Annotated in this window: 180 protein-coding genes, 1 tRNA gene, 3 rRNA genes, 5 pseudogenes and 1 riboswitch (2 of these 190 running past the window's edge); of the genes and pseudogenes, 59 read left to right on the forward strand and 130 right to left on the reverse strand. The window is 70.5% G+C overall.

The window, feature by feature from the left end; genetic code table 11:
- The 6 genes in view from ACMTAK_RS15300 to ACMTAK_RS15325 are tightly spaced (each overlapping or abutting the next) and all read right to left on the reverse strand, a layout consistent with a single transcriptional unit that may run on beyond the window.
- Window positions 1–75 carry the 5' portion of a cytochrome P450 family protein gene (locus tag ACMTAK_RS15300; RefSeq protein ID WP_413806758.1) on the reverse strand. It extends 1,044 nt beyond the left edge of the window, so 75 of the gene's 1,119 nt are visible here — the first part of the coding sequence; its start codon is at window positions 73–75; its stop codon lies off the left edge, out of view.
- Window positions 57–1,529, reverse strand: a complete 1,473-nt coding sequence (locus ACMTAK_RS15305) for a cytochrome P450 (protein ID WP_413806759.1) — start codon at window positions 1,527–1,529, stop codon at window positions 57–59. The genes ACMTAK_RS15300 and ACMTAK_RS15305 overlap by 19 nt, the downstream gene beginning before the upstream one ends.
- On the reverse strand, window positions 1,526–2,137 hold the full coding sequence (locus ACMTAK_RS15310; RefSeq protein ID WP_413806760.1) for a GTP-binding protein: 612 nt from the start codon (window positions 2,135–2,137) through the stop codon (window positions 1,526–1,528). The genes ACMTAK_RS15305 and ACMTAK_RS15310 overlap by 4 nt, the downstream gene beginning before the upstream one ends.
- Window positions 2,115–2,471 carry a DUF742 domain-containing protein gene (locus tag ACMTAK_RS15315; RefSeq protein ID WP_037962352.1) on the reverse strand — a complete coding sequence of 119 codons (357 nt, stop codon included), beginning with the start codon at window positions 2,469–2,471 and terminating at the stop codon, window positions 2,115–2,117. Before ACMTAK_RS15315 ends, ACMTAK_RS15310 begins: the two co-directional genes overlap by 23 nt.
- Window positions 2,468–2,896, reverse strand: a complete 429-nt coding sequence (locus tag ACMTAK_RS15320; protein ID WP_037962350.1) for a roadblock/LC7 domain-containing protein — start codon at window positions 2,894–2,896, stop codon at window positions 2,468–2,470. The genes ACMTAK_RS15315 and ACMTAK_RS15320 overlap by 4 nt, the downstream gene beginning before the upstream one ends.
- Window positions 2,893–4,425, reverse strand: a complete 1,533-nt coding sequence (locus tag ACMTAK_RS15325) for an ATP-binding protein (RefSeq protein ID WP_413806761.1) — start codon at window positions 4,423–4,425, stop codon at window positions 2,893–2,895. Before ACMTAK_RS15325 ends, ACMTAK_RS15320 begins: the two co-directional genes overlap by 4 nt.
- 612 nt (window positions 4,426–5,037) lie before the next feature.
- On the opposite strand from ACMTAK_RS15325, the gene ACMTAK_RS15330 reads away from it, so the two are divergent.
- Entirely contained in the window at window positions 5,038–5,706 is a 669-nt protein-coding gene (locus ACMTAK_RS15330; RefSeq protein ID WP_413806762.1) for a potassium channel family protein, read from the forward strand.
- A complete protein-coding gene (locus ACMTAK_RS15335; RefSeq protein ID WP_030834322.1) occupies window positions 5,703–6,380 on the forward strand; it encodes a potassium channel family protein in 678 nt (225 codons plus the stop codon). The genes ACMTAK_RS15330 and ACMTAK_RS15335 overlap by 4 nt, the downstream gene beginning before the upstream one ends.
- Window positions 6,381–6,432: 52 nt before the next feature.
- Here ACMTAK_RS15335 and ACMTAK_RS15340 read toward each other — a convergent pair whose 3' ends face one another.
- The 8 genes from ACMTAK_RS15340 to ACMTAK_RS15375 form a co-directional block, all read right to left on the reverse strand.
- Complete coding sequence (locus ACMTAK_RS15340; protein WP_413806763.1) at window positions 6,433–7,254, reverse strand: DUF3159 domain-containing protein; 822 nt, start codon at window positions 7,252–7,254, stop codon at window positions 6,433–6,435.
- Between the two features lie 3 nt (window positions 7,255–7,257).
- Window positions 7,258–7,608 (reverse strand): OB-fold nucleic acid binding domain-containing protein, encoded by a 351-nt coding sequence (locus ACMTAK_RS15345; protein WP_037962343.1) that lies wholly within the window; start codon window positions 7,606–7,608, stop codon window positions 7,258–7,260.
- Window positions 7,609–7,732: 124 nt separating this feature from the next.
- On the reverse strand, window positions 7,733–8,416 hold the full coding sequence (locus ACMTAK_RS15350) for a response regulator (RefSeq protein ID WP_044569286.1): 684 nt from the start codon (window positions 8,414–8,416) through the stop codon (window positions 7,733–7,735).
- Window positions 8,413–11,025 (reverse strand): ATP-binding protein, encoded by a 2,613-nt coding sequence (locus ACMTAK_RS15355; protein WP_413806764.1) that lies wholly within the window; start codon window positions 11,023–11,025, stop codon window positions 8,413–8,415. The genes ACMTAK_RS15350 and ACMTAK_RS15355 overlap by 4 nt, the downstream gene beginning before the upstream one ends.
- A 288-nt stretch (window positions 11,026–11,313) precedes the next feature.
- Window positions 11,314–12,201 (reverse strand): hypothetical protein, encoded by an 888-nt coding sequence (locus tag ACMTAK_RS15360; protein ID WP_413806765.1) that lies wholly within the window; start codon window positions 12,199–12,201, stop codon window positions 11,314–11,316.
- 281 nt (window positions 12,202–12,482) lie between these two features.
- Window positions 12,483–13,268 (reverse strand): DUF3710 domain-containing protein, encoded by a 786-nt coding sequence (locus ACMTAK_RS15365; RefSeq protein WP_413806766.1) that lies wholly within the window; start codon window positions 13,266–13,268, stop codon window positions 12,483–12,485.
- A 1-nt stretch (window position 13,269) separates the two neighbouring features.
- On the reverse strand, window positions 13,270–13,785 hold the full coding sequence (dut, locus tag ACMTAK_RS15370; RefSeq protein WP_037962336.1) for a dUTP diphosphatase: 516 nt from the start codon (window positions 13,783–13,785) through the stop codon (window positions 13,270–13,272).
- Window positions 13,782–14,363: a PaaI family thioesterase gene (locus ACMTAK_RS15375; protein WP_413806767.1), complete on the reverse strand. Its 582-nt coding sequence runs from the start codon at window positions 14,361–14,363 to the stop codon at window positions 13,782–13,784. Before ACMTAK_RS15375 ends, dut begins: the two co-directional genes overlap by 4 nt.
- Before the next feature lie 59 nt (window positions 14,364–14,422).
- On the opposite strand from ACMTAK_RS15375, the gene ACMTAK_RS15380 reads away from it, so the two are divergent.
- Complete coding sequence (locus ACMTAK_RS15380) at window positions 14,423–14,869, forward strand: DUF3093 domain-containing protein (RefSeq protein ID WP_413806768.1); 447 nt, start codon at window positions 14,423–14,425, stop codon at window positions 14,867–14,869.
- 18 nt (window positions 14,870–14,887) lie between these two features.
- Here the strand turns inward: ACMTAK_RS15380 and ACMTAK_RS15385 are convergent, their stop codons facing one another.
- The 4 genes from ACMTAK_RS15385 to ACMTAK_RS15400 form a co-directional block, all read right to left on the reverse strand.
- Window positions 14,888–15,589: a hypothetical protein gene (locus tag ACMTAK_RS15385; protein WP_413806769.1), complete on the reverse strand. Its 702-nt coding sequence runs from the start codon at window positions 15,587–15,589 to the stop codon at window positions 14,888–14,890.
- Between the two features lie 14 nt (window positions 15,590–15,603).
- Window positions 15,604–15,906 (reverse strand): DUF4193 domain-containing protein, encoded by a 303-nt coding sequence (locus tag ACMTAK_RS15390; RefSeq protein ID WP_009714537.1) that lies wholly within the window; start codon window positions 15,904–15,906, stop codon window positions 15,604–15,606.
- Between the two features lie 406 nt (window positions 15,907–16,312).
- Window positions 16,313–17,560, reverse strand: a complete 1,248-nt coding sequence (locus ACMTAK_RS15395; protein WP_201852693.1) for a sensor histidine kinase — start codon at window positions 17,558–17,560, stop codon at window positions 16,313–16,315.
- Window positions 17,561–17,566: 6 nt separating this feature from the next.
- Window positions 17,567–18,220: a response regulator transcription factor gene (locus tag ACMTAK_RS15400; protein WP_020867950.1), complete on the reverse strand. Its 654-nt coding sequence runs from the start codon at window positions 18,218–18,220 to the stop codon at window positions 17,567–17,569.
- A gap of 361 nt (window positions 18,221–18,581) precedes the next feature.
- On the opposite strand from ACMTAK_RS15400, the gene ACMTAK_RS15405 reads away from it, so the two are divergent.
- The gene (locus ACMTAK_RS15405) at window positions 18,582–18,755 is read left to right on the forward strand and encodes a hypothetical protein (RefSeq protein ID WP_020867951.1); all 174 of its coding nucleotides are present in this window, start codon (window positions 18,582–18,584) and stop codon (window positions 18,753–18,755) included.
- Between the two features lie 173 nt (window positions 18,756–18,928).
- On the opposite strand, the gene ACMTAK_RS15410 is transcribed toward ACMTAK_RS15405, so the two are convergent.
- Together ACMTAK_RS15410 and ACMTAK_RS15415 are read right to left on the reverse strand one after the other, a co-directional pair.
- Window positions 18,929–19,729, reverse strand: a complete 801-nt coding sequence (locus tag ACMTAK_RS15410; RefSeq protein ID WP_413806770.1) for an inositol monophosphatase family protein — start codon at window positions 19,727–19,729, stop codon at window positions 18,929–18,931.
- A gap of 131 nt (window positions 19,730–19,860) precedes the next feature.
- Window positions 19,861–21,012: a ferrochelatase gene (locus ACMTAK_RS15415; protein WP_413806771.1), complete on the reverse strand. Its 1,152-nt coding sequence runs from the start codon at window positions 21,010–21,012 to the stop codon at window positions 19,861–19,863.
- A 119-nt stretch (window positions 21,013–21,131) separates the two neighbouring features.
- Here ACMTAK_RS15415 and ACMTAK_RS15420 point away from each other — a divergent pair, with 119 nt between their 5' ends.
- Together ACMTAK_RS15420 and ACMTAK_RS15425 are read left to right on the forward strand one after the other, a co-directional pair.
- Entirely contained in the window at window positions 21,132–22,388 is a 1,257-nt protein-coding gene (locus ACMTAK_RS15420; protein WP_413806772.1) for an MFS transporter, read from the forward strand.
- Window positions 22,342–23,667: a D-arabinono-1,4-lactone oxidase gene (locus ACMTAK_RS15425; RefSeq protein ID WP_413806773.1), complete on the forward strand. Its 1,326-nt coding sequence runs from the start codon at window positions 22,342–22,344 to the stop codon at window positions 23,665–23,667. The genes ACMTAK_RS15420 and ACMTAK_RS15425 overlap by 47 nt, the downstream gene beginning before the upstream one ends.
- Before the next feature lie 30 nt (window positions 23,668–23,697).
- On the opposite strand, the gene ACMTAK_RS15430 is transcribed toward ACMTAK_RS15425, so the two are convergent.
- A complete protein-coding gene (locus ACMTAK_RS15430) occupies window positions 23,698–24,567 on the reverse strand; it encodes a hypothetical protein (protein ID WP_413806774.1) in 870 nt (289 codons plus the stop codon).
- A 356-nt stretch (window positions 24,568–24,923) separates the two neighbouring features.
- Here ACMTAK_RS15430 and sepH point away from each other — a divergent pair, with 356 nt between their 5' ends.
- Window positions 24,924–26,027, forward strand: a complete 1,104-nt coding sequence (gene sepH, locus ACMTAK_RS15435; protein WP_413806775.1) for a septation protein SepH — start codon at window positions 24,924–24,926, stop codon at window positions 26,025–26,027.
- A gap of 62 nt (window positions 26,028–26,089) precedes the next feature.
- On the opposite strand, the gene ACMTAK_RS15440 is transcribed toward sepH, so the two are convergent.
- On the reverse strand, window positions 26,090–26,926 hold the full coding sequence (locus ACMTAK_RS15440) for a sulfurtransferase (RefSeq protein WP_413806776.1): 837 nt from the start codon (window positions 26,924–26,926) through the stop codon (window positions 26,090–26,092).
- A gap of 287 nt (window positions 26,927–27,213) precedes the next feature.
- On the opposite strand from ACMTAK_RS15440, the gene ACMTAK_RS15445 reads away from it, so the two are divergent.
- Window positions 27,214–27,987 carry a VOC family protein gene (locus ACMTAK_RS15445; protein ID WP_413806777.1) on the forward strand — a complete coding sequence of 258 codons (774 nt, stop codon included), beginning with the start codon at window positions 27,214–27,216 and terminating at the stop codon, window positions 27,985–27,987.
- Window positions 27,988–28,087: 100 nt separating this feature from the next.
- Here ACMTAK_RS15445 and ACMTAK_RS15450 read toward each other — a convergent pair whose 3' ends face one another.
- The 4 genes from ACMTAK_RS15450 to ACMTAK_RS15465 form a co-directional block, all read right to left on the reverse strand.
- Entirely contained in the window at window positions 28,088–28,732 is a 645-nt protein-coding gene (locus ACMTAK_RS15450) for a thymidine kinase (RefSeq protein ID WP_413806778.1), read from the reverse strand.
- Between the two features lie 58 nt (window positions 28,733–28,790).
- Entirely contained in the window at window positions 28,791–30,032 is a 1,242-nt protein-coding gene (locus tag ACMTAK_RS15455) for an alkaline phosphatase family protein (RefSeq protein ID WP_413806779.1), read from the reverse strand.
- Complete coding sequence (locus tag ACMTAK_RS15460; protein WP_020867961.1) at window positions 30,032–30,628, reverse strand: DUF5998 family protein; 597 nt, start codon at window positions 30,626–30,628, stop codon at window positions 30,032–30,034. The genes ACMTAK_RS15455 and ACMTAK_RS15460 overlap by 1 nt, the downstream gene beginning before the upstream one ends.
- Before the next feature lie 168 nt (window positions 30,629–30,796).
- Complete coding sequence (locus ACMTAK_RS15465; RefSeq protein WP_413806780.1) at window positions 30,797–33,682, reverse strand: bifunctional acetate--CoA ligase family protein/GNAT family N-acetyltransferase; 2,886 nt, start codon at window positions 33,680–33,682, stop codon at window positions 30,797–30,799.
- A gap of 189 nt (window positions 33,683–33,871) precedes the next feature.
- On the opposite strand from ACMTAK_RS15465, the gene ACMTAK_RS15470 reads away from it, so the two are divergent.
- Entirely contained in the window at window positions 33,872–34,153 is a 282-nt protein-coding gene (locus ACMTAK_RS15470; protein ID WP_413806781.1) for an HPr family phosphocarrier protein, read from the forward strand.
- 165 nt (window positions 34,154–34,318) lie between these two features.
- On the opposite strand, the gene ACMTAK_RS15475 is transcribed toward ACMTAK_RS15470, so the two are convergent.
- The 4 genes from ACMTAK_RS15475 to ACMTAK_RS15490 all read right to left on the reverse strand — a co-directional run bounded on the left by ACMTAK_RS15475 (window position 34,319) and on the right by ACMTAK_RS15490 (window position 39,357).
- Window positions 34,319–35,074, reverse strand: coding sequence for a GntR family transcriptional regulator (locus ACMTAK_RS15475; protein ID WP_413806782.1), 756 nt, complete (start codon window positions 35,072–35,074; stop codon window positions 34,319–34,321).
- A gap of 251 nt (window positions 35,075–35,325) precedes the next feature.
- Window positions 35,326–36,120, reverse strand: coding sequence for a M23 family metallopeptidase (locus ACMTAK_RS15480; protein ID WP_413806783.1), 795 nt, complete (start codon window positions 36,118–36,120; stop codon window positions 35,326–35,328).
- Window positions 36,121–36,134: 14 nt separating this feature from the next.
- Window positions 36,135–36,299, reverse strand: a riboswitch (cyclic di-AMP (ydaO/yuaA leader).
- A gap of 284 nt (window positions 36,300–36,583) precedes the next feature.
- On the reverse strand, window positions 36,584–37,966 hold the full coding sequence (locus ACMTAK_RS15485) for a M16 family metallopeptidase (protein WP_413812900.1): 1,383 nt from the start codon (window positions 37,964–37,966) through the stop codon (window positions 36,584–36,586).
- Window positions 37,967–37,986: 20 nt separating this feature from the next.
- Window positions 37,987–39,357 (reverse strand): M16 family metallopeptidase, encoded by a 1,371-nt coding sequence (locus ACMTAK_RS15490; protein WP_413806784.1) that lies wholly within the window; start codon window positions 39,355–39,357, stop codon window positions 37,987–37,989.
- Between the two features lie 315 nt (window positions 39,358–39,672).
- Between ACMTAK_RS15490 and ACMTAK_RS15495 the strand changes: the two genes are divergently transcribed.
- Window positions 39,673–42,126, forward strand: coding sequence for a DNA gyrase/topoisomerase IV subunit A (locus ACMTAK_RS15495; RefSeq protein WP_413806785.1), 2,454 nt, complete (start codon window positions 39,673–39,675; stop codon window positions 42,124–42,126).
- A gap of 486 nt (window positions 42,127–42,612) precedes the next feature.
- On the opposite strand, the gene ACMTAK_RS15500 is transcribed toward ACMTAK_RS15495, so the two are convergent.
- A complete protein-coding gene (locus ACMTAK_RS15500) occupies window positions 42,613–42,939 on the reverse strand; it encodes a tetratricopeptide repeat protein (protein WP_413806786.1) in 327 nt (108 codons plus the stop codon).
- A gap of 290 nt (window positions 42,940–43,229) precedes the next feature.
- Here ACMTAK_RS15500 and ACMTAK_RS15505 point away from each other — a divergent pair, with 290 nt between their 5' ends.
- From ACMTAK_RS15505 to ACMTAK_RS15515, 3 genes are all read left to right on the forward strand, one after another.
- Window positions 43,230–44,243, forward strand: a complete 1,014-nt coding sequence (locus tag ACMTAK_RS15505; protein WP_413806787.1) for a sucrase ferredoxin — start codon at window positions 43,230–43,232, stop codon at window positions 44,241–44,243.
- A gap of 176 nt (window positions 44,244–44,419) precedes the next feature.
- Window positions 44,420–46,090: an ATP-binding protein gene (locus ACMTAK_RS15510; protein ID WP_413806788.1), complete on the forward strand. Its 1,671-nt coding sequence runs from the start codon at window positions 44,420–44,422 to the stop codon at window positions 46,088–46,090.
- The gene (locus ACMTAK_RS15515) at window positions 46,087–46,797 is read left to right on the forward strand and encodes a response regulator (protein ID WP_413806789.1); all 711 of its coding nucleotides are present in this window, start codon (window positions 46,087–46,089) and stop codon (window positions 46,795–46,797) included. The genes ACMTAK_RS15510 and ACMTAK_RS15515 overlap by 4 nt, the downstream gene beginning before the upstream one ends.
- Window positions 46,798–46,810: 13 nt before the next feature.
- Here ACMTAK_RS15515 and ACMTAK_RS15520 read toward each other — a convergent pair whose 3' ends face one another.
- From ACMTAK_RS15520 to ACMTAK_RS15530, 3 genes are all read right to left on the reverse strand, one after another.
- Window positions 46,811–48,418 (reverse strand): solute symporter family protein, encoded by a 1,608-nt coding sequence (locus ACMTAK_RS15520; RefSeq protein WP_413806790.1) that lies wholly within the window; start codon window positions 48,416–48,418, stop codon window positions 46,811–46,813.
- Window positions 48,415–48,867: a DUF485 domain-containing protein gene (locus ACMTAK_RS15525; RefSeq protein ID WP_413806791.1), complete on the reverse strand. Its 453-nt coding sequence runs from the start codon at window positions 48,865–48,867 to the stop codon at window positions 48,415–48,417. Before ACMTAK_RS15525 ends, ACMTAK_RS15520 begins: the two co-directional genes overlap by 4 nt.
- 220 nt (window positions 48,868–49,087) lie before the next feature.
- Entirely contained in the window at window positions 49,088–51,211 is a 2,124-nt protein-coding gene (locus tag ACMTAK_RS15530; RefSeq protein WP_413806792.1) for a DNA gyrase/topoisomerase IV subunit B, read from the reverse strand.
- Window positions 51,212–51,652: 441 nt separating this feature from the next.
- Between ACMTAK_RS15530 and ACMTAK_RS15535 the strand changes: the two genes are divergently transcribed.
- The gene (locus ACMTAK_RS15535) at window positions 51,653–51,883 is read left to right on the forward strand and encodes a DUF7455 domain-containing protein (RefSeq protein ID WP_037964812.1); all 231 of its coding nucleotides are present in this window, start codon (window positions 51,653–51,655) and stop codon (window positions 51,881–51,883) included.
- Between the two features lie 258 nt (window positions 51,884–52,141).
- Here the strand turns inward: ACMTAK_RS15535 and ACMTAK_RS15540 are convergent, their stop codons facing one another.
- From ACMTAK_RS15540 to ACMTAK_RS15565, 6 genes are all read right to left on the reverse strand, one after another.
- Window positions 52,142–52,972 (reverse strand): S1 family peptidase, encoded by an 831-nt coding sequence (locus ACMTAK_RS15540; protein ID WP_413806793.1) that lies wholly within the window; start codon window positions 52,970–52,972, stop codon window positions 52,142–52,144.
- 214 nt (window positions 52,973–53,186) lie between these two features.
- Window positions 53,187–54,752, reverse strand: coding sequence for an RNA polymerase sigma factor (locus tag ACMTAK_RS15545; RefSeq protein ID WP_413806794.1), 1,566 nt, complete (start codon window positions 54,750–54,752; stop codon window positions 53,187–53,189).
- Between the two features lie 468 nt (window positions 54,753–55,220).
- Window positions 55,221–56,174: a FadR/GntR family transcriptional regulator gene (locus ACMTAK_RS15550; RefSeq protein WP_413806795.1), complete on the reverse strand. Its 954-nt coding sequence runs from the start codon at window positions 56,172–56,174 to the stop codon at window positions 55,221–55,223.
- A 252-nt stretch (window positions 56,175–56,426) separates the two neighbouring features.
- Window positions 56,427–58,670 carry an ATP-binding cassette domain-containing protein gene (locus ACMTAK_RS15555; RefSeq protein ID WP_413806796.1) on the reverse strand — a complete coding sequence of 748 codons (2,244 nt, stop codon included), beginning with the start codon at window positions 58,668–58,670 and terminating at the stop codon, window positions 56,427–56,429.
- A 130-nt stretch (window positions 58,671–58,800) separates the two neighbouring features.
- On the reverse strand, window positions 58,801–59,562 hold the full coding sequence (locus ACMTAK_RS15560) for an NUDIX hydrolase (RefSeq protein WP_413806797.1): 762 nt from the start codon (window positions 59,560–59,562) through the stop codon (window positions 58,801–58,803).
- A 355-nt stretch (window positions 59,563–59,917) separates the two neighbouring features.
- The gene (locus tag ACMTAK_RS15565; RefSeq protein ID WP_413806798.1) at window positions 59,918–61,441 is read right to left on the reverse strand and encodes a DUF4192 domain-containing protein; all 1,524 of its coding nucleotides are present in this window, start codon (window positions 61,439–61,441) and stop codon (window positions 59,918–59,920) included.
- A gap of 110 nt (window positions 61,442–61,551) precedes the next feature.
- Between ACMTAK_RS15565 and ACMTAK_RS15570 the strand changes: the two genes are divergently transcribed.
- Window positions 61,552–63,717 carry a RecQ family ATP-dependent DNA helicase gene (locus tag ACMTAK_RS15570; RefSeq protein WP_413806799.1) on the forward strand — a complete coding sequence of 722 codons (2,166 nt, stop codon included), beginning with the start codon at window positions 61,552–61,554 and terminating at the stop codon, window positions 63,715–63,717.
- A gap of 229 nt (window positions 63,718–63,946) precedes the next feature.
- The gene (locus ACMTAK_RS15575) at window positions 63,947–64,570 is read left to right on the forward strand and encodes a hypothetical protein (RefSeq protein WP_413806800.1); all 624 of its coding nucleotides are present in this window, start codon (window positions 63,947–63,949) and stop codon (window positions 64,568–64,570) included.
- A 99-nt stretch (window positions 64,571–64,669) separates the two neighbouring features.
- Here the strand turns inward: ACMTAK_RS15575 and ACMTAK_RS15580 are convergent, their stop codons facing one another.
- The 5 genes from ACMTAK_RS15580 to abc-f form a co-directional block, all read right to left on the reverse strand.
- Entirely contained in the window at window positions 64,670–65,329 is a 660-nt protein-coding gene (locus tag ACMTAK_RS15580) for a hypothetical protein (protein ID WP_413806801.1), read from the reverse strand.
- Between the two features lie 68 nt (window positions 65,330–65,397).
- A complete protein-coding gene (locus ACMTAK_RS15585) occupies window positions 65,398–66,099 on the reverse strand; it encodes a ribonuclease HII (RefSeq protein WP_262702812.1) in 702 nt (233 codons plus the stop codon).
- A gap of 191 nt (window positions 66,100–66,290) precedes the next feature.
- Window positions 66,291–67,184 carry an ADP-ribosylglycohydrolase family protein gene (locus ACMTAK_RS15590; RefSeq protein ID WP_413806802.1) on the reverse strand — a complete coding sequence of 298 codons (894 nt, stop codon included), beginning with the start codon at window positions 67,182–67,184 and terminating at the stop codon, window positions 66,291–66,293.
- 11 nt (window positions 67,185–67,195) lie between these two features.
- On the reverse strand, window positions 67,196–67,855 hold the full coding sequence (locus ACMTAK_RS15595) for a histidine phosphatase family protein (RefSeq protein WP_413806803.1): 660 nt from the start codon (window positions 67,853–67,855) through the stop codon (window positions 67,196–67,198).
- 9 nt (window positions 67,856–67,864) lie between these two features.
- Entirely contained in the window at window positions 67,865–69,511 is a 1,647-nt protein-coding gene (abc-f, locus tag ACMTAK_RS15600) for a ribosomal protection-like ABC-F family protein (protein ID WP_413806804.1), read from the reverse strand.
- 114 nt (window positions 69,512–69,625) lie between these two features.
- On the opposite strand from abc-f, the gene ACMTAK_RS15605 reads away from it, so the two are divergent.
- Window positions 69,626–70,252, forward strand: a complete 627-nt coding sequence (locus ACMTAK_RS15605) for a TetR/AcrR family transcriptional regulator (RefSeq protein WP_413806805.1) — start codon at window positions 69,626–69,628, stop codon at window positions 70,250–70,252.
- A gap of 35 nt (window positions 70,253–70,287) precedes the next feature.
- On the opposite strand, the gene ACMTAK_RS15610 is transcribed toward ACMTAK_RS15605, so the two are convergent.
- From ACMTAK_RS15610 to nrdR, 3 genes are all read right to left on the reverse strand, one after another.
- Entirely contained in the window at window positions 70,288–70,893 is a 606-nt protein-coding gene (locus ACMTAK_RS15610) for a YdbC family protein (RefSeq protein ID WP_413806806.1), read from the reverse strand.
- A 169-nt stretch (window positions 70,894–71,062) separates the two neighbouring features.
- Window positions 71,063–73,930 carry a vitamin B12-dependent ribonucleotide reductase gene (locus tag ACMTAK_RS15615; RefSeq protein WP_413806807.1) on the reverse strand — a complete coding sequence of 956 codons (2,868 nt, stop codon included), beginning with the start codon at window positions 73,928–73,930 and terminating at the stop codon, window positions 71,063–71,065.
- Between the two features lie 116 nt (window positions 73,931–74,046).
- The gene (gene nrdR, locus ACMTAK_RS15620; protein ID WP_030842751.1) at window positions 74,047–74,568 is read right to left on the reverse strand and encodes a transcriptional regulator NrdR; all 522 of its coding nucleotides are present in this window, start codon (window positions 74,566–74,568) and stop codon (window positions 74,047–74,049) included.
- A gap of 450 nt (window positions 74,569–75,018) precedes the next feature.
- On the opposite strand from nrdR, the gene lexA reads away from it, so the two are divergent.
- Window positions 75,019–75,822, forward strand: coding sequence for a transcriptional repressor LexA (gene lexA, locus ACMTAK_RS15625; RefSeq protein WP_210949684.1), 804 nt, complete (start codon window positions 75,019–75,021; stop codon window positions 75,820–75,822).
- A 140-nt stretch (window positions 75,823–75,962) separates the two neighbouring features.
- Here the strand turns inward: lexA and ACMTAK_RS15630 are convergent, their stop codons facing one another.
- The 3 genes from ACMTAK_RS15630 to ACMTAK_RS15640 all read right to left on the reverse strand — a co-directional run bounded on the left by ACMTAK_RS15630 (window position 75,963) and on the right by ACMTAK_RS15640 (window position 80,990).
- On the reverse strand, window positions 75,963–77,963 hold the full coding sequence (locus ACMTAK_RS15630; protein ID WP_413806808.1) for an ATP-dependent DNA helicase: 2,001 nt from the start codon (window positions 77,961–77,963) through the stop codon (window positions 75,963–75,965).
- A gap of 216 nt (window positions 77,964–78,179) precedes the next feature.
- Window positions 78,180–78,878, reverse strand: a complete 699-nt coding sequence (locus tag ACMTAK_RS15635) for a GNAT family N-acetyltransferase (protein WP_413806809.1) — start codon at window positions 78,876–78,878, stop codon at window positions 78,180–78,182.
- A gap of 78 nt (window positions 78,879–78,956) precedes the next feature.
- Window positions 78,957–80,990, reverse strand: coding sequence for an IucA/IucC family protein (locus tag ACMTAK_RS15640; protein WP_413812901.1), 2,034 nt, complete (start codon window positions 80,988–80,990; stop codon window positions 78,957–78,959).
- 975 nt (window positions 80,991–81,965) lie between these two features.
- Here ACMTAK_RS15640 and ACMTAK_RS15645 point away from each other — a divergent pair.
- Window positions 81,966–82,136: pseudogene (locus ACMTAK_RS15645) on the forward strand (aspartate aminotransferase family protein); the annotation flags it as partial.
- A 3-nt stretch (window positions 82,137–82,139) separates the two neighbouring features.
- Here the strand turns inward: ACMTAK_RS15645 and ACMTAK_RS15650 are convergent.
- Window positions 82,140–82,424, reverse strand: a pseudogene (locus tag ACMTAK_RS15650) (aminotransferase class III-fold pyridoxal phosphate-dependent enzyme); the annotation flags it as partial.
- 260 nt (window positions 82,425–82,684) lie between these two features.
- On the opposite strand from ACMTAK_RS15650, the gene ACMTAK_RS15655 reads away from it, so the two are divergent.
- Entirely contained in the window at window positions 82,685–83,860 is a 1,176-nt protein-coding gene (locus ACMTAK_RS15655; protein WP_413806810.1) for a trypsin-like serine peptidase, read from the forward strand.
- Between the two features lie 134 nt (window positions 83,861–83,994).
- Here the strand turns inward: ACMTAK_RS15655 and hflX are convergent, their stop codons facing one another.
- The 6 genes from hflX to miaA all read right to left on the reverse strand — a co-directional run bounded on the left by hflX (window position 83,995) and on the right by miaA (window position 92,310).
- A complete protein-coding gene (hflX, locus tag ACMTAK_RS15660) occupies window positions 83,995–85,497 on the reverse strand; it encodes a GTPase HflX (protein ID WP_413812902.1) in 1,503 nt (500 codons plus the stop codon).
- Window positions 85,498–85,619: 122 nt separating this feature from the next.
- Window positions 85,620–87,200 carry a M1 family metallopeptidase gene (locus tag ACMTAK_RS15665; RefSeq protein ID WP_413806811.1) on the reverse strand — a complete coding sequence of 527 codons (1,581 nt, stop codon included), beginning with the start codon at window positions 87,198–87,200 and terminating at the stop codon, window positions 85,620–85,622.
- A gap of 159 nt (window positions 87,201–87,359) precedes the next feature.
- Window positions 87,360–89,621, reverse strand: coding sequence for a RelA/SpoT family protein (locus ACMTAK_RS15670; protein ID WP_413806812.1), 2,262 nt, complete (start codon window positions 89,619–89,621; stop codon window positions 87,360–87,362).
- Window positions 89,622–89,757: 136 nt separating this feature from the next.
- On the reverse strand, window positions 89,758–90,690 hold the full coding sequence (gene dapF, locus ACMTAK_RS15675) for a diaminopimelate epimerase (RefSeq protein WP_413806813.1): 933 nt from the start codon (window positions 90,688–90,690) through the stop codon (window positions 89,758–89,760).
- A gap of 75 nt (window positions 90,691–90,765) precedes the next feature.
- The gene (locus ACMTAK_RS15680) at window positions 90,766–91,263 is read right to left on the reverse strand and encodes a hypothetical protein (RefSeq protein ID WP_413812903.1); all 498 of its coding nucleotides are present in this window, start codon (window positions 91,261–91,263) and stop codon (window positions 90,766–90,768) included.
- A gap of 108 nt (window positions 91,264–91,371) precedes the next feature.
- Entirely contained in the window at window positions 91,372–92,310 is a 939-nt protein-coding gene (gene miaA, locus ACMTAK_RS15685; protein WP_413806814.1) for a tRNA (adenosine(37)-N6)-dimethylallyltransferase MiaA, read from the reverse strand.
- A 285-nt stretch (window positions 92,311–92,595) separates the two neighbouring features.
- Here miaA and ACMTAK_RS15690 point away from each other — a divergent pair, with 285 nt between their 5' ends.
- Entirely contained in the window at window positions 92,596–92,778 is a 183-nt protein-coding gene (locus ACMTAK_RS15690; protein ID WP_413806815.1) for a gliding motility protein, read from the forward strand.
- 24 nt (window positions 92,779–92,802) lie between these two features.
- Window positions 92,803–93,045 (forward strand): antitoxin, encoded by a 243-nt coding sequence (locus ACMTAK_RS15695; protein ID WP_020868007.1) that lies wholly within the window; start codon window positions 92,803–92,805, stop codon window positions 93,043–93,045.
- A gap of 112 nt (window positions 93,046–93,157) precedes the next feature.
- On the opposite strand, the gene ACMTAK_RS15700 is transcribed toward ACMTAK_RS15695, so the two are convergent.
- Window positions 93,158–94,009, reverse strand: a complete 852-nt coding sequence (locus ACMTAK_RS15700; protein WP_413806816.1) for a class III extradiol dioxygenase subunit B-like domain-containing protein — start codon at window positions 94,007–94,009, stop codon at window positions 93,158–93,160.
- 22 nt (window positions 94,010–94,031) lie between these two features.
- Window positions 94,032–95,564 (reverse strand): tRNA (N6-isopentenyl adenosine(37)-C2)-methylthiotransferase MiaB, encoded by a 1,533-nt coding sequence (gene miaB / locus ACMTAK_RS15705; RefSeq protein ID WP_413806817.1) that lies wholly within the window; start codon window positions 95,562–95,564, stop codon window positions 94,032–94,034.
- A gap of 136 nt (window positions 95,565–95,700) precedes the next feature.
- Here miaB and ACMTAK_RS15710 point away from each other — a divergent pair, with 136 nt between their 5' ends.
- The 3 genes from ACMTAK_RS15710 to ACMTAK_RS15720 all read left to right on the forward strand — a co-directional run bounded on the left by ACMTAK_RS15710 (window position 95,701) and on the right by ACMTAK_RS15720 (window position 98,193).
- Window positions 95,701–96,423 (forward strand): IclR family transcriptional regulator, encoded by a 723-nt coding sequence (locus tag ACMTAK_RS15710; protein ID WP_413812904.1) that lies wholly within the window; start codon window positions 95,701–95,703, stop codon window positions 96,421–96,423.
- A gap of 115 nt (window positions 96,424–96,538) precedes the next feature.
- Window positions 96,539–97,528, forward strand: coding sequence for a TAXI family TRAP transporter solute-binding subunit (locus tag ACMTAK_RS15715; protein ID WP_413806818.1), 990 nt, complete (start codon window positions 96,539–96,541; stop codon window positions 97,526–97,528).
- 62 nt (window positions 97,529–97,590) lie between these two features.
- Complete coding sequence (locus tag ACMTAK_RS15720) at window positions 97,591–98,193, forward strand: class I SAM-dependent methyltransferase (RefSeq protein WP_413806819.1); 603 nt, start codon at window positions 97,591–97,593, stop codon at window positions 98,191–98,193.
- 96 nt (window positions 98,194–98,289) lie between these two features.
- Here ACMTAK_RS15720 and ACMTAK_RS15725 read toward each other — a convergent pair whose 3' ends face one another.
- A complete protein-coding gene (locus ACMTAK_RS15725; RefSeq protein ID WP_413806820.1) occupies window positions 98,290–99,726 on the reverse strand; it encodes a sensor histidine kinase in 1,437 nt (478 codons plus the stop codon).
- 17 nt (window positions 99,727–99,743) lie between these two features.
- Window positions 99,744–100,454, reverse strand: coding sequence for a response regulator transcription factor (locus ACMTAK_RS15730; protein WP_262702834.1), 711 nt, complete (start codon window positions 100,452–100,454; stop codon window positions 99,744–99,746).
- Between the two features lie 306 nt (window positions 100,455–100,760).
- Between ACMTAK_RS15730 and ACMTAK_RS15735 the strand changes: the two genes are divergently transcribed.
- The 8 genes from ACMTAK_RS15735 to ACMTAK_RS15770 all read left to right on the forward strand — a co-directional run bounded on the left by ACMTAK_RS15735 (window position 100,761) and on the right by ACMTAK_RS15770 (window position 107,558).
- A complete protein-coding gene (locus ACMTAK_RS15735; protein WP_020868015.1) occupies window positions 100,761–101,537 on the forward strand; it encodes an amino acid ABC transporter ATP-binding protein in 777 nt (258 codons plus the stop codon).
- Window positions 101,538–101,636: 99 nt separating this feature from the next.
- Window positions 101,637–102,548, forward strand: a complete 912-nt coding sequence (locus ACMTAK_RS15740) for a glutamate ABC transporter substrate-binding protein (RefSeq protein ID WP_413806821.1) — start codon at window positions 101,637–101,639, stop codon at window positions 102,546–102,548.
- A gap of 97 nt (window positions 102,549–102,645) precedes the next feature.
- Window positions 102,646–103,293 (forward strand): amino acid ABC transporter permease, encoded by a 648-nt coding sequence (locus tag ACMTAK_RS15745; protein ID WP_413806822.1) that lies wholly within the window; start codon window positions 102,646–102,648, stop codon window positions 103,291–103,293.
- The gene (locus ACMTAK_RS15750; protein ID WP_413806823.1) at window positions 103,290–104,234 is read left to right on the forward strand and encodes an amino acid ABC transporter permease; all 945 of its coding nucleotides are present in this window, start codon (window positions 103,290–103,292) and stop codon (window positions 104,232–104,234) included. The genes ACMTAK_RS15745 and ACMTAK_RS15750 overlap by 4 nt, the downstream gene beginning before the upstream one ends.
- Window positions 104,235–104,464: 230 nt before the next feature.
- Window positions 104,465–106,222 carry an FAD-dependent monooxygenase gene (locus ACMTAK_RS15755; protein WP_413806824.1) on the forward strand — a complete coding sequence of 586 codons (1,758 nt, stop codon included), beginning with the start codon at window positions 104,465–104,467 and terminating at the stop codon, window positions 106,220–106,222.
- A 208-nt stretch (window positions 106,223–106,430) separates the two neighbouring features.
- Window positions 106,431–106,520 carry a putative leader peptide gene (locus ACMTAK_RS15760; RefSeq protein ID WP_309471148.1) on the forward strand — a complete coding sequence of 30 codons (90 nt, stop codon included), beginning with the start codon at window positions 106,431–106,433 and terminating at the stop codon, window positions 106,518–106,520.
- A 94-nt stretch (window positions 106,521–106,614) separates the two neighbouring features.
- Window positions 106,615–107,157, forward strand: a complete 543-nt coding sequence (locus ACMTAK_RS15765; RefSeq protein WP_413806825.1) for a cupin domain-containing protein — start codon at window positions 106,615–106,617, stop codon at window positions 107,155–107,157.
- A gap of 5 nt (window positions 107,158–107,162) precedes the next feature.
- Window positions 107,163–107,558 (forward strand): rhodanese-like domain-containing protein, encoded by a 396-nt coding sequence (locus ACMTAK_RS15770; RefSeq protein ID WP_413812905.1) that lies wholly within the window; start codon window positions 107,163–107,165, stop codon window positions 107,556–107,558.
- Between the two features lie 59 nt (window positions 107,559–107,617).
- Here ACMTAK_RS15770 and recX read toward each other — a convergent pair whose 3' ends face one another.
- The 4 genes from recX to ACMTAK_RS15790 form a co-directional block, all read right to left on the reverse strand.
- Window positions 107,618–108,229 (reverse strand): recombination regulator RecX, encoded by a 612-nt coding sequence (gene recX, locus ACMTAK_RS15775; protein ID WP_413806826.1) that lies wholly within the window; start codon window positions 108,227–108,229, stop codon window positions 107,618–107,620.
- A 3-nt stretch (window positions 108,230–108,232) separates the two neighbouring features.
- On the reverse strand, window positions 108,233–109,372 hold the full coding sequence (gene recA, locus ACMTAK_RS15780; RefSeq protein WP_385202997.1) for a recombinase RecA: 1,140 nt from the start codon (window positions 109,370–109,372) through the stop codon (window positions 108,233–108,235).
- Window positions 109,373–109,508: 136 nt separating this feature from the next.
- Window positions 109,509–110,714 carry an AI-2E family transporter gene (locus ACMTAK_RS15785; RefSeq protein WP_413806827.1) on the reverse strand — a complete coding sequence of 402 codons (1,206 nt, stop codon included), beginning with the start codon at window positions 110,712–110,714 and terminating at the stop codon, window positions 109,509–109,511.
- A gap of 79 nt (window positions 110,715–110,793) precedes the next feature.
- Window positions 110,794–110,988 carry a DUF3046 domain-containing protein gene (locus ACMTAK_RS15790; RefSeq protein WP_413806828.1) on the reverse strand — a complete coding sequence of 65 codons (195 nt, stop codon included), beginning with the start codon at window positions 110,986–110,988 and terminating at the stop codon, window positions 110,794–110,796.
- A gap of 79 nt (window positions 110,989–111,067) precedes the next feature.
- Between ACMTAK_RS15790 and ACMTAK_RS15795 the strand changes: the two genes are divergently transcribed.
- Window positions 111,068–112,063 carry a hypothetical protein gene (locus ACMTAK_RS15795; RefSeq protein WP_413806829.1) on the forward strand — a complete coding sequence of 332 codons (996 nt, stop codon included), beginning with the start codon at window positions 111,068–111,070 and terminating at the stop codon, window positions 112,061–112,063.
- Window positions 112,064–112,082: 19 nt separating this feature from the next.
- On the opposite strand, the gene ACMTAK_RS15800 is transcribed toward ACMTAK_RS15795, so the two are convergent.
- From ACMTAK_RS15800 to ACMTAK_RS15810, 3 genes are read right to left on the reverse strand one after another with little or no spacing between them, the layout of a single operon-like run.
- Window positions 112,083–112,385, reverse strand: coding sequence for an AzlD domain-containing protein (locus ACMTAK_RS15800; RefSeq protein ID WP_262702846.1), 303 nt, complete (start codon window positions 112,383–112,385; stop codon window positions 112,083–112,085).
- The gene (locus tag ACMTAK_RS15805; RefSeq protein WP_413806830.1) at window positions 112,382–113,122 is read right to left on the reverse strand and encodes an AzlC family ABC transporter permease; all 741 of its coding nucleotides are present in this window, start codon (window positions 113,120–113,122) and stop codon (window positions 112,382–112,384) included. The genes ACMTAK_RS15800 and ACMTAK_RS15805 overlap by 4 nt, the downstream gene beginning before the upstream one ends.
- A gap of 1 nt (window position 113,123) precedes the next feature.
- Window positions 113,124–113,975, reverse strand: coding sequence for an AraC family transcriptional regulator (locus ACMTAK_RS15810; RefSeq protein WP_413806831.1), 852 nt, complete (start codon window positions 113,973–113,975; stop codon window positions 113,124–113,126).
- Window positions 113,976–114,056: 81 nt separating this feature from the next.
- Here ACMTAK_RS15810 and ACMTAK_RS15815 point away from each other — a divergent pair, with 81 nt between their 5' ends.
- Both ACMTAK_RS15815 and ACMTAK_RS15820 read left to right on the forward strand, forming a co-directional pair.
- Entirely contained in the window at window positions 114,057–118,772 is a 4,716-nt protein-coding gene (locus ACMTAK_RS15815) for an ATP-dependent helicase (RefSeq protein ID WP_413806832.1), read from the forward strand.
- Between the two features lie 125 nt (window positions 118,773–118,897).
- Window positions 118,898–119,704, forward strand: coding sequence for an Fpg/Nei family DNA glycosylase (locus tag ACMTAK_RS15820; protein WP_413806833.1), 807 nt, complete (start codon window positions 118,898–118,900; stop codon window positions 119,702–119,704).
- Here the strand turns inward: ACMTAK_RS15820 and ACMTAK_RS15825 are convergent.
- The 10 genes from ACMTAK_RS15825 to ACMTAK_RS15870 form a co-directional block, all read right to left on the reverse strand.
- Window positions 119,638–119,940, reverse strand: a complete 303-nt coding sequence (locus ACMTAK_RS15825; protein WP_413806834.1) for a hypothetical protein — start codon at window positions 119,938–119,940, stop codon at window positions 119,638–119,640. The two genes, ACMTAK_RS15820 and ACMTAK_RS15825, sit on opposite strands and share 67 nt — an antisense overlap.
- A 322-nt stretch (window positions 119,941–120,262) precedes the next feature.
- Window positions 120,263–120,745, reverse strand: a complete 483-nt coding sequence (locus ACMTAK_RS15830; RefSeq protein WP_413806835.1) for a Dps family protein — start codon at window positions 120,743–120,745, stop codon at window positions 120,263–120,265.
- A 144-nt stretch (window positions 120,746–120,889) separates the two neighbouring features.
- Window positions 120,890–121,276 carry a helix-turn-helix domain-containing protein gene (locus ACMTAK_RS15835; RefSeq protein WP_020868033.1) on the reverse strand — a complete coding sequence of 129 codons (387 nt, stop codon included), beginning with the start codon at window positions 121,274–121,276 and terminating at the stop codon, window positions 120,890–120,892.
- A 109-nt stretch (window positions 121,277–121,385) separates the two neighbouring features.
- On the reverse strand, window positions 121,386–121,904 hold the full coding sequence (locus tag ACMTAK_RS15840; RefSeq protein ID WP_044569418.1) for a CinA family protein: 519 nt from the start codon (window positions 121,902–121,904) through the stop codon (window positions 121,386–121,388).
- The gene (gene pgsA, locus ACMTAK_RS15845; RefSeq protein ID WP_413806836.1) at window positions 121,901–122,536 is read right to left on the reverse strand and encodes a CDP-diacylglycerol--glycerol-3-phosphate 3-phosphatidyltransferase; all 636 of its coding nucleotides are present in this window, start codon (window positions 122,534–122,536) and stop codon (window positions 121,901–121,903) included. The genes ACMTAK_RS15840 and pgsA overlap by 4 nt, the downstream gene beginning before the upstream one ends.
- On the reverse strand, window positions 122,533–124,029 hold the full coding sequence (gene rimO, locus ACMTAK_RS15850; protein ID WP_413806837.1) for a 30S ribosomal protein S12 methylthiotransferase RimO: 1,497 nt from the start codon (window positions 124,027–124,029) through the stop codon (window positions 122,533–122,535). Before rimO ends, pgsA begins: the two co-directional genes overlap by 4 nt.
- Before the next feature lie 63 nt (window positions 124,030–124,092).
- Window positions 124,093–124,923 (reverse strand): helix-turn-helix domain-containing protein, encoded by an 831-nt coding sequence (locus tag ACMTAK_RS15855; protein WP_413806838.1) that lies wholly within the window; start codon window positions 124,921–124,923, stop codon window positions 124,093–124,095.
- 189 nt (window positions 124,924–125,112) lie between these two features.
- Window positions 125,113–127,947: a DNA translocase FtsK gene (locus ACMTAK_RS15860; protein ID WP_413806839.1), complete on the reverse strand. Its 2,835-nt coding sequence runs from the start codon at window positions 127,945–127,947 to the stop codon at window positions 125,113–125,115.
- A 177-nt stretch (window positions 127,948–128,124) separates the two neighbouring features.
- A complete protein-coding gene (locus ACMTAK_RS15865) occupies window positions 128,125–128,802 on the reverse strand; it encodes a response regulator (RefSeq protein ID WP_020868040.1) in 678 nt (225 codons plus the stop codon).
- Between the two features lie 274 nt (window positions 128,803–129,076).
- Window positions 129,077–134,635 (reverse strand): HAMP domain-containing protein, encoded by a 5,559-nt coding sequence (locus ACMTAK_RS15870; protein WP_413806840.1) that lies wholly within the window; start codon window positions 134,633–134,635, stop codon window positions 129,077–129,079.
- A 249-nt stretch (window positions 134,636–134,884) separates the two neighbouring features.
- Here ACMTAK_RS15870 and ACMTAK_RS15875 point away from each other — a divergent pair, with 249 nt between their 5' ends.
- Window positions 134,885–137,521 (forward strand): SpoIIE family protein phosphatase, encoded by a 2,637-nt coding sequence (locus ACMTAK_RS15875; protein ID WP_413812906.1) that lies wholly within the window; start codon window positions 134,885–134,887, stop codon window positions 137,519–137,521.
- Between the two features lie 82 nt (window positions 137,522–137,603).
- Here ACMTAK_RS15875 and ACMTAK_RS15880 read toward each other — a convergent pair.
- The 8 genes from ACMTAK_RS15880 to thyX form a co-directional block, all read right to left on the reverse strand.
- A tRNA-Thr gene (locus tag ACMTAK_RS15880) sits at window positions 137,604–137,676 on the reverse strand.
- A 60-nt stretch (window positions 137,677–137,736) separates the two neighbouring features.
- Complete coding sequence (locus tag ACMTAK_RS15885; RefSeq protein WP_413806841.1) at window positions 137,737–138,435, reverse strand: DegT/DnrJ/EryC1/StrS family aminotransferase; 699 nt, start codon at window positions 138,433–138,435, stop codon at window positions 137,737–137,739.
- Between the two features lie 105 nt (window positions 138,436–138,540).
- Window positions 138,541–138,657 (reverse strand): 5S ribosomal RNA (rrf, locus tag ACMTAK_RS15890).
- Window positions 138,658–138,755: 98 nt separating this feature from the next.
- Window positions 138,756–141,876 (reverse strand): 23S ribosomal RNA (locus ACMTAK_RS15895).
- Between the two features lie 284 nt (window positions 141,877–142,160).
- A 16S ribosomal RNA gene (locus ACMTAK_RS15900) occupies window positions 142,161–143,687 on the reverse strand.
- Together the 16S, 23S and 5S rRNA genes form the textbook arrangement of a ribosomal RNA operon.
- A 510-nt stretch (window positions 143,688–144,197) precedes the next feature.
- Window positions 144,198–145,883 (reverse strand): ribonuclease J, encoded by a 1,686-nt coding sequence (locus ACMTAK_RS15905; protein WP_413806842.1) that lies wholly within the window; start codon window positions 145,881–145,883, stop codon window positions 144,198–144,200.
- 124 nt (window positions 145,884–146,007) lie between these two features.
- Entirely contained in the window at window positions 146,008–146,907 is a 900-nt protein-coding gene (gene dapA, locus ACMTAK_RS15910) for a 4-hydroxy-tetrahydrodipicolinate synthase (protein ID WP_413806843.1), read from the reverse strand.
- A 207-nt stretch (window positions 146,908–147,114) separates the two neighbouring features.
- Window positions 147,115–147,849: an FAD-dependent thymidylate synthase gene (thyX, locus tag ACMTAK_RS15915; protein ID WP_413812907.1), complete on the reverse strand. Its 735-nt coding sequence runs from the start codon at window positions 147,847–147,849 to the stop codon at window positions 147,115–147,117.
- Window positions 147,850–148,036: 187 nt separating this feature from the next.
- Between thyX and ACMTAK_RS15920 the strand changes: the two genes are divergently transcribed.
- Both ACMTAK_RS15920 and ACMTAK_RS15925 read left to right on the forward strand, forming a co-directional pair.
- Complete coding sequence (locus tag ACMTAK_RS15920; RefSeq protein WP_020868047.1) at window positions 148,037–148,279, forward strand: hypothetical protein; 243 nt, start codon at window positions 148,037–148,039, stop codon at window positions 148,277–148,279.
- Between the two features lie 65 nt (window positions 148,280–148,344).
- Complete coding sequence (locus tag ACMTAK_RS15925) at window positions 148,345–148,896, forward strand: hypothetical protein (protein ID WP_413806844.1); 552 nt, start codon at window positions 148,345–148,347, stop codon at window positions 148,894–148,896.
- A gap of 45 nt (window positions 148,897–148,941) precedes the next feature.
- Here the strand turns inward: ACMTAK_RS15925 and ACMTAK_RS15930 are convergent, their stop codons facing one another.
- From ACMTAK_RS15930 to ACMTAK_RS15970, 9 genes are all read right to left on the reverse strand, one after another.
- Complete coding sequence (locus ACMTAK_RS15930) at window positions 148,942–149,403, reverse strand: tetratricopeptide repeat protein (protein WP_413806845.1); 462 nt, start codon at window positions 149,401–149,403, stop codon at window positions 148,942–148,944.
- 10 nt (window positions 149,404–149,413) lie between these two features.
- On the reverse strand, window positions 149,414–150,166 hold the full coding sequence (dapB, locus tag ACMTAK_RS15935) for a 4-hydroxy-tetrahydrodipicolinate reductase (RefSeq protein ID WP_413806846.1): 753 nt from the start codon (window positions 150,164–150,166) through the stop codon (window positions 149,414–149,416).
- 107 nt (window positions 150,167–150,273) lie between these two features.
- Window positions 150,274–151,653 carry a M16 family metallopeptidase gene (locus ACMTAK_RS15940; RefSeq protein ID WP_413806847.1) on the reverse strand — a complete coding sequence of 460 codons (1,380 nt, stop codon included), beginning with the start codon at window positions 151,651–151,653 and terminating at the stop codon, window positions 150,274–150,276.
- The gene (locus ACMTAK_RS15945) at window positions 151,650–153,917 is read right to left on the reverse strand and encodes a polyribonucleotide nucleotidyltransferase (RefSeq protein ID WP_413806848.1); all 2,268 of its coding nucleotides are present in this window, start codon (window positions 153,915–153,917) and stop codon (window positions 151,650–151,652) included. The genes ACMTAK_RS15940 and ACMTAK_RS15945 overlap by 4 nt, the downstream gene beginning before the upstream one ends.
- 403 nt (window positions 153,918–154,320) lie before the next feature.
- Complete coding sequence (gene rpsO, locus ACMTAK_RS15950) at window positions 154,321–154,608, reverse strand: 30S ribosomal protein S15 (protein ID WP_020868053.1); 288 nt, start codon at window positions 154,606–154,608, stop codon at window positions 154,321–154,323.
- A 213-nt stretch (window positions 154,609–154,821) separates the two neighbouring features.
- Window positions 154,822–156,879 carry a protein kinase domain-containing protein gene (locus tag ACMTAK_RS15955; RefSeq protein WP_413806849.1) on the reverse strand — a complete coding sequence of 686 codons (2,058 nt, stop codon included), beginning with the start codon at window positions 156,877–156,879 and terminating at the stop codon, window positions 154,822–154,824.
- A gap of 76 nt (window positions 156,880–156,955) precedes the next feature.
- On the reverse strand, window positions 156,956–159,145 hold the full coding sequence (locus ACMTAK_RS15960; protein ID WP_413806850.1) for a protein kinase domain-containing protein: 2,190 nt from the start codon (window positions 159,143–159,145) through the stop codon (window positions 156,956–156,958).
- Window positions 159,146–159,156: 11 nt separating this feature from the next.
- On the reverse strand, window positions 159,157–161,280 hold the full coding sequence (locus tag ACMTAK_RS15965) for an outer membrane protein assembly factor BamB family protein (protein ID WP_413806851.1): 2,124 nt from the start codon (window positions 161,278–161,280) through the stop codon (window positions 159,157–159,159).
- A 23-nt stretch (window positions 161,281–161,303) separates the two neighbouring features.
- Window positions 161,304–163,745, reverse strand: a complete 2,442-nt coding sequence (locus ACMTAK_RS15970; RefSeq protein WP_413806852.1) for an outer membrane protein assembly factor BamB family protein — start codon at window positions 163,743–163,745, stop codon at window positions 161,304–161,306.
- A 473-nt stretch (window positions 163,746–164,218) separates the two neighbouring features.
- On the opposite strand from ACMTAK_RS15970, the gene ACMTAK_RS15975 reads away from it, so the two are divergent.
- Genes ACMTAK_RS15975 through ACMTAK_RS15985 form a run of 3 tightly spaced genes read left to right on the forward strand, consistent with a single transcriptional unit; the run spans window position 164,219 to window position 167,671 of the window.
- Window positions 164,219–164,659 (forward strand): hypothetical protein, encoded by a 441-nt coding sequence (locus tag ACMTAK_RS15975; RefSeq protein WP_413806853.1) that lies wholly within the window; start codon window positions 164,219–164,221, stop codon window positions 164,657–164,659.
- Between the two features lie 12 nt (window positions 164,660–164,671).
- Window positions 164,672–166,966, forward strand: coding sequence for a hypothetical protein (locus ACMTAK_RS15980; RefSeq protein WP_413806854.1), 2,295 nt, complete (start codon window positions 164,672–164,674; stop codon window positions 166,964–166,966).
- Between the two features lie 6 nt (window positions 166,967–166,972).
- Window positions 166,973–167,671 (forward strand): hypothetical protein, encoded by a 699-nt coding sequence (locus tag ACMTAK_RS15985; RefSeq protein ID WP_413806855.1) that lies wholly within the window; start codon window positions 166,973–166,975, stop codon window positions 167,669–167,671.
- 41 nt (window positions 167,672–167,712) lie between these two features.
- Here the strand turns inward: ACMTAK_RS15985 and eccD are convergent, their stop codons facing one another.
- Complete coding sequence (eccD, locus tag ACMTAK_RS15990; protein ID WP_413806856.1) at window positions 167,713–169,170, reverse strand: type VII secretion integral membrane protein EccD; 1,458 nt, start codon at window positions 169,168–169,170, stop codon at window positions 167,713–167,715.
- A gap of 173 nt (window positions 169,171–169,343) precedes the next feature.
- On the opposite strand from eccD, the gene eccCa reads away from it, so the two are divergent.
- The 6 genes from eccCa (at window position 169,344) to ACMTAK_RS16020 (ending at window position 176,579) form a co-directional block, all read left to right on the forward strand.
- Window positions 169,344–173,294, forward strand: coding sequence for a type VII secretion protein EccCa (gene eccCa / locus ACMTAK_RS15995; RefSeq protein WP_413806857.1), 3,951 nt, complete (start codon window positions 169,344–169,346; stop codon window positions 173,292–173,294).
- 164 nt (window positions 173,295–173,458) lie between these two features.
- Entirely contained in the window at window positions 173,459–173,845 is a 387-nt protein-coding gene (locus ACMTAK_RS16000; RefSeq protein WP_413806858.1) for a type VII secretion target, read from the forward strand.
- A 49-nt stretch (window positions 173,846–173,894) separates the two neighbouring features.
- A complete protein-coding gene (locus ACMTAK_RS16005) occupies window positions 173,895–174,086 on the forward strand; it encodes a hypothetical protein (RefSeq protein WP_413806859.1) in 192 nt (63 codons plus the stop codon).
- Window positions 174,071–174,694 (forward strand): hypothetical protein, encoded by a 624-nt coding sequence (locus ACMTAK_RS16010; protein ID WP_413806860.1) that lies wholly within the window; start codon window positions 174,071–174,073, stop codon window positions 174,692–174,694. The genes ACMTAK_RS16005 and ACMTAK_RS16010 overlap by 16 nt, the downstream gene beginning before the upstream one ends.
- Before the next feature lie 74 nt (window positions 174,695–174,768).
- Complete coding sequence (locus ACMTAK_RS16015) at window positions 174,769–175,890, forward strand: hypothetical protein (protein WP_413806861.1); 1,122 nt, start codon at window positions 174,769–174,771, stop codon at window positions 175,888–175,890.
- A 20-nt stretch (window positions 175,891–175,910) separates the two neighbouring features.
- Entirely contained in the window at window positions 175,911–176,579 is a 669-nt protein-coding gene (locus ACMTAK_RS16020) for a hypothetical protein (protein ID WP_413806862.1), read from the forward strand.
- Window positions 176,580–176,646: 67 nt separating this feature from the next.
- Here ACMTAK_RS16020 and ACMTAK_RS16025 read toward each other — a convergent pair whose 3' ends face one another.
- The 3 genes from ACMTAK_RS16025 to mycP (ACMTAK_RS16035) form a co-directional block, all read right to left on the reverse strand.
- A complete protein-coding gene (locus tag ACMTAK_RS16025; RefSeq protein WP_413806863.1) occupies window positions 176,647–176,943 on the reverse strand; it encodes a WXG100 family type VII secretion target in 297 nt (98 codons plus the stop codon).
- A gap of 97 nt (window positions 176,944–177,040) precedes the next feature.
- Window positions 177,041–177,415: a WXG100 family type VII secretion target gene (locus ACMTAK_RS16030; RefSeq protein WP_256655360.1), complete on the reverse strand. Its 375-nt coding sequence runs from the start codon at window positions 177,413–177,415 to the stop codon at window positions 177,041–177,043.
- 120 nt (window positions 177,416–177,535) lie between these two features.
- Window positions 177,536–178,789 carry a type VII secretion-associated serine protease mycosin gene (gene mycP, locus ACMTAK_RS16035; protein ID WP_413806864.1) on the reverse strand — a complete coding sequence of 418 codons (1,254 nt, stop codon included), beginning with the start codon at window positions 178,787–178,789 and terminating at the stop codon, window positions 177,536–177,538.
- A 1,148-nt stretch (window positions 178,790–179,937) separates the two neighbouring features.
- On the opposite strand from mycP (ACMTAK_RS16035), the gene ACMTAK_RS16040 reads away from it, so the two are divergent.
- Window positions 179,938–180,423, forward strand: a complete 486-nt coding sequence (locus ACMTAK_RS16040) for a hypothetical protein (RefSeq protein WP_413806865.1) — start codon at window positions 179,938–179,940, stop codon at window positions 180,421–180,423.
- Here ACMTAK_RS16040 and ACMTAK_RS16045 read toward each other — a convergent pair.
- The 5 genes and pseudogenes from ACMTAK_RS16045 to eccB form a co-directional block, all read right to left on the reverse strand.
- A complete protein-coding gene (locus tag ACMTAK_RS16045; RefSeq protein WP_413806866.1) occupies window positions 180,387–180,848 on the reverse strand; it encodes a hypothetical protein in 462 nt (153 codons plus the stop codon). The genes ACMTAK_RS16040 and ACMTAK_RS16045 overlap by 37 nt on opposite strands.
- A 281-nt stretch (window positions 180,849–181,129) precedes the next feature.
- Window positions 181,130–181,615 (reverse strand): hypothetical protein, encoded by a 486-nt coding sequence (locus ACMTAK_RS16050; protein ID WP_413806867.1) that lies wholly within the window; start codon window positions 181,613–181,615, stop codon window positions 181,130–181,132.
- 88 nt (window positions 181,616–181,703) lie between these two features.
- Window positions 181,704–183,550 (reverse strand): annotated as a pseudogene (locus ACMTAK_RS16055) (alpha/beta hydrolase).
- A gap of 552 nt (window positions 183,551–184,102) precedes the next feature.
- Window positions 184,103–185,362, reverse strand: a complete 1,260-nt coding sequence (gene mycP / locus ACMTAK_RS16060; RefSeq protein ID WP_413806868.1) for a type VII secretion-associated serine protease mycosin — start codon at window positions 185,360–185,362, stop codon at window positions 184,103–184,105.
- 21 nt (window positions 185,363–185,383) lie between these two features.
- Entirely contained in the window at window positions 185,384–186,946 is a 1,563-nt protein-coding gene (gene eccB / locus ACMTAK_RS16065; protein ID WP_413806869.1) for a type VII secretion protein EccB, read from the reverse strand.
- 181 nt (window positions 186,947–187,127) lie between these two features.
- Here eccB and eccE point away from each other — a divergent pair, with 181 nt between their 5' ends.
- The 3 genes from eccE (at window position 187,128) to ACMTAK_RS16080 (ending at window position 189,603) form a co-directional block, all read left to right on the forward strand.
- Window positions 187,128–188,471: a type VII secretion protein EccE gene (gene eccE / locus ACMTAK_RS16070; RefSeq protein WP_413806870.1), complete on the forward strand. Its 1,344-nt coding sequence runs from the start codon at window positions 187,128–187,130 to the stop codon at window positions 188,469–188,471.
- Window positions 188,471–189,277 carry a hypothetical protein gene (locus ACMTAK_RS16075; protein WP_413806871.1) on the forward strand — a complete coding sequence of 269 codons (807 nt, stop codon included), beginning with the start codon at window positions 188,471–188,473 and terminating at the stop codon, window positions 189,275–189,277. Before eccE ends, ACMTAK_RS16075 begins: the two co-directional genes overlap by 1 nt.
- Before the next feature lie 95 nt (window positions 189,278–189,372).
- Window positions 189,373–189,603 (forward strand): DUF397 domain-containing protein, encoded by a 231-nt coding sequence (locus ACMTAK_RS16080; RefSeq protein WP_037960661.1) that lies wholly within the window; start codon window positions 189,373–189,375, stop codon window positions 189,601–189,603.
- Between the two features lie 83 nt (window positions 189,604–189,686).
- Here ACMTAK_RS16080 and ACMTAK_RS16085 read toward each other — a convergent pair whose 3' ends face one another.
- Window positions 189,687–191,066: an outer membrane protein assembly factor BamB family protein gene (locus ACMTAK_RS16085; protein WP_413806872.1), complete on the reverse strand. Its 1,380-nt coding sequence runs from the start codon at window positions 191,064–191,066 to the stop codon at window positions 189,687–189,689.
- Window positions 191,067–191,904: 838 nt separating this feature from the next.
- On the opposite strand from ACMTAK_RS16085, the pseudogene ACMTAK_RS16090 reads away from it, so the two are divergent.
- Window positions 191,905–191,982, forward strand: a pseudogene (locus tag ACMTAK_RS16090) (SCO5717 family growth-regulating ATPase); the annotation flags it as partial.
- A gap of 20 nt (window positions 191,983–192,002) precedes the next feature.
- Here ACMTAK_RS16090 and ACMTAK_RS16095 read toward each other — a convergent pair.
- Complete coding sequence (locus ACMTAK_RS16095) at window positions 192,003–192,326, reverse strand: hypothetical protein (protein ID WP_413813278.1); 324 nt, start codon at window positions 192,324–192,326, stop codon at window positions 192,003–192,005.
- Window positions 192,327–192,996: 670 nt separating this feature from the next.
- Between ACMTAK_RS16095 and ACMTAK_RS16100 the strand changes: the two genes are divergently transcribed.
- Window positions 192,997–195,303 (forward strand): MinD/ParA family ATP-binding protein, encoded by a 2,307-nt coding sequence (locus ACMTAK_RS16100; protein ID WP_461773840.1) that lies wholly within the window; start codon window positions 192,997–192,999, stop codon window positions 195,301–195,303.
- A gap of 165 nt (window positions 195,304–195,468) precedes the next feature.
- On the opposite strand, the gene ACMTAK_RS16105 is transcribed toward ACMTAK_RS16100, so the two are convergent.
- From ACMTAK_RS16105 to rimP, 8 genes are all read right to left on the reverse strand, one after another.
- Window positions 195,469–196,422 (reverse strand): bifunctional riboflavin kinase/FAD synthetase, encoded by a 954-nt coding sequence (locus ACMTAK_RS16105; RefSeq protein ID WP_413806873.1) that lies wholly within the window; start codon window positions 196,420–196,422, stop codon window positions 195,469–195,471.
- Between the two features lie 247 nt (window positions 196,423–196,669).
- Window positions 196,670–197,593, reverse strand: a complete 924-nt coding sequence (gene truB / locus ACMTAK_RS16110) for a tRNA pseudouridine(55) synthase TruB (RefSeq protein ID WP_413806874.1) — start codon at window positions 197,591–197,593, stop codon at window positions 196,670–196,672.
- Complete coding sequence (gene rbfA / locus ACMTAK_RS16115; RefSeq protein ID WP_413801700.1) at window positions 197,590–198,060, reverse strand: 30S ribosome-binding factor RbfA; 471 nt, start codon at window positions 198,058–198,060, stop codon at window positions 197,590–197,592. Before rbfA ends, truB begins: the two co-directional genes overlap by 4 nt.
- 72 nt (window positions 198,061–198,132) lie before the next feature.
- A complete protein-coding gene (locus ACMTAK_RS16120) occupies window positions 198,133–198,429 on the reverse strand; it encodes a DUF503 domain-containing protein (protein WP_413806875.1) in 297 nt (98 codons plus the stop codon).
- A 122-nt stretch (window positions 198,430–198,551) separates the two neighbouring features.
- Entirely contained in the window at window positions 198,552–201,665 is a 3,114-nt protein-coding gene (gene infB / locus ACMTAK_RS16125; RefSeq protein WP_413806876.1) for a translation initiation factor IF-2, read from the reverse strand.
- Between the two features lie 152 nt (window positions 201,666–201,817).
- Window positions 201,818–202,105 (reverse strand): YlxR family protein, encoded by a 288-nt coding sequence (locus tag ACMTAK_RS16130; protein WP_413806877.1) that lies wholly within the window; start codon window positions 202,103–202,105, stop codon window positions 201,818–201,820.
- A gap of 96 nt (window positions 202,106–202,201) precedes the next feature.
- The gene (nusA, locus tag ACMTAK_RS16135) at window positions 202,202–203,194 is read right to left on the reverse strand and encodes a transcription termination factor NusA (RefSeq protein ID WP_413806878.1); all 993 of its coding nucleotides are present in this window, start codon (window positions 203,192–203,194) and stop codon (window positions 202,202–202,204) included.
- 2 nt (window positions 203,195–203,196) lie between these two features.
- Window positions 203,197–203,721, reverse strand: a complete 525-nt coding sequence (gene rimP / locus ACMTAK_RS16140; RefSeq protein ID WP_413806879.1) for a ribosome maturation factor RimP — start codon at window positions 203,719–203,721, stop codon at window positions 203,197–203,199.
- A gap of 137 nt (window positions 203,722–203,858) precedes the next feature.
- On the opposite strand from rimP, the gene ACMTAK_RS16145 reads away from it, so the two are divergent.
- From ACMTAK_RS16145 to ACMTAK_RS16155, 3 genes are read left to right on the forward strand one after another with little or no spacing between them, the layout of a single operon-like run.
- A complete protein-coding gene (locus ACMTAK_RS16145; RefSeq protein ID WP_413806880.1) occupies window positions 203,859–204,545 on the forward strand; it encodes a hypothetical protein in 687 nt (228 codons plus the stop codon).
- A gap of 33 nt (window positions 204,546–204,578) precedes the next feature.
- On the forward strand, window positions 204,579–205,082 hold the full coding sequence (locus ACMTAK_RS16150) for a ferritin-like domain-containing protein (RefSeq protein WP_413806881.1): 504 nt from the start codon (window positions 204,579–204,581) through the stop codon (window positions 205,080–205,082).
- Window positions 205,083–205,113: 31 nt separating this feature from the next.
- Complete coding sequence (locus tag ACMTAK_RS16155; RefSeq protein ID WP_413806882.1) at window positions 205,114–206,058, forward strand: aminoglycoside phosphotransferase family protein; 945 nt, start codon at window positions 205,114–205,116, stop codon at window positions 206,056–206,058.
- A gap of 119 nt (window positions 206,059–206,177) precedes the next feature.
- Here the strand turns inward: ACMTAK_RS16155 and ACMTAK_RS16160 are convergent, their stop codons facing one another.
- The 7 genes from ACMTAK_RS16160 to ACMTAK_RS16190 form a co-directional block, all read right to left on the reverse strand.
- Window positions 206,178–207,893: a proline--tRNA ligase gene (locus tag ACMTAK_RS16160; protein WP_413806883.1), complete on the reverse strand. Its 1,716-nt coding sequence runs from the start codon at window positions 207,891–207,893 to the stop codon at window positions 206,178–206,180.
- Between the two features lie 96 nt (window positions 207,894–207,989).
- A complete protein-coding gene (locus ACMTAK_RS16165) occupies window positions 207,990–208,556 on the reverse strand; it encodes a GNAT family N-acetyltransferase (RefSeq protein ID WP_413806884.1) in 567 nt (188 codons plus the stop codon).
- Between the two features lie 25 nt (window positions 208,557–208,581).
- Window positions 208,582–209,427, reverse strand: coding sequence for a GNAT family N-acetyltransferase (locus tag ACMTAK_RS16170; RefSeq protein WP_413806885.1), 846 nt, complete (start codon window positions 209,425–209,427; stop codon window positions 208,582–208,584).
- 268 nt (window positions 209,428–209,695) lie between these two features.
- Complete coding sequence (gene ispG / locus ACMTAK_RS16175) at window positions 209,696–210,850, reverse strand: flavodoxin-dependent (E)-4-hydroxy-3-methylbut-2-enyl-diphosphate synthase (protein WP_413806886.1); 1,155 nt, start codon at window positions 210,848–210,850, stop codon at window positions 209,696–209,698.
- A gap of 138 nt (window positions 210,851–210,988) precedes the next feature.
- Window positions 210,989–212,290, reverse strand: a complete 1,302-nt coding sequence (locus ACMTAK_RS16180; protein ID WP_413806887.1) for a M50 family metallopeptidase — start codon at window positions 212,288–212,290, stop codon at window positions 210,989–210,991.
- Complete coding sequence (dxr, locus tag ACMTAK_RS16185; RefSeq protein ID WP_413806888.1) at window positions 212,287–213,549, reverse strand: 1-deoxy-D-xylulose-5-phosphate reductoisomerase; 1,263 nt, start codon at window positions 213,547–213,549, stop codon at window positions 212,287–212,289. The genes ACMTAK_RS16180 and dxr overlap by 4 nt, the downstream gene beginning before the upstream one ends.
- A 111-nt stretch (window positions 213,550–213,660) precedes the next feature.
- Window positions 213,661–215,595, reverse strand: a complete 1,935-nt coding sequence (locus ACMTAK_RS16190) for an acyl-CoA dehydrogenase family protein (protein ID WP_413806889.1) — start codon at window positions 215,593–215,595, stop codon at window positions 213,661–213,663.
- 302 nt (window positions 215,596–215,897) lie between these two features.
- On the opposite strand from ACMTAK_RS16190, the gene ACMTAK_RS16195 reads away from it, so the two are divergent.
- Window positions 215,898–216,914, forward strand: a complete 1,017-nt coding sequence (locus ACMTAK_RS16195) for a LacI family DNA-binding transcriptional regulator (protein WP_413806890.1) — start codon at window positions 215,898–215,900, stop codon at window positions 216,912–216,914.
- 64 nt (window positions 216,915–216,978) lie between these two features.
- On the opposite strand, the gene ACMTAK_RS16200 is transcribed toward ACMTAK_RS16195, so the two are convergent.
- Genes ACMTAK_RS16200 through ACMTAK_RS16220 form a run of 5 tightly spaced genes read right to left on the reverse strand, consistent with a single transcriptional unit; the run spans window position 216,979 to window position 223,410 of the window.
- Entirely contained in the window at window positions 216,979–217,680 is a 702-nt protein-coding gene (locus ACMTAK_RS16200; protein WP_413806891.1) for a glycoside hydrolase family 12 protein, read from the reverse strand.
- Window positions 217,681–217,719: 39 nt separating this feature from the next.
- Window positions 217,720–219,732 carry a beta-galactosidase gene (locus ACMTAK_RS16205; RefSeq protein ID WP_413806892.1) on the reverse strand — a complete coding sequence of 671 codons (2,013 nt, stop codon included), beginning with the start codon at window positions 219,730–219,732 and terminating at the stop codon, window positions 217,720–217,722.
- A 44-nt stretch (window positions 219,733–219,776) separates the two neighbouring features.
- The gene (locus tag ACMTAK_RS16210) at window positions 219,777–220,733 is read right to left on the reverse strand and encodes a carbohydrate ABC transporter permease (protein WP_413806893.1); all 957 of its coding nucleotides are present in this window, start codon (window positions 220,731–220,733) and stop codon (window positions 219,777–219,779) included.
- Window positions 220,730–221,728 carry an ABC transporter permease gene (locus tag ACMTAK_RS16215; protein ID WP_413806894.1) on the reverse strand — a complete coding sequence of 333 codons (999 nt, stop codon included), beginning with the start codon at window positions 221,726–221,728 and terminating at the stop codon, window positions 220,730–220,732. The genes ACMTAK_RS16210 and ACMTAK_RS16215 overlap by 4 nt, the downstream gene beginning before the upstream one ends.
- Window positions 221,728–223,410, reverse strand: coding sequence for an extracellular solute-binding protein (locus ACMTAK_RS16220; RefSeq protein WP_413806895.1), 1,683 nt, complete (start codon window positions 223,408–223,410; stop codon window positions 221,728–221,730). The genes ACMTAK_RS16215 and ACMTAK_RS16220 overlap by 1 nt, the downstream gene beginning before the upstream one ends.
- A gap of 310 nt (window positions 223,411–223,720) precedes the next feature.
- Here ACMTAK_RS16220 and ACMTAK_RS16225 point away from each other — a divergent pair.
- Window positions 223,721–226,616 (forward strand): annotated as a pseudogene (locus ACMTAK_RS16225) (glycoside hydrolase family 3 C-terminal domain-containing protein).
- 137 nt (window positions 226,617–226,753) lie between these two features.
- On the opposite strand, the gene ACMTAK_RS16230 reads toward ACMTAK_RS16225, so the two are convergent.
- From ACMTAK_RS16230 to ACMTAK_RS16240, 3 genes are all read right to left on the reverse strand, one after another.
- Entirely contained in the window at window positions 226,754–228,214 is a 1,461-nt protein-coding gene (locus tag ACMTAK_RS16230) for an aldehyde dehydrogenase family protein (RefSeq protein WP_413806896.1), read from the reverse strand.
- Window positions 228,215–228,450: 236 nt separating this feature from the next.
- Entirely contained in the window at window positions 228,451–230,202 is a 1,752-nt protein-coding gene (locus tag ACMTAK_RS16235) for a PucR family transcriptional regulator (RefSeq protein ID WP_413806897.1), read from the reverse strand.
- A 295-nt stretch (window positions 230,203–230,497) separates the two neighbouring features.
- On the reverse strand, window positions 230,498–230,686 hold the end of the coding sequence (locus tag ACMTAK_RS16240) for a type IV secretory system conjugative DNA transfer family protein (protein ID WP_413806898.1). 1,980 nt of this gene lie beyond the right edge of the window; the window shows 189 of its 2,169 coding nt (coding positions 1,981–2,169); its start codon lies off the right edge, out of view; its stop codon occupies window positions 230,498–230,500.

Below are 230,686 nucleotides of genomic sequence, written 5' to 3' on the forward strand. Positions count from 1 at the left end.
GGGGTCCTTGGAGACCCGGGGGTCGGTCAGCAGCTGTTTGAGCGTACGCTGGCGGGTTATTGCCCACGCCACCACGCCGTCAGGAAGCTCAACAAGCGTCGCCTCGCCGCCTGCTGCGACTCGGGCTGCCTCTCCGACGATGTCGCGGCCGGTGGGGTCGAGGACGATGGGACGGGGTTCCACTGGCTGCCTCCAGGGCTCTCGTCGAATGGGACCGACTTGGACACGGACGCCGCGAACGGCTCGGCCTGAGCCGCCGCCTGGGCGGGGAAGCGCACCGGCAGGGCGGCCAGGGCGCGGTGGAAGGGTCCGGTCCGCCAGGTCAGCCGCTCGGCGGGGACCGCCAGTTCCATGTCCGGGAGGCGGTCCAGAAGCCGCTCGATGGCCACGGAGGCGATCACCCGGGCGGGCCGCTCGGCGGGGCAGCGGTGGGCGCCCGCGCTCCAGGCCAGATGGGCCCGGTTGCCGGAGCGGCGGTCGGAGGCCAGGGCGGCCTCGTGGTTGGCCGCCGCGTAGCTGATGAGCACCGGGTCGCCCTTGCGCAGCCGTACGCCCGCCACCTCGCAGTCGTACCGGGGGAAGCGGGTGCCGTAGTTGGCCATCGGCGGATCGTTCCAGAGCACCTCGTCCAGGGCGTCCTGGACGGGCATGCTGCCGCCGGACAGCTCACCTGCGAAGCGGTCGTCCGACAGCAGCAGGCGCAGCGCGTTGGCGATCAGGTTCTGCTGGGGGTCGGTACCGGCCGCCATCAGCAGGATGATCTGCTGCATCAGCTCGTCGTCGGAGAGCTGCGAGGGGTGCGCGATCAGCCAGGAGGTGACGTCGGCGGCGAGCTGCTCGCGCTTCTCCCCCACCAGGCCGGAGATCCACCGGAGCAGCTCGTCGTTGGCCGCCGCCGCGTCCTCGCCGCTGTCGAAGAGCTTCATCATCGTCTCGACCAGCTTCGGCCCGTCCGCCGGGCGGGCGCCGAAGAGCTGGTTGAAGACCAGCAGCGGGAGCACCGACGCGTACTCGGTGATCAGATCGGCCTGGCCCCGGGAGGCGAAGGCGTCGATCAGCGTCTCCGCGCTGCGCTCGACGTACTCGCTGAGGGCGTGCGGATCCACCCGGTCCAGGCTGTCGGTGATCGCCCCGCGCAGCCGGGCGTGTGCCTCCCCGTCGCTGAACAGCGCGTTCGGCCGGTACATCATCATCGGCGCGACCGGGTTGTCCAGCCCCACGGTGCCGTCCTGCGTCGCCCGCCAGCCGCGCGGGTCCTTGGCGAACCGCTCGGTGTCGCGCAGGATCTCCAGGCCGAGCTGATAGCTGGTGACCAGCGAGGCGTACACCCCCGGCGACAGCTCGACCGGTGCGATGGGCCCGAACGTGGCGCGCATCCGCGCATAGGCGCCGTGCGGGTCGTCGGCGAATTCCTGACCGTACATCGGTACGGCCGCACGGGACCCGGTGGCGCCCCCGGCCTCGGCGGGGGCGGCGTGCGCGGGGCAGCCGGGCGGCGGAACGGGTCCGGCGGCTGGACTGTTGGTCACACAATCTCCTGAGAACTACGGGTCTGGCGGGCCTGTAGGTACTGGACGAGGGCGATCAGCGCGTGGGTGGAGGAGACCCGGTCCCGGGCGTCGCAGGTCACCAGGGGCGTCTCCGGAAGCAGATCGAGGGCCTCCCGGACCTCCGGCTCGGCGAAGCGGGGAGCGCCCTCGAAGTGGTTGACGGCGACGGCGTACGGCAGTCCGTGCTCCTCCAGGACGGCCATCACCGGGAAGGACTGCTCCAGCCGCCGGGTGTCGGCCAGCACCAGCGCGCCCAGCGCCCCGAGCGTCATGTCCCGCCACAGCCGGGTGAAGCGCTGCTGCCCCGGCGTGCCGAACAGATAGAGCACCAGGGACTCGCTGAGGGTGAGCCGGCCGAAGTCCATGGCGACGGTGGTGGTCGTCTTGCCCTCGGTGCCCCGCAGATCGTCGGTGAGCGCACCGGCCTCGGTCATCGTCTCCTCGGTGCGCAGCGGCCGGATCTCGGACAGCGAGCTCACATAGGTCGTCTTGCCGACCGCGAAGTGCCCGACGACCAGGATCTTCGCCGCCACCCGCACCGTGGCCGGGAGATAGGCCGCCTGGTCAGAGGCGAGCGCGGAGTCCATCGAGCACCTCCTGGAGCAGCTGGACCTCGGGGAGCTCGGCGGGCGGGATGGGGGCCCGCGCGCTGATGTGGCCGCTGTCCACGAGGTCGCCGAGCAGGACCTTGGTGACGCTGACGGGCAGCTCCAGATACCCGGCGACCTCGGCCACCGAGAGCGCCCCGCCCAGACACAGCTCCATGACCCGCCGCTTCTCCGGGCTGAGCCCGGTGAGCGGCCGGTCGGGGTGAGCCATGACCAGGGTCACCAGGTCGAAGGTGTTACGAGTCGGGTAGGCACGGCCGTCGGTCACGACATACGGCCGTACCAGTCCTCGTTCGCGCCTCCCAGGGCTCATGCGTGGCTGCCGATCCCCTGCCGCGGGAGGCCCTGCCTCGGCGGGCTGGTGAGCTCCTTGCCGAGCCGGTCGACGAGTTTCTGCATCCGGTAGCTGACCGCCTCCATGTCCACGGCCTCGGTGGCCGAGACCGCCAGATACGCACCGGGCCCGGCGGCGATCAGGAAGACGTACCCGCCGACGAACTCGACGAGCGTCTGCTGCCAGGGCGTCTCGTGCGGATCACAGAACTCGGAGGTGGAGCGGCTGATCGACTGCAGTCCGGAGAGTGCGGCGGCCTGGCGCTCGGCCTCGTCGCGCGCGATGCCCTGGGAGTGTGCCCGGAGCATCCCGTCCGCGGAGAGCAGGATCGCGTGCCGCGCCTCCGGCATCTTGACGACCTCGTCGAGCATCCAGCCGAGCTCGTTGTTGAGATGGTCGTTCATGCCTGGCGATTCCCTTCGTCATGGTCAGGGGCGGAGTCCTGGGTGGCGGAACGGCCGGAGCGGGTGCCGCGGGCGAACGCGCCCATCCGCGAAGCGGTTTCCTTCGCCGACCGCACGCGGAACGCGCCCGTGTCGGGGTCGGCGGCGCCGGTCTGCCCGGCGCCGGTGGTCCAGTCGCCGGGCGGCGGGGTGGCGGCGGCCTCCCGGCGGCGGCGCTTGGGCAGACCGCCCGCCGTGGTGCCGTAGACGCGGGTGCCCTCGCTGTCGGGGGACGGCTGGGGCGCCGGGGCGGGTGCCGGTTCCGGGGCGGGTGCCGCCGGGGCCGGGGCCGGGGGCCGGCCCTGGTGCGGGATCGGTGCCTGGTGCGGGGCCGGGGCCCGGTGCGGGATCGGGGACGGGTCCTGCGCCTGGGCCGGGACGGTCGGCGCGTGCGGCGCTCTCCTGGGGGGACGGGTCCGGCGGGAGGGCAGGGTGTGCAGTGGCTCGGCGCCCTCGGGGTCCTGTCCGGCGGTGCCCGGCCGCTCGTCGGGGTCGATATGGGTGAGCAGCTCGGTCGGCAGGAACAGCACGGCGCGCACACCGCCGTACGGGGACCGGGTGTCCACCGAGACGCTGAAGCCGTACCGCGCGGCCAGCAGGCCCACCACGGCGAAGCCGAACTGCGGCGGGTCGCCGAGCCGGGAGACGTCCACGGCGCGCTGGCCGGAGAGCAGGTTGGCGGCCCGCTGGACCTCCAGGCCGTCCATGCCCACACCGGCGTCGTCGATCACGATGCAGGCCCCGTTGTGCACCGGCTGGAGGCTGACCTCCACCGAGGTGTTGGGCTGCGAGTGGCGGGCGGCGTTGTCCAGCAGTTCGGCGACCGCGAGCACGGCGGGCTCCACGGCCCGGCTCACCACGGCGACGTCGATCAGGGCGTGCACCTGAACCCGCTGGTAGTCGCGGATGCGCGACTTGGCGCCGCGGACCACATCGGTCAGCGAGGAGGCCAGCCGCTGGCGGCCGGGCCAGGAGCCGCAGAGCACCGCGATGGCCTGGGCGCGCCGGCCGAACTGGGCGTTGGCGTGGTCGATCTCCAGCAGGTCCCGCAGCACATCGGGGTTGTCGTGCCGCTCCTGCATCTCGGAGATGGAGACCTGCTGTTCGTTGGCGAGTCCCTGGACGGCTCGCATGGACGCCTTGAGCGCCGCCTTGGCGGAGGCGTCGGCGCGCGACTGCGCCTTGTCCACCGCCCGGGTGAACTGCTCCATGACGGAGTGCAGACTCTGCGCGAAGGCCGTACCGGCCAGCTTCTCGTCGCGCAGGCCCGGCAGCGGGCCGGGCTGGCTCAGCGCGTCGGCGATCGAGGGGAGGCGTACGTCGACGAGGTGGCGCACCTCCTCGTCACGGGCGCGCAGGCTGTCCTCGAGCGTGGCGTTGCGCCTGCGGACTCCGGCGGTGATCTGCCGCTGGCGGATCAGAAGCACCAGGACGACGAGAAGCGCGGCGGCCAGACACCAGCTCACCGCCTCCGATATGTGATCAGTCATCAGGAACCTCGTGCAGGGGAAGCGCGGGCGCGGAAGGAACGTTCAGAGCCCTGATGTCCCGTCCGGAAACGGAATACGACGATCATCCTAGCCATGTCGTGACCCGGCGTCCGACACCCGTGACAAAGTTCGAACCAGCGGGAATCACTGGCCATTTGTCATGTGGTTTCGGTGAAGATCCGTGATTTCAGACGAAGATGAAGGCTCGCGACCACCCGAGGAGCGCCGTAACCCGGGCCCACCGTAGTGGTCACGGCTGATCACCGACAGCCTTTTCACTCTCCATCCGCAACCGGAAATGATCGTTACCTCTTTACTCCCGGCGTGTCCGCGATCACCTTCGGCCACCTCCCCTCATCACCGATCACCGTGGGAACTTTCGCGCTATGTCGTACGTCACCACCTTCATTTCCAGACCGTCGCGCGCGGACGGGGGAGCCGGCCGCCGGTACGGATACGGTGGGGACAGGTGCCGCGGCGGCCGACTTCCGTCGTCCCCGGGCACCGGCATCGGGGTCCCGCCCCGCTGTCGCCCCGTAAGTCCTGGAAGGAAGATGTGAGCAGGGTGTTTGCGCAGGTCGGCACGGTCATCAGGAGTGCGGGGTAGGACGCATGCATATCGTGATCATGGGCTGTGGCCGGGTGGGCGCGGCCCTCGCCCAGACCCTGGAGCAACAGGGGCACACGGTCGCGGTCGTCGACCAGGACCCCACCGCCTTCCGCCGCCTCGGCGCGGGCTTCGGCGGACGCCGGGTGACCGGCGTCGGCTTCGACCAGGACACCCTGCGCGAGGCGGGCATCGAGGAGGCCGGGGCCTTCGCCGCGGTCAGCAGCGGCGACAACTCCAACATCATCGCCGCCCGGGTGGCCCGCGAGATGTTCGGCGTGGAGAACGTGGCGGCCCGGATCTACGACCCCCGCCGCGCCGAGGTCTACCAGCGCCTCGGCATCCCGACCGTGGCCACGGTGCGCTGGACCGCGGACCAGATGCTGAGGCGACTGCTGCCGTCCGGCGCGGAGCCGCTGTGGCGGGACCCCAGTGGCGGGGTCCAGCTGGCCGAGGTGCACATCTCCCCCTCGTGGGTGGGCCACAAGGTCAGCACCCTCCAGGAGGAGACCGGTGTGCGGGTCGCGTTCCTCACCCGGCTCGGCGAGGCGATGCTGCCGACCTCCGGGACGGTGCTCCAGGAGGGCGACCTGGTGCATGTGATGATGCGCACCGACGAGGTCGAGAAGGTCGAGGCGACCTTCGAAAAGGGTCCCGAGGAGGCAGGCCGATGAGGGTTGCCATTGCCGGTGCGGGCGCCGTGGGGCGTTCCATCGCGAGCGAGTTGCTGGAGAACGGGCACGAGGTGCTCCTCATCGACAAGGCGCCGACCGCCATCTCGGTGGAGCGGGTGCCGCAGGCCGAGTGGCTGCTGGCCGACGCGTGCGAGATCACCTCGCTGGACGAGGCCGCGCTGCAGCGCTGCAACGTGGTCATCGCGGCCACCGGTGACGACAAGGTCAACCTCGTCGTCTCGCTGCTCGCCAAGACCGAGTACGGGGTGCCCCGGGTGGTCGCCCGGGTCAACAACCCCAAGAACGAGTGGCTGTTCAACGAGGCGTGGGGCGTCGATGTGGCCGTCTCCACCCCGCGTCTGATGTCGGCGCTGGTCGAGGAGGCGGTGAGCGTCGGCGATCTGGTGCGGCTGCTCCGCTTCAGCCACGGCGACGCCAACCTGGTGGAGCTGACGCTGCCGCCGGAAGCGGCGCTGGTGGGCACCCGGGTCGGCGATGTGGAGTGGCCGGAGGACACCACGCTGGTCACCATCATCCGCGGCACCCGCGTGCTGACCCCGAACAAGGACGATGTGCTGGAGGCCGGGGACGAGCTGCTGTTCGTCGCGGCTCAGGCGCGCGAGGAGCAGCTGGAGCAGCTGCTGTCCGTCCAGCGCCAGGACGCCGCCGGCTAGGCCGTGAACTCCCGTCCCGGGCTCCCGGGGCGGGAGCCCGGGACGGCGGGTCTCAGTGCCGGGGCGGCTGTCGGTCGGCGGATTCGGTCCGGGCCTCGGACACGATCTGGCCGGTCCACTCCGAGAGCAGCGGATCGGTGATCTTGTCGGCCTCGGCCTTCGCCCGCTCCCGGTCCCGCTCGGCCTTCTCCTCCGCCTCCATCTCCGCGATGACGTCGATCGGCGGCGGGGCCTTGGCCAGGAAGATCCAGGTCAGATAGACGCAGAGCAGGAACGGCGGAATGCCGAGCGCGACCTTGACCCAGCCGAGCTGGGTGGCGTCCCCCCACCAGTACAGCGGGAACAGCACCGCCGACTTGGCCAGCAGGATCAGCCCCCACGCCCACGTGGAGCGGGTGTAGGCGCGGAACCGGCCTGGGTTGCGGGTGCGCCAGGAGAGGTTCTCCTTCAGCATCGGCCCGAGCAGCACCCCGATCAACGGGAAGCGGAAGATCGCCGAGAGGATGTAGGCGATCGCCAGGCCCAGGGTGTAGAGCATGCCCGGCAGATAGAAGTTCTTCGCGTCGCCGGACATCATCGCGAAGATCGCGCCGAACGCGACCCCGAAGATCCCGCTGAAGGCGTGCTTCAGCGTCTCCTTGCGCACCAGCCGGGCGACCCCGAGCAGCACGGTGAGGCCGAGCGCGGCGATCGCGGCGAGGTGGATGTCCCGCTTGATCGTGTACAGCAGGACGAAGACCAGACCGGGGACGGTGGTGTCCACCATGCCCCGCACCCCGCCGAACGCCTCCAGGAGCGCGGTGTCCGCCGCCGCCCTGCTGTCGGCGGCGGTGCGTCGGTGCCCGGTCGGGGGCGTCTTGTCGTCTGGCGTCACCGGCTACTCCTGTCCGAGCGGTCGGAGTTCGTACTTCGGATTGAACAGCACCCGGCGCCCATGGCTCATGGAGATCCGGCCCGAGGCGATCAGCTTGCGCCCCGGTTCTATCCCGATGATGGAGCGACGGCCCAGCCACACCACGTCCAGCGCGGCGGTGCCGTCGAAGAGCTCCGCCTCCAGCGCGGGAACTCCGGCCCGCGGTCTGAGCGTCACCGTGCGCAGCGTGCCCGTCACCTTGACGATCTGACGGTCACCGCAGTCGCCGATCTTGGTGCAGCCCGCGGCCTCCGCGTCCTGCTGCAACTCGGCGGAGTGCAGTTCCTCCTGGGAGCTCGACAGCCGGTCCAGCATCCGCCGGAACCGGCCGGCCGGTTTCTCGGATCTGTCTCCCCTGTCGGCCCCGTCGGAGGGGTGGCGTACGGAACTCATACGGCCAGCGTACCGGTGAGCCATCGCCGAAACGCCGTCCCCGGGCTCATCGCTCGAACCGGTAGCCCATGCCCGGCTCGGTGACGAAGTGACGCGGATGGGAGGGGTCGGCCTCCAGCTTGCGGCGCAGCTGCGCCATGTACACCCGCAGGTAGTTGCTCTCGGTGCCGTACGAGGGGCCCCAGACCTCCTGGAGCAGCTGCTTCTGGCTGACCAGGCGGCCGGCGTTGCGCACCAGGACCTCCAGCAGATGCCATTCGGTGGGGGTCAGCCGCACATCGCGGCCGTCGCGGTGGGCCTTCTTGGCGGCCAGGTCGACGGTGAACACGTCGGTCTCCACCACCACCGAGTCCTCCGGCCGCCCGACCGGCTCGGCGCGGCGGACGGCCGCGCGCAGCCGGGCGAGCAGTTCGTCCATGCCGAACGGCTTGGTGACGTAGTCGTCCGCCCCGGCGTCGAGCGCCTCGACCTTCTCGTCCGAGGTCTGACGGGCGGAGAGCACCAGGATCGGCACCCGGGTCCAGCCCCGGAGCCCCCTGATCACCTCCACCCCGTCCATATCGGGCAGGCCGAGGTCGAGCACGATCACATCGGGATGGCGGGCGGCGGCGAGCCGGAGTGCGGTGGCGCCGTCCGAGGCCGCGTCCACCTCGTACTTGCGGGCCTTCAGGTTGATCACGAGGGCGCGCACGATCTGCGGCTCGTCGTCCACCACGAGCACCCGGTTCATCTGGCGGGCCTGCCTTTCCGTGTCGTTGTGCCTGACGTGGAGCCGACCTGGACCGGGAGGCCGGGCACGGCCGGCGGGCGGTCGTGAGCGACACCCAGCGTGAGCACCATGGTCATCCCGCCGCCGGGGGTGTCCTCGGCGGTCAGCCGCCCGCCCATGGCCTCGGCGAAGCCGCGGGCGACGGCGAGCCCGAGGCCGACCCCGGCGCCGCGCGGGGCGTCCCCGTACCGCTGGAAGGGCTCGAAGATACGGTCCTTCTCGCTGTCCGGCACGCCCGGCCCGCCGTCGGCCACGCGCAGCTCCACCCGGTCGCCGAGGGCGCTCGCGGAGACCAGCACGGGGCGGTCCGGCGGGCTGTACTTCACCGCGTTCTCCACGATGTTGGCCACGGCGCGCTCCAGCAGCCCGGGATCGACCGCGACCATCGGCAGCTCCTCGGGGATGTCGAGGGCGACATCGGCCTCGGGGACGCCGACGAGCGCCATCGGCACCACCTCGTCCAGGTCGATCTCCCGGATGAGCGGGGTGACGGTGCCGGTCTGCAGCCGGGACATGTCCAGAAGGTTGCCCACCAGGTGGTCCAGCCGGTCGGCGCCGCTCTCGATGCCCTCCAGCAGCTCGGCCTCGTCCTCCGCCGACCAGGCCACGTCATCGGAGCGCAGGGAGCTCACGGCCGCCTTGATGGCCGCGAGCGGGGTGCGCAGATCGTGGCTGACGGCGGCGAGCAGCGCGGTGCGGATGCGGTTCCCCTCGGCCAGCTCACGGGCCTGCCCGGCCTCCTGGGCCAGCCGCTGCCGGTCGAGGACGACGGCGGCCTGGGCGGCGAAGGCGGCGAGCACCCGGCGGTCCTCGGCGGGCAGGACCCGGCCGGAGAGCGCGAGCGCCATATGGTCGCCGACCGGCATGTCCACCTCCGCGTCCTCGGGCCGCTCGGGCGGCGGGGTGCCGCCGTGGCCGCCGACGCTGCCCGCGCAGGTCCAGGGGGCGACGTCGCTCTCTCGCTCCAGCAGCGCGACGGAGTCCATGGCGAAGGTCTCGCGGACCCGCTCCAGCAGCGCCTCCAGGCTGGTCTCTCCGCGCAGCACGCTGCCCGCGAGGAAGGACAGTATCTCGGACTCGGCGCGCAGCCGGGCGGCCTGATGGGTGCGGCGGGCGGCGAGATCCACCACGGAGGCCACACAGACGGCCACCGCCACGAAGATCGCTATGGCGACGATGTTCTCGGGGTCGGCGATGGTCAGGGTGTGGGTGGGCGGGGTGAAGTAGTAGTTGAGCAGCAGCGATCCGACGGCCGCCGAGGCGAGCGCGGGCACCATGCCGCCCAGCAGGGCGGCCAGCACATTGAGGAACAGGAAGAGCAGCACCTCGTTGGCGAACCCGGGCCCCGCCTCGGAGGCGAGGGTGGCGCCGGTGGCGGTGAGCAGCAGCGTGAGCAGGGCCGGTCCGGCCACCCCGACCACCCAGCCCGCGATCAGCCGGGAGCGGCCCAGCCGGGCACCGCGCGCGACCGGCAGCCCTCGGCCCTTGGCGACCTCGTCATGGGTGACGATGTGGACGTCCAGGTCCGGCCCGGACTCCCGGGCGACGGTGGCGCCCACCCCTGGTCCGAACATGTACTGCCAGGTCTTGCGGCGGCTGGAGCCGAGCACGATCTGGGTCGCGTTGACCCCGCGGGCGAACTCCAGCAGCGCCCCGGGGATGTCCTCCCCTATGACGTGGTGGAAGGTGCCCCCGAGGTCTTCGACGAGGGTGCGCTGGACCGCCAGCTCCTTGGGGGATGCCGAGGTCAGACCGTCGCTGCGGGCGATATAGACGGCGAGGATCTCGCTGCCGGAGCCCTTGGCCGCCATCCGGGCCGCCCGGCGGATCAGCGTCCGCCCCTCCGGGCCGCCGGTCAGCCCGACGGCGATGCGCTCACGGGCCTGCCAGGTGGAGCGGATGGAGTGCTCGTCGCGGTACTGCTGGAGGTATTCGTCCACCCGGTCGGCGGTCCACAGCAGGGCCAGCTCGCGCAGCGCGGTCAGGTTCCCGGGCCGGAAGTAGTTCGAGAGCGCGGCGTCGACCTTGTCGGGCGCGTAGATGTTGCCGTGCGCCATACGGCGGCGCAGCGCCTGGGGCGACATGTCGACCAGCTCGATCTGGTCGGCCCGGCGCACCACCTCGTCCGGGACGGTCTCCCGCTGGCGCACCCCCGTGATCGACTCCACCACGTCCCCCAGCGACTCCAGGTGCTGGATGTTGACGGTGGAGACGACGTCGATGCCGGCCCGCAGCAGCTCCTCGACGTCCTGCCAGCGCTTCTCGTTCCGGCAGCCGGGGACGTTGGTGTGGGCGAGTTCGTCGACGAGCGCGACGGCGGGGCGGCGTGCCAGCACCGCGTCCACGTCCATCTCGCTGAAGGTGGACCCCCGGTACTCCACCTCCCGGCGGGGCACCTCCTCGAGCCCGTGCATCATCACCTGGGTGCGCCGGCGGCCGTGGTGCTCCACGAAGCCGACCACGAGGTCCGTGCCCCGCTCGACCCGGCGGTGCCCCTCGGAGAGCATCGCGTAGGTCTTGCCGACGCCCGGTGCCGCACCGAGGTAGATCCGCAGCTTTCCGCGTCCCATGCCCCTATTTTCCCTGTTGGACGTCGCCTGAGCGCTCGGCGAGCCTCCGGCGGGCGATACCCGTCGAGCAAACCCCGCTCCCGGCCGGAGCGGCCGTCCCTTGACGCCTCCCTTACGGTCGACGGCGCCCTCTTGACGCGTCTCTGACGCGCGGCACCTGAACACCTCGGGGCGACGCCCGGACACCTCGGGACGAACCCCGGGAAAAAGCCGGTGGGCCGTACTCCGCAGAGAAGAGTACGGCCCACCGGTAGGCGCTCACATCGGGCCGGGCCTTACGCCGTCGGCTCAGCCGGACGCGAGCGAGCAGCCCGCCAAGGCGTCAAGACCGGAGGGGGCGGTCGAGCCCTGGCGGGAGATCGAGAGTTCGATGCGGTCGATCGTCGAGGCGCGCTTGTCCTTCAGCGGGCCGAGGATCGCGTTCTGTACGAAGTTGGGGCCGCCCTCGCCCGCGGAGGAGGCCAGCCGCTTGTTGGCCTCGTCGAGCTGGGTCTGGAGCAGCGCGATATTGCGGTCCACCTCGGCCTGGGCGGCGGCCGGTACGTCGCCGATCCCGGAGGCGACATCGGGGCAGCTGATCGTCTGGCCGGAGCCCGCGCCGGCCCCGCCGCCCTGCTCCTGCCCGCCCTGGTCGGCTCCCCCGCCCTGCTCGTCCGCGGGCTGGGACGCGGCGGCGGTCGGGCTCGCGGCGCCGCCCGCCTCGCCGCCCGCGCCGGTGTCGGAGCCCGCTCCCTCCCCGCCGTCCGACAGCGTGCACTCGGCGAGCGCGTCCAGCCCCGCCGGCTTCTCGGCATGCCGTCCTATGGAGATCGCGATGCGGTCCAGGGTGGACTTCCGCTTGTCCGCCAGCGGCCCGAGGATGGCGTTCTGCACGAAGTTGGGGCCGCCCTCGCCCTGGCTGGTGCTGAGCCGCTTGTTGGCCTCCGCCAGCTGGGTGTCGAGCAGCGCGAGGTTGCGGTCCACCTCGGCCTGGGCCTCCGCCGGGATCTCCGGGAGGGAACCGGAGACGGCGGGGCAGCTGATGGCCGAGGCCGCCTTGGTCGACGCACTGGCGTCGCCGCCGCCGTCCTGACCGGCCATGGCGGCTCCCACCACGACGGCCGCACAAGTGATACCGCCGATCGCCCCGGAGAGGAGGATTCTCCGGCGGTGGAGTAACGGAAGGCCACGCGACATCTGATCACTCACCTCGTTGAGGTCGGACAGGGGGTGTCTCTCGCGACGCGTCCTCTCCCCCTCGGAGCGTCACAAGGTCTCGCGCCCATGAGTACGGCCGGTGCGGCGGGTGTGTTCAACGGGTTCCGGGAAAACCCCGAAAGCCCGAAAGGGAGGGCTCCGGAACATGCCGAAGGGGCCCGGGGTCCCTGCCCCGGGCCCCTTCCGGGCCTTGGCGCTCTGTCGTACGGGAACCGCCGTACGCCGGCTTCCGTACGCGAACTGTCGTACGCGAGGGCGGCTCAGCGCACCTCGGAGATCTCCGGGCCGCGCTGGAGCCGGTCGGCGCCGCCCGCGAACCGCGAGCCCTGCGCCTCGTCCTGCTGCACCCCGTCGGGCACCATCTGCGCGTCGTCCGGCAGCTTGAGGACGATCGGGTCGCGCGGGGCCATCGGGCCATCGCCGCGCACCACGACCGTGTCCCGGAAGATCGCTTCCAGGAGGCTGCCGGTCTCGGGCTGCACCGCGCCCTGCCCGGAGATCACACCGCGCAGGAACCAGCGGGGCCCGTCCACGCCGACGAAGCGGACCACCTGCACACCGTTCTTGCCGTCCGGGAGCTGCACCGGCACCTGGGCGCGCAGCTCCCAGCCGAGCGGGCCCTCGACCTCGTCCACGATCCCGCCCTGCTGGGTGATGCCGGTGGCGATCTCGTCGCGCACCTCGCCCCAGATGCCTTCCTTCTTGGGCGCGGCGAACCCCTGGAGCTGCACGGCGCTGTCCCGCAGCACCACGGTCGCGGCGACGATCGCGTCCCCCGCGACCTCCACCCGCAGCTCCATGCCCTCCACGCCGGGCACGAACAGACCACCGAGGTCCACCCGGCCCTCGCCGGGCTCGCGCACCTCGGACACGTCCCAGGGGCCCTCGGGGCGCGGGGCCGGCGGCAGGCTCACCCGCTCGCTCTCCGCGGGTGCGGCGGTGTCCTCAGCGCCGTCCGCATCCTCCGCGTCCTCGGCCAAATCGTCGGAGGTCACGTCGAGCGACTCGACGTCCTCCTTGCTGCGCTTGCGGCGACGTCCGAACACGTCATCGTCCTTCCCGGTCGGAACCGACCGAAGCGTATCCATTCCCACCCGTTGTGCCGTCCACGGCGGCATGACCGCCGGTGGACCCGAAGCCCCCTTCGGCCCGCGCCGACCCGGGAAGCTCCGCCACCTCCTGGAAGCGCACCTTCTCGACCTGCTGGACGACCAGTTGGGCGATCCGGTCGAAGCGCTCGAACCGCACGCTCTCGCGCGGGTCCAGATTGACCACGATCACCTTGATCTCTCCACGGTACCCGGCATCGATGGTCCCCGGGGCATTCACCATGGCGACGCCGCAGCGCGCGGCGAGTCCGGACCGTGGATGTACGAAGGCGGCATACCCCTCCGGGAGCGCGATAGACACTCCGGTGGGCAGAACCGCGCGCTCCCCCGGAGCCAGCTCGGCGGGCTCGGTGGTGACCAGGTCGGCTCCGGCGTCGCCGGGGTGGGCATAGCCGGGGACCGGCACCTCGGGGTCCACCCTGCGGATCAGCACGTCTACGGGCAGCGGGCTCATGGGTTCACCTCGAAAGCGCGCGCGACCTTCACCTGATCCGGATCGGCGAGCGCCGCGTCGATCTCCTCCGCCCGGCCGTTCTCGATGAAGTGGTCGACCCGCACCTCTATGAAGAGGGCCTGCGCCCGCACCGCGACGGGGCCGTCGGGGGCGTCGATCCGGCCCGTGGCCGAGCAGTAGATCTTGCGTCCGTGCACGGCGGCCACCCGTGCCTCCAGGTGGAGTTCGGCGCCGACCGGCACGGGCCGTACGAAGTCCGTCTCCAGCCGCCCGGTCACCGCGATCACCCGCTGAAGCCAGTTGAGCGACCCGAGCGTCTCGTCCAGCGCCGCGGCCAGCACCCCGCCGTGGGCCAGGCCAGGCGCGCCCTGATGGCCGCTGCGCACGGTGAACTCGGCGGTGACGCTCACGCCCTCGCCCGCCCGTGTGGTCAGCCCCAGGCCGCGCGCCTGGTCGCCGCAGCCGAAGCACTGGTCGTAGTGCGCGCCGAGGGTCTCCCCGGGCGCGGGCGCGTCGGGGTGGCGCACGGGGGCCTTGGAGCCCTCCGGCGGCGTCAGCCCTGTCGTTCGTCCACTCACAACGGCTGACCTTACCCGCGCGAACAGTCCGGGTCGGCGGCCATGCCAAGCTGATACGCATGCAGCCTTACGACGAACGCCTCAGCGCGCCCCGTTCCTGGTGGTTCATCGCCCTCCTGATGGGCGTCTCAGTGGGGTTGATCATGCTGCCGTTCGGCACCCTGCCGATGCTCGGCGGGCTGATCGGCGGGGCGGCGCTGGCCTGTGTGGCGGTGAGTTCGTACGGCTCGGCGCGGGTACGCGTGGTGGCGGACTCGCTGGTGGCCGGCGAGGCGAAGATCCCGGTGTCGGCACTGGGGACGCCGCAGGTGCTGGACGCCGCCGAGGCGGCCGCCTGGCGGACCTACAAGGCCGATCCGCGGGCGTTCATGCTGCTGCGCAGCTACATCCCGACCGCGCTGCGGGTGGAGGTCACCGATCCGGAGGACCCAACACCGTATGTGTATGTCTCCACACGGAATCCGGAGGCGCTCGCCGCCGCGCTCACGGCCGTTCGCTCGGCGTGACAAGGGCGCGCGAGGAGCTCATTTCTCCAGGGCCACGGGGAGGTCCCAGGGAATCTGCTTGGCCCGCAGATCCTTGCGGACCTTGCGCGCGAGCTTCTTGGTGTCGCGCCGGTTCATCGCGGCTCCCACGGCCGCGCCGACCATGAAGGGCGCCAGGGACGGCATGTTCCGGAAGCCGCGTCTGAGGACCTGCTGCCGCAGCTCGCGCTTCATCTGGACGCCGAGAGCCGCGTTGACGGTCGCCGGCTGGGCGACGTCGATACCGCGCTCCTCGGCCCAGGCGCCGAGGTAGGCGACGGCGCGCTGACGCGTGGAGCCGGGCGCGCGCACCCCGTAGACCTCGTGCAGCTCGGCGATCAGCTTGAACTCTATGGAGGCCACGCCGACGATCTCGGCGGCCAGCTCGGTGGGCATGGCGGGCGGGGCCGGCAGCATCGCCGCGGCACCGACGCCGGCGCCCACTGTGGCGGTGCCGCCCGCGGCACCGGCCACCAGCTTGTCCGCGAGCTCTTCGGGGCCCAGCCCCGGGAACTGCTTGCGCAGCGTCGCGAGATCGCGGACAGCAATACGTGGAGCGTTCGCGATGATCCGGTCGGCGACCGCGTAGACCCCCGCTCTCGCGCGCTCACCGCCTCGTCGCACACCACGGCCGACAGCGGTCGCGAGCGAGGCCATCCGGCCTCGCCCGGTCTCGTTCATGTCGTCGTGTTCCACCTCCACGCCGACTCCGCGGCTCAGGCCGCGCAGTCGCGGCAGATCGGCTGGCCGTTCTTGGTCTCGGCGGCCAGCTGGCTGCGGTGGTGCACGAGGAAGCAGCTCATGCAGGTGAACTCGTCGGCCTGGCGGGGCAGGACCCGGACGGACAACTCCTCGTTGGAGAGGTCCGCACCGGGTAGCTCCAGGCCCTCGGCCTGCTCGAACTCATCCACGTCGACGGTGGACGCGGACTTGTCGTTCCGCCGGGCCTTCAGTTCCTCGATGCTGTCCTCGTTGACGTCATCGTCGGTCTTGCGTGGGGTGTCGTAATCCGTTGCCATGTCTGTCTCCCCCTCTGGGTGTCTGTGGTGTCTCCAGCGCACGTAACGCGTGAGAGGCCGGACTTGTGCCCGACCCGAGGCGGAGATTTTGCCTCACATCAAGGTCTGTTACTCAATCGACACCCAACCGCACCCCTGAAGAGGTGATCGGGTTGGATGGCCATCGGGACCGTACACGGTCCGAATGTCGCACTCACATGCGCCATGACGTGTACTTCCCGTGATCACGGCCCCTGAAAACCCGGATTTTCCCGGCTTTCCGTCAACCGTGACGATCACACAGAGTATATGGCTGGAAAATCGTCCATGTGATCGATCCCACACCCTACCTCGGGTGGGCGGATCCCGAAAATTCCGCCCAAAGCGAACATATCCCGGCGGAGCCCTGGCCGCGCGCTCTCCGGCGTCACACCGGCAGCACCACCCGCATCACCAGGCCACCTCCCTCACGCGGCTCCGCCGCGATGCGGCCGCCGTGGGCGCGCGCCACCGAGCGCGCGATCGACAGCCCGAGGCCGACGCCCTTGTCGCTGCCGGTGCGCTCCGTACGGAGCCTGCGGAAGGGCTCGAAGATGTTGTCCATCTCGTAGGCGGGGACCACCGGGCCGGTGTTCGCGACCACCAGCACGGCCTGGCCCTGCCGGCTCTCGGTGGTGACCTCCACCCAGCCGTCCCGGGCCACGTTGTACCGCACCGCGTTCTGGACCAGGTTCAGGGCGATCCGCTCCAGCAGCACCCCGTTGCCCTGGACCACCGCGGGGGCGCGCTGCCCGCGCAGCTCCACGCCCTTGTCCTCCGCCTCCGCCCGCACCTGCTCCAGCGCCTGGGAGGCCACCTCGGCGAGGTCCACCGGCTTGCGGTCGACGATCTCGTTGTCGCTGCGGGCCAGCAGCAGCAGACCCTCCACCAGCTGCTCGCTGCGCTCGTTGGTGGCCAGCAGGGTCTTGCCCAGCTGGGTCAGCTCCGGGGACGCCTGCGGGTCCGAGAGCTGCACCTCCAGCAGGGTGCGGTTGATCGCCAGCGGCGTGCGCAGCTCGTGCGAGGCGTTGGCGACGAACCGCTGCTGGGCGGTGAACGCCCGGTCCAGGCGCTCCAGCATCTCGTCGAAGGTGTCGGCGAGCTCCTTGAGCTCGTCGTCCGGGCCGTCCAGCTCGATCCGGCGGGACAGGTCCGAGCCCGCCACCTGGCGCGCGGTCCGGGTGATCCGGCCGAGCGGCGAGAGCACCCGCCCGGCCATCGCGTAGCCGAAGGCGAAGGCGATCACGGACAGGCCCAGGAGGGCTATCAGGGAGCGGCGGAGCAGCCCGTCGAGGGCCAGCTGGCGCTGCTCCTTCATACAGGTGTTCAGGACCGCGTTGAACTGGTCGGGGCTGCTCTGGCCGATGATCTCGGGGCAGGTGTTGTTGGTCGGCTGGACACTGCCGCCGACCAGCTTGAACGGCAGCTCGTTGCCGACGTGCAGGGCCTGGGCGGCCAGCAGGTAGATGATCGTCAGCAGCACCACCCCGGCGATCAGGAACATCCCGCCGTACAGCAGGGTGAGCCGTATCCGGATCGTGGGGCGCAGCCAGGGGTTGGGGCGCGAGCCGGCCTGCGGGTCCCAGCTGGGCTTGGGCGGCGCCGTCGGCGGCAGCGGGGTCGGAGTGGTCGCCATGCCCGATCAGATCCGGTAACCCGAGCCGGGGACGGTGACGATCACCGCGGGCTCGCCCAGCTTGCGGCGCAGGGTCATCACGGTCACCCGCACCACGTTGGTGAACGGGTCGGTGTTCTCGTCCCAGGCCTTCTCCAGCAGCTGCTCAGCGGAGACCACGGCCCCCTCGCTGCGCAGGAGCACCTCCAGCACCGCGAACTCCTTCGGCGCCAGCTGGATCTCCTTGCCGTCCCGGAACACCTCGCGGCGGTTGGGGTCCAGCTTGATCCCGGCGCGCTCCAGGACGGGCGGCAGGGCCACGGTCGTCCGGCGGCCGAGCGCCCGGACGCGCGCGATCAGTTCGCTGAAGGCGAAGGGCTTGGGCAGATAGTCGTCCGCGCCGATCTCCAGGCCCTCCACGCGGTCGCTGACGTCGCCGGACGCGGTGAGCATCAGCACACGGGTGGGGATGCCGAGTTCGACGATCTTGCGGCAGACGTCGTCACCGTGCACGAGGGGCAGGTCCCGGTCGAGGACGACGACGTCATAGTCGTTGACGGCGATCCGCTCCAGGGCGGCGGCTCCGTCATACACGACGTCGACGGCCATGGCCTCCCGGCGCAGTCCGGTGGCCACCGCATCGGCGAGCAGCTGCTCGTCCTCGACGACGAGTACGCGCACGTCGTTGGTCCTTCCTTGATTGCCGCAGTGGGCGGGATGATCTCGCCGAACTCGATGGGTGTTCGGCGCCTCCATCCTGCCTCGAAGTCTCATAAACCGGCGGTAAGAGGGTCGCCGCGGGACCCCGAGCGCGGATCATGGCCGCGACGGAGGGTTCCGCGGCGACCGGAACACCGAATTCAGATTTCTTTCGGGTCCGGAGGTTTCCCCCGAAGACGGGGTGGGGAGGACGACTGCACACCCGCGATCACGCCCTGTCCCCGGCATATCTGGCTGGCATTGCCGTCGGCAGGGGCCATTCACGTGATCAACCCGCCGTCGGCACACCCCCGTGCCACCGACCCACGACGAGGGGGCGCACATGGACGCGTTCACCGCAGGCATTCTGCAGCGCATAGAGAACACCAAGTCCGATCTCATTCGCGCCCGTGAGACGGGCGACGACTTTCTTGTGGACGTGGAGCAGTCGGAGCTGGAAGACCTCCGTCGCCTCGCCGCCGAGCACGGCGTCGAAGTAAGCGCCTCGTTCGCTTGATCCCTTGTGGATTCCGGACCCGATCCAGATCCGGATTCCATGTGACCGTGTGACCGATTCCCAATCACCGCCGGATGGTGATCCAGAAAACATCCGGTAACCACGCCGAAGCGCTCCGGTGTCCTCGTGACTCCGGGGCGCTTCCTGGTGTGTGGACGGGCCTGGGGCGGGATTCAGTCGTGCCAGGCGCCCAGGTCGTCCAGAAGCCCCCGCAGCGGCTCGAAAAGGCCGGGCGCGGCAGCGACGGTCAGCTCGGTGGAGGCCGGGACGCCCGGCCGCCCTCCGGTGAGCGCGCCCGCCTCGCGCGCTATGAGCGCACCGGCCGCGAAGTCCCAGGGGTTGAGCCCGCGCTCGTAGTAGCCGTTGAGCCGGCCGCAGGCCACGTCGCACAGGTCGATGGCGGCCGATCCGCCGCGCCGGATGTCCCGCACCCGCGGCAGCACCCCGCCCAGCACCCTGGCCTGCCCGATGCGGCGCTCGCGCACATACCCGAAGCCGGTGCCGATCAGCGACTCCTCGAGGGGGGCCGCGGGGCGGCAGTGCACCTGCTCCCCGTTCCGCCAGGCGCCCTGGCCCAGGACCGCGTGGAAGGTCTCGCCGCGCACCGGGGCGATCACCACCCCGACGACCGCCTCGCCGTCCTTCTCGGCGGCGATGCTGACCGCCCACGACGGCAGGCCGTAGAGGTAGTTCACGGTGCCGTCGAGCGGGTCGATCACCCAGCGCACCCCGCTGCTGCCCGCGCTGCTGGAGCCCTCCTCCCCCAGCACTCCGTCCCGCGGGCGGCGGCGCGCGAGGAGATCGGTGATCAGCTTCTCGGCGGCGATGTCCATCTCGGTGACGACGTCGATCGGGCTGGTCTTGGTGGCCGCCACCCCGAGATCGGCCGGGCGGCCGTCGCGCAGCAGGTCCGCCGCGCCGCGGGCGGCCTCCAGCGCCGTCTCGAGGAGTTCGGTCATGAGCGGGTCGGTCATCGTGCTCCTTAGCGGATTGCCCGGAGGGGCGAGCGGCGGTGGCGGGCCGGGACGGCGGGCGCGGTCGGCCGGAGCCCTCGGCGTGAGGGCGGGCGCGGTCGGCCGGAGCCGGGCCGTGAGGGCGGGCGCGGTCAGTCGGCGCCCGCCGCGGCGGGGCGCGGCGACCGGGCCGGGCAGCAGCCCACCGGACACACCTCATGGCTCGGGCCGAGGGCGCCCAGGGCGCAGCGCTCCGGGGCGGCCGCAGCCCGGCCCTCGGCGAAGCGCTCGGTGGCCGCGCGCTCCAGCACCAGATCGCGCACGCACGCGGCGAACCGCGGATCGGCGCCGACGGTCGAGGCGCGGGAGACCGGCAGACCCAGCTCGGCGGCCTTGGCCGTGGCCTCGGTGTCGAGGTCGTACTTGACCTCCATATGGTCCGAGACGAAGCCGATCGGGACCATGACGACGGCGGGCGCGCCCTCGCCGTGCAGCTCCTCGAGGTGATCGCAGATGTCCGGCTCCAGCCAGGGGATGTGCGGGGCGCCGCTGCGCGACTGGTAGACCAGCCGCCAGGGGTGCGGGGCGCCGGTCTCCTCGCGCACCGCGTCCGCGATCAGCCGGGCGACATCGAGGTGCTGGGCGACGTACGCACCGCCCTCCCCGTCCTCGGTGTGCGCCTCCACCGGGCCCGAGGTGTCGGCGGCGGCGGTCGGGATGGAGTGGGTGGTGAAGGCGAGGTGGGCCCCGGCCCGCCGGTCCTCGGGCAGCTCCGCGAGGGCGGCCAGCGTGGTGTCCACCATGGGCCGCACGAAGCCGGGGTGGTTGAAGTAGTGCCGCAGCTTGTCCACGCGCGGCAGCGGCAGGCCCTCGCCCTCCAGGGCGGCCAGGGCCTCCGCCAGATTCTCGCGGTACTGCCGGCAGCCCGAGTACGAGGCGTAGGCGCTGGTGGCCAGTACCAGGATCCGGCGGTGGCCGTCGACGGTCATCTCGCGCAGGGTGTCGGTCAGATACGGCGCCCAGTTGCGATTGCCCCAGTAGACCGGCAGGTCCAGGCGGTGCTCGGCGAAGTCCTTGCGCAGCGCGTGCAGCAGCTCGCGGTTCTGCGCGTTGATCGGGCTGACCCCGCCGAAGAGGAAGTAGTGCCGGCCGACCTCCTTCAGCCGCTCGCGGGGGATGCCCCGCCCGCGCGTGACGTTCTCCAGGAACGGCACGACGTCATCGGGGCCCTCCGGACCGCCGAAGGAGAGCAACAGCAGTGCGTCATAGGGGTCGGGGGCAGGCTGTACTGACTGATCCGGCATGCTCCCGATCCTGCCACCCGCCGCTGACGGGCGGGAAACGGCCCTGCGCGAACCGGGGACGGGCCCGTAATCTGTATCAGCGCTCGACGATCCTTACCCTGCTCACGGCGGAGACTGCCTTGCCCAGTGCCAGCCCCTACCGCGCGATCTTCGCCGCCCCCGGCGCCAAGGGGTTCTCCGCGGCCGGCTTCCTCGGGCGGATGCCGCTGTCCATGGCGGGCATCGGCGTGGTCACCATGGTCTCCGAACTCACCGGCCGGTACGGGCTCGCGGGCGCCCTGTCGGCCACGCTGGCGCTCTCCGCCGCCGTCATCGGCCCGCAGATCTCCCGGCTGGTCGACCGGCACGGCCAGCGCCGGGTGCTGCGCCCGGCGACCCTCATGGCGCTCGCCGCCGTCTGCGGGCTGCTGCTGAGCGCACACCGGGGCTGGCCGGACTGGACGCTGTTCGTCTTCGCCGCCGCGTCCGGCTGTGTGCCCAGTGTGGGCTCCATGGTGCGGGCCCGCTGGGCGGCCATCTACCAGGACTCCCCGCGCGAGCTGCACGCCGCGTACGCGTGGGAGTCCATCGTCGACGAGATCTGCTTCATCGTCGGGCCGGTCATCTCGATCGGGCTGTCCACCTCCTGGTTCCCGGAGGCGGGCCCGCTGCTGGCCGCCTGCTTCCTGGCGGCCGGGGTCTTCTCGCTGACCGCGCAGCGGGCCACCGAGCCCGTACCGCATCCGCGCGGGCACCACGCGGGCGGTTCGGCGCTGCGCTCGCGCGGGCTCCAGGTGCTGGTGGCCACCTTCATGGCGACCGGCGCGATATTCGGGGCGATCGACGTGGTGACGGTGGCCTTCGCCGAGGACGAGGGCCACAAGGGCGCGGCCAGTCTGGTCCTGGCGGTGTACGCGGCGGGCTCCTGCCTCGCGGGCGCGGTCTTCGGGGTGCTGCGGCTGAGCGGTCCGGTGTCCCGTCGTTGGTTGTGGGGTATTTGTGCGATCGCCGTGAGTATGATCCCGCTCCAACTGGTCGGGAACCTGCCGTTCCTGGCCGTGGCGCTCTTCGTCGCGGGCCTGGCCATCGCACCCACGATGGTCACCACCATGGCCCTAGTCGAACGGCACGTACCACGCGCGCATCTGACCGAGGGGATGACCTGGGTGAGCACCGGGCTCGCGGTCGGGGTGGCGCTCGGCTCGTCGGCCGCCGGATGGGTGGTGGACGCGGCCGGCGCCCGGGCGGGGTACGCGGTGCCGGCCGTGGCCGGGGCGCTCGCGGCCGCGGTGGCGTTCCTCGGGTACCGCCGGCTCCGGCCGGCGCCACAGCGGGAGGGGTCGGGTGCGGATGGCCGTCAGGACCGTGAAGACCGTACGGAGCAGCGTGTGGCGTAACTGGGCGGGGAACGTGATGGCCCGCCCGACGCGGATCGTCGCCCCGTCGTCCACGCAGGAGTTGGCCGAGGTGGTGCGCCGGGCGACTGCGGAGGGGCTGAAGGTGAAGGCGGTGGGCACCGGGCACTCCTTCACCACCGCGGCCGCCACCGACGGGCTGCTGATACGCCCCGACCGGATGGCGGGGGTACGCGGGCTCGACCGCGAGGCGGGGACCGTGACCGTCGCGGCCGGCACCTCTCTCCGACAGCTCAACGAGACGCTGTCGGCCCATGGGCTGTCGCTGGTCAACATGGGCGACATCATGGAGCAGACGGTGGCCGGGGCGACCTCCACCGGAACCCATGGCACCGGCCGGGACAGCGCCTCGATCGCCGCCCAGATCAAGGGCCTGGAGCTGGTGACGGCGGACGGTTCGGTGCTGCGCTGCTCGGCGGAGGAGAACCCGGAGATCTTCGCGGCGGCCCGGATCGGGCTCGGCGCGCTCGGCGTGGTCAGCGAGATCACCTTCGGGGTGGAACCGGAGTTCCTGCTCTCGGCGCGCGAGGAGCCCATGCCCTTCGACCGCGTGATGGCCGATTTCGAACAGCTCGTGGCCGAGAACGAGCACTTCGAGTTCTACTGGTTCCCGCACACCGGCAACTGCAATACCAAGCGCAACAACCGCAGCACCGGCCCCGCGGCCCCGGTGGGCCGGGTCAGCGGCTGGGTGGACGACGAACTGCTGTCCAACGGCATCTTCCAGGTGGCCTGTTCGGTGGGCCGGGCGGTCCCCGCCACCATCCCCGGAATCGCCAAGATCTCCAGCCGCGCCCTGTCCGCCCGGACCTACACGGACATCCCTTACAAAGTCTTCACCTCTCCGCGCCGAGTGCGGTTCCTGGAGATGGAGTACGCGGTGCCGCGCGAGGCCGCGGTCACCGTGCTGCGCGAGCTCAAGGCGACCGTCGAGCGGTCCGGACTGCGGGTCAGCTTCCCGGTGGAGGTGCGCACCGCGCCCGCCGACGACATCCCGCTGTCCACCGCCTCCGGGCGCGAGACCGCGTACATCGCCGTCCATCTGTACCGGGGCACCCCGCACCGGGCGTACTTCACGGCCGCGGAGCAGATCATGATCGCGCACGGCGGGCGTCCGCACTGGGGCAAGCTGCACAGCCGCGACGCCGCCTATCTGGCCGGGGTCTATCCCCGGTTCGGCGAGTTCGCGGCGGTGCGCGACCGGCTGGATCCGGACCGGCTGTTCACCAACGACTATCTGCGGCGGGTGCTCGGCGACTGACGCCTCACGACCCGTCGGGCGACTGACGCGTCACGGCGCGCCGGTGGCGCCGGGCGTGGGCGTGGCCTCGCCGGAAGCATCCGTTCCGCCCTCCGTGGCACCGCCGGACGGGGTCCGGGAGGGGCCCGGGGTGGCGGGCGCGGAGGTGCCGGGCGCGGTCGCGCCGCCGGTGCCGCCGTCCTGGCCGGAGCCGTCGCCGGAGCCCTTGCCGGAGCCGGACGATCCGGACGCGTCGGGCGTCGGCGCGGCCGAGGCGTCGGCCGCGCCGCCCTCGCGGGAGGTGCCCGGGGACGGCGCCTCGTCGCCGCCCCGGGAGGAGCCGGGGCCGTGCGCCGGGGCGGTGGGGTCGCGGCGCGAGGGGCCGGGGGTGGACTTCGACCCCGAGGAGCCGCTGACGCTGTCGCTGACGGTGGTTCCGGTCCGGTTCTCCCCCCAGACGTTGGACACCGGGCCGCCGGAGAACATCTCGATCCCCGTGATCACGCTCATGGCGACGACGAAGACGGCGGCCGCCCCTACGGCGTGGCGCCGCCGGACGCGCGGACGGGCGCCGTGCGTGGTCGGCTCGCCGTATTCGCCGGGGGCCGGGGCCGACGGAGGTGCGACCGGCTCGGCGGGACCGGCGGGGCCGCCGTACCGCCGGCGCCCGGTCGGCCGCGTCTGGACCCGTACTTCCTTGATCTGCTCACCGGTGCGCCGGAACAGATGCTGGAAGACGGTGCCGCCCGCGGTCGCCACCACGCTCACCACACCGGCGCCCAGGATCGTCCCGTAGACGCCCAGTTTGGACGCGAGCACCGCGGCGGCGACGGCCGCCAGCGCGCTGCCGGCCACATGGGCCATGCTCAGCTCGATCCGCCCGCTCTTGTGTTGTCCGTCGCTGTCGGCCTTGCCGTGCATCTCCCGCCTCGCTTGGACATTCGTTCCACCCTGCGGGGAGAAGTGACCGATAAACGAAGCAGATCGTTCCGATTCTGTCGTTTCTGTGAAACTTGCCACCCAAATTGGGCCTCACTCCGAAGGATTCAGGCTGCCGCCCCCCTCCCGGCCATGAACTCGGCTGGCGTGCCGCTCTACCTGAGCGGCCCGAATGGAGTACTGTGGCGAGCCTTGGCCCCGCTTTCCCGTCCGGCCGCCCGGACCCAACGGGAGGGGTCGGAGGGCGGCAACCAACCGGCCCGGGCAACTCGGCAAAGTTGTGGCAGGCTGCACCCGGGCAGGCCACACTCGTCTAGCGGGAGAGCAGCGACGCAACCGTGACGTCGGCAGGCACCACCCGGGAGGTCCCCATGCCCGAACTGCGTGTCGTGGCCGTCAGCAACGACGGCACACGGCTGGTGCTCAAGGCTGCGGACAGCACGGAGTACACACTTCCCATCGACGAGCGACTGCGCGCCGCGGTGCGCAATGACCGCGCTCGGCTCGGCCAGATCGAGATCGAGGTCGAGAGCCATCTGCGGCCCCGTGACATCCAGGCCCGTATACGTGCCGGCGCCACCGCCGAAGAGGTCGCGCAGATGGCGGGCATCCCCGTCGACCGCGTGCGGCGTTTCGAGGGCCCGGTGCTCGCGGAGCGCGCCTTCATGGCCGAGCGCGCCCGTAAGACTCCCGTGCGCCGCCCCGGCGAGAACACCGGACCACAGCTCGGCGAGGCCGTCGCGGAGCGGCTGTTGCTGCGCGGCGCCGAGAAGGACACCACGCAGTGGGACTCCTGGCGGCGCGACGACGGCACCTGGGAGGTGCTGCTGGTCTACCGGGTCGCCGGTGAGCCGCACTCGGCGAGCTGGACCTACGACCCGCCCCGGCGGCTGGTCCAGGCGGTGGACGACGAGGCGCGGGCGCTGATCGGCGAGGCCGACGACACGCCCGAGCCGAGCTTCCCGTTCGTGCCGCGGATCGCCCGGCTGCCGCGCGACCGTGACCGGGACAGGGACCGCGATCGCGACAGGGACCGGGACCGGACGTCGCCCGAGCGCCTCGACGACGACGCCCCGGCACCCGCGTCCGCCTCGCTGGACGACGGTCTCGGTGAGCGGGACTCGCTCACCAGCCTGCTGGAGGCCGTGCCCAACTTCCGGGGCGACATGGTCGTGCCCGAGGCGCCGGTCGCGTCGGCGGCCCCGCCGCCGGACGAGCCGACCGAGGAGCCGGAGGCCGTCGAGCCGCCCGCCTCCGCGGCGAGCGCGGGTTCGGCGTACGCGGATGTGCTGATGCCGCGCTCGGTGGCGGGCCACCGCGACCGGCTGACCGGTACGACGGACCGCCAGGCGGAGGCGGACGGCGTCCGCCCGGGCCGCCGGGCCGCGGTGCCGAGTTGGGACGAGATCGTCTTCGGCACCCGCCGCAAGAAGCAGGAGTAGCGGCCGCCGCCGCGCCGACGGGCCCTGCCATCGCACGCCGGTGGCAGGGCCCGTCGATGTGGTCAGCCCCGCTCGGGGCCGGTGGCCACCGGACGGGCGCCGTCCGAGGACCATTCGCTCCAGGACCCGACGTACAGGGCCGCCGGAACGCCCGCGACCGCCAGCGCCAGCACCTGGTGCGCGGCCGAGACCCCGGAGCCGCAGTACACCCCGACCTCGGCGTCCCCGGTGGCACCCAGGGCCGCGAACCGCTCGGCCAGCCGCTCGGCGGGCAGGAAGTGGCCGTCGTCCGTGACGTTCTCCGCCGTGGGGGCGGAGACCGCACCGGGGATATGGCCGCCGACGGGGTCGATGGGCTCGACCTCTCCCCGGTAGCGCTCGCCCGCACGCGCGTCCAGCAGCACTCCGCGCCGCGCGAGTGCCGCCGCGTCGTCGGCCTCCAGCAGCGGCAGGGCCCCGGGGCGCGGGGCGAAGTCGCCCTCGGGTGCGTCCGGCACCTCGGTGGTCAGCGAGCCGCCGACCGCCGTCCAGGCGGGCAGACCCCCGTCGAGCACCCGGACGGACGGATGGCCCGCCCAGCGCAGCAGCCACCACGCGCGCGCCGCGGCCCACCCCTGTCCGCCGTCGTACGCCACCACGCGCCGGTCCTGGCTCACCCCGGCCCGGCGCATCGCGGCCGCGAACGCGGAAAGATCGGGCAGGGGGTGGCGGCCGGACTTTCCGGGCGGGCCCGCGAGCTCGGTGTCGAGGTCGACGTAGACGGCACCGGGCAGATGCCCCGCCTCGTATGCGGGGCGGCCGGGAGGCCCGCCGAGCTGCCAACGCACATCGAGCAGGAGCGGAGGATGATCCTCCGCCAGCTCGCTCATGAGATCGGATGCGGTGATGATGGCATGCATAGGGATCATCCTTGCGTAGGTATCTCTGCGTCGATTGGACCACCCGGTCACCCGGTGTACGTCTGGGTGACACCCGAGCGCAATGAAGCCGAAACGGATGTGCGGTAATAATTCGGGCATTCCGCTGCGAGGCACGGCGAATTGCGGTTCCGCCAGGGCGCCATGTGCCACAGGTGGTGCAAACATCTGTCGGGCCCCCCGCATCAGCACCTCCGCACGACCGCCCCGCGCCGCCGACCGGCCCGGGGCCGTACGTCCACCACGATGGTCCGAGGAGAGAATGACGTATGACCGAGGCAGCGACTCGGCGCACACCGGGCACGCCCTGCTGGACGAGTCTGATGGTGCACAGCCTTGCCGCGACACAGGACTTCTACCACTCCCTGTTCGGCTGGGAGTTCACGCCGGGCCCCCAGCAGCTCGGCGCGTATGTCCGCGCGGTCCAGGGCGGCCGGCCGGTCGCCGGGTTGAGCGAGCTGCCTCCGGAACGCCGTCTGCCAGTGGCCTGGATGACCTATCTGGCCTCCGACGACGCCGATGAGACCGCCGAGATGATCCGCGCGTGCGGCGGCACCGTGGCGGTGGGCCCGCTGGACGCCGACGAGGCCGGCCGGATGCTGATCGCCGCCGACCCCGAGGGAGCGGTGTTCGGGGTGTGGCAGGAGTGCACGTACGCGGGGGCGGAGCCCGGGGCGCCCGGCACCCCCGTCTGGCACGAGCTGCTGACCCGAGACGGCACCGGAGTGCTGAAGTTCTACAAGATGGTCTTCGGCTATCAAGCGGAGCCGGCGGCCCCGGAGGAGCCGGGCTGCCGCACGCTGCACCTGGACGGGCGGCCGGTCTGCGCGATCCAGAGCGTGGGCGACGCCCTGCCGCGCGACCGGGGCCCGTACTGGATGACCCACTTCGCGGTGGACGACGTGGACGAGACGGTGCGCCGGGTGACCGCGCTGGGCGGTCAGATGGTGCGGCCGCCGTCACGGGGAGCGAGCGGCCATCGGGCCACGGTGCGGGACCCGGAGGGGGCGGCCTTCACCGTCGTACGGCGCACGGAGGGATGAGCCGGGCGCCGGGCCGGGGCCGGGACCCTGAGCCGGGGCCGTGAGCACGGCGACGGCCGGAGGACCGGGGGCCGGAGGGCCGGGCCACGGGAGGACGCCGTCAGTCGACGGGCAGCACATCCGGTGACAGGGCGGCGGCACGCGCCCGGGCGGCCGTCATCCGGCGCCGGTGGTGGCGTCGGCACAGCACCTCGTAACCGACCTCGCTCCCCGGCCGGTTGACGTCGCCCACGACCACCTGGGCGCCCTCGACGACCATCTGGCCGCCGACGGTACGGGCGTTGTGCGTCGCCCGGGCGCCGCACCAGCACAACGCCTCCACCTGCAACACCTCCACCCGGTCGGCGAGCTCCACCAGGCGCTGGGAGCCGGGGAAGAGCTTGCTGCGGAAGTCGGTGGTGATGCCGAAGGCGAAGACGTCCACCTCCAGGTCGTCCACCACCCGGGCGAGTTGGTCGATCTGCGGCGGGGTCAGGAACTGCGCCTCGTCGGCTATGACGTAGTCGACCCGGCCCCCGGCGGTCAGCGCCTGGACCACATGGGTGTAGAAGTCGAGGTCGTCGGCGACCTCGATCGCCTTGGTGGCCAGCCCGAGCCGCGAGGAGAGCTTGCCCTCGCCCTCCCGGTCGTCCCGGGTGTAGATCATCCCCTGGAGCCCGCGCGCCGAGCGGTTGTGCTGGATCTGCAGAGCGAGGGTGCTCTTTCCGCAGTCCATCGTTCCGGAAAAGAACACCAGCTCGGGCATGAGGAGGCGGGGCCTTTCGTAGGGCGGGGATGACCGGGGCGGGCGTGAACGGGGACGCTCAGGAGCGTACTTCGAGAAGCGGCACCAGCTGCTCCAGGGGGGTCATCGAACCGTGCAGCCCGACCATGGCGGACTCCTTCGGCTCGGTGTGCGAGGCGACGATCGCGACGTCGTCGCGCGCGGCGGCCACGATGTCGCCGATCCGCCCGTACACCCGGTCGTCGACGCCCTTACCGCCGCCATCGGCGCCGCCGGGCCCGCCGAACCAGCCCGCCTCGATGGCCTCGTCACGGCCCGCCACCCACATCCGCTCCCCCAGCACCTCACGCCAGACGGCCAGCACATCGCCCGCGGCGCCGGGGACGGCGTACACATGGCGGGCGCGGCCCTCGCCGCCCAGCAGCGAGACGCCCGCGCGCAGCTCCCAGTCCTCGTCGAAGTCGATGCGCGACTCCGGGTCGAACGGGATGTCGATCATGCCGTGGTCGGCGGTGACATAGAGCGCCGAGCGGGGCGGAAGGCTCTCGGCGAGCCGTTGGGCGAGCCCGTCGACATAGCGGAGCTGCTCGCGCCACTCGGGCGAGTCCACGCCGAAGCGGTGCCCTTTGCCGTCCACCTCGCTGTAGTACGTGTAGACGAGCGAGCGGCCCGCGGCGGCGAGCTGCTCGGCCGCGAGGTCCATCCGCTCCTCACCGGTGAGCCGCCCGTGGAAGGTGCCGCCGCTGAGCGCGACCTTGGTGAGCGGGGTCTCGGCGAAGGTCGGCGCGGAGACCTGGCAGGTGTGCACGCCCGCGACGTCGGCGAGCTGGAAGACGGTCGGATACGGCTGCCAGGCGTGCGGCTCCGTCCAGGGCTGCCAGCGCAGCTGGTTCATCAGCTGGCCGGTGTCCGGGTCCCGCACCGTGTAGCCGGGCAGGCCGTGGGCGCCGGGCGGCAGTCCGGTGCCCACCGAGGCGAGCGAGGTCGCGGTGGTGGACGGGAAACCGGCGGTGAGCGGCTCCCCCGAACCGTTCAGCGAACTGGGCAGCAGCGAGGTCAGAAAGGGCGCCTCGCCGGGGTGGGCGCGCAGCAGCTCCCAGCCGAGGCCGTCCACCAGGAAGACGCAGACGCGGTCGGCGGGGGCGAGCACGAGATCGGAGGAGAGCCCCGGGACCTGCTGGCCCGCGGCCACGGCGGGCAGCAGATCGGCGAGCGAGCCGGTGCCGTACCGCGGCAGGGGCGCGGAGCGGGGGTCGAGCGGGGTGGGCTCGGGCCAGAAGGAGGCGGTGGAGGGCAGCGGGCCGGTGGCGGGGCCGGACATCAGCGGCCGGTGTCCGGGGTGGCCGCGGTGGCCTCGGAGAGCGCCTGGGCGAAGGCGAGAGTCTGACGGACGGTGTCGGGGCCGTCCCCGGCCTCGCTGACGCGCAGGCTGAGGTCGTCGGCGGTGGAGGAGCCGGTGTAACCGTGGTCGGCCTCGCAGTTGGGGTCGCCGCAGGCGGCGGGCTCCAGGTCCAGGCGGCTGACGGCGCCCCAGCCGATGGTCAGCACGACCTCGCGGGGCAGCGTGCCCGGGGTGTACGACTCGGGGTTGGCGACGACGCGGCTGAGCACGACCGAGGAGATCCGCTGGAGCTTCACGGACTCGGTGGAGGTGGTGGCGTACGGCGACGGGGAGGTGCCGTCCGCGGCCTGCTCGTCGGTGTGGCTGACGATGAAGCGGTTGTCCGTGAGGACGAGGACCGTCACATGGCGGCGGACCTCGTTGGCATCGAAGGTGGTCTCCTGGTGGACCAGGTACGACACGATGGGCTCGCCGCCCACGGCGGCCTCCACCGCCTCGGCCACGAGTGCCGGGTAATAGCCACTGCGCTCGATCGCCGCGCGCAGCCCCTGGGTCGTCGTACCGGTCTTCGCCATGTGCACCATCCTACGGGGCGACGCCGACACGGGCGCCCGTGCCTGTCGAGGCTCGGACGACTCCCACCAAGGTTCGGACGACCGCACGCCAAGGTTCGGACGACTCGGCGGACAACAACTCAGCGGACAACTCGGAGGACGACTCCGCAGGGGGCCTCAGCAGGCGGCTCAGTAGGCGGGCATGTGGCGGGGGCCGAGGTCGGTGCGCGGGGGCGGCGGGGCGAGCCGCGCCGAGGCGCCCAGCACGGACAGGCCGTGCTGGGCGACGACGACGGGCTCGAGGTCGACGGCGACCATCTCGGGGTGGTCGTCCACCAGGCGGGACACCCTCAGCAGCAGCTCCTCCAGGGCCGCGGTGTCCACCGGCTTGGAGCCGCGCCAGCCGAACAGCAGCGGCGCGGTCCGGATGGACCGGATCAGCTCGGCGGCGTCCTGGCCGGTGACGGGGACGAGGCCGTGGGCGGTGTCGCCGAGCAGTTCGGACGGGGCACCGGCGAGCCCGAAGGAGAGCACGGCCCCGGCGGCGGGGTCAATGGCGGCCCGTACGACGGTGTCCACGCCGCGCGGTGCCATCCGCTGCACGACCAGCCCCAGCTCCTCGGGGCGGCCCAGGTAGTCGGTCAACTCGGCGTAGGCCCTGCGCAGTTCGGTCTCGCTGCCCAGCTCCAGCCGCACCCCGCCCAGGTCGGCGCGGTGGCGCAGATGAGAGGCGGTGGGCTTGAGCGCGACCGGGAAGCCGAGCCGCTCGGCGGCCCGTACGGCGGCGTCGGGGTCGGGCGCGGGGAGGGCGGGCAGCACGCTGACGCCGTAGCGGGCCAGCAGGCGCTGGGTGTCGGCGGCGGACAGCTCGACGCCGGGGCCCGTGCCGTCGAAGGCCCCGCCGCTCGTGGCTTCGCCGGTTCCGCCACCCACGCCATCGCCGATCCCGCCGCCCACGGCATGGCCGGTACCGGCACCCGGGCCGTCGCCGCCCGTGCCGTCGGCCGGGGCGAGCAGCACCTGGATGTCGGCGGCGGCGCCCGCCTCGTCGATGTCGTCGTATTCCGGCACCCGGCCGGGCTCGGCGGCCTCCTCCCGCCAGCGCGCGTACCGCACGGCCTCGGCGAGCGCCCGCACTGCCCGCTCGGCGGCGGGGTAGGCGGGGATCCGGCGGGTGCCGGGGGCGGGCTCACCGCCGGTGCCGGCCAGGGCCTGCGCGAGCTCCTGGATCTCCAGGTGGACCACCGCCACCGGTTTGGCCGGACCGGGCCCGGGAGCCTGCGCCGCCTCCCTTACGGCCGCGGCGAGGGCCTGAGCGCTGCCTTCGCCGACCCACGGGATGGCCGTGACGACCACGGCGTCGCAGGTGTCGTCGGCGAAGGCCTCGGTCAGGGCGCGCCGGAAGTCGTCCGGGGTGGCGTCCGTGGTCAGGTCGCGGGGCGGCAGCGGGCGGAGTTCCTCGGTGAGGCAGGCGTCGTAGGTGATCAGGCCGAGCGACTCGGAGTTGCCGAGGATGGCGACGCGCGGACCGGCGGGCAGCGGCTGGGAGGCGAGCAGCACCCCGGTGTCGGCGAGTTCGGTCACGGTGTCGACCCGGATGACGCCGGCCTGCCGCAGCAGATCGGAGACGGTGGCGTCCGGGATCCGGGTGGTGGGCACGGCGTGGCCGGTGGGGGCGCTGCCGGTGTGGCGGGCGCCCTTGACGACGACCACGGGCTTGACGGCCGCGGTGCGCCTGGCGAGCCGGGTGAACTTGCGGGGGTTGCCGATCGACTCCAGGTACATCAGGACGACGTCGGTGAGCGGATCGTCGTACCAGTACTGGAGCAGGTCGTTGCCCGAGACGTCGGCGCGGTTCCCGGCGGACACGAAGGTCGATATTCCGGCGATCCCGGCGAGGCTCGCCAGCCCGGCGCCGCGCCGGTTCAGCCCGGACAGCAGCGCGATGCCGATCGCCCCGGACTGGGTGAACAGTCCCAGCCGACCGGGGTTGGGCAGCTGCGGGGACAGGGAGGCGTTCAGCCGGACGCCGTCGGCGGTGTTGATGACGCCGAAGGCGTTGGGGCCGATGACGCGCATGCCGTAGGACCGGGCCTGGCGCACGAGGTCCCGCTGCCGGTCGCGGCCCTCGCCCCCGCTCTCGGCGTATCCGGCGGAGAGCACGACGAGCCCCTGGACGCCGTGGTCGCCGCATTCGGCCACGACGGCGGGCACCCGCTCGGCGGGGACGGCGACGACGGCCAGGTCCACGGGCTCCTCTATGGCACGCAGCGAGCGGTGGGCCGGGACGCCCTCGGGTTCCAGGCGCGTCATGTCGTCGGGGAAGGCGTGGTTGACGGCGTGGACGCGCCCCGTGAAACCGGCGTCCAGGAGGTTGCGCAGCACGGTGCGGCCGACGCCGCCGGGTGTACGGCTGGTGCCGATGACGGCCACGGAGCCGGGCGCGAGCAGCCGCTGGACGGACCGGGCCTCGGCACGCTGCTCACGGGCGCGCATGACGGCCAGGGAGCGGTCGGTGGGTTCGAGGTCGAACTCGAGGCGGACGACCCCGTCCTCGAAGCTGCGCTTCTGGGTGTAACCCGCGTCCGTGAACACCTTGATCATCTTGTTGTTGGCGGGCAGCACCTCGGCGGCGAACCGCCGGATGCCCCGTTCGCGCGCCACGGCGGCGATGTGTTCGAGGAGCGCGGAGGCCACCCCGCGGCCCTGGTGGGCGTCCTGGACGAGGAAGGCGACCTCGGCCTCGTCGGCGGGGGCCGCGGCCGGCATCCCCCGGCTGTCGATGCGGTCATACCGAACGGTGGCGATGAACTCATCCCCCACGATGGCCGCCAGGCCCACCCGGTCGACGTAGTCGTGGTGGGTGAAGCGGTGGACATCGCGGTCGGAGAGACGGGGGTAGGGCGCGAAGAAGCGGTAGTACTTCGACTCGTCCGAGACCCGCTCGTAGAAGCTGACCAGCCGCTGGGCGTCATCGGTGGTGATGGGACGGATCTGTGCCGTACCGCCGTCCCGGAGCACCACATCGGCTTCCCAGTGGGTCGGGTAGGCGTGATGGTCCGACGGGCTCCGCATGGGAGCCAGGGTACGGGCCCGCCCGGTCCGGATGGTGGACACCCTTGCGTCGGGGCCAAGTGTCGGGGGAAGGTCCGTATCGGGCCAGTCCGGGCATGGCCGGGCTCACTCGGACATCGTTCGGGTGAATCCGGACACCGTATGATTTTGGTCTAGACAACAGCACCGTCACACCTGAAGGGCAACACCATGGCTGAGCGCCGCGTCACCATCGGCTGGGCCGAGGGCCTGCACGCCCGCCCTGCGTCGATCTTCGTCCGGGCGGCCACCGCCGCCGGCGTCCCCATCACGATCGCCAAGGGCGACGGCACCCCGGTCAACGCCGCCTCCATGCTGGCCGTGCTCGGCCTGGGCGCCCAGGGCGGCGAGGAGGTCGTCCTCGCTTCCGACGCGGATGACGCCGAGGTCGCGCTCGACCGTCTGGCGAAGCTGGTGGCGGGGGGCCTCGAGGAGCTTCCCGAGACCGTCTGACCCCGGGAGGGCCCTGTCTGGAATTCCGGGGTGATTCCCGGGTGGTTTCAGGGATTCGGCACGGCGGGGCCGCGGTGGCCTTAATAGTCACCGCGGCCCCGCCGTTTTTCTGTTTTCGCGCACAGAATTCCCAAGGACTCCAAGGAGTTGTATACGGGAACTCTGTTAATTCCGGCCGCTCGCCGTGTTGACGGAATGTTTCGAAGTCCTCACCGGAATCGGGCGGCGCAGCCGGTATTCCGACAGCGCGCGCTCGGTGTGCGCCGTGGCGAGCGCCCGCGCGCGGTCGGCGTCGCCGCGCGCCACCGCGTCCACCAGCGCGCCGTGCTCCGCCCAGGACTCCACGGCCCGCCCGGCCGGATCGGGGCGCGCGGCGCCCTCGGGCGGCACGGGCCGCGGCCCGGGAGCGGCCGCGTACACCCACGCGGTCTTACGGCGCAGCTGGACGAGCAGCGCGGCCAGGCTCGGGCTGCCGGACGCCTGGGCGAGCGTCTCGTGGAACCAGTCGCCCAGCGGCCGCAGTTCGCCGAGCTGACCGCCCTGGGCCCGTTCCCGGCCGAGCCGGACCAGTCCGCGCAGCACCTTCAGATGGGCCTCGGTGCGGCGCTGTGCGGCCCGCGCGGCACCCAGCGGCTCCAGCAGCGCGCGGATGTCCAGCAGATCGGCCGCCTCGCGCTCGGAGGGCTGGGCGACGCAGGCCCCCGCGTGCCGCCGGGTCGTCACGAAGCCCTCGGACTCCAGGGTGCGCAGGGCCTCGCGGACCGGCACCCGGGAGACGCCGTAGCGCCGGGCGAGCAGTTCCTCGGTGAGGCGGCTGCCGGGCTGATACGCGCCGGAGACGATGTCGTCGCGAATCGCCGCGCAGACCGCGTGTGCCGAAATCCGGCGACCACCCTGGACCGCGTTCGTATCCCCGCTCACTTACGGTCCCGCATTGTCGAACCTCCGCCTTAACGCCCGCGAAACGCGGCCATGGAATGCGCGTTGAACGACTCTATTCCACGCGGACGCCATTTCCGATGGCGGGAAGCATTTCATGGCTATTTTTTGGTCAGGCGGGCGGTGGCACGCCGAAGGCCCCGTCCGGCGGACGGGGCCTTCTCGGAAGTCTCACGGGGTCTCGGGATCCCGGGATCGTGAGACCACGCGGCGTTCGCGTCGGACGCGACGGGTCAGACGTTGACGCCGTGCGTACGCAGGTACGACAGCGGGTCCATGTCCGAGCCGTAGTCCGGGCTGGTGCGGGCCTCGAAGTGCAGATGCGGTCCGGTGACGTTGCCGGTGGCGCCCGACAGGCCGATCTGCTGGCCCGGGGTGACCTTCTGGCCGACCGAGACGCTGATCGACGACAGGTGGGCGTACTGGGTGTACGTGCCGTCGTTCATCTTGATGACGACGTTGTTGCCGTAGGAGCCGCCCCAGCCCGCCTCGACGATCTCGCCCATGCCCACGGAGTGCACCGTGGTGCCGGTGGAGGCGTGGAAGTCGATGCCGGTGTGGCTGCCGGAGGACCACAGCCCGCTGGACGCCTGGTAGCCGGTGGAGACGTAGGAGCCGCTGATCGGCGACACGAAGGTGTTGAGGCGCTTGCGCTCGGCCTCGCGCGCGGCGCGCTCCTTGGCCTCGCGCTCGGCCTTGGCCTTCTTCGCCGCGGCCTCCGCCTTTCTGGCGGCCTCCTGGCGGGCGATCGCCTCTGCCTTGGCCTTGGCGGCGGCCTGCTCGGCGGCGGTCTCCTGGGACTGCGCCTGGGCCTCGATGTGGTCCGCGATCCCGTCGCCGATCACGATCGCCTGGGTCAGACCGGTCTGCTGGGGATCGGGGCCCCCGTCGGCCGCGAACGCCTGTCCGGTGATCCCGGCGACCACACCCGAGGCGACGGTCGTGATGCCCACGACGTTCGCACTCGTACGGATGTTGACCTTGGTGGTGCGGCGATGCTTCCCGGTGGCAGTGCGGGTGGACGCCATACTGAGGCGCACTCCTTTCCTTCCTTCTCGCCTACCGGGTTAGCTGACGGGTTCGGAGCAGGAAGGTCTCCTACGGACCCCTCCCCCGGCCGGGGAAGGCGCCCGATTCACCCCTGGGGACGTGTTGGGTCCCCGGCTCCCCTGGCTTGCGCCGTACGGGGACTCGGCGATGACTGTCCGGTGCCGCGGGTGCGGCGGGTCGCTGGCGAACAGCCGGACTGACGCTAAACGGGCCCGCTTTCGATCACCAAACGGTTCCGGTTTTTTGTTGCTCTCCCCACAAACCAAACAAGCAGTCAATCCCATAAATCGGGCAAGTCGGAAGGACCCCGGCGCCCTTACGGGGCCGGGGTCCTTCCGCTGTCGGCTCATGGACCGGACGTCTGCCGGACCGCCTGCCGGACCGTCGGCGAGCCGGCCGGACCGGCGGTTCCGCGCATGAATTCGGCCAACTCTCCTCGGCTCAGTTGGAGATGACGCGCACGTCGCCGATGCCCAGCGCGCGGACCGGCTCCTCGATCGCCGAGGCATCCCCGACCAGCACCGTGACCAGCCGGTCCGCCGGGAAGGCGCTCACCACCGCGGCGGTGGCCTCGACCGTGCCGGTCTCCGCCAGACGGGCGTACAACTGCGCCTGGAAGTCGTCCGGAAGATGCTGCTCGACCTGGTCGGCGAGGGTGTTCGCGACGGACGCCGCCGTCTCGTACTTCAGCGGGGCGACGCCCACCAGGTTCTGCACCGCGACATCGCGCTCGTCGTCGGTCAGCCCCTCCTCCTTCAGCGTGCGCAGCACCTTCCAGAGGTCGTCCAGCGCGGGGCCGGTGACCTCGGTGGCCACCGAGCCGCTGATCGCCAGCATCGAGGCGCCCGAGGAGCCGCCCGCGGGCGACGGGGGCCCGGAGCGCAGCACCTGGCCGAAGGCGCGCACCCCGTAGGTGTAGCCCTTCTCCTCGCGCAGCACGCGGTCGAGTCGGGAGGTGAGGGTGCCGCCCAGGCAGTACGTGCCGAGCACCTGCGCGGGCCAGACCCGGTCGTGACGGTCGGCGCCCACGCGCCCGATGAGCAGCTGGGTCTGCACCGCGCCCGGCCGGTCGACGATCACCACACGGCCGGTGTCGTCCGCGACGATCGGGGGAGCCGTGCGCGGCACGCCCGCCCCGCCCGTCCAGGCACCGAGGGTGTCGGCGAGCGCCCGGTCCAGGTCGACGCCGCCGAGGTCGCCCACGATGACGGCGGTGGCGGTGGAGGGGCGGAGATGCGCCTCGTAGAAGGCCCGCACGGCCGCGGCGTCGATGCCCTCGATGGTCTCCTGGGTGCCCTGACGCGGCCGGGACATCCGCGACTCGGCCGGGAAGAGCTCCGCGGAGAGGGCCATGGAGGCGCGGCGGGCCGGGTTGGCCAGCTCATGGGGGATCTCGTCCAGCCGGTTGCGCACCAGCCGCTCGACCTCGCCGTCCGGGAAGGCGGGGGCGCGCAGCGCGTCGGCCAGCAGACCGAGCGCCTTGGGCAGCCGGGAGGCCGGGACCTCCAGGGAGACGCGGACGCCGGCGTGGTCGGCGTGGGCGTCCAGCGTGGCACCGCAGCGCTCGAGCTCGGCGGCGAACTCCTCGGCGTCGTGCTTGTCGGTGCCCTCCGACAGGGCGCGCGCCATGATCGTGGCGACGCCTTCGAGCCCGGCCGGCTCGGCGTCCAGCGGCGCCTCCAGGTTGATCTCGACGGCGACGACCTGCTGACCGGGGCGGTGGCAGCGCAGCACGGTGAGGCCGTTGGGCAGCTCACCGCGCTCGGGGGCCGGGAACGCCCACGGCCTGGGGGCGCCGCCCTTGGGCTGCGGGTGGAAGGTCATGGTCGCGGTGACGGCGTCGCTCACTGGGCCGCCTCCCCTTCTGCGTCGGTCTCGGCGGCTTCGGCGGTGTCGGCTGCGTCCTCGGCGCCCTGGACGGGCTCGTAGACCAGCACGGCGCGGTTGTCGGGGCGCAGCCGCGCCGCGGCCACGGCCCGCACCTCCTCGGGGCTGATGTCGAGCACCCGCTCCACGGCGGTCAGCGCCAGCTGCGGGTCGCCGAAGAGCACCGCGTAACGGCAGAGCTCGTCGGCCCGGCCGCCGACCGTGGCCAGCCGGTCCAGCCACTCGCGCTCGATCTGCGCCTGGGCGCGCTCCATCTCCTGCGGCGTCGGCCCCTCCTCGGCGAAGCGGGCCAGCTCCTCGTCGACGGCGGCCTCGATCGCGGGCACCTCGACCCCGCCGGAGGTCTTCACGTCCAGCCAGCCCAGCGAGGGGGCGCCCGACAGCCGCAGCAGGCCGAACCCGGCGGCCACGGCGGTGCGGTCGCGGCGCACCAGGCGGTTGTGGAGCCGGGAGGACTCGCCGCCGCCGAGGACGGTCAGCGCCAGGTCGGCGGCGTCGGCCTCACGGGTGCCGTCGTGCGGCAGCCGGTAGGCGGCCATCAGTGCGCGGGCCGGGACCTCCTCCTCCACGACCTCGCGCAGCTGACCGCCGATCACCTCCGCGAGCGTGCCGTCGCGCGGCGGCCGCTTGCCATCGTGGGAGGGGATGGAGCCGAAGTACTTCTCGATCCAGGCGAGCGTCTGCTCGGGGTCGATGTCGCCGACGATCGACAGCACGGCGTTGTTGGGGGCGTAGTAGGTGCGGAAGAACTCCCGCGCGTCCTCCAGGGAGGCCGCGTCCAGGTCGGCCATGGAGCCGATCGGGGTGTGGTGGTACGGGTGGCCCTCGGGGTACGCCATGGCGACGAGCTTCTCGAAGGCGGTGCCGTACGGGACGTTGTCGTACCGCTGGCGGCGCTCGTTCTTGACGACGTCGCGCTGGTTCTCCAGGCTCTCCTCGTCCAGCGCGGTCAGGAGGGACCCCATCCGGTCGGCCTCCAGCCACAGGGCGAGCTCGACCTGGTGGGCGGGCATGGTCTCGAAGTAATTGGTGCGCTCGAAGCTGGTCGTGCCGTTGAGTGAGCCGCCGGCCCCCTGCACCAGCTCGAAGTGGCCGTTGCCGGTGACCTGCGCCGAGCCCTGGAACATCAGGTGCTCGAAGAGGTGCGCCAGGCCGGTGCGCCCCTTGACCTCATGGCGCGAGCCGACGTCGTACCACAGACAGACCGCGGCGACCGGGGTCAGATGGTCCTCGGAGAGCACCACGCGCAGGCCATTGGCCAGGCGGTGCTCAGTCGCTTTCAAGCCGCCGGAGCCGGCCTGCTGCGTGGCCGTGTGACCCATGGGCATGTACGTCCCTTCGATCGCGTGATGGAGCGCGTGCCAGCCGCTTGCGCAGCGCTTCTGTCACTGTATGCAAGGGGACGGACATCTGGCGAAGTTCCGGTCCACTCCCGTCCCGCCGAGCTGTCCCGAACCGTTTCGGCGGGCCCTCCGGCGCCGGATCCGGACCCCTTCGAGGGGGCTTCGCCGGGTGCCGCCGGGCGCGGTTCCGGGGCCCGCACCGGCCGCGAGCGCCCCGGGCCGTTCCACACTTGTCGGTGGACCGGGCCACAATGGTCCGCGTCAGATCCCGCATCGGCAGTTGAAGGAGCCCCAAGCGCGATGGCCCGCCGCCGCACGAAGACCCCGCCGCCGGACGACTTCGAGGAGCGCATCCTCGACATCGACGTCGTCGACGAGATGCAGGGCTCCTACCTCGAGTACGCCTACTCGGTCATCTACTCGCGCGCGCTGCCCGACGCACGAGACGGGCTCAAGCCCGTGCACCGCCGCATCCTCTACCAGATGAACGACATGGGCCTGCGCCCCGAGCGCTCCTATGTGAAGTGCGCCCGCGTCGTCGGCGAGGTGATGGGAAAGCTCCACCCGCACGGCGACGCGTCGATCTACGACGCGCTGGTGCGCATGGCGCAGCCGTTCTCCATGCGCCTGCCGATGGTCGACGGCCACGGGAACTTCGGCTCGCTGGGCAACGACGACCCGCCGGCCGCGATGCGGTACACCGAGTGCCGGATGGCGTCGGCGACCTCGCTGATGACCGAGTCGATCGACGAGGACACGGTCGACTTCTCCCCGAACTACGACGGTAGTGAGCAGGAGCCGGTCACCCTCCCCGCCGCCTATCCGAACCTGCTGGTCAACGGCACGTCCGGGATCGCGGTCGGCATGGCCACCAATATGCCGCCGCACAACCTGGGCGAGGTCATCGCCGCCGCCCGCCATCTGATCAGGCACCCGGGCGCGGACCTCGACACGCTGATGCGGCATGTGCCGGGGCCCGACCTGCCCACCGGCGGCCGGATCGTGGGCATGAGCGGCATCAGGGACGCGTACGAGACGGGCCGCGGCACCTTCAAGATCCGCGCCACGGTGGCCGTGGAGGACGTGACGGCCCGCCGTAAGGGCCTCGTCGTCACCGAGCTCCCCTTCGCGGTGGGACCCGAGAAGGTCATCTCCAAGATCAAGGACCTGGTCGGCGCGAAGAAGCTCCAGGGCATCGCGGACGTCAAGGACCTCACCGACCGTGAGCACGGGCTGCGGCTGGTCATCGAGATCAAGAACGGCTTCAACCCCGAGGCCGTCCTGGAGCAGCTCTACAAGCTCACGCCGATGGAGGAGTCCTTCGGCGTCAACAACGTGGCGCTGGTGGACGGCCAGCCGCTCACGCTGGGCCTGAAGGAGCTGCTGGAGGTCTACCTCGACCACCGCTTCGACGTGGTCCGTCGGCGCAGCGAGTTCCGGCGCACCAAGCGGCGGAACCGGCTGCACCTGGTCGAGGGCCTGCTGGTGGCACTGCTCGACATCGACGAGGTCATCCGCCTCATCCGGCAGAGCGAGAACGCGGCGGAGGCCAAGCGGTCCCTCATCGAGCGCTTCGGCCTCTCCGACGTCCAGACGCAGTACATCCTGGACACCCCGCTGCGCCGGCTGACCAAGTTCGACCGGCTGGAGCTGGAGTCGGAGCGCGACCGGCTCAACGCCGAGATCGAGGAGCTGACCCGGATCCTCGACTCCGACGCCGAGCTGCGCAAGCTGGTCTCCTCCGAACTGGCCGCGGTGGCCAAGAAGTTCGGCACCCCGCGCCGCACGATGCTGCTGGAGTCGTCGAACGCGCCGGTGACCGCGGTGCCGCTTGAGGTCGCGGACGACCCCTGCCGGGTGCTGCTGTCCTCCACCGGGCTGCTGGCCCGTACCGCCAACGGCGAGCCGTTCCCGGTCGAGGGGAAGGCCAAGCGCGCCAAGCACGATGTGATCGTCTCCGCGGTCCCGGCCACGGCCCGCGGCTCCGTAGGGGCGGTGACCTCCGCCGGGCGGCTGCTGCGGCTCTCGGTGATCGACCTCCCGATCCTCCCGGAGTCGGCCGCACCCCCGAATCTGTCGGGCGGGGCGCCCATCGCCGAGTTCCTCTCGCTGGAGGACGACGAGGAGCTGATCTGCCTCACCACCCTGGACGAGTCCTCACCGGGGCTCGCGATCGGCACGGAGCAGGGCGTCGTCAAGCGCGTGGTCCCCGACTACCCCGCCAACAAGGACGAGTTGGAGGTCATCGGCCTCAAGGAGGGCGACCGGATCGTGGGCGCGGTGGAGCTGTCCACCGGCGAGGAGGACCTGGTCTTCATCACCGACGACGCCCAGCTGCTGCGCTACGCGGCCGGCCAGGTGCGGCCGCAGGGCCGCGCCGCGGGCGGTATGGCGGGCATCAAGCTCACCTCCGGCGCCAAGGTGATCTCGTTCACGGCCGTCGACCCGGCGAGCGACGCGGTGGTCTTCACGGTCGCGGGCGCGAGCGGCACCCTCGATGACTCGGTGCAGCAGTCGGCCAAGCTCACCCCCTTCGACCAGTACCCGCGCAAGGGCCGGGCCACGGGCGGGGTGCGCTGTCAGCGGTTCCTGAAGGGCGAGGACTGCCTGGTCATGGCCTGGGCGGGGACGGTCCCGGCCCGCGCGGCGGGGGCGAACGGCTCCCCGGCGGCCCTCCCGGAGATCGACCCGCGCCGCGACGGCTCGGGCGAGCCGCTCGCCAAGCCGGTGACGGTGGTGGCCGGGCCGGTGTAGCCCGGGCGGGCGGGTCCGGCGGACGGGCGGGCCGGCCCGGACGGGCAGGACGGGCGCAGGGGCGCGGCACCGCGAGCGTGCCGCGCCCCTCGCCGTTCCCGGGGCCCCTCGCCGCTCACGAGCGCCGCCGTTCCCGGGCACCGCGCCGCTCCCGGCCGCAGGCGCCGCTCACTCCCTCGGGCCCGTCCGCACAACGGCCCGCCCCGCTCCCCGACCCGCGGCACGGCTCGCCGGGGCCCGGCATGACCCGGTGTGACGGCTACCCCGCTCCCTTCGCCCGGCACGATCCCTCGCCGCGGTGCCGCAGGGGCCCGAGTACGCCCGCCCTGCCCAGGGCGAGGGCCATCCTCCGCCGTGCGGGCGACCGCGCCAGGCTCCCCCGGCCGCCGCCGGGAGAAGCCCCCTGTTCGCGGCCGCGCGCCCCGGTCCGCGGCCGGGCGCCACGGTGAGGTCGGCCCCGGACAGCCGACGGCCACGGCAAACGATTCAGTGGCCGCTGCCGTTGCGCCGGGCGCGCATCTGCCGGAGGGCAAGGCGCGCGCCGTCGTGGCCGCGGTCGGCCGCCCGCTGGAAGTGCCGCTCCGCCTCGCCCAGCTCGCCGCGGTCCAGATGCACGGTGCCGAGCACTACCATGGCCGAGAGATCCCCCGTCCCGGCGGCCTTGCCGAGCCAGTGGACCGCCTCGGCGTACGCGCCCCGCTGCCCCAGCCCGATGCCGTAGACGGTCATCCCCCGCGGATCACCGGCCTCGGCCGCCTTACGGGCGAGCGGTTCGGGAATCGGCCGCCCCTCGTCGTAGGCCGCCCTCACCATGGCCCTCAGCCCGGGATCCAGCGGGCGCGCCCCGCGTCTTCCCCGGCGGCCGCGCCACCGCGCCCATAAGCCACCCATATCCGCCCCCTCCGCCCCCTGGGTGCCATTTTCCCGGCTGCTCCCACCCCATGGAACGGTGAGTACGCGGCGGAATACGGACTGCCGCGCTCCGCCGGCCTGGGGCCGATGAGGCGCCGTTCGGCTCGGGTCGTTCGTCCCTCCACCACGGCTCGGGCGCGTACGCACGACCCGGTGAGCGCTCTCGATCAAGAGAGGTTAGGCTTACCTTCGTGAGCACGTGCGCGACCGCCTCCCGCGACCTGTCCGAGCCGCTCGCCGGGACGGCGGCCACCGCCTCCACCTGGCTGCTGGTGGAACAGCCCGGGCCCTGGGGCACCGAGGCCCTCACCGCCAGCCGCCTCGACCCGGCCGTAGGGCGCGCCCTGGAGCGCGCCGCCGAGGGCACCGGCGTACGGGTCGCGCTGATCCGCCGCCCCGGCCGCCACGCCGATCTGCACACCGGCGCCAGGCACCGGGTGTTCGTGGCCCACACCCGGCCCGGCCGCTCCTGGATCCGCACCACCGCGCTGGACGATCCGGCACGGCTGCTCGGCCTTGACTTCGCCGCACTGGGCGCGGGCGACCCCGACGGGCTCACCCTGCGACCCCATGTGCCCCACGAATTCCACGAGCCCCACAGCCCCGCCGCTGATCCCGCCGCCTGGGAGGAGTACACCGGCGACCCGCTGGTGCTGGTGTGCACCAACGGCAAGCGCGACCGCTGCTGCGCCCTCCTCGGCCGCCCCCTGGCCGGTGAGCTGGCCGCCTCCGGGGTCCACAGCACCTGGGAGATCACCCATATCGGCGGCCATCGCTTCTCCCCCACCCTCGTCGTACTGCCGCACGGCTACGCCTACGGCAGGGCCACCGCACGGGGCGTCAAGGACGCCATCGAGGCGCTGCGGAACGGCCGGGTGGTCACCGACGGCTGCCGCGGCCGCTCCACCTGGGAGCGCCCCGGCCAGGCGGCGGAGCTGGCCATCCGCGAGCTGACCCGCGAGGACGGGGCCGACGCGCTGACCGTCGTACGGACCGAGGGCGAGGCCCCGGTCTGGTCCGTGACCGTCGCGCACCGCGACGGGCGGGCCTGGCGGGTGAGCGTCGCGCAGCTCGCCGCGGCGCCACCGCGGCCGGAGAGCTGTGGCTTCCCCCTGGGCTCCCCGGCCCGGATGGAGGTCGTCGGGGTCCGGGCCGCCCGGCGGCCCACGCACGGCGTACGGGCGATGGCCGCCGGGCGCCTCTGACGCCCAGGCCCCGCCCCCGTAAACCCATGGCGCCTCTGACGCCCAGGCCCGGCCCCCGGTAAGCCCGCACCCACTCCCGCAGCACCCCGGGATCGCCGCTCCCGGCCCCCTCCGCGGGCGCCTCCCCGGGTCCTGCCCCGGTCCCTCCCGCCCGCCCTTGGTTACCCTTCGTTGCCATGAGCGCCGCGATACCGCCGGGGCCGGCAGCCACGGCCACCAGGTGGCGCATCGGCTGGCCCCGACGCGTCTTCTCCCAGGTCCTGCTGATGCAGCTGGCCATCGCCACGGGTGTCACCGTGCTCGCGACCGGCCTCTTCCTCGCGCCGCTCAGCGACCACCTCGACGACCAGGCCATGCGCCGTGCCCTCGCCATCGCCCAGACCACGGCCGCCGAGCCCCGGATGGCCGACGCGCTCCAGCACACCCGGCCCACCCCCGGCGGGCCGGTGCAGACCGAGGCGGAACGCATCCGCCGGGCGACCGGCGCCGAATATGTCGTGATCATGGACCGGCGCGGGGTGCGCTGGTCCCACACCTCCCCGGACGAGATCGGGAAGCATGTCTCCACCGACCCCACCGAGGCCCTCGAAGGCCGGGAGGTCATGGAGATCGACGACGGCACCCTCGGCCGGTCGGCCCGCGGCAAGGTGCCCCTGCGCGCCGGGGACGGCCATATCGTGGGCGCCGTCTCCGTGGGCATCTCCTACGAGAGCGTGCGTGCCCGGCTCGTCGCCGCGGTCCCGGAGATGCTCGCCTACGCGGGCGGCGCGCTCGCCGTCGGCGCCCTGGCCGCGTACGTGGTCTCCCGCCGACTCCAGCGACGCACCCATGACCTGGCCTTCTCCGATATCTCGGCACTGCTGGCCGAGCGTGAGGCGATGCTGCACGGCATCCGGGAGGGCGTCGTCGCCCTCGACGCCCACGGCCGCATCCGCCTGATCAACGACGAGGCCCAGCGGCTGCTGGATCTGCGCCCCGAGGACACCGGGCAGCCCCTGGAGGCGGTACTGTCCCCGGGCCGTACGACCGATGTGCTGTCCGGGCGGGTCACCGGCGCCGATCTGCTGGCCGTCAGCGGCGGCCGGGTGCTGGTCGCCAACCGGATGCCGACGGACGACGGCGGAGCGGTGGTCACCCTGCGTGACCGCACCGAGCTGGAGCGGCTGGGCCGCGAGCTGGACGGCACCCGGGGGCTGATCGACGCCCTGCGGGCTCAAGATCATGAGCACGCCAACCGGATGCACACCCTCCTCGGCCTGATCGAACTCGAACTGCACGACGAGGCGATGGAGTTCATCACCGAGGCGATCGGGGTGCACCGGGCCACCGCCGAGCAGGTCACCGAGCGGGTGCACGATCCGCTGCTGGCCTCCCTGCTGGTCGGCAAGGCCACGGTCGCCACCGAACGCGGCGTCTCGCTGTCCGTGGCCGAGGACAGCCTGCTGCCCGACCGGCTGGTGGACCCTCCGGGGGTGGTGACGATCGTCGGCAATCTCATCGACAACGCCCTGGACGCGGCGGTCGGTTCGCCGGAGCCGCGGGTCGAGGTGGAGCTGTGTGCCGACGACCGTACGGTTTTGCTGCGGGTCTCCGACACCGGCCCCGGGATCCCCGCCGACCGGCGCGACGTGGTCTTCACCGAGGGCTGGTCGACCAAGGAACCGCCCGCGCACGGCAAGCGGGGCATAGGGCTCGCGCTGGTCCGCCGGCTCGCCGAACGCCAGGGCGGCAGCGTCCGCGTGTCCGACCGCGAGGGCGGGGGCGCGGAGTTCACCGTCGTCCTCCCCGAGGCGCTGGCCGAACAGCCGGCTGGGGCGCCGCTGACCGCGACAGGAGAGCCACGATGACCCTTGGAACCGGACCGGGCGGGCCCCTGGGGGTGCTGGTCGTGGACGACGACGTCCGGGTGGCCCGGGTCAACGCCGCGTACGTCGGCAAGGTGGCCGGATTCCGTGTCGCCGGGCAGGCGCACACCGCCGCCGAGGCGCTGGCCTTCCTGGAGGACGCCCAGGGCGCCCACGTCGACCTGGTACTGCTCGACCACTATCTGCCGGATGAGACGGGGCTGTCGCTGGTGCGACGGCTGCGGCAGCTCGGCCACCACACCGACATCATCATGGTGACCGCGGCCCGCGACATCGCGACCGTCCAGGCGGCGATGCGCCATGGCGCACTCCAATACCTGGTCAAGCCGTTCACCTTCGCGGGGCTGCGGGCCAAGTTGGAGGGGTACGCGGCGCTGCGCCGCGCCCTGGAGGGCGACGGCGAGGCCGGGCAGGACCAGGTGGACCGGATCTTCGGTGCCCTGGGCGGCGCCTCGGCCGGCCCCGCGGAGCTGCCCAAGGGCCACTCCGCGCTCACCGCCGATCTCGTACGGGAGGTGCTGCGCGGCGCTGAGGGCCCGCTGTCGGCGCAGGAGGTGGCCGAGCGCTCCTCGCTCAGCAGACAGACCGCACAGCGCTATCTGAAGCTGCTGGAGCGCACGGGCCGGGTGCGGCTCAGCCTCAAGTACGGCGAGACCGGCCGCCCCGAGCACCGCTACGACTGGGTCTGAGCCCTTCCCCGCCTCAGGCCGCGCCCGCCCCGGTGAGGGCCCGCACCTCCGTCTCGGCGTGCTTGGCGACATGGGCGGGGACGTCCGCGGGGGCGGGTGAGGTGACCGTCCCGAGCCAGCCCGCCAGGAACCCGAGGGGCACCGAGACCAGCCCCGGGTTCTGGAGCGGGAAGAGGTGGAAGTCCACCCCGGAGAAGATCGCGTCCGGACCGCCGGAGACCACCGGGGACAGCACCACCAGCGCCACCGCGGGAAGCAGCCCCCCGTAGACCGACCAGACCGCGCCGCGCGCGGTGAACCGCCGCCAGAACAGCGAGTACAGCAGCACCGGAAGGTTCGCCGACGCGGCGGCGGCGAACGCGAGCCCCACCAGGAACGCCACATTGAGATCCTCGGCGAGCAGCCCAAGACCGATCGCGGCCGCCCCGATCCCCACCGCCGCGATCCGCGCGACCACCACCTCGCCGCGCGGGGTGCGGCCCGCCCGTCTGCTCAGCGAGGCGTAGAGGTCATGGGCGACGGAGGCCGAGGAGGCGAGGGTGATCCCGGCGACGACGGCCAGGATGGTGGCGAAGGCGATCGCGGCGACGACCGCGAACAGCACCGTGCCCCCGGTCGATCCGGCGCCACCGCCGAGGTCGAGCGCGAGCAGCGGAACGGCCGTGTTCCCGGCCGCGTTGGAGGTCCGTACGGCATCGGTGCCCAGCACGGCGGCCGCGCCGAAGCCGAGCACGATCGTCATCAGGTAGAAGCCGCCGATCAGCCCGATGGACCAGATCACCGAGCGGCGGGCGGCACGGGCGGTGGGCACGGTGTAGAAGCGCGACAGGATGTGCGGCAGCCCGGCGGTGCCCAGCACCAGGGCGACGCCGAGGCTCACGAAGTCCAGCCGGGCGGTCCAGTCGCCGCCGTACTTGAGCCCGGGGGCGAGGAAGTCCACGCCGTGGCCGCTGTTACGCGCGGCGGTGCTGAGCAGGGTGTCGAGATCGCCGCGGAAGCGGACGAGGACCAGGGCGGTCAGCGCGATCGCCCCGCCCATCAGCAGCACGGCCTTCACGATCTGGATCCAGGTCGTGGCGCGCATCCCGCCGAGCGCCACGAAGACCACCATCAGGGTGCCCACGCCGATCACCGTCCAGGCGCGGGCGCGGCCGCCGGTCTCCCCGAGCAGCAGGGCGACCAGACTGCCCGCGCCGACCATCTGGGCCACGAGATACAGCACACAGACCGTGACCGAGGAGATGCCCGCGGCGATCCGGACCCGGCGCTCCCGCATCCGCGCGGCCAGCACATCGGCCAGGGTGAACCGGCCGCAGTTGCGGACCAGTTCCGCCACCAACAACAGGACCACCAGCCAGGCCACGAAGAAGCCCACGCAGTAGAGCACCCCGTCATAGCCGAAGAGCGCGATCAGGCCGGAGATCCCGAGGAAGGAGGCGGCGGACATGTAGTCACCGGCGATGGCGAAGCCGTTCTCCATCGGGGAGAACAGCCGCCCGCCCGCGTAGAACTCCTCCGGCGAGCCGTGCCGCCGGCGCCCCGCCCAGGTGGTGATGGCCAACGTGGCCGCCACGAAGAGGCCGAAGAGCAGCAGCGCCAGGCTCTGCTGATTGCCGGTCACCGCCCGTGCCCCCGCATCATCTCCTGCGTCACCCAGCGGAGTTCGAGCGCGACCCGGTCCCGGCGCAGCCGTGCGTGCCGGGCGTACGCCCAGGTCAGCAGGAAGGTGGTGGCGAACTGCGCGAGTCCCGCGACCATCGCCACATTGAGCGTGCCCACGACCGGGCGGGCCATCAGTCGGGGTGCGGTGGTGGCCGCGACGACATACGCGAGGTACCAGATGAGGAACGCGGCGGTCACCGGGAACACGAACCGGCGATAGCGGCGGCGCACCTCCTGGAAGGCGGCGCTGCCGTGCACCTCCGTGTAGACCGCCTGGGCGGCGGGTGGACGCGCGCCCCTGGGTTCGCCGTCCGTGTCGTCCGCCTCACCCCAACCGGACGCGAGCGCGTCATACCACGGGTCCTCCAGTCGCGCCGCTCCCGTGTCGCGCGCGTTGTGCATGTCCACCCGAACACTCCTTGTTCACTGCGGCATTCACCGCGTGACCAAGGATGTGCAGATCAGAAAGATCCAGAGCCCTTCAATACCGGACCTTCACCCCATCAGGTGACTCAGGTGATGAACGGCCCGGAAACGGCACTACAGAAGCGGGCAGCGCGGGGAAACGCCCGGCGGGGTCTCCCGGGTGGGAGACCCCGCCGGACCGGCCCTGCCGAGGGGCCGGGCGTCAGACGTCGATGCGCGACCGGTCCAGGGTCGCCGCCGAGTTGGTGATGAACTCCTTACGGGGCGCGACCTCATTGCCCATGAGCAGGTCGAAGGCGCGCTCGGCCGCCTCCAGGTCGCTGATGTTGATGCGCCGCAGGGTGCGGTGGCGCGGGTCCATCGTGGTCTCCGCGAGCTGGTCGGCGTCCATCTCGCCGAGACCCTTGTAGCGCTGGATGCCGTCCTTGTAGCGGATCTCCCGGCGCTGGAGGTCCAGCAGGGTCTCCTGGAGCTCCTGGTCGGAGTAGGTGTAGAGGTACTTGCTCTGCCCCCGCTTGGGGTTCACCAGCTCCACCCGGTGCAGCGGCGGCACCGCCGAGAAGACCCGCCCCTGCTCGACCATCGGCCGCATATAGCGCTGGAAGAGGGTCAGCAGCAGACAGCGGATGTGGGCACCGTCGACATCGGCGTCGGCGAGGAAGATCACCTTGCCGTAGCGCGCCTGGTCGATGTCGAAGGTCCGGCCCGATCCGGCCCCTATCACCTGGATGATCGCGCCGCACTCGGCGTTCTTGAGCATGTCGGAGATCGACGACTTCTGCACATTGAGGATCTTGCCGCGGATCGGCAGCAGCGCCTGGAACTCGGAGTTCCGGGCCAGCTTGGCCGTACCCAGCGCCGAATCCCCCTCGACGATGAACAGCTCGCTGCGGCCCACGTCGTCGCTGCGGCAGTCGGCCAGCTTCGCGGGAAGCGAGGAGGACTCCAGCGCGGTCTTACGGCGCTGCGCCTCCTTGTGCTGGCGGGCCGCGATGCGCGTACGGGCCGCGGCCACGACCTTCTCCAGGACGGCGCGGGCCTGCTGCTTGGCGTCCCGCTTGGAGGAGGTCAGGAACGCCTTGAGCTCCTTGGCGACCACATTGGCCACGATGCGGGAGGCCGCCGAGGTGCCCAGCACCTCCTTGGTCTGGCCCTCGAACTGCGGCTCCGCCAGCCTTACGGTCACCACCGCCGTCAGGCCCTCCATGGCGTCGTCCTTGACGACGTCGTCCTCGGCGACCCGCAGCAGCTTGGTGGCGCGCAGTGCCTCGTTCACGGTCCTGGTGATCGAGCGCTCGAAGCCGGAGACATGGGTGCCGCCCTTGGGGGTGGCGATGATGTTGACGAAGGACTTGACCGTCGCGTCGTAGCCGGTGCCCCAGCGCAGCGCGATGTCGACGCCCAGCTCGCGGGTGACCTCGGTCGGGGTCATGTGACCGCGCTCGTCGAGGACCGGCACGGTCTCCTTGAAGGTGCCCTGCCCGGACAGCCGCAGCACATCGCAGACGGCCTTGTCCTGGGCGAGGTACTCACAGAACTCGCTGATCCCCCCGTCGTAGCGGAAGGTCTCCTCGACCGGCCCCTCCCGCCCCTCCAGACCCCGCTCGTCCCGGACCACCAGGGTGAGCCCCGGCACCAGGAACGCGGTCTGCCGGGCGCGCGCGTACAGCGTCTCCACGGAGAGCTTGGCGTCCTTGAGGAAGATCTGGCGGTCCGCCCAGTAGCGGATGCGGCAGCCGGTGCGGGTCTTGGGAACCCTCTTGCCCTTGAGGAGGCCGCTGGACGGGTCGAACGGGGCGTCCGGCCCGGATTCTGTGAAGATCCCGGGGACGCCGCGGCGGAAGCTGATCGAGTGGGTCTTGCCGTCGCGGTCCACCTCCACGTCGAGACGGGCGGACAGCGCGTTCACCACGGAGGCGCCGACGCCGTGCAGACCGCCGGAGGCCGCGTACGAGCCGCCGCCGAACTTTCCGCCGGCGTGCAGCTTGGTCATCACGACCTCGACGCCGGACAGCCCCGTCCTGGGCTCGACGTCCACCGGGATCCCCCGGCCGTTGTCCCGCACCTCCACGGATCCGTCGTCGTGGAGGATCACCTCGATGTGATCGCAGAAGCCACCCAGGGCCTCGTCCACCGAGTTGTCGATGATCTCCCAGAGGCAGTGCATGAGGCCACGGCTGTCGGTGGAGCCGATGTACATACCGGGGCGCTTGCGCACCGCCTCGAGCCCCTCGAGGACGAGAAGGTGCCGCGCGGTGTAGTTACCGCCGCCCCGGTCTGCTCCGGTCAGCAGCGCAGTGGACGGCACGGACGTGTCGGCGGTCACGCGGTTCGCTCCTCGCTGAATTTCTGGTTGGCCCAGCTGTGGGCACGATGGTGGCATGGTCGCCTGTCAGAGCGTACCGAGGCTTGATAGAGCCTTTGTGCCGCCACCCGCTGAAACGTCCATGCTAGTCGCACCGGCCACCGTTTCGCTCGTACGTTCGATACCTCGCGGCGGTGCCGCACACATCACGTTCCCTTTCAGGCATGAACCATTTAGGCTCCGGGCACGTCCTCATTCACAACCGGCAACCCGGCCGGGAGGGCAAACCAGACAATCGACGCGAAGCATCAAAGCTAGGCAATACGGCTCATTCGCCGCCAAACGTCACCATCCGGCCTACTCAGAAGCAACTTTTGGGAAAAAGCCACGAGCGGGAACGATTTCAGGCTGGTTGGATGTTGACCCTGGTACGACAGCTCGTCGAGCTAGAGAAGAGGCGACGTGACTACTGTTCTGACCCCCGCGAGCCCGTTGACGGCCGCTGACCGCTGCGATCGCTGCGGCGCCCAGGCGTACCTGCGCGTCGTTCTGATCAGCGGTGGTGAACTGCTCTTCTGTGCCCACCACGGGCGCAAGTTCGAGCCGGAACTCAAGAAGATCGCCGCGGAAATACAGGACGAGACCGAGCGACTCACGGCCGTTCCGGCGTCCGCGTCCGAAGACGAACGCTGACGCCTCACACCCACGACGACGAGCGACGCCGGCCCAGGGCCGGATTCCGGGCGGTCTGCCCCCTGAGCGGGGCGGCCGCCCACGCTCGTATCGTGGGTCTTTCCGCGCTTTCGGCATGGCCCAGGGACAGTCCTTCGACATGGCCCAGGGGCAGTCTTCCGGCGTGACCCAGGCAGTCTTCCGGCATGGTCCAAGGGCCCTGCGGAGCTCGCTCCGGGACCCCTTCCGGGCCCTTCCACAGGTACCCACGGACCCCGGTCAGCCATGGGCGGCCACCAGCTCGGCCACCGAAGAGATCCGCGTGTAGACGCCGGGCCGCCCGGCCACGGCGCATCCACTCCCCCAGGACACCAGGCCCACCAGCCGCCCCCGGACCACCAGAGGCCCTCCGCTGTCCCCCTGACAGGCGTCCCGGCCCCCGTCCGGCAGCCCCGCGCAGACCATGGAGCGCGGGTCGTAGTCCCCCTCGGCATTGCCCGGATAGGCGCTCTCACAGACGCTGTCGGCCAGCACCCGGACCGTGGCGGTGCGCAGCGACGAGGCATAGGTGCCATCGCCCTCCGTATCGCCCCAGCCGTACACCGCGGCCCGTTCACCCGGCCGGTAGGCCTGGTCACCGGTACCCGCCATGCGGATGGTGTAGGCCGCGGGCACCGCGACCCCCAGGGTGAGCACCGCGATGTCCCCGGCCCGGTTGTCGCCCTCGTACGCCGGATTGACCCACACCCGCGCGAGCGGGTACTCCACCCCGTCCTTCTTCCGCAGGTCGTTGCGACCGATGATCACCTTCAGGTCCCGTACCTCGCGCCAGTCCTTGCCGAGCACCCCACGGCTCAGACAGTGGGCCGCCGTGACGACCGTTGTGGGCCCCACCATCGCCCCGCCGCAGAACTGGCCCGACCTCTTCTCCCCGAAGAGCGCACGGCTGGCCACGGCCACCGCCCAGGGCGCCTCGACCGTACGGGCCGGATGCCCGCCGATCACCACCCGATCGGCCGTCGCCGGGGCGGGCGCGGTGAGCACTATCGCGAGCGCGGCGGCCAGCGGCACCGCCAAGGCGATGAGCAGCGAGCGGGGCGACCTGAACATGCGGCCTCCTGACCATACGGAGTGAGACGCACACTCAGCGTTACCCTCCCCGTCGCGAAGCGCATCCCGAGTGGGCCAAGCGGGGAACATGGCGCCGGAGGACTTGGCACCGCGCCTGGCGGCAACAGCGCGAAGGCCGGGCCCCTCGGAGGGGGCCCGGCCTTCGCGCCGCTGCCGCTTCCGCCATAAGGCGGCTATGAAGCGGCGGTCCGCATCAGTCCAGGTAGTCGCGGAGAACCTGGGAGCGGGACGGGTGGCGCAGCTTCGACATCGTCTTGGACTCGATCTGGCGGATGCGCTCACGCGTCACGCCGTAGACCTTGCCGATCTCGTCGAGGGTCTTCGGCTGGCCGTCGGTGAGGCCGAAGCGCATCGAGACCACGCCCGCCTCGCGCTCGCTGAGCGTGTCGAGCACGGAGTGCAGCTGCTCCTGCAGCAGGGTGAAGCTGACCGCGTCGGCCGGGACGACCGCCTCGGAGTCCTCGATGAGGTCGCCGAACTCGCTGTCGCCGTCCTCGCCCAGCGGGGTGTGCAGCGAGATCGGCTCACGGCCGTACTTCTGGACCTCGATGACCTTCTCAGGGGTCATGTCGAGCTCCTTGGCCAGCTCCTCCGGGGTGGGCTCACGGCCCAGATCCTGGAGCATCTGGCGCTGGACGCGCGCCAGCTTGTTGATGACCTCGACCATGTGCACCGGAATACGGATGGTGCGGGCCTGGTCGGCCATGGCGCGGGTGATCGCCTGACGGATCCACCAGGTGGCATACGTGGAGAACTTGTAGCCTTTGGTGTAGTCGAACTTCTCGACCGCGCGGATCAGACCGAGGTTGCCCTCCTGGATGAGGTCCAGGAAGAGCATGCCACGGCCCGTGTAGCGCTTGGCCAGCGAGACCACCAGACGGAGGTTGGCCTCCAGGAGGTGGTTCTTGGCGCGGCGGCCGTCCTCGGCGATGATCTCCAGCTCGCGCTTGAGCTTGGGGGCCAGCTTGTCGGAGTTGGCTAGCTTGTCCTCGGCGAACAGACCGGCCTCGATGCGCTTGGCGAGCTCGACCTCCTGCTCGGCGTTGAGCAGCGGGACCTTGCCGATCTGCTTGAGGTAGTCCTTGACCGGGTCGGCCGTGGCACCGGCCGCGGCGACCTGCTGCGCCGGGGCGTCGTCCTCGTCCTCGTCGGAGAGCACGAAGCCCGCGTTCTCCGGCTCGGCCTCGGCGCCCTCGGGGCCGGGCTTGCCCGGTGCCTCCTCGATGACCTCCTCGCCCTCGAGGAGCTCGTCGGTGACGTCCTTCTTGGCGGTGGTCTTCTTCGCGACCGTCTTCTTCGCGGCGGCGGCGGTCTTCTTGGCGACCGTCTTCTTGGCCACGGTCTTCTTGGCGACGGCCTTCTTCGCGGGGGCGGCCGCGGCCTCACCGACCGGGGCAGCGCCCGGGTCCGCGGTGGGGGCGACCGGGGCGGCGGGGGTCTTCTTGGCGGCGACCGTCTTAGCCGCGACAGTCTTGGTGGCGGTGCGCTTCGCCGGGCTCTTCGCTGCGACGCTCTTACGGGTGCGCTTGGGCGCCTCTGCGGCACTGACCATCAGCGTCACACCCTCCTCGTCGAGGATCTGGTTGAGGCTGCGCAGTACGTTCTTCCACTGGGTTGGCGGAATCTGGTCAGCCTCGAAGGCCCGGCGCACATCGTCGCCGGCGATCTGCCCCTCAGCCTTTCCCCGCTCGATGAGCGCCATGACAGACTCCGACTCGGCGATCTCCGGCGGGAGCGTACGGGATGTGCTGGCCGACACGAACAACCTCTCGGAACGTTGGAAACGGCTTCCGGCTCAGTCCGCTGGGGACCGGAGCCGACGACCGCCGGCAGGGATGAACCGACGGCGCGGGCGGAGTGCGGAGGGGTACAGCGTTTTGAGCGACATCCGTATTCCCTCCGCGGCTGCCACCTCTTTAATCATCGCGCTGCCCCAAAGAGCGTTACGCCCAATACTCGTGGCCCGAGTCACACCCCATAACGGTCTTAATGCCCATCCAACGGGACAGAAAACTCCCAGTCGCGCACCGATGGGAGTCACACGGCGCCGATCGATCACATCGCGCCGCGCCGCCGAACCCGCGACGCGGGATCCGGCGACGCCCTCTCGTACGCCGTACGGCATTCATCGGGCCGGAATTCGCCGCCTACTGACACCGCCCTGCCGTACGTCGCACGCCGCATGCTCCGGAAGCCCGGCGATCCGGGTGACCGGACGCGCCGCGGCTCAGTGCTCGCGCGGCGCGGGCACCCCGACCTCGGCGTGATCGAGATCCGGGTGGACGGTCAGCAGCTGGCGCATCGCCGCCTCGGCCGCCGCGGCGTCACCCTCGCCGACCGCCTCGACGATCCTGCGGTGGTGGGCGACCCCCGCCTCGGTGAGGCGGTCGCAGCCGGAGACCGGGGCCCCGGAGACATGGAGCGCGGCGGCGACGATGCCCGCCAGGTGCTCCAGCATCCGATTGCCCCCGGCCTGGAGCAGCAGCGCGTGGAACTCGGCGTCGGCGCGGGAGAAGGTGAGGGCGTCACCCTGTGCCAGCGCATGGCCCATGATCTCGACCATGTCGGCGAGCCGCTGCTGCAACTCCTCGCGGCCGTGCCCGGCGGCGAGGCGGGCGGCCAGCGGTTCGATGGTCCAGCGCAGCTCGCACAGCTCACGGCGCTGGTCGTCGCGCTGCGGACCGAAGGCGCGCCACTCGATGATGTCCGGATCGAGCAGGTTCCAGTCGCTGACCGGGCGGACCCGGGTGCCCACATTGGGGCGGGCGCTGACCAGGCCCTTGGCCTCGAGGACGCGCAGCGATTCCCGTACGACGGTACGGGAGACCTCGAAGCGCTGCCCGATCTCCTCGGGGACGAGCGGACGGTCCGCGCCCAGGTCGCCGGAGACGATCATCTGGCCCAGCTGCTGAACGAGTTGGCCGTGCAGCCCGCGGCCCCGGTTGCCGGCCGCGCGTCGGCCCACCCGGCCGATCTCCGCCTCGGTTCCGTCCCAGGCGGAGGGGGCGCTGCCGCGGTCGGCGCCGGGGGCTTCGGCGTAGGTGTAGCGGTCAAGCTCGCCCGAACCGGCCAGGCCGGAGTCGGCGGGGCGAGCCGCGGTCATCGTGGTGTGCGCAAGGGTACTCACGCATCCTTTGTCGGCGACGCCTCGGAAGCCCTTGAGGTCTTTGGTGAAAAGCACACGAAAGGGTGATCGCCCATTACCTCATAATTGACGCTCAATCGGACAGAAAGAAGCATCCCTCGGGGAGTTGCGAGCAGTTCGCGCGATGGCTGTGCGAATCCACTTCGGGCCTGATCCACTGGCCTGGGGACGGGGCCTCGCGGCCTCCGGACCGAGCGGGCTACGGGGTGGGTGCGTCGGAGCGGGCGGGCTGGTGGTCGACGGGGCGGGCGGGCGCGCCCGGCGCGGGACGGGTGCTACCGGCGGGTGCTACTGGCGGGTGCTCTTGCCGCGCAGACCGGTGAGGGCGTAGGCGCACAGCAGGACGGCCACCGACAACATCAGCGCCTGTCCGACCGGTTGGGACGCGAGCCGCAGCGCGACCCCCAGCCCTCGGTCGATCATGGAAGGCGACCGGTCCAGCGTCGCCGCGCGCAGCCGGTGCGGCAGCATGACCAGCGAACGCAGCGACGGGTCCTGCGCCGCGCGCTGGACGACGGGCACCGCGAGGATCGGCACGGCGAGCAGGGTGGCCAGCCCGAGCGCGGTGGAACGGAAGACTCCGGCGGCGAGCAGCCCGGCCCACGACGAGCCGATGGTCAGGCCGAAGACGCCGACCACCAGCGCGGGCCAGTCGCCGGGCAGCGGCACCGCGTTGCCGCCCACGAGCAGCAGGAGCGCCGCGCTGTCGAGCACGATGACGCCGAGCGACAGCAGGACGGCCCCGGCCGCGCAGACCGCGAATTTGGCGGCCAGCAGCCCGAGTCGGCGGGGCACGGCGTCCCGGGTCGCGCCCAGCGCCGGAAAGCGGAACTCGTCGCCGAAGGCGAGGGCGCCCAGGAGACCGGCCGCGATGGCGACGGGAGGCAGCGGGAGGTCGGCGGGCCAGCCGGTGAGCCGGTGCAGCTCCCCGGTGCCGCCGGCACGGGCGAGCAGCACGGAGGCGAGGAGCGAGGCCACGATGGAGGCGACGCCGATCAGCCAGCCGGTCCTTACGCCGGTGGCGCGGCGCACCTCGTAGCGCATCGGCCAGGCGGGGCCGGGGAAGCGGAGCTTGGGGAGCAGCCGCAGCGGGGGCGCCTCCGGGTCGCGGGCGCGGGCGGCCGCGGGAGTCCCCGGGCCCAGATCGGCGGTCTCCTCGACCAGCCGGTGGACCACGATGCCGTGGCGGTATGCGGTCTCCCCGACCGATGCGGGGGACAGGCCGTAGACGGAGATATGGGTGTCGTCGTCCCGCACCACGGAGAACGGGTCGGCGGGCGCGGCGACCGCCTCCTCATCGGACTCGGTCCCGGCTCCACTCCCGACCCCGGCCCCGGCTCGCGCGTGGACCGCTTCGGCGCCGACCGCTTCGGCACCGGCAGCGGGGGCGGGGATGGAGGCTGGGGCGGGGGCAGGGGCGGAGGCAGCCTTGTCCGCCGGGTTTGCCGCGTCTGGTTTGTTCGCCTTGTCGTTGGCCGCCTTGCCGCTGGCCGTTTTGCCGCTGGCCGTTTTGCCGCTGGCCGCCGTGTCGTCGGCCGTCTTGTCGTTGGCCGCGGCTTCCGCGGTGGCCTTCTTCGCCTCGGGCGCGGCGGAGCCCCGAGTGGCGAACTGGGCCATCCTGACCTTGCGCCAGAGCGCCCTCTTCCTGGCCTTGGGCCCGGCGCTCTCAGCCTTGACGACGTCGTCCCCGCCGGCCACGTCGGGCTGGGCCGTGTCGGCCTGGGCAACCTCGGCTTTGGCCGCGAGCTCGGCCGCCGCCCGCGCCTCCTCCGCCGCCTGGGCCTCGGCCAACTGCCGGGCGGCCACGACCTCCTCCTCCAGGACGGCGGCGAGGCGGCCGACGAGCGGCGAGTGGACGACGACACGGGGGCGCAGCCGGGTGCGGGCGAACTCGTCCACCGGCTGATCGGCCACCAGCCGCCCCGATTCCAGGGTGAGCACCTGGTCCGCCAGGCGGATCACGCCCTCGGCATCCTCGGTGGCGACGAGGACGGCGCCGCCGTGGGCGGCGAATTGACGCAGCAACCCGTAGAGCCAGGTGGTCTCCCGCGCCGACAGGCCCCGTGCGGGCTCGTCGAGGACCAGGGTGTGCGGGTCTCCGAGCAGCGCGGTGGCGATCCCGAGACGGCGCTCCGCCCCGGTGGAAAGATCACCGAGACGCTCATCCGCCAGATCGGTGAGGCCGACCACATCGAGCACGACATCGGCGCGTGCGGCAGCCACCCCGGCCGCGGCACCGAGCATCCTCAGATGCCCCCGCACGGTGCGGCCCGGGTGGCCCGGGACGTCCTCGAGGAGAACGCCGATCTCATGAGCCGGGCGCCGGATGCGGTGCAGGGGGCGGCCCCGGAAGAAGGCGGAGCCATGGCCCCGGTCGAGCTGCAGCAGAAGCCGCAGCGCGGTGGTCTTGCCCGCGCCGGGGCCGCCGAGCAGTGCGGTGACCCGGCCCGCCGGGGCCTCGAAGGTGAGGTCGTCGACAACGGGCGGATGGTTGCGGCGGGGGGTGCTGGTCAGTCCGGTGGCCTGGATCATGGCTTCTCCCGCGGGGCATGGAACCGCTCGATGGCACGTGGGGACTGGTCGCGTACCGGAGAACGTTAACCCGCTATGTCCTATTTCGTCAGGACATAGCACTCCCGGGGAGTCGTCGTGTCATGGCCCGTCACACCTCGGGACGAAGCATGGGCGGATTGAGCAGCGTCGCCCCTCCGGCCCTGAACAGCTGGGCGGGACGGCCGCCCTGACGGGTCGTCGTACCACCGGTGGGCACCAGGAAGCCCGGGGTGCCGGTGACCTTGCGGTGGAAGTTGCGCGGGTCCAGCGCCACACCCCACACCGCCTCGTACACCCGGCGCAGCTCGCCGACCGTGAACTCCTGCGGGCAGAAGGCGGTGGCCAGCGAGGAGTACTCAATCTTGGAGCGGGCGCGCTCGACCCCGTCCGCGAGGATGCGGGCATGATCGAAGGCGAGCGGGGCGGCCAGATCACTGTCCCGCCCGAAGACCCCGTCCTGGTCGAGCAGCGATTCGACCGGCGCCCAGCGGACGCTGTGCGCGTCGCCCCCGGCCCGGGGAGCGGGCAGATCGGGCGCCAGCGCGAGATGCGCCACGCTGACCACGCGCATCCGGGGGTCCCGCTTCGGATCGCCGTAGGTGGCGAGCTGCTCGAGGTGGGCCGCGTTCGGCGGAACCGGAAGCGTGGGGTCATGGGCGAGTAGCCCGGTCTCCTCGGCCAACTCCCTGGCAGCGGCGACGGCGAGATCCTCATCGGGCCGCACGAAGCCGCCGGGCAGCGCCCACCGCCCCTTGAAGGGCGGCTCCCCGCGGCGAACGGCCAGCGCACACAGTGAATGCCGCCGCACGGTGAGCACGACCAGATCAACGGTGACGGCGAATGCCGGGAAAGCCGACGGGTCGTAGGGCATGACGCGATCATAGTCGTCTGCCTGACGATAATCAGGCCCTTGAGCATGATCACCGATGTTCGTGAAATCGCTCTCTCAAGCGCTCGCCTGCGCGATTCCCACACCCCCTTCCGAATCCCCCGAGCCACCCCACGCGGGCGAACCGCCACCCCCAACCCACCGGCCGCCCCGGACCGTCGCGCCTCGTCAGACCCCCTCACCGTCCACTGTCCACCCCTTGGCCGCCGGACCTCAGCACACCACCGCCCGCCCACCGCCCGCCCCCGGGGCCGCCGTGTCTCAGGTCGGAGCCGTCCGGCGGATGGGCACCCCCAGGGCAACCTCGCAGCCGCCCCAGGACCCCGGCCCGGCCGGGTCAGCGGCGGCTGCGCGTGCCCCGGCCGCCGGTGCGGCGCCGGGCGCGTGGCCGCCCTTCCGGGCGGCGCCTGCCACCCGGGGCGCTCGACCCTGCCGAGCCGCTCCTGCCGCCCTGCCCCGCCACCCCGCTCGACCGCTCCCGCGCCGACTGCTGCTCCCTTTGGCCTTCCGCCTCCCCCGATTCCTCCGCTTCGTCCAACTCCTCCGCTTCCGCGCGGGCGGCCGATACGGCGGGCTCAGCCGACTCGACCGGTCCGGCCGCTTCCATGCTCGTTTCGGCCGGGGCTCCGGCCACCCCCTGCGGCTCGGCGGCGGCAGCCAAGTCGCCGCGGCGCTCCAGCTCCGCGTGCACCGCGGCGTGCACGGCACGGTCGGCGCGGTCGGCCAGGTCGGAGCGCTCGGAGTCCTCCCGGCGCAGACATTGCCGCAGCAGTTTCGGATGGACCCCCTCATTGCACGCCTGGTGCAACAACCTCGCGAAGAGGTAGTCGGGATCGACTCGCAGGGCTCGCCCGAGCGCCACCCGTGCCATGAGCTCATCACCCGCCGACCAGGCGACCCACCCCGCCAGGGTGAGCGGCGCCGCCGCATGCTCCCCGTAGGAGCCGACACAGCGTCGGGCCAGCGCGCGCCACAGCCGCAGCGCCGCGTCGGCGTCCGCTTCCTCCATCCAGCCGGCCACCCGGTCCCGGGTCCGCCGGTCCTGCAGCCCGATGATCATCGCGGCCGCCTCCTGGTCGTCGAGCAGGCCGTCATCGCGCAGGTCGGCCGCACAGGCGTCGGCGACCGGCGGCGCGGCCTGGAACGAGTCCAGCATCCGGCCCACCAGACCGAGGGTTTGGGCACGCACCGTCACGGAGCCACCGGCATCCAGAATCCTCGGTACAAGATCGGCCCCGGCCGTATCCAGCGCCCGCTCCTGCCCATCGGCCCGAGGCGCCCCGAGCGGGGCGAGCCTGGCCTCCATCTCGCGCAGCGAGCCGCGCACCTGGACTCCCGCGAACGTCGCCGCCGCGGCCATGACCGATGTGCCGGGCAGGGCGAGCGGAACGCCTTCCGGCGGACAGCAGCGCCGGTCGGGGCAGACATACGACCAGAACCGGCCGCCGGAGATGCACAGCGCCTCGAACACCGGCACCTCCAACCCGCCGCACGCGACACGCAGCCGCTGAGAGAGTGGCCGCAGCCGCTCCATCGCCTCCTGCGCGGACTCGCCCTCGGCCGGCTCCTGGCACAGGAACAGAACGACTCCGTCCGGCCGCACGCCCCGCCGCTCGCTGCCGCTGATCAGGCATTCGGCGAGCTGATCGCAGACCTCGGGCCACTCCTCCGGGACCCTGGGAATGCCGAGCCTCAGCCTGCCGCCGAACCGGCCGCGGGCGCCGTGCAGCGCGATCATCACGATGCTGTCGTCCGGCTGAAAGCCCAGGACATAGGGCAGGGCATCGGCGAGCTCGGCCGGGCTGCGGAGGGTGACCTGCTCTTCGCCGGGCAGACCGGCCGCTTCGTTGTGTCGAGTCATGGCCCGACGGTCCCTCAGCCCAGCCGACCCCGCCACCCCTGTGGATAACGTTATCCACAGGCTGCCGGGGGCGTTGGCGCGATGTCGGCGGGATCGGGTTGCATGGGGGCATGAGCGACGAAGACCTGCGCCTCTCGGCCGACCGCGTCCTGGCCCGCCTCGTCGGGGACACCACCGGCTCCGCCCGGCTCCGGGAGGATCAATGGCGAGCGATCGAGGCGCTCGTCGCCGAGCGCCGCCGGGCGCTGGTCGTGCAGCGCACCGGCTGGGGCAAGTCGGCGGTGTATTTCGTCGCCACCGCGCTGCTGCGCGAGCGCGGCAGCGGCCCGACCGTGATCGTCTCCCCGCTGCTCGCGCTGATGCGCAACCAGGTCGAGGCCGCCGCGCGCGCCGGTATCCAGGCCCGAACGATCAATTCCGCGAACACCGAGGAGTGGGACACCATCCAGGCGGAGGTGGCCGCGGGAGAGGTGGATGTGCTGCTGGTGAGCCCTGAGCGGCTCAACAATCCCGACTTCCGCGACCAGGTGCTGCCCCAGCTCGCCGCCGCCACCGGCCTGCTGGTCGTCGACGAGGCACACTGCATCTCCGACTGGGGCCATGACTTCCGGCCCGACTACCGCAGGCTGCGCACCATGCTCACCGATCTTCCCCAGGGTGTGCCCGTGCTCGCCACCACCGCGACCGCGAACGCACGGGTCACCGCCGATGTGGCCGAGCAGCTGGGCACGGGAGAAGGAGCCGGGCGGGCGCTGGTGCTGCGCGGCCCGCTGGACCGGGAGAGCCTGCGGCTGGGCGTGCTGCCGCTGCCGGACGCCGCGCATCGGCTCGCCTGGCTCGCCGACCACCTCGAGGAGCTGCCGGGCTCCGGGATCATCTACACCCTCACCGTGGCCGCGGCCGAGGAGGTGACCGCGTTCCTGCGGCAGCGCGGCCACACCGTCGCCTCCTACACCGGCAAGACGGAGAACGCGGATCGCCAGCAGGCCGAGGAGGACCTGCTGGCCAACCGGGTCAAGGCGCTGGTCGCCACCTCAGCGCTGGGCATGGGCTTCGACAAGCCGGACCTCGGCTTCGTGGTGCATCTCGGTTCGCCGTCCTCCCCCATCGCCTACTACCAGCAGGTCGGGCGCGCCGGGCGCGGTGTGGAGCACGCGGAGGTGCTGCTCCTGCCCGGTCGCGAGGACGAGGCGATCTGGCGGTATTTCGCCTCGCTCGCCTTCCCGCCCGAGGAGCAGGTGCGCCGCACGCTCGACGTGCTCGCGTCGTCGGACCGGCCGGTGTCGCTGCCCGCGCTCGAACCCCAGGTCGAGCTGCGGCGGTCGCGTCTGGAGATCATGCTCAAGGTGCTCGACGTGGACGGCGCGGTGCGGCGGGTCCGCGGCGGCTGGACCGCCACCGGGCAGCCCTGGGCGTATGACGCGGAGCGGTATGCGTGGGTGGCGCGCCAGCGGGAGACCGAGCAGCAGGCCATGCGGGAGTACGCCACGACGGCCGACTGCCGGATGGAGTTCCTGCGGCGGCAGCTGGACGACGAGAAGGCGGCGCCCTGTGGCCGCTGTGACAACTGCGCGGGGGCGCGGTTCACCACCGAGGTGTCCGCCGCCGCGCTGGACGCGGCGCGCGGTGAGCTGGGGCGGCCCGGTGTCGAGGTGGAGCCGCGCCGTATGTGGCCGACCGGGCTGCCCGCGGTGGGCGTCGACCTCAAGGGCCGCATTCCGGCGGGTGAGCAGGCCGCTCCGGGCCGGGCCCTGGGCCGTCTGTCCGACATCGGCTGGGGAAACCGGCTGCGGCCGCTGCTGGCCCCACAGAACCCGGACGCCCCGGTGCCCGACGATGTGGCCGGTGCGGTGGTGACCGTGCTCGCCGACTGGGCCAAGGGTCCCGGTGGCTGGGCTTCGGGCGCGCCGGATGCCCCGGACCGCCCGGTGGGCGTGGTCACGATCGCCTCGCGCACCCGCCCACAGCTGATCGGGTCACTCGGCGAACGGATCGCCACCGTCGGCCGGTTGCCCCTCCTTGGAAGCGTCGCGTACCACGACGGCGAGATCGACACCCGGGTGCCGCGCACCAACAGCGCCCAGCGGCTGCGGGCGCTGCACGGCGCGCTGACCGTACCGCCCCCGCTGGCGGCGGCCCTTGCCGAGGCGGGTGGACCGGTGCTGCTGGTGGACGACCTGGCGGACACCGGCTGGACCTTGGCCGTCGCCTCCCGGCTGCTCCGCCGGGCCGGGGCGGCCGGGGTGTTTCCGCTGGTCCTGGCCGTGCAGGGATAGGGGCGGCCGCGGTTGCGTCGAGGCGCGAACCGGCGAGGAATATAGAACGCACATCCCGCCAAAACGGTCAGTGGTGCCGACTGTGCATTGCCGCACGCGGGCGCTACCGCGAGAATCGTCATCAGCTCCCCCGCCCCCGGTCCGGCCGTGGTACCGACGGGGCTGTGTCGTGGCCCGCGCCCGTGCCCGACCCTTCGCACGGACCGTGGGCGCAGACGAAGGGAGGACCGTGACCTTCGGCTTCGTTCCGCCACCGGCCGCCGATTCCGCTTCCCGAGCCGGCCGGATGCTCCAGCCCGCCGAGTGGGCGGCAGCGGGAATCCCGTTACTGCGCAATCCACGCGAGGTGGTCACCGGACTGCACATCCGCCATCTGCCGACGCCCTCGACCGCCGTCGTCGCGGTCCTCGATCCGGAGGAACGGCTCGCGGCGAGCGCCTCGTTCGTCCGCCGCGGCGCTGCCGCCGTCGACGGATGGGACTTCCGGAACGCCCTGCTGGCACAGTTGCGCCGGGTGATCCCGCACGATCTGCGACGCCGCACACCGATCCGCACCGCCGTGCTGCTCTACTGCCGCGAGGGCGAGAGCCGGTGGACGGAAGAGGACGGCGCCTGGATGTGGGGACTGCGCGACGCCTGCACCCTGCACGGCCTGCGCTGCGGTGCGTACATCACGCTGACCCACGACGGATGGCGGGTCCTCGGTGAGGGGCGGGGCGGCCGTCGGCCGCACTCCGCTTCGCCGCCGACCGAGCTGGGCGTGGCCGTCGAGGGCGACGGCGACGCCAAGGCGCTGCCGCGGCCCCACCTGGGAGGGCGGCGCAAGGCACTGAGCCACCCCGCCGCCGTCTGACGGTCGCGGGCCGCACGGCCACCGGCCGTCCGGACGCCGGACAGCTCCGCCACGGGGGGCAGAGACCGCCGGACACCGGGCGTTCGGGGACGTGCGGCCTCAGGCGCCCGGACCGATGAGGGTGTTGATGCGCTCCGGGTCGCCGCAGACGATCAGCAGCGTCCCGGCACGGCCCATCGCCTCGGGCAGCGCGCGGGCCACGGCGTCGTCCACACCACCGTTGACGGCGACGACCACGACCGGACGGTCCTTGAGACGGTCGGCGTCCGCGCCGGCGTAGAAGACATCGTCTCCGGCGTCGTGCTGCGCCCAGTAGGACGCCTCACCGAAGGACAACTCATGTGCCGCCCACGGATGCTGCTCCCCGGTGGTCAGCACCAGGATCTCACCAGGGGGCCGACCGGAATCCAGCAGCAGGTCGACCGCCTCATCCGCCGCGTCCAGGGCGCCGTCCACCGTGGCGGGGATCAGCTGGATCTGGGGCGTGGCCTTCGTGGCGGTGGGTGCGGCCTTGGCAGCCGAAGCCGCCGGGGCGGTCGGCACGGGCTTCGTCGCATCGCTCGTGGTGCGCTGCGACTGAGCCGACGAGGTTCCGGCGGAGCCACGGTTGGGACCGGGGCTTCCGGGCCGCCGCGGTGCGGGCCGGGGGCCGGGACCAGGGACAGGACGAGGGGTCGGCGCGGTACGGCCTGCGGCCGGTGTCGCGCGGGGACCCGGGACACTCTCGTGAATCTGAGGCTCCTCGGGGATGAGAGGCATGGGCTGATGTCTATCAAACGTCGATGCGAGTCGCATCGGCGGGTGGCGGTTTTGACCGCTTGGTCTGCTCAGAAGTCGAAGCCGAGTTGGCCTTCGTCCTCCAGCCCGACCGGTTCGGATGTGCTGCGGAACCGCTTCAGGTGCCGCCAGCGGGGCAGCCCGTCCATATAGGCCCAGGACAGCCGGTGGTGGGGCGTGGGCCCCAGTTCCCGCAGGGCGGCGCGGTGTGTGGGGGACGGATATCCGGCGTTGTCCCCGAAGCAGAAGTCCGTGTGCTCGACTCCCAGTTCGGCCATCATCGCATCCCGGTGGACCTTGGCGATCACCGAGGCGGCGGCGACGGACACACAGGACTGATCGCCCTTGATGACCGTACGAACCGTCCAGGGACCGCCGAGGTAGTCGTACTTCCCGTCCAGGATCACCGCATCCGGCCGGACCGGCAAAGCGTCCAGCGCACGCGTGGCGGCCAGCCGGAGGGCGGCCGTCATCCCCAGGTCGTCGATCTCCTCGGGAGAGGAGTGACCCAGGGCGTGTGCCGTGACCCAGGAGTCCAACTCCAGGGCCAGGGCCGTGCGCTTCTTGGGACTCAGCAGCTTGGAGTCGGTGAGCCCGGTCGGCGGACGGCGCAGACCGGTGACTGCCGCGCAGACCGTCACCGGACCGGCCCATGCCCCGCGCCCGACTTCGTCGATACCGACGACGATCTTGGCTCCCGTCGTGGCTCGGAGCGAGCGCTCGACACTGTGGGTGGGCGGTTCATAGGCCATGGCGAGGACAACCTTACGCCGCTCTTACCTGCGTTCGGAACCCGGATCCCCAGCAGTGATCACGGGGCGCCGCCGACGGTCGCCGCCCTGGTGGATCCGGTGGCCGCTTCCATCCAACACGGCGCGACGCAAGGCTGGTTCGAAGGATGGGGCAAACCGGACGGCGCACCGCACCACGCCCACGCGAGAGGTCAGCCGGTGCCCGCCGGGACCCACTCCGGCAACGCCTCGGTGCGCTCCAGCCAGTCGGCGGGCGGCGCACCGGCGGCCTCGGACGCGATCACTCCCCCGACGATGGCGCAGGTGGTGTCCACATCTCCGCCGGCCGAGGCCGTCCTCCAGAACGCCTCCTCGTAAGAACCCAGGTGGCGAGCGGCCGCCCACAGGGCGAACGGCACGGTGTCATGGGCGCTGGTGCGGCGGCCACAGCCGAGCACCGCGGCGACGGTCCCGGCGTCCGCGTAGTCGAGCATGTCGCGGGCGCGGCGCAGCCCCGCCCGGACGGCGCTGCGCGGCACCACCTCGACCACCCGGTCCAGCAGTTCCCCGGGCCCGCCGTGGCCCGCCGGATCGGCCACCAGAGCCGCGGCCGCGGCCACCGCCATAGCTCCCGCCACCGCCTCGCGGTGCTGATGCGTGGTGTACGCCGAGATCTCCGCCTGATGCGTGGCCTGCTCCACATCGCCCGCGTACCAGGCACCCAGCGGGGCGATCCGCATGGCGGCGCCGTTGCCCCACGAACCCTGGCCCTGGAACAGCCCGGCGGCCAGGTCACGCCATTCGCCGCCCTCCCTGATCAGGCGGAGCATCCGGTTCACGGCGGGGCCGTACCCCCGGTCGAAGTCATGGTGGTCGGCGAAGGACCGGGCGAGATCGTCCTGGTCGATCCGGCCGTGGGTCACCAGGGCGGCCAGGATCGAACAGGCCATCTCGGTGTCGTCGGTCCACTGCCAGGGGGTGGGCGGCAGCTCGCGGCGCTTGAGGTAGGGATAGTTGGCGGGGACGAAGAACTGGGAGCCGAGGGCGTCGCCCACGGCCAGCCCGCGCAGGCTCCGCAGAGCCCGGTGCAAACGGTCAGCGGTCATCGCTGCGCACTCTAACCGGTGTGACCGTAGGACTTGGGGGCGCACCAGCGCTCGAAGGGCCGGTCGAGGTGGTAACGCCCGTCGGAGCCGAGCAGCAGGGTCCGCATCTCGCCGTTGCCGGGGTTCGACAGCGACTCGAATTCGGCGACGCTCCAGTGCAGCCACCGCATGCAGAACAGCCGCATGGTCATTCCATGGGTCACCAGCAGGACATTCGGCGGATGTGCCGGGTCCTGGAAACTGCGCCACAGGCTGTCCAGGAAGGCGTCCACCCGGTCGTAGACGTCGGCGCCCGACTCACCCTGAGCGAACCGGTAGAAGAAGTGCCCGTAGGCGTCGCGGTACGCCTTCTGCTTCCGCACGTCCTCGCGGTCCTGCCAGTTCCCCCAGTCCTGCTCCCGCAGCCGCGGCTCCTCCCTGATCCGGGTGCGGGAGGGGTCGAGATCGAGCAGTTTCAGGGTCTGGTGGGTCCGGCGGTACGGCGACACATAGATCGACACTCGCTCGTCGCCGAAGGTGGCGCGCAGCCGCTCACCTGCCTCCTCCGCCTGCCGGCGGCCGGTCTCGGTCAACTTCAGAGCATGGTCGGGCACGGTTTCGTACACCGAGTCATCGACATTCCCCTCCGATTCTCCGTGCCGTAGGAGGACGATGCGCCGGGGTCGTGCCATGGCGCCACCCTAGATCGAGGCTGCGGCCGACGCCTCGCTCCCCTCCTCGGCCAGGGGCCGGCCTCCTCGTATCTCGCGGCGCCGCCCGGTGAAGCGGCTGCGCAGCAGCCGGTCGTGCGAGACCACCACCAGCGCCCCGGTCCACTGGGCCAGCGCCTCTTCCAGCTCCTCCACCAGGCCGAGGGCGAGATGGTTGGTCGGCTCGTCGAGCAGCAGCAGATCGGCGGGGCGGGCCAGCAGCCGGGCGAGCGCCAGTCGGCGGCGCTGGCCGGCGGAGAGCGACCCCACCGGGACGTGGAGGGCCTCCGGGCGGAACAGCCCGTACGACAGCAGCAGGTCGGTCTGCTCCTCCGGTGTCCCCGGCAGCCCCCGGCCGAAGGCCGACAGCAGTCGCTCCCGGGGCCGGGCAACCGATATCTCCTGGGCGAGGTAGCCGATCCTGCCCCGGCGGGCCACCCGGCCGGCCTCGGGTTTCTCCATCCCGGCCATGACCCGTAGCAGCGTGGACTTGCCCGCGCCGTTGACACCGTGGACGAGGAGTCTGTCTCCGGCCGCCACCGTGAGCCGGTCGACCGCCAGCCGCTCCCCCACGCGGACGTCGTGAAGGTCGATGAGCAGACCCTCCGTCGTGCCCGCGGCGGGGAGCGCCGCGAACCGCAGCGGCTCCGGTGGGCGCGGCACCGGATCCTCCTGGAGTCTGCGCAGCCTCTCCCGCGCGTTCCGCACCCTGCTGGACACCGAGGACTGCACACGTCCCCGGTCCCGGTCGTAGGCCATCTTGTTGCCGTCCTTCATGCCGCGGCCGGGGGCGACCCGCCGGGCGACAGTGGTGGCGGCCTCGGCGAGCGCGGCCGTCTCCGCGCACCACTCCTCGTACGCCTGCTCCCAGCGGCGGCGCGCGGCGGTCTGCTCAGCGACGAATCCGCCGTACCCCCCGCCGTACCACACCAGGGTGCGCCGGTCGGCATCCACCTCGACGATCGCGGTCGCCACCCGCTCCAGAAAGACCCGGTCGTGGGAGACCGCGAGGACGGTGCCCGGATGCGCCCGGAGTGCCTCCTCCAGCCAGCCGAGCGCCGTGCCGTCGAGGTGGTTCGTCGGCTCGTCCAGCAGCATCACCTCGGGGGCGGCCGCGATCAGACAGGCGAGCCCGAGGCGGGCCTGCTCACCGCCCGACAGGCTGCCGAGCCGCCGCTCGTACCCGATGCCGCCGAGCCCCATGCCGTGCAGGGCCTTCTCCACCCGGGCATCCGCCTCATAGCCCCCGCGGGCCTCGAACGCGGTGAGCAGATCGCCGTACGCGGCGAGCACGTCGGGGGCGCCGCCGCCGAGCTCCGACTCCAGCTCGCGCAGCCCGCGCTCCATGGCGCGCACCTCGGCGAGGGCGGTGTCCACCGCGTCGCGCACCCTGTGGTCCGGCGGCAGCTCGGGCGTCTGGCCGAGGTGGCCGACGCCGCCGTCGGCCACCGTCACCACGGCCCCGTCGTCCGGTGACTCGTACCCGGCCAGCAGCCGCAGCAGGGTGGACTTACCGGCCCCGTTCTCCCCCACGACGCCGATCCGCTCCCCGGGCCGCACCGCGAAGGACACGTCGTCGAGCAACAGCCGGTCACCCCGGGACAGCGTGACGCCTCGCAGCGAGATCTGAGTGGGCAAGGACGCACCTCCGAGCACGCGAGCGGCCGCCCGGACCGCACACTCCAAACACAACTGAAGTTGCGTTACCCTCAGCATGACACAGCGAACCCACTAACACAACTGGAGTTGCACTTGTCCGCAGAGAGCGCCGCCCCGAAACCGGGCACCGTCCGCCCCGGCGGGCGCACCGCGCGCACCCGCTCGGCGGTGCGCGACGCCGTGCTCACCGGCCTCGCCGAGCACGGCTACCCCGGTCTGACCGTGGAGTACGTCGCCGAGCGCTCCGGCATCCACAAGACGACCGTCTACCGGCGCTGGGGCAGCGTCGAGGGGCTCGTGGCGGACGCGCTGGACCTGGCGGGAGAGGACGCCTGGACTCCGCCCGACACCGGGGATCTGGAGGGCGATCTGCGCGCCCTCGCCCGCGAGGTGATCGAGACCTTCGGCAGCGCGTCGGCCGCCGCCGCGCCGACCGCCTTCATCGCGGCCGCGTTCCAGTCCGAGCGCGCGGCGCGGGCGCTGCGCGACTTCTACACCGAGCGCTTCGCGCGCTGCGAATCGGTGGTGCGGCGGGCCGTCGACCGAGGTGAGGCACCCTCCGGCACCGACGCCGCGGCGGTCGTACGCGCCGTCTCCGCACCCTTGTTCTTCCGGGCGCTCATCACCCGCGAGCCCATCGACACCGCGCTCGCCGACCAGACGGCGGCCGCCGTCGCCGCCGCGGTCCGGGCCGGGGCCTACCTCTCCGCCCGCCGCTGATCAGGACCGCTCCTCGACCGGCACAGGGCTCCGCCTCACACCGTCCAGGCGGAGTCGACCCGTACGACATCCCCGGCGATCGCCGCCACATCCGCTTCCGTCTGCGCGCGCAGGCCGAGCCGCTCGACCCGCTCGACGCGGTACTTCCCGTGCTCGGCCGCCGAGTCCCACATCGACAACACCAGGAACTCGTTCCCCGGCGCCTCCCCGAACACCCCGCGCAGCATCCCGGGCGATCCGGCCATGGCCGGATTCCACACCTTCTCCTGCACCAGCGTGAAGTGATCCACCCGGTCGGGGCGCACCCGGCAGTGCGCGACGCGCACCACGTCCGCGTCGGAGAACCGCGGCTCGAAGCCGACCTTCACATCGAATCGGTGCTCGAACAGCCGGACTTGCATATCCCGGTACGTGCCCGACTGCGAGGCCGCCAGCCGGTCGTGCGAGCGGGCCATGAAGGAGTCGTAGAACGCCCGGCTCTCCCAGAACGAGAAGACATGCGCCACATTCGGCCGCCCCCGGCTCCAGCCACCGCCCTGCCCCCGGAATCCCGGTTCGCCGGGCAACCCCGCCCACTTCCGCTGCCCCCGCTCGAAACCCGGGCGGTCCACCACGGTGCAGCGAATCCACTTGACCAGCACCGCGCCATCCTACGGCCGTACGGTGGCCCTCATCACATACCGGAGAGTCCGCCCCCGGTTCGCCATCGCGCCGTACGGCGCCGGGGACAACGGCGGCGGGGCGCGGACCCGAAGGCCCGCGCCCCGCCTCGGACGTCATCCCTCGGATGTCATCCGTAAGGGCTCGCGATCAGCTGCAGCCACTCGTCGAACCGCAGCCCTCGCACAGGTAGCAGCTGCCCGCCCGGCGCATCTTGGTGCCGCAGGAGAAGCAGAGCGGTGCGTCCGCGTTCAACCCCAGCTGGATCTCGACCAGTTCGGTCGAGCTGTGGGCCTCCTTCGCCGGCTCGGACCCGCTCCGCGACTGCGACGACGACCCAGTGCTCTCCGGGGCAGCCACATGGCGCGGCGCCGACTGGGCCAGGCCCTCGACGTCCACCTCGTCGTCGGCGGCCTCGTAGGACCCGGTCTCCAGATGGCGCTGGCGCTCCTCGGCGGAGTGGATGCCGAGCGCCGAGCGGGTCTCGAAGGGCAGGAAGTCCAGCGCCAGCCGACGGAAGATGTAGTCGACGATCGACTGCGCCATCCGCACGTCCGGGTCGTCCGTCATACCGGCCGGCTCGAAGCGCATGTTGGTGAACTTCGAGACGTAGGTCTCCAGGGGCACGCCGTACTGCAGGCCGACCGACACGGCGATCGAGAAGGCGTCCATCATGCCCGCCAGGGTCGAGCCCTGCTTGGACATCTTCAGGAAGACCTCGCCGAGACCGTCGTCCGGGTAGGAGTTGGCGGTCATGTAGCCCTCGGCGCCACCCACCGTGAAGGAGGTGGTGATGCCGGGACGGCCCTTGGGGAGGCGCCTGCGGACCGGGCGGTACTCGACGACCTTCTCGACCTCGGGCTCGGCCTGCTCCTTCTCCTCCTTCTTCTTGGCGGAGAGCGGCTGGCCGACCTTGCAGTTGTCGCGGTAGATCGCCAGCGCCTTGATACCGAGCTTCCAGCCCTCGAAGTAGATCTCCTCGATCTCCTCGACGGTGGCCGACTCCGGCATGTTGACCGTCTTGGAGATCGCGCCGGACAGGAACGGCTGGGCAGCCGCCATCATCCGCACATGGCCCATCGGCGAGATGGAGCGCTCACCCATCGCACAGTCGAAGACCTCGTAGTGCGCGGGCTTCAGCCCCGGCGCGTCGATCACATTGCCGTGCTCGGCGATGTGGGCGACGATCGCCTCGACCTGCTCCTCCTGGTAGCCGAGCCGCTTGAGCGCCTTGGGGACCGTGTTGTTCACGATCTGCATGGAGCCGCCGCCGACCAGCTTCTTGAACTTGACCAGGGCCAGGTCCGGCTCGACGCCCGTGGTGTCGCAGTCCATCATCAGGCCGATGGTGCCGGTCGGCGCGAGCACCGACGCCTGGGCGTTGCGGTAGCCGCTCTTCTCGCCGAGGCGCAGCACGTCCTGCCAGGCCTCGGTGGCCGCGGCCCAGACCGGGGTGTCCAGGTCGTCCATGCGCTTGGCGGCGGCGTTGGCGTCCGAGTGCTGCTTCATGACGCGCTTGTGGGCGTCCGCGTTCCGGGCGTAGCCGTCGTACGTGCCGACCACGGCGGCGAGCTCAGCGGAGCGCTTGTACGAGGTGCCGGTCATCAGGGAGGTGATGGCTCCGGCCAGGGCCCGGCCGCCGTCGCTGTCGTAGGCGTGGCCGGTGGCCATCAGCAGGGCGCCCAGGTTGGCGTAGCCGATGCCCAGCTGGCGGAAGGCGCGGGTGGTCTCGCCGATCTTCTCGGTCGGGAAGTCCGCGAAGCAGATGGAGATGTCCATCGCGGTGATGACCAGCTCGACGACCTTGGCGAAGCGCTCGGCGTCGAAGCGCTGGTTGCCCGCGTCGTCGTCCTGGAGGAACTTCATCAGGTTGAGCGAGGCGAGGTTGCACGAGGAGTTGTCCAGGTGCATGTACTCGCTGCACGGGTTGGAGGCGGTGATCCGGCCCGACTCCGGCGAGGTGTGCCAGTGGTTGATGGTGTCGTCGTACTGGATGCCCGGGTCGGCACAGGCCCAGGCGGCCTCGGCCATCTTACGGAAGAGCGCCTTGGCGTCGATCTCCTCGATGGGCTCACCGGTCAGCCGGCTGCGCAGCCCGAACGAGGAGCCGGACTCCACCGCCTTCATGAACGTGTCGTTCACGCGGACGGAGTTGTTGGCGTTCTGGTACTGGACGGACGTGATGTCGTCGCCGCCCAGGTCCATGTCGAAGCCCGCGTCGCGCAGGGCGCGGATTTTCTCCTCCTCCTTGACCTTGGTCTCGATGAACGCCTCGACGTCCGGGTGATCGACGTCGAGCACGACCATCTTGGCGGCCCGGCGGGTGGCGCCGCCCGACTTGATCGTTCCGGCGGAGGCGTCGGCGCCGCGCATGAAGGAAACGGGGCCGGAGGCGTTGCCGCCCGAGGAGAGGAGCTCCTTGGAGGAGCGGATGCGGGAGAGGTTCAGGCCGGCGCCGGAGCCGCCCTTGAAGATCATCCCCTCTTCCTTGTACCAGTCCAGGATCGACTCCATGGAGTCGTCCACGGAGAGGATGAAGCAGGCGCTGACCTGCTGCGGCTGCTTGGTGCCGACGTTGAACCAGACAGGCGAGTTGAAGCTGAAGACCTGGTGCAGCAGCGCGTAGGTGAGCTCGTGGTCGAAGATCTCGGCGTCCGCGGGCGAGGCGAAGTAGCCATTGTCCTCACCGGCCTTGCGGTAGGTGCGCACCACGCGGTCGATGAGCTGCTTCAGGCTTGCCTCGCGGTCCGGGGAGCCCACCGCGCCACGGAAGTACTTGCTTGTGACGATGTTGACCGCGTTCACCGACCAGAAGTCGGGGAACTCCACGCCGCGCTGCTCGAAGTTGACCGAACCGTCGCGCCAGTTGGTCATGACGACGTCACGGCGCTCCCAGACCACCTCGTCGTACGGATGCACGCCGGGGGTGGTGTGGATGCGCTCGATGCGCAGACCCTTGTTCGCCTTGCTGCCCTTGGAGCGGGAGCCTCGTGCCGGGCCGCTCGTCGTCTCTGTCATTCCGCCTCCCTGTACGGGCGAAAACGCCCTGATGTGCCCATTTCTTCCCCGGGCACGGTGTGTCTGTCTTTCACCCGGACGCGGTAAGCGCCCCGGGCGGGTATGTGGGCCGCCGGTCAGTCGGCGGCGATGGCCGGCGCGGGGGCCTCCGCGGCCCCTTCGGCGCCGGACCCGCGGTCGTGCGCGGGAGGCCGTTGCTGATCACGCAGCTCCGCCACGGCGGCCTCGAAGTCCTCGAGGGAGTCGAAGGCGCGGTAGACGGAGGCGAAGCGGAGGTAGGCGACGAGGTCGAGCTTCTGGAGCGGGCCGAGTATGGCGAGCCCGACGTCATGGGTGGACAGCTCGGCGCTACCGGTGGCCCGGACCGCCTCCTCCACCTGCTGACCGAGCTTGGCGAGGGCGTCCTCGGTGACCGGACGGCCCTGGCACGCCTTGCGAACCCCCGAGATGACCTTGTCGCGGCTGAAGGGCTCGGTGACCCCGCTCCGCTTGATCACCATGAGTGACGCGGTCTCCACGGTCGTGAAGCGGCGCGAGCAGTCGGGGCACTGGCGGCGCCTGCGGATCGAGCAGCCGTCATCCGTGGTACGGCTGTCGACGACGCGGCTGTCGGGGTGCCTGCAGAAGGGGCAGTGCATGACTCCGAGCCCTCCTCACCCTCAAAAACGGCGTATGACTGAACATGCCTGAACATGCCTGATGAGCCCCGTCCGGGCCGTAAGGCCCTCCGGGGCGGCCACAAGCATAGGCCAAAACTCTGTCGGCGAATCCACCAGAGACCACAACCTGTGGGTGGCTTGCATCCATCAAACCACTAGATCTGGTGTCCGGCACTCAACCGAGCCGGATGGCGTGTCACGGGTCGGGAGCAGGCACGAGACTACGCGAACCCCGTGCGTCCCGGATTCACAGGGGTCGGGATGCAAGACTGGGGGCGCCGCACGGCGACCGGACCAAACGGCCTATACACCCAACCCTGTGATCACGTCAGTCCATCTGCGATATTTCACTCGAACGTGTGTTTGGCGCAACCTTTCGAAAGCAACTACCGTTGTCCAACTAGGGAGAACATCTCGAGAGGGGCCGTCGTGACCACCACCGCAGAGAGCGCCACTGTTACCGCCCAGGAGCGCTCCCAGAGCCGACTCGAACAGACGCACACGATGAACCAGACCCACCCGATGAACGACGACGCCACGACTCCGGAGGGGCAGAAGCCCGCGCGCTCGCTACCAGGGCGACCTCCAGGCATCCGGGCGGACAGCTCAGGACTGACCGACCGGCAGCGGCGCGTCATCGAGGTCATTCGCGACTCTGTGCAGCGGCGTGGCTACCCACCGTCCATGCGGGAGATCGGTCAGGCGGTGGGCCTCTCCAGCACCTCGTCCGTCGCCCATCAGCTGATGGCCCTGGAGCGGAAGGGCTTTCTGCGGCGCGACCCCCATCGTCCCCGGGCCTACGAGGTCCGCGGCTCCGACCAGCCCAGCACCCAACCCCCGGACACCACCGGCAAGCCCGCCGCCTCCTATGTGCCGCTGGTCGGCCGGATCGCGGCCGGTGGCCCGATCCTCGCCGAGGAGTCGGTCGAGGATGTCTTCCCGCTCCCCCGGCAGCTGGTCGGCGACGGTGAGCTCTTCGTGCTGAAGGTGGTCGGCGACTCCATGATCGAGGCCGCCATCTGCGACGGCGACTGGGTGACGGTACGCCGCCAGCCCGTCGCGGAGAACGGGGACATCGTCGCCGCGATGCTCGACGGTGAGGCCACGGTGAAGCGTTTCAAGCGTGAGGACGGCCATGTGTGGCTCCTCCCGCACAATGCCGCCTACCAGCCGATCCCCGGCGACGAGGCGACCATTCTGGGCAAGGTGGTCGCGGTGCTGCGGCGCGTCTGAGCGCGCCGGATCGAGGTGCGCCCTTAGCGTGCCCCACGACCGGGCCCCGGGACCACTGCGCCGGTTCCGGGGCCCTGCTGTGTCTCGCGACCGTCGAGGCCCTGTCGTATGAGACGACCGCCGAGACGACCGCACCCCCGCTAGGCCTCCTGTTCCTTGGCCGCCGCGTCGATGGCGGCCAGCGAGCGGCGCACCTGGTTGCGATCGGTGGTGTACCAGAATTCCGGCATGGACTTGCGGAGGAACGAGCCGTAGCGGGCCCGCTCGACCCGCGGGTCCAGGACGGCGACAATCCCCCGGTCGCCGGAAGCCCGCACCAGTCGGCCCGCACCCTGGGCCATCAGCAGCGCGGCATGGGTCGCGGCGACGGCCATGAAGCCATTGCCCCCGGCCTCCTCCACCGCCTTCTGGCGGGCACTCATCAGAGGGTCGTCGGGACGAGGGAAGGGCACCCGGTCCATCACCACCAACTGACAGCTCGGCCCCGGCACATCGACGCCCTGCCAGAGGGACAGCGTGCCGAACAGGCAGGTCCTGGCGTCGGCGGAGAAGGAGCGGATCAGCTCGCCCAGCGTCTCCTCGCCCTGGAGGAGGATGGGCATGTCCAGACGCCCACGCAGTTCCTCCGCGGCCGCCTGGGCGGCGCGCATGGACGAGAACAGCCCGAGCGTGCGACCCCCCGCGGCCTCGACCAGCTCGGCGAGCTCATCGAGCATATCGGCGCGGCTGCCCTCGCGGCCGGGCTGGGCAAGATGCTTGGCGACGTAGAGAATCCCCTGCTTGGAGTAATCGAAGGGCGAGCCGACGTCGAGACCCTGCCAGCGCGGCGCGGCCTCCTCGCCGCCCTCCGGATCCTGCGGACTCTCGGGGGCGAGACCGAGTGAGGCCGCCACCCCGTTGAAGTCCCCGCCCAGCTTGAGCGTGGCGGAGGTGAGGACGACGGACCGGTCCTCGAACAACTTCTCGCGCAGCAGACCCGACACGGAGAGCGGGGCGACGTGCAGCGAGGCACCGAAGCGGTCGTGCCGCTCATACCAGACCACGTCGTACTCGGAGGCTTCGACGATCCGCTCGGCCACCTGGTGGATGTTCTCCACGGCGCCCAGCGCCTGCTTGCGGACCGCGTCCTCGTCCTTGACCGAGGCGTCCCGTGTGGCGCCGAGCGCCGAGATCACCGTGCGGGCCGCGTCGCGCAGCGCCATCAGTACATAGCCGAGATCCTCGGGGATCTTCTCGAGGCGGCCGGGCAGGGCGAGCTCCATCAGCCGCTCGAAGCCCTCGGAGGCGGTCTGCAGAGCGTCCGCCGCCTGTTCGTTGACCAGCTTCGCGGCACGCCGCACGGCGCGGTTGACCTGGCCCGGGGTGAGCTCTCCGCTGGCGACGCCGGTGACCCGGGAGACCAGCTCATGGGCCTCGTCGACGATCAGCACCTCATGGCTGGGCAGCACGGGGGCGCCCTCGATCGCGTCGATGGCGAGCAGCGCGTGATTGGTGACGACGACGTCGGCGAGCTTGGCCCGCTCACGGGCGGCCTCGGCGAAGCACTCCGCGCCATAGGCGCATTTGGACGCGCCGAGGCACTCCCGGGAGGTGACCGACACCTGGGACCAGGCGCGGTCCGAGACTCCGGGGGTCAGATCGTCCCGGTCGCCCGTCTCGGTATCGTCCGACCAGTCGCGCAACCGCAGCAGATCCTTGCCGAGCTTGCTGGTGGGCGCGGCGGCCTCGAACGGGTCGAAGAGCCCGGCCTCATCCGCGTCCTCCTGCGGGACGCCCTCGTGGAGCCGGTGCAGGCACAGATAGTTGGAGCGGCCCTTGAGCATGGCGAACTCGGGGCGGCGGCGCAGCAGCGGATGCAGCGCCTCCACGGTGCGGGGAAGGTCGCGTTCGACGAGCTGCCGCTGCAGGGCGAGGGTCGCCGTGGCGACGACGACGCGCTCGCCGTGGGCGAGCGCGGGCACCAGGTACCCCAGGGACTTCCCGGTGCCGGTGCCGGCCTGGACCAGCAGGTGGGAGCTCTCGTCGATCGCCTCCGCCACCGCTTGGGCCATGGCGGTCTGGCCAGGGCGCTCGGTGCCGCCGACGGCGGTTACGGCGGCGTGCAGCAGATCTTCGAGTGGAGGCGAGGACGATTCAGTCATAGGGCTGCCAGCCTAAAGGGCGGCACCGACATCACTCCTGTCGGTGTGGTCGGTGACGGACGGTTTCGGCCGGGGCGGGGTTCGGGCGGATCTTCACTCCGTGGTACCGGCGGATCCGCGCCGCGTGGGAACCGGGACCGGGCGAGCGGTGTATCAACAGTGGAATCTCGCATCGAGGCAGATGGATCACCGGGGGGCACGGATGGTTGCGGAGGCTCACAGGACGTGTCGCAGGGCACGGTCGCACAGCATCAGCGCGGCGCGTTTGCCGGGGAGTTCGACTTCCGCGGAGAAGCGGAAGCCGGCGCCGAGGAAGGCGGCCACGGAGGGGGTGTTGCGGAGATCCGGTTCGGCCACGACCCGGGTGCAGGACGGACGGTGCTCGAGGACGAGGTCGGCGGCCGCGCGGAGCAGCGTGCTCCCCAGGCCGCGGCCGCGATCGCTGACCCGGCCGATGAGCAGGTGGATACCCGTGTCGTGCGGCCGGGCCGGGTAGTACCGCGCGAGCGGGTCCAGATCGGCGCGGTACACCTCCCAATAGCTCATCGGGACGCCGTCCAGGACGCCCAGACAGGGCACGCTGCGCCCATCGCCGTCGAGCTGGTCCCCGAGGTGGCTCGCGGTCGCCTCCTCTGGGCCGTCGAGCGCCCAGAAGGCGGCCACGGACGGGTCGTTCATCCATTGGGCGATAAGCCGCAGATCGCGCCCGATGCGGACGGGGACGAGTTGGAAGGTGCCCAACGGGGTGTTGGTGGGCCCCCATTCGACGATGTGGTCGAGCAGATCCGGCCGGGCGTCGGCCTCCGGTCGGGCGGGGCCCAGGTCGATGAGTCGTGCGATGTCCTCTTCCTGGCGCAGCCGCATGTCGATGGTGTCGTCGGTGCTGGAGCTCGTACTGGAGTCGGTGTGCGGCACGGCGATGCTCTCCTCTCAGGGGTCTGGGCACGTCGGGAGGGACGTGGGCGGTGAGGCGCGTGATCGCGGGTCGTGGAGTCAAGCCATGGGGGTGACAGCGGTGGAGCCGGAGGGCGAGACGGACAGGGAAAGGGGGTTGGGGATGGTCACATAGACGGACTGGGTGTCCACCGGTCCCACGAGCTCGTCCAGGCCGCGCAGCCGCGTGAGCAGATTGGCCTTGCAGCGCAGGGTGGGTGATTCCAGGAGCCGGGCGGGAAGCGGTGAGCGGGTTCTGCCCGGGCCGGACGCGGCCTCGGCGAGAAAGCGGCGGAACGCGGCCAGCAGCACGCACTCGTCGACGAGTCGCTGGGACCCGAAGGCGCCGATCAGTCCGAGGACGTTGTTGATGCCCAGGTAGTAGGCGAACCGTTCGTCAGTGACGTCATCGGAGACGAAGGTGTCGCTGCGGCCGCCGATACCGGGCAGTCGGCGCTGGAGTTCGGCGTGCCGGGACGCGCGGAAGTAGTAGCCCTGGTTGTCCCGGTAGCGGCCACCGACCGGCCAGCCGTCGGGACCCAGCAGCACCAGAGTGTTCTGCTGGTGCGCCTCGAGCGCGATGCCGGCCTCTCCGTCCAGCCAGAGTAGGGGGCGTACGACCGTGTGCAGATAGCGCAGGAACCACTCCGTGCCGACGGCCGCGGTGGAACGGCCGGTCCGAGCGGCGAGCCGGGCGACGAGGTGGGCGAGCCGGGAGCGCATCACCGGCTGTCCGGGCCAGGGGCGCGGCGCGAGGAGTCCGGCGACGCAGACGGCGTCGTCGCCGGGACCGAACGGGTTGTGCCGGATGACGACGTCAAGGCCGGTCAGGGGCTCGCCATCCGGTCCGTCGACGGCGAGCCAGGCCGGATCCCGGACGATGTCGAAGCCTGGGAAGCCGGGGAAGGCCGCCCGCCACTGCTCGGCCAGTCCGCTGCGGAGCAGCCGGTGCATCTCGACACCACGGCGGAGTTCCTTACGGAGGTTCTCACGACGGGAGTTGGTGATCCGCAGGCCGAGGGAGAGTTTCAGCATGGCCGGAGCGCCGGGCCGGTAGACGGTGCGGACCGATGAGGTGGGGTGCCAGGGCCCGCCGGACGGCCCGAGGTCGTGCAGCAGGCCGGCGTCGAAGAGCGCGGCGACCTCCGGGCGGTGCCGGATCTCGCGAGCCTGCCAGGGATGCAGGGGCAAGGGCACGGTGCCGGTGGGCAGTTGTAGGCCGCTGCCCGCCAGGGAGAGGGCGAGCCGTTCGGCGGGCACGGTCCGGCCGCGCTCCGTCCAGGCCGACTCACAGGCCAGCGTGGACCGGCCGACCGCGATCCAGTGAAGGGGGAAGGAGCCACGCGTTTCCGGTGAGCAGACGGTGGATTCGGAGTCGGAGAGGCCCTCGCGGCTCTTCGGCGTGGGATGCAGCGGGTGACCGAAGAGGAGGGACTGTTCGGCGCTGAGGAACGGGGTGCTCGTGCTCGGATCGGCGGGTGTGGCCCGGCGGAGGGTGAGAAAGAGGGCGGTGCGCCGCACGGAGTCCGCGACACGGCCGACGAGCTCGGTGGCGTCCGCGTCGGGGTCGTCCCGCCGCGCGCTGTACGTCGCCTCGCGGCTCAGCAGGGCCGCCAGCGTGACGGCGCCGACAGCGGGCGCGTCATGGGGGCCGTGCTCCAGCAGTGGCGGGCCGAAGCGGTGCCAGCCGGTGGGCGACCAATAGCGCACCGGGACGAGGAGGACGGTTCCGCTGGCGCCGAGGGGAATGCGCAGGGTGTCCCCGTCGGTGCGCACAAGGCCGCGCTCGCGCACCCAGCAGCGCAGCAGGTTCTCGACGGCTGCGGCGTCGGCCGCGATCTGCGGGTCGGGATCGTCGAGCGGATCCGCGCAGAGCGCGCGGGTACCGGGCTCGCGGGTGCCGTTGTCCGACGACGCTTCATGGCTGTCGTGGTTCTGCCGGGGCACGGCCGTCGCGGCGGGGGGCGGTCCCTGGGAGGGCAGCCGCAGCGCGGGCGGCTCCTCCGCCGAGGGCTCCGGGGCGGGTGGCGGCTCCGTAGCAGGTGGCGGCTCCGGGGCGGGCGGCTGGGGTGCTCCCGCTCCCGCTCCCGCCACGCCGGCGGTCGGCGCCGTGGCGGGCGATGCCGCCGGGGGCAGTGGCACCGGTGCCGGGGACGGTGGCGCCGCCCTTGAGGGCGATGGCGGTGCTGGGGGCGCCGTCTGCTCGCCGGCGGCCGTCGTGGCGGTGGACGGTGCCCTGACCGTCGGGACGGCCGCAGGTGGGACGGGCGGTCTTGCCGCCTCGGCCGGGGGAGGCGCTGTGTGAGGCGGGTCCGGGAGGGGCGGCGGGGGGCCGGGGCGGGCGGAGTCGTCGGGGTCGGTCAGGGCGCCGGGCACGGGCTGCGGTTGGGGAGGCAAAGGGACTCCCCCGGGGGTGTGCGGCATGGTGGGTGCGGCGCGGGCGTCACGGCGATCATGTCCTGGGCCCGGCGCCTGCCTCCTTCGGTGGTGCGATGGCAGTGCGGTCGTCTGGTGCGGGACGCGTCACCGGTGATCTCCGGCGAGCGGCGGGGCGAATGGGGAAGCGGTGGGAGGGAGTTCGTGGGAGCGGACTCCGGCGGTGTGGATCGCCACCTCCAGGGCGTCGGTGAGCCGGTCCAGGACCGCCTCTGTCTGCTCATCGGTGATGGTGAGTGGGGGGAGAAGGCGGATCACCGCGCCCTGGCGTCCGCCGAGTTCGACGATGAGCCCGCGCCGCAGGCACTCCTGCTGAACCGCCGCAGCGAGGGCGGGATCGGCGGGCGGAGCCCCCGTACGCGCGTCACCGGCGTACGGCGCTCCCCCGTTCAACGCCCTGCCCGTACCGTCACCTTGAGCGCCCTCCCGTCGGGCTGCCTCCCGTCGGGCTGCTTCCCGTCGGGCTCCCTCGTGCCGAGTCATCTCGCAGGGGGCCGCCTCGCTCGGGGATGCCTGGTACGGGGATGACTGGTACGGGGACGCGAAGCCCGGGGTTCCCTCGCGGGTGGCGTTCGTTGCGGACCCGGCCCCCTCGGCATGCCCGGCCCCCGCGGCATGCCCACCCGGCGGCGCGTGACGGCCGGAGCACTGGCCGCCTCCGGCGGAGCCCCTGCCGCCGGTGTGACCCGGCTGCCCTTTCCGTACGACTACCGCTGCCCCTTCGGGCTCGGCGGGGAGCACGGCGCCGAACTCCCCGCGCGCTGGACCGAGAGGCTGCTCGACGACCCGGAGGGCGGGGTGCCCGACCAGGATCTGCAGCGGCGCCTCCGCGTCCAGAACGGCCCGGATCGCGTCCAGTACCACCGGGTGGTTGTGCCCCAGGGCCAGCGCCCCGGCCCCGGAGAGACAGTCGAGATAGCGGCGGCCGTCGGCCCCTTCGACCGTCATCCCCCGGGCGCGCACCGGAACGATGGGCAACGCCCGGGCGTGGGTGCGGGCGGCGGACTCACGCAGCGCCTGGCGCCGCAGAATGCCCTGGGCGGCAATGCCCTGGGCGGCGCCGGCGTCGTCGGAGACGGCGGCCAGGGCCATCGGCGGGAGCTGGGTCACGGCCACGCGTCTCGGTCCTCCTGCTGCTGAACACCCTCCGGCTGTCCCCCGTACGTACCAACGACGCGTGGCGCTCTGGATCACGGGCTGGGCGAAGATCCTTGCGGCCGGGAACCAAGGACCCGCTCACAGCCGTCGTAGGCGGCACCGGCATAGTGGGGTACCACCCCATTGCCGGGGCGGTGCATGACAATTCCATACAGGCCGTAGAGCAGCTCAGAACCTCAGGGGGAGTCCCACCCATGCCATCCAAACGCCGACCCGCACTGGCCGTGGCCGCCATAGCCTCGGTTCTGGCGCTCACCGCCACCGCGTGCGACTCCTCGAACGACAACACCGACGCCAAGCCGGCCGCGTCGTCGGAGCAGCAGGGTGTGGACGACATCAAGCTGCCCGACAACCTCAACGACAAGTTGAAGAACCTCGGCATCGATCTGGACCAGTGGAAGAACGGTGCCTGGAACAAGTGGGACAAGGACGACTGGCTGCGCGAGGCCGGTGACTTCATCAACCCGATCATCAAGGGCCTGTGGAAGCCGGACCGGATGCGCGAGGCGCAGGAGCCCGACAAGCCGGTCGACGACGGCGACATCGCGGACGACCAGGGTGTGACCGACCCCGATCCGCAGCCCGTCCCGGCCAAGGAGGTCACCAGCCCGTACAGCTCCAAGGTCCCCTACGCGGGCAAGGTCTTCTTCGACGGCCCCGAGGGCTCGATGGTCTGCTCCGCGACGGTGGTCGAGGACCCGGCGCACCCCGGCAAGTCCAACCTGGTGTGGACGGCGGGCCACTGCGTCCACGCGGGCAAGGGCGGCGGCTGGTACAAGAACCTGATGTTCGTGCCCTCCTACAACGACGCGGGCAAGTCGCAGGCGGAGCTGGAGAACGCCACCAAGGAGGAGCTGGCCCCCAAGGGCGTCTGGTGGGCCGACTGGGCGCAGACCTCCTCGCAGTGGATCGACAACGGCGCGGCCGTGGGCGGTAAGGGCGCTCCGTACGACTTCGCGGTGATGCATGTGAAGCCGGAGGTCAGCGGCGGCAAGTCGCTCGAGGAGACGGTGGGCGGCGCGCTGCCGGTCGACTTCAACGCCCCGGCGGTGAAGTCCATTGACCAGATCACGGCCACCGGCTACCCGGCCGCCCCGCCGTTCGACGGCCAGAAGATGAACCAGTGCGCGGACAAGCCGGGACGGCTCTCCCTGGACGCCAAGCAGCCGACGATGTACCGCATCGGCTGCACCATGACCGCGGGTTCCTCCGGCGGTGGCTGGGTCGCCGACGGTGCGGACGGCAAGCCGGCGCTGGTGTCCAACACCTCGATCGGCCCGTCCAACGCGACCTGGCTGGCGGGCCCGCATCTGGGCCCCGAGGCGAAGGGCGTCTACAGCGCGGTCAGCAAGAAGTTCGCGAACCAGTGACCGGCTGAGCCGGTAGCCGTCAGGCAGTCGGCCATCCCATGGCGAGGGCCCGCCCCCGGAAATCCGGGGACGGGCCCTCGTCGTACAGGCGCAGACGTCGTGGCCGACGCGATGCGAGCGGTGTGACCAGCCGACTAGCGCTGTCCGGCGGCCGTGGCCGGGATGAAGCGCCGCAGCTCCGCCGCGAGCTCCTCGTGCACACGCGCCTTGAGCAGCGTGCCCTCGGGGGTGTGCTCCTCGGAGAGCACCTCGCCCTCGACGTGGGTGCGCGCGACGAGCTTGCCGTGGGTGTACGGCAGCAGCACCTCGATCTCGACCTGGGGACGGGGCAGCTCCTCGTCGATCACCGCGAGCAGCTCGTCGATGCCCAGCCCGCTGCGGGCCGACACCGCCATGGCGCGCCGCTCCATGCGCAGCAGCCGCTGCACAACGAGCGGATCGGCCATGTCCGCCTTGTTGATCACGACGATCTCGGGCACGTCGACCGCGCCCACATCGCGGATCACCTCGCGCACGGCGGCCAGCTGCTCCTCCGGCGTCGGATGCGAGCCGTCCACCACATGGATGATCAGATCGGCGTCGCCGACCTCCTCCATCGTGGAACGGAACGCCTCCACCAGGTGGTGCGGCAGATGCCGGACGAATCCGACGGTGTCCGCCAGCGTGTAGAGCCGCCCGCTGGGGGTCTCGGCCCGGCGCACGGTCGGGTCGAGGGTGGCGAACAGCGCGTTCTCCACCAGGACGCCCGCGCCGGTGAGCCGGTTGAGCAGCGAGGACTTGCCCGCGTTGGTGTATCCGGCGATGGCGACCGAGGGGACCTTGTGGCGCCGGCGCTCCTGCCGCTTGATGTCACGGCCGGTCTTCATCTCGGCGATCTCGCGGCGCATTTTCGCCATCTTCTCGCGGATGCGGCGCCGGTCAGTCTCGATCTTGGTCTCACCGGGACCACGGGTGGCCATACCGCCGCCCGAGGATCCGGAGCCACCGCCACCCATCTGGCGGGACAGCGACTGTCCCCAGCCTCGCAGCCGCGGCAGCATGTACTGCATCTGGGCGAGCGAGACCTGCGCCTTGCCCTCTCGGGACTTGGCGTGCTGAGCGAAGATGTCGAGGATCAGGGCGGTCCGGTCGACCACCTTGACCTTGACGACGTCCTCGAGGTGGATCAGCTGTCCGGGGCTGAGCTCACCGTCACAGACCACGGTGTCGGCACCGGACTCGACCACGATGTCACGCAGTTCCTCGGCCTTGCCGGATCCGATGTAGGTGGCGGGATCCGGCTTGTTGCGCCGCTGGATCACGCCGTCGAGCACCAGGGCGCCTGCGGTCTCGGCGAGCGCGGCGAGCTCCGCCAGGGAGTTCTCCGCGTCCCGCGCCGTGCCAGAGGTCCATACGCCGACCAGCACCACGCGCTCCAGGCGCAGCTGCCGGTACTCGACCTCGGTGACGTCCTCGAGCTCGGTGGACAGCCCCACCACACGCCGCAGCGCGGCACGGTCGGAGCGGTCGTACTGGTCGCCGTCACGCTCCTCGTCGATCTCGTGACTCCAGGCGACGTCCTCTTCCATCAGGGCGTCGGCCCGAAGGCTCTCGGCGGGGCGCTGCCGGTCCTGCGGAAGGGAAGAGGAGTGGGTCAAAGGAATCCTTACGTCGTGGAATACCGTCACTGTCGACAACGCGTGGCGGGCCCGCGGGATTCCCCCGCCGGGGCCGGTCACGAACGCCGACCCCTTGATGGTCGCACGCGGCGGGCGGGCCGTCACCCGGGTTTCACGGCCCATGGCACCGCGTAACGTACCGCGTGCCGCCCCGCTCGCGCGCCGGGCAGCGCGGCGCCCTTCGTGGTCACCTTCTCCGTCTGCTTCCAGTCGGGGTGTCCCGGCATCGGCGGCGTCTTCCTGCCGTACAGCCACGGATGGAGGAATTCGCTCAGATCGCGCCCCGCCACGGTGGAGGCCAGCCGGATGAAGTCGGCGGTCGAGGCCACGCCGTCGCGGTGGCGGAGCACCCATTTCCGCTCCAGCCGTTCGAAGGCGGCCCGGCCGATCCGCTGCCGCAGCGCGTACAGCACGAGCGCACTGCCGTCGTAGACCACCGGGCGGAAGATGCCGATCGGCTGGCCGGGGTCGGCGGCCTCGGGGGCCGCGGGCGGCCCTCCCTCGGCCCGCCAGGCGTCGGACTGTCCGTACGCCTTGCGCATCCGCCGCTCCAGGCTCGCCTTACCGCGCTCATCGGCGTACAGCGCCTCGTACCAGGTGGCGTGGCCCTCGTTGAGCCACAGATCGGACCAGCGGCGCGGGCTGACGCTGTCGCCGAACCACTGGTGCGCCAGCTCATGCACCATGATCGACTCGATGTACCACCGGGGCAGCTGACCGCTGGTGAACAGATCGCGCTCGAAGAGGGAGAGCGTCTGGGTCTCCAGCTCGAAGCCGGTGGTGGCGTGGGCGATCAGAACGCCGTAGGTCTCGAAGGGGTAGCGCCCGGCCTTCTTCTCCATCCAGGCCAGCTGCCCGGGGGTGCGCGCGAGCCACTTCTCCAGCCGTGCGCGATCCGCCACGGGGACGACGTCGCGCACCGGCAGCCCATGGGGCCCGGTGCGGCGCGGCACGACGGAGCGGCCGATGGAGATCTGCGCCAGCTCGGTGGCCATGGGGTGGGCGAGGCGGTACGTCCAGGTGGTGCGCGATCCCTTGCGGAGGCGCTGTCCGGGCAGACCGCCCGCGACGACCGTAAGGCTCTTCGGAGCGGTGATCCGGAAGGTGAAGCGGGCCTTGTCGGCGGGGTGGTCGTTGCACGGGAAGACCCGGTGGGCGGCGTTGGCCTGGTTGGCCATGGCCAGCCCGTCGCTGGTGCGGACCCAGCCGCCGTTGGTGCCGCTCTGCGGATCGCTGGTGTGGCGGACGGTGACCCGGAAGGCGGCGCCCTTACGGAGGGGGGCGGACGGGGTGATCACCAGATCCTCTCCGGCGGTGGCGAACCGGGCCGGCGCTCCGTCGACCCGCACCGAGTCCACGACCCCCTGGGCGAAGTCGAGGTTGACGGTGCGCAGCGGGGCGGTCGCGCGGGCCTCGAGGGTGGTGACGGCGTCGAGCGGCCGGTCCTGACGGTGGTAGGCGAACGCGATGTCGTACGCCGTGACGTCGTACCCGGGGTTCCCGAGCTGGGGGAAGAGGGGGTCTCCGATGCCCAGGGGAGTCGGGTGCGAGGGGGACACCGGCCCCGCGGCGGAGGAGGGGCCGACCGCGAGGAAGACGGCGGCCATGGCGGCGGCCACCGACGCGGTCCTGCGGCGCCCGGTGCGCGGCGGCCAGGGGCGGCGCCCCGAAGAAAGCGTCATGCCCTACGGCTACCAGCGCCCCGGCGCCCGCGCAGTCGCTCCCGGCCTTGATCCACCCGAAGGAGTTCAGACGCCCGAAGGAATTCAGACGCTGGAGGGAATTCAGACGCTCGAAAATGATCAGGAGCGTGCCGCTCGGGAGCGCGCACCGCCCGCCCGTCAGTGCGCCGCGGCCACGCTGCGGCCCTCGCGCGTCACGTCATAGACCCCAGGGACGTTCCGCATGGCACGCATCAGCGTCGGCAGCCTGCCCGCGTCGGGCAGCTGGAGCGTGTAGGTGTGCCGGACCCGCTGCTCACGCGGCGGTTCGACGGCGGCCGCGACCACCTCCGCGCCCTCGGCGGCGATGGCCTCGGTGAGATCCGCGAGCAGATGCGGCCTGCTGAACGCCTCCGCGAAGAGGGTCACGCGATAGTCGCCGCCCCCGTCCCCGTCGTCCTCGTCCGCCCAGCGCACCCCGACGGCCGTGCGCCCGGCCGAGGTCATCCGCGCCACTCCGGGGCACCGCTCGCGGTGCACGGTGACGGCGCCGCCGCGGACCGCGAAGCCGGTGATCGCGTCGGGCGGCACGGGGGTGCAGCAGCGGGCGAGCCGTACGGTCGCGCCGGGCAGGTCGACGGCGATGCCCGCCTCGGGGCGGCCCGCACCGGGCGACGCGGGGGCGACGGTCTGGCCGCCCTGCGAAGTCTGCGTGCCCCGCGTGGCCTGCGGGTCCTGATCCTGACCGCCCTGCGGGTCCTGGCCGTCCTGTCCTTCCTGTCCGTCCTGTCCGTCCTGTCCGGTGGGCTCGGAGGCGGACTCCGGCTCCTCGGCGGCCTCCCGGGGCTCGTGCTGCGACGCCGGATGGGCGGCCAGCCAGCGGTTGATGGCGATGCGGGCGGCCGGGGTGCGGGCGTGGTCGAGCCACTCCGGCGAGGGGCCGTGGGAGGCGGTGTCCCGGGCGTCGCTGGCCATCAGCAGTTGGAGGGTGTCGCCGTCGCGCAGCACCGTGCTCAGGGTCGCGATCCTGCCGTTGACCCGGGCGCCGATACAGGAGTGCGCGTCGTCGCCGTACAGGGCGTACGCGGCGTCCACACAGCTCGCGCCCGCGGGCAGGCCGAGCGTCCCGCCGTCGGAGCGGAAGACGGTGATCTCCCGGTCCTGGGCGAGGTCGTCGCGGAGCGAGGTCCAGAAGATGTCGGGGTCGGGGGTGGCGCTCTGCCAGTCGAGCAGCCGGGACAGCCAGCCGGGGCGGGTGGGGTCGGCCCGCTCGCCCTCGGGGGCGTCGGCGCCCTCCGTCGGGGCGTACGGATTGCCGAGGGCGATCACTCCGGCCTCCGCGACCCGGTGCATCTGGTGGGTGCGGATGAGGACTTCGGTGACCTCGCCGTCGCGCCCGGCCACGGCCGTGTGCAGCGACTGGTAGAGGTTGAACTTGGGGACCGCGATGAAGTCCTTGAACTCCGAGATCACCGGGGTGAAGCAGGTGTGCAGTTCGCCGAGGACCGCGTAACAGTCCGCGTTGTCGGAGACCAGGACGAGAAGGCGGCCGAGGTCGGCGCCGGTCAGCTCGCCGCGCTTGAGCCCGACCCGGTGGACGGAGACGAAGTGCCGCGGCCGGACCAGGACTTCGGCGGTGATGCCCGCCTCGTGCAGCACGCCCCGTACGTCCTCGGCGGCCTGGGCCAGCGGGTCGGGGCGGCCGGCGTGGGCCTGGAGGAGCTCGCGGGTCCGCGCGTACTCCTCGGGGTGGAGGATGGCGAAGACCAGGTCCTCCAGCTCGGTCTTGAGCGCCTGCACCCCGAGCCGCTCGGCGAGCGGGATCAGCACATCGCGGGTGACCTTGGCGATGCGCGCCTGTTTCTCGGGGCGCATCACGCCGAGGGTGCGCATGTTGTGCAGCCGGTCGGCGAGTTTGATCGACATCACCCGGACGTCGTTGCCGGTGGCGACGAGCATCTTGCGGAAGGTCTCGGGCTCGGCCGCCGCGCCGTAGTCGACCTTCTCCAACTTGGTGACGCCGTCGACGAGGAAGCGGACCTCCTCGCCGAACTGCTCCCCCACCTGATCCAGGGTCACATCGGTGTCCTCGACCGTGTCGTGGAGCAGCGAGGCGGTCAACGTCGTGGTCTCGGCGCCCAGTTCGGCGAGGATCAGCGTGACGGCCAGCGGATGGGTGATGTACGGCTCACCGCTCTTGCGCATCTGACCGCGGTGGGAGGACTCGGCCAGGACATACGCCTTGCGGAGCACGTCCAGATCGGCTCCGGGGTGGTACGCGCGGTGGACCTTGGCCACATGCTCGATCGCGTCGGGCAGCCGGCCGCGGGAGGCGGACCCCAGCAGGGCGGCCCGACTGAACCTGCGGAGGTTGCGCAGGTCGATGCGGGGGAGGCCGCGCCTGCGGCCGAACGGGGCCTGGTCGGTGGCCTCTGCGCTCATGGGCACCTCCGGCGGCGTCGAGCGTCAACCGGCGTGGGTGCTCCCCCGGGGCCGGTGCTTGATGCTATCGAGCCCATCACGCACGGCCGACCGGCTCTCGCCCAGAGTGAAACGGATCACCCATTCGAGGGAAGTGTCAGCCGAGGTCCGTGCCCAGCCAAGAGGGATCGATCTCCCCCTCGGCCACGATCACGGCAGGGCCGGTCATCTCCACCGTACCGTCCGGCCGTTCGCTGATGACAAGCCGCCCTCCGGGAACGTCCACGGTGTATGTGACGGGGTGCCCGGTGACGGCCGGATCGGCCCCGTCACGGCGTGCGGCGGCGACCATCACGGCGCAGGCGCCGGTGCCGCAGGAGCGGGTCTCTCCGGAGCCGCGCTCATGCACCCGCATCGCGACATGGCGCGGGCCGCGATCGACGACGAATTCGACGTTGGTGCCGTGCGGGTACGCGGCGGCGGGGCGCACGGCGGGGGCCGTGTACAGATCCCCGGCCTGGGCGAGGTCGTCGACGAAGGCGACGGCGTGCGGATTACCCATGTTCACGTTGCGGGCGGGCCAGCTGTGGTCACCGACCGTGACCGTGATCTCCCCCTCGGGGCCGGGCGCGGGCAGCGCGGCCTCGCCCATCACCACGGTGATCGGGCCGTCGGACCCGGCCGTGGCCTGGCCCGGCCGGGCGGCGTCACCGGCGTCCTTGGCGATGTGGGCCCGGCGCACCCCGGCCCGGGTGGCGATCGCGAGATCGCCCGCCTCGACCAGCCCGGCGCGCTGAAGGTACCGGGCGAAGACGCGGACTCCGTTGCCGCACATCTCGGCGATGCTGCCGTCGCTGTTGCGGTAGTCCATGAACCATTCGGCCCGGTCGGCCATGGCCCGCGCCTCGGGGTGTGCCGAGGACCGCACGACGCGGATCAGGCCGTCACCGCCGATACCGGCGCGGCGGTCGCAGATCCGGGCGACGGTGGCCGCGGACAGCTCCAGATGGCCGTCCAGGTCGGGGACGATGACGAAGTCGTTCTCGGTGCCGTGCCCCTTCAGGAAGGCCAGCCGTGGTGCGGTGCTCATTCCTCGATCCTACGGGGCTCCGCCCGCACCGGCTCCCGGTGCCCGGTGGCCCGGGGGAACCACTGGACGGAGGGCCTAGCGGAGGCGGGCCACCCGCCAGAAGGTGAGGGCGGCCAGCAGCGCCACGATCGCGACATAGAGCACGACGAAGCGCCAGTCCGGGCGGCGTCCGGAGCCTCTGGGGGGCAGGCCCGGCCAGGTGTAGCCCACCCGGCGGGCGGCCATCAGGCCCCAGCCCGCCGCACAGCTGCTCAGCAGCAGGCCGAGCATGGCCACGACCGCCCCTCCGTCGCCGAACTCGAAGGCGAGCGGGAAGGCGAACATCAGCGAGCCGAGGATGGCCAGGGCGACGATCGGCGCGATCTGCCAGATCCGCAGCCGTCGCGGCGGGCGCAGCTCCCGGAAGGACTCCTCGGAGACCGAGCCCGCGCCGACCTCGCCCTCGGAGCCGTCCTCGAGGACCGGCGCGCCGGGTTCGTGGAGCCCTCCGTCCTCATCGGGGCCGTCCGGGGTCAGCGGCCGCGCGTCTCCGTGCGGCGATTGCTGCGATGCGTCGCGAGGGCCGGCCTCCATCGCCACACGCCCTCCCAACTCCAGACACCACGGCACGATCGGAGCTTGATGATGGCATGTCCTTCGGGGCCCGAATGACGAGCTGAGCTTCCCGATGCCATGACGTGATCAGGCTGTGACCGCCCGTTCAACCAACGCGAGCGCGCTCGCCAGGAGTTCCCCTCTGTGGTCGGCTGCTCCGCTGAGCCAGTGGACCCTGGGATCGCGGCGGAACCAGGAGTCCTGACGGCGTGCGAACCGCTTGGTGGCACGCACGGTTTCGGCCCTCGCCTCCTCCTCGGCGCACTCTCCCGCGAGCGCGGCGAGCACTTGCTGATAGCCCAGCGCGCGGGAGGCGGTACGGCCGGAGCGCAGCCCAACGTTCTCCAGCCGGCGCACCTCCGCGACCAGCCCGGCGTCCCACATCCGGTCCACCCGCAGGGCGATCCGCTCATCCAGCTCGGGCCGCTCGACGTCGACGCCGATCTGGAGGGTGTCGTAGACCGCCTCGTGCCCGGGCAGATTGGCGGTGAACGGGCGGCCGGTGATCTCGATGACCTCCAGCGCCCGGACCACCCTGCGGCCGTTGCTGGGCAGGATCGCGCGCGCCGCCTCGGGGTCGGCGTCGGCGAGCCGGGCGTGCATGACCCCGGAGCCCCGCTCCTCCAGCTCGGCCTCGAGCCGGGCCCGGACGGCGGGGTCGGTACCCGGGAACTCGAGGGCGTCGATGGCCCCTCGGATGTACAGGCCGGAACCGCCGACCAGGACGGGGGTACGGCCCTCGGCGAGCAGACGGTCCATCTCGGCGCGGGCCAGCCGCTGGTACTCGGCGACGCTCGCGGTCTGGGTGACGTCCCAGATGTCCAGCAGCCGGTGCGGCACCCCCTGCCGCTCGTCCTCCGTCAGCTTGGCGGTGCCAATGTCCATGCCCCGGTACAGCTGCATGGAGTCGGCGTTGACGACCTCGCCGTCGAGGTGTCTGGCGAGTGCGACGCCCAGATCGGACTTTCCGGCCGCTGTGGGGCCGACGACGGCGATGACTCGCGGCGGATGGCCTGCAGTATTCACCGGGCCAGTCTCGCAAATGCCCCGGGGACTCCTCGAATGAGCGACGTGACGGGGCACGGCCGGGTTCGTTGCCTGTTGGGAGGTTCCGAGGGCCGGTTCGGGGAATCGGCCGCCGCGCGCCGCGCAGTCGCCGCGCACCGCACAAGGGGGCACTCCGGGCGGCACGGGATTTCGCCCACACGGGTTTCGCCCACACGAGTAAGGTATGGAGTAGATATGGGCGTGTTTTCCAGGTTTCGTCGTGCGTCGAGGGAGGCGAGCCATTCCTCCGAGGGGGCGCCGTCCGTGCGGGACTCCCAGTCCACGGCCGACGCCATGACGGCGGAGACCAAGTCCGGGACCGCCGATGAGGCTGAGGCCGCGCGGAGCGGGAAGGAGAACCCGGCGGGTGAAGGCGCCGGGATCCCCAAACAGCAGTCCGCGGCCGAGGCGGCCGACAGCGAGACTGGTGAGAGCGCCCGCGCATAGGCAACCGACGAGGGTAGGTGGCACATGGGCCTGATGGATAATCTCAAGGCCAAGGCCGGTCAGATGAAGGGCAAGGCCGGCAGCTTCGCGCAGCAGCACGAGGCCAGGATCGGACGGGGCCTGGAGAAGGCGGCCAAGTCGGTCGACACCAGGACCAAGGGCAAGTACAGCGCCAAGATCGAGACTGGCACGGGCAAGGCGAAGGACGCTCTCAACCGCCTCTCGCAGATGGACGAGCGCAAGCCCAAGCACAAGGGCGACGCATAAGACCGGCCAAGCGAACAAGGCACAGAAGACGGGGGCGGGCGATGCCGGGCCCGGACCGGCCGGCCCCGCTGGTACGCGGCCGTGGAGCGCGGGCTCCACGGCCGCGAGCGTGCTAGGACGACCAGCTCGCCACGAAATACCCCACGCCGTACGGCGCTTCGTCATACCGCAACTCCCCCTTCAGGCGCGCCCCCTCGCCCGCCCCCGCGAGCACCTGCAGCGGCGCGCGACCTGCCGCCTTGAGCTCATACGCCAACTCCTCGTCGAGCGCGGCCAGCGCCCCGGTGTCGGCGGCCGCCAGCGCCCGAGCCACCTCGGCGTCGAACGCGGCCGCCCGCTCGTCGAGATAGCCCGGCGCCTTCAGCGTGCGGCATGCGGTGCCGTCGCCCATCACCAGCAGCGCGACCCGCTCCGCCCGCCCGGCGAGCTCCCTTCCGACTTCAATACACCGCCCGGCCGCGAGAGGTTCCCCCACACCCAGCCCCTCGACGGGCACCGCCGGGTCCCACCCCGCGTGCTCCAGCAGCCAGGCGCCGACCGCCAGCGACGTCGGCAGCGAACGCGAGGGCCCGCCGTCCGGGGCGTCCTCGCCGTCGGACGCCCCGTCCTCCGTCGCAGGTGCGTCTCGCCGTTCCGTCGCAGGTGCGTCTCGCCGTTCCGTCGCAGGTGCGTCTCGGCGTTCCGTCACCGGAGCGGCTCGGCGTTCCGTCACCGGCGCGGCGAGCCGCACATCCACCTCCACGCCGAAGCCGCGGAACGTCCCGGGCGCGCCCTGCGCATGTGGCCCGCGCCCGGCGCGATCGGCGGGCCCCACCACGATCAGGCGCTCCGGACGCGCCGCCGCGAGGGCGTGGATGACCTCGAAGCACTCCGCGCGCAGCCCGTCCAGCTCGGGGGCGGCTCCGGCGGCGACCTCGGGCACCAGCAGCGGCGGACACGGGCAGACGGCGGCGGCGATCAGCATGATCGTCAGCCTAGCCGTGCGCTCAGTCGCAGCCGCAGCCCGCGGTGGGCGCGGCCGGCTGCGGCGGCGGGGCGCCCACCGTCGGCAGGCCCAGCATCACACCCGCGGGCTTCTTCTCCTCGGGCGCGTTCCGCCGCTCCCAGGCGTCCCCGGCGCGAGTGCGCCGCACGCCCCGGGCCGGGCCCTCGGCCAGCAGATGGTGGGGGGCCGCGTAGGTGATGTCGACGGTGACGACATCACCGGGGCGAACCGGCTCCTCGGGCCGCGCGAAGTGCACCAGACGGTTGTCGGGGGCACGGCCGGACAGCCGCCGCGTGGCGTCGTCCTTACGGCCCTCGCCCTCGGCGACCAGCACCTCCAGCGTGCGCCCGACCTGCTTCTTGTTCTCCTCCCAGGAGATCTCCTCCTGGAGGGCGACCAGCCGCTCGTAGCGCTCCTGGACAACCGCCTTGGGCACCTGGCCGTCCATCTCGGCGGCGGGCGTCCCGGGCCGCTTGGAGTACTGGAAGGTGAACGCCTGGGCGAAGCGCGCCTCGCGCACCACGTGCAGCGTCTGCTCGAAGTCCTCCTCCGTCTCACCGGGGAAGCCGACGATGATGTCGGTCGAGATGGCGGCGTCCGGCATCGCGGCGCGCACCTTCTCGATGATGCCCAGGTAGCGCTCCTGCCGGTACGAGCGGCGCATCGCCTTGAGCACGGTGTCCGATCCGGACTGCAGCGGCATGTGCAACTGCGGCATCACGTTCTCCGTCTCCGCCATGGCGGCGATGACGTCGTCGGTGAAGTCACGCGGATGCGGCGAGGTGAACCGGACCCGCTCCAGGCCCTCGATCTTCCCGCAGGCGCGCAGCAGCTTGCTGAACGCCTCGCGGTCGCCGATGTCGGAGCCGTACGCGTTCACGTTCTGGCCGAGCAGGGTGATCTCGGTGACGCCCTCGGCGACCAGGGTCTCCACCTCGGCGAGGATGTCACCGGGGCGGCGGTCCTTCTCCTTGCCGCGCAGCGCCGGGACGATGCAGAAGGTGCAGGTGTTGTTGCAGCCCACGGAGATGGAGACCCATGCGGCGTACGCGGACTCGCGCCGCGTCGGCAGGGTGGAGGGGAAGGCCTCCAGGGACTCGGCGATCTCGACCTGGGCCTCCTCCTGGACGCGGGCGCGCTCCAGCAGCACCGGCAGGCTGCCGATGTTGTGGGTGCCGAAGACCACGTCGACCCAGGGGGCCTTGTTGACGATGGTGTCGCGGTCCTTCTGGGCCAGACAGCCGCCGACGGCGATCTGCATGCCCGGCCGCCGCGCCTTGATCGGCGCGAGCCGGCCGAGGTTGCCGTACAGCCGGTTGTCGGCGTTCTCCCGCACCGCGCAGGTGTTGAAGACGACGATGTCGGCCTCACCCTCGCCGGTGCCCTCGGGCGCGCGCACGTAGCCCGCCTCTTCCAGGAGGCCCGAGAGCCGCTCGGAGTCATGGACATTCATCTGGCACCCGTAGGTGCGGATCTCGTAGCTCTTGGGTGCTTGAACGTCCACTGCCGGGCTCCGGTCGCTGCTGATGGTCACCCAACAAGGGTAGGCGCTCACGCAAAGCCCCTCTGCCGGGCGGTGGACCGGGCCACCGGCCCGTCCCCCGGGTGTGGGCCGACAACCGGGCACCGGCACACTGTGTTCCATGACACGGAACAGCGCACGGGGCAACATGCTCGACAAGGCAATGGCCGTCCTCGACTGCTTCCGTCCCGATGGCGGCGCGTTCCGTCTCACAGAACTGTCCGCGCGTACCGGGCTGGCCAAGACCACCGTGTTCCGGCTCTGCGCCGATCTGGTCCGTCTCGGCCTGCTCGAACGCGACGCCGAGAGCTACCGGCTCGGGGGCGCCCTCTTCGAACTGGGCTCACTCGTCCCGCGCCGACGCGATCTGCGGGAGGCCGCGCTGCCGTTCCTACAGGACCTCTTCGAGGCCACGCACGAAACCGTGCACCTCGGCGTGCGCGAGGGCCACGAGGTGGTCTACGTCGAGCGCATCCACGGCCACGACGCCCTTCGGCTGCCGTCCCGCATCGGCGGCCGACTGCCGCTGACCTGCACCGGCGTGGGCAAGGCACTTCTGGCGTTCTCGGGCTCCGAACTGGTCGAGGAGATCCTGGCCGCGCCTCTGCCCGCCCTCACCCCCCACTCGATCACCGACCCGGACCGGCTGCGCACGGCCGTCGAGCAGGCCCAGGTCGCGGGTCTGGCCTACGAGGAGGAAGAGACGGCTCCCGGGGTCAGCTGCATCGCGGCTCCCGTCTTCGACGGACCGACCTCGGTGGCGGCGCTGTCGGTGGCCGTACCCCGCGGCCGCTTCCGGCCGGCGCAGCTGGCACCGGCGGTCCGGACCGCGGCCCTGGGCCTGTCGAGAGCCCTGCGCTCCGGCAGATGAGCGGGCGCCGCCCGCATGACGGGATCCGCGGGCGACTCGCCCCTCCCCTCCCTCAGCGGCTCCCGTAGCGGCTCGCCCCTCCCCTCCCGTCAGCGGGCCTGGCAGGATCCTCGCCATGGCCCTCACCCTTCCGCGCCTGGACCGGCGCCGCGCCCTGCAGTCCGCCGCCGCGGGCCTCGTCGCCCTCGGGCTGCTGCTGTGGTGGCTGCTGGCGTCGGGCGGTGGCCCCTCGCCCAGCGGCCGGGTGACGTTCGCGACGGGGGTCTCCACCGGGGTCTACGACACCTACGGCCGAATGCTGGAGCAGGACCTCGCCCGGGACCTCCCCGATGTCGATGTGCGGCTGGAGCAGTCCAGGGGGTCCCCGGACAACGTCGAGCGGCTGGCCCGGGGCAGGGCCACCTTCGCCATCGCCGCCACCGACGCCGTCGCCGCCTACCGGGGCGAGGGAGCGGGGCGGCTGCGGGCCTGTGCCCGGCTGTACGACGACTACATGCAGCTGGTCGTGCCGAGGGGCTCGTCCGTACGGTCGGCCCGCGATCTGAAGCATCTGCGGGTGGGGGTGGGCGACGACGGCTCCGGCGTGCAGCTGATCACCCGGGCGCTGATCAAGGCCGCCGGGCTCGACTTCGACCGGGACATCCGGGCGAAGCGGGTCGGCATCGACGCCATGCCGAGGCTGCTGCGGCAGGGCAAGCTCGATGCCTTCTTCTGGTCGGGCGGGCTGCCGACCACCGCGGTGCGCACCCTGGCCCACGCCTACCCGATCCGGCTCGTCCAGCTCGGCGACCTCACCGGCCCACTGCACCGGCAGGGCGGGGTGACGCGCTACTACCGGGCGGCCACCGTGCCCGCCGACGCGTACGAGGAGATACGCAGGCCGGAGCCGGTCAAGACGATCGCCGTACCGAATCTCCTGGTCACCACGGACCGGGTGGCCCCCGGTCTGGCGGAGGGCGTCACACGCACGGTGATAGAGAACCGGGACCGCATCGGGGCGAAGGTGCACGCCGCCCAGAAGGTGGACCTGCGAACCGCCGTCTTCACCGATCCCCTCGCCCTCCACAAGGGCGCGGCGCGCTATTACCGCTCGGTCAAGCCGTAGCCCGGCACCGCTGCCGCCCCGATACGGCCGACGACCGGGACCTGGTCCGGCAGGATCCTCATATGACAGTGAAGAACGGCAGGCGGTGGAACCACAACATCCACTACCACCCCCGCATCCTCCACGCGGTCCCCGATGGCGCCCAGCGCGCCCTCGACATCGGCTGCGGCGAGGGCATGCTCGCCCGCGCGCTCCGGCGGACCGTGCCGCACGTCACCGGGATCGACCTCGACGCGGCCAGCATCGATCAGGGACGTGCGTACGGGGACGACGTCGACTACGTCCTCGGCGACTTCCTGAGCCATCCCTTCGAGCCCGCCTCGTTCGACGTCATCGCGTCGGTGGCCACCCTGCACCACGTGGACGCCGCCACCGGGCTGACCCGCATGCGCGAGCTGCTGCGGCCCGGCGGGGTCCTGGCCGTCGTCGGTCTCGCCCGGAACACCATGCCCAGGGACCTGCCGCACGTCCTCGCCGCCGTGGCCGTCGGTAAGGTCCACCGCGCGAGGAAAGGGCACTGGCAGCACCCGTCCCCCGTCGTATGGCCGCCGCCGGTGACCTACCCGGAGATGCGGGCGCTGGCCGCCGAGCTCCTGCCCGGCTCGCGGTACCGCCGTCACGTCCTGTGGCGCTACAGCATCGTCTGGCACAAGCCGCGGGGCTGAGCGGCGAGCGGGCCTTACGATCCGCGTCACGTCCTTACAGCCCGCGTCACGGTCCTCACAGGCCGCGTCACGTCCCCACGGCCCTACCCGCCCGCGTCACGTCCTTACGGTCGTCACGGTCTCACCGGGCCCCGTCCGCGGCACCGTGATGGTCACGCGCAGACCACCGGGCTCGTTGGGCGCGTAGTGGATCGTGCCCCCGCCCGCCGTGAGCAGCGCGCGGGTGATGGACAGGCCCAGGCCCGAGCCCGAGACGTTCTGGTGGCGGCTGCTGCGCCAGAAGCGGTCGCCGATGCGGGCGAGTTCGTCCTCGGTGAGGCCCGGGCCGCCGTCGGCGACGACGATCGCCACGGTGTCGGCCTCCGCCCGCGCCGAGACCTCCACATGCGCCCCCTCGGGCGTGAACTTCAGGGCGTTGTCGACGACGGCGTCCAGCGCGCTGGACAAGGCCACCGGGTCGGCCCAGCCGGTGATGGCCGCGGGGCCCATGTAGGCGAGCCCGACCTCCTCCCGCTCGGCCACCGGAAGCCAGGCGTCCACCCGGTCGGCCGCCAGCTCCGCGATATCGGTGAGCCGCAGATCCGCGGCGGAGTGCTCGGCCAGGGCGAGGTCGAGCAGATCGTCCAGGACGCTGGCCAGGCGCTTGCCCTCCGCGCGCACCGAGGCGATCTCCTCATGGCCGTCCGGCAGCTCCAGCGCCAGCAGCTCGATGCGCAGCAACAGCGCGGAAAGCGGATTGCGCAGCTGGTGGGAGGCGTCGGCGACGAACGCCCGCTGCTGCTCCAGGACTTGCTCGACATTGTCGGCCATCTCATTGAACGAGCGGGCCAGCCGCCGCAGCTCCGGGGGGCCGGAGGCGGCCGCGACGCGTGACTGCATCCGCCCGGTCGCGATGTCATGGGTCGCGGTGTCCAGGACGCGCACCGGCCGCAGCACCCATCCGGTGAGCCGGAACGCGGCGCCGACGGCCAGCAGCATCGCGGCGCATTCGCCCGCGCCGATGACCAGCCAGCCGTGCAGGATCCGCGACCGCATCTGGCCGGTGGGCGAGTCGGTGACGACGACGGCCACCACGTCGCCGTCGCGGACGACGGGAGAGGCCACGGTGAGCCTGCCCCGCTGCCAGGGCCACACCTGGGGCGGATCGTGGCTGCGGCGCCCGGCGAGGGCCTCGTCGAACGCCTGGGCGCTCTCGCCCGTGTCCGGCAGCCGCCAGCCACCGGGCGCCTCGGCCATGGGCGGTGCCTCCCGGTCCCGGTAGAAGACCCCGGCCCGGATGCCGTACAGGTCGTGGTAGCGCCTGAGCTCGGAGCGCAGGGTGTCCAGCCGCTCGTTCCCCTCGGCGCCGACCGCCCCCGTGGGCCCGGCGGTGACGAACTGGGCGAGCGCGGCGAAGCGCGCGGTGTCGTCGATCCGGTCGACGACCACACGCTGCTGCTCCCGGGCGGCCAGGCTCCCGGCGAGCGGGAAGCCGAGCGCGAGCAGCACGCCCGCCATGAGGACGATGAGGAGCGGGAGGAGCCGAGTGCGCACCGAGGGGCCCCGGTCGCTCAGCCGGCCGGGGCGACGAGGCGGTAGCCCACCCCGCGCACCGTCTCGATCAGGGCGGGCATCCGCAGCTTGGAGCGCAGGGAGGCGATGTGGACCTCCAGGGTGCGCCCCGTCCCTTCCCAACTGGTGCGCCAGACCTCGCTGATGATCTGCTCCCGGCGGAAGACCACACCGGGGCGCTGGGCGAGCAGGGCGAGCAGATCGAACTCCTTACGGGTGAGCGAAACGGTCGTCCCGTTGACGGAGACCTGGCGGGTGGGCAACTCGATGGTCACGGGGCCGAGCCGCAGCGGCGGATGGGAACCGTCCGGGCTCTCCTCGGTGCCATGGCCCGGGTCGTGGGCGGCGGTGCGGCGGCTGACGGCGTGGATCCGGGCGAGCAGCTCCATGGTGTCGTACGGCTTGACCACGTAGTCGTCGGCGCCGAGGTTGAGCCCGTGTATGCGGGAGCGCACATCGGCGCGCGCCGTCACCATGATCACGGGGGTGGCGGTGCGCTTGCGGATCTTGCCGCACACCTCGAAACCGTCCTGGTCGGGCAGGCCGAGGTCGAGGAGGACGACGCCGAAGGGGGCGCCGGAGTCGGGCAGCAGCGCCTGGAGCGCCTCCTCGCCGCTGCGGGCGTGGGTGACCTCGAAACCGTGCTTGGAGAGGATGGCGGACAGGGCCGCGGCGACATGGTTGTCGTCCTCCACGAGCAGCAGTCTCACCGGCCCCTCCGCCACCTTTCCGTATCAGGGGAGACGCGCCCCGTACGCGTCCCCGTCACCATGTCTTCGAATGCGGCCACGAACATGGCCACAGGGCATCCACGCCGATCGACGGGCAGCCGTCAAGACGCATTGGGTCACACACTGGTTTCCGTTACGCAGCCGGTACGGCGCGCGTCGTCCCGTTCACGTAGAGTGTCGTGTCGCGGCCATATCGTTATCCTCAATTTCAGCTCAGATGTAATGACGCTGGTCGCGGGCGCTCATTAGTGTCCTCCCAACCGAGGAGGACGGAGCGAGACGCCGATGAGCGAAGTATCGGTGACCAAGGACGCCGCACCGGTGGCGAACGCGTTGGTTGCGTTGTCAGGAGTCAACAAGCACTTCGGCGCGCTGCATGTGCTCCAGGACATCGACCTGACCATCAGCCGCGGCGAAGTGGTCGTCGTCATCGGGCCGTCCGGGTCCGGGAAGTCGACGCTGTGCCGCACGGTCAACCGGCTGGAGACGATCGACTCCGGCTCCATCACGATCGACGGCAAGCCGCTGCCCCAGGAGGGCAGGGAGCTCGCCCGGCTGCGTGCCGACGTCGGCATGGTCTTCCAGTCCTTCAACCTCTTCGCGCACAAGACGGTGCTCGAGAACGTGATGCTGGGCCAGATCAAGGTCCGTAAGTCGGACAAGAAGGCCGCCGAGGAGAAGGCGCGCACGCTGCTGGACCGGGTCGGCGTCGGCGCCCAGGCGGACAAGTACCCCGCCCAGCTGTCCGGTGGCCAGCAGCAGCGTGTGGCGATCGCGCGCGCCCTGGCCATGGACCCGAAGGTGATGCTCTTCGACGAGCCGACCTCGGCGCTGGACCCGGAGATGATCAACGAGGTGCTGGAGGTCATGCAGCAGCTCGCCCGGGACGGCATGACGATGGTCGTCGTCACCCATGAGATGGGCTTCGCCCGCTCCGCGGCGAACCGGGTGGTCTTCATGGCCGATGGCCGGATCGTCGAAGAGGCCGAGCCGGAGCAGTTCTTCAACAACCCCCGCAGCGACCGGGCCAAGGACTTCCTGTCGAAGATCCTTCACCACTGACCCCGCTGAGCCCGCCGGGCCCGCACTCGGCCCGGCAGACCGCTCCACGTTCGCCACTGCGTATGTGAACCACGTACTGAACACAGAGGGATGGGCACCATGAGGATTCGTAAGACGGCCGCAGCGGCCACGGTGGTTCTCGCGCTGGCCGCGACGGCGACCGCCTGTGGCGGCGAGAAGGGCACCGCCGGCGACAAGCCGAAGGGCGGCGAGGTCTTCAGCGGCGACTACACGGTCGCGAAGGATGTGAAGATCGACTCGCCGACCCTGAAGGCGGCGCAGAAGCGCGGCAAGATCGTCATCGGCGCCAAGGCCGACCAGCCCTTCCTCGGGTTCCAGGACACCGAGGGCAAGCGCTCCGGCTTCGACATCGAGATCGCCAAGATGGTCGCCGCCGACCTCGGCTTCTCCGCGGACAAGATCACCTTCAAGACGGTGGACTCCAACGTCCGCGAGACCTCGATCTCCAAGGGCCAGGTCGACTACTACGTCGGCACCTACACCATCAACGACGAGCGCAAGAAGCAGGTCGGCTTCGCGGGCCCGTACCTCACAGCCGGCGCCGACCTGCTGGTCCGCATGGAGGACAAGGGCAAGATCACGGGCCCGGACGGCATCAAGGGCAAGAAGGTCTGCTCGATCGTCGGCTCCACCCCGCTCCAGGAGATCAAGAAGCCGAAGTACGGCGCAAAGACCACCGAACTGAGCAAGTACTCGCTCTGCGTCAAGCAGCTGCTCGACGGCCAGGTCGACGCGGTCACCACCGACGACGCCATCCTCAAGGGCTACGCCGCCCAGCGCCCGAGCAAGCTGCACGTGGTCGGCAAGCCTTTCACCGAGGAGCCGTACGGCGTCGGCATGAACAAGAACGACAAGGCGCTCCGCGACGCGATCAGCGACTCGCTCGAGAAGCACATCAAGAACGGCGACTACAAGAAGGCGTACGAGGGCACGCTCGGCAAGTCCGGCTCCTCCTACGAAGCGCCGAAGACGCCCCTGCCGCGCTACTGAGCAGGGCTCTCCGTCCGCTCGTTCACCCGTTCGCCTGTTCACCTCGAAGCCGGTGCGCTCCGCACGCCGCTGACCTGACCGCTACCGCGGAGAATCGATGAACGTACTTCTCGATCATTTGCCCCAGTTCCGGGAGGGGTTCCTGGGAACCCTCTCCATCACGACGGCCAGTGCGGCGCTGGCCCTCGTGCTGGGCGTCGTCATAGCCGGCTTCCGGGTGTCGCCCATACCGCCGCTGCGGGCGTTCGGCACGGCATGGGTCACCCTGCTGCGCAACACCCCGCTGACCCTGCTGTTCCTGATCTCGTTCTTCGTGATCCCGCAGATCTTCTTCCCGGGGACGAGCCCCTTCGTCCTCGCCATGATGGCGCTGGGCTGCTACACGTCGTCCTTCGTCTGCGAGGCCGTGCGGTCCGGTATCAACACCGTGCCGCTCGGCCAGGCGGAGGCCGCCCGCAGCCTGGGGATGACCTTCTTCCAGACCCTGCGGCTGATCGTCCTCCCCCAGGCCACCCGGTCCGTGATTCCCCCCATGAGCAGCATCTTCATCGCGCTCACCAAGAACTCGGCCATCGCCGGGGCATTCAGCAACACCGAACTGTTCAATGTCTCGAAGCTGCTGAGTGACAAGGGCTTCGCGATCGGCTGGATCTTCCTGTGGATCGCGCTGTGCTACCTGGTCATCACGTTCGCCATCAGCGGTCTCTTCCGGCTGCTGGAGAACCGCCTGGAGGTGGCCCGATGAGCTCGAGCGTCCTGTACGACGCCCCCGGCCCCAAGGCCCGCGTCCGGAACCGCATCTTCTCCGTGGTCGGCGGCCTGGCCGTCCTCGGGCTGATCATCTTCGCGGTGGTGCGGCTGAACGCCAAGGGTCAGTTCGCGCCCGAGATGTGGGACATCTTCAACTACGCGGGGGTGCGGACCAGCATCCGCGACGGTGTGGTCACCACCCTGAAGGTGTTCGCGGTCGCGGCGGTCCTCTCCCTCGCCCTCGGTGTGCTGCTGGCCGTGGGCCGGCTCTCGGACCACAAGCCCGTCCGCTGGTTCGCGACCGGCTTCATCGAGCTGTTCCGGGCCGTCCCGCTGCTGATCACCATCTACGTGCTGTGGGTGCTGTTTCTGACCTACCGCTCGGATCTGGGGCTCAGCGGTGACAACACCGGCTTCTGGGCCCTGGTCATCGGCCTGACCGTCTACAACGGCTCGGTCCAGGCCGAGGTCCTGCGGGCGGGCATCAACTCGGTGCCCAGGGGCCAGCGCGAGGCCGCGTACGCCCTGGGCATGCGCAAGACCCAGGTCATGATGACGGTCCTGGTGCCGCAGGCCGTAAGGGCGATGCTGCCGACCATCATCAGCCAGCTGGTGGTGACGCTGAAGGACACCTCCCTCGGCTATGTCATCACCTACCAGGAGCTGCTGTTCCAGCTTCAGCAGCTGGCCGGCAACATCGTGGTCAACGACGAGAACCCCTACGTCCCGGTGATCATCGTCGGCGGTGTCATCTATATCGCGATGTGTCTGGCCCTCTCCGCCCTCGCCACCTGGATCGAGCGGCGCGGCCGGCGCGCCAAGACCGGCATCCGGGTCGCGGACGCCGGACAGCCGCTCGCGGCAGCCGACGCCCTCGACGTCGTCGACCAGTCCGCGACCTCCGCTCCGGACGCGTCCGCGGGCAAGACGAACTGAGGGGACGTCCCCGGCGACCGGGCGGACGCCATCCGGGGGTCGTCCGGACGCCATCCGGGCCGGATGGATGAGCGAGACCTGTACCAGGGCGGTGGCGCACGCGCCACCGCCCTTCGTCGCTTGACGTGGGCAGCGGCAGTGGGTTGCATGCTTTCTGTGATCGCTCACCGGGTTTCAACTGCCAATTTCCGTACGTCACGTACGACCCGCAGGGCCACAGGAACCGCACCGTGGACCCGGTGATCGTCGCCGGGGCGGGCCCGGTCGGCCTGACCCTGGCCCTCACCCTCGCGCGCCTCGAGGTGCCCGTCATCCTGCTGGACGAGGCCACGGAAGCCGAGGAGAGCCGTCTGGCGCGCACCGTCGTGCTGCGCCCGGACGCCGCCGCCGTGCTGGAGCGGCTGGGCTGCCGGGTCACCGCCCGCACCCGGCCGTGGACCGGATGGCGCACGATGCGGAGGCGGCAGCTGGTGCGACAGGTGCCCCTCACTCCCGGCGGCCTCTTCACTCCCGGCGGCCTTTTCGGCGGTTCGCCGTCGCCCGAGCGCGGCACCGGCGGCTGGGACGGCGGCCTTAAGGAGGCCATGGAGGCTCCCGACGGTGACGCGCCCTTCTCCGAGGGCGAGTCGGCGCCGGTGTCGGCGCCCTCACCGCTGCATCTGCCCCAGCACGAGCTCACCCGGGCGCTGCGGGGCTCGCTGGCCGCCATGGGCGACGAAGACCTCGTCCGGATCGTCTCCGGAACCCGGATCGACGACCTGGAGCAGGACGACCACGGGGTCGGGGTGCGCACCCGGGGCGCCCAGGCCACCTGGTGGCGGGGCAGCTATCTGGTGGGCTGCGACGGGCCGCGATCCACCGTCCGCAAGCTCCTGGGCGTGCGCTTCCCGGGCCGTACGGCGGTGGAGCGGCACGCCGTCGCGGCGCTGCGCGCCGAACTCCCCTGGCCCGGCGAGGCCCTGCTGCACCGCTCCCCGCCCTGGCGCAGCATCGACGCCGAGGTCACCGCCAGGCCGCTGCCGCACGGCCTGTGGCGGATCGACTGGCTGCTGCCGCCCGGCCGCGACCTTGTCACCCCTGACGCCCTGATGGTTCGGGTGCGCGACACCCTCGCGGGGTGGTGCGGCGAATCCGAGCCCCCCTATGAGCTGCTGGACACCGGCGTGCACACCGTGCACCACCGCCTCGCGCTGCGCTGGCGCGTCGGGCGCGCCTTCCTGGCCGGGGACGCCGCCCATCTGCTGGGCGCTCTCGGCACCCAGGGGCTCGAGGAAGGGCTGCGGGACGTCGACAACCTCGCCTGGAAGCTCTCCCTCGCCTGGCACCACGGGGCCTCGGACGCCCTGCTCGACAGCTATCAGGCGGAACGGCGGGGAGCCGTCGGGGCCCGGCTGCGCGCGGCGGACCAGGCGCTGCCGCTGGTGCGGGCGGCCGGCGGCTGGCACGCGGTACGGCGCACCGTGCGGCCCGGCGGGGCGCGCGGGCACGACGCGCTGCTCACCGAGGGTCACCTCGGGCGGGGTCCGCTGGGCGCGCCGCCGGTCTACGACCGTTCGCCGCTGGCCCCGGCCGCGCCGCCGGACGGCTCGGTCACGGTGGGGACGGCGCTCGGGGCGCCGGTCGCCGATGTGCCGGTGACCGCGCCGGACGGTTCGGTCGTACGGCTGCGGGAGCGGCTCGGCCGGGAGCTGCTGGTGGTGCTGGTCGCACCGGGCACCGGGGTGTGGGACCGCCGCCACTGGATGCGGGCCGGGCTGATGCCGCGGCTGGCGGCGGCCGTCGCGGCGCTGCCCCTGCCCACCGAGCTGCTGGTCACCGAGGCGTACCCGGGTGCCCCGGCGCATACCGTGCTGCTGGTGCGGCCGGACGGCCATCTCGCCGCGGCGCTGTCGGGGGTGCGGCCGAGTGCGCTGTACGCGTGCGCGGACGCGGCCCGGGGCGGGAACGCGGCCAGGGGCGCCCCGGCGGAGGCGAGCGCACGGCGGTAGTGCGTGCGGGAACCGCGGGCTCAGCGGGGCGCGCCGGGGGCGCACTCAGGCGCTGGTCGCGTGTCCGGCCGCGGGTGGTCGTCTGCGGGCGTGCGTGATCGTCTCCGGGCGCGGGTAGTCGTGTCCGGGCGTGTGTGATCCGGGCGCGCGTCCAGGTCCGGGCCGGTGAGGTTGACCTTCCTTTCCGGCACATGATTCACTTCGCAGCGTGACTGACACCTGCTTGCCTCGCTTCTGGCGGAGGGTCCATCTGGATCTGGTCCGCTACGCGGGCTGTGTCTGTCGTCCGTCCTGTTGATCCGCCTCTTTCCCGCGCGGCGCGGCCGCGCCCCTTTCGCGATCATTCAGGACGGTGCTCTGTGCCCGACGTACGCACTTCCCCCTCCAGTCCCGTGCGCCCCTCAGCGGACCTCATCACGGACCCCGCATCCGGCCCCGTCGCCCCGCCCAGCGCCGCGGAACTGCTCGACTTCGCCCGCCGGACCGCCGCCGACGCCGAACTCGTCGCCTCCCTTCCGCTCGATCCGGAGGGCCGCACCTGGCTGCGCCTCGACGGGCCGGGCGGCAGCGAAGCCTGGCTGATCGGCTGGCCTCCGGGCACCGGCACCGGCTGGCACGACCACGGCGGGTCGCATGGCGCCTTCGTCTCGGCGGCGGGTGAGCTCAACGAGCAATCACTCGCCGCGCGTCTGCCCACCGAGGGCTGGAAGACCCTGGAGCTGGCCGACGGTGTGGACCGCGAGCGGCGGCTGCCCGCCGGGCAGGGCCGGGCCTTCGGACCGCATCATGTGCATGAGGTGATCAACCCGTCCGACACCGAGCATGCGGTGTCGGTGCACGCCTACTATCCGCCGCTGCCGCTCATGCGGCGCTACAGCCGCACTGGTCACACGCTGCGGCTGGAGCAGGTCGAGCGGCCCGAGGAATGGGGATGAACGCGATGGGCACGACTGGTACGGCCAAGCGGAGCGTGGACGAGCTGCTGGCCGAGGCTCGCGAGGAACTCGACCGGCTGGAGCCCCTCGACGCCGCGGCGGCGCAGGTCGAGGGCGCACTGCTGGTGGACATCCGGTACGCGGCGCTGCGGGAGCGCGACGGCACCATCCCGGGGGCGCTGATCGTCGAGCGGAACGAGCTGGAGTGGCGGCTCGACCCGCAGTGCGACCACCGGCTGCCCGAGGCCACCCACCATGATCTGCGGGTCGTAGTGGTGTGCAACGAGGGCTACGCGTCCAGTTTCGCCGCGGTCTCGCTGCACCGGCTGGGGCTGGCGCGGGCGACCGATCTGACCGGCGGCTTCCAGGCGTGGCGCGCGGCGGGCCTCCCGGTCGACTAGCGCCCCGCGTCTCGTGTGCCGTGACGGGCCCGGAGCTCTCGGAGGTCGGCCGCCGAGGCTCAGAGCTCCGGAAGGTGGTACTCCAGCAGCTCCGTGTCCTCTCCCTCCTCCTCCAGCGCGCGCCGCACCACCCGAAGCGCCAGACCCTCGGAGTAACCCTTGCGGGCCAGCATCCCGGCGAGACGGCGTATCCGCTTCTCCCGGTCCAGGCCACGGGTGGCCCTCACCTTGCGCTCGACCAGCTCGCGTGCGGTCTGCTCCTCCTGATCGGCGTCGAGCTGGCCCACGGCGTCGTCGATCAGGGTGGAGTCCACGCCCTTGGTGCGCAGCTCACGGGCGAGCGCCCGCCGGGCGAGCCCCCGGCTGTGGTGCCGGGACTCCACCCACGCCTCCGCGAACGCCGCGTCGTCGATCAGACCGACGTCCTCGAACCGGGACAGCACCTCCTGCGCCGCGTCATCGGGGATGCCCCGGGTGCGCAGCGCATCCGCGAGCTGCTTACGAGTGCGCGGGGTCCCGGTGAGCAGGCGCAGGCAGATTGCCCGCGCCTGCTCCTCCGGGCCCGGCGGCGGCCCCTGCTCGGCCCTCGACAAGGAGGGGGCGCCGCTGTCCGGACGGTCCGGGCGCTCCGGACGGCCTGGGTCGTCCGGCCATTCGGTCCGCCGTGTCATGGATCAGCTCTTGGCCGCGGCGGTCTTGGCCGCCTTCGCCCCGGACTTGGCCGCCGGGGCGGCCACGGCCTTCGCCGGTGCGGCGGCGGCCACGCCCGCGGCACCCGCCGCGTCCGCGGTGGGCTCCGCGGCGGCCGGGTCCTGAGGCTTCACTCCGATTCCGAGCTTTTCCTTGATCTTCTTCTCGATCTCATTGGCGAGATCGGGGTTGTCCTTCAGGAAGTTGCGGGCGTTCTCCTTGCCCTGGCCGAGCTGGTCGCCCTCGTAGGTGTACCAGGCACCGGACTTGCGGACGAAGCCGTGCTCAACACCCATGTCGATCAGACCGCCCTCGCGGCTGATGCCCTGGCCGTAGAGGATGTCGAACTCGGCCTGCTTGAAGGGCGGCGCGACCTTGTTCTTGACGACCTTGCAGCGGGTGCGGTTACCGACGGCGTCGGTGCCGTCCTTGAGGGTCTCGATGCGACGGATGTCGATGCGGACCGAGGCATAGAACTTCAGCGCCCGACCACCGGTCGTCGTCTCCGGGGAGCCGAACATGACGCCGATCTTCTCGCGCAGCTGGTTGATGAAGATGGCGGTGGTCTTGGACTGGTTCAGCGCGCTGGTGATCTTGCGGAGCGCCTGGCTCATCAGCCGGGCCTGGAGACCGACGTGGGAGTCGCCCATCTCACCCTCGATCTCCGCGCGCGGCACCAGGGCGGCGACCGAGTCGATGACAATGAGGTCGAGAGCGCCGGAGCGGACCAGCATGTCCACGATCTCGAGCGCCTGCTCGCCGTTGTCCGGCTGGGACAGGATCAGCGAGTCGGTGTCCACACCGAGCTTCTGCGCGTAGTCCGGGTCGAGGGCGTGCTCCGCGTCCACGAAGGCGACCGTGCCACCCGCCCGCTGGGCATTGGCCACCGCGTGCAGGGTCAGGGTCGTCTTACCCGAGGACTCCGGGCCGTAGACCTCCACCACGCGGCCGCGTGGCAGCCCGCCCACGCCGAGGGCGACGTCGAGAGCGGTCGACCCGGTGGGGATGACCTCAATGGGGTCGTTCGGCCGGTCGCCCATGCGCATCACGGCGCCCTTGCCGAATTGCCGTTCAATCTGTGCGAGCGCGGCGTCGAGGGCCTTCTCGCGGTCGGTTCCTGCCATGGGTCCCACCCGGTTTGCTTGAGTCGATCGCTTCACGTCCAAGACGCTAGCGCCTGCCACTGACAAGCGGCCCTGACGTCCTCGGCCTGTGGATAACTGCCGGGGCCTCCATGAGAATGGATGTTCGATTTTTGTGTCAACCACGCCGCGCCAGCGCGGCGCGCATCCGCGCGAGGGCCGAGACTCCGCGCCGCCGCGTGCGCCCGTGCATCCGCGGATCGTCGGTCACGTCGTAGCGCTTGATGTACGCGCCGAGGAACGCCTGGAGCGTCGCGGTCGCCGGAATCGCGATCAGCGCGCCCACCGCGCCCAACAGCGCGGTGCCCGCTATCACCGATCCGAAGGACACGGCCGGGTGGATGTCCACCGTCCTGGCGGTGATCCTCGGCTGGAGCAGATAGTTCTCGAACTGCTGGTAGATCACGACGAAGATCAGGACCCACAGCGCGTACCAGGGCTCGATGGTGAACGCGATCAGCATCGGCAGGGCCCCGGCCAGATAGGTGCCGATGGTCGGGATGAACTGCGAGATCAGCCCCACCCAGACGGCGAGCGCCGGGGCGTAGGGCACACCCAGGGCCTCCAGCAGGATGTAGTGGGCGACACCGGAGATCAGGGCCATCAGCCCGCGGGAGTAGATGTAGCCGCCGGTCTTGGCGACCGCGATCTCCCAGGCGCGCAACACCTCGACCTGCCGGGTCGGCGGCAGCACCGAGCACAGGGCGCGGCGCAGCCGGGGGCCGTCGGCGGCGAAGTAGAAGGCGAACAGGGTCACCGTCAGCGTCTTGAACAACCCGCCGAGCACCTGTGCGGAGACGTCCAGCACATTGTCGGCGCTGTTCTTGACGTAGCTCTGGAGCCAGTCCGAGTGCAGCAGGCTGTCCTGGATCTCCAGACGCGACAGGTGCGTATGGAAGGTGTCGTTGATCCAGCTGACCACGTCATCGAGGTACTTCGGGAAGTCCTGGACCATGGTGATGATCTGGTCGGCGAGCATCGAGCCGAGCAGGGTGAAGAAGCCGGCGGCGCCGACGAGGATGGCGAGAAAGACCAGCCCGGTGGCCAGCCCCCGGCGCATGCCCCGGGCGGCCATCCGGTCCACGGCCGGTTCGATCGCGAGCGCCAGGAAGAACGCGATCAGGATGTTCAGCAACAGCCCGGTCAGCTGGTCGAAGGCCCAGGTCGCAAGGCGGTAACAGGCCACCAGCGCGAGTGCGAGGACCATGGCGCGTGGCAGCCAGCGCGGCATGCGCGCGGCGGGTTGCGGGGATTCCGAGGAGGCCCGAGCGGCGCTCGGGTTGTCGTCGGCGTCGGAGGAGAGGGTCTCTTCGGTCGGGGCCACGGAGCAAGTGTGGCGTACACCGGTCGAAGAAATCCGGCCACCCCGGGAAGCTGATACGCCCGGAGCGCCCGGCGACCGCTCAGCGCCTGCCCTCGGGGATCTCCATCGCGGCGCAGACCCCGCGCCAGACGTCCTTGGCCTCCCAGCCGTCCCTCAGCGCCTCGTGCACCGTCCGGCCACCGAGTTGCGACATCACATGATCGTGCGCGAAGGAGTCGGCGTACGCCTCGCCGAAGTGATTCGCCATTCGCTGCCAGAAGTCCGTCAACCGCATGCGACCAGTATCGCGCTCCCGGGGTGCAACCGGTGCGTGAGCCCCCTACCGACCGTGTCTTCCGGCCTACGGTCTGTCCATGGATCGATCCGCAAGCCTCCCCTCCTCGCCGTCGTCGTCCCCCTTGCCCACGACCGGGTCCGCCGAGCCGGCCCGGCCGGCCGGGTCCTCCGCGCTCGCCCGCGCCGAGCGCTTCGTCTGGCTGTCCGCCCGCGTGCTGGAGCAGCGCAGATTCGCGTATCACTTCCTGGGCGGCGGCGCCGAGGCGGTCGAGACTGCGCTGGCCGCGTACCTGGGCACCGACGGGGGCTACGGCCATGCGCTGGATCCGGATCTGCGCGGCCCGGTGAGCCAGCCGCCGCACGCCGTGCACGCCTTACGGGTGCTCGACGGGATCGGGCGGTGCGGCGGGCAGCGGGTGGAGCGCCTGTGCCGCTATCTGACGTCCGTGTCCACCCCGGACGGCGCACTGCCCGTCTGCCACCCCTCGCCGCACGGCTATCCGGCGGCCCCCTGGGTCCCGCCGGCGGACGATCCGCGCGGTGATCTGCGGACCACCGGGCCGGTGGTGGGGCTGCTGCACCGCAACGAGGTGTGGCACGCGTGGCTCTTCCGGGCCACGGACTTCTGCTGGGCGGCGGTCGCCGCCCTGGGAGAGGGCGGCTCGGCGGTGCGTCCGTACGAGGTCGCCGCGGCCGTCGCCTTCCTCGACGGGGTGCCGGACCGGGCCCGCGCCGAGGCGGCGGCCGAGCGGCTCGGCCGCCGGGTGCGGGAGGAGCGGCTGATCATGCCGCCCCCGGCCTCCGAGCCCGCCGAGGACCGCCCCCTGCCGCCGGCGTCCTGCGAGCCCCTCCAGGTGCACGACATCGCCCGTACGCCCGGCTCACCGGCGCGCCGGTGGTTCACCGACGCCGAGATGGATCGGTCTCTGGACGCTCTCGTGGCCGCACAGCAGGAGGACGGCGGCTGGCCGCCGCACAGGCGTGCCTGGACGCCGGGGGCCACGCTGGAGTGGCGGTCGGTGGCGACCATCGAGGCGCTGCTGACGCTGCGGGCCTACGGGCGGCGGATCTGAGCGCGGGCGTCCGGGGCGGTCACAGGGCCCGGACGCCCGCCGTGACGGCGACGGCCACGGCGACCACGACCAGGAAGGGGGCGCGGAGCACCAGCGCGAGCGCTGCCGCCCCCAGCCCGGCCGCCCTCGCGTCCAGGAGGAGGTGCCGGCCGTCGCCGAAAGTCTGCTGGGCGGTGAGGGCGGCCAGCAGGGCCACGGGCAGCAGCGCGGCCAGACGCCTGACGAGGGGGCGCTCCAGCACCCCGGCGGGCACCGAGAGGCCCAGCAGCTTGACCAGGTAGCAGCCCGCCGCGGTGACGCCGATGGCGATCCAGGTGGTCATCGGCGCTCACCCGGCTCCGCGCCGCGCGCCATGCGCCCGTGCACCGTAAGGACGACGGGAGCGGCGAGCGCAGCCACCAGGACCGGGACCCCGGCGGGCAGCACCGGCTGGCACAGCAGCACCAGCAGGACGCCGAGGCCGGCCACGGCCCGTTCGACGGTGCCGCTGAGCATGGGGGCCAGCAGGGCGAGGAAGACGGCGGGCCCGGCGGCGTCCAGGCCCCAGGCGTCGGTGTCGCCGAGGGCGGATGCCCCCAGGGCGCCGATCAGCGTGGTGAGGTTCCACAGGACGTACAGCGTCAGCCCGGTGACGGTGAAGCCGAGGCGTGCGGTGCGCCGGTCGGGCTGGGCGAGGGCGACGGCCGAGGTCTCGTCGATGACCCATTGGGCCGCCAGAGGGCGCACCGCGCGCGGCAGCCCGAGGAGCCCTGACAGCCGCAGTCCGTAGAAGGCGTTGCGTACCCCGAGGAAGAACGCCCCGGCGGCGGCGGTGAACGGATTGCCGCCCGCCGCCAGCGCGCCCACGAGGGCGAACTGCGACGCCCCGGTGAAGACCAGCAGGCTGAGCGCGCAGGTCTGCAGCAGGCCGAGCCCGGCGCCCGCCGATGTCACCCCGAAGGCGATGCCGGAGAGTCCGACCGCCACACCGACGCCCAGGGCGTCGCGGACGACGGCCGAGTCCGCCGGGGGAGCGGCAGGATCGGTTCGTATCTCTATCTGTTCTGACACAGCGTGCACGTTAGGAGAACGCTTCAGCTCCGGTCTTGTACGTTCTTGCGCGCTCGCGGCGGTAGGCGCCCGGCGGCACCCCCACGATCCGGGTGAAGTGACGGTTCAGGTGGGACTGGTCGGTGAAGCCGACGGCGACGGCCACCTCGGCGGGCGCGCTCCCGGCGTCCAGCATCCGCCGGGCCCGGCGGACCCGCGCGTCGGTGAGCCAGGTGTGCGGCGGCATCCCGTAGACCGCGCGGAAGGCACGCAGGAGGGCGAAGGGACCGGTGCCCAGCTCGGCCGCCAGCCGCTCCAGGGACGGCGGGTCCGCCATCCGCTCCTGGAGGATCGCGCGGGCGCGCGCCGCCGTCCGGGCACCCGCGGTGCGCGCCGTGCGCTCGGGGAGCGGGCCGCCGTGGTCGCGCAGCAGCCGGGCCAGCGCGACGCGCAGCAGGCTGTCGGCGGCGAGCGCGTTGCCCTCCTCGGCGGCCCGGTGCACCGCGGTGACCAGCCGCGCCCCCTGGGGATCGTCGACGGTGGGGATCCGGAACCCGGCCGTGCCCCGGAGCGTGGTCGTCTCGGCGGCGATACCGGCGACCAGGTCCGCGGCCGGGTACAGCACGCTGTACGCCCACCCCTCGGGCGTCCCCGCCCGTCCGGTGTGCGGCACCTCCGGGTTGATGAGCGCGAGCCCGCCGGGCCCGGTGCGCTCGATGGCGCCGCGGTGGTGGAACTCCTCGACACCCTCGGTGATCGCGGCGATCACGAAGGTCTCGTGGGTGTGCCAGACGAAAGTCTTGTGGATGTAGCGGGCACGCAGCAGGTCGACGCCCGGAAGCTGGGGGTACCGCCAGTGCCGCGCGCTCTCCCGGTTCGCCATGGCACCATTGTGCGCCCCGCCCGGGCACCCTCTGACCTGCGGCTCCGTCCATTGTCAGTGGTGCGGTGCACGATGGAGGGCATGGCAGGCTCGGCGCTCGACGGTTTCTCCCCGGCCACCCGCGGATGGTTCACGGGTGCGTTCACCGCGCCCACGCCCGCGCAGGAGGGCGCGTGGCGGGCGATCGGCGCGGGCTCGGACGTCCTGGTCGTCGCCCCCACCGGCTCGGGCAAGACCCTGGCCGCCTTCCTGGCGGCCCTGGACAAGCTGGCCGGTGAGCCGCCGCCCGCCGAGGCGAAGAAGCGCTGCCGGGTGCTCTATGTCTCCCCGCTGAAGGCCCTTGCGGTGGACGTCGAGCGCAATCTGCGCAGCCCGCTGACCGGTATCCGCCAGGAGGCGGTGCGGCTGGCCCTGCCCGAGCCGGAGATCCGGGTGGGCACCCGCTCGGGCGACACCCCGGCCGCCGAGCGCCGCGCTCTGGCCACCCGCCCGCCGGACATCCTCATCACCACCCCCGAGTCGCTGTTCCTGATGCTCACCTCCGCCACCAGGGAGGCGCTGCGCGGGGTGGAGACCGTGATCCTGGACGAGGTCCACGCCGTCGCGGGCACGAAGCGGGGCGCCCATCTCGCGCTGTCCCTGGAGCGCCTGGACGAGCTGCTCGAGCGCCCCGCCCGGCGCATCGGCCTGTCCGCGACCGTACGGCCGGTGGACGAGGTGGCGCGGTTCCTGTCGCCGCGGCGCAAGGTGGAGATCGTCCAGCCCCCGTCGGGCAAGGAGTTCGACCTGTCGGTGGTCGTGCCGGTGGAGGACCTGGGCGAGCTGGGCGGTGCTCCCGCCCAGGAGGGTGAGGCGGGTGAGCGGCCGTCGATCTGGCCCCATGTGGAGGAGCGGATCACCGATCTGGTCCAGGCCCACCGCTCCACCATCGTCTTCGCCAACTCCCGCCGGCTGGCCGAGCGGCTGTGCAACCGGCTGAACGAGATCGCCTACGAGCGGGCCACCGGTGAGGCCCTGCCCGAGGACCACTCCCCGGCCGAGGTGATGGCCGAGGCCGGTGCGGCCCGTGGTGCGCCCGCGCTGCTGGCCCGCGCGCACCACGGCTCGGTGTCCAAGGAGCAGCGGGCGCTGGTCGAGGAAGACCTCAAGGCGGGCCGGCTGCCCGCCGTCGTCGCCACCTCCAGCCTCGAGCTCGGCATCGACATGGGCGCGGTCGACCTGGTCGTCCAGGTCGAGTCACCGCCCTCGGTGGCCTCCGGGCTGCAGCGGGTGGGCCGGGCCGGCCACCAGGTGGGCGCGGTCTCCACCGGCGTCGTCTTCCCCAAGTACCGCGGCGACCTGGTGCAGGCCGCGGTGGTCACCGAGCGGATGCGCGAGGGCGCCATCGAGTCGCTGCGGGTGCCCGCCAACCCGCTGGACGTGCTCGCCCAGCAGCTGATCGCCATGACCGCCATGGACACCTGGGACGTGGACGAGCTGCTGGCCCTGATCCGCCGCGCCGCGCCGTTCGCCTCGCTCCCGGAGTCGGCGTACACCTCGGTCCTCGACATGCTCGCCGGCCGCTACCCCTCCGACGCCTTCGCGGAGCTGCGGCCGCGCCTGGTGTGGGACCGCGTCGCCCATACGGTCACCGGCCGCCCGGGGGCGCAGCGGCTCGCGGTGACCTCCGGCGGCACCATCCCCGACCGCGGGCTCTTCGGCGTCTTCCTGGCGGGCGCCGACCCCAAGAAGGGCGGCGGCAGGGTCGGTGAGCTCGACGAGGAGATGGTCTACGAGTCGCGGGTGGGCGATGTGTTCACCCTGGGCACCACCTCATGGCGGATCGAGGACATCACCCGCGACCGGGTCCTGGTCTCCCCCGCCCCCGGCGTCCCCGGCCGGCTGCCCTTCTGGAAGGGCGACCAGCTCGGCCGCCCCCTGGAACTGGGCCGCGCCCTGGGCGCGTTCCTGCGCGAGGTGGGCGCGCTGCGGCCGGAGGACGCCCGACTGCGGCTGCTGGCCGCCGGTCTGGACGCCTGGGCCGCCGAGAACGTCATCGGGTATCTGGACGAGCAGCGCCGCGCCTGCGGGCATGTGCCGGACGACCGCACGATCGTGGTGGAGCGGTTCCGCGACGAGCTGGGCGACTGGCGCGTGGTGGTCCACTCCCCCTTCGGCGCGCAGGTCCACGCCCCCTGGGCGCTCGCCCTGGGCGCCCGCCTCTCCGAGCGATACGGCATCGACGCCCAGGTCATGCACGCCGACGACGGCATCGTGCTGCGGCTGCCCGACGCCGATCTCATGGGCCTCGACCTCCTCGACGCGGACCCGATGCGCCAGGGCGTCGAGTACGACACCGAGCAGTCCCCGGTGGGCGCGGCCGATGTCGCGTTCGACAAGGGCGAGATCAACCAGATCGTCACCGACCAGGTCGGCGGCTCCGCGCTGTTCGCCTCCCGGTTCCGCGAGTGCGCCGCCCGCGCGTTGCTGCTGCCCCGCCGCGACCCCGGCAAGCGCACCCCGCTGTGGCAGCAGCGCCAGCGCGCCGCACAGCTCCTCCAGGTGGCGAGCGAGTTCGGTTCCTTCCCGATCGTCCTCGAAGCGGTCCGCGAATGCCTCCAGGACGTCTTCGACGTCCCCGGGCTCACCGAGCTGATGGGCGACATCGAGGCCCGCCGGGTCCGGCTGGTGGAGGTGACCACCCCCGAGCCGTCCCCCTTCGCCCGCTCGCTGCTCTTCGGCTATGTGGCGCAGTTCCTCTACGAGGGCGACTCCCCGCTCGCCGAGCGCCGCGCCGCCGCGCTCTCCCTGGACTCGCGGCTACTGGCCGAGCTCCTGGGCCAGGCCGAACTGCGCGAGCTGCTCGACGCCGACGTCCTGGCCGAGCTGGAGCAGGAGCTCCAGTGGCTCATCGAGGACCGCCGGATCAAGGACGCCGAGGGCGTGGCCGACGCCCTGCGGGTGCTCGGCCCGCTCACCGCCGCCGAGCTGGCCGAGCGCGGTGCCGAGCCCGGGTGGGCCGACGATCTGGCCGGGGCCCGGCGCGCCATCCGGGTCCGGATCGCGAGCGAGGACCACTGGGCCGCGGTGGAGGACGCGGGGCGGCTGCGGGACGCGCTCGGCACTGCTCTGCCGGTGGGCGTCCCCGAGGCGTTCACCGAGCCGGTCAAGGACGCCCTCGGCGATCTGCTGGCCCGCTACGCCCGCACCCACGGCCCGTTCACCTCCGCCCAGGCCGCCGCCCGCTTCGGCCTCGGCACGGCCGTCACCGAGGGCGCCCTGCACCGGCTCGCCGCGAGCGGCCGCGTCGTCCAAGGCGAATTCCGCCCACCCGTCACCCAGCACCACCCTTCTGACGATGCGCTTCGCGCCACCTCTTTCTTGGGCACGGGCCAGGAGTGGTGCGACGCGGCGGTGCTGCGCCGCCTGCGGCGCCGCTCCCTGGCCGCGCTGCGCCATGAGCTGGAGCCCGTGCCGCCCTCGGCGCTCGCCGCCTTCCTCCCGCAGTGGCAGCATCTGGGCACCCACAGCCTGCGTGGTATCGACGGGCTGGTGCGCGCGGTCGAGCAGCTCCAGGGCGCGCCCGTCCCCGCCTCCGCCCTGGAGAAGCTGGTCCTGCCGTCCCGGGTGAGCGACTACACCCCCACGATGCTCGACGAGCTCAGCGCCTCCGGGGAGGTCGTCTGGGCCGGCGCGGGCGCGCTGCCGGGCAAGGACGGCTGGGTCACCCTGCACCTGGCCGACACCGCCCCGCTGCTGCTGCACACCCCGCACCCCCTCGAGGCGGGCCCGCTCCACCAGGCCGTCCTCGACTCCCTGGCCGGGGGGTACGGGCTGTTCTTCCGCCAGATCGCCGAGCAGGCCCGCGCCGCCGGGCACGAGTTCCTGGATCCCGAGCTCGCCGAGGCCCTGTGGGACCTGGTCTGGGCGGGCCGGGTCACCGGCGACACCCTCGCCCCGCTGCGCTCCCTGCTCGGCTCGGGCCGTACGGCGGGCTCCACGGCCCACCGCGCCAAGCGCACGGTCCCCCGGGGCCGCTATGGCGGCCTTACCGGCCGCACCGGCCGGCCCACGGCTTCGCGCAACGGGCCGCCCACCGTCGCCGGGCGCTGGTCCCTGCTGCCGGAGCGCGAGCCCGAGCCCACCCATCGCGCCCACGCCCTGGCGCGCACCCTGCTCGACCGGCACGGCGTGGTCACCCGCGGGGCGGTCGCCGCCGAGGGGGTCGAGGGCGGCTTCTCCGCCGCCTACCGGGTGCTGTCCGCGTTCGAGGAGTCCGGCCAGGCGCGCCGCGGCTATGTGATCGAGGGGCTCGGCGCCGCCCAGTTCGCGATGGACGGCGCGGTGGACCGGCTGCGCGCGGTCAGCACGGCCCGCGACCGCTCGGCGGCCCCCGCCTTCGACGGACAGCGCGGGCAGTCCCGACGTGCCTTCGTGCTCGCCTCGGCCGACCCCGCCAACGCCTTCGGCGCCGCTCTCCCCTGGCCCGATCCACCCGCCGACGCGAGCCACCGGCCGGGCCGTAAGGCGGGAGCGATGGTGGTGCTCGTCGACGGGGAGCTGACGCTCTACATGGAGCGGGGCGGCAAGACCCTGCTCGCCTGGGCCTCGGGCGAGGCCGAGGCCACCTCCCCGGAGGACGACGCCAGGCTGTGGACGGCGGTGGAAGCGCTGGCCGAGTCCGCCCGCGCGGGAGCGCTCGGCTCGGTCACCGTCGAGCGCGTCAACGGCGCCCAGGCGCTCTCGTCCCCGATCGGCAAGCTCCTGGAATCGGCGGGCTTCCATCCGACCCCACGGGGCCTCCGCCTGCGCCCATGATCAACGCCCGTGGTCCGCGCCTCTGATCGACGACCGGCATCTGCGCCCCTGGACAACGGCCTCCGCCCGCGCCCCTGATCACCGGGCGCTCCCGCCCGCCCTCGCCCACCGGCATCATGGATGGCATGCCCGAAGGAGACACCGTCTGGCAGGCCGCTCAGCGCCTGCACCAGGCCCTCGCGGGATCCCCGCTCCTCCGCAGCGACCTGCGCGTCCCACGGCTGGCGACCGCCGACCTCACCGGCCGCCAAGTCCTCGAGGTCGTCCCGCGCGGCAAGCATCTGCTGACCCGTGTCGAGGGCGGGCTGACCCTCCACTCCCATCTGCGGATGGACGGCTCCTGGCAGGTGTACGGGCCGGACGAACGCTGGCGCGGCGGCCCGCACCACCAGATCCGGGCCATCCTCGCCAACGCCGCCCACACCGCCGTCGGCTACCGCCTGCCCGTCCTGGAACTGCTCCGCACCGGCGACGAGGACCGTGTCGTCGGCCATCTGGGCCCCGATCTCCTCGGCCCCGACTGGGACCCGGACGAGGCGCTGCGCCGGCTGCTCGCCGATCCCTCCCGGCCCCTGGGCGAAGCGCTGCTCGACCAGCGGAACCTCGCCGGGATCGGTAATGTCTACAAGTCCGAGCTGTGCTTCCTGCTGCGCGTCTCACCCTGGCTGCCGATCGGCGAAGTGTCCTCCCCCGAGCGCCTGGTGGCCCACGCCAAGAAACTCCTGGAGGCCAACAGGAACCGGCGCGCCCGGGTCACCACGGCCGAGTCGCGCCGCGACCGTCGGCTGTGGGTGTACGGGCGCCCGGGGCGGCCCTGTCTGCGCTGCGGTACACCGGTGCGCGCCGCCGACCAGGGGGACGCGGGTCAGGAGCGCTCGACCTTCTGGTGCCCGAGCTGCCAGGCGGTGCCGCAGGGACCCGTCCCGTCCTGACGTGGAGGGCCTCCGCGGCGGCGGGTGCCACCCCTTCTGGGCGAGGGACCGCAGTGCACCGGCAACAGGCTCAGCCCCCAGCCGCCGACCGCTAACGCCCCCTCCACCGGCCCGGCCTCCCCCGGCTGCACCGCCAGCCGCAGCACGGACCACCACCAGACGCCGCCCAGAGCGAGCGCGAGCACCCATCGGACCGGCCTGAGGCCCTGGGTGTGGGCCCCTCCGACGGCTGCCATGGCTGCCTCCTTCGGCGACGCTGAACTCCGCGGGAAGTGGCGGTGCGGTCGTGTGCGGTCGTTCATCCGCGGCTGCGTCGTGGCTGGTCGCGCAGTTCCCCGCGCCCCTTGGGGACGCAACCGAACCGCACCGGACTTCAGTGAGGCCGCTTAGACGCCTGTTCGCACACGGCGGGAGGGCGCACAGGAGGCACGTCGGCGCGTGTCGGACACTCGTGCTCCCTCTCATTTTGCCCAGCCGGGCGATACGGCGCACCCAGAGCGGGCCACCGGGCCGGAGGGAGGCGGCCTCAGCCTCACCCGACCTGGCCCGACGTCCGCCTCAGCCCCGCTTGCCGCCGTTCTCGGCCTGGAACATCCAGTGGTGCTTCTCCAGGTCACGGGTGAGCTCGATGAGAATGTCCTGGGTCACCGGGTCCGGCTCGTCGGTCGCCCTGATGCGCTCCCGCATCCGCCCGATCACCGCTCCGAGGGCGTCCACGAGCGTCCGGACGGCCTGCGCGTCATCGGTCCAGCCGTCCTTGACCGTGTCGACACCACTGGTCGCGGCGACCGTCTGGGCCCGTCCGTCCGGCGGCACCCCGAGCGCGGAGGCCCGCTCCGCCACCGTGTCGGCATACTCCCTGGTCGACGCCACGACGTCGTCGAGCTGCAGATGAACCGTGCGGAATCGCGGGCCCACGACGGTCCAGTGGATCTGCTTGCCCACCAGGTGGAGGTCGACGAGGTCGACGAGGGCGCCTTGCAGCGCGTCGGCGACGATCTTGAGGTGCGCCTCCGGTAGCGGGCTCTTCACCACAGACATCCACTTCCTCCTGTTCGACCGTTTGGCCCCTCTTGGTTGCCTCTCTTCCTCTGGAGTGACCCGAATCCGGCCGGACAAACATCGAGGCCCCGACCGGTATGGCTACCGGTCGGGGCCTCGGAGAGCCGGCTTCTGAGGGCCTTCTCAGGCCGCCACCACGTCCACGGCTTCCTTGGGCGTCTTGATGGTCACCCGCTCCTCCGGGACGCCCGTCACGGACGTCACAGACACGGGGTTGAGCACCGGTCGCATGGGCGCCGGCACCTTCTCGGTGGTGGACGCGGCCGACTCGGCCAGTTCAGCGAGCGACAGCTCGTCGCTGACCTCGCGCATGACCTGCGACATCCGTACCTCCAGGGCGTCGCAGATGGCCGACAGCAGCTCGGATGAGGCTTCCTTCTGGCCGCGCTCGACCTCTGACAGATAGCCGAGCGACACCCGGGCGGAGGAGGAAACCTCGCGCAGAGTACGGCCCTGGCGCTGGCGCTGCCGGCGCAGCACGTCACCCAGCAGGCGACGGAGCAGAATCATCGCTGGCTCCCTCCTCGGACCTCGGATCCGGATCCTTCACGCCCCACCGTACCGCCTCGGGCTGCGCCCGTGCGGGGAGCGATGTCGTGTTCACTCAGGGCTGCAAACATCAAATCTCGTCGTGTTGTTCCGTATCCTTTGCCCCCGCTGTCGCGATCAATTCGCTGAACAGCAGCTTGACGGCGGCATGAACGGTCTGGCCGCGGATTCCGGCACGGTCTCCTTCGAGCCGCAGCGCCGCCGCGGCCACCGCGTCCGAGGGCCCCGCGACGGCCACATGAACGGTGCCCACGGGCTGGCCGTCCTGTGGTGTGGGACCCGCCACACCGGTGGTGGCCACACCCCAGTCCGCGCCCAGCGCACGCCGTACGCCCCGGGCCATCTGCCGGGCCACCTCGGCGTCGACCGCGCCGCGCTCGGCCAGCAGGGCCCCGTCCACGCCCAGCACCTCGTGCTTGAGGTCGGTGGCGTACGCCGTCACCGAGCCCCGGAAGGAGCGGGAGGCGCCGTCCACCGAGGTCAGCTCGGCGGCCACCAGACCGCCGGTGAGCGATTCGGCGGCGGCCAGGGTCTGCCCGCGCCGCTCCAGCAGCGCCAGCACATCGGCTGCCGTCCCGCCGTCGCTCACTGTGCGGCCTCCTCCGTCGTCCGTCCCGCCCGGCGCAGCACGATCGCCTGCCGGACGTAGTCGAGGCCGGTGACCACGGTCAGGACGACGGCCACGGCCATCACCCAGAACCGCAGCGAGGCCAGCGGTCCGGTCAGCGCCAGGATGTACATCCCGACGGCGGTGCCCTGCGCGAGCGTCTTCATCTTTCCGCCCCGGCTGGCCGGGATGACCCCCAACCGGATCACCCAGAACCGCATCAGTGTGATTCCGATCTCACGGAAGAGGATCACTCCCGTCACCCACCAGGGGAGGTCGGACAGGGCCGACAGACAGATCAGCGCCGCGCCCATGATCGCCTTGTCCGCGATCGGATCGGCGATCTTCCCGAAGTCGGTGACCAGGTTATACCGGCGGGCCAGATGACCGTCGAAGAGATCGGTGATCATGGCGATGGCGAACGCCGCCCACGCGAAGGAACGCCACGCCGGGTCGTACCCGCCATTGTGCAGCATCAACAACACAAACCCGGGCACCAGCAGCAGCCGCACCATGGTGAGGATGTTGGCGATGTTCCACAAACGGGCGGGCCTGACCGTGGCGGCGGCCGGTCGGCGGTGACCTCCCGCGGCGGAGGCCGGGACACCCGTCATCTGTCCGCCTCTCCGGTGGACGCGCCGCCGCCCTGCCGCTCCAGCGGCTCAAGCGGCTCCGCGACGAGGTCCACTCCCTCCGTCGCGATCACCTTCGCTTCGACCATACGGCCCGCCTCCGGCTCTCCGTCGGTGCGCAGCAGCGTCTGGCCATCGGTCTCCGGCGCCTGGTGGGCGCCACGGCCCAGGACCGCCCCGGTGTCGTCGATCTCCTCCACCAGAACCTCCACGACCTCGCCGAGCCGCTCCTCCGCCCGCTGGGCGGTCAGCTCCTCCGCGAGCCGCGAGACGCGCTCCAGGCGCTCCGCGACCACCTCCGGGTCGACCTTGTTCTCATAACCGGCGGCCTCGGTGCCGTCCTCGTCCGAGTACCCGAAGACGCCGATCGCGTCCAGCCGCGCCGCATTGAGGAAACGCTCGAGCTCGGCCAGGTCCTCCTCGGTCTCGCCGGGGAAGCCGACGATGAAGTTGGACCGGGCGCCGGCCTGCGGCGCCTTGCCTCTGATCGTCTCCAGCAGCTCCAGGAACCGGTCGGTGTCGCCGAAGCGGCGCATGGCGCGCAGCACCCCCGGCGCCGAGTGCTGGAAGGACAGATCGAAGTACGGCGCGACCTTCTCGGTCGAGGTGAGCACGTCGATCAGCCCGGGACGCATCTCGGCGGGCTGCAGATAGCTGACCCGGATCCGCTCGATGCCGTCCACCGCGGCCAGCTCCGGCAGCAGCGTCTCCAGCAGCCGGATGTCCCCGAGATCCTTGCCGTACGAGGTGTTGTTCTCCGAGACCAGCATGATCTCCTTCACCCCCTGCTCGGCCAGCCAGCGGGTCTCGCCCAGCACATCGGAGGGGCGGCGGGAGATGAAGGAGCCGCGGAAGGACGGGATGGCGCAGAACGAGCACCGTCGGTCGCAGCCGGAGGCCAGCTTCACCGAGGCGACCGGGCTGCTGTCCAGTCTGCGCCGCAGCGGGGCCCGCGGCCCGGAGGCCGGGGCCACCCCCTCGGGCAGATCCTCGGGCGCGGTGCCCTGGGCGTGGCCGGGGAGCGCCACCGAGGTGGCGTCCTGCCGCTCGGCGGGGCTGATCGGCAGCAGCTTGCGGCGGTCGCGCGGGGTGTGGGAGGCGTGGATGCCGCCGGAGAGGATGGTCTGGAGGCGGTCGGAGATATCGCCGTAGTCGTCGAAGCCGAGCACCCCGTCGGCCTCGGGCAGCGCCTCGGCGAGCTCCTTGCCGTACCGCTCGGCCATGCAGCCGACGGCCACCACGGCCTGGGTGCGGCCGTGGTCCTTCAGATCGTTCGCCTCCAGCAGGGCGTCGACCGAGTCCTTCTTGGCGGCTTCGACGAAGCCACAGGTGTTGACGACGGCGACGTCCGCGTCGGCGGCTTCCTCGACGAGCTCCCAGCCGTCCGCCGCCAAGCGGCCTGCGAGCTCCTCCGAGTCCACCTCGTTACGGGCGCAGCCAAGAGTGACAAGGGCGACGGTGCGGCGTTCGGGCATGGGCTCAGACTACTTTGTCCCCACGACAGCCCCCGCTGCCAGGGCTGCCGATCTTCGCGCGGGTCAGCCCGCCTCGGGGTCTCCCTTGGTGTAGCTCAGCCGCTGGACGGCCCCGCTGGTGCCCACGTTCTTCACTTCCTTGCCGTTCACGAACAGCTTGATCGCCCCGGCGTTGCCCAGCACCAGGTCGATGCGCCTGCTGTCGCTGAAGGTCTTGGAGTCGCCCTCGCGCAGCACGCCCTCCTGGATCAGCCGGCCGTTGTGGTCCTGGGCGGAGATCCAGCTCTGGCCGCCCTCGGCGGTCAGCTTGACGGTGACCTTGTCCGCCGGGACGCCCGCGATGGCGCTGTCGGACGGGTCGGGCTTGTGCGGGGTGGCGGGCTTGGAGGGGGCGGCGGTGTTGGTGGGCGCGGAGGCGCTGGGCTTGGGCGAGGCGGTGTCCTCGGCGACGCTCGAGCCGTCGCCGTCGCCGCCCCGGAACAGGGTGAAGCCCACGAATCCGACGACGGCGACGATCGCCGCGACCATCGCGGCCGTCCAGTTGGGGCGCCGGGGCTCGGGGCGGATCCGCTCGGCCTCGAACAGCGGCGCCGGCGCGGTCGGCGCGGGCCGGCCGCCGTGCTCGGCGTCGAACTGCGCGATCAGGGACTCCGGATCGAGGCCCACGGCGCGGGCGAGCACCCGGATGTGCCCCCGGGCGTAGACATCGCCGCCGCAGCGCGAGAAATCGTCCTGCTCGATGCCCCGCACGATGGGGGTGCGCACCCTGGTCGAGGAACTGACCTCGTCGACGGTCAGCCCCGCGGAGATACGGGCCTGCTGGAGGGCGCGACCGATGGAAGGCCGGTCGTCTTCGGGGGAGTTGCCGTCTTCGGGAAGGTTGCCGATGGACACGGGGGCGCCTTTCGAGCGTGAGCCACCTGCTGGGGGTTCAGTCTAGGGGTGGGGCGAAAGGGTCGGGCAAGCGGGAGGACGGAGTTTGTCCGCCATCGGGATTGCCGTTCGATCACGATTCTGGGATCTCACTCCGCCACCTCCCTCAACTTGACGTTTCGGTAGGGGAAACGGTTGCCCGCCAAACCCTTATGAGTGAGCCTTACCGCGGATCACGTCGAGCACGCCATCCAATTCATCCGGCTTGACGAGCACATCGCGCGCCTTCGATCCCTCGCTCGGGCCGACGATGTTCCGGGACTCCATGAGATCCATCAGCCGCCCCGCCTTGGCGAAACCCACCCGCAGCTTGCGCTGAAGCATCGACGTGGAGCCGAACTGAGTGGAAACCACCAGCTCAGCGGCCTGGCAGAGCAGATCGAGGTCATCGCCGATCTCCTCGTCGATCTCCTTCTTCTTCGACGTCCCGACCGTCACGTCGTCGCGGAAGACCGGTGCCATCTGCTCCTTGCAGTGCGCGACGACGGCCTCGACCTCGGACTCGGTGACATAGGCGCCCTGCATCCGGGTGGGCTTGTTCGCGCCCATCGGCAGGAAGAGGCCGTCGCCCTTGCCGATCAGCTTCTCGGCGCCGGCCTGGTCCAGGATGACGCGGCTGTCGGCCAGCGAGGAGGTGGCGAAGGCGAGCCGTGAGGGCACATTGGCCTTGATCAGACCGGTGACCACGTCCACGGAGGGGCGCTGGGTGGCCAGCACCAAGTGGATCCCGGCCGCGCGCGCCAGCTGTGTGATCCGCACGATCGAGTCCTCGACGTCCCGCGGTGCGACCATCATCAAATCGGCCAGCTCGTCGACGATCACCAGCAGATACGGATAGGGCTTGAGCTCCCGCTCGCTCCCCTCGGGCTCCTTCACCTTCCCCTTGCGGACCGCCGCGTTGAAGTCGTCGATATGGCGGAAGCCGTAGGCCGCGAGGTCGTCATAGCGAAGGTCCATCTCCCGTACGACCCATTGAAGCGCCTCGGCGGCGCGCTTGGGGTTGGTGATGATCGGTGTGATCAGATGCGGGATGCCCTCGTAGGCGGTCAGTTCCACCCGCTTGGGGTCGACCAGCACCATCCGCACATCGTCCGGCGTGGCCCGGACCATGATCGACGTGATCAGGCAGTTGATACAGGACGACTTGCCGGAACCGGTCGCGCCCGCCACCAGCACATGCGGCATGGTGGCCAGGTTGGCCGCCACATAGCCGCCCTCGACGTCCTTGCCCAGCCCGACGAGCATCGGATGGTCGTCGCCGACGGAATTCGCCGAGCGCAGCACATCGCCCAGGTTGACCATCTCGCGGTCACTGTTGGGGATTTCGATGCCGACGGCCGACTTGCCGGGGATCGGGCTGATGATACGGACATCGGGGCTGGCGACCGCGTAGGCGATGTTCTTGGTCAGCGCGGTGATCCGCTCGACCTTGACGGCCGGGCCCAGTTCCACCTCGTAACGGGTGACCGTCGGGCCGCGGGTGAAGCCGGTGACGGCGGCGTCCACCTTGAACTCCGTGAACACCTTCGTCAGCGAGTCCACGACCGCGTCGTTGGCCGCGCTGCGGGTCTTGCCGGGGCCGCCACGCTCCAGCAGGTCGAGCGAGGGCAGCGAGTAGGTGATGTCACCGGAGAGCTGAAGCTGCTCGGCGCGCGGCGGCAGCGGCGCGCCGGACTCGACCGCGGCCCGGGTGAGATCGGGGACCTGCTGCGGATCCGCCTCGTCGGCTCCGTCCGTACGGCCCTTCCCGGCCGCCGCCTTGCCCTTGGGGCCGCCCTTCCCGGACTCCTTGTCGGCATCGCGCGCGCCCGGCACCCCGCCGCTCGCGGCTCCGTCCTCGCGCTCGCCCGAAAGCCCGTTGCTGAGCCCGGCGACGAGCGGCGAGGGCTGCACACCGTGCAGCACGGCCCCGTCCAGCGAGGCGGCGGCAGCGGCCGCCACGTCCACCGCGTCCAAGGGCCGGTCGAGCGGCGGTTGAGCGGACGACGAGCGGCGCGAGCGCCGGCGCTTGCGCAGCGCCTCCTCCTCGGCCCGCTCCGGGCCTCCGGCACCGTCCGGGTCCTCTTTGGCGAGCGAGGTCCTGCGAGGCCGTCTGCCGGGCGTCTCGCGCCATTCGTCGGCGTACTCCGCCGGGTCGTACCCGGCCTCCGACGCGTACGCGTCCTCGCGGTCCCGCACCAGGCCCAGCCGTACGCCCAGCTGCCGCAGCCGCTGCGGAATCGCGGCGACCGGCGTCGCGGTGACCACCAGCAGCCCGAAGACGGTGAGCAGCACCAGCAGCGGTACGGCCAGCACGTCGCCCATCAGGTAGATCAGCGGCCGGGAGACGGCCCAGCCGATCAGACCGCCCGCGTCCTGCATCGCCGCGGTGCCCTCGCCGCGCCCCGGGGCGCCACAGGCGATGTGCACCTGCCCCAGGACGCCGATGACGAGCGCCGAGAGCCCGATGACGATCCGCCCGTTGGCCTCCGGCCGCTCCGGGTGGAGGATCAGCCGGACCGCGATGGTGCCCAGCAGTATCGGCACCACCAGGTCGAGCCGGCCGAACGCGCCGGTGATCAGCATCTCGACCAGCCTGCCGACCGGCCCGTCCAGATTGGACCAGGTGCCCGCCGCGACGATCAGGGCGAGCGCGAACAGCAGCAGGGCGCTGCCATCCTTGCGGTGGGCCGGGTCGAGCCCCTTGGCGCCGCGTCCTATGCCGCGGAACATCGCCGCGAGGCCGCGCGCCATGCCCATCCACACGGCGCGCACGATGCGGAACACGCCGCTGGTCGGATTCGGGGCGGGTGAGGGCGCCGCCTTGGCCGCCGCCTTCTTCGACGCCGCCTTCTTCGCGGGCGCGGCGGACTTCTTGGCGGGTGCCTTCTTCGCGGGCGCCTTCTTGGCGGCCGCCTTCTTCGCCGCGCCTCCGGACTGCCCGGCGCGCTTCTTCGAGGTGCCCGCCGTGCTCTGGGAACCCTTGCCGGACGTACGAGAGGCCATGGAGGCGAGGTTACCCGCGTCCGCCGTACGGAGCACGCATGGCGGGGGTATCAGGCACCACTGACGTCACACCGGTGCCGCCGCGCCGACGAGGCGGTGAGACGGCCGTGACGGCGCGTCAAAGTGCGGGTGACCGGTCGGCGATGACCGGCCGACGGTGCCGGTGGGGAGGGCGGATCAGTTCTGCGAGGGGACCTGGCCGGCTCCGCTGCCCGCACCCGGCTCGAGCGCGTCCAGCGCCCGCCGCAGACCGGTCAGCTTGCGCTCCAGATGGGCCGCGGTGGCCACGGCCGCGGCGTCGGCCGACTCGTCCAGCTGCTTGGACAGCGCCTCGGCCTGCTCCTCGACGGCGGCGAGCCGCGCGGACAGCTCGGCGAGCAGCCCCGCCGACTCCTTGGCCTCCCCGGCGGCGGGCTGGCCACCCTCCAACTGCAGCCGCAGCAGCGACGCCTGCTCCCGCAGCTGACAGTTCTTCATGTACAGATCCACGAAGACCGAGACCTTGGCTCTGAGCACCCACGGGTCGAAGGGTTTGGAGATGTAGTCCACCGCGCCGGCCGCATAACCCCGGAAGGTGTGGTGCGGGCCGTGGTTGATCGCCGTGAGGAAAATGATCGGGATGTCCCGGGTCCGCTCCCGGCGCTTGATGTGCGCCGCGGTCTCGAATCCGTCCATGCCCGGCATCTGGACGTCCAGCAGAATCACCGCGAAGTCGTCCGTCAGCAGCGCCTTGAGCGCTTCCTCCCCTGACGATGCCCGCACCAGGGTCTGATCGAGCGCGGAGAGAATGGCCTCCAGCGCCAGCAGATTCTCCGGCCGGTCATCGACCAGGAGGATCTTGGCCTTCTGCACCATGCCCCGTCCTCCTCGTCCCGGCTTGGGGTCTCCCCAGCTCACAGAGCTGGGGGAAGCACCGGGCGCCGCCCCAGGGGACGGCTCCCTTGCGCCGCCCGTCCTTGTGCCGGTCATGGTAGCCGCACCCCGCTGTTCGCCACACCCTGTCACCGCGATGTCACTGTGCACGTAGCAGAAACGCGGTGGGAGACCAGAAGGTTCCCCGAATACCGCGTTCCCACACGTGTTCGGCGACACTCAGTCAACACCACGGTTGTCCCGCGCGTACCTCGGGTCACTCCACCGACATCCACTGCTCCATCACTGCAAGAAGATGATCGGTGTCGACCGGCTTGGTGACGTAGTCCGACGCACCCGCTTCGATGCTCTTCTCCCGGTCGCCCTTCATCGCCTTCGCGGTGAGGGCGACGATCGGCAGCCCGGCGAACTGCGGCATCCTGCGGATCGCGGCCGTCGTCGCGTATCCGTCCATCTCCGGCATCATGATGTCCATCAGGACCAGTACGACGTCGTCGTGCTGCTCCAGGACCTCGATGCCCTCCCGGCCGTTCTCCGCGTACAGCACCTGCAGCCCGTGCTGCTCCAGCACGCTGGTCAGCGCGAAGACATTACGGATGTCGTCGTCGACGATCAACACCTTCTCGCCGTGGAAGCCGCCCACCGGCTCCGGGGCCACCAGATCCTGGCCGCCCAGCAGCCACGGCTCGGGGGCCTGCGCCTGCCGTGCCGGCCGGCGGCCGGCCGACCGGGCGCCCGACTCCGTCTCCGGCTGCGGCGGGGCCTGCTCCGCGTCGGTCCGCGACGCCTCCTGCTCGGCCCGCTGACGCCGCCGGAACAGCCCGGAGCCGCCACGGCCGCGCGCCGCCGGAGAGCCCTCGGAGGCGTCCTGTGCGGCCTCCTCCCGCTCCGCCGCGGCACCGTTCTCCGCGGTCTCCTCCACGGCGCCGGGGAACGCCTCGAGCGCCAGCGGGGCCGAGCTGCTCGGGGCGAGCTGCGGGTAGCCCTGGGGCGGCAGCTCGCTGGGGTGCAGCGGCAGGTAGAGCGTGAACGTCGAGCCGCGACCCGGCTCGCTGGCCGCGTGGATCTCGCCGCCCAGCAGCCGGGCGATCTCCCGGCTGATGGACAGGCCCAGTCCGGTGCCGCCGTACTTACGGCTGGTGGTGCCGTCGGCCTGCTTGAACGCCTCGAAGATCACTCGCATCTTGCTCGCCGCGATGCCGATACCGGTGTCGGTCACCGAGAAGGCGATCATCTCGGCGTCCGCGTCGCGCAGCGCACCGTGCTCCAGCAGCTGCTCCCGGATGGCGTGCGGCACATCCGCGCCCGCCGGCCGGATGACCAGCTCCACGGCGCCGCTGTCGGTGAACTTCACCGCGTTGGACAGCAGATTGCGCAGCACCTGCAGCAGCCGCTGCTCGTCGGTGTGCAGCGTCGCCGGGAGCTCCGGCGACACCCTTACGGAGAAGTCCAGGCCCTTCTCCGCGGTCAGCGGCCGGAAGGTGGCCTCCACATAGTCGACGAGCTGGACCAGGGCGATACGGGTCGGGCTGACGTCCATCTTGCCCGCCTCGACCTTCGACAGGTCCAGGATGTCGTTGATCAGCTGCAGCAGGTCGGAGCCCGCGCCGTGGATGGTCTCGGCGAACTCCACCTGCTTCGGCGAGAGGTTGCCGTCGGCGTTGTCGGCGAGCAACTTGGCCAGGATCAGCAGCGAGTTGAGCGGCGTGCGCAGCTCGTGCGACATGTTCGCCAGGAACTCGCTCTTGTAGCGCATCGAGACGGCGAGCTGCTCGGCACGCTCCTCCAGCACCTGCCGGGCCTCCTCGATCTCGGTGTTCTTGACCTCGATGTCGCGGTTCTGGCGGGCCAGCCGCTCGGACTTCTCCTCCAGCTCCGCGTTGGACGACTGGAGGGCCTTCTGCCGGTTCTCCAGCTCGGCCGACCGCTCCCGAAGCTGCTCGGTCAGCTCCTGCGACTGCTTCAGCAGCACCTCGGTCTTGGTGTTGACGCTGATGGTGTTGACGCTCGTGCCGATCATCTCGGCGATCTGGTTGAGGAAGTCCTTCTGGATCTGGGCGAACGGCTGGAACGACGCCAGCTCGATCACGCCCAGCAGCTGCCCTTCGAAGAGCACCGGCAACACGATCACATGGGCCGGAGCCGCCTCGCCGAGCCCCGAGGCGATCTTGAGATAGCCCGGTGGCACGTTCTCCACCAGGATCGGGCGCTTCTCCTCGGCGACCGTGCCGATCAGCGTCTCACCGGGCTTGAAGCGGTTGGGCATCGAGCCCTGGGTGTAGCCGTAGGAGCCGACCAGCAGCAGTTCGTAGCCGTCGTCGGAGGTGCTGTCCGCGACCACCTCGGTGCCCTCGCCCGGCGGTACGGCCAGGAAGAACGCACCGTGCTGGGCGGAGACCACCGGGGTCAGCTCGCTCATGATCAGCCGGGCGACGTCCTCCAGGTCGCGACGGCCCTGCATCAGTCCGGAGATCCGGGCCAGGTTGCCCTTGAGCCAGTCCTGCTCCTTGTTGGCGAGCGTGGTCTCGCGCAGGTTGGCGATCATGGTGTTGATGTGGTCCTGGAGGACCTGGATCTCCCCGGAGGCGTCCACGTCGATCTTGAGGTTCAGATCGCCGCGGGTCACCGCGGTGGCCACCTCGGCGATGGCGCGCACCTGACGGGTCAGGTTCCCGGCCATCTCGTTCACCGACTCGGTCAGGTCCTTCCAGGTGCCGGCCACGTCCCGCACCCGCGCCTGGCCGCCCAGCTGGCCCTCGGTGCCCACCTCACGGGCCACCCGGGTCACCTGGTCGGCGAACGACGACAGCTGGTCCACCATCGTGTTGATGGTCGTCTTCAGCTCGAGGATCTCGCCGCGCGCCTCGATGTCGATCTTCTTGGTCAGATCACCCTGGGCGATGGCCGTGGTGACCATGGCGATGTTGCGGACCTGGCCGGTCAGGTTGGACGCCATCGAGTTCACGGACTCGGTGAGGTCCTTCCACGTGCCCGAGACGCCGGGCACCCGGGCCTGGCCGCCCAGGATGCCGTCCGTGCCCACCTCGCGGGCCACGCGGGTGACCTCGTCGGCGAACGACGACAGCGTCGTCACCATCGTGTTGACGGTGTCGGCCAGCGCCGCGACCTCGCCGCGCGCCTCGACCGTCACCTTCTTCGTCAGATCGCCGTTGGCGACCGCGGCCGAGACCTGCGAGATGTTCCGCACCTGGATGGTCAGGTTGTTGGCCATCAGGTTGACGTTGTTGCTCAGGTCCTTCCAGATACCGGTCACGCCCGGAACCCGCGCCTGACCGCCCAACTGCCCCTCGGTGCCCACCTCACGGGCCACCCGGGTCACCTGCTCGGCGAACGACGACAGCTGGTCCACCATCGTGTTCACCGTGGTGACCAGCTCGAGGATCTCGCCCTTGGCATCGACGGTGATCTTCTTCGACAGATCGCCCTTGGCGACCGCCGTCGTCACCTCCGCGATCGAACGCACCTGGGACGTCAGGTTGTTGGCCATGCTGTTGACGGACTGGGTGAGGTCCTTCCACGTCCCGGAGACGCCCTGCACCTCGGCCTGGCCGCCCAACTGGCCCTCGGTGCCCACCTCACGGGCGACCCTGGTGACCTCCTCCGCGAAGGACGACAGCTGGTCGACCATCGTGTTCAGAGTGTTCTTCAGCTCCAGGATCTCGCCGCGCGCATCGACGTCGATCTTCTGGGAGAGGTCACCGCGCGCGACCGCCGTGGCCACCTGCGCGATATTGCGCACCTGGGCGGTCAGGTTGCCCGCCATGCCGTTCACCGAGTCGGTCAGATCGCGCCAGACGCCCGCCACACCGGGCACCTGCGCCTGACCGCCCAGCCGGCCGTCCGTACCCACCTCGCGGGCGACCCGGGTCACCTGCTCGGCGAAGTCGGAGAGCTGGTCGACCATCGTGTTGATGGTGTTCTTCAGCTCGAGGATCTCGCCGCGCGCGTCCACCTCGATCTTCTGCGACAGATCGCCGCGCGCGACCGCCGTGGTCACCTGGGCGATACCGCGCACCTGCGCCGTCAGGTTCCCGGCCATGGAGTTCACGGAGTCGGTCAGATCGGCCCAGACGCCGCTGACCCCGTCCACCCGGGCCTGACCGCCCAGCCGGCCCTCGGTGCCCACGTCCCGCGCCATCCTGGTGACCTGATCGGCGAACGAGGACAGCTGGTCCACCATGGTGTTCACGGTGTTCTTCAGCTTGAGCATCTCACCGGAGACGTCGACCGTGACCTTCTGCGACAGATCGCCGTTCGCCACCGCCGTGGTCACCTGGGCGATGTTGCGCACCTGTCCGGTGAGGTTCCGGAAGGCGGTGTTCACCGAATCGGTGAGATCCTTCCACGTCCCCGCCGCACCCGGCACCTGCGCCTGACCGCCCAGCTCGCCCTCGACGCCGATCTCCCGGGCGACCCGTGTCACCTCGGCGCCGAACGACTGCAGCTGGTCCACCATCGTGTTGACGGTGTTCTTCAGCTCCAGCATCTCTCCGGCCACATCGACGGTGACCTTCTGCGACAGATCGCCGTTCGCCACCGCCGTCGTCACCTGGGCGATGTCCCGCACCTGAGCGGTGAGGTTCCGGAAGGCGGTGTTCACCGAATCGGTGAGATCCTTCCACGTCCCCGCCGCACCCGGCACCTGCGCCTGACCGCCCAGCAGCCCCTCGGCACCGACCTCGCTGGCCACCCGCGTGACCTCGTCCGCGAAGGTACGCAGCGTCTCGGTCATGGTGTTGATCGTGTCGGCCAGCTGCGCGACCTCGCCGCGTGCGCTCACCGTCACCTTCTGCGACAGATCACCATTGGCGACCGCCGTGGTGACCTGGGCGATCCCGCGCACCTGCGCGGTCAGGTTCCCGGCCATGAGGTTGACGGAGTCGGTGAGGTCCTTCCAGACGCCCGCGACACCCGGCACCTTCGCCTGCCCGCCGAGCTCACCCTCGGTGCCCACCTCACGGGCGACCCGGGTCACCTCGGAGGCGAAGGAGGAGAGCTGGTCCACCATCGTGTTGACGGTTTCCTTCAGCTCGAGCATCTCCCCGGACACATGAACCGTGACCTTCCGGGACAGATCGCCCTTGGCCACCGCCGTGGTCACGAGAGCGATGTCACGCACCTGAGCGGTGAGCCGGGAGGCCATGGTGTTCACGGACTCCGTGAGATCCTTCCACGAACCCGACATTCCGCGCACCCGGGCCTGGCCGCCCAGCTTGCCCTCGGTGCCGACCTCACTCGCGACCCGCGTCACCTCGTCGGTGAACGCCGAGAGCTGATCCACCAGGCCGTTGACCGTGCGGCCCACCTTCAGGAACTCACCCCGCAGGGGATGCGCCGACCCGTCGGAGCCCTGGGCCCGCAGGTCCATGCGCTGCTCCAGGTCGCCCTCGGCGACCGCCGACAGCACCCGGCCCACCTCGGACACCGGCCGTACGAGATCGTCCACCAGGGCGTTGGACGCGTCAATGGCCGCGGCCCACTGCCCCTCACAGGCGCCGGTCTCGAGCCGCTCGGTGAGCTTGCCCTCGCGGCCGACCACCCGCCGCACCCGGGTCAGCTCGCCCGTGAGCTGCAGATTGCGGTCCGCGACCTCGTTGAAGACCGCGGCGATCTCGGACATCACGCCCTCGCCCGAGACCGTGAGCCGCTTGCGGAAGTTCCCGTCCCGCATGGCCGCCATCGCGGTCAGCAGCCGGTTCAGGGCCGCCGTCTCCACTTCAGTCGTCCCATTGCTCCGGGACCGTCCGCCTTTCGCGCGCGTATTCGTGCCCCGCGCCGCTGCGCCAGACTCCACCGTGTCCCTCCCGCAGGGTTGACCGTCCTCGTCGGGTTCTTCTTCCAGCTTCCCCAGTGTTTCACCATGCCCCAACCAGGCCATAACAGTTCGGCAGCATCCCACACCGCCGAGGCACCTCTGGGTGGAATCAAAGCGGACCGGCATTCGCGAAGGCATCGGTGGTAAGTAACCTGGCAACCGGCCAGGGCATCGGAGGGGCGCTGCGACATGGGTGAGCAGTTCGCCGAGACATTCATGAGGAGACCTGTGATCACCGCGCGGGCAGCCGCCACCTTCGAGCCGGTGGGACGCTCGGTCGCCGCCGCCCGCACCTTTGTCCGGGACACCCTCCAGGGGTGGGGCCTCACCGACATCGTGGACGACGCCGTCGTCCTGACCAGCGAACTTGTCACCAACGCGGTGGTGCACGCCGGTACCACCGCCGATGTGGTCTGCATCCGCGCCGACACCGGGGTGCGCGTCGAGGTCGCCGACCGCTACCCCGAGCGCGAGGTCCCGCTGCAGAGCAACGGCGGCCACCACTTCGGCCACCCCGACCGCGAGGGCGGCCGCGGTCTGCTGCTGTGCGCCGCGCTCGCCGCCCGCTGGGGCGTCGAGTACACCGCGACCCACAAGCAGGTCTGGTTCCAGCTCGACTTCCCCGACCGCCCGGCCGGCACCCGGGCCGCCGGGCCCGCCCTGCCCTCCAGCGCCCTGCCCATCGCCGACTCCCGGGTCCGGGTGGGCGTCGTCCAGGTCGACAGCGGCGGACTGATCAGCGCCTGGAACGAAGACGCTCAGGAGCTGTTCGGTTACCATTCGGAACAGATCATCGGCAAGCCGCTGACCGACCTCGCGGCCTGGCCGCACACCCCCGGCACCGGCACCGGCGTCGCCGAGGCGCTTCTGCTCTCCCGCTGGGAGGGCTCCTACGGCATCCGCGGCGCGGACGGCCGGGTCTCCCCCGTCTACGCGTCCCACCTGCGCATCCGCGATGCCGAGGGCGAGCCGTCCACCGTCTGTCTGATGGTGCGCGACCGCGAGCGCGCCGTGCTCCAGAGCCCGATGCGCGGTGCGAACGTGGACACCGCCGAAACCGCCGAGCGGGGCGGCCCGTCCAGCGACGCCTTCGAGGTCTTCATCGGCTCCCCCGCCCCCGATGACCTCGACGGACTCCTCCAGCGCACCGTCGAACGCGCCCGCGACATGCTCGACGGGGACGCCGCCTATCTGCTGCTCGCCACCGACGACGAGACCGAGCTGGAGGTGCGCGCCTCCACCGGGCTGCCGTCCGCCCGGCAGCGCTTCGCCCGCGTCCCCGTCGAAGCCGGCACCGGGCGCTACGGATCGGCCCGGATGCCCGCCGTCCACGAGGATCTGTCCGCGGTTCCCGGCGCGGTGCCCCTGCTCATCAACACCGGTATGCGCTCGGTCGTCACGGTCCCCCTCAAAGTCGAGGGCCGGCTCACCGGCTCGCTCGGCGTCGCCGCCGAGTCCCCCGCCCGCTACAGCAATGAGGAGGCCCTCCGGCTCCAGTTCGCCGCCGACCGCATCGCGCTCGCCGTGGAACGCGCCCGCCTCACCGAGCTGGAGAAGCTGCGCCGCGGTTCCCTGTCCTTCCTCGTCGAGGCGTCCGACCTCCTCGCGGGCACCCTGGACCGCGATCAGACGCTGGCGCTCATGGCCCAGATGACGGTGCCCACGCTGGCCAGTTGGTGCGCCGTCTATACGGTCGCCGACCAGGCGTCCGAGCCCGAGCTGTCGTACGTTCTGCATGAGGACGAGGACCGCATCGACGGGCTCAAGGCCCTGCTGATGAAGATCGACCCACCGGAGCAGGTCCCCACCGGCGGCGCGCGCAGCTGGTCCGGCCCCTATGACGCCGCTCACGCCGCCGCCCTGCGCACCTCGCTGCGCAGCCTCAGCCTCGGCGACTCCGCCCGCCCCTCCTCCGGCCCCGGCGCCTCGCTCGCGACCGCCTCCGCGGTCGGCGGCGAGACGGTCGTACTGCCCCTGGTGGCCCGCAACCGCGTCATCGGCATGCTCATCCTCGGCAAGCCCACTGACGAGCACTTCCGCCAGGAGAACCTGGAGCTGGCCGAGGACCTCTCCCGCCGGGCCGCGCTCGCGCTGGACAACGCGCGGCTCTACTCGGAGCGCACCGCGATCAGCCAGTCCCTCCAGCGCAGTCTGCTGCCGCCCGAGCAGCCCGAGGTCCCCGGAGTCGAGGTCGAGGTCATCTACCGCGCGGCGGGCGAGGGCAACGAGGTCGGCGGCGACTTCTACGACCTCTTCCCGATCCGCGACGGGGCGTACGGCTTCGCCATCGGCGATGTCTGCGGCACCGGACCGGAGGCCGCCGCGGTCACCGGACTCGCCCGGCACGCCCTGCGGCTGCTCGCCCGCGAGGGCTTCGGCGGCCCGGCGGTCCTGGAGCGGCTCAACGCGGCGATCCTCGACGAGGGCGCCCGCAGCCGCTTCCTGACCCTCCTCTACGGCGAGTTGTGGCCGCAGCACGACGGCAGCGCGGTGCTCAAGGTCGTCTGCGCCGGGCACCCGCTGCCGCTCCGGCTGCGCCAGGACGGCAGTGTGGAGGCGGCCGCCGAGCCCCAGCCGCTGCTCGGCGTCATGGAGGATCTGGAGCTGTACGAGCAGACGGTGACGCTCGACCCGGGCGATGTGCTGCTGTGCGTCACCGACGGCGTGACGGAACGGCGCGAGGGCACCAGGATGCTCGGCGACGACGGCCTTATCGACGTCCTCACGACCTGCACCGGCCTTACGGCGGGCGCGGTGGCCGCCCGGGTACTGCGGGCGGTCGAGCGCTTCGCCGCGGAGCCGCCGTCCGACGACATGGCGATCCTGGCGATGCGCGTCCCGGAGCCGGAGCCCGCCGACGCCTGAGGCGCCCAGGGCATCGCCGGGCCTCCGGCGATGCCCGAACATGACGAAGGCCCCCGCCAATTGGCGGGGGCCTTCGCAGGAGAGCCCCAATACGGAATCGAACCGTAGACCTTCTCCTTACCATGGAGACGCTCTGCCGACTGAGCTATTGGGGCGCGTCGACGAGATCGATCATACCCGAACTCAGTTGCGCCCCCGACCACTCGCCCCGTGGCTCAGGCGGCTGACTGCAGCAGCCCGCCCAGCGCGTTGCAGGCCGAGACCACGCGCTGCAACTCCCGCCGCGACATGGTCGGATCGACGGGCAGCGCCAGGCACTCATCGGCCGCGCGCTCGGTCTCAGCGAGCCACAGATCGCGCCGGAAGCGCGCGGTGCGGTGCGCGGGTGTCTGTACGGGCACATGGCATACGACGCCGCGAGAACGCAGCGTACGGGCGAAGGCGTCCCGGTCCGGCCGGCCATTGCCGGGGACCCGGACGACATATTGCTGGTAGGTGTGTTCCACACCGGGCGCGACAGGCGGCGTGAGGACGCCACGCAGCTTTCCGTCCAGATAGGCCGCGTTGGCCTGCCGCCGCAGTATCTCCCCGGCGGGCTCGCCGGCGGCCCCGTATCCGATCACCAGCACGCCGTGCCGCTGGCCGAGCCCGGTGAGGGCCGCCATGTCGGCGGGATGTCCGAAGGTGTGAATGGCCACGATGGCCGCGGTCCTGGGCGTCAGCGCCTCGGCCACCGCGGCCGGGTCTATGCAGTAGGTATGGGCGTCGATGTCCACGAACACCGGCCTGGCACCGACCAGCAGTACCGCTTCCGCGGCTTCGGGAGTGCCGTAGGACGGCACGATGACCTCGTCGCCCGGTCGCACACGCGCCCGGGTCAACTCATGCAGCAGCTCATCCGTAGGAGTCCCCATGAGCGGCATCGTGCCCAGGCAACATGAACACCGAGTGGCTCGCAACACAACAAGAGAAGAGCCCTGCCGGTGACCGAAGTACCGACAGGGCTCTCTGCAAAATTTGTTCGGCGGCGTCCTACTCTCCCACAGGGTCCCCCCTGCAGTACCATCGGCGCTGAAAGGCTTAGCTTCCGGGTTCGGAATGTAACCGGGCGTTTCCCTAACGCAATGACCACCGAAACACTATGAAACACCAAACCGGACCCATATACATCCATACGCATATGGGGGTCGGACGGTTCGTTGCTTCAGAACCAACACAGTGGACGCGAGCACCTGAGGACAAGCCCTCGGCCTATTAGTACCAGTCAACTCCACCGGTCACCCGGCTTCCATATCTGGCCTATCAACCCAGTCGTCTACTGGGAGCCTTAACCCATCAAGTGGGTGGGAGCCCTCATCTCGAAGCAGGCTTCCCGCTTAGATGCTTTCAGCGGTTATCCCTCCCGAACGTAGCCAACCAGCCATGCCCTTGGCAGAACAACTGGCACACCAGAGGTTCGTCCGTCCCGGTCCTCTCGTACTAGGGACAGCCCTTCTCAAGACTCCTACGCGCACAGCGGATAGGGACCGAACTGTCTCACGACGTTCTAAACCCAGCTCGCGTACCGCTTTAATGGGCGAACAGCCCAACCCTTGGGACCGACTCCAGCCCCAGGATGCGACGAGCCGACATCGAGGTGCCAAACCATCCCGTCGATATGGACTCTTGGGGAAGATCAGCCTGTTATCCCCGGGGTACCTTTTATCCGTTGAGCGACGGCGCTTCCACAAGCCACCGCCGGATCACTAGTCCCGACTTTCGTCCCTGCTCGACCCGTCGGTCTCACAGTCAAGCTCCCTTGTGCACTTACACTCAACACCTGATTGCCAACCAGGCTGAGGGAACCTTTGGGCGCCTCCGTTACCCTTTAGGAGGCAACCGCCCCAGTTAAACTACCCACCAGACACTGTCCCTGATCCGGATCACGGACCCAGGTTAGACATCCAGCACGACCAGAGTGGTATTTCAACAACGACTCCACACTAACTGGCGTCAATGCTTCACAGTCTCCCACCTATCCTACACAAGCCGAACCGAACACCAATATCAAGCTATAGTAAAGGTCCCGGGGTCTTTCCGTCCTGCTGCGCGAAACGAGCATCTTTACTCGTAATGCAATTTCACCGGGCCTATGGTTGAGACAGTCGAGAAGTCGTTACGCCATTCGTGCAGGTCGGAACTTACCCGACAAGGAATTTCGCTACCTTAGGATGGTTATAGTTACCACCGCCGTTTACTGGCGCTTAAGTTCTCAGCTTCGCGGAGCCAAAACCCCACTAACCGGTCCCCTTAACGTTCCAGCACCGGGCAGGCGTCAGTCCGTATACATCGCCTTACGGCTTCGCACGGACCTGTGTTTTTAGTAAACAGTCGCTTCTCGCTGGTCTCTGCGGCCACCACCAGCTCAAGGAGCAAAGTCCCATCACCAGCAATGGCCCCCCTTCTCCCGAAGTTACGGGGGCATTTTGCCGAGTTCCTTAACCATAGTTCACCCGAACGCCTCGGTATTCTCTACCTGACCACCTGAGTCGGTTTAGGGTACGGGCCGCCATGAAACTCGCTAGAGGCTTTTCTCGACAGCATAGGATCATCCACTTCACCACAATCGGCTCGGCATCAGGTCTCAGACACATGCAAGGCGGATTTGCCTACCTTGCGTCCTACACCCTTACCCCGGGACAACCACCGCCCGGGCTGGACTACCTTCCTGCGTCACCCCATCACTTACCTACTACCACCTTGGACCGGCGGCTCCACCACTCCCCTTCACCCGAAGGATCCAGGACGGCTTCACGGCCTTAGCATCAGAGGATTCGATACTGGGCGTTTCAAAGCGGGTACCGGAATATCAACCGGTTGTCCATCGACTACGCCTGTCGGCCTCGCCTTAGGTCCCGACTTACCCTGGGCAGATCAGCTTGACCCAGGAACCCTTAGTCAATCGGCGCACACGTTTCCCACGTGTGTATCGCTACTCATGCCTGCATTCTCACTCGTGAACCATCCACAACTCGCTTACACGGCTGCTTCACCCGGCACACGACGCTCCCCTACCCATCACAACGGCCGTTGGACCACATGCTGCAATGACACGACTTCGGCGGTACGCTTGAGCCCCGCTACATTGTCGGCGCGGAATCACTTGACCAGTGAGCTATTACGCACTCTTTCAAGGATGGCTGCTTCTAAGCCAACCTCCTGGTTGTCTCTGCGACTCCACATCCTTTCCCACTTAGCGTACGCTTAGGGGCCTTAGTCGATGCTCTGGGCTGTTTCCCTCTCGACCATGGAGCTTATCCCCCACAGTCTCACTGCCGCGCTCTCACTTACCGGCATTCGGAGTTTGGCTAAGGTCAGTAACCCGGTAGGGCCCATCGCCTATCCAGTGCTCTACCTCCGGCAAGAAACACACGACGCTGCACCTAAATGCATTTCGGGGAGAACCAGCTATCACGGAGTTTGATTGGCCTTTCACCCCTAACCACAGGTCATCCCCCAGGTTTTCAACCCTGGTGGGTTCGGTCCTCCACGAAGTCTTACCTCCGCTTCAACCTGCCCATGGCTAGATCACTCCGCTTCGGGTCTTGAGCGCGCTACTAAACCGCCCTATTCGGACTCGCTTTCGCTACGGCTTCCCCACACGGGTTAACCTCGCAACACACCGCAAACTCGCAGGCTCATTCTTCAAAAGGCACGCAGTCACGAGACACCAGCAAGCTGATGTCCGACGCTCCCACGGCTTGTAGGCACACGGTTTCAGGTACTATTTCACTCCGCTCCCGCGGTACTTTTCACCATTCCCTCACGGTACTATCCGCTATCGGTCACCAGGGAATATTTAGGCTTAGCGGGTGGTCCCGCCAGATTCACACGGGATTTCTCGGGCCCCGTGCTACTTGGGTATCGCACAAGCAAGTTGCTGACATTTCAGCTACGGGGGTCTTACCCTCTACGCCGGGCCTTTCGCATGCCCTTCGCCTACATCAACAATTTCTGACTCACCCAGCCGCCGGCAGACGACTGAAGTACGAACCCACAACCCCGTACGCGCAACCCCTGCCGGGTATCACACACATACGGTTTAGCCTCATCCAGTTTCGCTCGCCACTACTCCCGGAATCACGGTTGTTTTCTCTTCCTGCGGGTACTGAGATGTTTCACTTCCCCGCGTTCCCTCCACATACCCTATGTGTTCAGGTATGGGTGACAGCCCATGACGACTGCCGGGTTTCCCCATTCGGACACCCCCGGATCAAAGCTCGGTTGACAGCTCCCCGGGGCCTATCGCGGCCTCCCACGTCCTTCATCGGTTCCTGGTGCCAAGGCATCCACCGTGCGCCCTTAAAAACTTGGCCACAGATGCTCGCGTCCACTGTGCAGTTCTCAAACAACGACCCGTACCCCGTCACCCACACTCACACTCACCGTGCAGTACACCGGGACCGGCCGAAGAAACAAGCATTCCTGCCCGTACCTTCAGACACCCAACAGCGTGCCCGACACTCCCGCCTCCCCCTATCGCGTTCCACGCCGAAGCAGTACTAGCGACCAGAGCAGGCCAAGTGTGCCGAATAGTCAACGTTCCACCCATGAGCAACCGTGCAGGACACTTGCCTGCAGTCGGCTATGCGCTCCTTAGAAAGGAGGTGATCCAGCCGCACCTTCCGGTACGGCTACCTTGTTACGACTTCGTCCCAATCGCCAGTCCCACCTTCGACGGCTCCCTCCACAAGGGTTGGGCCACCGGCTTCGGGTGTTACCGACTTTCGTGACGTGACGGGCGGTGTGTACAAGGCCCGGGAACGTATTCACCGCAGCAATGCTGATCTGCGATTACTAGCGACTCCGACTTCATGGGGTCGAGTTGCAGACCCCAATCCGAACTGAGACCGGCTTTTTGAGATTCGCTCCACCTCACGGCTTCGCAGCTCATTGTACCGGCCATTGTAGCACGTGTGCAGCCCAAGACATAAGGGGCATGATGACTTGACGTCGTCCCCACCTTCCTCCGAGTTGACCCCGGCAGTCTCCTGTGAGTCCCCATCACCCCGAAAGGCATGCTGGCAACACAGAACAAGGGTTGCGCTCGTTGCGGGACTTAACCCAACATCTCACGACACGAGCTGACGACAGCCATGCACCACCTGTACACCGACCACAAGGGGGACCCTGTCTCCAGGGTTTTCCGGCGTATGTCAAGCCTTGGTAAGGTTCTTCGCGTTGCGTCGAATTAAGCCACATGCTCCGCCGCTTGTGCGGGCCCCCGTCAATTCCTTTGAGTTTTAGCCTTGCGGCCGTACTCCCCAGGCGGGGAACTTAATGCGTTAGCTGCGGCACGGACAACGTGGAATGTCGCCCACACCTAGTTCCCAACGTTTACGGCGTGGACTACCAGGGTATCTAATCCTGTTCGCTCCCCACGCTTTCGCTCCTCAGCGTCAGTATCGGCCCAGAGATCCGCCTTCGCCACCGGTGTTCCTCCTGATATCTGCGCATTTCACCGCTACACCAGGAATTCCGATCTCCCCTACCGAACTCTAGCCTGCCCGTATCGAATGCAGACCCGGGGTTAAGCCCCGGGCTTTCACATCCGACGCGACAAGCCGCCTACGAGCTCTTTACGCCCAATAATTCCGGACAACGCTTGCGCCCTACGTATTACCGCGGCTGCTGGCACGTAGTTAGCCGGCGCTTCTTCTGCAGGTACCGTCACTTGCGCTTCTTCCCTGCTGAAAGAGGTTTACAACCCGAAGGCCGTCATCCCTCACGCGGCGTCGCTGCATCAGGCTTGCGCCCATTGTGCAATATTCCCCACTGCTGCCTCCCGTAGGAGTCTGGGCCGTGTCTCAGTCCCAGTGTGGCCGGTCGCCCTCTCAGGCCGGCTACCCGTCGTCGCCTTGGTAGGCCATCACCCCACCAACAAGCTGATAGGCCGCGGGCTCATCCTGCACCGCCGGAGCTTTCCACCACCAGACCATGCGGTCGGCAGTCATATCCGGTATTAGACCCCGTTTCCAGGGCTTGTCCCAGAGTGCAGGGCAGATTGCCCACGTGTTACTCACCCGTTCGCCACTAATCCCCGGCCGAAACCGGTTCATCGTTCGACTTGCATGTGTTAAGCACGCCGCCAGCGTTCGTCCTGAGCCAGGATCAAACTCTCCGTGAATGCTTCCGGGCTATCCCGGCAACACATCACGAGAGCGGAACGGAACCGGAGGAATAACCCGGCCCGTCCACAGCGTCCTCGCTGTGTTTTTTCTTCAAAGGAACCTCGTCCAAAATGGACGGGGTATCAACATATCTGGCGTTGACTTTTAGCACGCTGTTGAGTTCTCAAGGAACGGACGCTTCCTTCGAAACCATTTCACCGGCTTCTCCGGGCGCTTCCCTTCGGTGTTTCCAACCTTACCAGATCCGATTTCCGGTCGTTTCCGATCCGAATTCCGCTTCCGGTGGCCGCTGGAGGGCCTTGCCTTTCGGCTTCGTCGACTTTATCAGAATTTCTCCGAGTCGATTTCCGCCCCCGCCGGTGGACTCCCCCGAAGACCGTTGAGTGCTCCGGGTTCCCCTCTGGCGGAGCCGTAAACGTACTGGAGCGGGGCTCCTCGATGCAAATCGAGGAGCCCCGCCGGGTGTTCAGCGCCGGTGTGGTGCTGACCGGGTGTCAGACGTGACGTCAGACCTCGACGACCACGGGAAGGATCATCGGGCGCCGACGGTAGCTGTCGGAGACCCACTTGCCGACCGCGCGGCGCGCCAGCTGCTGGAGCTGGTGCGGGTCCACGACCCCGTCGGAGGCCGACTTGATCAGGGCATCCTCGATCCTCGGGATGACCGCGGAGAAGGCGGAGTCCTCGATACCGGAGCCCCTCGCGTGGATATGCGGACCGCCCACGACCTTGCCGGTCGTGCTGTCGACGACCACGAAGATCGAGATGATGCCTTCCTCGCCGAGGATGCGGCGGTCCTTGAGCGAGGTCTCCGTGACATCGCCGACCGAGAGGCCGTCCACGTACACGTATCCCGCCTGCACCTTGCCGACGATCTTGGCGATGCCATCGACCAGGTCCACCACGACACCGTCCTCGGCGATGACGCACCGGTTCTTCGGAACCCCGGTCAACGCCCCCAACTCGGCGTTGGCGCGCAGATGGCGCCATTCGCCGTGCACCGGCATCAGGTTCTTGGGCTTGCAGATGTTGTAGAAGTACAGCAGCTCGCCGGCCGAGGCATGGCCGGAGACATGGACCTTGGCGTTCCCCTTGTGGACGACCGTGGCGCCCCATCGCGTCAGTCCGTTGATGACCCGGTAGACCGCGTTCTCGTTGCCGGGGATCAGCGACGAGGCCAGGATCACCGTGTCGCCCTCGACGATCCGGATCTGGTGATCGCGGTTGGCCATCCGGGAGAGCGCGGCCATCGGCTCGCCCTGGGAGCCTGTGCAGACGAGCACCACCTCGTCGTCCCGTAGGTCGTCGAGGGTCTTCACATCCACCACGAGACCGGCCGGCACCCGCAGATAGCCGAGGTCACGGGCGATGCCCATGTTGCGGACCATCGAGCGGCCGACGAAGGCGACCCTGCGCCCGTACTCATGCGCCGCGTCGAGGATCTGCTGGATGCGGTGCACATGGCTGGCGAAGCTGGCGACGATGATGCGCTTCTGCGCGTTGCCGAAGACCTGGCGCAGCACACCGGAGATATCGCGCTCGGGCGGTACGAACCCGGGGACCTCGGCGTTGGTGGAGTCCACCAGGAGCAGATCGATGCCCTCCTCGCCGAGCTTGGCGAACGCGGGCAGATCCGTGAGCCGGCCGTCGAGCGGCAGCTGGTCCATCTTGAAGTCGCCGGTGTGCACGGCCATGCCGGCCGGGGTGCGGATGGCGACCGCCAGGGCGTCCGGGATGGAGTGGTTGACCGCGACGAACTCGCACTCGAAGGGGCCGATCCGCTCGCGGTGCCCCTCCTCGACCTCCAGGGTGTACGGACGGATCCGGTGCTCCTGAAGCTTCGCCTCGATCAGGGCGAGCGTCAGCTTGGAGCCGATCAGCGGGATGTCGGGCTTCTCGCGGAGCAGGAAGGGGACGCCGCCGATGTGGTCCTCATGGCCGTGGGTGAGGACGATGCCGTCGATGTCGTCGAGACGGTCCCGGATGGATGTGAAGTCCGGCAGGATCAGGTCGACTCCGGGCTGCTCCTCCTCGGGGAAGAGCACCCCGCAGTCGACGATCAGCAGCCGGCCGCCGTACTCGAAGACTGTCATGTTCCGGCCGATCTCACCGAGGCCGCCGAGCGGGGTGACACGCAGACCGCCCTCGGGGAGCTTCGGCGGAGGGCCGAGCTCAGGATGCGGATGACTCAAAAGACTCTCCTCACCACGCGCGCCACATGCCCCCTGGGCACATGGCGCGCGTGACATTCGTGCACTTGCTGATGTGTCTGTATGCAGTTGTGAAGTATGAAGGTGCGAGAAATCGCCTCTTTGCTTAGAGCTGTACCCCGCCGGCGGCGAGATCTCGCTTGAGCTGTTCGGTTTCCTCGGCGGTCAGCTCGACCAGCGGGAGGCGCAGCGGCCCCGCGGGCTGGCCCTGGAGGGCGAGCGCGGCCTTGGCCGTGATCACACCCTGGGTGCGGAACATGCCGGTGAACACCGGCAGCAGCTTCTGGTGGATCTCCGTTGCCTTCGCGACGTCGCCCGCGAGATGGGCCTCCAGCATGGCCCGCAGCTCGGGGCTGACCAGATGGCCGACCACGGAGACGAAGCCGACCGCGCCGACCGACAGCAGCGGCAGGTTCAGCATGTCGTCGCCGGAGTACCAGGCGAGGCGGGAGCGGGCGATGGCCCAGCTGGCGCGTCCGAGGTCGCCCTTGGCGTCCTTGTTGGCGACGATGCGCGGGTGCTCGGCGAGCCGGACCATGGTCTCGGTACCGATCGGGACACCGCTGCGGCCCGGGATGTCGTAGAGCATGACCGGCAGGCCGGTGGCGTCGGCGATGGCGGTGAAGTGCCGGAGGAGGCCTTCCTGCGGCGGCTTGCTGTAGTACGGCGTGACGGCCAGCAGCCCGTGGGCACCGGCCTGCTCGGCGGCGCGGGCGAGCTCCACACTGTGCCGGGTGTCATTGGTGCCCGCTCCGGCCACTACATGGGCGCGGTCGCCGACCGCCTCCACCACGGCGCGTACGAGCTGGGCTTTCTCCGCATCGCTGGTGGTGGGGGACTCGCCGGTGGTGCCGTTGACGATCAGTCCGTCATTGCCGGCGTCCACCAGATGAGCAGCGAGTCGCTGGGCGCCGTCGAGGTCGAGCGCGCCGTCAGTGGTGAATGGCGTGACCATGGCGGTCAGCACCCGCCCGAAAGGGGTCTGCGATGTGGATGTCGGTGCCATGGGCTCCACGCTACTCGTAGCGCGCCCCACGGCGCTCGCTCGGGGCTGCGGACGGAGCGAAGAGATGGGACCCGGCACTGCCTGCTCGGGGGTTCAAGCAGTGCCGGGCCCGTTTGTTCAGCCTAGATGAACTTCTCGAAACGCCGCAATACGGACACTTCGCCCGATGATCCGTCCGAGGCGCGGGCCCCGCGCCACGGGGGTCGGCTACGGAGCCACTCGGCCGCCTGCGTTGAAGGCGGCGTGGGTGAGCGGCATCAACCCCGCCCAGTGCGCCTCCATCTTCTCCCCCACCATCTCGATCTCCCGCTGCGGGAACGAGGGCACCGCGGCCTGCTCGTGCTGGGTGCGCAGACCCAGAAAGTGCATCAGCGAGCGCGCGTTGCAGGTGGCGTACATCGAGGAGAACAGGCCGACCGGGAGCACGGCCCTGGCCACCTCGCGGGCCACTCCGGCGGCCAGCATCTCCTGGTACGCCTGATAGGCGTGGCGGTAGGCGTCCTCCATGACCCGGCCGGTCAGCTCGTGCTGCGCCGGGGTGCCCTCGACGAACTCGTACTTCCCCGGGCGACCCTGCTGGATCAGCTTGCGGGCCTCCCCCGGGACGTAGAACACCGGCTCCAGACGGCGGTAGCGACCGGACTCCTCGTTGTACGACCAGCCCACGCGGTGCCGCATGAACTCGCGGAAGACGAAGATCGGGGCGCTGATGAAGAAGGTCATCGAGTTGTGCTCGAACGGGCTGCCGTGGCGGTCCCGCATCAGGAAGTTGATCAGCCCCTTGGAGCGCTCCGGGTCCTTGGTGACCTCCTCGAGGGACTGCTCGCCCGCGGTGGACACCCGCGCGGCCCACAACACATCGGAGTCGGCGGCGCTGTGCTTGACCAGTTCGACGGTCACATCGCTGCGGAAACTGGCCTTCTCGATCTCGGCGGAGGGGATCTCGGTCACCGGGCGGGTCCTTCCATGGTGCGTCGCTCAGGGCGGCGCCCAGCTTACGGGGCACCACCGACAGTCCCGCTCAGCCGAAATTTTTGACTGAAGTCGGCGGATACGGGCACCCAACCGGTCATTCACACGTCCTACACATTGAAGTACTCACGTTCGAGGTTCCAAGGAGAGCCCGCAGATGTTCCGCCGGCGAGAGCCCGTGCCGTTCGCCTTCGTCGCCGAAGCCGACCGTTTCCGCAGCAATGTCACCCCACCACCGCGCCCCCGCGCCACACCGTCCCAGATCGCCGGACGGACCCTGATCGGGCTCACGATCGTCGCGGGGTTCATCGGCTCGTTGATGTTCGGGATACCCGCCCTCGACAGCCAGTCGCACCCCACCCACCAGATCCAGCAGTCAGAGGCGTCCGACGGACGCTGACCACCGCTGGGATAGCCTCACCCAGCACAGGCCCATCCGGACATGTGTGTGAGTGAGGAACTCCCGTGCCCCTGCCCTTCCTGACCGCCGACCGCGCCCGTGACGACGACGCGGCGGCCGGAGCGGACCCGCTCGGCTACGAGGACCCGGACCGCTGGCGCCGCCCCTACCGGCCGGGACCCTGGAGGGTCGGGGGCGCCGCTCTTCTGCTGCTGCTCGCCTCGTACGTCCTGTTCTCCGCAATGATCATCGCGTTGGCGGGATCGCTGTCCGCGGCGGGTGTCTGCGTCGGCGTCGCGGCGCTGATGATCGTGACAGCCGTAAGGCTGGTGCGCAGCGGTGTCGTGGTGAGCGCCCAGGGGCTGCGCCGGATCGGCCTCCTGCGCGGCACCACCGTGCGCTGGCAGGACATCGCCGCGATACGCACGGCCCAGCAGCCGGTCCGGTGGCTGGGCCTGCCACGCACGGTCCAGGGGCAGGCGCTGCTGCTCCAGCCGGTGCGCGGCGGAGCGCCGGACACCCTGTTCACCAGCCATGACGCCGACTTCCTGGGCCAGGCGGAGAGCTTCGAGAGGGCCGCCGACGCGATCGAGGGCTGGGCCGCCGCCCACCGTTGAGCCGTACCGCTGCCGAGCCTCCCGCACCACCGCGGGCGACCGGGGTCAGCCCCCGGCCGCCCGCACCGGCTTGCCGTCGTGCAGGGCGATGGCGCGCTGCATCGCCTTACGGGCGCGCGCGGTGTCCCGTGCGTCGTGGTACGCCACGGCGAGCCGGAACCAGGACCGCCAGTCGTCCGGCGACTGCTCCGTCTCGGCCCGGCGCTTGGCGAAGACGGCGTCCGCCGAGTCCCGGTCGATCCGCCCGCCGGGCGACCGCACCAGCTCGTCGACCGGGAGGCCGCCCTCCGCCTCCAGCTCCCGGGCCAGCCGGTCCGCGCTCCGCGCGAACTGCGTGGTCTGCCACAGGAACCAGGCGCCGATGAGGGGCATCACCAGCACCGCCACACCGAAGACGACGGTGACCGGGGTGCCCTCCCGGATCAGCAGCACCCCACGGTCGCCGACCAGCACGAAGTAGACGACCAGGACGGCCGCGAGAACGAAATATGTGATCTTTGCGCGCACCGCTGTGCCCTCAGTCCAGATCGAGGAAGTGTTCCAGGCCGATGGTCAGGCCGGGGCTGGCCACCACGCGGCGGACGCCGAGCAGGATGCCGGGCATGAAGCTGCTGTGGTGGGTGGAGTCATGGCGGATGGTGAGCGTCTCGCCCTCGGCGCCCAGCAGGACCTCCTGATGGGCCAGGAGCCCGCGCAGCCGCACCGAGTGCACCGGCACCCCGTCCACGTCCGCGCCCCGCGCCCCGTCGAGCGCCGTGGCGGTCGCGTCCGGCTGCGGGGCGCGGCCGGCCTCCCGCCGGGCCTCGGCGATCAGCTGTGCGGTGCGCGCGGCCGTGCCGGAGGGGGCGTCCACCTTGTTGGGGTGGTGCAGCTCGATGACCTCGACCGACTCGAAGAACCGGGCGGCCTGGCGGGCGAACCGCATGGTCAGCACGGCGCCGATGGAGAAGTTCGGCGCGATGAGCACACCGGTGGTCGGCGAGGCGTCGAGCCAGCCGCGCAGCCGCGCCAGGCGCTCGTCCGTCCAGCCGGTGGTGCCGACGACGCCGTGGATGCCGTGGCGGACGCAGAACTCGAGGTTGTCCATCACCGAGGCCGGTTCGGTCAGCTCGACCGCCACCTCGGCGCCCGCCTCGACCAGGGCCTCGAGCTGGTCGCCCCGGCCCAGCGCGGCGACCAGTTCCAGATCTTCGGCGGCCTCCACGGCTCGTACGGCCTCGGAGCCGATCCGGCCCTTGGCGCCGAGGACGGCCACACGCAGCTTGCTCATCGATCCTGTTTCCTTCGATCCCGGGGGCTCTGGCACGGACTAACCGACGTACGGACCACGCCGACGTACGGACTAAACCGACGCTATGGACCAAACCGACTGTCGGGCTAGGCGACGGCCTCGTCGAGACGCGCCGCCTGCTTGTCCTTCAGCGGGCCGATGACGGACAGCGAAGGACGCCGTCCCAGTACATCGCGCGCCACCTCGCGCACCTCGTCCGGGGTGACCTCCGCGATCCGCTCGAGCATGTCGTCCACCGACATCTGCTCGCCCCAGCACAGCTCGCTCTTGCCGATCCGGTTCATCAGCGCGCCGGTGTCCTCCAGGCCCAGCACGGTAGAGCCGGAGAGCTGGCCCACGGCGCGCCGCAGCTCCTCGTCGCCCAGGCCGTTCTCCGCGACCTGGACGAGCTCGTCGCGGCAGATCTTGAGGACGTCGTGCACCTGGTTCGGGCGGCAGCCGGCGTAGACGCCGAAGAGCCCGCAGTCGGCGAAGCTGGAGGTGTAGGAGTAGACGCTGTAGGCGAGGCCGCGCTTCTCCCGGACCTCCTGGAAGAGCCGGGAGCTCATCCCGCCGCCGAGCGCGGTGTTGAGCACCCCGAGCGCCCAGCGGCGGTCGTCGGTGCGCGGGATGCCGGGCATGCCGAGGACGATATGGGCCTGCTCGGTCTTGCGGTTCAGCAGCCCGACCTTGCCCGCCGTACGGATCGCACGGGTGCCGGCGCGCGGGGCGACCGGGGCCGCGTCGGCGCGGGACAGGGCGCCCGCCCTGTCGAACGCGGCGTGCACCTGGCGTACGACGTCGTCGTGGTCCACGTTGCCCGCGGCGGCGACGACCAGGTGCGTCGGGTCGTAGTGCTTCCGGTAGAAGCGGGCGATCTGGTCACGGCCCAGGGCGTTGACGGTGTCGACGGTGCCCAGGACCGGGCGGCCGAGCGGGGTGTCGCCGAGCATGGTGTGCGCGAACAGGTCGTGCACACAGTCGCCCGGGTCGTCCTCGGTCATCGCGATCTCTTCGAGGACGACACCGCGCTCCGCGTCCACGTCCGCCGCGTTGATCACCGAGCCGGTCAGCATGTCGCAGACGACGTCGATGGCCAGCGGCAGATCGGTGTCGAGCACCCGCGCGTAGTAGCAGGTGTACTCCTTGGCGGTGAAGGCGTTCATCTCGCCGCCGACCGCGTCGATGGCGGCGGAGATGTCCAGCGCGGTGCGCCGCCGGGTGCCCTTGAAGAGCAGATGCTCCAGGTAGTGGGTGGCTCCGCCGAGCGTACGGGTCTCGTCGCGCGAGCCGACGTGCGCCCAGATGCCGAAGGTGGCCGAGCGCACGGAGGGGAGGGTCTCGGTGACGACGCGCAGGCCCCCGGGGAGGGTCGTCCTGCGGACCGTGCCGATGCCGTTCTCGCCCTCGAGAAGCGTTTGGGTACGGGCGACGGCCCGCGCCTCCGAGGAGGTGCGGGCCGTCGTCACGGTGTCGCGGGACGTCACTTGGCGCCCGCGGTGGAGCCGCTGTCGGACGCGGCGTCCTCCGTCTGAGGCTGGGCCTCGGCCGGGGACTCGTCCGCGCCCTCCTCGTCCTCGATGACCGGGATGAGGGAGAGCTTGCCGCGCTGGTCGATCTCGGCGATCTCGACCTGGACCTTGGCGCCGACCTTCAGCACGTCCTCGACGTTCTCCACGCGCTTGCCGCCGGCCAGCTTGCGGATCTGCGAGATGTGCAGCAGGCCGTCCTTGCCCGGGAGCAGGGAGACGAACGCACCGAAGGTGGTGGTCTTCACGACCGTGCCCAGGTAGCGCTCGCCGACCTCCGGCATGGTCGGGTTGGCGATGCCGTTGATGGTCGCGCGGGCGGCCTCGGCGGCCGGGCCGTCGGCGGCACCGATGTAGATGGTGCCGTCGTCCTCGATGGTGATGTCGGCGCCGGTGTCCTCCTGGATCTGGTTGATCATCTTGCCCTTGGGGCCGATGACCTCACCGATCTTGTCGACCGGGATCTTCACGGTGATGATCCGCGGCGCGTTGGGGGACATCTCGTCCGGGACGTCGATGGCCTCGTTCATCACATCGAGGATGTGCAGCCGGGCGTCGCGGGCCTGCTTGAGGGCCGCGGCGAGCACGGACGCCGGAATGCCGTCCAGCTTGGTGTCCAGCTGCAGCGCGGTGACGAACTGCTTGGTGCCGGCGACCTTGAAGTCCATGTCGCCGAACGCGTCCTCCGCACCGAGGATGTCGGTGAGGGTGACGTAGTGGGTCTCGCCGTCGATCTCCTGGGAGATCAGGCCCATGGCGATGCCCGCGACCGGGGCCTTCAGCGGCACACCGGCGTTGAGCAGCGACATCGTCGAGGCGCAGACCGACCCCATGGAGGTCGAGCCGTTGGAGCCGAGCGCCTCGGAGACCTGGCGGATGGCGTACGGGAACTCCTCGCGCGTCGGCAGCACCGGCAGCAGCGCCCGCTCGGCCAGGGCGCCGTGGCCGATCTCGCGGCGCTTGGGGGAGCCGACGCGGCCGGTCTCACCGGTGGAGTACGGCGGGAAGTTGTAGTTGTGCATGTAGCGCTTGCGGGTCTCGGGCGCGAGCGTGTCCAGCTGCTGCTCCATGCGGAGCATGTTCAGCGTGGTGACGCCCAGGATCTGGGTCTCGCCGCGCTCGAACAGCGCCGAGCCGTGGACCCGCGGGATCGCCTCGACCTCGGCGGCGAGCGTACGGATGTCCGTGACGCCGCGGCCGTCGATGCGCTTCTTCTCCTTGATGACGCGCTCGCGCACCACGGCCTTGGTCAGCGCGCGGTACGCCGCCGAGATCTCCTTCTCGCGCCCCTCGAACTGCGGCAGCAGCTTCTCGGCGGCCACGCCCTTGACGCGGTCCAGCTCGGTCTCCCGCTCCTGCTTGCCCGCGATGGTCAGCGCCTGGGCCAGCTCGTCACGGACGGCGGCGGTGAGCGCCTCCAGGACGTCGTCCTGGTAGTCGAGGAAGATCGGGAACTCGGCGGTCGGCTTCGCGGCCTTGGCGGCGAGGTCGGCCTGCGCCTTGCACAGGACCTTGATGAAGGGCTTCGACGCCTCCAGGCCGGCGGCGACGATCTCCTCGGTGGGAGCCTCGGCGCCGTCCTTGACCAGCTGGATGGTCTTGTCGGTGGCCTCGGCCTCGACCATCATGATCGCGACATCGCCGTCCTCGAGCACCCGGCCGGCGACGACCATGTCGAAGACGGCCTCCTCCAGCTCGGAGTGGGTCGGGAAGGCCACCCACTGGCCCCTGATCAGGGCGACGCGGGTACCGCCGATGGGGCCCGAGAAGGGCAGCCCGGCCAGCTGCGTGGAGCAGGACGCGGCGTTGATCGCGACCACGTCGTAGAGGTGGTCGGGGTTGAGCGCCATGATCGTCTCGACGACCTGGATCTCGTTGCGCAGGCCCTTCTTGAAGGACGGGCGCAGCGGGCGGTCGATCAGCCGGCAGGTGAGGATCGCGTCCTCGGAGGGGCGGCCCTCACGGCGGAAGAACGAGCCGGGGATGCGCCCGGCCGCGTACATCCGCTCCTCGACATCGACCGTGAGCGGGAAGAAGTCGAGCTGATCCTTGGGGTTCTTGGAAACAGTGGTGGCCGACAGCACCATGGTGTCGTCGTCCAGGTAGGCCACGGCCGAACCGGCGGCCTGACGGGCCAGGCGGCCCGTCTCGAAACGGATGGTGCGAGTGCCGAAGGTGCCGTTGTCGATGACCGCTTCGGCGTAGTGGGTCTCGTTCTCCACCAGGGAAATCTCCTCTTCTGCGTCCCTCGTCCGTGTGACGGTGGACGGTGGTGGAGCAGCGCCCCGGGCCTTACTGGCCGGCGGCCGGGCCGGTCTTCGATCGAAGCCACCGGAATTGCCAGTTCCGGGAGCCACTACCGAGGACCGGCTCCTGTGGCGCCGGTGCGGCGGGAATGAGGCGCTCCTCCTCGTTCGTTATGGCGTTGTTGGGACCAGACTACAAAGCTTCGGCCGTCATCACGACGGCTGCGTCGTCCGTCCCCTACGGTACGTAGCGCCCACGCTACGCACCGGCGCGAAGACCGTACGGATCACCATTGGCTCACCTTTGGCTGAAACCGTACGGCGCCGCGTATGGCAAAGGGAGCGGCCCCCGTCATGGGACCGCTCCCTCCTTGGCGTCTTACTTGGCGCCCGCCGCGCCGCGGCGGATGCCCAGGCGCTCGACCAGCGCACGGAAGCGCGTGATGTCCTTCTTCGCCAGGTACTGCAGCAGGCGGCGGCGCTGGCCGACCAGGAGCAGCAGACCCCGGCGGGAGTGGTGGTCGTGCTTGTGGGTCTTGAGGTGCTCGGTGAGGTCGGAGATGCGGCGCGTGAGCAGCGCGACCTGGACCTCGGGGGAGCCGGTGTCGCCCTCCTTGGTGGCGAACTCGGTCATGATCTGCTTCTTGGTAGCGGCGTCGAGCGACACTCGGTACTCCTTGCTTTCGTCATCAGCCGCCGAGTGCCCCTGGTCGATGTCTCAGGGGATCTTCCGTGACTCGGGAGGCGGGGTCCGCTGGGCGCTGTCTCCCGAGACTCGGAGCCTCCGGGGACGCGTACGCAAACGGCCAGGACACAGGGTACCAGCGTCTTGGTGGGGTGTGTGCGGGGGCGGGGTGGTGGGGTGTCCGGGGCTGCGGTCCTAGAAGACCGGCATGGCGGTGAGCGTGCCGGACTGGAGGGCGAACACACGGTTGCCGGCCGCCGCGAGCCGCCAGCCTCCCCCAGTCCCCGGAGCGTACGGCCAAGCGACGCTTCCGCTGCGGACATCGACCGCCACCACGCCTTGGTCCCCGCGCTGGTCGAGAGCCGCCCACACACTGCCACCCTCGGCGACGGGGGCGTCAAGGGGATGGTCGTCGGACGCGAACGGCAGTGTCCACATCTCCGCCCCGTTTCCCGCCCGCCGTGCCGAGAGGTCGGTGCCGTTCACGGCGTACACCACGCCCTTCCGCACGGCCGGCGCGGTCCAGCCGGTCCCGTCCTGACCGGCATGGGCCCACTTCTCCTCACCGCTCGCCAGGGCCAGCGCCCTCAGACTCTTCCCCCCGAGGTAGACGACGCCGTTCGCGATGGCGGGGGCGAGGGCGGCGGGGGACCCCTGCTCACGCGGGCCCCAGGCGGCCCTGCCCGTTCGGGCGTCGAGGGCGGCCACACCGCCGTCCGAGCCGTGGATCACCAGGCGGCCGTCGGCGACCGCCGCCTGGGCCGGCGTCTCGGTGGATGTGGCCACCGGCGACGGGACGCTCCAGAGCGTGCGGTGCGAGGTGAGGCCCACGGCGCGTATCCGACCGCCGCGGGTGGCGAGGTAGGCCATGCCCTCGTCGGCGCCGAGCAGCACCGCCGCGTCGGCGCCCGGCACCGACCACCGCTTCCTGCCGTCCTTGGTGCCCAGCCCGAGCAGCGCCCCCTTGGCGTCGGCGGTAAGGACGACGTCGTCGGACGCGGCGAGCACGCGGGCGGTGGTGGCGGCCGTGCGCTCGGAGGTCCACCTCCGCTTCCCGTTCCGCACGTCGTACGCGCGCAGCGCACCGCTGGGGGTCGCGACGACCACGAGGTCGTGGACGGGCAGCGGGGCGGGCAGATTGGTGCCGGAGCTCTCGGCGACGCGGACCGGACCCCACAGCGGCTGTGGCGCTGTTCCTTCGTCATAGCGTGACAGCGGCTCGGCCTCCCAGGGCCGCCCGCCGGCCTCCGCCGCGTCGCCGCGCAGCAGCCACCACGCGACGCCTCCCCCACCCGCCGCGAGCACGGCGCCGCCCGCGGCGAGCGTGCCGATGAGCCGCCGCCTGGAGGGGCCCGGCCGGTCGCCGGGCAGGGCGGCCATGCGCCGGGCGTCCGCCTCGCGCCGCGCGATGTCCTGCGCGAGCGGCCCGTTCCTCCAGACCCGGTCCGCGCCCCGGGGCGGCGCCAGCGTCCGACCGATCCAGTCGAGACCGGGCCGGGCCCCGGGGTCCTTGGCCAGACAGGGCTCGACCAGGGGCCGCAGCGCCCCGGGCACCGCGCCCAACTCCGGCTCGCCGTGCACCACCTGGTACTGCACGGCGGCCACATGGCCGCCCTCGTAGACCGGCCGGCCGCCCGCCGCGTAGGCGAGGACCACTCCGAGGGAGAACACATCGCCCGAGGGGCCGGTCCGCTGCCCCAGGACCTGTTCGGGCGGAGCGTAGCCGGGGGTGGCGACGGTCTGTCCGGTGGTGGTCAGGGTCAGCCCGTGTTCGGGCCTGGCGATCCCGAAGTCGATGATCCTTGGACCGCGAGAGGTGAGCACGATGTTGGAGGGTTTGAGGTCACGGTGGACCAGCCCGACACCGTGGATGTCGTGGAGCGCACGGACGAGCGCGGCTCCCAACGCCCTTACGGCGGACTCTTCCATGGCGCCGTACCGTTCCACGGCCTGGTCGAGCGTAGGTCCGGCGAGGAACTCCGTGGCGATCCACGGCCGCCCGCCCTCTGTCTGCGCCGCGAGCACCCGCGCCACCCCGTCGCCCCGCACGGCCTGGGCCGCGTGCGCCTCACGCACGAAACGCTGGGCCATATGGGGGTCATGGGCCACTTCGGGCCGCAGCACCTTCACGGCGGTCGTGCGGCCCTGCCCGTCCCGCCCGAGGTAGACCTGGCCCATGCCGCCCGCGCCCAGAACGCCGATGAGGCGGTACGGGCCCAGGCGCAGCGGATCGCCGGTGCCGAGGGGTTTCATGGGAGCGGTCTCCTGGTCGATGAGGGTTGGTCGGATCAACGAGGCGGTGGGGCAGCCGGGCGGGCCACGTGCCGGGTCATTCCAGTGGGATGGCGCAGACGGTGTTGCCATTGGTGATGACGACCAGGCCCGCGCGGCGGTGCGCCCGCATCACGGAGGCGGACATGCCGTCCTTGTCACCGGAGGGGCCCTGGAAGGTCCATGCCGTGCGATGGGTGCGGAGGTCGACGGCCCTGACCCAGCGGTCCCTCTCCGGCGAGGCATAGAAATACCTCTCGCCGACGACTGGAGTGGATTCATAGGCTTCGGAGGAGGCCGCCTGGTCGGCGGCCCCCTTCTCCTGCCACAGCAGCCGCCCGCTCTTCGTGTCCAGGGCGACGAGGCCATTCCTCCGCTCAACGCTGTAGACGACACCGTCCTTGACGACCGGCGGGCCGTAGTGCTCCATCCGCGGGTCGTAGCTCTCCCCGGATTTGCGCTCCGCGCCGAACCGCCATGCGGTCGCACCGTCGGTGGTGCGCAGCGCGAGGAGCTCCCGGCCACCGGTGAACACATGATCGTCGGTGGCAGCGAAGGCCCTGTCCAGGAAGATCACCGCGTCGGATCCGAGTGGAATCCGCTTCGACCAGCGCTGGGCCCCGCTGTGGGGGTCGATGGCTATGGCTTCGTCCCCCGAGAAGCGCAAGAGCGTGGCACCGGCGGATGCCGCGGCGATGGGGTCGCTGGTACCCGGGGCGATGGCACGGGCCCAGAGCCACTTCCCCGTACGCAGGTTGACGGCCAGACGCTTCTCTCCGCCCTTCGCATATCCCTCGGCGAACAAGGTGCCGTCCGTCACGGCGAGGAGTTTCGGTTCGAGGCCCAGGGAGCCGGTGCGAGCGATCGGGGTCTTGAGATTGCCCGTCGTGAGGTCGACGGGAGCGATCTCGGTGGCGCCGCTCTGGTCGTCCGTCTCACAGGTGAGGAGCCGGTCCCCGTCGACGACGACGGGGACGGTCCGGTCGCTCTCCCCGCGCTTCTCGCCGGTCTTCGCATCCACGCACAGGAGGCCGTTGTCGTGGACGATGACGACATGGTCGCCGACGATCAAGGTCTCGAGGTCCGTGGTCGCCTCGGGGACGGACATCTTCCACACCAGACGCGGGCCCGCACCGGCGGGGCGGCGGGTGGAGCGGGGCGCTGCGGCCGTACCGCCGTTGGATTCCTCCGGGCCGAGCCAGGCCCACGCCCCGGCCGCCCCACCGGCGGCGAGCGCGCCGCCGCCCACTGCCGCGATCAGTTTCCGCCGGGAGAGCGCGGCTCCTATCCGCGGCCCAGCGGTTTCGGTGCGGTGCTCCGCCTCCCGGGGAGCCGGGAGCCTGCTGGGCTGGGCCTCCCATACGGCCGTGCATCGCCGGGCGATATCGGCGAGGACCAGTTCCGGCAACTGGTCCGCGAACCGCCGGAGGTCACCCGCGTGATGGGTGCCCGTGCGGAGCCGTTCTCCCAGCTCCACGGTGCCGGGCCGCTGCTGGGGACCCTTGGCGAAGCACGGCTCCAGTACTGTGCGCAATCCCCCCGGCAGCCCGGACAGGTCGGGGTCGGTGTACCGCACCCGGTAGAGCAGATCGGCGGGCTGTCCGCCGCCGAAGGGCGGGCGGCCGGTGGCCGCGAAGACGAGCACTCCGGCGAGGGCGAACACATCACCCGCGGCGGTGTGTTCACCGCCGGAGACCTGTTCCGGCGACATATAGGCGGGCGTTCCGGCCGCCGCGCCCGTACGGGTCAGCCGGTCGTCGCCGACCGCGCGGGCGATGCCGAAGTCGATGACCTTGGGGCCGAGTGCGGTCAGCAGGATGTTGGAGGGCTTGAGGTCGCGGTGGACCACATCGGACCGGTGCAACTGCGCTAGCGCGTCACACAGGGCGGCTCCCATGGCCCGTACGGCCTGCTCGGGCAGCGGCCCGGCAAGGGCGACCGCGTCGTCGAGCGGTGGGCCGAGGACGTATTCGGTGGCCAGCCAAGGCGTTGGGGCCAGCGGATCGGCGTCGATGACCTGTGCGCCGTGCTGTCCGCCGATGACGCGTGCCGCGTCGGTCTCCAGCTGGAAACGGGTGCGGAATTCGGCCTGCTCGGCGTAGTGCGTGTGCACGGTCTTCAAGGCGACCATCCGCCCCTTGGGCGAGCGGCCCAGATAGACCGTGCCCATTCCACCGCCGCCGAGCCGGGCGAGAAGAGTGTACGAACCGAGGGCTTGCGGATCGTCGTGGGTCAGGGGAGAAACCATCGGTATCCGTATCAGTCCACTGGCAGGGCGTAGAGGATGGTGCCGTTCAGGACGAGGACGATTCCGGGTGCGACGCCCACGACCTGGCCCGGCACAGCGGCTTGTTGGCCCTTCCCGGTGAGTGCCGACCGCCACCGCAGGGAGCCGTCCGCCGCGTCCAGGGCCTCGATCTCCGCGTCGGTCACCTGGAAGACCGTGGCGCCCGAATGGCTGACCGCGGTCTCGCCCCTCGTCCACGAGGATTCCAAGGGGGTGGCACTGCGGCGCCGCCAACGCGTCCTGCCGCTGCGCACATCGACGGCATAGCTGGTGGCGCGGGAATCGGTGGCGTACACCGCCTGCCCATGAGCGGCCGGAATGCCGGACACCCTTCCGTTGGTCGCGACCCGCCAGCGCTCCTTACCGCTGGCGAGATGGTATCCCCTCAGCATGTGCTCGTCGCAGGAGACCAGGAGATCTCCCGGAGCCACCAGACGCTGCTTGGCGCCCTCGTCCTTCATCCCGGCGAAATTTCGCGTCCACAGCTTCCGGCCGCTGCGGCGGTCGAGGGCCAGATACGAGAAGGTGTTCTCCCCGCCGTCCCCTTGGCTCGGCAGCAGGAGCATGGTGCTGAGCAGCAGCGCGGTGGTGTCGCCGTCTCCCTGATACCGAACGGGGAGCGGCGCACGCCATATCTCCTTGCGCCGCACGGAGTCGTAGCAGACCACCGCGTGGTCCTCGGTCCCCGTGCTCCCACTCGCGTACTTCCTGGTCAGGAACCAGCAGATGTCCTTGTCGGCCCCGAGGAATTGGTAGATCGCCGGGCCCTCCACTCCGTCGTACCGCCGCTCCACCGCCTTGATGCGGCCCGTGGCGAGCGAGACCACGGAGAAGGCCGAGGTGTCCGGGGAGACGAAGGTGCCGTTGCCGAGAAGGGTGAGGGCGGACATGGGATAGAGCTTGTCGCGCGACCAGATCTTCTTGCCGGTCCGGAGATTGAGCGCGGACACGGAGTCGCTGGTCCACACGAGGACGGTCCTGCCGCGCCAGAGCAGCGGTGTCTGCTGTGGCTCGCTCCCGAGGTTGTGGCGCCACAGCGGGGCGGGCGCGATCCCGCGCCGAGCGGACGTCTCCTGTGATCCCGCCCCTTCGCCGACCGCCCGCCAGCCGGCCACTCCGCCCGCTCCGAGTGCGAGGCCGACCGCTCCGGTGAAGCCACCGACGACTACGGCGCGCCGGGAGCGAACCGGCGGTGGGATGGCAGCCGCGTCCTCAGTGGGCGCCTGGGCGGCCATGGGAGCCTGCGCCGGATACGCCGCGGCCTGCCGGGCGAGGGCCATCGCCACAGCGTCGGGCAGACGGCCGACGGCTTCGCGGCCCGACGCCGCCCGGAACTCGCGGGCCGCCGTGCCCGGCCGGGGCCGCTGCCCGGGATCCTGCGCGAGACAGACCACGAGCAGTTCTCTCAGCCCTTCCGGCAGTGCCGCGCGCGTCCCCTCGGCCACATCTCGCCGACCCGTCGCGGCGTAGCAGAGCGTGGCGCCCAGCGCGTAGACGTCCCCTGCCGGGCTGGGGCGTTCACCCGCTCGCTGCTCAGGCGGCACGGTGAAGGCATCGACCCCGAGCGATGTGCCACGACCCGGGCCGTTCAGCGCCGCGGCTCGCGCCAGTCCGTACCCGGTCAGCCGGGGCCCGTCCGCCATGAGCAGCGTGGCCTGCGGCGAGATCCCGGCGTGAACGAGACCGCTGGCATGCCAGCCGGCGAGGGCGTGAGCGAGGACCGCGCCGAGCGCGCGCACCGTGGGTTCGGGCAGCGGACCGTCGTACGCGGCCAGCGCGGCGGGAAGCGGCAGGGCGGGGAAGCAGGCGTAGGCGACCCAGGGGAGATCCTCGTCCGGCCCGGCGACATCGATCACGGGAGCCGCCCAACCCCCGGTCAGGCGACGGGAGTTCTCGCCCTCCGACCGGAACCGCACCCGGTACCCCGGGTCGTCGGCGAGGGTTTCGTGCGGCAGCATCAGCACGGCCGTGTGGCCGGTGCGGTCCTCCCTGGCGATACGGCGGCGCGCGTCGTCGGCCTGCCCACCGGCGTCCAGCGTGCCGATGATGCGGTACGGGCCGAGCCGTGTCGGTTCGGCCGGTCGCTGCGGTTCCATTCGCTCCTCCGGACAGCCGTGGCTCAGCTCAACGGCAAGGCGTAGACGCTTCTCCCGCTGGTGACGACGGCCAGGTCGTCTGTCACGGCCACCCGGCGCCGCGTCGCGACGGACCCCTTGTCCGCCGCGGCGCCAAGGTCCATGAAGCGCCACCGCAGGGCGCCGTCCTCGGCGTCGAAAGCGTCGACTTCCACGTCATTCGCCGTGAGCACCGTGCGCCCGGACGGATCCACGGCCGTGTCGGGTGTACGCGCTCCGGACAGCGTCTTCATCGCGAAGGCATAGGTGCGCTGCCACCGCACCTCTCCCGTGGCCGTCGACAGCGCGTGGACCGCGTAGCCTCCGTCGGTGGCGTACACGACCTCGCCGTGCACGACCGGAGCGCCGAAGTCGGCGGTGTGCCCGGATCCGGCCTCGCCCTTGGCCTTCACGCTCCACGCGGAGCCGCCGCCGTCCGCCAGGCCGTACCCGCGCATGGTGTTGGTGACAGCAGCGATGAGGGTGTCGCGGCCGTCGGTGGCCACCCGCCGTCCGGCGGTCACACCCTCATAGGAGCGCCGCCAGCGCCGTGTCCCCCGTTCCCGGTCGAAGGCCAGGAACATCTCGCCCCGCACGACGAGGGCGTCCTCTGTCAGATACCCCTCGTCGAAGCCGACGGGCAGCGGGGCGCGCCAGAGCTCTTCCCGCCCGGTGAGGTCATAGGCGATCACGAAGCCATCGTCGGCCGCGCCGCTCCCCCGACGGGCCGCCGCGAGCCAGACGGTCCCGCCTTCCGCCGCCAGCAGGGCGGCGTACGGAGTGCGTCCACCCGGCCGGAAGCTCTTCGGCCACCACTGGATGTTGCCGGTCTCGGCGGACAGCGCGGCGAGCCCGTCGCCCGGGACCAGGATCAGATCCTTACCGATGGGCAGAAGTCGCCCCCTGGGGCGAACGCCGTCCTGCGTCCAGAGTCGCCTGCCCGTACGGAGGTCGATTCCGGTGACGGCCGCGTCGTTCGCAACGACGGCGATCTTGTCCGACCAGATGAGCGGGGGGTGTGTCGGTGACCCACCGGCGATGTCATGGCGCCACAGCGGTGTGGGCGGGGCACCGGCGAGCCGATGACGGGACTGATTGGCCGCTGCCAGGCGCTCGGCCGGGGTCGGCGGAGGGTCGTCCTCGGCGGTCGCCATCCACATCGCACCGCCGCCGAACGCGAGACCGGCCGAACCAGAGGCGACCCCGACGAGCAGGGCACGCCTGGAAGGCCGTGCGGCGTTCTGCCGAGTCGGACTCCCGGCGACGCTCGCGCCGCCCGACAGGTGAGTCGGCGCATGCGGGGCGCCGGGCGGGTCACCCCGGCCCGCGGAGATGGGGCCGGGCGCGCCCGGTGGCTCTCCCGGGATCGGCGCGCCCTCTTTGAGCGGCGCGCCCACCGCCGACTCCGCTTCCGCCGGCTCGACTTCCGGCTCGACCTCCGATGCCAGCGTCGCCGCGGACTGCTCGGCCAGCGCGACGACCACCGGTGCCGGCAGCCAGCCGGAACTCAGCAGCACCGCCGCCCTGCCGGGGCCCCCGTCCACCGTGGTCGAACCTGGCCCACCGCCCGGCATCGCCGAGGGCGGGCCTACGGACCCGCTTTCGAGGACCGTCGGCGTGGGTCCGGACGGTTCCGCCGTGACGCTCGCCGACATCGGGACCTGCATACCCCGGGTCAGCCCGTCCACCAGCGCCGCCGCCGTCGGCCGCTCCGCCGGGTCCGAAGCCAGACAGGGGAGCACGATGCTCCTCAGCTCCTCCGGCAGATCGCCCACCTCGGGCAGCCGCCGCCCGGTCGACGCATACGCCAGCACCGCGCCCAGCGCGTAGATGTCTCCGAGCGGCCGTGGGCGCCCGCCCGTGGCCTGCTCCGGCGGCAGGGCGTCGGCCGCCAACCCGGAAAGTCCCACTCGACTCTGCCCGTCGGGCCCCGCTGCCCGTACCGCGCCGAAACCTCCCAGCCAGGGCCCGTCACTCGCCACGAACACGTTCTCCGGCGCGATTCCCTCGTGGGTGAAGCCCGCCCGGTGGATCTCCGCCAACGTCTCGGCCAGAGCCGCTCCCAGCGCACGTATGGTCCGGACCGGAAGCGGCCCCCCACACATCTGCATCACACCCGGCAGCGGCAGTATCGGGCGGTACGGAAACGCGCTCCACGGGGGTTCGGGCGCACGGTCGGAGATCTCGACGGGGGCGAGCCGGGCAAGCGGCCAAGCGCCACCGAGCCGTCGGGCGCTCTCCGCCTCCGTGAGGAAGCGGCCCCGATAGGCCGCGTCGTCGGCCAACTCGGCGGAGAGCGTGCTGATCAGCACCGTACGAACCCCGCCGGCGCTGCGAGCGAGAAAGAGACGGGCGGCCACCGTCGGGTCTTCCTCACCAGGAGCCAGCCTGGCGATGATGTGATACGGCCCGAGCCGCCGCGGGTCGTGCTCGCTCAGCGGTTCCATGTCCCCCCAACCCCCACGGTATGCGGAGCACTTCCGTCAGCCGCCGGGGTGAGCCTTCGGAAACGATTTCCCCGACATAGCCGTCGGAGGCGGTGAAGGTCAGGTGGCGGTCCGGTGGCTGCCTGCGTCGATACCGCAGATGCCACAGACGCTCCGCAGCATGCGCCCCGCCACCCTACCTACTCCGACCACAGCAGCCACACGGCAGGTGCACCCCGCAGACGTGGTCGCCTCCAGTTCCTGCCCGACCGATCGGACAGGACTCCCAGCACCAACCATCCGACCTGCGTGCGGTTGGACTCGCGCGAACCATAAGGCCCAGAAAGGCCCAGTACCAAATGGTCATGCGTACCTGCAATTCAGGCCACGAGAACGGCGCACAGAAGGGCTGCAAACAGACACAACCCCTTGCTAGCTTAGCCCTTTACATCAATCACCGGACGCGCTGGCGGTGTTCAGCCACGGGGGGAAATGTGTCATTCGAGGATGAATGGGCCCAGATCAAGTCCGAGGCCGCGGATCGACAGGAAACGCACATGCGCCTCAATCAGGTCGACGGTCCAGGTGGTACCGCCCCGAGTCCTGCGGCCCAGAAGGGAGACCTGAGCGTCAAGGCCAAGGACTTGGCTGCGATCGGTGACGCGGCGTTCAAGCTCTACCAGCGGCTCGACAAGGACGGCGATCACGCCCAGACCACCAGCGCCACAGCGGCCAAAGACCTCAAGGACGACTTCGACATCGGCGGAGCACTGAGCGAAGTCGTCGAAACCTGGCGCAGTCAGGTCAACTCGCTACTTGCCGCCTGCGCTCACATCTCCAATCACCTGGATTACACCAAGAAAGCACATGCAGGCGACGAACAATACATCGCCGCCTCGTTCAGCTACGAAACCCTCGACGAGAACTTCCGCTAGGAGCACAGAGCCATGAAGTTCGAAGCCCTTCTCCACGGAAATTTTTCGTCCCTCGGCAAAGCGGTGACGGACTGGACCGAAATGATCGACAAGCTCGAGTCGCTCAAGTGGGACGCCGAAGAGGTACTGCAAGGACGCGCGAAGAAGGCCGACTGGGCGGGCGAGAATGCCACCGTGACACGCGAGTTCGTCACCAAAACCGCCAAAGAGTTCGGCGACGCCTACAATCAAGCGGTCACCATACGCAATATCCTTCAGGACACCCGAAACGAACTCATCGGCTACCGGGACGAACTCAAGAGGACGATCAGCGCCGCTCAAAAGGAGAAGAACCTCACGGTGGTGCCCAGCGGAAACGGCTGGACGATCCAGATGAACATCCATCCCGATCGAGCCGGAAAAGGGGTTGATCTACCCGAACACAACCACGCCGATATGGAGGACCTGTCCGGCGACATCAAGCGGATCGTCAAGAACGCCACGGAGTCCGACACATCGGCGGCGCAGGTACTCCGTATGCTCACCACACAGAGCCCCTACGGATTCTCCGAGGCGTACTATCAGGACCGCGACCACGCCGCGAAGGCCATCGCCGACGCCGACAAGATCGTCAAATTGGCGAAGAAGGATCCCGGCGACCTCACCAACACGCAACTCGCCCAGATCAACACGGCGCTGGACACCTACAAGGATGACCCACTGTTCGCTGAGCGCTTTGCGACAGGACTGGGGCCCAAAAAGACCCTGGAATTCTGGGCCGGTGTCGCCGACCCTTACCAGGGGAGCTACGATCCCGGCCGCGGCGATATCGCCAAGAAACTCCAGAAAAGCCTGGGCACCACCATCGGCACTGCCACACTGTCCGATAGCAGCGACATGCAGGTATGGGAAAGCAAAATGGTCGAGCTCGGCCCGCAGCGGCTGGAGATCGACCACGCCGGAAATCCGCAGGGTTTCCAGGTCATGAGTAATCTGATGCGATTCGGTGAGTACGACAAGACGTTCCTCACCAACTACGGGAATGATCTCATCGCGTACGACAAGAAGCACAACTCCAAGGACCTCCCCTACTGGACGAGCAATGCGGACACCGCCGATCTCAACTTCTATGGAAAGAGCGACCGCGGCCGCGACCCGATGAATGGCTTCCTCGAGGCCCTGGGCCATAACCCGGAGGCATCGACCGATTTCTTCGCCGCGCCCCCGGGAGAGAACGACACGGTAGACAGGGACTCCGAGGTCAATGAGAACCTGAAGTACCTCACCAAGGAGCGGGTCTGGCGCTCCGACGCTCCCATGGGTGATCCTGACAAGATCGTGGGCTACAACAAGCTCGGTCACGCTCTCGAATCAGCCACCACCGGCTACGCGTACGACGCGCCGGAACTAAACGGAAAGCACCCGATGGTGCCCGGTTCCACTGATCGGAGGACCGCGGAGACCGCCGATGTCATGGAACAGGTCGCCTACATTTACGGCGGCAAGGACGGACCCAAGCTCATCCACGAGCAGGAGGGCATCTCCGACAGTCTCGGCAGGATGGGCGCCGCCTACATCGACGACATCAACAACTCCGTCTCCGGCATCAGCGACAACGCCGGCCACGACCCGAGTGAGTTCCCCGCGAAGTACCAAGGCCGGGCTGAATTCGGCAATCAGGGGGCCATCGACTTCCTCAGCGTTCTGGGTCAGGACGAGAAGTCCCACAGCATCGTCACCGCTGCCGAGCACGTCTACTCTCTCAGCGTCCTCGACGACAGTCCCGCCAACAGCGATGCACACTACCAGCGCGGTAAGGACGCCCTGCTGACGGACGCTGAAGTCCGAGGGATCCTGGACCACTCACGTGTGCAACAGGCCGAGGCCACGTACGGTGCGAATTCGGAGGAGGCCAACAAGTCCATCGCCAAGTCCGGAGAGTGGGGGAAGTACCTCATTGGGACCGGTGTCGCCGCGGGCGTCGCGATGGTCCCCGTCCCCGGCTCCACCGGTGCGGCCATCGCCCTGGCCCCCGTGGCCACCGAGGCCGCTGGTGAGATGCTGAACACGTTCCTCGGCCAAAAGGTCGACGAAGCGGTGGACGGTGCGAACAGCGACCCCACAGAACAGACCCAGGACGCGAGAAGGAAGTTTTTCGCGGCAGGCGCCGACGACATGGGCAAGGCATACGACCAGTACTTCAAAGACTCTCGATTCGCGGACAAGGCCGATGACGACGACTTGGACCGCGATCTCAAGGATATGTACTACGGGACCGGACCGAACGAGGACAAATACCGCGGGCGACCTCCCTACAAGAAGGACTGACCACCAGTGCACGCTTCTCTGAAGTCCTCCCAAGAACCTCGGCTCAAGCCACTGGCGCGCGGGACGCTTCTCATCGCTTCGGTCTCCCTCCTCGTACTCACCAGTGCGTGCTCAAACTCGGACGGCGACCGGGAAGAGGCAAACGAGGGGAAACCGAAGGGGCTGTCGGCCACGAAAGTGTGCGACGCGTCGATCACCGGGCAAGCAGCGCAGGATCTGCGCAAGCTCACCGGCGCGGACACCTTCGAACAGACTGACGAGGCCAAGCTCAAGAGTGCTGCCGAGAAGCTCACGTCATCGTCGAGCACCGTTCGAAACGCCTGTGAGATCTACCTTCCCGACGCGAGTAGCCCAGCCGTACAGATCGACTTCTCCCGGCGGACCGAGCACCCAACACGTAGCAGCTTCGAGTCGAGCGACGCGGATGAGTGGACCGTCTTCCCCATCGCGCGGCACGCCCGCGCGTCGGGCAGCGGGGCGGACATCTACTTCTCTTGCCCGGCCAAGAACAAGGACGTTCCGGACCTGATCCACGGAAGTCTGCGCAGCTCGAAGTCCTCACTTTCCGAGAAGAACACCGACTTCGCAAGGATATCGATTCTGAATTCCGTGTCGCGGAACCTCGCCAATGCCCTGGGCTGCTCGGAGGAGTCGCAACTGCCGGAGAAAGTGCCGGTCTCGTCGGAGCGTTGGACGAAACATTGAGGACACTTCGAGGAAGCTGTCCTCAATTGTGACCAGAAGCGTCAGCCACTGGTCAGGCTCCGTGCCGAGCTGTAGACGTCCAACACGGCGAGGCACAGGGGCACCAGGGCGAGCAGGAAGGCGCTCTCGGCCAGGTCGGACAGACGTCCCCAGAAGGGCGACAGGCCGTTCTTCGGAATGATCAGCGCGACAGCGATGATCAACCCGGCGCCCACGGTCACGGCAGCGACGAGCCAGATCGTACGAATGTCCAGCGGGCCGCGGTCGTTCTCGGTCAGGAGCTTGAGAACCGCGTCGGCCGGCGGATTCAGCGACAGCCCCAGGACGAGCAGGGCGAGGGCGAGCAGACCCGCGCCGAGGACGGCTGCGACCTGGGCGGTGTAGCGGAAGAGGCGGGCGCGCAGCAGCATCGCCAGACCGGCCGCGAGCGCGAGGAGCTGCGCCCACGCACCATCGGAGAAGCCCAGGACCGCAGCGGCACCGACGACGACGGCCGAGCAGCCACCGACCATGCCCAGCAGCATCTCGTGGCCGCGACGGGTCTGGGCGGCGATGCGGTGGATGTCAAGGGGCTCGGCGTCCGGACCGGCGTCGAGCTCATCGGCCGAGGAGTGTGGTGCGTCGTAACCGATGGGCAGACGAGCGACTCGAGCCGACAGACCTGGCAGGAACGCGATCACTCCGATCGCGACGACGGCACACACTGCGGCCGTCTCGGTGGCCCCGGTATCGGTGACGATCTCGCAGAAGGTGGCGAGGGTCCCGACGCTCGCCGCGAACACGGCGGCGACGAACGGAGCGTCGCCGCCGGGCATGACGACGACCAGGACGGCCGAGCCGACGAGCACAGTGACGCAGCCGAGCAGGAACTGGAGCCGTCCGACGCCCTCCCCCGCGTCCAGGGCCAGGATCCCCGATCCAGCGATCATGAGATGGGGAAGGGCGGACATGCCGAGGGCTATGGCGGAGGCTCGGTCCTCGTACACCCGTGCCCGCACCCCCGCGAGGGAAGTCAGCAACACGCCGACGGCGGCGGCGATGACACCCGGGAGGCCGTGCATGTCGTGCTTGACCGGATCGGCGAACCAGAGCACGAAGCCCATGAGGATGAGCAGCAGCGCCCCTCCGAGCAGCCCGGCGGCCCGCAGGAACCGGTCGTTCCACAGCGTGCGGTCGCGTGTGACCGCGGAGGCGATCGCATCGGACACATCGTCGTAGACGGCGGGGGGCAGTGACTCGGCGAAGGGCCGCAGGGCCAGCAGTTCCCCGTCCAGAACCTGCTGGGCCAGGAGAGAGCGGCCGCTGTCCAGGACCGTGCCGTCGCGTCGCACCAGGTGATATCCGGTAGGAGCGCCAGCCGGCTGTGTCTGCCCCGTCAGACGCAGAATTTCCGGGTAAACGTCGGCGACAGGGATGTCCTCCGGAAGGGCGACATCGATCCGGCTGTCGGGCGCGACGACGGTCACCCTGCAGAAACCGGTTGTTGCGGACGTACTCACGTGTAAGGCCCCCTGGTTCGGTCTGCGACTCGCCGGTGTCATGCGCGCGGCGGCCACCCTACCGGGGCTCAGGGGCCGATACGTCGATAGGATCGCTGACTCGCGGAGGGAGGCCGTCGCCACGGGGGTGCCGGACGAGAACTGTCCCTCCGTACGGAGGGATGAGGGATCCGGTGAGCCAGGTCGTCGTCAAGCGCCAGCCACGGGCTCTGCCGCCCGAGGTGCCGACCGAGGAACTCCGCCTCGAGCCACCCCCGGAGCTGCCGCGCGGCCAGCAAGAAGGCATGCTGATGCAGCTGCTGCCGACGCTTGGCATGGGCTCGTCGATGGTCTACTTCTTCATGCCGGGCGCCGCCCCGATGATGAAGATCATGGGCGTGATGATGATGTTCTCCACGCTCGCCATGACCATCGCCATGATCACGCGGCATCGGCAGGGCTCTCAGGGCCAGCGGGCGGACATGCGCCGCGACTACCTCAAGTACCTCGCGCAGACGCGCCGAACAGTACGGCGCACCGCCCGGCGGCAGCGCGACGCCCAGTTCTATCTGCACCCCGCCCCGGAGCAGCTGTGGGCGATCGTCGCCGAAGGCAGCCGGGTGTGGGAACGGCGGCTGACCGACGACGACTTCGTGCAGGTGCGGCTCGGGCTGGGCACGCAGCAGCTCTCCACTCCCCTGATCGCCCCCGAGACCGCCACCGTGGACGAGCTGGAGCCGCTGACGGCAGGCGCGATGCAGCGCTTCCTCGCCACCCAGGGGTCGCTGGACAACCTGCCCATGGCGGTGTCGCTGCGCGCCTTCTACCACATGACCGTGTCCGGGGCTCCGGAGCAGGTGCACGGGATCGCCAGGGCGCTGATCGCCCAACTGGCCACCCTGCACTCACCGGAAGACCTCGTCATCGCGACGGTCGCCTCGCCCGGCGCGGCGGAGCAGTGGGAGTGGACGAAGTGGCTCCCCCACTCCCAGGTGCCGGGGTCCTTCGACGGCGCCGGCTCGCGGCGGCTGTTCGGCGACTCCCTCGCCGAGGTGGAGGAGCTGCTGCGGGGGCGGCTGGAAGGCCGTACCCGCTTCAGCAGGGAGGGGCAGCCGCTGCTCGACCAGCCGCATCTGGTGCTCGTGCTGGACGGAGCGATGGTGCCACCGGACTCGGCGTTCGCGGCGCCCGAGGGTCTACAGGGCGTCACCGTCATCGAGGTCCTGGCGGGCGAACTCGACGAGCCGCGCGGCGGTCTGTCGATCGTCGTCCGGCCGGGCAAGCTACAACTGGAGTCGCAGGTCGCCGGGTACGACGGGACCCCCGACTCGCTGTCCGTGGAAGCGGCGGAGGCACTCGCCCGGCAGCTCGCGCCGCTGCGCATGGGTGGGGACGACGACGATGAGCCACTGCTCGCCAACCTCGACTTCACCGAGCTGCTGGGGCTGGGCGACGCCGGTTCGGTGGACGTCTCCCGCACTTGGCGGCCCCGCTCGCTGGCCGAGCGGCTGCGGGTGCCGATCGGCGTCTCGGAGGACGGCTCCCCGGTCATGCTGGACCTCAAGGAGGCGGCTCAGGAGGGTATGGGCCCACACGGTCTGTGTGTCGGCGCGACAGGCTCGGGTAAGTCGGAACTGCTGCGGACACTGGTGCTGGGGCTGGCGGTCACGCATTCGTCCGAAACTCTCAACTTCGTCCTCGCGGACTTCAAGGGCGGCGCCACCTTCGCGGGTATGTCGGAGCTGCCTCATGTGGCCGCGGTCATCACCAACCTCGCCGATGACCTCACGCTGGTCGACCGCATGCGCGACTCGATCACCGGTGAACTACAGCGCCGTCAAGAGCTGCTGCGTTCGGCGGGTAATTACGCGAACATGCACGACTACGAGAAGGCACGGGCGGCCGGGGCCCCACTGGAGCCCCTGGCATCACTCGTTCTGGTGATCGACGAGTTCAGCGAGCTGTTGACGGCGAAGCCGGACTTCATCGAGATGTTCATCCAGATCGGCCGTATCGGCCGATCGCTGGGTGTGCATCTGCTGCTCGCCTCACAGCGACTGGAGGAGGGCCGCCTGCGCGGTCTGGAGACGTACCTCTCCTATCGCATCGGTCTGCGCACCTTCTCCGCCGCCGAGTCCCGTACGGCCCTGGGCGTGCCGGACGCGTACCACCTTCCCTCCGTGCCCGGCTCCGGCTACCTGAAGTTCGGTACGGATGAGATGACCCGCTTCAAGGCGGCGTACGTCTCCGGCACGTACCGCACGGGCCCCGCGCAATTCGACAGCGCGTCCCTGCCCGTCGAGCGCCGGCCGGTCCTGTTCACGGCCGCCCCGGTCCCGGTGACGTACGCCGCCCTGGACCCGGAGCGGCTGACCGCCCCGGTTCGGCCCGAGGACGACGCGCTGGCGGAGACGGTCCTCGACGTCATCGTGAGCCGTCTGGAGGGTCAAGGTCAGCCCGCCCACCAGGTCTGGCTGCCTCCCCTGGACGAGGCACCTTCCATGGACGAACTGCTGCCGCCGCTGGCACCCACGCGGGAGCGGGGTCTACAGTCGGCGGACTACGCTAGGCCGGGCGGTCTCGTCGTGCCCTTGGGCCTCATCGACAAGCCGTTCGAGCAGCGGCGCGACATCCTCTACCGCGACTTCTCCGGCGCCGCGGGCCATATGCTCGTGGTGGGCGGCCCGCAGTCCGGCAAGTCCACCTTGATGCGCACGCTGGTCACGGGCTTCGCCCTCACCCACACCCCCGCCGAGGTGCAGTTCTACGGACTCGACTTCGGTGGCGGAGGTATGAGCGCCATCGCGGACCTTCCCCATGTGGGCGGGGTCGCCTCCCGTCTGGACCCCGAGAAGGTGCGGCGGACCATCGCCGAGGTCTCCGGTGTTCTGGCCCGGCGGGAGGAGTACTTCCGCGCCAAGAACGTCGACTCCATCGGCACCTACCGACGCCAGCGAGCTGCCGGACAACATGCCGACCAGGGCTGGGGCGATGTCTTTCTCGTCATCGACGGCTGGGGCAACTTCAAGGCCGAGTACGACATGCTGGAAGGTGTCGTCACCGACATCGCCGGCCGAGGACTCGGTTACGGCGTCCATGTGGTCATCACCGCCTCCCGCAACATGGAGGTCCGCGCATCGCTGAAGGACCAGCTGCTCAACCGGTTGGAGCTGCGCCTCGGTGACACAATGGACTCGGAGTTCGACCGCAAGGTCGCCGCGAACGTTCCGGTCGGTGTCCCCGGCCGCGGTCAACTCCCGGAAAAGCTCCACTTCATGGGCGCTCAGCCGCGTATCGACAAGGGCCACGACCCCGACACGATGACGGATGCGACGACTGAACTGGTCCGCGCAGTAAGCGCGGCTTGGTCCGGGCCGCCCGCCCCGCGCGTGCGGCTGCTCCCGCGCAAGCTCCGCGCGGATGAGCTTCCCAAGGGCTTCGAATACCCGCAACACGGCATTGCGATCGGCATCGACGAGACAAATCTGGAACCGGTATTCGTCGATTTCGAGACCGACCCGTTCTTTGTCATCTTCGGTGAAAGCGAGTCGGGCAAGACATCGCTCATCCGCCTGATCGCCAAGCAGATCATCGAGCGGTACGGCCCGGACGAAGCGAAGATCGTGGTCGGCGACTACCGCCGTTCCCTGCTCGGTGTCATCCCGGACAGCCATCTCCTTGAGTACGCCCCGATCGCGTCCGCCCTGGAGCTCCACGCCAACGCGCTGCACGGGCTGATGGAACGGCGCGCCCCCAAGCCGGACATCACCCCGCAGCAGCTCCGCGACCGCAGCTGGTGGACCGGCCCTCAGTTCTTCGTCATAATCGACGACTACGAACTGGTTTCCACCAGCAGCGGCAACCCGCTGGCAGTCCTCACCGAGAACCTGCCGTTCGCCCGCGATGTCGGCATGCGTTTCATCATCGCCCGCAATTCCGCGGGCGCCTCCCGTTCAATGTTCGAAACCTTCATGCAGCGCGTGAAGGAACTCGGCGCCCAGGGCATGGTGCTCTCCGGCGACCCCGGCGAGGGCGACGTCTTCGGCGGAGTCCGCCCCCGCCCCATGCCGCCCGGCCGCGGTTTCTTCGTCTCCCGTAAGCGCGGGGTACCGCTGACCCAGGTGGGGTGGCTGCCGGAGCAATAGGACCGCACGTGCGGGGCTGCGGTCCGCGCAGCCCCCTGCTAGCTTGACGTCTGAAGTCAAGCAAGCAGGCTCGCTTTGCGGCCTGAGCCACAGGGGGAAACATGTCGTTCAAGGATGAATGGGCTGAGATCAGGTCCGAAGCCGCAAAGCAGTAGGAATCCCATATGCGGCTCAATCAGCTCGACGACGGCAATGGCGGCCGGGGAGTTCCCCAGAAGAAGCTGAAGGTCACCGCTTCAGTGTTGCGAAGCAAGGCGGGCAAAGTCGACCACGTGAGCACCGGCTTTGCCAAAGCGGACAATGAGACCAAGGCCGAGACCGGTCAGGTGAAGGCGAGTCTCAAGGGCCTCGACTCCGCGGCGGCTTTCGCTACATTCCAGGAGCGGTGGCGGGAGCAGATGCGTTACGCCCAGGGTCTCCTGTCACAGGGGCTGGCTGGTCCGTTGAGGGATGCGGCCACGCACTTCGAGGTGACCGACAAGGGCGTCGGCGAGCAGATCGACCGAGGGAAGAAGAAGCAGGGCGGCGGCCAGGACAAGGTCGCCAGGTAGCACCTGCCCTCCCCCGGAACGACGATCCAAGCTCAAGGCGGAAGCACTTATGGTCACCTATCACTCCCTCATCACCGTCGACCACACCCCACTCACCGAAGCGGTCAGCAAATGGCGCACCCTGCCGGGGAAGTTCCGGCAGGTCGGCACGAATCTGCGCACTGATGTGCAGACACCCCCGACCAACTCGGATTGGGCGGGCGAAGCAGCGGATTCGGCTTTCAAGTGGCCTGGGCTCTGACACAGGACGGCAACGGCCGGAAGGAAGGATTCTCCGCCGACGAGTACAACAGCACCAAGGACGCCAAGGCGGGGAGCGAGCAGGCAGCCAAGGACCTCAAAGAGGTCGAGAAGCTGGTGCGGTCCAAGAAGAACCTCAGCCCTACCGAGATCGCCCGGGCGAACACGCTCCTCTCCCGGCACGAGGGCGACCCCTACTTTTCCGAGAAGTTCGCCACCGACCTCGGCACGAAAGAGACTCTGGAATTCTGGCAGCACGTCACGACCGGCCAGCAATTCGGCGACGAACGCACCAAAAACCTGGAGAAACTCCAGAAGTCGCTGGGCTACACCCTCGCCACCGCCTCTCACTCCAACAGCGATGCGATGAAGCAGTGGAAGAAGGACGTCATCAAGCTGGGGCCCCAGCGTGTCATGGACACCGACTGGGAGGCCGGGACGAGCACGCCAGGGTCGTATGGCTTCCAGGTGATGAGCAGCCTGCTGCGGTACGGCGAGTACGACAAGGACTTCCTCGTCGACTACGGCAAGGGCTATCCCGGTCCGCACAGCAGGACGGCCGCACCGGCGGCCTCTTCGAGTTCGACCGCAAGCACAAGGACGACCTGAAGGATCTCTACTGGCCCGACGGATACGAGACGTACGTCAACTTCGGTGAGGACAATGACCACGGAGTCGATCCCATGGCGGGCTACATGGAGTCGCTTGGGCATAATCCCGAAGCGGCCCAGACAATTTTCCACCGCGACCGCGTTGAACAGGATGAGAAGGTCCCGCCGAACGACGATCTCATGTATCTCCTCAAAGAGCGCAAATGGCTGAACGGGAACTTCTACGCCGACGACGGCAAGGGCTACGGCTACGACGAACTGGGGCACGCCTTCGAGGCTGCCGCGCTGGGCCATCCGTATGACCAGCCCGAGTTGGGCCTCCACCGCAACCCCGCCAGCGTCAATGTCGCGACACAGCTGATCAGCGTTGTCGGCGACAACTCCGGCATCCTCGCGGACAAGCACGGCCTCAGTGACAGCCTGGCCCGCGTCGGCGCCGGATACATCGACAATCTGGACTGGGCCACGGCCAACCACGGTGATGCCGAATCGGGGTCGAAGACCCGCGACGCGGCTTTCGGTGCTCTCGGCCCGTCCGATATCTCCGTCGCCAATGAAACAGCCAAGAACTTCCTGTCGGCGGTCGGCAGGGATGACGGCGGCTACCAGATTCTCTCCGCGGCCCAGCACGACTTCACGACAAACGTTCTCAAGGCCCACCCGAATGCGGACGACTCTCTCACTCTGGCTCTGGGCAGCGGTGCGGAGACGCAGGGCATCCTGGACGAGGCCCGCTCGGACGCCATCATGAGCGACGCGAATGACAGCAAAGAGGAGAAGGCGAGGAAGCTGTCGGAGGCGGGAGAGTGGCAGAAGTACCGGACCAGTACCGGAATCTCCACCGTCACCAGCCTCGTCACCGTGCCGTTCGAGGCGGCCCGGGCAACGCCTTTCGTCACGCCCTTCGTGGACGCCGCCACCGGTGCAATCGACACCCAGACGGGCATCAACATCGACCGGGAGATCGAGAAACAGCAGAAGGAGTTTGACGCCAAGGTCGACGCGGACGCTCACAACATGCAGAAGAAGTTCGTCGAAGCGAGCCAGCGTCGTTCGGTCAACCCACTCGATGCCTATATCGCCGCCCACCCCGGTCTCGACGACAGCGCTTGGTACAACCAGGCCAGCGAGCGCGTAAAGGCTGGCTACATCCGTGGCGTGGGGGACGCCCAGCTGACCGGGAGCGGCAGCTAATGGAGCCGACAGGAGAGATCGTGCCACGCAATTTTCGTCTGACTCTTGGGCGTCTGGCGGCCCTCGCCTGCACGTCCGTGATCGCCGTCACAGGCTGTGGCGGTGGCGACGACGAATCCGGGACGTCGAAGCCGACTGCGGCGAAGCCGACCTCCGGCGCCGGGCTCATTCCTGTCGCCCAAGCCTGCGGCGGCCTGTTCGACGATGCCATCGCGAAGGAGGCCCGGGAGCCGAACGGACCCAGCAAGGTCTATCCGGTCAAAACCAAGAGCACCGACCAAGTCGCGAAGGCATTGCACGAGGAGCCGGCCAGGAGAAGCACGCCCGAGGACCTCTGTACCTTGACGGACAAGGCCGACGGGAAGGAGTTGCTCGCCATCACCGTGGCGTGGACTCCTCACTCACCTCCGTCGGGCCAGTCGGTGCACTACACGACCACTGTCGGTCCCGAGGACGCAGGCAGGCTTCTCGTTGCGTGTGATGTCGGCAGCGGCGGCGCAAAGGGATCGGGAGAAGACCGTTCCCTGGAGTTCGCCATGCGCGACTACTTCACTGTCAGCGACCACTCGCACGCCAAGCTGCTCATCGCCTTGGCGAAACGGATAACGTCGGATTTGGACTGCCGGGAAGATCCCGAATATCCGGATCCGAAGGTTGTGGCACCGCCGCCGAAACGGGGACTGCGGTAGAACGTGAACATGGGGGTGGGCAACCGCTGAAGCGGTTGCCCACCCCCATGTTCTTGCGACCGCAGCCTCAGATGGTGATGTCCTGGAACAGCTGGGCCGACTTCTTGTCGGTCGCGTGGTAGTCCATGCTGCCGGTCCTGACCTTGGTCGCGACCTCTTTGAGCGTGCTCTCGATGTGGTTGGCGCGCGTCTTGAACTGCCGCTCGGCGGCCAGCATCATCTGGTGAGCCTCGCCCTCCCAACCACCGGTGACAGCCTTGACCGCGGCGATGATGGCCTCGATCTGCTGGCTCACCACCCTGGCACCGCGCTCGAGGTCACCGGCGGTGTCCTCGAGTGAGTTGTATGTGACTTTGATGTCCATCCCGTCATCGGACACTTATGCTCCACCCCTCATGGTGTCTTGATGGTTGTCGATCGTTTCGGCCGCAAGGGCCTGCCGTGATGGCGCCCTCAACCGACTAGAACTGGTCGACCTTGCTGTGGGCCAGGCCATCCGCACCGCTGCCGAGGTGCCCGCCCGCCGCGCTGCCATTGACGTCAACGCTGCGGAGCTGCGATGCGATCTCGGTGTCGTTGGCACCGCCGGAACGGTGCGTGAGCTGCACCGCTTCGTGGATGTTGACGATCAGCTGTCGCAGGGCCTCATGATCCTCGTTGAGGCTCATCTGCGCCCGCCGGAACGCGCTTCCACCCTGACCGGTCCACGCCGCCTCCACCGTGTCGATGGCGTTGATCAGCGTGCGCAGGTTCTGCGAGAGGTCCTCGCTGACGCGGCCGAGGTCGCCCTCGAACTTCTTGAAATGTGCGTCGCTTATCCGCTGCGAGCCCGACATCTTTCCACCTTCCCCCATGATGTGTTGGTGAGCCGAGCTGGGGATTCTTTCGTCAGCTCACCGCTCTGTGGAGTTTCCTACCCGACATGGCAGGAAGCGTATAGCTGTTGTTGGTGCTGGTTACGGCCTGGCCATCGTTCCACCACGACGCCGTACGACAGTGAAGGCGACCGCGGCCCCGACGACCACGACAACACCCGCACCCAAGGCGACCCAGAGCGTCGTGTTACCGCCGTCGTCGCTCGCCTTGGCCTCCGCTGCGGGTTTCTTAGCGGCTTGCTCATCCGATGCGGGAGGCTGTGAGGCATCCCCTGCCGACTTAGACGCCGACTCGGAAGGCTTTGGTTTCGTCGCTCCCTCACGAGCAAGCAACGGATTGGTGTTGGCCGGCCCCGGGTCCCCTTCGCCATCGAGGAGCACCTTGCGAGGCCGGACCGAGCCATACCCGAGGTAACTGCTTGGGACGTCACCGGCCTTGGGCTTCGCGGCGGTCTGCATCATGACGCGGAGGACCTGGTTGTTGGTCCACTTGGGGTGCTTGGACCAGATCAGGGCGGCGGAGGCGGAGGTGATGGCGGCTGCATCGCTGGTTCCGTGCGTCATGCAGACCGACTCGATGTCCTTACACCGCACGGGGATCTTGTCTCCGACCGCCACCAAACCGACCTGATCACCGGTCGTTGAAAATTTGGCCACCTTGCCTGTGCGATCAATGGCGCCTACGCCAACGACACCGGGAAGCACCGAAGGGTATTCGGAATGGTTCTCCTTGTCACCGGCGTTTCCAGTTGCCGCAAAAATCAAGGCTCCCTTTTTGAGGGCGTAGTTCACGGCACTCTGAGTTTTGGAGAAGTATGCAGGAAGTCCCGTCACTCCGAGCGAAACGTTCAAGACTTTCGCCCCGTGATCAACAGAATATTTAATGGCTTTTGCCATCACTGATCCGACGGATTCCGACTTCATGTCGATGAGTGATGCTTTCACCGGCAAAATTTTCGCCTCAGGTGCCAGCCCCTGAATGCCACCGCCTTTACCGGTACCTGCGATAAGGCCTGCCATATTAGTACCGTGCCCGTTGGGATCGTCATTGGGATCGGTAGCCTTATCAGAGGCGTCTATACCGTCGAGGACCCGACCTTGGAGCTCTGGCAGTGAATCATCCACGCCAGTGTCGATGACGGCGACAGTGACCCCTTTGCCCTTACTCACCTTCCACATGTCGTCGGCCTGCATGTCCTTCAGATACCACTGCTGAGAGCTGATGTCCTGTGCAGCTGCCGCGGGCGCAATACCACCCACCACCATGAGGCTGGCTCCGAGTGTCGCCAGAGCCGCCAGAGAGCGCCGCCGCGCTCCGTACTTCTGAAATGGCATAGGTAAGTGCTCTCCTCGGCATTGCACAGGGATCTGTCGATCTACTCGATGACCGGCGGGACCGTGTCACGCCGTCCACCCGACCAACTCTCTTCGTCTTCCTGAAGGTAATCGGGCCTGGAGCCGGAGGGCTCCGAGCAGTTCGGGGCTGCCCTACCAGACCGCGGCATCGACTCAGACTCCTCCTGGTTACCGCGCACAAGCCCGGATCCGCCTGGGGTGAAATCGGACTGTGTTCCGCGTGCAGAACGCCTACCGCTGATGGAACCTCCCGACTCCGAGGCGAGCCGCCGACCCTGGCCGCCGCTGCTCCCGGGCGCGTGCGCACCCCCAACAGCAGGCACACCCCCCGTGCCCAGGGGACCACGCCTCGGAGGGATGCCATGTTCGTCTCCGACGACCGTGCCCTTCGGCAGACGCTGCCCATTCGCGTTGTTCGGTCCTCGTGGACTGTCCACGGTGCCACCCGGCTCTGAGGCGAGCCGTCGGCCCGGCCCGCCGTTCGCAGGCGAAGGCGTGCCTTTGAAGCCGTGCGTCGCGGGTCCCATCGGCCCACGCCTCATGAGCCCTTGCTCTTCTCCGATAACCCTGCCTCGGGGAATCCGGGGAGTGTTGGTCTGCCCCGGTGGGCGAGCCTGTTGCCCGCCGTGAATGCCGTCAGGCAACCCGGTTCGAGGAAGGCTCGTCGGCCGAGGCTGCTTTACGGCGCCCTGGTAGGGGCCAATGGGCTCTCGTACAGGCTTCCCCCCACCTCGCATCGGCGGCGGAGCGCTAGGCAAAAGCGGCCGGGGGCCGTTGGGCACCACAGGGGTCGGTTGCCGCTCCGGCATATTAGGCGGTGAAGCTGGATGCCTGGTCTTGTCGATGACCTCAGGTGAAGGCAGAGTGTCCGTGGAGTCGATAGTCGTATGCGCATCCGGCATCGTGCCCGGATCCACTACGGGTCCATGTGTGCCAGCGCCATCAGCCCCCAAGGGCTTCTGCGAATGAGCAGCAGTGATCGGTGACGAGGTACCGGCGGCGGTTCCACCGCCAGTCGTTTCCTCTCCCGACCCCCCTTGAGGCCCAGAGTCGACTTCATTACGGGGCGGAACGAACCCGGTTGGCAGGGGCGGAAAGTTCGGCTCCTCCAGGTCCTTGATCTCGGTATGCGCCGTCTCATAATACGAGTCCAGCTTGTCCATCTGCTGGAGCGCTTCAAGGTGGTGCTTGTCCGCGACCGCCTTTTCCGCATCGTTCTTGTGCTTCTTGTCGTCCGCCGCCGTCGGGGCCGGCATCGCTGCCTTGACCTCGGTCAGGCCCTGGCCCGCAGCAGTCATGTGTACGCCGACGAGCAGGGTGTACTCGGCCATCTTGTGGGTCTGTTTGGCTACCTCACGACCCCACTCACGGAAGGCGTCGGCGCCCTCACCCTCCCAGTGCACCCGCTCGGCGTGTGCCTTGAGTTCCTCCGCGATGGCACTGATGTCGTCGAAGGCAGCCGACAAAGCGGCCCCGACGTCGGTCAGCGCGCCCGGCTTCGCGGTCGCGACCATGTTGTAGAGCTCGTCGTGCGACCGATCCTCGAACTTCCCTCCGGCCATCTACCTTCTCCCCCTCACAGCGCGTCGCCCCCGACCTCTTTGCCGCCGTGATTCCCGCTCTGATCAGCGTGCTTCTCGGCGGGGTCACGGTAGTACTTCTGCGCGCGTGCCTGGATCTCCCGCATTCGACGGGCCTGTTCGGCGTCCATGCCGTCGAAGCCACGCTCGGCGACGATCGCCATGAGACCCATGGCCTCGATCTGATCGCCGAAGGACTTGGACAGGGTCTCCAGTCGCACGTGGACCTTCTCGTAGAGGTTGGCCAGGTCGTCAGCGGAGGTGAATCCAGTGCCCGAGCCGTACGCGTCCCTGGTGATGGACTGTTGCGAGATCGTCTTGCGGGATGCCGGGGACTTATCAAGGTCGGTCAGTACCTTGTCCAGGCGCTTCTTGAACTTGGCAAGCGTCTCGGCTTCCTTGACGAGCTTCTTGCCGAACGGCGTCTGTGGCTCAGACCCCGGCTCTATGGGCCTCACGCTGTCCCTCCCCGTATGACACCAACGATGTCCTAGCCCACTCTATCCATCAGCGTTGGACACCCCAACTGCCCCGTAGGTGCGGGCCGTCGACGGTTCAGTAACAGTCTCCTCCCCCAAACAAGGCATACGAGGCACACGCCACATCTGATGACACTAGCGACTTCACCACAGGCGCACATGAGTACGCATACCTATTTCGCAGGGCGAAAGCACCGCAGCTGTGCACGGCGGGGAGGTGGGCCGAAGTGGAGCCTCTGCCTCCAAGTCAAGTCGTATGGTCAGTACTCGTCCACGGTCTTGCCGTCGGGAACCTGGAAGCAGGCCGAGGTCAGAAGTACATAGATCAACGACTTGGGCGCCTTGGACCCGGTCTTGTCGCTCTCGTCGTAGAGATGGATGCTGACCGAGTACTGCTTCTTCGTGGAATCGGCGATGAGCTCAGGGCTTTTGCTCGGGCTCTTGTCCAGCCCGTATTTGACGATCTTCCAGCCCTTCTGCAGAAGATCTTCCTTGCGCTTCGACATTGCCTGCTTCATGTCCTTGACCGGCACGCCCCACAAAGACCAAGCATGGTTGATCTTGTAGAACTTTTCCTCATCCTTGCCGCCACAGCGGGCGACCGATGGCCCCGGTTTACTCGTCTTCCCACGCAGGTTAATCACATCGAAGATCTCGCTGGAAAGGCCAGCCGCTTCTTCCTCCGCGTCAGCAACGTGTCGCGTCTTCGGCGTGTAGCCCAGCTCGTCCTTCTTCTTGTCACTCATTCCCGAGCACCCTGCCAATGCAACTACCGCAGCCAGAGACATAATAATACCGAGGGGCGAAAGGATGCCGATTCGGCTGCCTGCGGAGCTAGTCACTGATTTGCACCTTGTCATGTCGCCCCACCACCACATTGGCCTGGTTGAGTAGACTTTGCGAACTGTCTTCGTCATTCAAGTCGTAATCCCAGTAGCCGCTGTGCCCCTCGGTGTCGGTCGTCATCTGATGCGCCCCGAATTCGACATCAGCGGGAATGATGGGCATGTCCGCGTCCTCCCAGAAGCGACTGCTCTTGTCACCACCGTGGAATGCACGACCAAGTTCAGGTACTGGATCTCCATCAGCGTACTCGTTCCAGACATGCCCCTTGGGTACGTCCAGGTCCTCTGCACTGCCGACCTGGACACCCGGGCTTCCGGCGAAGATGATGTCGTCCGCATTCAGGTCGCCCTGACGTGCTGCGGAACCGATGAGGGTGGATCCGTAGGAGTGGCCTATCGCGGTGACGTGGCTATCCGTCCCCGACTCACTCGATGCGTTCAGACCATCGACGAACTGGTTGAACGCGGGTGCGCCGGTATTCGCGTACCCGGGGCGAGTGGCGTCTGTGACAATGTTCTGCGGGGCGTCGTAGCCAAGCCAGGTGATGGTCCAGACCTGTTGCCCGGGCGCCAGTGGTTCGGATGCATGCCACAAGTTGGTCATGCGATTGATGTCCCCATGAACTTTACTGAGGTTCGAGGTTGTGCCAGGGACATAGACGGCGGTGTGGTCGGCCGTGTCTGGATTTCCATTGGCGACAATCGCACGCCCTCGTCCTTCGGGGCTGAAACCGAGCAGGTATGCCTCCGGCAATTCCTTTCGACCGGTCTGGTCGAATCGATCCTGAATGGCATCCATGCCCTTCAGGGCACCTTCCAGACGTTTCTTCTCTCCTTCATACTTATGGTGCCAGTCAAGCCATTCCTGAGTGTAGGCCGTAGCGTTGGGACCGAGATCCCTGAATTTCGTGGGTTCTTTTGGAATCGCGTCAAGCCGAATCTGGTAGTCGGCTCGTTTTTCCGCCAGGTTAATGCGGTTCGCCTCATCACGGACATCCGCAGGAATACCATCCACTTTGCCGAGGCTGGCGGGGTACATGGCGGCATAGTCGGCCTTCTCCTGATCGGAAAGCCCCTTCCACCATTTCGCATTATCGTTGGGACTACCGTCCTTGGGCGGATGCTTGATGTCGTCGAGGTAGTCTTTGGCTCCGCTGCGGACACCGCTCGTGTCCTCTGGGCGTCGGTCCAGTCGTAACGGGAAGCGTGCAGGTCGTCGTCGGCCTTCAACTTGCGTAGCTTGGGAGCCCACTTCTCGTCCGCCTGCGTGACGTCATCGACGGCTTGGGCGATGCGGTTAGCGATGACCACCGCACGGCCGAAGTTCGGATTGGGGTGGATGTTCCCCGCCTGGCGTTCCAGAGCGTCGGCGGCGTCATTCGCGTCGCCGGTCGGGTCGATCGGCTGGTTCGTCGGCTTGCCCTTCGCGCTGCCCGTGACCGTGCCGCCATCCGGCACTTTGCCGTCGACCTTGTCGCCGGCCGCCGGGTAGCTCACCGAGCCATCGGAGCCCACCATGAATTTCTCCGCCTCGGCGTCCGCCACAGCGGCGTCGAGCTTGTCCTTGGCTGCCCGCAGTTCGTAGGCCAGAGAGTTAAGCGCGGTGGCGATGAGGGCACATTCGACCTGGGTGTAGTGGAAGTTCGTCGCCAGCTTCCGGAGCTGCACCACCGCGGCGTCAACCGCCTCGCCCTCGAGCGTCTTCCGCATGCCCGCGGCTATCCGCTGCTCGAGGTCGTCCTTGGCCTGACTGGCCATGTCGCCGACGGTCCGATAGCCACCCGCGGCATCCTCGAACTCCGACGGCTTCAGAGATTTGAGAGTCGCGTGATCCACTGGTCCGCGTCACCGACCCCGACTCTCACCGCCGACAGGCTTCGTGTCCTTGTAGAGGACGTCCAGCCCGTCGAACGCGCACTTGGTGGCCTCGTCGTTCTTGTACTGGTGATCCCCGGCTCTCTCAAGCCGGTCCTGAATCGCCCCGCACTTCCCACTCACGGCCTTCAGGTAGCGCTTCCAGGAGTTGTAGAGCTCCCGCTGAGCCGCCGCGCTCTCGATGCCGCCGCTCTTGCTGCCCGCGCCCAGGCCGGTCTGGTCCCCCTCCAGCTTCGTCAGCGCGGTCTCGATGTCCCCCCCGGAGTTTGCCGACGCTCCGACCGGCTGCGGTCCAGGCGTTCTTGCTGGACTTCAAGTTGCCCGATCCGCCTTGCTCCCAGCCAGGCTTGTTGTCGGCGCTCGCAAGGCTCATCCCGGTGTCACCGGACGCCTCCCGCTTCGCCTGCGCCCATTCCGCCTCGAACGTCGACATACGCTCCCCGATCCCCCCGACTCACAGTTACGTCAAATAGCTCAGTGTAGATGACGCTTCGCAGACGTCCATGAGTACTCCTACTCAGCCATGCCGGAGCGCCGCCGCCTCCGTTCGTTGAGAACTGCCGCCAGGCCCGCGATGCCCGCCGCCACGATGGCAGCGGCGCCCACGGAGTACGTCGCGAGGCGTTCCTTGCGCTCCTGAGGGGTCTCACCCAGGGGCATGGGAGCGGGGTCGGGCGCGGCGACGTCGTGGGCTGAGCCCTTGTCCAGCGTGACGTGGTCGATGCGGGTTTCGTCGTCGGTGAGGGCGCGGACAGGGTCGACGACCCCCCAGCCGATGAAGCGGTCATGGTGGTTGACGGCGCGTTCAGCGGTCTGCTCGATCTGGGCAACCACCTCGTCCTGGTGCCACTCCGGGTGCTTGGCGCGGATCAGGGCGGCGACGCCGGCGACGTAGGGCGCGGAGAAGCTGGTGCCGTTGTCCACGCATTGGCCGCCCTTGGGGACGGTGGAGACCATTTCCACGCCGGGAGCGGCGACATCGACGAAGTCGCCGGGCTGGGAGAAAGGAGCGCGTTCGTTGTTGCGGTCCGAGGCGCCGACGGCGAGGACGCCGTCGTAAGCGGCCGGGTAGGTCTTCTTGACCTTGCCGTCGAGACCGTCGTTTCCGGCGGAGGCGACCACGACTACATCCGCTCGCAGCGCGTTCTCAACAGCTTGCTCTAGCGTGCTGTTCGTCTGGAGCGGCTTGACGGTGTCCTGGGAGATATTGATGACGCGGGCTCCCGCGTCCACCGCCCAGTCGATAGCCGTGGCCATGGTGTCGGTCGTCCCGGAGCCATTTTCATCGTTCTGCCGGATCGGGATGATCTTGGCTTTCGGTGCCATGCCGATGAATCCCGTGCCCGAGCGCGGGCGGGCGGCGATAATGCCGGCGACCTTGGTGCCGTGGCCGACCGAGTCGTCCGTCCCGTCGCCCTTCTTCCCCTTGGACAGACTCTTCTTGCCGCCCTTACGGACCTCCTTGCCCTTGCTGGTGTCGACAGCGTCCTTGAGCTGAGGATTGGTGTTGTCGACGCCGGTGTCGATGACGGCGACTTTGACCGGACGGCCCTTCGAATCCAGCCCCTTGGTGTCCTGCCACAACTGGTCGAGCATGACCCGCTGGAGGGACCAGGGGGTGCCCTTTATCTGTTTGGCGGGGTAGGTGCATTCGCCACTGCCCGCGAGGGACAGTTCCGGAGCCGCGGAGGACGATGCCGGTCCGCCTGCCGCCGTCAGTGCCATGAGGACGGTCGCCGCCGACAGGGCGAGGGGTTGGATGGTGCGCCTCATGTGTTCGGGCTTCCTCATGTCCTATGAACCCTGGGGCTGCTTGGCACTGTTGGCGTCGAGACGTGGACCGGTGGGCAGGAATTCGGACCAGTCCACGGGCACCGGAGTCGGTTTGACGTCCTGGTATCCGAGGCTGCGCTGGGCCATGTTGACGTCCTGCTGGGTCTGAGTGGCCTTGTCCTTGTCCGAGCCTTGGTCACCGATTTTCGACTTGCCGGAATCGCTATCGTTGTTGGACTGGACCGAGTAGCGAAGACCGGTGTCGGTCACCAGGAAGACCGGACCGTTCTTGATCTGTCGGCCGCTCACCTGGCGGTAGAGCACTCCCGACCCCGGGGTCACATAGGCGCTGGTGGCGCCGTCCGGGATGGTGGCCGGGAAGTCCTTCCCAGCCCAAGTCGCCACCTTGGCACCGCCCTTGGTGGTCACCCCGTCCAAGATGCTGCAACTGGTGTCCCGCGCTCCGCTGCCCAGCGCGAGATCGACGGAGTTGGCCTGGCTCGGGATTTCGCTGGGCCAGTGGTACTGGCCATAGAAATCGTTCTCCGTGTCCGGGTTGAACGACTGGGCCGCCACTCGCTTGGCCATACTCGCCTCATTGATAGAGGTCTTACTCCTGAGTAGGAGCTTGGCCACGAACTCGGAGACACGTTGGACCTTTCCCGGCAGCACCACGTACTTCTGGGTGCTGGCTCCGGTGGGCGCTTCGAGCACCATGCCGACCCGGTTCGCCTCGCCGAGGCTCGGGACCCCGGCGTCATCCCCGATCTGACCCGGGACCTGCGGAAAGTCGATTGGTGCCCCGTCCCTGAAGGTCGCCAGCCAGTCCTTGGTGACTCGCTGCGGCTTCGCACCGTCGTGAAAGATCGAGCGTTGTAGAAGATTGGCGTCCTCGGCAGACTTGGCCTTCCAGTCCCGACCGCCGATCAAATACTTGACACCCCGGGGGTCAACGAGATAACGGGCGCCGTCCTGACCCTGCACGTAGAGGGCCTGGCCACCGTGGAGCGCCTGGGATCCATGCAGCTTCTTGAGCTTCGGGTCCCGGTCGGAAAAGAGGAAGACGGCCTTCTGTGTGGTCTTCCCATTGCCGCCCGGCTGTTCACAAACCGCCCACGTCATGCGCTTCTTCGCCTCGTCCGCACTGGGGATGCGGTCCGGTGCGTACGGAATGCCGATCGTGGGGCCTCGCGGGATGTGGCCGTCGTCCAGCTCCGACTCCTTCACTTTGATGATGCTGGACTTCTCGGGGGCGAGCAGGAGCTTGGCGGAGGCGAGGTTCAGCACCGGGTGGAGTTGGGGCTTGCCGCCGGTCTTCAGGATGACGTACCGAGTGGTGGAGTCACTGCCGACGATGACATGCGATTCCGGTGTGTCCCACCCCTTGGGGGCGACGGGCTTGAACATCCCCCAGGCGCCGAAACCGGCGAGGATCAGGGCCCCGACGACGACTCCGGGAAGGACCGCGCGCAGCGGACGCGGCGCACCCTCCTCCGTGCCGCTCGGCGTGGGTTGCAAAAAGGCGGCGACTGTCCGCTTCTTCGCATAGATATAGGCGTTGAGTTCATCCCGCCGTGATGCCATTTTTAGCCGCTTCTCCCCGCTTTTCGGCCTCGGTAGTCAGGTGGCCTGCCCTCGGTCCTGGCGTCGTACCGACCCTCTACTATGCCGGTAGTGAACTGGCTCATGCCGCCCGGGGACACTCACCGGGGCAACGGCGACCGGGCCGTTCGGGCCGGTTTCGGACATTAGGGGGCTGACGGGGATGGCTGCCGCAACGCGCGCACGTGCCGCGAGGAGCGCGTCCGGCCGAGGGGCACCGAGCGGACCCCGTCCGCCCGCACCCGCTGACGCTCCCCCGACAGCGGCTCCCATCACCTCCACCACCCCCCGCACGATGTCCCGGCCCGGCAGCATCGGCCCCCTGCGGCTACAGCAATTCGTGTTGATCGAGGTGGCCGCGGCGATCGTGCTGGCCGCCGGGGTGGTCGACAAGCTCCTGCTGGTGCCCGCTGGAGTCGTGGGTGTCGTCCTGGTTCTGCTGGCCGTGGTCACGCGTCATCAGCAGCCGATACCGGAATGGCTGAGCACCGCGCTCGCACTTCGCAGGCGCCAGCGGCAGGCGGCGAAGCCGCTCGACGCGGGCACGGACCCCGGTTTCACACCGGCCCTGGAGTGCGAACCGGCCCTGCGCACCTATACGTTCACCGATCGCGAGCGGCGCATGGTCGGCTTGGTGGGCGACGGCACATTTCTGACCGCGATCCTCCAGGTGGACGCCACGGACTCACCGCTGCGCCCGCACCGTATGCAGCGTCCGCTGCCGCTTTCGCTGCTGCGCGACGCCATGGACGTCGACGGAATCCTGCTGGAGTCCGTGCAGGTGGTGCAGCATGCGTTGCCGGCACCCGCACCCCAGCTGTCGGCGCAGACGGTGCCCGTGCGCAACTACGGGCCGCTTCAGGAGCAGACCGGCGCGCCCGCGGTCCGTCTGACGTGGGTGGCCCTGAAGTTCGACCCGGAGCTCTGCCCGGAGGCCGTCGCGGCCCGGGGCGGGGGCCTCGAAGGCGCGCAGCGGTGTGTGCTGCGGGCGGCGGATCAGCTGTCGAGCAGGCTACAGGGGGCGGGGTTCGGCGTGACGCTCCTGCCGGAGGAAGGCGTGACGGCGGCGATCGCCACCGCCGCGAGCGTCAATCCGAGGGCGACGGCGCAGGCCCGGCAGACCAACACGCTCAGTCGACGCACGGTCGAGAGCACACGGGCCTGGCGCTGCGACGACCGGTGGCACACCACTTACTGGGTCAGCAGGTGGCCACAGTTGGGACCGGGAGCCACGCCCCTTCCCCAACTGGCCGCGCTGCTGACCTCACTGCCCGCCCTCGCGACCACGCTCAGTCTCACCCTGCGACGGGGTGGGACGCAGAGCGGCCGCCCCGCGCCCACGGTGAGCGGGCATGTGCGGATCACGGGTCATAGCGCGGACGACCTGGTCGCGATGAGGCGCGAGCTCCAGCGCACCGCCCGTGGGGTGCGGGTGGGTCTCGCCCGGCTGGACCGCGAGCAGGTACCCGGCGTACTCGCCACTCTGCCCCTGGGAGGGACCCGCTGATGGCCATGCCGACGACCGTCTCAGGTGGCCCTTCCTACGCCCCGGCCTCCACACCTGGCCATATGCCCGGTCAGCCGGACGAGCCCGTGGCTCCCGCCCCGCACAGGACGCGACGGGGATTCGGGCTGATCGGACCCCGGCGTCAACGACATGAGCTCCCCCCGGAGCAGTTCGACGCACTGGCGCTGCCGATCGGCGACGACGGGGTGGTGATCGGTGTCGGCGCGCGGGACCAACCCGCCGTGCTGGGCCTGCACCGTCCCACACCCTTCAACGTGGTCCTGGTCGGAGGGCTGTGGACGGCGCAGGTGATCGGGTTGCGAGCGGTGGCCACGGGCGCCCGGGTCACCGTTGAGACCGGCCGTCAGCAGATGTGGGCGTCATTGGCACAGGCCGCGAACGGCGGGTACCAGAGCATGACGCTCCACGATGTGGGACGTGTGCCACCGCAGGGGCCGTCGATCGGCAGTCCCGTTCTGGTGATCCGTGACGCGGGCATGCGACCGCCGCGCGGGCGGGTGACTTCGGCGCCGTGGCAGTCCGTGCTGACGCTTCTGCCCTACCTGAGCCCGGTCGCCCCCCGGCTCATGGAGAACGCGGACCTGGTGGGCGTCCAGCGGGTGTCCCCCGAGGAGGCCACCCAGGTCGGACGCATCATGGGACTGCCGTCCACGGATGTCGAATCACTGTCCACGCTTCCGGACGGGGTCACTCTTTGGTGTGATCGTCAGTCGCGGCTCTACGTGGCGACGCATCCGACTGACATCGAATCCGGCCTGCTGGGTGGGCCTCGCCGCATGGACTGACGGTGTTCGATTGCCGCCGCGCACACGGTGGATGAAACTGTCAGCCAAGCACCAGGCGGGCTTGTCTCCGCGGTACCCGAAGGGATTCTCCACCAATGGCCGATGCCAAAGAGAAGGAAGAGCTGTACGCCCTCGACATCTCCGGTGTTGAGTGGCTCAGCGCACCTGGCAGCAGCTCCGAAGACCGGGTGGAGATCGCCTACCTGCCGAACGGGGCAGTGGCCATGCGGAATTCCACCGACCCCGAGACCGTGCTGCGCTACACGGAGGCCGAATGGCGTGCCTTCGTCCTGGGCGCGAGGGATGGCGAATTCGATCTGAGCTGAGGAGCGCGGGTGCGGGGGCGGACGCCGGTCGGAGTCCGCCCCCGCGGTCGTGTCCCACCGCTCGGCCGTCGTTCGGCCGCCGCTCAGCGGCCGAAGGCCAGCAGTAGGTTTTCGGCGGTGGTGTCGGTGCCGGTGATGCGGTTGGTGGCGATGTAGAAGTTGCCGTTGCGGTAGGTGTGGGTGGCCGAGTAGAAGTCGCGCTCTGCTTTTTGGGTGGCCTGGGGGAGGCGTAGGAGGGTTTTGGGCTTGCCGCCGCTGGGATCGATGCGGACTATTCGGCCGGGGGCGGTGTATGTGGGCTTTTCGTAGGCGATGAGGTTCTTACCGTCCATGTTCAGCGGGAGCAGGAGCCGTTCGGCCACCTTGACCGCCCATTTGCGCTTGCCGGTGGTGAGGTCGAAGGCGTGGATCTCGCTTGTGGAGCCCAGGCCGTGGTCCTGGGTCATCTCGGTCGGCAGGTAGAAGGTGTCGGCGGAGACGGCGACGCCCTCGCAGTTGCCCATGTTGGTGCCGAAGATGTCCGTGCCGCACTCCGGCTGGTAGGACTGCTCGCCCAGCGCGAGGGTCGAGCGTTCCTTGCCCTTGTCGGAGAGGGCCAGGATGCCTCCGGAGCGTCGGTCCTGGTCAATGAGGGCCACCACAGCGGGGCTGCTGGAAAAGATATTGCTGACCTTGAAGCCCTTACGGATGGTGTAGGTCCACTTGATCGAGCCGCTGGGGGTGAGCTGCTGGAGCTTGGCGGTGCCATTGGAGCAGGAGTAGGCGCGCAGCAGGACCCTGCCGCCCGCGTAGCCGTCAATGGAGCAGCCTGCGCTCGGCTTTTCGGGTGAGACTTCCTGGCCGTCGCTGACCTTGATGACGGCGGAGCCGCCGAACCAGGCCATGCCGACGAGATTGCCGCTCTGCGCCATGCCCACGTTCGTGTAGCCACCGCCCAGGGCGTCACGCTCGGGGGCGGGATGGTCCCAGAGCTTGATGCCCGTGTTGAGGTCGATCAGGGCGAGTTGGCTGCAAGAGTCCTTTCCATGGCCCGCATAGGCGACCACGACCTTGCCGTCGGTCGTGGAGGTGGGAGCGGCGCAGACCGCCTTGGGGAGCGAGAGGGTCCACTTGCTGCCCCCTTCGTCCTCGTACGCGACGATCTTGTTCTCGACCGCCTTGACGACATAGCCCTTCATCGCCCAGAAGCCGGGCACTTCGAGGTTGCTCTTGCTGACCTGGGGCGCGGGCTTCTGGTAAAGGACCTTGGCCTCGCCTGCCCGGCGCTGGTCGTTGGGGTCGCTTTCGCCGTTGCCGCGGCCGCCGGTGTTGTCGCCGTCACCGGTCGTCGACTCGGGTGTCGGGTCCTGTGTCTTGGAGTGGCTCGGGGTGGTCGTCGTGGAACTCGCGGTGGGGTTCTTACCGCCGTCATCACCGCCCACCGCTGCGTACACCCCGCCACCGGCCGCGAGCAGTACCGCCACCGCCGCGCCGACGATGACAGCCTTCCGCTTCGGAGTCCGGCCACCGCCGGCGGGCGGAGACGTGTCGTACGGGCCGCCGGGCAGTGGGATGTACGGGCCGCCGTACTCCGGCCGGCGTGCGTACGGATTCTGGGCGTACGGGTTCGACGGGTCCGGGCCCGGGGGCTCGCCGGGCGGTGGTGGGGTCGGGCTCGGCGGGAGGGCGCCGTCCCATATCTGGGGCGGAGTGCGGCCCGTCGACGGAGCTGATGGGAGCCTCTGGGGCGCGGGGGGCGGCGTGGGCGGCGTTGGAGGTCTCCGCGGCGAGCCGAGGCCGCCCTGTCCGGGCTCCCGGGGCTCCTGGGGCTGATCGGGCTGATCGGGCTCCTGAGGCTCTGGGGGCGGTGGGCCGAAGCCACCGGAGGGCGGCTGGTTGGGTGGCCGGGGCGGCTGCGGCATCTGCGCCTACCTCTCACAAGAGTCCACCGACCGGTCAGCCTCCTCCCCGCGATCCGGTCGGCGGCACCGGCCGGAAAGGGGCGACATGGTCGCAGGTCCCACTGTGCAACGGCATTCGAGCGGGGATTCTTTGTACCACCGGACGCTTGGACTTCTCCCCGCGGTTGCCGGGTACGTACCGCCGTAAGGCACGGTGAGGTCTCGGACAGCTTCGAGTGGCGGATGGGCCTGCCCCCTCGGCGCTCATGGTGATTAGTCTTGGGGTACCCGGTGGAGCGCCCGTTCAGGGGCCCCCGGCGTCACAAAAGGGGAAAGCCGAACGGTCGGACGACAGTAGCGATCGGCAACAGATCGGCCTCGCCAAGAATTTCAAGGGTGTTCGACCACACCAGGAGGCATTGTGAGCAGCGATCGGGACGAGATCCGCACGGGCGGAAACACACCCGGCGATGATCGGTCCGACGCGGAGACCGAGCACACGGGCGAGTTCACCATCGACTACACCCCACCCGCCTGGTACACGCAGAACGCTTCGTCGTCCACACCGTCCGCCACGGCCCCCACGTCGACCGGCGGTTCCGGGGGGAGCGGGACGGGCGCCGGTGCGGGGATGCCGGGTCCGCCGCCTCCGCCGCCCACCGGCAGTCCGGTGCCCGTGCCGGGGGTGCCGGAGCCAAGCGGTTTTCCGGGTGCCTGGCCGCCGCCGGCCCCGGTGCCCTCCTCCGATGTCGCGTCGGACGCCTCCGAGGTGGAGGAGGTCCCCGCGCGGAGGGAGGACGAGGCACGGTCGGAACCGGAGAACAGAGAGTCCGACTCGGGCATTCGTATGTCGTCTTTGTCTGACTCTGGGTCGGATTCGATTGGTGCCGCGCCCGCGGGTGACAGCGTTACGGATGGCGGCGTTTCGGACAGGGCTGAGTCCGAGCCCTCCTACGAGGTTTCCGCTCCGGCTTCCGACGTCGAGACGGAGGATTCGGCTGCGGCTTCCTCTTCCGCTTCCGCTCCCGTCGATGACGACTTCACGCTGGCGCCCGCCGCTGCCGCGCGGGACGACGACGCCTTCCGGCCGGACTCGGATTACGCCTCCGATGCGGGCTCCGACGAGGGCGCGAACGGCGATCTGGGCAGCCCCTCCACCGTGCGGTTCTCCACCGCCTCGCTGCGGCGCGAGATCGCCGAGAGGCGGAGTGAGGAGTCCGGGGCCGGGGTCGCTGATTCCGGCTCCGGTTCTGATTCCGGTTCTCCGTCCGGTTCCGGTTCTGCTTCGGGCTCCGGTTCCAGCTCTCCTTCCGGTTCCGGTTCTCCGTCCGGCTTCGATTCCGATTCCGGTTCCGACTCTGAGTCCGGGTCCGGGTCTGAGTCCGGGTCCGGGTTTGCGTCCGGTCCCGGTTCGGACGGCGATCCCGGCTCTTCGGACTCGGACGACCGTACGGACGACGATGCGCGCGGCGAGGGCACACTGCGCTTCTCCACGGCCGCGCTGCGGCGTGAGATGGAGGAGTTGCGGCAGGCGAGCGCCGAGCCTCAGGACGCGGTTCCCGAGGACGCGGTCCCCGAGGACGCCGTGCCGCCGAGCGCGCCGTCGCCCGAGCAGCCCGCCACCACCTGGGCGCCGCCGCCCGCTCCGCAGTCGGGGCTGCCGCCCCTGCCGCCGGACTTCCAGCCCGCGGCGCCCGAGGACGCCCCACCGGCTCCGGGTCCCGCCCCGGTTCCGGAGCAGCGGACGGATGGGCCCGCCACCCCGGCTGCCGGAGTGCCGCTCCCGCCCCAGGACACCTCCTGGGCTCCGCCCCCGCCCCAGGCGCAGGGCCGGCCCGGACAACCCGCAGCCGGGCCGGGGCCGCAGGGCGGATACGGCTATCCGCGTCCCGGTGAGGGCGCTCCCGGTGCGATCCCCGGCCAGCCCGGTCCGGCCCCGCTGCCGGATCAGGCCCCGGGGGCGCAGCCCCCGGGGGGCAACGTGCCCGGCCCGCAGGGCGGTTACCAGCAGCCCGGCCCGGGCGTACCGGGTCCCGGTCCGCAGGGTGCCCCGGCTCCGCAGGGGCCCCACTACGGCTACCCGCCCCCGGGGGCCCAGCCCGCGCCCGGCCCGGGCGGCCCGGGACAGGGCCAGGGGCCGGCGCCGGTCCCGGGCGGTTACGGCTTCCCGCAGCCGCCCGCCCCGGACCAGCAGGGCCAGGGCCCGTACCAGCAGCCCCCCGCACAGCCCTACCCCACGCCCCAGCCGGGGCAGGCCGAGCACCCCGGACAGCCCGGCCAGCCCACCCAGCCGATGTACCCGGGCCAGCCCGGACAGCCTGCCCAGCCCGGACCGTACGCGCCGAACGGCCCCGTCCAGGGTCAGCCACCGCATGACCCCCAGGGTCAGCAGTTCCCCGGGCCTCAGGGTCCGGGCGCGCAGGGTGGATACGGCTTCCCGCGGCCCGGCGACGGCGGTCCCGGGCCCGTGCCCGGGCAGCCGGCGCAGCCACAGCCGCATGACGGCTACGGCTATCCGCGCCCGGACGCCCAAGCCGCCCCGGCGGCCCCGGCCGACCCTCGTACCGGCGGCTGGCCGACCGTGACGCCCGACCAGCGGCGCCAGGCCGGAGGCGCGGGGGCGCCGCTCGGGTACACCGCCGCGGTCGAGCTCTCCTCGGACCGGCTGATCAAGGGCAAGCAGAAGCCGAAGAAGAACACCCCCGGCCCCTCCCGCTTCAAGCTCGGCGGCAAGAAGGAGGAGGCGGAGCGGCAGCGCAAGCTGGAGCTGATCCGCACGCCGGTGCTCTCCTGCTACCGCATCGCGGTGATCAGCCTCAAGGGTGGCGTCGGCAAGACCACGACGACCACCGCCCTCGGCTCGACCCTGGCCATCGAGCGCCAGGACAAGGTCATCGCGATCGACGCCAACCCGGACGCGGGCACCCTCGGCCGACGGGTCCGCCGCGAGACCGGTGCGACCATTCGCGACCTGGTCACGGCGATCCCGTACCTCAACAGCTACATGGACATCCGGCGGTTCACCTCACAGGCGCCGTCCGGGCTGGAGATCCTCGCGAACGACGTGGACCCGGCGGTCTCGACGACGTTCAACGACGACGACTACCGCCGCGTCATCGACGTCCTGGGCAAGCAGTACCCGATCATCCTCACCGACTCGGGCACGGGCCTGCTCTACAGCGCCATGCGCGGCGTCCTCGATCTCGCCGAACAGTTGATCATCATCTCCACGCCCTCGGTGGACGGCGCGAGCAGCGCCAGCACCACCCTGGACTGGCTGTCCGCGCACGGCTACGCGGATCTGGTCTCGCGGAGCATCACGGTGATCTCCGGGGTCCGGGAGACCGGCAAGATGATCAAGGTCGAGGACATCGTGTCCCACTTCGAGACCCGCTGCCGCGGGGTGATCGTCGTGCCGTTCGACGAGCATCTGTCGGCGGGCGCCGAGGTGGACCTGGACATGATGCGGCCCAAGACCCGTGAGGCGTACTTCAACCTCTCGGCCATGGTCGCGGAGGACTTCACCCGCGCCCAGCAGGAGCAGGGTCTGTGGACGGGCGACGGAGGAGCCCAGCCGCCGCAGGTGGCCCCGCCGCTGCCAGGACAGGCCCAGCAGCAGCCCTATCCGGGCGCCTACGCGCCTCAACAGGGCCAGCAGCCGCAGTACCCCGGGTACCCGCAGCAAGGCGGCCAGCAGGGCTGGCAGCAGTCCTATGAGCAGGGGCAGCAGCCACAGCCCGGCCAGCCGTGGCAGCAGGCCCAGCCGGGTCAGCCCGGGCAACCGGGGCAGCCCTGGCAGCAGCAGCCCCCGCAGCAGTAGCGAGCGAAGAAGCGAACGCGCCCCGTGGACCGGTGATCCGGTCCACGGGGCGCATTCGCGTCTCTCCCGTTCACCACGCGGCGCACGGCGCCTCAGCGCCCCCCTCAGCGGCTCCCGTACGCCCCCGCGGCTCCCGTAAGCCTCAGCCGCCGCCGTACGTACGCCTCAACGGCTCCCGTGCTCCTCCACAAGCTCCCGCGCCCGCTTCACATCGGCCGCCATGCGCTCCAGCAGCGCCTCGATCGAGTCGAACTTCTCCTGGCCCCGCAGATAGGCGAGGAAGTCGACCTCGACATGGAGTCCGTACAGATCCAGTCCGACCCGGTCGATCGCATACGCCTCGACCGTTCGCTCGGTCCCGTCGAACTGCGGATTGGTGCCGACCGAGATCGCCGCGGGCATCGCCTCGCCCCGCGCCGTCAGCCAGCCGGCGTAGACGCCGTCGGCCGGGATCGCGGTGTGCGGCAGCGTCTCCAGGTTGGCCGTCGGGAAGCCCAGCTCACGGCCGCGCTGCGCACCGCGCACCACCACGCCCTCGACCCGGTGCGGCCGGCCGAGAACCTCCATCGCGCCCGTGACATCGCCCTCCGCGACCAGGCGGCGCACCAGCGTGGAGGAGAACGGCTCGCCGCCGCCCGCCTCGCCGCGCTCGTACAGGTCGATGACCTCGACCTCGTAGTCGTAGGTGGTGCCGAGCTCGCGCAGGAAGGCCACGTTTCCGGCGGCCTTGTGACCGAACCGGAAGTTGGGGCCCTCCACCACGACCTGGGCGTGCAACTTGTCCACCAGCACCTTCACCACGAAGTCGGCGGGGGTGAGCCGCGAGAACTCCGCCGTGAACGGCAGGATCAGCACCGCGTCCACACCCAGCCCGGCCATCAGCTCCGCACGCCGCTGGTGCGTGGCGAGCAGCGGCGGATGGCTGCCGGGCCGCACGACCTCGCTCGGATGCGGGTCGAAGGTGACCACGACCGCCGGTACGCCCAGCTCACGCGCCCGTGCCACGGCACGGCCGATGATCAGCTGGTGCCCTCGGTGCACCCCGTCGTAGGAACCGATGGTGACGACGCTGCGCCCCCAGTCCTCGGGGATGTCCTCCAAGCCACGCCAGCGCTGCACTTTGCCCGCTCCTCGCCCGAACCTTCGTCTGTCGACTTCGCAGGTCTAAGACTGCCATGCCCCGGGCGCCCGCCTCGCATCGGTGGCCGCCTCAAGCGCCCGGACCGGCCGGAAAGCCACGGTAGGCGGCCGATCCCGGCGCGTGCAACGCGGCCCGGAGTCGGCAATGACACACCGGCGCCGCACCGGCCGGGCCGGGGCTCCGACACCGTCAATGCCGTCAACGCCGTCAATGGCGTCGACGCCGTCATACGAAGACGGCCAGGCTCTTCGCCTTGCCCTTCGACTCCTCCACCAGGGCCAGAAAGCGCCCCTCCGGCCCGAAGACCGCGACCGGCCCCGGCCCCGGCCCCGTCTCCCCCGACGGCATGTCGATCCGCACCCCATTGCCCAGCAACCGGGCCTGGCGCTCGTCCACGTCCCAGCGCGGGAACGCGGCGGCCGCCGCCTCCGCGATGGGCAGGATCTCCAGCGACTCCTCCAGCCGCTCCAGCGTCCTGGCCGCCTCCAGCCCGTATGGACCGACCCGGGTCCGGCGCAGGGCCGTGAGATGGCCGCCCACGCCGAGCCCTGCGCCCAGGTCGCGCGCCAGGGCCCGGATGTAGGTGCCGGAGGAGCACACCACCGTGACGTCCAGGTCGAGGACGGTGGTGCCGTCCTCCGCCTGGGCCTCGCGGCGGTCGTGGAGGACGAAGGAGGAGACGGTCACCGGCCGCGCCGGGATCGCGAACTCCTCGCCCTCCCGCGCCCGTGCGTAGGAGCGCTTGCCGTCGATCTTGATGGCGCTGACCTTCGAGGGGACCTGCTGGATGTCCCCGGTCAGCGCCTCGATCCCGGCCTGGACGGCGCCCGGGTCGACCCCGGCGGCGCCGTCGGAGGCGGTGTTCTCGCCCTCCGCGTCATCGGTGACCGTGGTCTGCCCGAGCCGGATGGTGGCCCGGTACTCCTTCTCGGTCAGCGCCAGATGGCCCAGCAGCCGGGTGGCCTTCTCCACGCCGACCACGAGCACGCCCGTGGCCATCGGGTCCAGTGTCCCGGCGTGGCCGACCCGCCGGGTGCCGGCGAAGCGGCGCATCCTGGCGACGACGTCGTGCGAGGTGAAACCGGCCGGTTTGTCGACGATCACCAGGCCGTCCGGTGCCCCGGAACCGGCCCTGCCGTTGCGCGTCATGCGTCCGCTGAACCCTTGCCGTCCGTGCCGGGCTCCTCGTCGTCCTCCTGGCCGGGCTTGCGGTACGGGTCGGCCTCGCCCGCGTAAGCGGCGCCCGAGGACGCCTCGCGCACCTGGGCGTCCGCCTCCCTGGCCTTGGCGAGCAGATCGTCGATGGTGCGGGCGTTCTCCGGCAGCGCGTCCGGGACGAACGTCAGGGTCGGGGTGAAGCGCACCCCCGTCTGGCGCCCGACCTCCGACCGCAGCACGCCCTTGGCGCTCTCCAGGGCAGCGGCGGAGGCCGCCCGCTCCTCGTCGTCGCCGAAGACCGTGTAGAAGACGGTCGCCTCCCGCAGATCACCGGTGATCCGGGTGTCGGTGATGGTCACATAGCCCAGCCGCGGGTCCTTGATCCGCCGCTGCAGGGTCTCCGCGACCACGACCCGGATGCGGTCCGCCAGCTTGCGTGCCCGCGCGGTGTCGGTCATGCGTCTTCTTCTCTCTTCTTCGCGTCAGTCATCGATGGCCGGGGGCGCGGTCTGCGACCACCGGTCCGGCCCTCATTCATCATCGCCACTGTGGAACCGCCGTCGCACGGACAGCAGCTCCACCTCCGGCCGCGCCGCCACCAGCCGCTCGCAGCGGTCGAGCACCTCCCTGAGGTGGCCCGGGTCCCCGGAGACCATCGCCAGGGCGATCTGGGCCCTGCGGTACAGATCCTGGTCGCCGACCTCCGCCACGCTCACCGCGAACTTGCGGTGCAGCTCGGCGACGATCGGGCGGACGACGGAGCGCTTCTCCTTCAACGACCGTACGTCGCCGAGAAGCAGGTCAAAGGACAACGTCCCTACATACATGCGGTCCGGGTCAAGCCACCCGTGGGGCCTTCGTGATTGCGGGCTTCTCGCACCGTACACGCAAGGGCCGGGGCCGATCGACGGAAATTCCTCCGCCGATCGGCCCCGGCCGCCGCCGCTTGTCAGCCGCGCGGCTTCTCGCGCATCTCGTACGTCGCGATGACGTCGTCGATCTTGATGTCGTTGTAGCTGCCGAGGTTGATACCGCCCTCGAAGCCCTCGCGAATCTCGGTGACGTCGTCCTTGAAGCGGCGCAGGCCCTCGATGTTGAGGTTCTCCGCGATGACCTTGCCGTCGCGGACGAGGCGGGCCTTGGTGTTCCGCTTGACCTCGCCGGAGCGGATGAGCACACCCGCGATGTTGCCCAGCTTGGACGAGCGGAAGACCTCGCGGATCTCCGCCGTACCCAGCTCGACCTCTTCGTACTCCGGCTTGAGCATGCCCTTCAGGGCCGCCTCGATCTCCTCGATCACCTGGTAGATGACCGAGTAGTAACGGACGTCCACACCCTCGCGCTCGGCCATCTGCGTGGCACGCCCGTCTGCGCGCACGTTGAAGCCGATGACGATGGCGTCCGAGCCCGTCGCCAGGTCGATGTCGGTCTCGGTGACCGCACCCACACCGCGGTGCAGCACCCGCAGGTCCACCTCTTCGCCGACGTCGAGCTGGAGCAGCGAGGACTCGAGAGCCTCCACCGAACCGGACGCGTCGCCCTTGATGATGAGGTTGAGCTGCTGGACCTGACCGGCCTTGAGCACCTTGTCCAGGTCCTCCAGGGAGACCCGGCGGGTGCGCTTGGCGAAGGCCGCGTTCCGCTCGCGGGCGGCGCGCTTCTCGGCGATCTGGCGGGCGGTCCGGTCCTCGTCCACGACGAGGAAGTTGTCACCCGCACCGGGCACGTTGGTCAGACCGAGCACCAGGACCGGGGTCGCCGGGCCGGCCTCCACCACGTTGTTCCCGTTGTCGTCGAGCATCGCCCGGACTCGGCCGTACGCGTCGCCGACGACCATCGTGTCGCCGACCCGCAGGGTGCCGCGCTGGACCAGCACGGTGGCCACGGCGCCGCGGCCGCGGTCGAGGTGGGCCTCGATCGCGATGCCCTGTGCGTCCTGCTCCGAGTTGGCCCGCAGGTCGAGCGAGGCGTCGGCGGTGAGGACGACGGCCTCCAGCAGGCTGTCGATGTGCAGACCCTGCTTGGCGGAGATGTCGACGAACATGGTGTCGCCGCCGTACTCCTCGGCCACCAGGCCGTACTCGGTCAGCTGACCGCGCACCTTGGTCGGGTCCGCGCCCTCGACGTCGATCTTGTTGACCGCGACCACGATCGGCACATCGGCCGCCTTGGCGTGGTTCAGCGCCTCGATCGTCTGGGGCATCACACCGTCGTTGGCCGCCACCACGAGGATCGCGATGTCGGTCGACTTGGCACCACGGGCACGCATGGCGGTGAACGCCTCGTGACCCGGGGTGTCGATGAAGGTGATCCTGCGCTCTTCGTCGTTGACCTCGGTCGAGACCTGGTACGCACCGATGTGCTGGGTGATGCCGCCGGCCTCGCCCGCGACCACGTTGGTCTTGCGGATCGCGTCCAGCAGTCGGGTCTTACCGTGGTCGACGTGACCCATGACGGTCACCACCGGCGGACGTGCGGAGAGCATCTCCTCGCCGCCCTCGTCCTCGCCGAACTCGATGTCGAAGGACTCGAGAAGCTCGCGGTCCTCCTCCTCCGGGCTGACGATCTCGACGTTGTAGTTCATCTCGTCGGCGAGAAGCTGAAGCGTCTCGTCGGAGACGGACTGCGTCGCGGTGACCATCTCGCCGAGGTTGAGCATGACGGCGACCAGCGACGCCGGGTTGGCGTTGATCTTCTCCGCGAAGTCGGTGAGGGAGGCACCCCGCGACAGCCGGACCGTCTGGCCGTTGCCGCGCGGCAGCATCACGCCGCCGACCGACGGGGCCTGCATGGCCTCGTACTCCTGGCGCCTCTGCCGCTTCGACTTACGGCCACGACGCGCCGGACCGCCGGGACGGCCGAAGGCGCCCTGCGTGCCACCGCGGCCACCGGGACCGCCGGGACGGCCGCCGAAGCCGGGACGGCCACCGCCGCCGCCGAAGCCGCCACCGCCGCCGGGACCCCCCGGACGGCCGGCGAAACCGCCGCCGCCACCGGGACGACCGCCGCCGCCACCGCCGGGACGGCCGGCGAAACCGCCGCCACCACCGGGACGACCGCCGCCGCCGGGACGACCGCCGCCGCCGGGACCGCGACCGCCACCGCCGCCGGGGCCCGGCCGCGGGCCCGCGGCCGGACGCTGCGGCATCATGCCCGGGTTCGGACGCGCGCCACCGGGACCCGGACGCGGGCCGCCACCCTGGGCGCCCTGCGGACGGGGCATCTGGCCCGGAGTGGGACGGGGACCGCCGGGACCGCCCTGGCCACGGCCCGGACCGCCCTGGCCGCCGCCCTGCGGGCGGGGACCGCCGCCGGGCTGGCCGCCGGGACGCGGGGCGCCGCCGGGACGAGGCGCCTGGGGGCGCGCCATACCGGTGGAGCCGCCGGAGGTGAAGGGGTTGTTACCGGGACGGGGACCGGCCGGACGGGGACCACCCGGACGCGGACGCTCCTGACCCGGACGCGGGCCGCCACGGCCACCCTGGCCGCCCTCGCGCTGACCACCCTCGCGCTGGCCGCCCTGGCCCTGGCCCGGTGCGCCCGGACGGGCGCCGGGGCGCGGACCGGAAGCGGCACCCGGCTTGCCGGGCGCGCCCGGCTTGGCCGCGGCGGGCTTGGGCGCGGGGGTCGGCGGCGCGGTGAACTCGGGCTGCGCCGGAGCCGCCGGCGCGGGACCCGGCTTGGGGCCGGGGGTCGGACGGGCAGCCGGCGTGGGACGCGGGCCCGGAGTGGGCGCGGCGGAGGGGGTGCCGCGCTGGCCCTCGGGGGCACCGGCCGGCTTGGGGCCGGGCGCCGGGGGCTTGGGGGCGGCCGGACGGGCCGCCGCCGCCGGACCTGGGGTCGGCGGCTTGGGCGTCGCCTTTCGCGGCGCCGATGGCTTACCGGCGGCGCGGCCGGAGCCGTTGCCACCCTGGAAAGCGTCAGTCAACTTGCGGACAACCGGCGCCTCGATCGTCGAGGACGCCGAACGTACAAATTCACCGAGTTCCTGGAGCTTGGCCATGACGACCTTGCTCTCGACTCCGAACTCCTTGGCGAGTTCGTATACCCGGACCTTAGCCACTTCGCTCCTTTTAGGTCCGGGTTGTCGCCGGACCGTCGCTACTTCATGGGCGTACTCATCGCGTACTCATCGAGTGCTCATCGCAATCTCGACCTACTTCCGACTCGCGAGGTACCTGACCGCACGGTGTCCCGTGCCGTTCTTTCAACTACTCAGGGTGTCGCCTGTTCACCCTGCTCGACAAACCGGCGGAGCGCCGTGGTGTCGAGCGCTCCCGAGCCCCTGAAGGCCCGGGAAAAGGCCCGGCGGCGAACCGCCAGGTCAAGGCAGACCCGTGTGGGGTGAACATAAGCACCCCGACCGGGGAGCGTACCGCGCCGGTCGGGGACACAAACACCCTCGACAGCCACGATGCGCAGCAGATCGTTCTTGGCCGCCCGATCCCGGCATCCCACACAGGTTCTCTCAGGGCAGGCACCAGCTCGCGTGCGGCCAGACACTGGTTAAGTCTACCTCCCCGTACCGACCTCATCCCCTGGGGGGAGTGATCGAACCGTCACTCGATTTGGCCCGGATCCCGGGGAATCCGGCCTGAATCAGCCTTGATCGCCCGACTGCTCGGTGTCCGGCCGGATGTCGATCCGCCAGCCGGTCAGCCGCGCCGCCAGCCGGGCGTTCTGCCCCTCCTTGCCGATGGCGAGCGAGAGCTGGTAGTCCGGCACGGTGACCCGGGCCGAGCGGGCCGCCAGATCGACCACCTCGACCTTGCTCACCCGCGCGGGTGACAGCGCGTTCGCCACGAGCTCAGCGGGCTCGTCCGACCAGTCGACGATGTCGATCTTCTCGCCGTGCAGCTCGGCCATCACGCTGCGCACCCGCCCGCCCATCGGGCCGATGCACGCGCCCTTGGCGTTCAGCCCCGCACGGGTGGACCGGACCGCGATCTTGGTGCGGTGACCCGCCTCACGGGCGATCGCCGCGATCTCCACCGAGCCGTCCGCGATCTCCGGCACCTCGAGCGCGAAGAGCTTCTTGACCAGATTGGGATGCGTACGCGAAAGAGTCACCGACGGTCCGCGCACGCCCTTGACGACTCGTACGACGTACGTACGCAGCCGGGTGCCATGGGCGTAGTCCTCGCCCGGGACCTGCTCCTGCACCGGCAGGATCGCCTCGAGACGGCCGATGTCCACCAGCACGTTCTTGGGGTCCTTGCCCTGCTGGACGACGCCGGCGACGACATCGCCCTCCCGCCCCGCGTACTCGCCGAAGGTGATCTCCTCCTCGGCGTCCCGCAGCCGCTGGAGGATGACCTGCTTCGCGGTCATGGCGGCGATCCGGCCGAAGCCGGAGGGGGTGTCGTCGAACTCCTGGGGCTCCTGCCCCTCCTCCAAGTCCTCGGCGTCCTCACGGGCCCATACGGTCACATGGCCGGTGTCGCGGTTGAGCTCCACGCGGGCCCGGCGGCGGCTTCCCTCAGTGCGGTGATAGGCGATGAGGAGGGCCGATTCGATCGCCTCGACCAGCAGGTCGAAAGAGATCTCCTTCTCCCGCACCAGACCCCGCAGGGCACTCATGTCGATGTCCACGGCTACGCCTCCTCCTTGCTCTCGTCGTCGTCGCCCGCGGCCTTGTCCGCGGACTTGCGGTTGAACTCGATCTCCACCCGGGCCTTGGAGATCTCCTCGAAGGCCAGCCGCCTGGCGGTGGGCTTGCGCCCCTTCACACCGGGAACCTCCAGGTCGAGGCCCTCGTCGTCCACCGAGACGATCCGGGCCACCAGCTCGTCGCCGTCGCCGAGGCGCGCTCTCATGAGGCGGCCGGCGGCGCGGCGGTAGTGGCGAGGCTCGGTCAGGGGGCGCTCGGCGCCGGGAGAGGTGACCTCGAGGACGTACGCGGTCTGGCCCATGGCGTCCGTGTCGTCGAGGGTCTTGGAGATGTCCCGGCTCAGCTCCGCACACGTGTCCAGCTGGACGCCGTCGTCGGAGTCCACGACCACTCTCAGCACACGCCGTCGCCCGGCCGGCGTCACCTCGACCTCTTCCAGATCCAGGTCTCGCGCGCTGACGAGCGGTTCCAGCAGTCCGCGCAGCCTCTCGCTCTGGGTGGTGCTCATCCGGGTGACTCCTCGGCCGCGTGTGCTGTTGTGGGAAGGTCGCGTGTCAGGTCAAAGCCTATCTGTTCCGGCGGCGGGCTGACGATTCGGTGGCCGCTGCCGGGCAGACGGCCTCGGCGCGGGTACGCTCGCCTGCTGTGATCACTACCGGCGGCCGGGAGCGGCCGCAGCCCGGAAAGAGGAACGTGTCGATCACCACTCCCCCGCCCCGTGTCACGGCCGCGCCTGACGCGGTGTCCGCGATCCCCGCCGCGTCTGCCGCGTCCGCGGTGTCTTCGGCGTCCGCCGCCTCTTCGGCCTGCGCCGAGCCGGTGCCCCGGCGGCGGAGTCTGCTGCTGGGCGGCGGGGCGCTGGGGGCCGTCGCGCTGCTGAGCGGCTGCTCCGGCGACCCCGAGTCCCGGCGCGAGGCGGACGGCGGGGCGGACGTCGCGCTGCTGCGGGCGCGGGGCGCGCGGGACTCCACCGCACTCCTCGCGCGCTACGACGCGACCGTGGACGCGCACCCCGCCCTCGCGGACCGGCTGGCGCCGCTGCGGGAGGAGACGGCCCGGCATGTCGCGGCCTTCACCGCCAAGGGCCGGTCCCCCTCCCCCTCCGCGACCGTGTCGCGCTCGCCGTCGGCGGGCGGGCGGCGGATGCCGAAGGTCCCGAAGGACGAGAAACAGGCCCTCTCCGCCCTCGTCCAGGCCGAGCGCCAGACCGCCGACACCCGCACCGCCGCGCTCACCACCGCGCCGCCCGAGCTGGCCCGGCTGCTGGCCTCCGTCGCGGCCTGCGGCGCCGCCCACGTGTATCTCCTCACGCAGCGCGACACGGACTCGTGATCACGCTCGGGACCACCGGGAAGGGGTACTGACATGGCCGCTCGAGCAGACCGCCCGGCCGTCGGCGAACGAGCCGCGGCGCTCAGGGCCGCGCAGGCGGCGCTCGCCGCCGAGCACGCCGCGGTGTACGGCTACGGCGTCGTCGGCGGGCGGATCGGCGACGACCGGCTCGCGGAGGCGCGCGAGGGCTACGCCGCGCACCGCGCCCGCCGGGACGAACTCGCCCGCACCGTGCGCGACCTCGGCGGCCGCCCCACCAGCGCGGCGCCCGCCTACGCCCTGCCCTTCGCGGTACCGGACGCGCCCGCCGCGGTGCGGCTCGCGGCCGAGCTGGAGAATCGGGTCGCCGCCGTCTACGCCGACCTCGTACGGGCCTCGGCCGGATCCCTGCGCCGCCAGGCGGCGGGCGCGCTGCGGGAGGCGGCGGTCCGGGCGGTGCGCTGGCGGGGCGGCGGCGTAGCCTTCCCTGGGCTCACCGAACGGGCCGCACCGGCCACTCCGTCGGCGTCGCCGAGCGGTGGGTCGGACGGGGTATGACGTCACTGATGGTGGAGGGGACAGCTCAGGAATGGCATCGGCACCACGGCCCGGCGGCCGCGATACGGACCGCGTCCCCGTGCCGAAGCGGCTTCTGGACGCGCTGAGCGACGACCCCACGAGCGCCGCGCGGAGCTGGCTGGACGTCCTGCCGGGGACGGCGGAGCGGCAGCTGGCGGCCTGGGAGCTGACCCTGGAGCGGGTCGCGACACCCGGGGGGCGTCGCGGGCTCGTCGCGCTCGTACGGCAGGCGGACGGCACCCCGGCGGCGCTGAAGTTCCCGGTCCCCGGTCCGGACGCGGACCGTGAGCGGGCCGCCCTCGCGCACTGGAACGGCTGGGGCGCGGCCCGGCTGCTGCGCGCCGACCCGGACACCGGTGCGCTGCTGCTCGAGCGGCTGCACGGCGCGGTGTCGCTGCGCTCGCTGCCCGAGCCGAAGGCGCTGCTGGAGGCGGCGGGCACGGTGCGGCGGCTGTGGGTGCCGCCGCCCGAGGGGCATCCGTTCGCGTCGGTCACCGGGCGTACCGAGGAGGAGCACGAGATCCTGCGGATGCTCGGCGCCGGGGACTGGGCGGCGGACGCCCGCCCGCTCACCGACGAGGCGCTGGAGCTGCGGGCGGCGCTGCCCGCCGAGCCGCCCGAGGAGGTGCTGCTGCACGGGGCCTTCCGGCAGGGGAAGGTGCTGGCCGGGGAGCGCGCGCCCTGGCTCGCGGTGGGTCCGGCGCCGCTCGTGGGCGAGCGCGCGTACGACCTGGCACGGCTGGTGCTCGACCGCTGCGAGGATCTGGCCGCGGGCCCCGGCCCCGCCGCGGCCGCGCGCCGTCGGGTCGCCAAGCTGGCGGATTCCCTGGACGTCGACCGCGACCGGCTGCGCGGCTGGTCCCTCTACCGCGCCGTCGAGACGGGCCTGCGCCACGCCGCCGCGGGTGACCGCCGCCGCGCGGAGCTGCTGCTGGAGTTCGCGGGCTGGCTCTGACGGGGCTGCTCGGCCCGGCCGGGTACGGCTTCCGTCCCGCGCCCACGGCGCGATTGAGCAGCCGGGGCGGGGCGCGGGCCTCGCCGCCCGGCGCCGCACCCCCGGCGCCGCCGCGGTCGTCAGCCGGTGGTGGTGAGGCGGGCGATGGCCTCGTCGATGGGGAGGTCCTGGCGCTCGCCCGTGCGGCGGTCCTTCAGCTCGACGACGCCGTCCTTCGCGCCGCGGCCCACGACCAGGATGGTCGGGACGCCGATCAGCTCGGAGTCGGTGAACTTCACGCCCGGGGAGACACCGGCGCGGTCGTCGACCATGACCCGCAGGCCCGCCGTGCCCAGCTTCTCCGCGAGGTCCAGGGCCATCTCGGTCTGGAGGGCCTTGCCCGCCGCGACGATATGGACGTCGGCCGGGGCGACCTCGCGGGGCCAGCAGAGCCCGGACTCGTCGTGGGTCTGCTCGGCGAGGGCGGCGACGGCGCGGGAGACGCCGATGCCGTACGAGCCCATCGTGACCCGCGCCGGCTTGCCGTTCTGCCCGAGCACATCGAGCTGGAAGGCGTCGGCGTACTTGCGGCCGAGCTGGAAGATGTGGCCGATCTCGATCGCCCGGTCCAGCTCGATGCCCGCACCGCAGCGGGGGCAGGGGTCACCCGGCTCGACCACGACGACGTCCAGGTACTCGTCGACCTCGAAGTCACGGCCGCAGACCACGTCGCGCGCGTGGGTGTCGGGCTTGTTGGCGCCGGTCACCCAGGCGGTGCCGGGGGCGATGCGCGGGTCGGCGATGTAGCGGAAGGACTTGCCCGCCAGGCCCTGCGGGCCGACGTAGCCGCGCACCAGCTCGGGGCGGCCCTCGAAGTCCTCGGCCGTGACGAGCTCGACGACGGCCGGGGCGAGGTGCTCGCCCAGCTTGCCCAGGTCCACCTCGCGGTCGCCGGGGACGCCCACCGCGGTGATCTCGCCGTCGACCTTGACCAGGAGGTTCTTCAGGGTGGCGGAGGCCGGGACGCCGAGGTACTCGGCGAGGGTCTCGATGGTCGGGGTGTCGGGGGTGTCCAGCTCCTCGAGGGGGCCGTGCGCGGCGCCCTCGACCGGCGGCACGGTCACCGTGACCGCCTCGGTGTTCGCGGCGTAGTCGCAGTTCGGACAGTCGACGAAGGTGTCCTCGCCGGCCGCCGCCGGGGCCAGGAACTCCTCGGACGCCGAGCCGCCCATCGCGCCGGAGACCGCGGAGACGATGCGGTAGTCCAGGCCGAGGCGCTGGAAGATCCGCTGGTACGCCTCGCGGTGCAGCCGGTAGGACTCGGCGAGGCCCTCGTCGGTGGTGTCGAAGGAGTACGAGTCCTTCATCAGGAACTCGCGCCCGCGCAGCACACCCGAGCGGGGGCGGGCCTCGTCCCGGTACTTGGTCTGGATCTGGTAGAGCATGACCGGCAGGTCCTTGTAGGACGTGCACTGGTCCTTGACCGTCAGGGTGAAGATCTCCTCGTGGGTGGGGCCCAGGAGGTAGTCGGCACCCTTACGGTCCTTGATCCGGAAGAGCAGATCGCCGTACTCGTCCCAGCGGCCGCTCGTCTCGTACGGCTCACGGGGCAGCAGCGCGGGCAGGAGGACCTCCTGGGCGCCGATGGCGTCCATCTCCTCGCGGACGATCCGCGAGACGTTCTCCAGGACCTTCTTACCGATCGGCAGCCAGGTCCAGATGCCCGCGGCGGCGCGGCGGACGTACCCGGCGCGGACGAGCAGCTTGTGGCTGGCGGTCTCGGCGTCCGCCGGGTCTTCGCGCAGCGTCTTCAGCATCATCGTGGACATGCGCTGGACGTTGACGGCGTGGGCCATGGGGTCTCTCCTGCGTGCGATGGGATGTTCAGGAGGTTAGCCGCACGGGCTGGTTTCCCGGAAATGCGTAAGGCCGCGGCGGCGCCAGGCCGGGGCCTAGCGGCGCAGCGGCAGGGGGGCTCCCATCACGGCGTACGGGCTCGGGGCGCTCGGGAAGAGCACGGGGCGGGCGAGGTCGCGGTAGCCCAGTGAGCGGTAGAGCGCGCGGGCCGGGCTCTCGGTGTCGATCGCGGACAGGATCGAGCGCGGCTCGTCGGCGCTGTCCGTGATGGTCGTGATCAGCCGCCGGCCGATGCCCCGGCTCTGGTACTCCGGGTGGACGTGCAGTTCGGTGATGACGAACGAGTCGTCCAGCCAGTCCTCGTGCCCGGCCGCGCGCAGATACGGCTGGACGACCGTGGACCACCAGTGGGTGCGGTTGTTGGGCATGCCGTAGACGAAGCCGACGAGCCGTCCGGAGGGCGTGGTCGCGCCGAGCGCGCGGGCGCCGGGGCTCTTGAGGTGGCGCAGCACGATGTGGCGTCGTACGCCGACCTCCTCGTCCGTCAGCCCGAAGGCGACGGCCTGGACGTCGAGCGCTTCGTCCACGCGTGCGGCGAGGTCGAGCGACCCGACGACGACGTCTTCGGGTTCCGGGCTCATCCCCCCGGGGTGATGCAGCATGGGCGGCACCCTACTGGCCTGTCGATCAGAACAGCACACTCATGAACGCGCCGACTTCCCGGAAGCCGACCCGGCGGTACGCGGCGCGGGCCGCGGTGTTGAAGTCGTTGACGTACAGGCTCGCCACCGGGGCCACCTCGCTCAGCGCATAGCGCAGCACGGCCGCCATTCCGGTCTCGGACAGGCCGCGGCCGCGGTACTCGGGGGCCACCCATACGCCCTGGATCTGGCAGGCGTGCGGGGTGGCCGCGCCGATCTCGGCCTTGAACACCACCCGGCCGTTCTCGACCCGGGCGAAGGAGCGCCCGGCGGTGACGAGCTCGGCGACCCGCGCCTGGTAGAGCAGCCCGCCGTCGCCCGCGAGCGGCGAGACGCCGACCTCCTCGGTGAACATCGCCACGCACGCAGGCATGATCACGTCCATCTCGTCCTTACGGACGCGGCGTACCAGCGGATCGGGCGGGACGTCGGCGGGCATCGTGCTGGTGACCATCACCGGCTGACGGGCGCGGACCTCACGGGCCGGGCCCCAGTTGGGCTCCAGCAGGGACCACAGCCCGGCGGTGGTCTCGGCGGGGCCGACGATCGAGGAGCAGCGGCGGCCCGCCCGGCGGGCGCGCTCGGCGAAGCCGCGCACGGCCTCGGGGGTGGCGCAGATGGGTACGAGGTTGGCCCCGGCGTAGCAGAGCGACTCCAGCCGTCCGCCGGAGTACCAGCCCCACATCTCGCCGCCGAGCCGCCACGGGTCCAGGCCGGCGACCTGGACGCGGGCGGCCACGAAGGCGTTCGAGACGGGGTCACGGTCGAGCACCGCAAGGGCCGCGTCGAGCTCATGGGGCTCGAGGACCCTGGTGGTGGACGTGGTCAGCACGTGTCGGTCTGCCTCACGTGGTGCGGGCCCGCGGGCCGGGGACGTCGATTCTCCAGACTCTACCGCGCAGGCCAAGAGGGCCCCTCACCGCCTTTTCCACGGCTCGGGTTCGCCTCCAACGGGAACTGGATGAGCCGAAGGACACCGGAGAGCGTCGGGTGCTTGGTCTTACCGGCCGGGGGCACCCCCAGCGGTGGCTGGGGGTGACTTTTGCACCCCGGCGGGGGCCACTCCCAGCGGTAGCTGGGGGAGAACCGAGCCTCAAAAATCAGCTGACCGAGACCTCAGGCTCGCCGGAGGCGATGCCGTCCTTTTCCATCTGCTCGGCGATCTTCATGGCCTCGTCGATCAGGGTCTCCACGATTTTCGACTCCGGCACGGTCTTGATGACCTCGCCCTTGACGAAGATCTGCCCCTTGCCATTGCCGGAGGCGACGCCCAGGTCCGCCTCGCGCGCCTCGCCGGGGCCGTTGACGACACAGCCCATGACCGCGACGCGCAGCGGGACCTCCATGCCCTCAAGACCGGCCGTGACCTGGTCCGCGAGCTTGTACACATCCACCTGCGCCCGACCGCACGACGGACACGAGACGATCTCCAGCCGCCGCTGCCGCAGATTCAGCGACTCCAGAATCTGGATGCCGACCTTGACCTCCTCCGCCGGAGGCGCCGACAGCGACACCCGGATCGTGTCCCCGATCCCCTCACTCAGCAGCGCACCGAACGCCACCGCCGACTTGATCGTCCCCTGGAACGCCGGACCCGCCTCCGTCACACCCAGATGCAGCGGATAGTCACACTGAGCCGCCAGCTGACGGTAGGCGTTGACCATCACCACCGGATCGTTGTGCTTCACCGAGATCTTGATGTCCCGGAACCCGTGCTCCTCGAACAGCGAACACTCCCACAACGCCGACTCCACCAACGCCTCCGGCGTGGCCTTGCCGTACTTCTCCAGCAACCGCTTGTCCAGCGACCCCGCGTTCACCCCGATACGAATCGGCACACCCGCCCCCGACGCCGCCTTCGCGATCTCCTTGACCTTGTCGTCGAACTGCCGGATATTCCCCGGATTCACCCGCACCGCCGCACACCCGGCATCAATCGCCGCGAACACGTACTTCGGCTGGAAATGAATGTCGGCGATCACCGGGATCTGAGACTTCTTCGCGATCACCGGCAACGCGTCCGCGTCATCCTGCGACGGACACGCCACCCGCACGATCTGGCACCCCGACGCCGTCAACTCCGCGATCTGCTGCAGCGTCGCACCGATGTCCGCCGTCACCGTCGTCGTCATCGACTGCACCGAAACCGGCGCGTCACCACCCACGGCCACCGACCCGACCTGGATCTTCCGGCTGACCCTGCGCTCGGCGAGCTTGGCCGGTACGGACGGCATTCCTAGCGAAATCGCAGTCATCTGGTTCGTAACCCCAAGGTGTGTGCGTGGCTGGAGATCAGCGGACTCCGATCTCCGAGATTACGGCACCGGTCATGTCCTCAGCACACCGCGCTCCTGAAGTCCACCCAAAGGTGAACTTCAGGACATCTCGCGTCATCAGGAGATTTTCACGGGGTTCACGACGTCCGCCACCAGGACGAGCAGCGTGAAGCAGATGAAGACTCCGGCGATCACATAGGCGACCGGCATCATCTTCGCCACATCGAACGGTCCGGGGTCGGGCCGCCGGACCAGCCGGGCGGTGTGGCGCCGGACGGCCTCCCACACCGCGCCCGCGATGTGGCCGCCGTCCAGCGGCAGCAGCGGCAGCATGTTGAACAGGAACAGCGAGAGGTTGAACCCGGCGACCAGGAAGAGCATGGTCGCGATCCGCTGGGAGGGCGGGATGTCGAGGCTGGCGACCTCGCCACCGACCCGGGCCGCGCCCACGACGCCCATCGGGGAGTCCGCCTTGCGCTCGCCGTCCCCGAACGCCGCGTTCCACAGGTCCGGGATCTTGGAGGGCAGGGCGATCATCGAGTCGATGCCGTCCTCGACCATGTTGCCCATACGGTCCACGGACTGCCCGAAGGACTGCTGGACCACTCCGTTGGCCGGGGTGAAGCCGAGGAAGCCGGCGGTGACGAATTCGCCCTCGACATAGCCGCCGTTCCCGTCGGACTTGGCGACCTGGTTCTTTATGAGGTCGGCGTGCAGGGTCTTGCGGACGCCGTCCCGCTCGACGGTGATCGTGGCGGGGCCGGTGGTCTCGCGGATGTCCTGCTGGAGGGCGCCCCAGTCCGGGGTGGGGTGGCCGTTGAAGGCGACGATCTTGTCCCGGGGCTGCAGACCGGCGGCCTTGGCCGGGGAGTCCTTGGCGCCCTTGGGGCACTTGTCGGTGGAGGACGAGGCCGCGACCACGCACTGGGAGACCGTGCCCACACTGGTGGTCTGGGTGTTGACGCCGAAGCTCATCATCACCCCGAGGAAGATCACCACCGCGAGGACCAGGTTCATGAAGGGCCCGGCGAACATGACGATCACGCGCTTCCACGGCTTGCGCGTGTAGAACAGGCGCTTGTCGTCGCCGGGCTGGAGCTCCTCGAAGGCGGCCGACCGGGCGTCCTCGATCATGCCGCGCCACGGTGAGGTGGAACGCGCGGTGATCTTTCCGTCGTCGCCCGGCGGGAACATCCCGATCATGCGGATGTAGCCGCCCAGCGGAACCGCCTTGATGCCGTACTCGGTCTCGCCCTTCTTCCGGGAGAAGATGGTCGGCCCGAAGCCGACCATGTACTGGGGCACCCGGATGCCGAAGAGCTTGGCCGTGGAGAGATGGCCGAGCTCATGCCAGGCGATCGAGATCAGCAGGCCGACGGCGAACACCACTATGCCGAGGACCGTCATCAGTGTCGTCATGCGCGAGCCTCCGGGGTCGCCTTCGCCGCTCTGGCGGCCAGTTCCGTTGCGCGGGCGCGGGCCCATGTCTCGGCCTGGAGGACGTCCGCGACGGTGAGCCGGGTTCCCGCGGCCGGGGTGCCGTGCTCGGCCACCACCTCGGCGACCGTATCGACGATTCCGTCGAACGGCAGCTTTCCGTCGAGGAAGGCGTCCACGCACTCCTCGTTCGCCGCGTTGAAGACGGCCGGGGCGGTGCCGCCGAGGTCGCCGACATGCCGGGCGAGCCCGATCGAGGGGAACGCCTCGGTGTCCAGGGGGAAGAACTCCCAGGTGTGGGCCTTGGTCCAGTCGCAGCCGGGCGCGGCGTCCGGCACCCGCTCGGGCCAGCCGAGGCCGAGCGCGATGGGCATCCGCATATCGGGCGGGCTCGCCTGGGCGAGCGTCGAGCCATCGGTGAATTCAACCATCGAGTGGATATACGACTGAGGGTGGACCACCACCTCAATCCGCTCGAAGGGAATGTCGTAGAGCAGATGAGCCTCGATGACCTCCAGGCCCTTGTTGACGAGGGTCGCGGAGTTGATCGTGATCACCGGGCCCATGTCCCAGGTGGGGTGGGCCAGCGCCTGCTCAGGGGTGACCGAGGCCAGCTCCCGCTTGGTCCGGCCGCGGAACGGGCCGCCGGAGGCGGTGACCACCAGCTTGCGGACCTCCTCGCGGGCGCCGCCGAGCAGCGCCTGGAAGAGCGCGGAGTGCTCGGAGTCGACGGGGACGATCTGTCCGGGCTTGGCCACGGCCTTGACCAGGGGGCCGCCGACGATGAGCGATTCCTTGTTGGCCAGCGCCAGCACCCGGCCCGCCTCCAGAGCGGCCAGGGTGGGCGCCAGGCCGATGGAGCCGGTGATGCCGTTGAGCACGGTGTGGCACTGGGAACGGGCGAGCTCGGTGGCCGCATCGGGCCCCGCCAGGATCTCGGGGAGCGGCTCACCGGCGCCGTAGCGCGCGCTCAGCGCCTGGCGCACCTCGGCCACCGCCTCGGGCCGGGCGACCGCGACCCTGTCCACCCGCAGCCGGTGGGCCTGCTCGGCGAGGAGCCCGGCCCGTCCCCCGGCGGCGGACAGGCCGGTCACGCGGAAGCGGTCGGGGTTGCGCAGCACCACGTCGATGGCCTGGGTGCCGATCGAACCGGTGGAGCCCAGGATCACGATGTCGCGCACGCTCGCCGCGGCGGTGGCCGCCGGAACGCGCAGATGCGGGTCAGCCAGGGAATCCGTCATCCCCCCATTGTGGGGGCAAGGGGTGACGGCTCGGTGACAAGGCCCGGGATCCGGTGATCGCGGATCCCGGGGGCTCGTCAGCACGTGCTCCGGCGGCTTCCCCGCGGCTCCTCAGTGGATGGGTCGGTGGACGTTCTGTCTGGCGGTCGGGCCGGGGGCGGCGTCGGCGATCCAGGGGCCGTCGCCGCTGGGGTCGATCACACCGTCCTCGAGCCACTCGTACGCCCCGGAGAGCACCCCGGAGACCACCTTGCGGTCGAGCTCGTCGGTGTTGGTCCACAGCCGCCCGAAGAGCTCCTCGGCACGGATCCTGGCCTGCCGGCAGAACGCGTCGGCCAACTGGTAGGCCGCGACGCCGTGGTCGCCGCGGGAGCGCAGCATCTCGGCCCGTACGCAGGCCGCGCTCATCGCGAACAGCTCCGCGCCGATGTCGACGATCCGGCTGAGGAAGCCCTGTTTGGTCTCCATCCGGCCCTGCCAGCGGGACATGGCGTAGAACGTAGAGCGGGCCAGTTTGCGCGCCGAGCGCTCCACAAAGCGCAGGTGCGGGGAGAGGTCCGGGTGCCCGGCCGGGCAGAACTCCGGGTAGGCACGGGGCAGTTGGCCGGGGCCGGTGAGCAGGCCGGGCAGCCAGCGGGCGTAGAAGCCCCCGGCCTTGGCGGCCGCCTTGCCCTTGTCCTGGAGGGACTTGTCGGGGTCGATGAGGTCGCCCGCCACCGACAGATGAGCGTCCACGGCCTCGCGGGCGATGAGGAGGTGCATGATCTCGGTCGAGCCCTCGAAGATCCGGTTGATGCGCAGATCGCGCAGCATCTGCTCGGCGGGGACGGCCCGCTCCCCGCGGGCGGCCAGCGAGGCCGCGGTCTCATAGCCCCGGCCGCCGCGGATCTGGACCAGTTCGTCCGCCATCAGCCAGGCCATCTCGCTGCCGTAGAGCTTGGCGAGCGCCGCCTCGATGCGGATGTCGTTGCGGTCCTCGTCGGCCATCTGGGAGGCGAGGTCGATGATGGCCTCCAGGGCGAAGGTGGTCGCCGCGATGAAGGAGATCTTGGCGCCGACGGCCTCGTGCTTGGCGATGGGCTTGCCCCACTGCTCACGGGCGGCGGACCATTCGCGGGCGATTTTCAGACACCATTTCCCGGCGCCCGCGCACATCGCGGGCAGCGACAGCCGTCCGGTGTTGAGCGTGGTCAGCGCGATCTTGAGACCGGCGCCCTCGGGTCCGACCCGGTTGGCGGCCGGGACGCGGACCCGGTGGAAGCGGGTGACGCCGTTCTCCAGGCCGCGCAGCCCCATGAAGGCGTTGCGGTTCTCCACGGTGACGCCTTCGGAGGCGGTCTCGACGACGAAGGCGGTGATGCCGCCCTTGTGGCCCTCGGAGCGCGGCACCCTGGCCATCACCACCAGCAGGTCGGCGACCACGCCGTTGGTGGTCCACAGCTTGACGCCGTCCAGCAGGTAGTCCTCGCCGTCGGGCACGGCGGTGGTGGCGAGGCGGGCCGGGTCGGAGCCCACGTCCGGCTCGGTGAGCAGGAAGGCCGAGATGTCGGTGCGGGCGCAGCGCGGCAGGAAGCGGTCCTTCTGCTCCTGGGTGCCGAAGAGCTTCAGCGGCTGCGGTACGCCGATGGACTGGTGGGCGGAGAGCAGGGCGCCGATCGCCGGGCTGACGGAGCCGGCCATGGCCAGGGCCTTGTTGTAGTAGACCTGGGTGAGGCCCAGCCCTCCGTACTTGGTGTCGATCTTCATGCCGAGCGCGCCGAGCTCCTTGAGCCCCTTGATGGTCTCGTCGGGGATCTGCGCCTCGCGCTCGATACGGGCGGCGTCGACCCGCGTTTGGCAGAACTCCTGGAGCTTGGCGAGGAAGGTCTCGCCGCGGCGTACGTCGTCCGGGGCGGGGGCGGGGTGGGGGTGGATCAGATCGAGTCGGAAGCGGCCGAGGAAGAGCTCCTTGGCGAAGCTGGGCTTGTGCCATACCTGTTCGCGTGCGGCCTCGGCGACCTGGCGCGCTTCACGCTCGGACACCGGCCTGACGGAGGATGCGGTCATCGGTGCTCCCTTTGCCGCGACGATCTCGTGACATTACCGGCACGTACCGCTGCCAGTGTGCATCCGGTCCGACGGGACGGCAAAGCGGGAGGACACCGGGATCTGGAGGTTCGGGAGGGGTCACCGCGGCGGCGGACCCGGCAGGGGTGGAGAGGGATATGGACGGCGCGTTGAAGCGCTTCGACATCCTCTGGACAGCCCTTGCGCTGCGGGTTTAGGGTCAATCCACATGGCCAGGCGGAAGAGGATCGGGCCATGTGTCGAAGCGCTTCGCTGACAATCCCCCGGATGGAGTCCCCCGCATGGTCACCCTCGCCGAGGTCGCCCGTCACGCCGGAGTCTCCGCCAGCACGGTGAGCTACGTCCTCAGCGGCAAGCGGTCGATCTCCGCTCCCACGCGCGAGCGCGTCGAGCACAGCATCAAGGAGCTCGGCTACCACCCGAACGCCGGAGCCCGCGCCCTGGCCAGCAGCCGCTCCAACATCCTCGCGCTCATGGTGCCACTGCGGACGGACATGTATGTGCCGGTGATGATGGAGATCGCCATCGCGGTCGCCACCACCGCCCGCTCCCACGGCTATGACGTCCTGCTGCTCACCGGCGAGGAGGGCCCGGCGGCGGTGCGCCGGGTGACCGGCAGCGGACTCGCCGACGCCATGATCGTGATGGATGTGGAGCTGGAGGACGAGCGGCTGCCACTGCTGCACGCGGCCCGCCAGCCCACCGTACTGATCGGTCTTCCCGCCGACACCGTCGGCCTGACCTGCGTCGATCTGGACTTCACCGCCACCGGCGCGCTGTGCGCCGAGCATCTGGCGGACCTCGGCCACCGGGAGATCGCCGTCGTGGGCGAGGCCCCGGCCGTCTACGAGCGCCACACCGGCTTCGCCGAGCGGACCCTGGAGGGGCTGCGCCGCCGCGCCGCCGAGCTGGGGGTGCGGCTGCTGCACCGCCCGTGCGAGGGCAGCTACGAGTCCATGGACGGCACCCTCTCCCGGATCTTCGACGAGCGGCCCGGCACCACCGGCTTCGTGGTGCAGAACGAGGCGGCCATCGATCCGCTGCTCAGCCTGTTGCGCCGGCAGGGCCGCGCGGTGCCCGAGGACGTCTCGGTGGTCGCCATATGCCCCGAGCAGGTGGCCACCCAGGCGTCGGTGCGGCTCACCTCGGTGGCCATCCCCGCGCAGGAGATGGGGCGGCGGGCCGTGGAGCTGGCGGTGGCGAAACTGGCGGGCGGCGCCCGTGCGGAGCAGGTGACCCTGCTCGCCCCGGAGCTGACCGTACGGGCCAGCTCGGGCCCGGCGCCCGGCACGTCCTGACGCGACCTCGCCGGGCCGGTGGCGTACCGCCGCCGCGTGGCCGGGCGGCGGCGGTACGCGGGAGTCAGCTCGCGCTCACCCCGAAGCTGTTGGTGCGGAAGTCCAGACCGCCGGCCGAGGAGGTGATCTCGTAGCCGAACTGGACGTCACCGATGGTCACATCGCCGAACCAGCCCTTGGTGTTCTTGATCCAGTTCACGATGGGCTTGATGTCCACGGAGCCGGAGGTGGAGTTCGAGGTGCGGATGAACGAGAAGACCTCATTGGCTCCGTTGCTGCCCTTGTAGACGCTCCAGGTGTGGCCGCCGAGGGTGACATCGCCCTGGGCGGTGCCGAGCGGGCCGACCGGGCCGGTCTTGTTGACCCACAGCATGATCTCGTAGTCGTAATTGGAGTCCCAGATGTCGTACGAGGTGTTGTACGCGCCCGAGGACGGCACGGTGACGTTGTAGGTGCTGGTCAGCGTGGAGATGGCGCTGATCTTCTTGCCGACGACCTTCTTGGCGTTGGGGTAGGACTTGATGCCGCCGGTGTTCGGATGGTTCGCCCACACTCCCCAGTCGCTGTAGGAGTTGGCCGAGATGGTCTGGGATCCGGCGCCGGACCCCCAGATGTTGTTGTAGAGGGTGTAGCCGCCGTTGGACCAGGTGCCCCACTGGTCCGAGGAGGACCAGGTGGCGGCCTGGGCGGGGGCGGCGGCGAAGCCGATCAGCGCGAGTAACGCGATCAGCGGGGTGAGGAAGAGCGTTCGAGCGGCTCGTTGCACGGGACCTTCCCTTTCACGTGAGGGATTCGGGGGGGAGCTTCAGGCGGGGGATTCGGGCGGAGCCAGGACCATGACCGCGAAGCGGTCCAGCCGGACGCTGGTGTGGTGGGTGCGCCCGGTGAGCAGATCCGTCCGCGCGGACGGAGCGGACGGGAGGGGGACGACCGCCGGGGTGCGGCCGTGGTTGAGCAGGAAGAGATACGGACCGCGCCGCACCGCCTCGACGCCCTCGGGGAGGCCGGGCAGCGCGGGTGCCAGCCCCGCCTCCTCGGCGGCGCGGCCGAGGAGGGCGCGCAGGGCGGCGGGTTCGGGGAGGGTGGAGACGTACCAGGCGGTGCCGGTGCCGTAGGCGTTACGGGTGACGGCGGGGCGGCCGTCGAGCTCGCCGCCCTTGATCCGGGCCACCGGTTCGGCGGTTGACGGCTCCAGCTCCTCGGACCAGAGCGTGCCGTGGAACGCGCCCAGCCAGGCGCCCTCGGCGGTGAGGGTCTCGCCCTCGTCCAGCGGCCACCACTCGTGGACCGTACGGATGCCGAGGAGCCCACGGAGGCGGCGGTCCACCCCGCCGGGGCGCACCCGGTCGTCCTCGTCGGCGACGCCGGTGAAGAAGCCGCAGACGAGGGTGCCACCGCCGCGTACGTACGCCGCGAGGTTGTCCAGTGCCTCGTCGGTGAGCAGATACAGCTGGGGGACGGCGACGAGGGCGTAGTCGGTGAGGTCGGCGTGCGGATGGGCGAAGTCGGTGGTGAGGTTCCGCTCCCACAGGGCCTGGTGCCAGGCGCGCAGCAGCCGTTCGCAGGAGACCAGGGAGGAGGGGCGGCCGTCCTGGACGGTGGCCCACCAGGAGTGCCAGTCGTGCAGGATCGCGGCCCGCGCGGGGACGTCCGTGCCCGCGACCGGGGCCAGTTCGCGCAGCTCGGCGCCGAGTTCGCGCACCCGCGCGAAGGTGCGGCTGTGCTCACCAGCGTGCGGGACCATCCCGGAGTGGAACTTCTCGCTGCCCTGCCGGGACTGCCGCCACTGGAAGAAGCAGACCGCGTCGGCGCCGCGCGCGACGGCCTGGAGGGACCACAGCCGCATCAGCCCGTGCGGCTTGGGGTGGTTCACACCGCGCCAGTTGACCGGGCCCGCGGCCTGCTCCATGAGGACCCAGGGGCCGCCCGCCTGGGAGCGGGTCAGATCCTGGACCAGCGCACCGTAGGCGGCCGCGTGCGGATCCTTGGGGTCGGGGTAGAGGTCCACGGAGACCACGTCCTCCTCCGCCGCCCAGGCCCAGCCGTCCTGGCCGATGAACAGCGGCATGAAGTTGGTGGTCACGGGGATGTGCGGGGTGCGGGCGGCCAGCGCGTCGCGTTCGGCGGTGAAGCACTCCAGCAGGACGTCGCTGGTGAAGCGGCGGAAGTCCAGCGCCTGACCGGGGTTGATCAGGTACTGGGCGCGGCGCGGCGGGATGATCTCCTCCCAGGAGTCGTAGCGCTGGCTCCAGAAGGCCGTCCCCCACGCCTCGTTGAGGGCGTCCAGGCCGCCGTACCGCGCGCGCAGCCAGCGGCGGAAGTGCCGGGCGGTCTCGTCGCACCAGCAGTGGGTGCCGTACTCGTTGCCGACGTGCCACATCCGCAGCGCCGGATGGCCGCCGTAGCGGTCCGCCAGATCCTCGGTGATGCGCAGGGCGTGGTCGCGGTAGACGGGCGACGAGGCGCAGAACTGGTTCCGTGAGCCGTACCAGACGACCGTGCCGTTCTCGTCGCGCGGCAGGGTCTCGGGGTGGCGGGAGCCCATCCAGGGCGGCGGGGAGGCGGTCGGGGTGGCCAGGCACACCTCGATCCCGCCCTCGTGGAGCAGGTCCAGAACCCGGTCCAGCCAGCCGAAGTCCCGTGCCCCGGGGCGGGGTTCGAGCCGCGCCCAGGAGAAGACGCCGACGGTGACGGTGGTGACGCCCGCCCGGCGCATCAGCCGGATGTCGTCGTGCCAGACGCTCTCGGGCCACTGCTCGGGGTTGTAGTCGCCGCCGTAGAGGACGCGGCCGCGGGTGGCGTCGGTCAGGTCGGGCATACCGGCTCCCGTCTCGGGTCGGCTGGATACGGGGGCAACCGGCGTCAGCCCTTGACGGCGCCGGTGAGCATGCCCTTGGTGAAGTGCTTCTGGACGAAGGGGTAGAGCACCGCGACCGGGATCAGCGCGAGCACCATGACGGCCATCTGCACCGCCAGTCCGGGGATCTGCTGGGTGGAGATCATCTGGGACATGCCCTGCGGCGCCTGCTGCTTGATCACCAGCTGGCGCAGGATCATCTGGAGCGGCCACATGTCCTGGTCGTTGAGGTAGAGCATGGCGTTGAACCACTGGCTCCAGTAGCCGACCGCGTAGAAGAGCGAGACCACCGCGATCACGGCCTTCGACAGCGGCAGCACGATGCGGAACAGGATCCGCCAGTCCCCCGCGCCGTCGATCCGGGCGCTGTCGATCAGCTCGGGCGCGATGTTCTGGAAGAACGCCCGCAGCACCAGGACATTGAAGACGGAGACGGCCCCGGGCAGGATCATCGACCAGTAACTGCCCTCCAGGCCGACTCCGGTGACCAGCAGATACGTGGGGATGAGACCGGCGTTGAAGAACATGGTGACCAGCAGCACCATCAGGATCGGCCGGTGCAGGAAGGACCCCGGGCGGGACAGCCCGTAGGCGCACAGGACCGAGACGACGGTGCTGAGCACGGTGCCCACGGCGGTGAGCGCGAGGCTGACGAGCGTCGCCCGGGTCACCGTGCCGCCGCTCAGCAGCTCGGTGTAGGCCCGGAAGGTGATCGTCTTGGGGACGATCACCAGCCCCCCGGCGTCGGTGATGGTCCTCTGGTCGGAGAGGCTGGTGACGATCACCACCCACAGCGGGCCGAGGATCGCCAGACACACCCCGACCAGGGTGGCCCCCTTGAGCCCCTGGCCGACCCGGCCGGGCTCCTCCTCCCACACCGGGCGCCGCTCGTCGCGGCGCCGCCGCGGGGGCGGGGCGGCGGGTCCGGCCGGGGCCGCGGTCCGCTCGGTTGTCACGGTCATTTCCGGTAAACCCCCTGCTCGCCGAGCATATGGGCGACCTTGTTGGCGATCAGCACCAGCACCAGGCTGAAGACGCCCTTGATCAGACCGCCGGCGGCGGCGATCCCGTAGTCGGTGTTGGCGATGCCGACCCACCACACATAGGTGTCGAAGACCTCCGAGGCGCCGGGCCCCACCGCGTCGCGCTGGAGCAGGATCTGCTCGAAACCGACGGTCAGCGAGTCGCCGACGCGCAACACCAGCAGCAGGGCGACCACGGGGCGCAGCGCGGGCAGCGTGACGTGCCACATCCGGCGCCGGCGGTTCGCGCCGTCCACGGCCGCGGCCTCGTAGAGGTCCTGGTTGACGGCGGAGAGCGCGGCCAGGAAGACGATCACGCCCCAGCCCGCGTCCTTCCACACCAGCTGGGCGGTGATCAGGAACTTGAAGACGCCCGGGTCGGTCATCAGGTCGAAGCCCTCGTGCCCGTGGGCGCGCAACTGCTGGGCGAGCAGTCCGGCGCCGCCGAGCATCTGCTGGAAGATCGTGATCACCAGCACCCAGGAGAAGAAGTGCGGCAGGTACAGGATCGACTGCACCAGGCCGCGGACCTTGTCGCTGAGCACGCTGTTGAGCAGCAGCGCCAGCGCGATGGGCACCGGGAAGAACAGCACCAGCTGGATGAAGGTGATGGAGAGGGTGTTGGCGAAGGCGTCCCAGAAGCGGCTGTCCTGGAAGAGCAGGGTGAAGTTGTCGAACCCGACCCAGGGGCTGGTCCACAGCCCCTGGGTGAACGGGTCGTAGTCCAGATAGGCGACCGTGGTCCACAGCAGCGGGACGTAGGTGAAGAGCAGGAGCAGACCGACGGCGGGGGCGACCATCAGCAGCAGGGTGCGGTCGCGGCGCAGCCGGTGCCACCATCCGGTGCGGGCGGTCGGGGTGCCGGGGCCCGGCAGGGCATCGCGGCCCGCCGGGGCACCACGGTCCGTCAGGGCGCCCCGGGCCGGCTTGGCCATCAGGCGCCGCTGCCGTTCTTGTCGAGGAGCCCCGCGTACCAGTCGCGGAGCCGGTCGCCGCCACCGCTGCGCCAGTCGCTGATGGCCCGCTGGGCGTCCTTGACCGACTTACGGCCACGGGTGACGTCCTTGGCGAGGTCCTCGAACGGCGTGTAGAGCGAGGCGTACCGATTGGGCTCCTGGATCTGCATTCCGTAGAAGAGCGGTTTCCTGGCGAACTTGCCCATCCGCCGCATCCAGCCGCAGTAGTCCTCGACCATCTGCGGGAAGTCCGGATAGGCGACGCTCGCCTGCGGGGAGACGATGAAACGATAGGTGTCCTGGACGTCCCGGACTCCCGTGGCGTTCTTGACCGGTACGCCCTTCTTCATGTCGTGGTGCACGCCTTCGACGCCGTAGTCGATCAGGCGCTGCTCCTTGGTGCCGAAGGGCGCGGCGATGAAGTTCGCGAGGGCGAGGATTTCCTCGATCTGATCCTTGGAGAGGTTCTTGTTGAGGAAGGACCAGATCTGGGCGGGCGGGTCGAGGTAGATCACCGGATCGCCGCCGTCGGGGCCGAAGTAGTCCATTCCCTGAATCTTGAAGTCGGGGTTGGGACCGGCCTGTTCGAAGGTGGCGCCGTACCACTTGGCGTCGCCGTCGTTGTAGAAGAGGGTCTGCCCGGAGGTGAATCGGGTCAGCGCGTCATTGGCCTTGCCCGCGACCGCGTCGGGGTGGACATAGCCCCCGGCGAAGAGCTTGCGGCACCATTCCAGGGCCTCGAGATAGTTCTCGGTCTCGACCTTGTGGACCAGCTTGCCGTTCTTCTCGATCCAGTAGTACGGCTTCTCCCCCGGGCAGCCGAAGAACCGCTGCGCCGACCACCACATGTCGTCGCAGGCCCACACCTTGCTCTTGGGCCGGGTGATCTCCTTGGCCAGGGCGAGGAATTCCGCCGGACTCTTGGGAACGTGATAGCCCTCCTTGGTGAAGATGTCCTCGCGGTAGTACGGAATGACGCCGGTGAGCGGACGGGAGGGCATCGGCAGCCCGCGGAGCCTGCCGCCGAAGACGGACATCTGCCAGGCGGCGGTGGGAATGGCGGCGAGGTTCGGATATTTCTTGACCTTGTCACCGGAGAGATACGGGCCCAGGTCGGCGAATTTGGCGCTGACCGCGCCATGGATCCGCCCGCCCATCTCCCAGAGCGGGATCATCACGATATCGGCGATGTCACCGGAGGCGAGGACGGCGCCGAGCTTCTCGCCGTAGGTGTTGCCGTCCTGCGGCTGGAGCTTGACCGTGGCGCCGAGCGCCTCGTTGACCGCCTTGTAGTAGGCGTTGTTCTTGGGCGGCGGGGTGCCCCAGAGCGGTTCGAACATCGTGTAGCTGCCGCCGTGGCCGGGCTTGCCCTGCACGGAGGTGACCAGTTCGGCGGCGGGCGGGGCCTTGGTGTAGCCCGGGCTGGAGCCATTGACGCTGGGGATGTCCGGGTCCGCGACCTTCGAGGCCACATAGGTCGGCAGCAGGTTCTTCAGCTCTTTGCCCGAGGTGGTGCCGCCCTTGCCGGAGCCTTCCTCGGTGGAGCAGCCGGTGAGCAGCGGAACCCCTCCGGCGACGGCCGCCGCGGCAACCGCCGTGGAGGCCAGGAAGGTTCTCCGGCTGGGAGGGGAAGTGGAGGCCGAAGCCTGGGAGTTCGGCATTGCGTCAACCCTTCGTGGCGTGCCCGCCGTACGACCGATGGTCGAATTGGCCGAGATTGATCGAAGATTGGTCGAAGCGCTTCGATATTGCGCTGAGGTTAAGACGGGGGGTGGGGTCGCGCAAGAGTGGTGGCGCAAGGTGCCGTTGGGTTGTGCTCCCGTGGAGCCTTGACAGGGTGGGCATGGTGCGCCCAGCATCGAAGCGCTTCGAATCGACGTCGAATCGAGTCGATTCGACGTCAGGGGCTGGGGAAGTCGGCGCACGAGCTGGGGAAAAGGGGCCGTATCCGTGAGCGATGACGGTGATCTGATCACGCGTCCGCCCTTCCGCGATCCGCCCTTCCGCGATCCACGGCTGCCGGTGCGTACCCGCGTCGAGGATCTGCTGGCCCGGCTCACGCCGGATGAGCGGATCGCGATGCTCCACCAGTACGCGCCCGGGGTGAAGCGGCTCGGCCTCGCGCCCTTCCGCACCGGGCAGGAGGCGCTCCACGGCGTCGCCTGGATGGGCCCGGCGACCGTCTTCCCCCAGGCCGTCGGGCTCGGCGCGACCTGGAACCCGGAGCTGGTGCGGCGCGTCGGCGAGGCGGTCGGCCGCGAGGCACGGGCCATGCGCGCACGCGATCCGCGGGTGGGTCTCAATGTGTGGTCGCCGACGGTGAATCCGCTGCGCGATCCGCGCTGGGGCCGCAACGAGGAGGGGTACGCCGAGGATCCGTACCTCACCTCGGCCCTGGCCACGGCCTACACCCGCGGACTGCGCGGCGACCACCCGGAGCTTTGGCGCACCGCGCCCGTCCTCAAGCACTGGCTGGCGCACAACAACGAGACCGACCGGGACACCACCTCCTCCTCGGTACGGCCACGGGTGCTGCACGAATACGATCTGGCGGCCTTCCGCGGGGCCGTGCGGGCGGGTGCCGTGGCCGGGGTGATGCCCGCGTACAACCTGGTCAACGGGCGGCCCAACCACGTCTCCCCATATCTGCGCGAACACTTGCGCGCCTGGACCGACCAGGAGCTGGTGGTCTGCTCCGACGCGGGCGCGCCATCCAATCTGGTCGACTCCGAGCACTACTTCGACACCCATGAGGAGGCCATCGCGGCGGCCCTGCGGGCGGGGGTGGACAGCTTCACCGACCACGACCAGAACCCGTCGAAGACGATCGCGCGGGTGCGGGGCGCGCTGGCGCGCGGGCTGATCGACGCGTCCACGGTGGACACGGCGGTGCGGCGGCTGCTGGGGATGCGGTGTGCGCTGGGCGAGTTCGACGAGCCCGGCGGGCGACCAGAGGAACTCGACGGTGCCTTCGACACCCCCGCCCATCGGGCGCTCGCCCTGGAGGCCGCGGAACAGGCCGTCGTTCTCCTCACCAATGACGGTCTGCTGCCGCTCTCCGAGAACGCCGTCCGCACCCTCGCGGTCGTCGGTCCGCTCGCCGACGAGTGCAAGCTGGACTGGTACAGCGGCAGCCTGATCCACCGAGGTTCGCCGCGCGAGGCGCTGGCCGAGCGGCTCGGCGCGGACCGGGTGGTGTTCGCGGACGGCCTGGACACCGTACGGCTGCGCACGGCGGCCGGTTGGGTGCGGGTGCCGGACGCGGCGGCGGAGGACGAGGGTCCGGCGGAGGCATCGGGCTCGCTCGACCCGGCGCATACGGCGGGCCGTACCGATCTGCCGCCGCTGACCGTCGGCGGCACCCCCACCGATCTGTCCCTGGCCGACTGGGGCGGCGGTGTGCTCACCCTGCGCGCGCCCTCCGGCCGCTATCTGACCGTGGCCGAGGACGGCTTCGTCCGCGCGGCGGCGGAGCAGCCCGGGGGCTGGGTGGTCCAGGAGACGTTCACGCTCGAAGCGCACCCCGACGGACACCTCCTCAGGCACCTGGGGACGGGCGGCTACGTCTGTGTCGCCGCGGGCGGGCTGAAGGTTGCCGAACGTGACGGCGGCGAGGAGGGGACCGGGACCGTCTTCCGGCTGGAGGTCGTCGAGCGCGGCGAGGACGCGGTGGCCCGCGCCGCCGCGCGGGCGGACGCCGTGGTGGTCGTGGCGGGCAACGACCCGGCACATCGGCGGCCGGGAGACCGAGGACCGCACCACCCTCGCCCCGCCCGCCCAGCAGCAGCGGCTGTGGCGCGCGGCCCACGCCGCCAATCCGCGGACCGCGCTGGTGCTGACCTCGAGCTATCCGTACGCGGTCGCGGAGGCGGCCGATGCGCTGCCCGCGCTGCTGTGGACGGCGCACGGCGGCCAGGCGGCGGGCACGGCGCTGGCCCGGGTGCTCTTCGGGGACGTCTCACCGGCGGGGCGGCTGCCGCAGACCTGGTACGCCTCCGACCACGATCTGCCCGATCCGCTCGACTACGACATCATCGCCTCGCGCGCCACCTATCTGTACTTCGACGGCGCCCCGCTCTTCCCCTTCGGGCACGGCCTGTCGTACACCGCCTTCGCTTACGGCGAGCTGTCGGTGCGGCGGGAGGCGGGGCTGACCGTGGAGTGCGAGGTCGCCAACTCCGGTCCGTGCGACGGCGAGGAGGTCGTGCAGATCTACGCGAGCGCCCCGGGGTCGCGGGTCCCGCTGCCGCACCGCCGGCTCATCGCCCATCGCAGGGTGCGGCTGCGCCGGGGTGAGAGGGTGCGGCTGTTCTTCACCGTGCCGGTCGAGGACGCGCTGGGCTTCTGGGACGTGGCGCATGGCCGCTGGACCGTCGACCCGGGGACGTACGAGATTCACGCGGGCGCGTCCAGCGCGGACCTCCGCGCCACCGCCACCGTGACCGTCGAGGGCCCGCCGCCGGCACCGCGCCCGGTGCTGCGGCGCGGTCTGGAGGCCGCGGACTACGACGCGGCGGACGGGATCGTGCTGGTGGACCGCGCCAAGGTCCGTGGGGACGCGGTGGCCTGCCGTGACGACGCGGTCGGCCGGCTGCTCTTCCGCGCCTGTGACTTCGGCGCTGGGGCCACATCGATGACGGTCGAGGCCGCGTACGGCTCCGCTGAGGCGGAGCACGGCGCAAGGGTCGAGGCGCACCTCGCCGACGGCACCACCCTGACCACCGCCGCCGTCCCGCCCACCGGCGGCCGCTACCTCTACACCACGGTCCGCGCCGCCCTGCCCACGCCACCGGCCGGCGTTCACGACCTGCACATCACGCTTCGCGGCGGCGGCCTGAGACTGGCCCGTCTCGGCTTCTCCGGTTGAGGGTCCGAAAGTGGCCGGGACGGGTCAACCCCATGCCTTTTGATGCGCCGGGCCCCTTCTCGCGGCGGGGCCCTTCTCGCGGCGGGGCCCTTCTCGCGGCGGGCCCCTGCTCGCGGCGGGGCCCGGCGGTGGGTGGATCAGAGGTCGAGGCCGGTGAGGACCATGACCCGCTCGTAGGTGTAGTCCTCCATCGCGTACCGCACGCCCTCGCGGCCGACGCCGGACCTCTTGGCGCCGCCGTAGGGCATCTGGTCGGCGCGGTACGAGGGCACATCACCGATGATCACGCCGCCGACCTCCAGCGCGCGGTGGGCGCGGAAGGCGGTCCGCACCTCGCGGGTGAAGACGCCCGCCTGCAGGCCGTACTTGGAGTCGTTGACCGCCGCGAACGCCTCGTCCTCATCCGCCGCCTTGTGCAGGGTGAGCACCGGTCCGAAGATCTCCTCGCAGGAGAGGGTGACATCGGCGGGGACGTCCGCGAGCACGGTCGGGGCGTAGCTCGAGCCCTCGCGCTTGCCGCCGGTGAGCAGCTTCGCACCGGCCCGGACGGCCTCGTCCACCCAGGACTCGACGCGCTTGGCGGCATCCTCGCTGATCAGCGGGCCGACATCGGTGGCGTCCTCGGTCGGGTCGCCGGTGGTCTGCGCCTCGACGGCCGCGACGATCTTCGGCACGAGCTCCTCGTAGACGGACGTGTCCGCGATCACCCGCTGCACGGAGATGCAGGACTGTCCGCCCTGGTAGTTGGAGAAGGTGCCGATGCGGGTGGCCGCCCAGTCGAGGTCGGCGTCGGCGGCGTAGTCCGACAGGACGACCGCGGCGCCGTTGCCGCCGAGCTCCAGGGTGCAGTGCTTGAGCGGCACCGACTCCTTGATCGCGTAGCCGACCTTCTCCGAACCGGTGAAGGAGATGACCGGCAGCCGCTCGTCCTGGACCAGCGCGGGCATCCGGTCGTTGGGCACCGTAAGGACGCTCCAGGAGCCCGCCGGGAGCTCGGTCTCGGCCAGCAGCTCGCCGAGGATCAGCGCGGACAGCGGGGTCGCGGGAGCCGGCTTGAGGATGATCGGCGTGCCGACGGCGAGCGCCGGGGCGACCTTGTGGGCGCTGAGGTTCAGCGGGAAGTTGAACGGCGCGATGCCGAGGACGGTGCCGCGCGGGAAGCGGCGGGTCAGCGCGAGCCGCCCGGTGCCACCGGCGTCGGTGTCCAGCCGCTGGGCGTCCCCGCTGTTGAAGCGGCGGGCCTCCTCGGCCGCGAACCGGAAGACGGACACGGCGCGGCCCACCTCGCCGCGCGCCCACTTGATCGGCTTGCCGTTCTCGTCCGAGATCAGTCGGGCGATCTCCTCGCCGCGCTCGGCGAGACGGCGCGACACATGGTCCAGCGCCGCGGCCCGGACGTGCGCGGGGGTCGCGGCGAACTCCTCACGCACCGCGTCGGCCGCGGCCACGGCCTCCTCGATCTGCGCATCGGTGGGAACGCTCACCACGCCGACGCGGCGGCCGTCCCAGGGCGAGGTGACCTCGAGCGTGCTCTCGCCCGTCGCCTTGCGGCCGGCGAGCCAGAACGCATGGGTGACAGCTTCGTGTGTGTCTGGCACAGCGGATCCCGACCCTTCTGAAGTGGTGTCTCTCCTCCCACCGTAGGCGCGCCCCGCCTGCTCGGCGTTTGTCCGAGGCGTAGCAGTCGGGCGCGCGGGCGCTACGCAATGGCGTGCCGGAATGGGGAGGGATCGGGAGGAGGGGGCTGTCGGCGGTGACCGGAGTGGGACAGCCGGGCCGTGATCGGTGAAGAGTCGGCGGCTCGGGGCGGAGATGAGGCGGAGGTGGGTGCGGTTCAGGCCGAGGCGCCGGGGGCCGTGGCCTTGAGGGCCAGCCAGAGCTCCATGCGGACGTCCGGGTCGTCCAGGGAGCGGCCCAGGATCTCCTCCACGCGGCGCATCCGGTAACGCAGGGTGTGCCGGTGGACGCCGAGGTCGGCGGCGGCCGCGTCCCACTGGCCGTGCCGGGAGAGCCAGGCGCGCAGCGAGGCGACCAGATCGCCCCGGCCGGTGGCGTCGTGCTCGTGCAGGGCGCGCAGCATGCCGTCCGCGAACGCCCTGACGGCGTCGTCGGCGAGCAGGGGCAGTACCGAACCCGCCGCCACCTGCTCATGCTCGACCAGCATCCGGCCTCGGCGGCGCGCCACCGACAGCGCCTGCTCCGCCTGGCGGTAGGCGGCCGCGGCGGCGATGGGGCCCGTGGGGGCGGACAGCCCGATGACGAGCTCGTCGCCGGGGGGCGCGGCGACCGCGGCGCGGTCGCGGGGGCGGGCCTTCGTACCCCGGCGCGCCTCGACGGCCCTGGCGTGCTCGGCGCATGCCGCGACCGCCGCCCCGCCGTCGGGGGCCAGCACGATGAGCCGCTCACCGTCGGGCACGACCAGCACCGACTCGCCGATACGGGCCGCGGCCGCCTCCATGGTGTCGACGAGCGTGCCGAGGGGGTCGCTCTCCCCGGCTTCACCCGCGGCCGTGGTGGTGGCCTCTGTGGGGAGTTGCGCGGGGGCGTCGTCCGCGGCGGAGGGCGCCGCGTGGGCCTGCTGGGCCGTACCACCGGACGGCACCTCGGCGACCAGCATCCGGAACGGCGCGTCGAGCAGCCCGCCGTACAGCCGCCCGGCGACCGCCCGCGCATGGTCGGGCTCGCCCGCGAGCAGCATCCGCAGCACGGCGGCGCCGAGCCGCTGCTCGGCCTCCTGGAGGGCGCGGGAACGCTCGGTGGTCAGGGTCAGCAGCGCGACCGCGGAGTGCACGGCGTAGCGCTCGGCGGTGCCCAGCGGCGCGCCCGTGCCGACCGCGAGCACCCCACGCGTACGGCGCCCGGTGCCCAGCGACTGGAGCTCCACCCGGTCGGCGACGGCCGAGTCCTCGGCCGGTTCCGCGCCCGTGGCCCCGGCCGGTCCGCAGCCCCCGCCGACCACGATGCTCGCGGGGCCGGGGCGGGAGCGCAGCCGCTCGACGTCGGCGGCGAGCCGGGCGGCGCGGCGCGCGGCCCAGTCGGGGGCGGCGGCGACCACGGCGCCGGAGACGTCGTAGAGCGCGGCCCAGCCGTCGACGTGTGCGGCGAGCCGGGCGAGCAGCGCGGCGGGCCCCTCGGCGCCGATGGCGGCACGGGTCAGCTCGCGCTGCGCCTCGAACCCGGCCGTCACGGCCCGGTACTGGTCCGCGGCTATCGCCGCGGAGACGGCCTTGCTGATCGCGATGAACGGGGTGCGGCGGGGTACGCCGAGCAGCGGCAGTCCCTCCTCCTTGGCCGCCGTGGCGAGCGCGGGCGGCACCTCGGCGTAGTTGACGCCGAGCGCGAAGCCGAGCCCCACGACGCCCGCGCCCACCAGCCGCCGCACATAGCGGCTCATCTCCTCCGGGTCATCCGCCTCGATCTGCATCGCGGTGATCAGGAGCAGTTCGCCGCCGTCCATATAGGGCACGGGGTCGGCCAGCTCGCTGACATGCGCCCAGCGCACGGGCGTCTCCAGCCGGTCCTCACCAGCGAGGACGGACAGCTTGAGACCGGGGTGGCGGACGAGTGAGGCGAGCGTGGGAGGCATGGCACCTTCGAAGCGAATGCGACGACTTGCGACGACTTCACCGTCCCGTATGAACGGCTACTGCCGATTCTGCCTCAATGGAGGAAAACGCGGAATTGACGACCTGATTTCGCCACGGGTATGGCCGTGACGCTGCGGTTCCGGTTGCCCCGGCCACCCCGAAGGGGGCAACCGGGGCTGGCTGGGCTGGCTGGGCTGGCTGGGCTGGCTGGGCTACGGAACAACCGGGGCCACCACGGCGACCAGGGCGGAGCGACCGATGACGGCAATGAGGACCGGCCGGAACGGCCGCCGATCACCCGCGCAGATCCACCAGCACCGGGGGCCCGCCCTCGCCCCTTACGGAGGTCACCGACAGCACCGCGTGCCCCGGAGGAACCGCATGGGCCAGCTCCGAGGCGGACCAGCGCTCGCGCTCCACCGTCCGTACGGTCACCGACTGCGTGGTCACCGCCTTGCCGGTGGCGACCTTACGGATGAAGTG

The organism is Streptomyces lacaronensis (genome assembly GCF_047337785.1).
GTDB lineage: Bacteria > Actinomycetota > Actinomycetes > Streptomycetales > Streptomycetaceae > Streptomyces > Streptomyces lycopersici.

Bases quoted from the DNA above. Each gene is read 5' to 3' on its own strand.
- ACMTAK_RS15310 (WP_413806760.1), bottom strand. From the start codon at position 2,137: ATGGACTCCGCGCTCGCCTCTGACCAGGCGGCCTATCTCCCGGCCACG.
- ACMTAK_RS15315 (WP_037962352.1), bottom strand. From the start codon at position 2,471: ATGAGCCCTGGGAGGCGCGAACGAGGACTGGTACGGCCGTATGTCGTG.
- ACMTAK_RS15320 (WP_037962350.1), bottom strand. From the start codon at position 2,896: ATGAACGACCATCTCAACAACGAGCTCGGCTGGATGCTCGACGAGGTC.
- ACMTAK_RS15325 (WP_413806761.1), bottom strand. From the start codon at position 4,425: ATGACTGATCACATATCGGAGGCGGTGAGCTGGTGTCTGGCCGCCGCG.
- ACMTAK_RS15330 (WP_413806762.1), top strand. From the start codon at position 5,038: ATGCATATCGTGATCATGGGCTGTGGCCGGGTGGGCGCGGCCCTCGCC.
- ACMTAK_RS15335 (WP_030834322.1), top strand. From the start codon at position 5,703: ATGAGGGTTGCCATTGCCGGTGCGGGCGCCGTGGGGCGTTCCATCGCG.
- ACMTAK_RS15345 (WP_037962343.1), bottom strand. From the start codon at position 7,608: ATGCTGGACCGGCTGTCGAGCTCCCAGGAGGAACTGCACTCCGCCGAG.
- ACMTAK_RS15350 (WP_044569286.1), bottom strand. From the start codon at position 8,416: ATGAACCGGGTGCTCGTGGTGGACGACGAGCCGCAGATCGTGCGCGCC.
- ACMTAK_RS15355 (WP_413806764.1), bottom strand. From the start codon at position 11,025: ATGGGACGCGGAAAGCTGCGGATCTACCTCGGTGCGGCACCGGGCGTC.
- ACMTAK_RS15360 (WP_413806765.1), bottom strand. From the start codon at position 12,201: ATGTCGCGTGGCCTTCCGTTACTCCACCGCCGGAGAATCCTCCTCTCC.
- dut (WP_037962336.1), bottom strand. From the start codon at position 13,785: ATGAGCCCGCTGCCCGTAGACGTGCTGATCCGCAGGGTGGACCCCGAG.
- ACMTAK_RS15380 (WP_413806768.1), top strand. From the start codon at position 14,423: ATGCAGCCTTACGACGAACGCCTCAGCGCGCCCCGTTCCTGGTGGTTC.
- ACMTAK_RS15390 (WP_009714537.1), bottom strand. From the start codon at position 15,906: ATGGCAACGGATTACGACACCCCACGCAAGACCGACGATGACGTCAAC.
- ACMTAK_RS15395 (WP_201852693.1), bottom strand. From the start codon at position 17,560: ATGGCGACCACTCCGACCCCGCTGCCGCCGACGGCGCCGCCCAAGCCC.
- ACMTAK_RS15405 (WP_020867951.1), top strand. From the start codon at position 18,582: ATGGACGCGTTCACCGCAGGCATTCTGCAGCGCATAGAGAACACCAAG.
- ACMTAK_RS15410 (WP_413806770.1), bottom strand. From the start codon at position 19,729: ATGACCGACCCGCTCATGACCGAACTCCTCGAGACGGCGCTGGAGGCC.
- ACMTAK_RS15415 (WP_413806771.1), bottom strand. From the start codon at position 21,012: ATGCCGGATCAGTCAGTACAGCCTGCCCCCGACCCCTATGACGCACTG.
- ACMTAK_RS15425 (WP_413806773.1), top strand. From the start codon at position 22,342: ATGGCCGTCAGGACCGTGAAGACCGTACGGAGCAGCGTGTGGCGTAAC.
- ACMTAK_RS15430 (WP_413806774.1), bottom strand. From the start codon at position 24,567: ATGCACGGCAAGGCCGACAGCGACGGACAACACAAGAGCGGGCGGATC.
- ACMTAK_RS15440 (WP_413806776.1), bottom strand. From the start codon at position 26,926: ATGCATGCCATCATCACCGCATCCGATCTCATGAGCGAGCTGGCGGAG.
- ACMTAK_RS15445 (WP_413806777.1), top strand. From the start codon at position 27,214: ATGACCGAGGCAGCGACTCGGCGCACACCGGGCACGCCCTGCTGGACG.
- ACMTAK_RS15450 (WP_413806778.1), bottom strand. From the start codon at position 28,732: ATGCCCGAGCTGGTGTTCTTTTCCGGAACGATGGACTGCGGAAAGAGC.
- ACMTAK_RS15455 (WP_413806779.1), bottom strand. From the start codon at position 30,032: ATGTCCGGCCCCGCCACCGGCCCGCTGCCCTCCACCGCCTCCTTCTGG.
- ACMTAK_RS15460 (WP_020867961.1), bottom strand. From the start codon at position 30,628: ATGGCGAAGACCGGTACGACGACCCAGGGGCTGCGCGCGGCGATCGAG.
- ACMTAK_RS15465 (WP_413806780.1), bottom strand. From the start codon at position 33,682: ATGCGGAGCCCGTCGGACCATCACGCCTACCCGACCCACTGGGAAGCC.
- ACMTAK_RS15470 (WP_413806781.1), top strand. From the start codon at position 33,872: ATGGCTGAGCGCCGCGTCACCATCGGCTGGGCCGAGGGCCTGCACGCC.
- ACMTAK_RS15480 (WP_413806783.1), bottom strand. From the start codon at position 36,120: ATGGCGTCCACCCGCACTGCCACCGGGAAGCATCGCCGCACCACCAAG.
- ACMTAK_RS15485 (WP_413812900.1), bottom strand. From the start codon at position 37,966: ATGACCTTCCACCCGCAGCCCAAGGGCGGCGCCCCCAGGCCGTGGGCG.
- ACMTAK_RS15490 (WP_413806784.1), bottom strand. From the start codon at position 39,357: ATGCCCATGGGTCACACGGCCACGCAGCAGGCCGGCTCCGGCGGCTTG.
- ACMTAK_RS15495 (WP_413806785.1), top strand. From the start codon at position 39,673: ATGGCCCGCCGCCGCACGAAGACCCCGCCGCCGGACGACTTCGAGGAG.
- ACMTAK_RS15500 (WP_413806786.1), bottom strand. From the start codon at position 42,939: ATGGTGAGGGCGGCCTACGACGAGGGGCGGCCGATTCCCGAACCGCTC.
- ACMTAK_RS15510 (WP_413806788.1), top strand. From the start codon at position 44,420: ATGAGCGCCGCGATACCGCCGGGGCCGGCAGCCACGGCCACCAGGTGG.
- ACMTAK_RS15515 (WP_413806789.1), top strand. From the start codon at position 46,087: ATGACCCTTGGAACCGGACCGGGCGGGCCCCTGGGGGTGCTGGTCGTG.
- ACMTAK_RS15540 (WP_413806793.1), bottom strand. From the start codon at position 52,972: ATGTTCAGGTCGCCCCGCTCGCTGCTCATCGCCTTGGCGGTGCCGCTG.
- ACMTAK_RS15555 (WP_413806796.1), bottom strand. From the start codon at position 58,670: ATGATCCAGGCCACCGGACTGACCAGCACCCCCCGCCGCAACCATCCG.
- ACMTAK_RS15560 (WP_413806797.1), bottom strand. From the start codon at position 59,562: ATGCCCTACGACCCGTCGGCTTTCCCGGCATTCGCCGTCACCGTTGAT.
- ACMTAK_RS15565 (WP_413806798.1), bottom strand. From the start codon at position 61,441: ATGACTCGACACAACGAAGCGGCCGGTCTGCCCGGCGAAGAGCAGGTC.
- ACMTAK_RS15570 (WP_413806799.1), top strand. From the start codon at position 61,552: ATGAGCGACGAAGACCTGCGCCTCTCGGCCGACCGCGTCCTGGCCCGC.
- ACMTAK_RS15580 (WP_413806801.1), bottom strand. From the start codon at position 65,329: ATGCCTCTCATCCCCGAGGAGCCTCAGATTCACGAGAGTGTCCCGGGT.
- ACMTAK_RS15585 (WP_262702812.1), bottom strand. From the start codon at position 66,099: ATGGCCTATGAACCGCCCACCCACAGTGTCGAGCGCTCGCTCCGAGCC.
- ACMTAK_RS15590 (WP_413806802.1), bottom strand. From the start codon at position 67,184: ATGACCGCTGACCGTTTGCACCGGGCTCTGCGGAGCCTGCGCGGGCTG.
- ACMTAK_RS15595 (WP_413806803.1), bottom strand. From the start codon at position 67,855: ATGGCACGACCCCGGCGCATCGTCCTCCTACGGCACGGAGAATCGGAG.
- ACMTAK_RS15615 (WP_413806807.1), bottom strand. From the start codon at position 73,930: ATGACAGAGACGACGAGCGGCCCGGCACGAGGCTCCCGCTCCAAGGGC.
- nrdR (WP_030842751.1), bottom strand. From the start codon at position 74,568: ATGCACTGCCCCTTCTGCAGGCACCCCGACAGCCGCGTCGTCGACAGC.
- ACMTAK_RS15630 (WP_413806808.1), bottom strand. From the start codon at position 77,963: ATGACTGAATCGTCCTCGCCTCCACTCGAAGATCTGCTGCACGCCGCC.
- ACMTAK_RS15655 (WP_413806810.1), top strand. From the start codon at position 82,685: ATGCCATCCAAACGCCGACCCGCACTGGCCGTGGCCGCCATAGCCTCG.
- ACMTAK_RS15665 (WP_413806811.1), bottom strand. From the start codon at position 87,200: ATGACGCTTTCTTCGGGGCGCCGCCCCTGGCCGCCGCGCACCGGGCGC.
- ACMTAK_RS15670 (WP_413806812.1), bottom strand. From the start codon at position 89,621: ATGAGCGCAGAGGCCACCGACCAGGCCCCGTTCGGCCGCAGGCGCGGC.
- dapF (WP_413806813.1), bottom strand. From the start codon at position 90,690: ATGAGCACCGCACCACGGCTGGCCTTCCTGAAGGGGCACGGCACCGAG.
- ACMTAK_RS15680 (WP_413812903.1), bottom strand. From the start codon at position 91,263: ATGGAGGCCGGCCCTCGCGACGCATCGCAGCAATCGCCGCACGGAGAC.
- ACMTAK_RS15695 (WP_020868007.1), top strand. From the start codon at position 92,803: ATGGGCCTGATGGATAATCTCAAGGCCAAGGCCGGTCAGATGAAGGGC.
- ACMTAK_RS15700 (WP_413806816.1), bottom strand. From the start codon at position 94,009: ATGCTGATCGCCGCCGCCGTCTGCCCGTGTCCGCCGCTGCTGGTGCCC.
- ACMTAK_RS15710 (WP_413812904.1), top strand. From the start codon at position 95,701: ATGCTCGACAAGGCAATGGCCGTCCTCGACTGCTTCCGTCCCGATGGC.
- ACMTAK_RS15715 (WP_413806818.1), top strand. From the start codon at position 96,539: ATGGCCCTCACCCTTCCGCGCCTGGACCGGCGCCGCGCCCTGCAGTCC.
- ACMTAK_RS15720 (WP_413806819.1), top strand. From the start codon at position 97,591: ATGACAGTGAAGAACGGCAGGCGGTGGAACCACAACATCCACTACCAC.
- ACMTAK_RS15735 (WP_020868015.1), top strand. From the start codon at position 100,761: ATGAGCGAAGTATCGGTGACCAAGGACGCCGCACCGGTGGCGAACGCG.
- ACMTAK_RS15740 (WP_413806821.1), top strand. From the start codon at position 101,637: ATGAGGATTCGTAAGACGGCCGCAGCGGCCACGGTGGTTCTCGCGCTG.
- ACMTAK_RS15745 (WP_413806822.1), top strand. From the start codon at position 102,646: ATGAACGTACTTCTCGATCATTTGCCCCAGTTCCGGGAGGGGTTCCTG.
- ACMTAK_RS15750 (WP_413806823.1), top strand. From the start codon at position 103,290: ATGAGCTCGAGCGTCCTGTACGACGCCCCCGGCCCCAAGGCCCGCGTC.
- ACMTAK_RS15770 (WP_413812905.1), top strand. From the start codon at position 107,163: ATGGGCACGACTGGTACGGCCAAGCGGAGCGTGGACGAGCTGCTGGCC.
- recX (WP_413806826.1), bottom strand. From the start codon at position 108,229: ATGACACGGCGGACCGAATGGCCGGACGACCCAGGCCGTCCGGAGCGC.
- recA (WP_385202997.1), bottom strand. From the start codon at position 109,372: ATGGCAGGAACCGACCGCGAGAAGGCCCTCGACGCCGCGCTCGCACAG.
- ACMTAK_RS15790 (WP_413806828.1), bottom strand. From the start codon at position 110,988: ATGCGGTTGACGGACTTCTGGCAGCGAATGGCGAATCACTTCGGCGAG.
- ACMTAK_RS15795 (WP_413806829.1), top strand. From the start codon at position 111,068: ATGGATCGATCCGCAAGCCTCCCCTCCTCGCCGTCGTCGTCCCCCTTG.
- ACMTAK_RS15800 (WP_262702846.1), bottom strand. From the start codon at position 112,385: ATGACCACCTGGATCGCCATCGGCGTCACCGCGGCGGGCTGCTACCTG.
- ACMTAK_RS15810 (WP_413806831.1), bottom strand. From the start codon at position 113,975: ATGGCGAACCGGGAGAGCGCGCGGCACTGGCGGTACCCCCAGCTTCCG.
- ACMTAK_RS15815 (WP_413806832.1), top strand. From the start codon at position 114,057: ATGGCAGGCTCGGCGCTCGACGGTTTCTCCCCGGCCACCCGCGGATGG.
- ACMTAK_RS15820 (WP_413806833.1), top strand. From the start codon at position 118,898: ATGCCCGAAGGAGACACCGTCTGGCAGGCCGCTCAGCGCCTGCACCAG.
- ACMTAK_RS15825 (WP_413806834.1), bottom strand. From the start codon at position 119,940: ATGGCAGCCGTCGGAGGGGCCCACACCCAGGGCCTCAGGCCGGTCCGA.
- ACMTAK_RS15830 (WP_413806835.1), bottom strand. From the start codon at position 120,745: ATGTCTGTGGTGAAGAGCCCGCTACCGGAGGCGCACCTCAAGATCGTC.
- ACMTAK_RS15835 (WP_020868033.1), bottom strand. From the start codon at position 121,276: ATGATTCTGCTCCGTCGCCTGCTGGGTGACGTGCTGCGCCGGCAGCGC.
- pgsA (WP_413806836.1), bottom strand. From the start codon at position 122,536: ATGACGGGTGTCCCGGCCTCCGCCGCGGGAGGTCACCGCCGACCGGCC.
- rimO (WP_413806837.1), bottom strand. From the start codon at position 124,029: ATGCCCGAACGCCGCACCGTCGCCCTTGTCACTCTTGGCTGCGCCCGT.
- ACMTAK_RS15860 (WP_413806839.1), bottom strand. From the start codon at position 127,947: ATGGCCTCTCGTACGTCCGGCAAGGGTTCCCAGAGCACGGCGGGCACC.
- ACMTAK_RS15865 (WP_020868040.1), bottom strand. From the start codon at position 128,802: ATGGTGCAGAAGGCCAAGATCCTCCTGGTCGATGACCGGCCGGAGAAT.
- ACMTAK_RS15885 (WP_413806841.1), bottom strand. From the start codon at position 138,435: ATGGGGACTCCTACGGATGAGCTGCTGCATGAGTTGACCCGGGCGCGT.
- dapA (WP_413806843.1), bottom strand. From the start codon at position 146,907: ATGGCACCGACATCCACATCGCAGACCCCTTTCGGGCGGGTGCTGACC.
- ACMTAK_RS15920 (WP_020868047.1), top strand. From the start codon at position 148,037: ATGTTCCGCCGGCGAGAGCCCGTGCCGTTCGCCTTCGTCGCCGAAGCC.
- dapB (WP_413806846.1), bottom strand. From the start codon at position 150,166: ATGAGCAAGCTGCGTGTGGCCGTCCTCGGCGCCAAGGGCCGGATCGGC.
- ACMTAK_RS15955 (WP_413806849.1), bottom strand. From the start codon at position 156,879: ATGAAACCCCTCGGCACCGGCGATCCGCTGCGCCTGGGCCCGTACCGC.
- ACMTAK_RS15960 (WP_413806850.1), bottom strand. From the start codon at position 159,145: ATGGTTTCTCCCCTGACCCACGACGATCCGCAAGCCCTCGGTTCGTAC.
- ACMTAK_RS15965 (WP_413806851.1), bottom strand. From the start codon at position 161,280: ATGGAACCGCAGCGACCGGCCGAACCGACACGGCTCGGCCCGTACCGC.
- ACMTAK_RS15970 (WP_413806852.1), bottom strand. From the start codon at position 163,745: ATGGAACCGCTGAGCGAGCACGACCCGCGGCGGCTCGGGCCGTATCAC.
- ACMTAK_RS15980 (WP_413806854.1), top strand. From the start codon at position 164,672: ATGAAGTTCGAAGCCCTTCTCCACGGAAATTTTTCGTCCCTCGGCAAA.
- ACMTAK_RS16000 (WP_413806858.1), top strand. From the start codon at position 173,459: ATGCGGCTCAATCAGCTCGACGACGGCAATGGCGGCCGGGGAGTTCCC.
- ACMTAK_RS16005 (WP_413806859.1), top strand. From the start codon at position 173,895: ATGGTCACCTATCACTCCCTCATCACCGTCGACCACACCCCACTCACC.
- ACMTAK_RS16015 (WP_413806861.1), top strand. From the start codon at position 174,769: ATGGCGGGCTACATGGAGTCGCTTGGGCATAATCCCGAAGCGGCCCAG.
- ACMTAK_RS16025 (WP_413806863.1), bottom strand. From the start codon at position 176,943: ATGGACATCAAAGTCACATACAACTCACTCGAGGACACCGCCGGTGAC.
- ACMTAK_RS16030 (WP_256655360.1), bottom strand. From the start codon at position 177,415: ATGTCGGGCTCGCAGCGGATAAGCGACGCACATTTCAAGAAGTTCGAG.
- mycP (WP_413806864.1), bottom strand. From the start codon at position 178,789: ATGCCATTTCAGAAGTACGGAGCGCGGCGGCGCTCTCTGGCGGCTCTG.
- ACMTAK_RS16040 (WP_413806865.1), top strand. From the start codon at position 179,938: ATGCGCCGTCTCATAATACGAGTCCAGCTTGTCCATCTGCTGGAGCGC.
- ACMTAK_RS16050 (WP_413806867.1), bottom strand. From the start codon at position 181,615: ATGAGTGACAAGAAGAAGGACGAGCTGGGCTACACGCCGAAGACGCGA.
- mycP (WP_413806868.1), bottom strand. From the start codon at position 185,362: ATGAGGCGCACCATCCAACCCCTCGCCCTGTCGGCGGCGACCGTCCTC.
- eccB (WP_413806869.1), bottom strand. From the start codon at position 186,946: ATGGCATCACGGCGGGATGAACTCAACGCCTATATCTATGCGAAGAAG.
- eccE (WP_413806870.1), top strand. From the start codon at position 187,128: ATGGCTGCCGCAACGCGCGCACGTGCCGCGAGGAGCGCGTCCGGCCGA.
- ACMTAK_RS16075 (WP_413806871.1), top strand. From the start codon at position 188,471: ATGGCCATGCCGACGACCGTCTCAGGTGGCCCTTCCTACGCCCCGGCC.
- ACMTAK_RS16080 (WP_037960661.1), top strand. From the start codon at position 189,373: ATGGCCGATGCCAAAGAGAAGGAAGAGCTGTACGCCCTCGACATCTCC.
- ACMTAK_RS16095 (WP_413813278.1), bottom strand. From the start codon at position 192,326: ATGCCCGAGTCGGACTCTCTGTTCTCCGGTTCCGACCGTGCCTCGTCC.
- ACMTAK_RS16100 (WP_461773840.1), top strand. From the start codon at position 192,997: ATGGAGGAGTTGCGGCAGGCGAGCGCCGAGCCTCAGGACGCGGTTCCC.
- truB (WP_413806874.1), bottom strand. From the start codon at position 197,593: ATGACGCGCAACGGCAGGGCCGGTTCCGGGGCACCGGACGGCCTGGTG.
- rbfA (WP_413801700.1), bottom strand. From the start codon at position 198,060: ATGACCGACACCGCGCGGGCACGCAAGCTGGCGGACCGCATCCGGGTC.
- ACMTAK_RS16120 (WP_413806875.1), bottom strand. From the start codon at position 198,429: ATGTATGTAGGGACGTTGTCCTTTGACCTGCTTCTCGGCGACGTACGG.
- rimP (WP_413806879.1), bottom strand. From the start codon at position 203,721: ATGAGCACCACCCAGAGCGAGAGGCTGCGCGGACTGCTGGAACCGCTC.
- ACMTAK_RS16150 (WP_413806881.1), top strand. From the start codon at position 204,579: ATGGCCGCTCGAGCAGACCGCCCGGCCGTCGGCGAACGAGCCGCGGCG.
- ACMTAK_RS16155 (WP_413806882.1), top strand. From the start codon at position 205,114: ATGGCATCGGCACCACGGCCCGGCGGCCGCGATACGGACCGCGTCCCC.
- ACMTAK_RS16160 (WP_413806883.1), bottom strand. From the start codon at position 207,893: ATGGCCCACGCCGTCAACGTCCAGCGCATGTCCACGATGATGCTGAAG.
- ACMTAK_RS16165 (WP_413806884.1), bottom strand. From the start codon at position 208,556: ATGCTGCATCACCCCGGGGGGATGAGCCCGGAACCCGAAGACGTCGTC.
- ispG (WP_413806886.1), bottom strand. From the start codon at position 210,850: ATGACTGCGATTTCGCTAGGAATGCCGTCCGTACCGGCCAAGCTCGCC.
- ACMTAK_RS16180 (WP_413806887.1), bottom strand. From the start codon at position 212,290: ATGACGACACTGATGACGGTCCTCGGCATAGTGGTGTTCGCCGTCGGC.
- dxr (WP_413806888.1), bottom strand. From the start codon at position 213,549: ATGACGGATTCCCTGGCTGACCCGCATCTGCGCGTTCCGGCGGCCACC.
- ACMTAK_RS16190 (WP_413806889.1), bottom strand. From the start codon at position 215,595: ATGACCGCATCCTCCGTCAGGCCGGTGTCCGAGCGTGAAGCGCGCCAG.
- ACMTAK_RS16195 (WP_413806890.1), top strand. From the start codon at position 215,898: ATGGTCACCCTCGCCGAGGTCGCCCGTCACGCCGGAGTCTCCGCCAGC.
- ACMTAK_RS16205 (WP_413806892.1), bottom strand. From the start codon at position 219,732: ATGCCCGACCTGACCGACGCCACCCGCGGCCGCGTCCTCTACGGCGGC.
- ACMTAK_RS16210 (WP_413806893.1), bottom strand. From the start codon at position 220,733: ATGACCGTGACAACCGAGCGGACCGCGGCCCCGGCCGGACCCGCCGCC.
- ACMTAK_RS16215 (WP_413806894.1), bottom strand. From the start codon at position 221,728: ATGGCCAAGCCGGCCCGGGGCGCCCTGACGGACCGTGGTGCCCCGGCG.
- ACMTAK_RS16220 (WP_413806895.1), bottom strand. From the start codon at position 223,410: ATGCCGAACTCCCAGGCTTCGGCCTCCACTTCCCCTCCCAGCCGGAGA.
- ACMTAK_RS16235 (WP_413806897.1), bottom strand. From the start codon at position 230,202: ATGCCTCCCACGCTCGCCTCACTCGTCCGCCACCCCGGTCTCAAGCTG.